Genomic DNA, 221,971 nt, shown 5'->3' with positions numbered 1-221,971 from the left:
CGCGGGGTGTACGTGATGGTCGTCTGGCCCGCGGTGAAGGTCTTCACGATCTGCGGGTCGGAGTCGGTGCAGTTCCAGTCGGAAGCCGCCTTCACCGGGTCCGTGGTCCAGCGGGCGCAGGCCAGGCCCGAGCTGCGGGTGCTGCCGTTGGTCGGAAGGTTGTCCGTACCGGCGAGGGTGAACGTGCCCTCCTCACCGACCTTCTTGGGGTGCCCGCCGGTGGTGCCGGACGCCGGGAAGTCGGTCGAGGTCACGGCTGCGGAGGGCGAGGTCCGGTCGACGTAGAAGTAGCACCGCTCGCTGTCGGCGCTGTACAGCGTGTCGTCCTGGGTGTTCGCGAACCAGTAGTACTTGTGGCCGTCCGTGAGCGTCCCGAAGTCGGCGGTCACGTCCCCGGAGGACGCCAGCCAGGGGCTGTTGTAGTACTGGGCGCTGTTGTTGTTGTCCTCGTCCACGAGGGCGAAGTTCGACTGGAGCTGACGCCCGGTGGGGGAGTTGGTGGCGATGGTCACCTTGGTGCTGGAGTTGAGGCTGACCCAGCCCGGGTTGTCCCAGGCGTTCACGGCACCGGCGGTACGGCAGGGGGCGTAGGTGGAGGTGGCGGCGAAGCCGGGGGTGGGACTGGTGCGGGGGTTGGTGATGGTGGGGCGGCGGTCGTACGTGACCGTGACGTGCGGGCTGTTGCTGAACCGCTGCCGGTAGTACATGTTGTTTTCGTCGTCCGGCGCGAAGCCGAACGTGAAGTGGGGCCACTGGTCCCGCGCGGCGGCCCTCATCTGGCTGGTGACGTCGTACTGGACGTCACCCGTGCCGGAGATGTTGATGCCGCCGATCTTGACGCAGTTGCCGCCCATACGGGAGTTCTTGTCGCAGGGCTGGTTGTTCCAGGTGGTCGGGTTGTTGATGGGGCCGGTCTGGTAGAGGCCCATCGGGGTGGACGTGCTGGGGCTGGACGAGGAGGCGACGGTGGCGTGGAGCCGCGCGTCGATGACCTCGGCGCCGTAGAACACCGAGTTGATGCCGACTTGGAAGTAGGCGCGCTCGCGGCCCTTCCTGGTGCAGTTCGCGTAGCCGCAGTAGCCGGCGGCCGGGGTGTTCTGGCCGTCGGAGGTGCCGTTGAACTCGTTGGTGTCGGGGTACGCCTCCTGGACCTGCGACCAGGCGCGTGCCGAGTTCTCGGCGGAGGGGTTGACGCCCGGGTCGATGTACCAGGGGCCGGTGCCCTGGCCGAGGAGCGAGGTGTCGGGGATCAGGTCGATGCTGGTGGCATCGACCTTGACGGCGATCGGCTTGACGTTGGCGGTGTCCCCGGGTGCGTCGGGGGTGGAGGCGGCCACTGCGTCGGCGGCCTGCGGGGCGTCCACCACGGCGTCCGCACTCATGCTCGCGGACTTGCCCGTCTTCGCTCCGCTCTGCGGGGCGGCTGCGGCTGCTCCGGGGGTGGACTTCTTCGTCGAGTCCCACATGAAGGAGGTGGGGCTGGTGAAGCGGGCCTTGCCCTGGGCGTCCTTGAAGGTGATGTTGCCGGCCGCGTCGGTGGTGGTGTTCAGCCCGGTGGCGTCGACGCCGAGGCGGATCTTCTTCAGCGCCGGGTTGGCGGCGGCCGCGGCCGTACGCACGATCAGGACCTGTCTCCAGCCGCCGAGCTGGGTGGCGGTCAGGCGCAGGTCGACGTCGGGCAGGACGTTCTCGTAGAGCGCGTCGTTGCCGTCGAGCTTCGGCTTGGGGAGCTTGAAGGGTGCCTTGAAGGCCAGCTTCTTGCCGTCGGCCGTGGTCATCGTGGCCATGGGCCCGGTGCCGCCGCCCGAGATGCTCAGCGGGGAGGGGACGACCGCCGGGGACACCGTGCCGTCGGCGTTCGCGCGCAGCGTCGTATCGATCGCACGCCAGGACCCGTTGGCCTGCTTCACCCGCTCCGGAGCGGCCGCGGCATCCATGGTGAGGGTGCCGGCGGGGTTGGCGAACGTCTGGGATTCGGCAGTCGTCAGAAGGTCGATCGCGACCGGCTTGCCGGTCTTCTTCGCCTGGGCCAGGGCCGCGTCCACGGCCTTCTGCCGGGCGGACGGCGCGGCCTTGGTGGCGGCTGTGGCGCCGGACTTCGGGGCGGGTGTCGGCGAGCCGGCCGCGAAGGCGTCCGGGGCGGTGACCAGCCCGGCGCCGAGGGACAGTACGGCTGTCCCGATCACCGGAAGCATCGCGGCTGCGGAAGTCCGCCGACGCCGGAAGGCCCCCCGGCCCGGCCTGGGGTCAAGTGGTGGAGAAGTTGGCCTCATGGGCAGAGGTCCTCGCTATGCGCGTCGGTAAACGAAGGTCAGGCGCACAATCCTTACTCTCTGTAAAGCTGTCAACGGCCTGTGAGATATACGTGCCCGATTGACAATGTGAAGTGCCGGATTGCCCGGCGAGTGACATTGATCATGTAAGGAAAGACTGAGGACTTCCTGTACGAATGGCCGTTCCTCTCCTTAGGGTGCGCTTGATCTGGGTTCACCTGTTTCCGGACCGAGTTATTCCATTTCCTGTGGGGGATTGTGCTGCCTCGTCGGAGTGGTCCGCTTTTGCGTGTGCACGCGAAACGACCACGTATCGCGATGGCTGCCGTGCCGACGCTGATCATTTCTGGCCCGGGTCGACCCACGGCCGAAGCGGCGGCGAAACCACCGAAGACGGGCTACCGCAAACCAGGCCCGTGAAGGGCTCGAACGCCGAGCCGACCGCCGCCGAGGCGCCTGAAAGCAAGCCGTGGAAGCTGGACGCGAAGGCGAAGACGCCGGCCGGCTCGGCGACCGCTCTGCTTGCTCCGGCCGGCACATCACGAAGTGTCGCTGGAGCAAAGTCGGTTCAGGCGGGCGAGCTGCCGGTCTGGCGCCACCGCCACGGGTGCGACCCCTTCGGCGAAGCTCTCCGAGCTCGAGGTCGCGCCTTCCGGTAGCAGCGGTTCCGGCGAGGGTTCGCCGCGGGTGGAGGTCAAGGACGAGGCGAAGACGACCGGCGCGAACTGGGTCTGGCCACCGCCGCGCACTGGACAGTGCAGAGCCTGGACGTCGTCCGCATTCTCGACGACCCGCCGCTCACAACTCCTGCCCTCCGCATGCATGGAAACGGGCTGCGAAAGTCGGGCCTGATTGGCGCTGCCGTCCACCGGCCCACCCATGCCGCGGCCATCGCCCCGAATCAGGCCGAGCGAGCGGCCGTGCTGCTGCTCCTTGCCCGAGCCGCCGCATCTCTTGGGAATCAGGTTCTCTTCGACCGCACGATCCCGCAGGCGCACCGCACCGGCTTCTCGATGACGTGGACCACACGGGCCTCGTGAACCCGGGGCCCTCTACGAGATCCATCTGCGGGGTCTCACCGCCACCGGCCGTCTCCGCCCCCTGGCCGGTGGCCAGCGCGGTGCCACCGAACTACGGTCGGGCTGTATCAAACGTGCGGAACGGCCGGTGAGGGTGAAATGGCTTGCTCCCCAGTGGGGCGGATTCCCCCGGATTCCCTCCAGGCCCTCGGGGGTAGCCCTTTGGGTCATTCGTGAATGGGAACACAACCGATGGGCTAAGGGCGCTCCCTACAGCCAGTCGCGCTTCTTGAAGATGACGTACAGGCTCGTGCAGACGACGGCCATGAGGAGGATCGCGAAGGGGTAGCCGCCCACCCAGTGCAGTTCCGGCATCACCTCGAAGTTCATGCCGTAGATGGTGCCGACCAGGGTGGGCGCGAAGAGGATGGCGGCCCAGGAGGAGATCTTCTCGAAGTCGTCACCCACACGCCGCTGACCTGCGGAAAGCGCCCGGAGAGGCCCTCTGGTCTGCGGCGATCAGCCTTTCCGTCCCTTCCACCGTGCTGCCCTTTTGTACGGCCGATCCTCCCCAGCCGCTCCCCAACGCGGCTTCATTCTCCCCGGATTCTCCCCAGCCACGGCTGACTCTGAAGACGGGTCGCCGCTGGTCGGGACCGCGATCCGCCTGGCGTGACCGGCTACGCGACGTAGTGGCAGCGAGGTAGGAGTAGGTGACCGTCATTCGCTTGGCGGTAGCTCGTGGCTGGGTACGGCTGCTCGTGCACAGGGGAACAACCGCTGCGCTCCCCGACGCCCAGGCCGTGGCGCCGCTCCTGCCCACCGGCCCGCCTCTGGCTGGAAAGGGAACCGGCCCTCCGCCTCCGGACGAGACTGGGGGAAGACGATCACCAGGATGAACAGGAGGCAAGGGTCCCGATGAATCCGTACGCGTACGTGCCCGCCGACGATCCGCTCTTCGGCGCGGTCCGGATCGAACTGGACCACGAGGGCGGGACGCTGGGCGTGAGCGGGGACGGACTGCCGCCGGTCGAGATCCGGCGGGCCCCGCACACCGTGCCGGAGAGCCATGTGCCGATCGGGACGCGCGACCCCGAGCACCTCACTCTGCTCGTCGACGGTGAAGAGGAGACCCTGCGGCCGTCCAAGGGGTTCCTGACCCGGCGCTCGTACCGGGTCGAGGTCGTCTCAGGGGCGCGGGAGTGCAGCTATCTGCTGGTTCCGGACTCCCTCGGCACCAGCCGGCTGCTGCGGGACGAGCGGCTGCTCGGCATCTTCACATCGAGCGGCGACGGGCGCGTGTCGGCCGACTGGGAGGCGGCGGGCGAGTCCGAGCGCGCCAGGGACCCGTACGACGCGTCCGTGGGGTACGGGCTCGCCGCGGCATTCGGCACCGGTGCCGAACCGATGTGGCAGCTCACTCTGAACGCCGCGCTCGACCTGTGGCCGTGAGAGAACCTCACTCCTCCGCCGGGGGCAGCAGGTGGGAGCAGGTCGAGCGTGCTACGAACGCGATGCCGTCGTAGTCCTCGGCCGGGACGAGCGGGGCGGTGTTCACGCGGTAGAGGAACCGTTGGACGTTGGCGCCGAAGCTGCGCTGCGCGTGTGCGGCGTGCAGCCAGGGCGCGGCGTCGGCGGCGGAACCCGCGGCGCGGAGGTCCGCGTAGTAGTCGCCGGGCAGGGCGTGCGTGAGTCTGGCCTCCAGGGAGCGGAGGCCGGTGCCGATGCGGTGGCGGGCAGGCGGGCGCTGGAGATCGTTGCCGCGGCGGGCCAGGAAGGAGCCCTTGCCGAAGAGGAGGGCCAGCGCGTAGTAGGCGTCGCCGTACCGTTCGCGGAGTCTGTTGCCGAGGGCTGGCACCTGGTCCCCGTACGTGCCCTTCGAGATGTGCCCGTTGTGTGCCCAGACCATGACGCGCGCCTCGGGGTTGTCGTCCACGAGCCGTGCGACGGCCTCGGCCATGTAGCGGTCACGCCCGGCGAGCACGCCGTCCTCGCCGGCCGAGGCTGCGAAGGGCCGCGTCACCAGGTCGGCGGCGCGGACCAGGATCCGCGCGTGTTCCAGCGCCTCGCTGGCGTCGTCGCCGGAACCCGGCCGCCCGGCGTGGTCCGCGACGAGGCGGGCGATCTCCTTGGCCTGCCGCATCAAGGCCTTCTCCGGGTCCGGACGCGAGCCCGGGCGGGCCCGGGCCAGTACGTCCAAGGCGCCCACGCGTCCGGCCTGATCGGGTGCCGCCCGGCTCAGAAAGGCGGCGACGGCCTCGACGGAGTCGGCGCAGAGTTGGGGGTCGGTTCCCACGAAGCGGACCCGGCGCCCTTCGGGCAGGTCGCGGTTGTGGGCGCGCAGCCACTCGACGAGGTCGACCATCTCGCGGGTGCGCCAGGTCCAGAAGCCCAGCCGGGCGACGAGCCGTTCGGGGGCGCCCGTGCCGTACCGGACGTACGCGTCGAGCGCGCGGGCCGCGGACTGGCTGGCCTCCATGGCGAGGGTGGTGAACCCCTCCTCACGAACCAGGAACTCCACGATGCGGTGCTTCAGCCGGAAGAACTCGCCCGTGCCGTGGGTGGATTCCCCCAGACCGACGATCCGTGTTCCCCGCAGTGCCTCGCCCAGGGGTTTCAGGTCCTCCACCGGCGCGCCGGGGGTCAGGGTGCTCAAGGGGTTGGCGTGCTCGTTCAGCCATCGGGCGATGTCGTCGGGCACCGTCTTGCCTCTCCTCACCGGGTGCGGGAGGGCGGCACGCGGGCGTGCCCCGGCCTTCCGCACCCGTTCCTGGGTCAGTTCGTCGCCTCCCGGCAGGCCGCGAGGATCGCCTGGAGGTCCTGTACGGCGTCCGGTCGGCCATGCTCGGAATACACTCCCGCGACGTTGACGACAACTTCGTCCACCCCCGCCCGATCGAATTCGGCCAGCTGTGCGGCGATGCTCCCGGGCGTGCCGTAGAGGAAGACTCCGGAATCGACCAGGGCGCGGGCGCCGAGCCCCGGGCGGCTGTGGTGGACGCGCAGTCCGGCGCGGCGCAGCATGTCGCAGTAGTGCGGCCCGGCGAGGTGGACATGGGCGGCCGCGAAGGCGAGCCGGTAGGCGTGGCGCCCGGGGCGGTCGACGGCGGCGTGCACGACGGTGACCATGCGGGGCACCGGGCGGCCCGACTCGGCCGCGCCCTTCGCCATGGCGGGCAGCAGGGTGTCGCGGACGTAGCCGGGCGGGGTCATCCAGCTGATCGCCGCGTCCGCCACCCGGCCCGCGGCCCGCGCGAGCGTCGGCCGGAGCACACCGAGTCCGGTCTCCACCCCCGTATGTGACAGGCCCGGCAGGCCGATGGCGGCGCCGATGCCGGGTCCGGCGACTCCGTCCTCGGTCCCGATCAGGCGCCGCACCTCGGTCAGGTATTCCACACAGGCGTCGCGTGGGCTGTCGTACGGCTTTCCGTGCAGTCCGGCGACGACGTCGGGGGTCGCGGGACCGAGTCCGAGGGTCGTGCGGTGTCCGGTGAGGACGGACAGGGAGCGGGCCTGGATCGCTGCGTCCAGCGGATGCCGCAGCGGCATGAGGGCGACACTGGTCCCGACCGGGACGCGGTAGCCCATTCCGGCCAGGTAGGCGAAGACCTGCTGGGTGTCGGCGCAGAGGGACTGGCCCTGCCAGAGGCGGGCCGCTCCTTCGTCGCGGACGAGCGCGGCGAAGGGGGCGACGTGCCGGGGGTCCGTCGGCATGGCGGGATACAGGACGGATACGCGCATCACTCGGCCTTCAGGGGGACGCGGCTTCGGTCAGGTAGCCCGAAGCCTGGATACGGAAGAGCCGGGCGTACACGCCGTCGGCCCTCAGGAGGTCTTGGTGCACTCCGTGCTCGATGACCTTGCCGTTTTCCAGGACGACGATCCGGTCGGCCATCCGGACGGTGGCGAAGCGGTGGGCGATGAACGAGGAGTGGCGATGGACACCCTGATCTCGGCCCGGCGCGTGGTGATCGGACCGCAGGACAGGTCCTGGCGGACGGCGCCGTGCTGGTGCGAAACGGCGTCATCGCGGACACCGGACCGCGCCACGAGGTGGAGTCCCGTGCCCCCGCGGGCATTCTCCGTCACGACTACCCCGACGGCACGCTGCTGCCGGGGCTCGTCGACGCGCACGTCCACCTCGTTCTGGACGCGGGGCCCGATCCGGTCGCGGCGCTGCGGGAGGCGGACGATGCGACGGTGGCCAAAGGCATCGCGGAGCGGGCACTCGGTCTGCTGAACGCCGGCGTCACCACAGTGCGGGACCTCGGCGACCGGAACGGACTGGTGACGGAGTTCCGCGACGCCGTCAGGGCGGGACGGTTGCCCGCACCCCGTGTCCTGGCGGCCGGCACTCCTGTGACGGGACCCGGCGGACACTGCTGGTTCCTGGGCGGCGAGGTGTCCGGCGAGGACGCCGCCAGGGCGCTGGTCCGCCGCAACGTGGAGCAGGGCACGGACCTCATCAAGGTGATGGCCACGGGCGGGGGCATCACCAAGGGCGGGCCGCCTGTCTGGGCGCCCCAGTTCACGGCCGAGGAGCTCCGGATCATCGTGCAGGAGGCGGCGAGCGCCGGCCTCCCCGTGGCGGCGCATGCGCACGGCACTGCAGGCATCGTCGCGGCGGTGGAGGCCGGGGTGAGCACGATCGAGCACTGCACGTGGATCGACCAGGATGGCTTCCGGCTCCTCGACGACGTCGTCGACGAAATCGCCGCCCGGGGCATCGGGGTCTGTCCGGCGGCCAGCCCCGACTGGCGCGGCTTCGCCGAGCGCTTCGGACGTGAGCGCGCGGAGGAGATGTTCGGCGGGATCCGCCGAATGCGCGAGCGCGGGGTGCGGCTGCTCACCGGCACGGACGCGGGCGTGAGCCGGGCGGTCTTCGATGACTTCGTGTCCAGTCTCGAGTTCTTCGCCCATCTGGGCTGCACCTCGCAGGAGATCGTCGACCTGGCCACCTGCGAGGCGGCGGAGGCACTCGGGCTGGGCAAGGTCACGGGGCGCCTGCTCCCCGGCCTCCGCGCGGACCTCCTGGTCGTCGAGGGTGATCCCCTGAGCGATCTCCAGGCACTGCGCCGCGTTCGGCTGGTGATGGCGGATGGCCGTGTGCATGCCTGACGGACTACCGCTACCGATGCCCCCCGTTGGTGCGTGAGGGGCAACTGACTCCTACAGCCAGTCGCGCTTCTTGAAGATGACGTACAGGCTCACGCAGACCACTGCCATCAGCAGGATTGCGAAAGGGTAGCCGCCCGCCCACTTCAGTTCCGGCATGTCTTCGAAGTTCATGCCGTAGATCGTTCCCACGAGTGTGGGTGCAAAGAGGATGGCGGCCCAGGAGGAGATCTTCTTGATCTCCTCGTTCTGTTCGAAGCCGGCTTCTGCCAGGGCTCGCATTTCGGCGTTCTGCTGTTGGGAGACCAGGGTGGCGTTCACCGTCAGGATTTCCGTGAGGGCCTGGCGGAAGCCGTCCACGCGTTCGCTGGTGTGGGTGACGTGGTCCGCCACGTCGCGGAGGTAGCGCTGGAGTTCCTCGTCCGTGCCGTACTTGGCGAAGCCCGCCATCAGGCCGTGGAGCATGCCGACCAGGGGGCGGGTGGCGCGCTGGAACTCGACCATTTCGCGGGAGAGTTCGTAGATGCGGCGGGAGACCGCAGGGTCGCCGCGGAAGACTTCCGTCTCGATCTCGTCGATGTCGTTCTGGACGCCCTCGACGACGGGGGCGTAGCCGTCGACCACCGCGTCGAGGATCGCGTACAGGGCTGCCTCGGGGCCCAGGGAGAGGAGCTCCGGGGTCTCCTCCATGCGGTGGCGGACGGTGGAGAGGTCCGGGGCGCCGCCGTGGCGGACCGTGATCAGGAAGTCCGGGCCGACGAAGACGTGGAGCTCGCCGAACTCGACCTCCTCCTGGGCGTCGAGGTAGCGGGCCGCGCGCAGGACGACGAAGAGGGTGTCGCCGTAGCGCTCCAGCTTGGGGCGCTGGTGGGCCTCCAGGGCGTCCTCGACGGCAAGTTCGTGGAGGTTGAACTCGGCGGCGAGGGAGTGGAGTTCGGGTTCGGTCGGGCGGTGCAGGCCGATCCAGGCCATGCCGTCCGGCTCCTCGCGCAGCCGGCGGAAGGTGTCCGCCAGGGTGGTGGGGGAGGCGATGCGGCGGCCGTCGCGGTAGACGGCCGAGTCGATCACGCTGCGGTGGTTCGCGGGATCGGGCGAGGATGCGGCGGTCTGCGGGGAGGCCGGCGGGGGCGTGGCCGGGGAGGAGGGGCGGCGCCAGCCCGTCCGTTTCGCGGCGGACGGCGAGGGGCGGCGGTCTGGGCGCTCCGGCATCGCAGGTCAGCTCCCGGTGGTCGGACGTGCGGTTCTCGGTTTGTGGGCAATGGGAAGGATATCGGGCGAAACGGGGGAAGGGTGGGGTGGGGGCGGGGTGGGAGGTGGGAGTTGCGGACAGTAGGTGTCCGCAAGGGGGGTTAGCTTGCAGTCATGGCTTCCAGGACAGCACTTCCCGTACTCGGCACCCGCGCTCTGAACCGTGCCACGCTCGCCCGCCAGTTGCTGCTGAGCCGCGCCGAAATGTCGGCGCATGACGCCGTCGCGCACCTCGTCGGGCTGCAGGCGCAGAACGTGAAGCCCCCGTACTTCCAGCTCCACGCCCGCCTCGCCGGGTTCCGGCCCGCCGAGCTGGCGGCGCTCATGGAGTCCCGCGACGTGGTCCGCATGGTCACCATGCGCTCCACCATCCACACCCACACGGCGGACGACGCCCTGACCCTGCGCCCACTGGTCCAGCCCGCCCGGGACAGGGAGGTCAACTACTTCCGGAAGGGGCTCGTGGGGGTGGACCTGGACCGGCTCGCGGTCCTGGCCCGCGCGTTCGTCGAGAGCGAGCCCCGCACCATGGCCGAGATCCGGGAGGAACTGCTCGAGGAGTGGCCCGACGCCGACCCGCAGTCCCTTTCCGTCGCCGCCCGCTGCGGGCTGCCGCTGGTCCAGGTCACGCCGCGGGGCGTGTGGGGGAAGTCGGGCCAGGTCCGGCTGACCACGGTCGAGAACTGGCTCGGCCGGCCCGCCTCCGAGTCCATCGAGTCGCAGGCCGTGGACGACGCCGTACTGCGCTACCTCACCGCCTTCGGCCCCGCCTCCGTCAAGGACATGCAGACCTGGGCCGGGCTCACCCGGCTGCGCGGGGCCTTCGAGCGGCTGCGGCCGGGCCTGGCCGTGTTCCAGGACGAGAACGGCGTCGAGCTCTTCGACCTGCCCGACGCCCCCCGGCCCTCGGCGGACACGCCGGCTCCGCCCCGCTTCCTCCCCGAGTTCGACAACCTGCTGCTCTCGCACGCCAACCGCAGCCGGGTGATCACCCCCGAGGGCAAGGGGCGCTCCTGGACCGGCAACCAGGCGCACTGCGTGCTGCTCGTCGACGGATTCCTCGCCGGGCTCTGGAAGCTGGACGACGGGCTGCTCACCGTCGAGCTGTTCGACGGGAAACTGCCCGCGGCGCGGCGGGCGGAGATCGTCGCCGAGGGGGAGGCCATGGTCGGGGCGATGGCGGACATGAGCGGGTCCGGAGTGCGGTTCGCGTCAATCCGCGGCTGACGGCGGCCTGGTGGCGCGTCGGCCCTTCGCGGCACGATGCCTGCCATGGCGGCTGTCATTCGATTCAATGGCCGTCCATGCAGTCCATGCAGTCCATGCAGTTCAGGTAGTTCATGGCAGCTGAGTGCTTTGTGTCGTTGTCCCGATACGCAGGAGAGAGCAATGCGCATTCCGATGACCGTCGCGGACTTCCTCGACCGGGCCGAACTGGGGTTCTCCACCAGCCCCGGCGTGGTCGACGAGCCCGACCAGCCCGCCCCGCCCGTGCCCGTGTCGACGTACGGGCAGCTGGGTGACCGGGTCCGGGCCTGGCAGGCCGGGTTCGACCGGCTCGGCGTCGGGGAGGGCGAGCGGGTGGCGGTGGTCAGCCACAACTCGGCACGGCTGCTCGAGCTGTTGTTCGCGGTGCCGATGAGCGGCCGGATCTGCGTGCCGGTCAACTTCCGCCTCAAGCCGGAGGAGATCGAGTACGTCGTCCAGCAGAGCGGGGCCTCGGTCCTCCTGGTCGACCCCGAGCTGGACGCGGCGCTCGCCGGCGTCAAGGCGCGCCACCGCTTCGTGCTCGGCGCGCAGACCGAGAGCGAGCTCATGCGCTTCGGCGTCGAGCCGCGCCCCTGGTCGCATCCGGACGAGGACGCCACCGCGACGATCAACTACACCTCGGGCACCACCGCCCGCCCCAAGGGCGTACAGCTCACCCACCGCAACATCTGGGTCAACGGCCTGACCTTCGGGCTGCACACCCGCGTGTGGGAGCGCGACGTCTACATGCACACGCTGCCGATGTTCCACTGCAACGGCTGGGGAATGCCGTACGTGATGGCCGGCCTCGGCGTGAAGCAGGTCGTGCTGCGCAAGGTCGACGGCGCCGAGATCCTCCGCCGGGTCGAGGAGCACGGCGTCACGCTCATGTGCGGCGCGCCCGCGGTCTGGAACGCGGTGCTCGATGCGGCGGCCGGCTGGGAGGGCGAGATCCCGGGCCGTGACCGCGTACGGATCGTCTGCGCGGGGGCCCCGCCGCCGAGCAAGATGATCCAGCGGGTGGACGAGGTGCTGGGCTGGGAGTTCACGCAGATTTACGGCCTGACCGAGACCTCCCCGCTGCTCACCTTCAACCGCGCCCGCCCGGCCGACGCGGACCTGCCGGCGCAGGAGCGTGCGCACAAGCTGTCCCGTGCGGGACTGCCCGCGCTCGGGGTCAAGCTGAAGGTCTCCGAGGGCGGCGAGGTGCTGGCCCGGTCGAACGTCGTGCTCGACGGGTACTGGGACAAGCCGGAGGAGACCGCGGCGGCACTCGAGGGGGACTGGTTCCACACGGGTGACGGCGGCACCGTCGACGAGGCCGACGGGCACCTGACGATCTCCGACCGGAAGAAGGACGTGATCATCACCGGCGGCGAGAACGTCTCGTCGATCGAGGTGGAGGACACGATCTTCAGCCACCCGGCGGTCGCCGAGGTCGCCGTCATCGGTGTGCCGCACGAGAAGTGGGGCGAGACGATCAAGGCCCTCGTGGTCCTCGCCGAAGGGGCGGCGGCGGACGAGGCGGAGATCATCGCGCACTGCAAGCAGCGGATGGCCGGCTACAAGGCGCCGACCTCGGTCGAGTTCCGCGCCGCCATCCCGCGCACGGCCACCGGCAAGATCCAGAAGTTCAAGCTGCGCGAGCCGTACTGGGCCGGCCTCGACCGCGGGATCAACTGACGGGCGGGCCGCCGGCCGGGTGGTCGATGGTCCACTCGACCGGCGGCCCCCGCCTGACATTCCTGAGCCCGGCGGCCGCGGTCCGGCCCTCCGCGGCGGCCTTCCGCGGCCGCCTGCCCGGCTGCCCGGCCGGGCCGACCCGCGGTGATGGGCGCCACGGGGCAAGGAGGAGCGAGTCAGGGAGGAGCGGGTCAGGGAGGAGCGAGTCAGGGAGGAGCGGGTCAGCCCGGCAGGTTCGCCTCGATCGCGGTGACGACCTCGTCGGACTCGGGCTCGGTGCGCGGGCGGAAGCGCGCCACGACCTCACCGGCGGGGGAGATCAGGAACTTCTCGAAGTTCCACTGGATGTCCCCCGCCTCGCCGTCCGCGTCCGCGAACTTCACCAGCTCCTGGTACAGGGGGTGCCGGTTCTCGCCGTTGACCTCGGACTTCTCCAGCATCGGGAAGGTGACGCCGAAGCCGGCCGCGCAGAACGTCTGGATGTCCTCGGCGGTGCCGGGCTCCTGCTCGCCGAACTGGTTGCAGGGCACGCCGACCACGGTGAAGCCTTTCGCCTCGTACTTGTGCTGCAGGCGGGCCAGCCCCGAGTACTGAGGGGTGAGGCCGCACTGCGAGGCGGTGTTCACCAGCAGGATCGCCTTGCCCTTGTGGGCCCCCAGGGTGGTGGGCTCGTCGCTCAGGGTGGTCAGCGGGATGTCGTACAGGCTCATCGGGTTCTCCTCGGCAGGAAGGAACGGCTCAACGGGATGGAGGTGATCGAGGTGATCAAGGGGAAAGGCTAAGCTCCCGCGCCGATCAGCTCGTCCGCCGGGTCGTTCACCGGCTGCGGCATGCCCGTCAGGTCCATCACGAACAGCGGTATCCCCAGATCGTCCGCCCGGGCCCGGGCCGCCTCCGTGTACCCGGCGAGTGCGAAGTAGACGCTCGTCGCGGAAGCCGTGAGCCCGTTCAGCCATACGCACTCCACCGCCCGCAGCCCGGCCGGGGCGGTGGTCGGGTCCACCTGCGCGACCAGGCCCGGCGCCCGCAGGTCCACGGCCGCCGAGGGGATCGGGCGCCCGTCGGGCTGGCGTACGTCCTGGAAGCCGAGCCAGCGCAGGTACAGCGCGGCCGTGGCCACCGCGTCCCGGGCCGTACGGATGGTCACAGGGCGGAATGCGGGGCGCGGCACCGGTACGGGCTGGGGCGCGTCCGCTGAGGGCCGCTCCCCGGCGGCGGCTCCACCGTCCTCCGGGCGTACGGCCGCGCCCGCGGGCGACGCCGCCCCCGCACCGGCCGCTGCTCCGCCCTCGGAGCCGCCCTCGGAGCCGGCCTCGGAGACGCCCTCGGAGCCGGCGTCTCTGCCGCCCTCCGCCCCGTCCGCTCTCCCGCCCCCGGACTCCCCGCGGCGGGGACCGGGCCGGGCCGGTGCCCCGCCGTCCACCGCGTGCACCGGCAGCCGCACGACGGTGCCGCACGAGCCGCACCCCACTTCCGGGTGCGGCCACTCGCTCTCCCTGCCGCAGGACTCGCAGCGCACCGTCACCCAGCTGTCCGACCACGTGCGGTGGGTCAGCGGCAGCGGTGGTGCCGACAGATCCAGCGGCGGGTGGACCGGGCTCCCGCAGGCGCAGGGGAAGACCGGGGCGGTGTAATCGTTCTCGCGCAGGCACGCCGGGCAGCGCACCGGTACCGCTTCCGCCATGAGACCTGAACCCCCTCCGTCGCTGTGCGTAGGTCCATGCTCCACCACCGGCGACCGCGCGGGCGAGAGACGGGTCATTTCCGGTCGACGCCTTGGTCATTTGTGTAAGTCACCGAGCGAGACGTGGCTTTTGGTGGCATCCGTGCTGCCCCGCCGCCTTGACGTCGCGGGACCCGCCGCTTAGCTTGTTCCGTATAGCAGAACAAAACTTCCGGATGACGGAAAAGCCTGACCGCCACACCCGCAGGAGAACCTGATGCCTCGTATGACAGCCGCCGCTGCTGCAGTTGAGATCCTCAAGCTTGAGGGTGTCGAACAAGCGTTCGGCGTGCCCGGTGCTGCGATCAACCCGTTCTACCGCGAGCTGAAGAACGTGGGCGGCATCGCGCACACCCTGGCCCGCCACGTCGAGGGCGCCTCGCACATGGCGGAGGGTTACACCCGTGCCAAGGCCGGCAACATCGGCGTCTGCATCGGTACCTCGGGCCCGGCCGGCACCGACATGATCACCGGCCTGTACTCCGCGATCGCGGACTCGATCCCGATCCTGTGCATCACCGGTCAGGCTCCGGTCTCGAAGCTCCACAAGGAGGACTTCCAGGCCGTCGACATCGCGTCGATCGCGAAGCCCGTCACCAAGGCCGCCACCACGGTCCTCGAGGCCGCGCAGGTCCCCGGCGTCTTCCAGCAGGCCTTCCACCTGATGCGCTCCGGCCGTCCGGGCCCGGTCCTCATCGACCTGCCGATCGACGTCCAGCTGACCGAGATCGAGTTCGACCCCGAGACCTACACCCCGCTGCCGGTCTACAAGCCGCAGGCCAGCCGCGCCCAGGCCGAGAAGGCCCTCGGCTTCCTGCTCGAGTCCGAGCGTCCGCTGATCGTCGCCGGCGGCGGCATCATCAACGCCGACGCCTCCGACCTGCTGGTCGAGTTCGCCGAGCTGACGGGCATCCCGGTCATCTCCACCCTCATGGGCTGGGGCACCATCCCGGACGACCACGAGCTGGCCGCCGGCATGGTCGGCGTGCAGACCGCGCACCGCTACGGCAACGCGACCTTCCTGGAGTCGGACACCGTCATCGGTATCGGTAACCGCTGGGCCAACCGCCACACCGGTTACAACCTGGACGCCTACACCAAGGGCCGCAAGTTCGTCCACGTCGACATCGAGCCCACCCAGCTGGGCAAGATCTTCGCCCCGGACTTCGGCATCGCCTCCGACGCCAAGGTCGCCCTGGAGCTCTTCATCGAGGTCGCCAAGGAGTGGAAGGCCGAGGGCAAGCTCCCCGACTTCTCCGCCTGGGCCGCCTCCGCGCAGGAGCGCAAGGCCACCCTGCAGCGCCGCACGCACTTCGAGAACATCCCCATGAAGCCGCAGCGCGTCTACGAGGAGATGAACAAGGCGTTCGGCCCGGAGACCCGCTACGTCACCACCATCGGTCTCTCCCAGATCGCGGCCGCGCAGTTCCTGCACGTCTACAAGCCGCGCCACTGGGTCAACTGCGGCCAGGCCGGCCCGCTCGGCTGGACCATCCCGGCCGCCATCGGTGCCGCCACCGCGCAGCCGGACGTCCCGGTCGTCGCCCTCTCCGGTGACTACGACTTCCAGTTCATGATCGAGGAGCTGGCGGTCGCCGCCCAGCACAAGGTCCCCTACGTCCACGTCCTCGTGAACAACGCCTACCTGGGTCTGATCCGCCAGGCGCAGGGCGGCCTCGGCATCAACTTCGAGGTCAACCTCGAGTTCGAGAACATCAACACCCCGGAGATCGGCGTCTACGGCGTCGACCACGTCAAGGTCGCCGAGGGCCTGGGCGTCAAGGCCATCCGCGTCACCGACCCGGACAAGCTGGGCGAGGCCTTCGAGACGGCCAAGAAGTGGGCCCAGGAGCACCAGGTCCCGGTCGTCGTCGAGGCCATCCTGGAGCGCGTCACCAACATCGCGATGAGCAAGACGGTCGACATGAGCGACGTCACCGAGTTCGAAGAGCTCGCGACCGAGCCGGGCCACGCCCCGACCGCGATCAAGTCCCTCCAGGTCTGATCACCCCCGCAGTACCAGCAGCACCCGGCGGCCCCCGCTCCTCCTTCACGGGATGGGCGGGGGCCGCTCTGCGTCGTCCGTACGGGGAAACGGGGCGCGGGCCTTCTTTCCCGGCGCTCCGCGCGTGCCCTGCGGGGCGCTCAGGGCACTTACGGGAACCTGGTGGGTACAGGAGCCGGCACGGGTACGGGAGCCGGCACGGGCACGGGAGCCGGCACGGGCACGGGAGCGGCGCTCAGTGCCATGGGGCCGTCCGCCACGGAGACGACGAACTCCACGAACTCCACCGATCCCTCCGGCTCCGGCTTCGGCTCCAGGGCGTGGGTCGCCACCTCGATGACCTCGTACACCGTCGCGAACGCGTGTGCCGCAGCTCGTCGGAGGTGAGGAGCGTGCCGCCGTCGAGGGGCCCGCAGGCGATGTCCTCGGCGACCTCGGCGGCCAGGCCGGCGTGGACCACGGCCGGGTCCGGTACGTACACGTAGCGGCCCGGGGGCCGCACGGACGGCTCGGGCAGGCCGCGCGCGGTGAGCGAGGTGCGGGCGGGCAGCACGGTGGCCTTGCGCGCGGTGACCGGCGCGGGCTCGTGGTGCAGGCCGAACCACAGGACCAGTTCCTGGACGACACCGGCGTAGGAGATCCACTCGGCCTCGTCGGCCCGGCCCAGGCCGGGTAGGACCCCGGGCAGGAGATCGGGTACGAGCCGGATCCAGCCGGCGCCGGTCGCGCGTACCCGGTCCAGCGCCCAGGAGAGGGGCGGACCATACGACTTGGGATCGTGACCCCCGTCCGGCCCGGGACGCCGCACCAGGTCGATGAAGACGGCCTCGCCCCGGCTGTCGAACCGGGCGGCGTCCTCGCATGTGGGGAAGACCAGCCCGCCGTCCATCACCTGCGCGCAGAGCGCCCCTGGCCGCGGACTGCGGCTCCCCGCCCGGGCCGGCCTCCTGCATGGCCGCCAGCAGGCTCCGGCCCTCTTCCGTCAGCAGGGCGCGGAACGCCTGAAGATCCAGCCGGTCATTCAACCAGGGGCCCTCCCGCCGGGCCAGGTGCCGCCTCCCGCCGCACGGAAAGCGGGCGGCCCGTCGGCCACCGGGTCATCGTGCCAAGACGGCAGCGGTGTCGTGCGAAACCTGACAACCTGAACGGACGCTGAGCCGCCTGGAAGGACCCGCCATGACCGAAACCCTGATTGACGCCGTCGACGCGGGTGGAGACGACGCCGATCGGGAGGCCGTCGAGCACGAGCGGGCCGAGATGCGGGAGTTCATCAAAGGGCTGAGCGCGGACGACATCAAGTCGGGCAACTGGTTCACCAAGCTCCTGGCCCAGGCGCTGAGTTCCTACACCGGCAGGGTCGACTGGCAGTACTTCCAGGAGCGGTACGAGGGCGTACCCGCGGATGCCGTCGTCGATCAGCGGATCAAGATGGCGGCCCGGTACGCCGCGCTCGAAGGCGGACTCTCGGCCGGAGCCTACTCGGCAGCCATCGCCGCCACCCTCGGAAGCCTCGGTGGCGCCGCGACGGCGACCGTCCCGGCCGCAGTCGCGACCATGATGGTCGACGTCGCGTTCATCACCCGGCTCCAGCTCCGCCTGGCCCACGACATCGCGGTCCTCTACCGGGTCCCGCTCGACCTGTCCGATCCGGACGACATGTGGAAGCTCATTCGCGTGGCCTTCACGATCAAGAGCGGTGAAGTGGTCCGGGAGGGCGTGGTCAAGGCGGTCCCGGCCGTCGTGCGGCCGCTGATCAAGCGCTTCTACTCGGGAGCGGTACTGAACGCCGCGAAGGGACTCCCCGTCGTCGGCAAGTACCTCCTGAAGCGCAACGTCATCAAGATAGGTATCCCCATGGTCGGGGTTCCCCTGGCGGTGGTGCTGAACCGCTACACGACGTTACTCGCGGGGCGGCACGCGCAAGCCGTCTTCCGGAACGAGGCCCGGGTGATCGAACTCGCCGAGAGCCTGAGCGGGCGGAGCCGGCACCCGCAGTCGATGCTGTGGGTCGCGTGGCTCGTCATCACGGCGGACCGGAAGATCGCCGACGACGAGGCGCTGTTGATGCGGCATCTGGTGAGGCTGGTCCGGGACCGGCACCAGGTGGTCGACGAAGAGTTCGCTCAACTCGTCGACATGGATCCCGCCGAGGTGTGGCGACGGCTGGATGCCGAGTCGGGGGACCTGCTCGACCTCCTCGACGCGGCAGAGCGGGTGGCCGCGGTGGACGGCGCCGTCAACGCGCGCGAGAAGGCGGTCATCTCCGAGCTCCGGGACCGCTGCCGAAGGGACTGAGCACCGTTCACGGCCCGGCGGGCAGGCCACCGGGGTCCGGCCCGGCCCACCGGGGGCTCGCGGGTGTCCGGAAACGACAAAGCGCCGAGTCACGGGACCGTCCGTGACTCGGCGCTCTGGTTGGTACCGCCCGACGGTGCGAGGCTGGCGCGACAGGACGTTCGCACCACCGGGCGGAGTAGGAGGCTCCTTCGCCTCGTGCAGGGGACTCTGTGCGTAGCCCCCGTACGAAGAGAAGGAGTTGGCTGGGACCGTGGCGAGCGGCGACGAGAACTCCGGCTTTCGTCTCCCTCAGGTCAAGAGACGGGCCTCGGAACCCATTACCACCGCACTGGCTCGCACGCCCGCCACGGTCCTCGTCCTGCCCTCACCGCGTACCACCCCTCATCCGGGTAAGCGGGTCGGGCTCGGTACCCGGGGCCTGACCTCCCGTCAGGCCCCCGGTACAGCTTTGCGGCTCTCAGGCGTCGCGCAGGGCGCGGACGGCCTCCTCGACGCGCTTGCCGTAGTCGGCGTCGGCGGCGTGGAAGTGAGCCAGGTTCTTCTCGATGACATCCTCGAGGGTGACCTGAGACAGGCCGCCGGCGATGTTCGCCACCAGACGCTGCTTCTCGGCCTCCGACATCAGGCGGTAGAGCTCACCGGCCTGGAAGAAGTCGTCGTCCTTGGTGTGGGCCGGCGCGGCGTGGGTGCCCGTGTAGCCGGAGACGGCCTTCGGGGCGCCGAGCGCGAGACCGGTCTCGGCCGGACCCTGGTACGAGTTGGGCTCGTAGTTCTTGTCGTGGCGCGAGCCGTTGCGCAGCGCCATGACGCCGTCGCGGCCGTAGTTCTCGGCCTTCGTCGCCTTCGGGGCGTTGACCGGCAGCTGGGTGTGGTTCACACCGAGGCGGTAGCGCTGGGCGTCGGCGTACGCGAACAGGCGGCCCTGGAGCATCTTGTCCGGCGAGGCGGTGATGCCCGGGACGAAGTTGTTCGGGGAGAACGCGGACTGCTCGACCTCGGCGAAGACGTTGTCCGGGTTGCGGTCGAGGACCAGGCGGCCCACGCGCTGCAGCGGGTAGTCGCTGTGCGGCCACACCTTGGTGAGGTCGAACGGGTTGAAGCGGTAGTCCGCGGCCTCGGCGGCGGGCATGATCTGCACGTACAGGGTCCACGAGGGGTTCACACCGCGCTCGATGGCCTGCAGCAGGTCGGTCTGGTGCGAGTTGGCGTCGGAACCGACGATCTCGGCGGCCTGCTCGGACGACAGGCAGCGGATGCCCTGGTTCGTCTTGAAGTGGTACTTGACGAAGAAGGCCTCGCCCGACTCGTTGGTCCACTGGTACGTGTGGGAGCCGTAGCCGTTCATGTGACGGTACGACGCCGGGATACCGCGGTCACCCATCAGCCAGGTGATCTGGTGCGTGGCCTCGGGGGCGTGCGCCCAGAAGTCCCAGACGTTGTCCGGCTCCTGCTTGCCCGTGAAGGGGTCGCGCTTCTGGGAGTGGATGAAGTCGGGGAACTTGATCGGGTCCTTGATGAAGAACACCGGGGTGTTGTTGCCGACGAGGTCGTAGTTGCCCTCTTCGGTGTAGAACTTCAGCGCGAAGCCGCGCGGGTCGCGGACGGCGTCCGCGCCACCGAGCGAGTCCGCCACGGTGGAGAACCGCAGGAAGGTCTCGGTCTTCTTGCCGACCGTGTTCAGGAACGCGGCGCTGGTGTACGCGGTGACGTCGTCGGTCACCTCGAAGTAGCCGTACGCGGCGGAACCGCGGGCGTGCACCACGCGCTCCGGGATGCGCTCCCGGTTGAAGCGGGCAAGCTTCTCGATCAGCTGCTGGTCCTGGACCAGCAGGGGGCCACCGACGCCGGCGGTGGCGGAGTTCTGATTGTCGGCGACCGGGGCGCCGGACTCGGTCGTCAGCGTGCGCTTCGACATGGTGACCTTCCGTACGGGTAACTGCTGACGGAAAGTGTCTTCCGCCATGCGGAGCCTAATTTCGGCATGAACTAAACGTCAACAGTTTGTTGAACAAAGTTGAGGAGAGGTAATCCGGACGGCGTCGGCACTTGGGCGCGACAGGACAGGTGTCAGCACCGACGCCATCCGGAAACTCAGGTCCCCCTTAGGGGAGGGGTGCTCCGGAAGATCAGAGCTGGGCGCCGGAGAGGCGCTCGACCGCACGGAGCAGGGCCGAGTGGTCCAGGCCGCCGTCACCCTGGGCGCGCAGCGAGGCGACCAGCTGGGCGACGACCGCGCCGACCGGGAGGGCCGCACCGACGTTGCGGGCGGCGTCGGTGACGATGCCCATGTCCTTGTGGTGCAGGTCGATCCGGAAACCGGGCTTGAAGTCGCGGTTCAGGAAGTTGTCCTTCTTGCGGGTCAGGACCGTGGAGCCGGCCAGACCGCCGTTGAGGACGTCCAGGGCGGCCTGGAGGTTCACGCCGGACTTCTCGAGGAAGACGACGGCCTCGGCGCACGCCTGGATGTTCACCGCGACGATGAGCTGGTTGGCGGCCTTCACCGTCTGGCCGGAGCCGTGCGGGCCGCACAGGACGATGACCTTGCCGAGGGCCTCGAGGATCGGCAGCGCGGCGTCGAAGTCGGCCTGCTCGCCACCCACCATGATCGACAGGACGGCCTCGATGGCGCCGGCCTCGCCGCCGGACACCGGGGCGTCCAGGACGCGGATGCCCTTGGCGGCGGCGTTCTTCGCCAGGTCGACCGAGGTCTGCGGGGTGATCGACGACATGTCGATGATGAGCGCGCCGGACTTGGCGTTCTCGAGGATGCCGTTCTCGCCGTAGGAGATGGCCTCGACCTGCGGGGAGGCGGGCACCATCGTGATGATGACGTCGGCGTCCGCGACGGCCTCGGCGATCGAGCCGGCCGCGGAACCGCCGGCGGCGGCCAGACGGTCCAGCTTGTCCTGCTCCAGGGTGAAACCGGTGACCGAGTAGCCGGCCTTCAGGAGGTTCTCGGCCATGGGGGAGCCCATGATGCCGAGACCGATCCACGCGATCTTGGGGAGGTTGCTCATGATGAGGGTCCTTCTCTTAATGCTTCGTACGAAAAGTGCGAGAGGTGCCTGGCCGATCGCCCGGACTTCGTCCTCTTACTTGGCGGCGCGGGCCTCGGCCGGCAGCCATGCGAAGGACGCGGCAGCGTCGGCGGCCTTGTACTCGAGGCCTACGTAGCCCTCGTATCCGGCCTTCTTCAGCTGGTCGAGCAGCTCCTCGAGGGGCAGCTCGCCGGTGCCGGGGGCACCGCGTCCGGGCTTGTCCGCGATCTGGACGTGCCCGGTCTTGGCGGCGTACTTTTCGATGACCTCGGAGAGGTCCTCATCGTTCATCGCCAGGTGGTACAGGTCGAGCAGGAACTTGGCGTTGCCGAGGCCGGTGGCCTCGTTCACCTTGTCCACTACCTCGATGCCGGCCGGGGCGCTCACCAGCGGGTAGAGCGGCGACTCGGGCTTGTTGAGGGTCTCGATCAGGAGGATCGCGCCGACGCGGTCCGCGGCCTGGGCCGCGACGACCAGGTTCTTCAGGGCGAGCTCGTCCTGGACGGCCGGGTCCACGCCTTCGACGCGGTTGCCGTACAGGGCGTTCAGCGCCTTGCAGCCGACCGAGGCGGCGAAGTCCGCCGCCACGTTGATGTTGGCGTTGAAGCGCTCCGACTCCTCACCGGGAACCGAGACCGCACCGCGGTCCGGGCCCGGCAGCTGGCCGGCGTAGAAGTTCAGGCCCACCAGCTGCGTGCCGGCGTCCTCAAGAGCCTTCTTGAGGGCGTCCAGCTCTCCCTGGGCGGGGGTGGGGGTCTCGATCCAGGGCCACCACAGCTCGACCGCCGTGAAGCCCGCCGCGGCGGCAGCCGCGGGGCGCTCCAGGAGCGGGAGTTCCGTGAAGAGGATCGAAAGGTTCACATCGAAGCGCTGGTCCGTGTATCCCATGAGGGGTGTGCGCTCCTTCCGTATTGCGGAAGTTAGTTTCTGCTTGATGGAAGACTGCATGGGCTTGCGCGCGGATGTCAAGTGCGGACTCTCGAAAAATCGTGACCGGGAGGTAGCTTGACCGGGTGCGATTGAGAGTGGAGTTCACGACCGAGCCCTTCGACCTCGAAGAGGCTCCTGCCCACGCCGTAGCGGCCCGCGAGGTCATCCAGAAGGCCCAGCTGGACGCGGTGGACGTCGGCCCGTTCGGCAACACCGCCGAGGGCGAGGCTGACAGCGTCATCGCCGCGGTGGGCGCGCTGCTGCGCGATTCCCTGGGGGCCGGCGCGACGCGCGTCTCGCTCCAGGTCAACGTGATCGGGGAGGAGACGCCATGACCGAGCCCCGCGACCACCCCTTCGTCACCGCGGTCAAGCCGCTGATCGACGCCATGGGCGGCGAGCTGATGGATCCGGCCCAGGCGCAGCCCGACGACGTCGTGCTCAGCTGGGAGGGCCAGGAGCTGCTCGCGGTACGCCTGCCCCAGCTCTCGGACTCGCTGGATCACATCCTGGCCGCCCTGGAGCGCCGCCACGGCGTACCGTTGTCACAGCTGGACCGGAAGTCCAAGCAGGACGTCGTACGCATACTGGAGGCGCGAGGCGCCTTCTCCGTGCGGCACGGTGTGGAAACGGTCGCGGGCGCACTGGGCGTAAGCCGGTTCACGGTCTACAACTACCTGAACCGGGACGCCGGGTCTCAGAAAGGATCCGGCAAGAACAGCCAAACGTGAACGTAAACTCACCCACAGTGACGAGCCGCCGCCCAATTCACCCGGGCGGCGGCTTTTGTGTACGCGAAGTTTCAACAAAGTGTTGACGCCGTGTTGTCGAGGGCGTTAGCTATGCGGAGCCCGTCAAAGCAACAACAGGCCACGGAGGCCTACCGTGACTTCGAGTCCGACCCCGGGTCTCACCCGGTTCAACGCCTTGGATGACAGCGCGGCCACGGCCGAGCTGCACGAGGTGTGCGCCAGTTCGGCATGGGGGAGCAAGATGCTCGCCCAGCGCCCCTTCGCCACTGCCGATTCCCTGTTCGCCGCGAACGAAGCCGCCATGGCGGAGCTCACCGCGGACGACCTGGGCGAGGCGATGGGAGGCCACGCGCCGATCGGCCGGCCGAAGCCGGGAGACCCGACCTCCGCCCGCGAGCAGCGTGGCATGGCCGGTGCCTCGGAGGAGCTCAAGAACGAGCTCCTCGAACTGAACCTGGCCTACCAGGAGAAGTTCGGCCACGTCTTCCTCATCTGCGCCACCGGTGCGACCGGTGAGTTCATGCGGGACGCGGTCAAGGTCCGGATCGACAACTCGCCGGAACAGGAGCGGGAGACCGCCCGCGGCGAGCTCGTCAAGATCAACAAGATCCGCCTGACCCGACTCGTAGAACTCGCAGAAGAAGGAGAGTGAGCATGAGCACCGAGACCACCGCGTCGGTGTCCACGCACATCCTGGACACCAGCATCGGAAAGCCCGCCGAGGGCGTCGCCATCTCCCTGTCGGCCCGCACGGGTCTCGACGGCGAGTGGGCGGCGCTGGGCGGCTCCGCCACCGATGCGGACGGGCGCTGCAAGGACCTGCCGGCCCTGCCGGAGGGCACCACACACGTGCGTCTGGACTTCGAGACCGAGACGTACTTTTCCAAGAAGCAAGCCGCCGAGGCGCAGCAGGACGCCCCCCGCGTAAGGGACAGCAGTACGTTTTTCCCCGAGGTCACCATCACCTTCGCGGTGAACCCGGGCGAGCACTACCACGTACCGCTGCTGCTCAACCCGTTCGGCTACTCCGTTTACCGAGGGAGCTAGCATGGCCACGATTCTGGGCCAGAACCAGTACGGCAAAGCAGAGAACCGCGTAGTCAAGATCACGCGGGACGGCGACACCCACCACATCAAGGACCTGAACGTCTCGGTCGCCCTCTCCGGCGACATGGACGACGTCCACTACAACGGCTCGAACGCCAACTGCCTTCCGACCGACACCACCAAGAACACGGTGTACGCGTTCGCCAAGGAGTACGGCATCGAGTCGGCCGAGCAGTTCGGCATCCACCTGGCGCGCTGGTTCGTCACCAGCCAGGAGCCGATCAAGCGCGCGCGCATCCGGATCGAGGAGTACGCCTGGGACCGGATCGCCACGTCCGACGCCAACTCGAAGTTCATCGGCGCCGATGAGGTGAACCACTCCTTCGTCCGCAAGGGCATGGAGACCCGCGTCACCCAGATCACGTACGACGGCCAGAACTGGGAGGTCATCTCCGGCCTCAAGGACCTGATCGTCATGAACTCCACGAACTCCGAGTTCTGGGGTTACGTGAAGGACAAGTACACGACCCTGCAGGAGGCGTACGACCGCATCCTGGCCACCCAGGTGTCGGGTCGCTGGCGCTTCAACTGGTCGGACGACGAGCAGCGGATGCCCAACTGGGAGAAGTCCTACTCCGAGGTCAAGAAGCACATGCTCCAGGCCTTCGCCGAGACCTACTCCCTCTCGCTGCAGCAGACCCTGTACCAGATGGGTTCGCGCATCATCAACCACCGCTCGGAGATCGACGAGGTCCGCTTCTCGCTCCCGAACAAGCACCACTTCCTGGTCGACCTTGAGCCCTTCGGCCTCAAGAACGACAACGAGGTGTACTTCGCCGCGGACCGTCCCTACGGTCTCATCGAGGCGACGATCCTCCGTGACGGTGTGGATGCCCGCATTCCCGTGGACATGACCAACCTCTAAGGGTCCGGTCGAAGCTCGGCACGTGCCGTCCCGGGGCTCCGCAGTGGCCCCGGGACAGCGCGACACTCTTCAACTTCATGATCGACCTCATGAATCGGCACCCGGTAGCACCATATGGGGCGGCAGTACTGTCAGCTGCCAAGGCCCCCGGCTCCGGCACTCAAATCCCCAGGGTTTTGCCGTGCCCGCACCGCCACGAAAGCACAAGGATGTGTCATGGCAGCTTCCTCCTCGCATGACGGCCCACCAGAGCGCATCGTCATCGAAAACTGTGCGGTTGCAACTGTCGACTCGAATGACACCGAGTACGCCTCGGGCCACGTGGTCGTCGCCGGAAACAGGATCGAGTTCGTCGGCGCGGGCGATGCCCCCGAGAACCTCGACAACGTCGTCCGCCGCATCGACGGCACCGGACACCTCGTGACCCCCGGTCTGGTCAACACCCACCACCACTTCTACCAGTGGATCACCCGCGGTCTGGCCACCGACCACAACCTCTTCAACTGGCTCGTCGCGCTGTACCCGACGTGGTCGCGCATCGACGAGCAGATGACGTACACGGCCGCGCAGGGCTCCCTCGCCGCGATGGCCAGGGGTGGCGTCACCACTGCGATGGACCACCACTACGTCTATCCCAAGGGCTCCGGCGACCTCTCCGGCTCGATCATCCGCGCCGCGTCCGAGATGGGCGTCCGCTTCACCCTCGCCCGCGGTTCCATGGACCGCAGCGTGAAGGACGGCGGCCTGCCCCCGGACCACGCCGTCGAGACCCTCGAGGGTGCGCTCGCCGACACCGAGGCGACCGTCAAGAAGCACCACGACGCCTCCTTCGACTCCATGACCCAGGTCGCCGTCGCACCGTGCTCCCCCTTCTCGGTCTCCACCGAGCTGCTGAAGCAGGGCGCCGAGCTGGCCCGCCGCCTGGGTGTGCGGATGCACACGCACGGTTCCGAGACCGTCGAGGAAGAGCAGTTCTGCAAGGAACTGTTCGGCATGGGCCCGACCGACTACTTCGAGTCGACCGGCTGGCTCGGCGAGGACGTGTGGATGGCGCACAGCGTCCACATGAACGACTCCGACATCGCCGCGTTCGCCCGCACCCGGACCGGTGTGGCGCACTGCCCGTCCTCCAACGCCCGTCTGGCCGCCGGCATCGCCCGCGTCCCGGACATGCTCGCCGCCGGGGTCCCGGTCGGCCTCGGCGTGGACGGCACCGCCTCCAACGAGTCCGGTGAGCTGCACACCGAGCTGCGCAACGCGCTGCTGATCAACCGTCTGAACCCGATCCACCGCGAGCGCGCCCTGAACGCGCGCCAGGCCCTGCGCCTGGGCACGTACGGTGGCGCCCAGGTCCTCGGCCGCGCCGACAGCATCGGTTCGCTGGAGGTCGGCAAGTGCGCCGACCTCGTGCTGTGGAACCTGAGCACCTTCCTCCACTCCTCGATCGCCGACCCCGTGACCGCGCTGGTCTTCGGTGCGGCCGCCCCCGTGACGGCCTCGTTCGTGGGCGGGAAGCAGATCGTGGAGGACAACCGACTCCTCTTCGCCGACGAGGACGCGATCGCCGTGTCCACCCGGGAAGAGGCCCAGCGCCTCGCGCGGATCTCCGCGCAGGCCTGAACCCACGGAGTCCGGCCGGGGGGGACGGCCCCCGGCCGGCAGCCGCGGACCCGAGCGGGGTCCGTCGGCAGCCGCTTCCGGGAGCGCCCGAGGAATTCCACGGGCGCTCCCGGGGGCGGTGACCCTCACCGCCACCCGGCATCACCACTCAACGCCGCCGCGTGGCTCCGCCATGCGCGAAAACAGCAGCAGAGCCGTTTGGGCGAACCGTTCTGCCGTCGTTTCCGCACCCCTTGGGAAAAGCATTCGCACCACCACAACTCCATACAGGCTCGACTCGCACAGCCTTCGCACCACCTCCCTGAACCCACGTCGCCCGCGGCGTGTTTAAACAACGACCGGAGGAAGCCGTGGCCCTGCCGCCCAGGTTTCGCAAAGACGCAGTCGCAGTACCGGAGGGCTCCGGGGGGAAACACCCGGTGGACGAGACCCTTCCCCCGCTGAAGATGTTCACCAGCGGCCTCCAGCACGTGGCCGCCATGTACGCGGGTGTCGTGGCCCCGCCCATGATCGTCGGCCCCGCCGTCGGCCTCTCCGCCACCGAGACCGCCTTCCTGATGGGCGCCTCGCTCTTCACCGCCGGCCTCGCCACCCTCCTCCAGACCCTCGGGTTCTGGAAGATCGGCGCCAAACTCCCCTTCGTGAACGGCGTCTCCTTCGCCGGTGTCACCCCCATGATCGCGATAGGCAAGGGGGAGGGGGACAACGCGATCCCGGTCATCTTCGGCGCGATCATCGTCGCCGGAGTCATCGGCTTCTTCGCCGCCCCCTACTTCGGGAAGCTCGTCCGCTTCTTCCCGCCGGTCGTCACGGGCACGGTCATCACCCTGATCGGCGTCTCGCTGCTGCCCGTCGCCTTCAACTGGTCGCAGGGCGGGAACCGCACCGCCGCCGACTACGGCTCGATGAAGAACATCGGCATGGCCGCCGTCACCCTGGTGATCGTCCTGCTGATGCGCAAGTTCCTGCGCGGCTTCCTCCAGCAGATCTCGATCCTGCTCGGCCTGGTCGCCGGCACGCTCATCGCGCTCCCGCTCGGGATGACCAGTTTCGACGCCGTCAAGAACGCCCCGGTCGTCGGCTTCCCGACCCCGTTCCACTTCGGCGCCCCGCAGTTCCAGGTCGCCGCGATCATCTCGATGTGCATCGTCATGCTCGTCTGCATGACCGAGTCCACCGCCGACATCCTGGCGCTCGGCAAGATCGTCGGCCGTCCCGCGGACGCGAAGACCATCGAGGGGGGCCTGCGCGCCGACACCCTCGGCAGCGCGCTCAGCCCGCTCTTCAACGGGTTCATGTGCAGCGCCTTCGCCCAGAACATCGGGCTCGTCGCCATGACCAAGGTGCGCAGCCGGTTCGTCGTCGCCGCGGGCGGCGGGATCCTGATCCTGCTCGGCCTGTGTCCGATGGCGGCCTCCGTCATCGGCGTGGTCCCGCTGCCGGTCCTCGGCGGCGCCGGCATCGTCCTCTTCGGATCGGTCGCCGCCAGCGGCATCCAGACCCTGGCCGGGGCCGCCATGGAGAAGGGCGAGAACGCCCTGATCGTCGCCGCCTCCGTGGGCATCGGCCTGATCCCGATCGCCGCGCCGGAGTTCTACCACGCCTTCCCGAAGGACCTCCTCGTCGTCCTCGACTCCGGCATCAGCACCGGCTGCGTGGTGGCGATCCTGCTCAACCTGGCCTTCAACCACCTCGGCGCCAAGAAGGAAGCCGCCGTGGCCTCCGGCCCGGAACCGGTGCCGGTGCACTGACCGGCCCCGTACGAACCGTCCACGGCCGTGCGCACGCCACCCACTGCGGGCGTGGCGTGCGCACGGCCGTGTCCGCGAGGGTGCGTCCGGCCGTGTCCGCGTGCGTCCGGCCGTGCCCGCGCCGCCGGAGCGGTACGGAGCGCCGGGCGTCCGGTGGACCGCCGTGCGCCGTCAGAACGCAGCGGAAGACTCCGGCGCCGGTTCCGACCAGATGTCCGGCGGCACCGTCCGGATCCGGCGGCCCGCGTGGTCCAGCTCCTGAGCCTCCGACTTGCGCACGTACAGCGACACCGCCGAGTCGGTGATCCGCAGCCCGGGCAGCCGCCGCGCGAGGTCGGCGGTGTAGCGCGAGAGGTCCTCCACCGTGCGCAGCCGCGCGCCGATCATGAAGTTCCAGCGCCCGCTGACGGACATGCAGGTACGGGTCTCGCGCAGCCCCGCGGCCGCCGCCGCGCAGTCCGCCACCTCGTACTCGGGCACCTCCGCCCACACCGTCGCCGAGACCGGCCACCCCGACAGCCCCGACGCGAGCGCGCTGCTGAAGCGCAGGCTCTGCCCCGCCTCCAGCCGGGCCAGGCGCCTGCGCAGGGTCGACTCGCTCATGGCGAACTCCCGGGCCAGCGACGCCACGCTGCGGCGCGCGTCCGCGGCCAGGGCCAGGACGAGCGGCCGTTCCTCCTCCGCCAGCGAGGCCGCGGCCGACGGCGCCGCCGAGAGGGGTCCGCCCGGCGGGCGGCGGGGCCGGCCGGTCCGCCCCGTCAGCCGGTCGCTCTGCGCCGGGGTGAGCTGGTCCAGCCGCCAGCGGTCCGGGGCGTGGTGCACGGCCGTGACCACCGAGGACCGGGTGGAGACCACCCCGGGGATCAGCTGCACCCGGAAGGACAGGTACCGGTACAGCGCGTGCACGTCCGGGACCGCCACGAAGACCAGCAGGTCACGGCCGCCGGTGAGGTGCTCCACGCCCAGCGCGTGCGGGTCGCCGGACAGTACGGCACCCACCGCGGGGGAGGTGCCCGCGGCGCAGGTGATCTCCACCCAGGCCATCCGGGGCGGCCTGCTGCCGGTGAGCAGCCCGATCCCGCTGATCCACGCCTCACCGGACTCCGTCAGCCGCTCCCAGCGGCGCGCCAGGGTGTCCGGGCGGGCGCCGAGCACCGGGCCCAGCCGCTCCCAGCTCGCGCGCGGAGCGAGCTGCAGTGCGTGGACGAGCGCCCGGTCCATGTCGTCCGTGGCGGAAATGGCCGAATTCATCATCCTCACCTGGTGGATCTCCCGGTAGCCGTTCGGTCATCCGGACTTTCGGCCGATCATCTCTCTTCCTGTATTCAACAGCTCAACGGGGCTGTCGCAGGCAGGTTCAGGACATCGGGGGAGGATCTGTGGGGGAGGCCGGCGCGGGCATGCGCCAGACGGTGCCCGCGGAGCTGTCCAGTTTCATCGGCCGCGAACGGGAGCTGGCCGCCGTCGCGAAGCTGCTCGCGGTCGAACGACTGGTCACCCTCACCGGCCCGGCCGGCATCGGCAAGACCCGGCTCGCCGTGCGCACCGTACGCTCCCTGAACAGCAGCGAAGGCACCGACGTGTGCTGGGCCGACCTGGCCCGCCTGGACCCGCCGCGCCTGCCGGAGCTCGAAGCCGAGCTGCTGGCGGCGCTCGCGGGGCGCGAGGTGCTGCTGGTGCTCGACGGCTGCGAGCAGCTGCGGGGCCAGGCGGGGGGCCTGGCCGGGAGGCTGCTCGCGGTCCTCCCCGGCCTGCGGATTCTGGCCACCTCGCAGCGCCGTCTGGGGCTCCGTGAGGAGGCCGCGTCGGCCGTACCGCCGCTGTCGCTGCCCGCGGCGCCCGGGGCGGCCGCCGGGCCCGTCGGGCGGATGCCGGTGGCCGAGATCGCCGGGTACGCGGCCGTACGGCTCTTCGAGGAGCGGGCCCGGGGCGCCGACCCCTTCTTCGCGCTGACCGAACGCAACGCGGGCGCCGTTGCGGCCCTGTGCCGGGCCCTCGACGGGATCCCGGGCGCGCTGGAGCTCGCCGCCGGGCGCTCGCACCAGTACGCCCCCGACCAGGCGCTGCGCCGGCTGGCCGCGGATCCGCTGACCTTCCTCGCCGGCGGCGCGGGCCGGGGGACCCGGGTCGACGCCGAGCGCTCCCACCGGCTGGCGCCGCCCGCCGAGCGGCTGCTGCGCGAGCGGCTGTCCGTCTTCGCCGGCTCCTTCGACCTGGCGGCCGCCGCGGAGGTGTGCGGCTTCGGCGTGCTCACCCGGGAGAGCGCCGCCGAGGTGCTGCACGACCTCGTCCCCGGCCTGCTCGCGGACGGCACGGGGCCGGACCGCTACCGGCTGCCGCTGTCCGTACGGGCCCACGCGGCCCGGCTGCTCGCGCACGGCCCGGCCGGGGAGGGGGCGACGGCCGCCCGGCGCCACCACGAGCGCTGCCGGGTGCTGGCGGAGCGGGCGGCGCAGCTGTGGCGGGAGGGGGCGCAGCAGGAGGCGCGGGCCCTGGCCCTGCGGGAGCTGCCGGAGCTGCGGGTGGCGATGAACCCGCTGTCCGCGGCCGGCCCGGCCGCCGCACTGGAGATCGCCGTGTCGCTGTGGTTCCTGTGGTCGGCGTGCGGGCTGACGGAGGAGGGCCGGCGCCACGTGGAACGCGCCCTCGCCCTGCACCCGGCACCGCGCCCGGCCCGCGCGCTGTGGCTGGCCGCCTGGCTGGTGGCGAGCCTCGGCGAGGCGGCCGCGGCGGACCCGCTGCTGGTGGAGGCGTGGAGCGCGGCCGTACAGGAGGGGGAGGACACCTGCCTCGCCTACCTCGCGCACGTGCGGGGGACGGTCGCGCTGTGGGAGGAGCGGTACGAGGACGCCGCCGCGGAGTTCCTGGAGGGGCTGGAACTGCTTCCGGAGCAACCGGAGTTCGGCCCCGGCCGGGAGGCGCTGCGCGCCGCGCACACCATGGCGCTGGCCCACACCGACCCCGCGTCCGTCCCGGTCGAGGCCGGCCCGTCCGGCCTGCCGTCCGCTTTGCCGGGGGACCCGCCGTCCGGTCTGCCTGGGGGCCCGTGGTCCGGTCTGCCGTCCGACCTGCTCGGCGGCCCGCACTCCGGCCCGCCCAGGGGGCCGCGGGCCGGCGCCGGTGATCCCTGGGCGTGCGCCTGGAGCGAGTTCTCCCACGCGATGGTCCACCGCCACGGGGGCCGTCCGGCCGAAGCCCGGGCCGCCCTGCTGCGCACCCTGCGGACCCTGCTCGCCCTCGGTGACGGCGTCGGCCAGGCCTTCGCGGTGGAGGTGCTCGCGGAACTGGAGGCGGACCGGGGGCGGTTCGCGGAGGCCGCACGGCTGCTCGGCTGCGTCTCCCGCACCCGGCCGGCGGCCGCGCCCGCCCCCCGCGCCGAACGGGTCCTGCGCGCCCGGCTCACCCCGGAGGCCTTCCGCTCGGCCCTCCGGGAGGGCGCCCGCACCCCGCTGCACCGCCTGCTCCCGGAACTCTGACCCGGGCGCGCCGCCGCTCGCGCCTCAGGGCGTCCAGAGCATCAGATTGCTCATCAGTTCGGCCTGTTCCACGGCGTCGTCGAGCGCGTGGTGCGTGTGCCTGCGCGTGGAGTGCAGTTCGCGCGGCATCCGGCCCTTGACCGCGGCCCGCAGCGGCACCCGCGCCTTCGTCGCGTACAGGGTCTTCATGTCCAGGCAGCCGGAGTGGCCGAAGGGGCTGTCCCCGCCGAACCGCATCAGGTACCAGTACAGGAAGGTCCAGTCGAAGGAGGCCGGATAGCCGCACATCACGGGCTGTGCGCCCGCCTCCGCCGCCACCTCCCGCACCCAGGCGCGGAACGCGTCCATGGCGGCCCCCGGATCCTCGCCCTCGCGGACCAGCCGGTCGCGGTCCAGCCCGCTGACGGCGAGCGCCTCGGCGACGTACTCGTCGCTGATGGGCCGCAGCTCGCGGTAGAAGGTCTGCCGCTCGGGGTCGGCGGCCGTATACGCGTCGCCTTCCTGCCGCCCGGCGACCGCGGCTCCGAAGCTGATCATCGAATACGGTCCTGGAATGGGTCCGTCGGCCTCGATGTCGACGGAGATGTAAAGACTGGGACGTGCGTTGCGGACTGCCATGCGCGAGAGCATGCCAGCCACCGCCCCGGACGATCACCTCATTTCCCGGTCGACGGCCGTGGGGCCCGGGGGGAGACTGGGAAGAGGGCCGTGCGGCGGATCGAGGTAGTGATCATGTTCGAGGACACCAAGGCGTTCAGCGGCTTCTCCGTCGACGACCTGGGCCGGGCCAAGGAGTTCTACGGCGGCACGCTCGGGCTCCGCGTCACCGAGACGGCGGAGATGCCGCTCCTGACGCTGCACCTCGCCGGCGGCACGGAGGTGATGGTCTACGCGAAGGACGACCACCAGCCCGCGACCTTCACGATCCTCAACTTCCCCGTGGCCGACGTCGAGAAGGCGGTCGACGAACTGACGGCGAAGGGCGTCCGCTTCGAGCGCTACGAGGGGTTCGAGGCCGACGGCAAGGGCATCGTCCGCCCGGACGACGGGCCCGCCGCCATCGCCTGGTTCAAGGACCCGGCGGGAAACGTCCTGTCCGTGCTCAGCGAGTCCGTGTAGGACCCGACCGCGGCCGCGGGACCAGGGCCGGACCCTGGTCCCGCGGCACGGCTACGGGGCCGGGGTCAGGTACATCCCCGTCTCGTCCCCGCCCGCGGTGTTCTTGCAGCCGACGCCGGAACCGGCGGGCTGGGCGAGCGCCAGGGCGAGGCAGCGGCCGGCCGCCAGCTGGCCGTAGTAGTTCGGGTGCATGGACTCCTGGACCAGGCTCTGGGTCTCGCTGCTGTCGATCCAGCGCGCCCATTCGCTCGTCTTCGCCGAGGCGGGCACCGTCGAGCTCACCAGCTTGCTGGACTTGGCGCACACCTCCCGCCCCTGGAGCATGTCCCGCAGGTCCAGGAACTGGACGCCCTTGGCCGCGGCGACCCCCTTGATGCGGTTCGCGATCTGCGGCACGAGCGAGTCCCGCGCCCAGTCCGAGTCCCGGTTCCAGAACGGGCAGCCACCGGTGTTGAGCCGGCTCCAGTCGCTCTGCGTGTACCGGTTCTCCGCGCCGCGCGGGATCGGCGACGGGTAGGACTGCAGCACGATCCGGTACGAGGAGTCGGCGTACCCGGCCGCCCGCATGACGGCCCGGATCTCGTCCACGGATTTGCCGGCACCGGCCATCGCCGCGTCGATCTTCCCGTCCACCACGGCCTGCTGGTCGTCGTAGCAGTAGGAGTACCAGAGGCTGAAGTCGAGCGCGCACTCCTTGATGATGTCGGCGAAGCCCAGGTCGTTCCCGCCGATGGACAGCGCGATGACCTTGACGTCGTGGCTCGCGGCCACCGCGGCGAGCTGATCGGCCTGCGGGGCCTCGCCCTTGAAGGAGACGCCGCCACTGGCGGCCCGGAACACGTTCTGCGAGACCGCCCCGGAGCAGGCGAGGTTCACCGCCACGTCGGCGATCGCCCCGGCGCTGCGCACCTCGGCGGAGTCCGAGCGGTGACACCCGCCCGCAGTGGTCCCGTACACCTTCGCGGGGTCGTAGACGCTGCCGCTGACCCAGGCCCGGTCGGTCCCGTTCCGGTTCCCGGTGTTGGTGAGGCTGTTGCCCTTCCAGCGCCCGGCCTCGCCGGAGATGTAGCTGTCGCCCATGGACACCACGGCGGTGGGGCCGGTCCCGGAACTGGCGGCGGAGGTCCCGGCCCCGCCGGCCAGCAGCGCCCCGACGGCGAGCGGCAGAACCATCCCGGCCCCGGCCAGTCGTCGCACACGACGGCGGTCCCGGTCCTTGCTTGCGGTGCGGAATCCGATCACTGCGGAACTCCTGCGTTCGGCCATGCCGAAGTCGGCAACGACTCCGTTGCGTGGCTGGGAAGTGGGGGTACCGCCGGCCGGTGGCAACGGAAAGGTGACACGCAGCCGCTTGTTACCGCTAGGTACAGGCAAGTTACGAACGAGTAACGACCGATCGGTCGTTCGGCCCTGATTCGGCGTCAGTGGCGGCTGTTAGATTTCGCGCAACAAAGAGTTGAATGGGGTGGGGTTAGGGTGCAGATTTATCAAATCCTCGACAAAGTGGACTCTGGGGACATTGCGCTCCCCGAGTTCCAGCGCGGCTACGTGTGGACCCGCGACCAGGTCCGCGCCTTCTTCCACTCCATGTACCGGGCCTACCCGGTCGGCAGCTTCCTGACCTGGAGCACCAAGGCCGAGACGGCGGACACCCGGGGCGGCCCCTCGGGCAAGGACGGCACCATCCAACTGCTCCTCGACGGTCAGCAGCGGGTCACGACTCTTTACGGGGTGACGCGGGGCGAGGCGCCGAAGTTCTTCGAGGGCAAGGCCGCGGCTTTCACCGGCTTGCACTTCAACGTCCGCACAGAGGTCTTTGAGTTCTACGCGCCCGCGAAGATGAAGAACGATCCGACCTGGATCGATGTGACGGGCCTGTTCCAGGCAGGGATCGACGGCCTGTTCGGCATCGTGCAGCAGACTGGCGCGGGCCCCGAGTCCCTCGGGCTCTACCACGGCCGGCTGGTCCGAATCCTCCAGATCAAGGAACGGCAGGTCCACATCGAGGAGGTGACGGGCCCGGACAAGACCGTCGACGTCGTCGTCGAGATCTTCAACGAGGTCAACTCCGGTGGTACGAAGCTCTCCAAGGGCGATCTCGCGCTGGCAGCCCTTTGCGCGGTCTGGCCGGACGCGCGGCCGAGCATGAACGGCGCCCTGGCGCAGTGGGCGGCCGCGGGATACGACTTCAAGCTCGACTGGCTCCTGCGCAACGTCAACGCCGTCCTGAAGGGCGAGGCCCAGTTCGAGAAGCTGGCCGACGTGGGGGTTGCGGAGTTCAAGACCGGACTCAAGGCCTCGACCGAGGCGGTGTCCCACCTGCTGGACGCGCTCGGCGGGCGGCTGGGGCTCGACCACGACCGGGTGCTCAGCGGCCGCGCCGCGTTCCCCGTGATGAGCAGGCTGCTGCACCAGAACGGCGGCTGGTTCCCGGATGCGATGACGCGCGACCGGCTGTTCTACTGGTACATCCACAGCTTCTTGTGGGGCCGATACGCAGCGTCCGTCGAAACCACCCTCAACCGCGACCTCGACGCCCTGGACAGCGGTGGAGTGGACCAGCTGATCGCGGTCCTGCGGCGCAGCCGCGGCCACCTCGAGATCACCGCCGACGACTTCGACGGCTACAGCATCGGGGCGCGCTTCTACCCTCTGCTCTACATGCTTTCCCGGGTGTACGGCGCGCAGGACCTCATCAGCGCGGTACCGCTGAAGCACAACATGCTCGGCAAGATGGCCTCGCTCCAGGTACACCACATCTTCCCCAAGGCCCGGCTGAGGGACCACGGATACGGCCGGGGCCAGATCAACGCGGTCGCGAACTTCTGCTTCCTCACGCAGGACAGCAATCTGAAGATCAGCGCGAAGGACCCGGTCGAGTACCTGGAAGAGGTCGAGGCCAGGAATCCCGGCGTGCTCGCGAGCCAGTGGATTCCCCTGGACCGGGATTTGTGGAAGGTCGAGAACTACCCCGACTTCCTGAAGGCCCGCCGGGAGCTGCTGGCCGACGCCGCGAACGGGTTCCTCGGTGCGTTGCGCGACGGCCCCTCGCCCGTGGCGCTCACCGGGCCGACCACCCAGCCGCAGGGGGTGCAGGTGGCGCGGGCTGTGGAGACGGCTCCGGTGACCGGGGGTGACGACGAGGTCCCCGGCATGGACGAGCTCCTCCGGGCCGTTGCCGACGCGGGGCTCTCCATGCCGGACACGGAGGCCGAGGTGGCGGATCCGGCCACCGGTGAGGTGATCGCCATCGCGGCGGCGGTGTGGCTGCGGGGACTTCAGGAGGAGGCGGGCAGCCCTGTGGTGCTGATCTTCGAGCCTGAGCCCGAGGTGCAGGCGGCCCTGGAGGTGGGCGGGTACCGGGTGTTCCACACGGCGGACGCGTTGCGTGCGTACATCGAGAACTCCCGTGCGGGCCGCAGCGGGTAGCGAACGTGATCGTGCCCCCGGAGCCGTGGGGCTCCGGGGCACGATCAGGCGTTCGACTCCTGTGCGTATCAGTCGAAGCCGGGTACTAGCCGACGAGCTGGTCGTACGCGGGGAGGGTCAGGAAGTCCGCGTAGTCCGCGTCCAGGGAGACCTGGAGGAGGAGGTCGTGGGCCTGCTGCCACTTGCCGGAGGTGAAGGCCTCCTCGCCGACCTCGGTGCGGATGGCGGCCAGCTCCTCGGCCGCGATCTTGCGGGTCAGGTCGGCCGTGGCGGTCTCGCCGTTCTCGAAGACGACGCCCGCGTTGATCCACTGCCAGATCTGCGAGCGCGAGATCTCCGCGGTGGCCGCGTCCTCCATCAGGCCGAAGATGCCGACGGCGCCGAGGCCGCGCAGCCAGGCCTCGATGTAGCGGATGCCGACCTGGACCGCGTTGCGCAGGCCGTCGTACGTCGGCTTCGCGTCCAGGGAGTCGATCGCGATGAGCTCGCCCGGGGCCACCGACACGTCCTCGCGCAGCCGGTCCTTCTGGTTCGGCTTCTCGCCGAGCACCGCGTCGAAGGAGGCCATCGCGATCGGGACCAGGTCCGGGTGGGCGACCCAGGAGCCGTCGAAGCCGTCGCCCGCCTCGCGGTCCTTGTCGGCCCGGACCTTCTCGAACGCGATCCGGTTGACCTCGGCGTCCTTGCGGGACGGGATGAAGGCCGCCATGCCGCCGATGGCGTGCGCACCGCGCTTGTGGCAGGTGCGGACCAGCAGCTCGGTGTACGCCCGCATGAACGGGGCGGTCATCGTCACCGCGTTGCGGTCCGGGAGGACGAACTTCTCGCCGCCGTCACGGAAGTTCTTGACGATGGAGAAGAGGTAGTCCCAGCGCCCGGCGTTCAGGCCCGCCGCGTGGTCGCGCAGCTCATAGAGGATCTCCTCCATCTCGTACGCGGCGGTGATCGTCTCGATGAGGACGGTCGCACGGACGGTGCCCTGCGGGATGCCGACGTAGTCCTGGGCGAAGACGAAGATCTCGTTCCAGAGGCGGGCCTCCAGGTGCGACTCCGTCTTCGGCAGGTAGAAGTACGGGCCCTTGCCGAGGTCGATCAGGCGCTGCGCGTTGTGGAAGAAGTACAGGCCGAAGTCGACCAGGGAGCCGGAGGCCGGCGCGCCCTCGAACCGGAGGTGGCGCTCCTGGAGGTGCCAGCCGCGCGGGCGCATGACGACGGTCGCCAGCTCGGCGGCGGGCTTGAGGGCGTACGCCTTGCCGGTGCGGGCGTCGGTGAAGTCGATGCGGCGCTCGTAGGCGTCGATCAGGTTGAGCTGGCCGAGGACGACGTTCTCCCAGGTGGGAGCAGAGGCGTCCTCGAAGTCGGCGAGCCAGACCTTGGCGCCCGAGTTCAGGGCGTTGATGGTCATCTTGCGGTCCGTCGGACCGGTGATCTCCACGCGGCGGTCGTTCAGCGCGGCCGGGGCCGGGGCGACCTTCCAGTCTCCCTCGCGGACCTGTGCGGTGTCCGGGAGGAAGTCGAGGGTGGAGGTCCGGGCGATCTCGGCGCGGCGCTCGGCGCGGCGCGCGAGGAGCTCGGCGCGGCGGGGGGCGAACCGCCGGTGGAGCTCCGCCACGAAGGCGAGGGCCGCCTCGGTCAGGACCTCGTCCTGCCGGGGCAGGGGCTCGGCATCGACGATGGCCAGCGGGGACGGCGCTGGTGCGGACATATCTGTCACTCCTTCAGCGGCGGTGCCTGGCGGCCGCGGGGGAATGCTCGCGCTGGACGGCACGCAGTGTCGTCGGGTGTGGAGAGTTCCGGCATACGGTCGCGGGCGCCGAATGTGGTTCAGGGCGCTTCTGACCAGTGGATAGTAATTTCCTCATGGTGGAAGTTCAATGGTTTGTTGATGTCGAGATTCTCTGAGTCGACAGATTCCACTTCCTCGTGGCCCTCAGTGCCATCACCGTCACACCGTGCTCAGGAGAGACGGGCCAGGTCGGGCGGCGTGTCGATGTCGAAGGCCTCCGCCACGTCCGCGCACTCCACCAGGACGAGCTCCCCGGCGTGTCGCGCGAGGTGCACCCGCGCGCCCTTGTCGCCCGTCGCCGTCGACGCGATGTCCGCCCAGCGGTCCGCGCCGAACAGCACGGGGTGGCCGCGCTCCCCGTCGTACGCCGCCGCCGCCAGGCTCGCGGGAGAGCGGTACGCCTCCCGGACCCGGGCCACGGCGGCCGGGCCGATCCCGGGCTGGTCCACCAGCGAGACCAGGGCCGCGCTCGCGCCCGTACCGGCCAGCGAGGCGAGGCCGGCCCGCAGGGAGGAGCCCATCCCCTCCGCCCAGTCCGGGTTGTCCACGACCGTGCAGCCGGCCAGGTCGGCCCGCTCGCGCACCTCGCCCGCGGACGCGCCGAGCACCACGTGCACCGGGCCGCAGCCCGCCTCGCGCAGCACCCGTACGGCGTTCTCGACCAGCGGGCGGCCGCGGTGGGGGAGCAGGGCCTTGGGGCGGCCCCCGAGGCGCCGGCCGCCGCCGGCCGCCAGGAGCAGGCCCGCGATCACCGGGGGAGCGGTGCGGGCAGCGGGTTCGGTGTCGGCTGGCATGCCACCGATTCTCGCTCCTGCAGGGCCGCCCGGCGGCGCCCCGTCAGGAGGCCCAGTACGGAGGCCAGCGCGGCACCGATGCGCAGCGGCTCGGAGACCCGGTTCTCGGCGGCGGCCAGCAGGGCACGTTCGTCACGGTCGGTCAGCATCTCGGCTTCTCCTTGCCAATCGGGGGCCAATACGGCGAGTCTGGTCCTCGATTGGCCTGGCTGGCAGAGCCAATCAGGGGAGGTTGGCATGGCAAACGGGCGAGTCGTCCACACAGCGGACAGGACCATCGGCAGCCGCCAGCTCGCGGCCCTCCTCCCCGCCGAGGTCCTGGCCCGCCCCGGCTACCGTTCGCTCGCCGACGCCGTCCGCACCCTGATCCTGGACGGCCGCATCGCCCTCCACGTGCGGCTGCCCGCCGAGCGCGAGCTCGCCGAGGCCGTCGGCGCCAGCCGGGCCACCGTCACCGGCGCCTACGACCTGCTGCGCGAGAGCGGCTACGTCCGCAGCAGGCGCGGCGCCGGCACCTGGACCGAACTCCCCGACGGCCACCTCCCGGTCGGATCCCCCGCGATCGTCGGGACGGGCGCACGCGCCGACGGCGACTCCGGCGTGGACCTCGCCATCGCCGCCATGGGCGCCCCCGCGGACAGCTTCGCCGAGGCCTTCGCCTGGGCCGCGCAGAGGCTCCCCGAATTTGCCCGGACCCCCGGCTACCACCCCTACGGCCTGCCCGACCTGCGCACCGCCGTCGCCGACCGGTTCACCCGGCGCGGGCTGCCCACCCGCCCCGAGCAGATCCTGGTCACGGCCGGGGCGCAGCAGGCCCTCGCGCTGGTCGTCAGCCTGCTGTGCCGGGCCGGGGACCGGGTCGTCACCGAGAACCCGACCTACGCCAACGCCCTCGACGCCCTGCGTCACGCCCGGGTGCGCACCGGCTCCATAGCCGTCTCCGACGCGGGCTGGGACATGGAGATCGCAGAGTCCACCCTGCGCCAGACCGTGCCGCGGCTCGCGTACGTGATCCCCGACTTCCAGAACCCGACGGGCAGCCTGATGCCGCCGGAGCAGCGGCTGCGGCTGCTCGCGGCGACCCGGTCCACGGGGACCTGGCTGGTGGTCGACGAGACCATCGCCGACATCGCCCTCGACGTGCCCGCGCCCGCGCCGCTGGCCTCGCTCGCCCCGCGCGGCGGCGCCGACCACGTGATCACCATCGGCTCGCTGAGCAAGACCCACTGGGGCGGCCTGAGGGTCGGCTGGATCCGGGCCACCGCGAAGATGATCACCGAGCTGACGGCCGTACGGGTCTCGGCGGACATGACCGGCTCGGTCCTCGACCAGCTGGTCGCCCTCCCCCTGATGGACGGCCTCGACCGGTCCCTGCCCGCACGGCTCGAGGAGCTGCGCACCCAGCGCGCGGCCCTCGTACGGTCCCTCCAGCGGCACACCCCCGAATGGTCCTGGCAGCTCCCGCCGGGCGGCCTCTCCCTCTGGGTGGACCTCGGGGAGCCGGTCAGCTCCGCCCTGGCCGAGCGAGCCGCGGCGGCCGGCGTCCACATCGGCCGGGGCGCCCGCTTCGGCGTGGACCCGGGCACCTTCGAACACCGCCTCCGGATCCCGTACACCCTCCCGGCCGACCGCCTGGACGAGGGCGTACGCCGCCTCGCGAGCGCCTTCCACGACGGCGTCCCACTCCCTCCGGCGGTGGAACGGCCGCACTGGGTGGCGTAGCGGGGGCCGGTCTACGGCGTGCGGATCAGGCGGCGGGTCGCGGCGGCGGCCACCGCCGAGGTGCGGGAGTCCACGCCGAGCTTGGCGTAGATGTGCACCAGGTGGGACTTGACCGTGGCCTGACTGAGGAAGAGCTTCTTCGAGATCTGCTGGTTCGACAGCCCGTCCGCCACCAGCTGCAGCACCTCCAGCTCCCGCTTGGTCAGCGCCTCCGCCGGCGTCCGCATGCGGTCCATCAGCCGCAGCGCCACCGCCGGGGCCAGCGCCGACTGGCCCGCTGCGGCCGTGCGGACGGCCGCCGCCAGTTCCTCCGGCGGGGCGTCCTTGAGCAGGTAGCCCGAAGCACCCGCCTCCACCGCGGCCAGGATGTCCGCGTCCGTGTCGTACGTGGTCAGCACCAGCACCCGCGGGGCGCCCGGGCGGGCCGTGATCAGGGCCGTCGCCTCGGAGCCGTGCATGCCGGGCCCGAACTGGAGGTCCATCAGGACCACGTCCACCGGCTCGGCGGCCGCCAGTTCCACGGCCCGCTCGGCGGTCGCGGCCTCGGCGACGACCGCGAAGTCCGGTTCGGTGTCCAGCACCGCGCGCAGCCCGGCCCGGACCACCGGGTGGTCGTCGGCGAGCAGCAGCCGGATCGTCATCGGGACGCCTCCAGGGGCAACGGCAGGGTGACGGCCACGGCGGTGCCCTGGCCCGGATCGGACTCCACGGTGAACAGCCCGCCCAGGGTCTCGGCGCGCGAGCGCATCGCGGGCAGCCCGAAGCCGCCGTCGCCCGAGGCCGACGCGGCAGAGGAGGGGTCGAAGCCCCGCCCGTCGTCGACGATGTCCAGGGTCACCGAGGTGTCCATGAAGGTCAGGGTGATCTCGGCCCGGTCCGCCCGCGCGTGCCGCACCACATTGGCCAGCGCCGACTGGGCGATCCGCAGCAGGGCCACCTCGTACGGGGTCGGCAGTGCGCGCGGGCTGCCGCTCAGCGAGAACCGCACGCGGGGCCCCGGCGCCCCCGCGCACAGCCGTTCCAGTGCGGCGGCGAGCGACCCGTGCTCCAGGTCCGGCGGGGTGAGGGCCCGTACGAAGCGGCGCGCCTCGGCGAGGTTCTCCTGCGCGGCCTCCCGCGCCCGGGCGATGTGCCCGAGTGCCGCCGCCTGAGCTGCGGAGACCTCGGCCCCGCTGCCGGCCGTGGTGGCCCCGGCCCCGCTGCCGGCCGACGCGGTCCGGGCCCGGGCCGCTTCCGCGGCCGGCGGGGCCGGGCGCGCACCACCCGCCGGAGCCTCGGAGAGGGCCCGCTCCGCCGCCCGCAGCAGCAGCTGGATGGAGGACAGGCCCTGCGCGAGGGTGTCGTGGATCTCCCGGGCGAGCCGCTCCCGCTCGGCCATGATCCCGGCGCCCCGCTCGGCCGCGGCCAGCTCGGCCCGGGTCGCGATGAGCTCCTCGATCAGCTCCCGGCGCCGCTCGCTCTCCCGGTACAGCGCCTGGTAGCCCAGTACGGTCGCCACCGCCACGGCCCCGCCCAGCAGCGGCCCCAGGAAGGCCCCGGGGGTCACCGCGCCGCTGTGCCCGAGGAAGCCGGCGATGGCCGCGCAGGCGGTCACCGCGACGGCCGTGACGCCCCAGCGCAGCCGCAGCAGGTGCAGCTCCAGGAAGTACAGCGGGAAGGCGATCCACAGCCCCTCGGGGGAGACCACGAGCAGCGCCGCCCAGGCGGCGCCCAGCGAGGCCAGCCACACCGCCGCGGCGCGCGGCGAGCGGTGCACCGAGGGGGCCCGTACGCCGGCCGCGTACACGGCGGCCAGCAGGGCGCAGGCGGCGGTCACCCATCCGGCCCGGGGCGCTGAGTCGGCGACGGCCCGACCTGCGGCCAGTGCGAGCAGCCCGCAGAGCAGGGCGTGCAGGCACAGCCGCAGGACGCGGGAGACGGGGGTGAGGGGGCGCGGTGCGGGGGGAATCAGAACAGCCATGGCCAGACCAGCGTAATTGGGGCCGGGGCGCCCCCGGTCAACCGAAAGTTTGATGTCCGCGTGCGTCCTTCGATACCAGGAACGCTCCCGTGGCGCGATGCCCCGGGCCCACCCGGAAGACCAAGGTGGGGGACATGTTCGTCGCATGGAGAGATCTACGGTTCGCCAAGGGGCGCTTCGCCCTCATGGGCTCGGTCGTGTTGCTGATCACGCTGCTGGTCGGCCTGCTGTCCGGGCTCACTTCCGGTCTGGCCCGGGAGAACATCTCGGCCGTCACGGGTCTGCCCGCCACCCACCTGGCCTTCGCCGCCCCGTCCGGGGACCAGAAGGTGTCGTTCACCAATTCCCAGGTGCCCGAGAGCGCCTGGGAGGCCTGGCGGAAGCAGCCCGGGGTGAGCTCCGCGGAGCCGCTCGGCATCCGCACCACCAACGCCGTCTCGGGCGAGCGCACCGCCGGAGTGTCCGTCTTCGGTGTGGACCCGGCGGGCGGGCTCGCGCCGAGCGGGGCCCGGCTCGCCCAGGGGCAGGTGGTCCTCACCGAGAAGGCCGCGAAGGAGCTCGGCGGGCTCACCGCGGGCGGCAGGCTGAAGATCGGCCCGCTGGAACTGACCGTGGCCGGCGTCTCCGGCACCGCCGCCTTCAGCCACACCCCGGTCGTGTGGATGGACCTGCACGACTGGCAGCGGATCGGGAACCCCGGCACCTCCACCGCCGCCGTGGCCACCGTCGTCGCCGTCTCTGCGGACGGCGAGGCGGACCTCGCCGCCGCCGACGAGGCGGCCGGGACCAAGGCCATGACCGTGGACGAGGCGCTGAGCGCCATCGGCTCGTACACCTCCGAGAACGGCTCGCTCCAGCTGATGCGCGGCTTCCTCTTCGCCATCTCCGCGCTGGTCATAGGGGCCTTCTTCACGGTGTGGACGATCCAGCGCAGCGGGGACATCGCCGTCCTCAAGGCACTGGGTGCCTCCACCCCCTACCTGCTCAAGGACGCCCTCGGCCAGGCCGTGGTCATGCTCGCCGTCGGCACCGGGCTGGGCACCGCGCTCGCCGCCGGCTTCGGCGTGCTGATCAGCGGCGGGGACGTGCCCTTCGTCCTCGACGCCGCCACGGTGCTGGTCCCCGCCGCGGTCATGATCGTCCTCGGTGCGCTGGGCGCCGCCCTGTCCATCCGGCGGATCACCGCCGTAGACCCGCTGACCGCCCTCGGGAGCGCCCGATGACCCTCCTCGTCCACGACGTCACGCTCACCTACCCCGACGGCGACGGAAGGCTCACCGCCCTGGACGCGGTCGGCCTGGAGGTCCCCCCGGGCACCCTGACGGCCGTCATCGGGCCCTCCGGCTCGGGCAAGTCCAGCCTGCTCGCGGTGGCCGCCACCCTGGTCACCCCGGACTCCGGCCGGGTCGTGGTCGCGGGTACGGACGTCACCGGGCTCGGCGCCGCCGAGAAGGCGGCCCTGCGCCGGGAGAAGATCGGCATCGTCTTCCAGCAGCCGAACCTGCTCGCCTCGCTCACCGCCGCCGAACAGCTCCAGGTCATGGCGCACCTCTCGGGCCGCCCCGCCCGCACCGTGCGCCGCCGCGCGCTGGAGCTGCTGGACGCGGTCGGGCTGGCCGACAAGGCCGACAGGCGCCCCCACCAGCTCTCCGGCGGCCAGCGCCAGCGGATCAACATCGCCCGCGCCCTGATGAACGAGCCGGCGGTCCTGCTGGTCGACGAGCCGACCAGCGCCCTGGACCACGAGCGCGGCGCCGCCGTCCTCGACCTGCTCGTCACCCTGACCCGGGAGCGCTCCACGGCCACCGTGCTGGTCACGCACGACCACGCGCACCTCGACCGGATGGACCGCGCGGCGACGATGACGGACGGCCGCCTGACGCAGGGTGCCGAGCCGGTACCGGCCGCCTGAGACGGGTCCCGGCGCCCGGCCTCCCGAGACGGGTCCCGGCGGGCACGCGAAGGCCCCGGCTCCCCCTCGACAGGGGGGCCGGGGCCTTCGTGCGTACGGGACGCCCGCTACGCGGGGTTCTGGTTCGCCAGCGCCACCGAGAGCTCCTCGGCCACGCCCTGCAGGATCGGCACGAACGACTCGGCCACGGCCTCCGTCACGCGGCCCGCGGGGCCCGAGATGGAGATCGCCGCGGCGGTCGGCGAGTTCGGCACGGAGACCGCGAGGCAGCGGACCCCTATCTCCTGCTCGTTGTCGTCGACCGCGTAGCCGACCTTGCGGACCTGCTCCAGGGCCTCCAGGAAGCCCTCGGGCGTGGTGATGGTCTTCTCGGTCGCGGCCGGCATCCCGGTGCGCGCCAGCAGGGCCCGCACCTCCTCCGCGGGGGTGTACGCGAGGAGCGCCTTGCCCACGCCGGTGGAGTGCGGCAGCACCCGGCGGCCGACCTCGGTGAACATGCGCATGGAGTGCTTGGACGGCACCTGGGCGACGTAGACGATCTCGTCCCCGTCGAGCAGCGCCATGTTGGCCGTCTCGCCGGTCTCCTCGACCAGGCGGGCCAGGTAGGGGCGGGCCCAGGTGCCCAGCAGGCGCGACGCGGACTCGCCGAGGCGGATCAGGCGCGGCCCGAGGGAGTACCGTCGATTGGGCTGCTGGCGGACATAACCACACGCCACGAGGGTGCGCATGAGACGGTGGATCGTCGGCAGCGGCAGACCGCTGGCGGCGGACAGCTCGCTGAGACCGACTTCGCCCCCTGCGTCGGCCATGCGTTCGAGCAGATCGAAGGCGCGCTCGAGGGACTGGACGCCACCGCTGGCGGCGGTGGTCTTGGCGGAAGCGTCGGTGGTGCTGGCGCTGGACGTCGGCACGGCGCGGTCCTTTCGGTGCTGGCAGGCAAGGAAGCAGCCTACCGGTCAGTCGACGTCGGCCCTAGACCAGGGGCGATGCCGTCTCCGCCGGTCAGAGGCGGTATGTCCGGGGGCGGACGTCCTCGGGAAGTTACCTGCCCGACCCCCGGTGGTGGTAGCTACATTCTGTATAGCGAAATCCTAATTCCATTCTGTGGAAACATCCAATTGCGGGTGCTGGTGTGTCAGCGGTCCCTCCGGGCGCTCTTGACTGGTTCCCCATCGCCCCGCAGACTCCGTCAACAGAACGTTGAATTTCGCTCTGTGGAAGTAGATGGGGAGGTTCCGGTGTCCGACGTGGCTGTGGAACTGGTACTGCGCTCGACGCGCGTCATCACCCCCGAGGGGACGCGCGCCGCCTCGGTGGCCGTCGCCGGCGGGAAGATCACGGCCGTGCTGGCGCACGACGCCGAGGTACCGGCCGGAGCCCGGCTGGAGGACTTCGGCGACGACGTCCTGCTCCCCGGCCTGGTCGACACCCACGTCCACGTGAACGACCCGGGCCGCACCGAGTGGGAGGGCTTCTGGACGGCCACCCGCGCCGCCGCGGCCGGAGGCATCACCACGATCCTCGACATGCCGCTGAACTCCCTGCCGCCCACCACCACGACCGACAACCTGCGCGTCAAGCAGGAGGTCGCCCGTACCAAGGCGCACGTGGACGTCGGCTTCTGGGGCGGTGCCCTGCCGGACAACGTCAAGGACCTGCAGCCGCTGCACGACGCCGGCGTCTTCGGCTTCAAGTGCTTCCTGTCGCCCTCCGGCGTCGACGAGTTCCCCCTTCTGGACCAGGAGCAGCTGGCCACCTCGCTCGCCGAGATCACCGGCTTCGGCGGCCTGCTGATCGTGCACGCCGAGGACCCGCACCACCTCGAGTCCGCCCCGCAGAACCCGGGCCCCAAGTACGCCGACTTCCTGGCCTCGCGCCCCCAGGACGCCGAGAACACCGCGATCCAGAACCTGATCGACCAGGCGAAGCGGCTGAACGCCCGCGTGCACGTGCTGCACCTGTCCTCCGCCTCCGCGCTGCCGCTCATCGCCGCGGCCAAGGCCGAGGGCGTGCAGATCACGGTCGAGTCCTGCCCGCACTTCCTCACCCTCACGGCCGAGGAAGTCCCGGACGGCGCCACCGAGTTCAAGTGCTGCCCGCCCATCCGCGAGTCCGCCAACCAGGACGTCCTGTGGGAAGCGCTCGCCGACGGCACGATCGACTGCATCGTCTCCGACCACTCGCCCTCCACCGCGGACCTGAAGACCGGCGACTTCGCCACCGCGTGGGGCGGCATCTCCTCCCTCCAGCTGGGCCTCCCCGCGATCTGGACCGAGGCGCGCAGGCGCGGACGCACCCTCGAGGACGTCGTCCGCTGGATGTCCGCCGCCCCGGCCGCCCTCGCCGGCCTGGCCCAGAAGGGCGCGATCGAGGCCGGCCGCGACGCCGACTTCGCCGTCCTGGCCCCCGAAGAAACGTTCACCGTGGACCCGGCCGAACTCCACCACCGCAACCAGGTGACGGCGTACGCGGGCAAGACCCTGCACGGCGTCGTCAAGTCCACCTGGCTGCGCGGCACCCGGATCGCCGACCACGGTACCCCGACCGAGCCCACGGGCCTCCTCCTCGAAAGGCAGAACTGACAGTGGCGATTCCTTCCTTCACCGGTAACGCGAACCCGTACGGAGGCGGCGACCCGTACGCGGACTACCGCACCGCGGACTTCCCGTTCACCCAGTACGCGAACCTCGCCGCCCGTGAGCTGGGCGCCGGTGTCATCGCCGCCAACGACGAGTTCTTCGCCCAGCGCGAGAACCTGCTGATCGCCGAGGCCGGCCACTTCGACCCCGAGCACTTCGGCCACAAGGGCAAGATCATGGACGGCTGGGAGACCCGCCGCCGCCGCGGCATCTCCGCCGAGCAGCCCTGGCCGACCGCCGAGGACCACGACTGGGCGCTGGTGCGCCTGGGCGCCCCCGGCGTGATCCGCGGCATCGTCGTCGACACCGCCCACTTCCGCGGCAACATGCCGCAGGCCGTCTCCATCGAGGGCACCAACTGGGAGGGCGCCCTGGCGCCGACCCCGGAGGAGCTCCAGGGCGACGACGTGAAGTGGACGACCCTCGTCGAGCGCACCCCGGTCGGCGGCCACGCGGCCAACGGCTTCGAGGTCACCGTCGAGCAGCGCTTCACGCATCTGCGCGTCAACCAGCACCCCGACGGCGGCATCGCCCGCCTGCGCGTCTACGGCGAGGTCGTCCCGGACCCGAAGTGGCTCGCGGCGCTCGGCTCCTTCGACGTGGTGGCGCTGGAGAACGGCGGCTCCGTCCAGGACGCCTCCAACCGCTTCTACTCCCCGCCGACCAACACCATCAACCCGGGCCGCTCCCGCAAGATGGACGACGGCTGGGAGACCGCCCGCCGCCGTGACAACGGCAACGACTGGATCCGCTACCAGCTCGTCGCCGAGTCCGAGATCCGCGCCGTCGAGATCGACACCGCGTACCTGAAGGGCAACTCGGCCGGCTGGGCCTCGCTGTCCGTCAAGACGGGCGAGGAGGGCGAGTGGACCGAGTTCCTGCCGCGCACCCGCCTGCAGCCCGACACCAACCACCGCTTCGTGCTGGACGCCCCGGCGGTCGGCACGCACGTCCGGATCGACATCTTCCCGGACGGCGGCTTCTCCCGTCTGCGCCTCTTCGGCTCGCTGACGGAGAACGGCGCGGCCGCCCTGGCCGCCCGTCACCAGGAGCTGGGCGGCTGACGCCACCCACATCCAGCCCCGGGGGCCGACACCCCCGGGGCGCGCACGGCCCGAAGGGGCGCACCGCTCAACGGTGCGCCCCTTCGGCGTTCTTTCGTACGAACTCCGTTACGGGTGGGGCAGGATGGGCCCCGGCGGCCCGACCCGCGGGACCCCCACACCCACGGGAGGGCACGTACATGACCGAGGTCCCCGACGCACCGCGCGACCGCGAGACCCGTCGCAAGGACACGCTCGCGCGCTTCCGGAACGACAACGACGTCTGGGTGGCCACCGCCGACGCCGAGGGCGTCCCCTGCCTCGTTCCGCTCTCCTTCCGGTGGGACGGCAAGACCTTCCTGCTGTCCACCCGCGCCACCGTGCCCACCGGCCGCAACCTCGCCGCGAACGGCAGGGTGCGCCTCGCCTTCGGCCTCACCCGCGACGTGGTCCTCGCCGAGGGCGCCGCGACCACGCTGGACGTGGCGGACCTCGCCCCCGGCGAGCGGGAGGCCTTCGCTGCCCACACCGGCTTCGACCCCGGCGCCTTCGCCGTCCCGTACCCCTACTTCCGGATCGTGCCGGAGTGGATCCAGGCCTGGCGCGAGGTGAACGAGATCGCCGGCCGCGACCTGATGACGGGCGGCCGCTGGCTGCCCTGACCGGCGGTCGCGGCATGACGCACTAGGCGGCGTGCCCGCCGTCCACGGCGAACTCCGCCCCCGTCACGAAGGCGGCCTGCGACCCGGCGAGGAAGCCCACCATCGCGGCCACCTCCTGCGCGGTGCCGAACCGTCCGACGGCGGTCATCGCCGCCTGCGGGCCGGCGTACGGGCCGTCCGCCGGGTTCATGTCGGTGTCCACCGGACCGGGGTGGACGATGTTCGCGGTGATCCCGCGCTCGCCCAACTCCCGGGCGAGGGCCTTGGTCAGCCCGATCAGCGCCGCCTTGCTCATGGTGTAGAGCGTGCCGCCCGGGCCGGGCACCCGCTGGGTCATGCAGGTGCCGATGGTGATGATCCGCCCGCCGGGCCGCATGTGCCCGGCCGCCGCCTGCGCGGTGAGGAACACCCCGCGCACGTTCACGGCGAGCACCCGGTCCACGTCCTCCGCGGCCAGGGTGTCCAACGGTCCGAGCACGCCGATCCCCGCGTTGTTGACCAGTACGTCCAGCCCCCCGAGCTCCCGGACGGTCTCCTCCACCGCCGTGGCGGCGGCCGCCGGGTCCGCGGCATCGGCCCGTACGGCCACCGCGCGCCGCCCGAGCGCCTCGATCTTCCCCACTACTTCGGCCGCCGCGCGGGCGTCGCTGACGTAGGTGATCGCGACGTCGGCCCCGTCCTCGGCGAGCTTCAGGGCGCTCGCCGCCCCGATCCCGCGGCTTCCACCGGTCACCAGGGCCACTGCGTTGCCGTCCACGGTGATTCCTCTCGTCGATCCCGTTGATCCCGCTGTTTGGTTGCGAGTTCAATGAAATCTCCGGGAGGTCCGGGCCGCTGGCAGGAATCCGACCTCGCGTTTCGCGGCGCGCACCCGGCGCGCGGAGTCGACGGCGGGGAGTGCCAGCAGCGCCAGCAGTACGCAGACCCCCGGCCAGCCGGCGTGCCGGTGGACCTGCAGGCCGAGCCAGGAGCCGGCGCTGCCGCCGAGGTAACCGCAGGTCATGTAGGCGGTGTTGAGCGCGCTGCGGGAGTCGGCGCGCAGGGCGTAGAAACGGGCCTGGTTGGCGACCATGCCGCACTGCATGGCGGTGTCCAGCAGCAGCGTGCCGAGGACGAGCGCCACGAGGCCCGTGGTGCCGCCCCGGGCGCCGACGGCGAGGACGGCCGCGGCCGCGAGGGTGGCGAGGAAGCAGACGAGGTTGACCCGGTCGGGGCCGAGGCGGTCCACGAAGCGGCCGGCCATCGGGGTGCACGCCATGGTGACCACGCCGGTGAGCGCGACCAGCCCCAGGGCCTGCGGGCCGAATCCGTAGACCGGGCCGGTGAGGAGCAGCGCCAGACAGACCCACATGGCGGAGAACCCCGCGAACAGGGAGGCCTGGTACCAGCCGGAGCGGCGCAGTTCGGGCTCGGCGCGCAGCAGCCGCAGCGGCCGCAGGGGCAGCGCGCGCAGCGGTCCCCGGGGTGCGGGGGCGGCCCCGGTGGTGGCGGGCAGTGCGCGGGCCAGCACCACCGCGAGGCACAGCACCACGAGCCCGGCCACCCAGTAGGGGGCTCGCCACCCGAACCGCTCGCCGAGCGCGCCGCTGAAGGTACGGGCCAGGAGCATGCCGCCGATGGATCCGCTGAGCAGGGTCCCCATCACCGCACCGCGGCGCCCCTCCGGTACCAGGCCGACGGTCATCGGGCCGATCAGCTGGGCGGCCGTGGTGGTCACCCCGACGAGGACGCCGGCGGCGAGGAGTTGGGGCAGGCTGCGGGCCAGGGCGGCACCGAGCAGGGCCGCGCCGCTGGCCGTGAGCAGGGTGACGAGGAGGCGGCGGTACGGGAGCCGGTCGCCGAGCGGGACCAGCAGGAAGATGCCGAGGGTGTAGCCGACCTGGGTCGCGGTGACCACCCAGGCGGCCTTGTCGGGCGTGGTGCCGAGCCCGGCGGCGACGAGGGGGCTGACGGCCTGCGGGAAGTAGATGTTCCCGACGGCGACCGCGCAGGTCAGCGAGAGGACCCCGATCAACCGCCGATCGAGCCGCCCCGCCGGTGCCCCTGCGGGGGCCGCCCGGTCCGCCGGGGCCATTGGGGCTGCCTCCGTCGCCGGCGCCGCCGAGGCTGCCCGGGCTGCCGGGGCCCGTCCGGTCGGGTTCGTCGGTGCGGCCCGGCCCGTCGGTGCGGCCGGGTGTGTGGGGGCCGTCGGGGTTGCGGGCGGGCAGGGGTGCGGTGGCGTCACCGACGTGGCCGGCGTCACCGGCGTGGCCGGGGCGGCCGGGAGGGTCGGTTGTGCGGAAGTGGGCCGGTGCGGTGGTGTGGTCGGGGCCGGTCGTGCCGCAGGGGTGGTCGGTGTGGGGGTCGGGTGGTCGCCGCGGGGGCTCTGCGTCATGCCCGGCAGTCCAGCCCACCCGGCCGGCCCGGCCAATGGATGTAGCCTCGGGCTTAATGATCAGCTTCGGGCTCGACGCCGACGACCTCGCGGACACCCGCTTCGCCCTGTCCCCGCTCATGGACACCGTGCTGAGCCTCCGGGTGCTCCGCGAGCCGGGGCTGTCCGCGATCCACGCCCCCTGGCGCAGGGCGACCGTCCCGCGGATCACCGGCACGCTCGACACCGCCCTCCTCGCCTCGCTCGTCGCGCAGCACCGCACGACGCCCGACTTCCTGACCCCCCGCCCGGAGCGGTTCTCCGCGTCGTTCGCGGAGGAACTGGCCGTCGTACGCCGTACCCCGGCGGCCGTCGTCCGCCGGGACCTGCTGGACGCGCACCACCCCGACCCGCTCCCCGCCCCCCTGCACCCCGCGCTCGCCGGCGACGATGCCGCCGCCGCCCTCCGCGACAGCATCTGCGAACTGCTGCACCGCTACTGGACGCTCGCGCTCCAGCCGACCTGGCCCGCGATGCGGCTCGTCCTCGAAGCCGACATGACCTACCGGGCCCGCCGGCTCGCCGTCGGTGGCGCCCGCCGCCTCTTCGCGGACATGCACCCCAACCTCCGCTGGGACGGCGGAACCCTGCACGTCGACAACGTCCTCGGCGACTTCCACATCCCGGCCGCCGGCCGCGGACTGCTGCTCGTGCCCTCCGTCTTCGCCCACAAGCCCGCCCCGCCCGTCACCGCCGACCAGCCACCCGGCCTGGCCTATCCCAGCCGGGGCGTGGCGACCCTGTGGTCCGCGCCGACCCGACCCGACGCCACCGCCCTCCCGAGGCTCATCGGCGCCCCCAAGGCCACCCTCCTGACCCTGCTCGACGGCCCCCTGCCCACCGTCGAGATCGCCCGCCGCCTCCAGGTCACCCCCAGCGCGGTCTCCCAGCACCTGGCCGTCCTCCACGCCACAGGCCTGGTCACCCGCGCCCGCGACGCCCGCCACGTCCTCTACCGCCGCACCCCGCTCGGCGACCGCCTCCTGCACCCGGACGACCCGGCGGACGACGGTCCCTGACCCCCGCTCACCGCGCACCAGTGCGCACGGGGCGGGCCGTCAGTACCCTGACGCGATGACCGCAGCCGCACTCCTGTCCGGAGCCCTGAACGGCAGCGCCGACCCCGCACTGCTCCCGCTGCCGGAAGACGTGGCAGAGCTCCTGTCGTCCCTGGGCGCACCGCCGCGGCTGGCGGCGCACCTGCGGGCCGTCCACGACGTGGCGCACCGGCTGGCCGACTGGGTCGGACAGCACTGTCCCGCCCTGCCCTTCGACCGCGAGGCGGTGCTCTTCGGCGCGGCGACGCACGACATCGGGAAGGTCCTCCACCCGGCCGAGCTGTCGGGGCCCGGGTCGGAGCACGAGCCGGCCGGGCAGGCCCTGCTGCTCGGCCGCGGCGTCAGCCCGGAACGGGCCCGGTTCGCCGCGAGCCACGCGTCATGGGCGGAACCCGGCGTCGGCCCGGAGGACTTGCTGGTGAGCCTGGCCGACAAGATCTGGAAGAACAAGCGGGTCCCCGAGCTGGAGGACCTCGTCGTGACCCGCCTGGCCGAGGCGAGCGGCCGGGCGGCCTGGGAGGTGTTCATCGCGCTCGACGAACTCCTCACCGCCATCGGTGACGACGCCGACCGGCGCCTCGCCTTCCAGGCGTCCTTCCCGGTCCACACCTGAAGGCCGGGGCCGGTGGCCGGGTGGCAGGGGCCCTGGAGGATCAAGGCGTGCGGGTGCCCTCCCTGCGTGGCGGAGCGACGAGGACCCGGCCGGGCGGGAGTCTGAACCGGTGCAGACCGGTGCAGACCGGTGCAGGCCGGTGCACGGCGACGAACGGGCAAGGAGCGCAGAGCCATGGGCAAGCTGACCCTCACCACCTTCCTGACCCTCGACGGGGTGATGCAGGCCCCCGGCGGGCCCGAGGAGGACCGCAGCGGCGGGTTCGAGTACGGCGGGTGGCTCGTGCCGTACGCCGACGAGGGCATGGGGGAGTTCATCACCGAGGTCTTCGGCCGGACCGGGGCGTTCCTGCTCGGGCGCCGGACGTACGAGATCTTCGCGGGCTACTGGCCGCAGCACGACGACCCGGCCGACCCCGTCGCGGGCAAGCTGAACCGGCTGCCCAAGTACGTGGCCTCGACCACGCTCGAGGAGCCGGAGTGGGGACCGGCCACCGTGCTCGACGGGGAGCAGCTGCAGAGCGAGATCGTCCGGGTCAAGGACGCGCTGGACGGCGAGCTGCAGGTGCACGGCAGCGGGCAGCTCGCGCAGTGGCTGCTGGCGCGGGACCTCGTCGACGAGCTGAACCTGCTGGTCTTCCCGGTGTTCCTGGGCGGCGGGCGGCGGCTGTTCCCGACCGGCGGGCTGCCGACCGCCTTCGAGCTGACCGGGTCCAGGACCACGTCGAGCGGGACCGCCATCCACACCTACCGGCCCATCGGGCGCGCCACGTTCGGGACGTTCGCCGACTGAAGCGGCGGGCTCGCCGGGCCCACCGGGCCCACCGGGCTCAGCGGGGGTCCAGGGCCACCTGGACGACGCGGCCCTCGCGCAGGACGAGGAGGTCCGGGGACTCGTGCTCGTAGTGCCGGATCCGCCCCACCGGGCCCGGCCGGCGGATGTGCGGGGCGAGGACCAGGAGGAGGTCCTCGAGGGCGGGGAGCTCCTCCTCGTGCACCTCCTGGCGGCTGGTCAGGGCCCAGCCGGGGTGGGACGCCGGGGCGAACTCGCCGACGAGCATGCCCCCGATCCGCGCGGCCGGGCCGCGGGAGGAGAGGATCCCGCCGGGCGCGAGCTGGCGGCGGAGCTCCGCGAGCACGGCGTCCGGGGTGGATTCGAGCAGGTCGAACGCCAGGTCCAGGGCGTAGAGGTCGGCCATACGGCGATGCTACGGGGCCGGTCTGACAGGTAGGGAAATCGTTAGACCGGCATGATCGCCTCCGGTACGGTGACCCCGCACCGTGCGAGCCGCCGAAGTCTCCACTTCGTCAGAGCCGTTGGAGAGCTTCGATGACCGTGATCTCGCCCGCCCTCGCCACCGCCCCCCGCCGGGCCTGGCTCGCCGACCTGCCCGTACTGGCCGTCGCCGTCGTGTGGGGAGGCAGCTACCTCGCCGCCAAGGGCATCACCACGGCCCACACCGTGATCGCCGTGCTCGTCCTCCGCTTCGCGCTCGTGCTGCCCGTGCTGGTCGTCGCGGGGTGGGCGCGGCTGCGGGAGCTGAGCGCCGCCCAGCTGCGCGGCGCCGGCGGACTGGGACTCGTACTCGGCGGGATCTTCCTGCTGGAGACCTACGGGGTCGTCCACACGTCCGCGACCAACGCCGGGCTGATCATCAGCCTGACCATGATCTTCACGCCGCTGGCCGAGGCCCTCGTCAAGCGGCAGAAGCCCTCCCCCGGTTTCCTCGGAGCCGCCGCGGTCTCCGTCACGGGGGTCCTGCTGCTGACGCAGGGCGCCGGGTTCACCGCGCCCAGCCCCGGTGACCTGCTCATCCTCGGCGCCGCCCTCGCCCGGACCCTGCACGTCCTGCTCATGGCCCGGGTCCGGGCGGTGCAGGACGCGGACTCGCTGTCCCTGACCACCGTGCAGCTCGGCGGAGCCGTCGTGGTGTTCGCGCTGCTGGCGGCCGTGCCGGGGACGGGGGAGAGCCCCTGGGCCACCGCCGCCGGCTTCGGGGCGGCCGAATGGGCCGGGCTGGCGTTCCTCTCCCTCTTCTGCACGCTCTTCGCCTTCTTCGTGCAGATGTGGGCCGTACGCCGCACCTCGCCCTCGCGCGTCAGCCTGCTGCTCGGCACCGAGCCCCTGTGGGCGGCCGCCGCCGGCATCGCCATCGGCGGCGAACACCTCGCCCCCCTCGGCTTCGCGGGCGCGGCCCTCGTGCTCGCCGGCACGGCCTGGGGACGGCGCGCCGCCTCCTGAGCGGGAGGAGTGGCCAAAAAACGCTGCATCCGGGGGCGAACCGCCACCGTACTGTGGGCCAATGCCAGTCGTGGACATCAGCGCGAACGCCGCGGACTTCACCGCCGACCCCCACTCGTTCTACGCACGATTACGCGAGACCGGACCGGTCCACCGGGTCACCGCCCAGGCCGGTGAGTACGACCCCACCTATCTCGTCGTCGGCCACGCCGAGGCCCGCCAGGCACTGAACCATCCCGGCCTGGCCAAGGACTGGCGCGATTCCGGCCACTTCCCGGACACCCTGGCCGCGGCCAGCAACGCGAACATGCTGGAATCCGACCCGCCCCGGCACACCCGGCTGCGCCGCCTGGTCGCGCGGGAGTTCACCACCCGCCGCGTCGAGGCCCTGCGCCCCCGGGTCCAGCAGATCACCGACGAACTCCTCGACGCGATGGCCGCCCGCCGCGAACGCACCGCCGACCTGGTGAAGGCCCTCGCCTTCCCGCTGCCGATGACCGTGATCTGCGAGCTGCTCGGCGTCCCCGGCCTGGACCGCTACCGCTTCAGCTCCTGGTCCCGCGAGATCGTGGCCCCGGGCGCCGGCAGCCCCGACGGCGCCGCGCACCGGCAGCTGAGCGGCTACCTCGCGGACCTCGTCGAGGCCAAGGCGAAGGATCCGGGCGAGGACCTGCTCAGCGCCCTGATCCGCACCCGGGGGGACGCCGATGACGCACTCTCCCCCGACGAGGTGATCGGGATGGCCTTCCTGCTGCTCGTCGCGGGCCACGAGACCACCGTGAACCTGATCGGCAACGGCGTACGCGCCCTGCTGGCCCACCCCGCCCAGCTCGCCGACCTGCGCGCCGACTACGACGGGCTCCTCGACGGCGCCGTCGAGGAGATGCTCCGCTACGAGGGCCCCGTCCAGAACGCCACCTACCGCTACGCCCGCGAGGACGTCGACCTCGGCTCCGCCGTCATCCCGGCCGGGGCCACCGTCCTCGTCTCGCTGGCCTCCGCGGACCGCGACCCGGGGAAGTACGAGGCCCCCGACACGTTCGACATCCGGCGCGCCCCGCAGGGCCACCTGGCCTTCGGGCACGGCCCGCACTTCTGCATCGGCGCCCCGCTGGCCCGGATGGAGGGCCGCATCGCGATCCGGGGGCTGCTGGAGCGCTTCCCGGAGCTGGCGCAGGATCCGGCCGGCGGACCGCCGGCGTGGCAGCGGGGCAGTCTGATGCGGGGCGTGACCAGGCTCCCCGTGCGCTGGTAGGCGCTCGGCATGGTCACACGTTCACAGATCCGGGAGCTCCTCCAGCCGCACCCGGCGCCGCTCCCGCCGCGAGAGCTCGCACGCCTCCGCGACCCGGAGCGCGGCGAGCGCCTCGCGGCCGTCGCACGGATTGGCGCCCTCGCCCCGCACCAGGTGCACGAAGGCCGCCAGCTCCGCCTCGTACGCGGGGGCGAACCGCTCCAGGAAGCCCGTCCACGGCTTGCTCGCCGGGGGCGGACCGTGCGGTTCCGTCGAGGCGATCGGCGTACGGTCGTCCAGCCCGGCGGAGACCTGGTCCAGCTCCCCGGCCAGCTCCATCCGGACGTCGTAGCCGGCGCCGTTGCACCGCGTACCGGTCGAGGTGACGAGTGCCCCGTCGTCCAGGGTGAGGACGGCCGCCGCGGTGTCGATGTCCCCGGTCTCCCGGAATCTGGGCGGCCCCGCGTCCGAGCCGGCCGCGTACACCTCGGCCACCTCGCGCCCGGTCACCCAGCGCACCATGTCGAAGTCGTGCACGAGGCAGTCCCGGTACAGCCCGCCGGAGGTCGCCAGGTACTCGGCCCCCGGCGGCGCGGGATCGGCCGTCATCGTCCGTACGGTGTGCAGCCGGCCCAGAGCACCCGAACGGACCAGCTCCCGCGCCGTGCGGTAGCCCGCGTCGAAGCGGCGCATGAACCCCACCTGGAGCACGCCGCCTGCGGCCGCCACCTCGCGCAGCGCCGCCAGGGTCCGGGCCAGGTCCGGGGCCAGCGGCTTCTCGCAGAACACCGGCAGCCCGCCGCGCACCGCCCGTACGACGAGCTCCGCGTGCGCGTCGGTCGACGAGGCCACCACCACCGCGTCCACGCCCCAGGTGAAGACCTGTTCCACGGAGGGCGCGGCGGTGGCCCCGAGCCGGTCGGCGAGGCGCGCCGCCCGCGCGGGATCGGCGTCCGCGAGCAGGAGCGAGCCCGCCTCCGGGTGGCGGGCCAGCGCCGCCGCGTGGAAGGAGCCGATCCGGCCCGTTCCGATGAGCCCGATGCGCATGAACTCAACGTGACCCCGTACGGGGGACCTGTCAATCTGCCCGGGCATGCCCCGATGGGCCCGCATGGTCCACTGTGGCGGATACTGAGCGGCTGGAACCGGAATGACCGAATGATGACGGACGAGACGGACGAGGGAAGGGCGCGGCGACGTGGCTAGGGTTGGGACAGGGGCGCGCGTCGTGGGCGCGGTGCTCGCGGCGGTACTGGGAGCCTCGCTCGCGGGCTGCAGCAGTACGGGCGGCAAGCGCGCCGAGGAGCGCGCGAAGGCCGCCGAGGCGGGCCGGCCCGCCGTGTCCACCCCGCGCTGGACCTTCGCGATGGTCACCCACGCGGGCGACGGGGACACCTTCTGGGACATCGTCCAGAAGGGCGCCAAGGAGGCGGCGGCGAAGGACAACATCAACTTCGTCTACGCCCACGACGACCAGGCCCAGCAGCAGGCGCAGTTCGTGCAGAACGCCATCGACCAGAAGGTCGACGGCATCGTTGTCAGCCTCGCCAAGCCCGAGGCGCTCAAGGACGTCGTCGCGAAGGCCGTCAAGGCCGGCATCCCGGTGATCACGGTCAACTCCGGATCCGCCCAGTCCGCCGAGTACGGCGCGCTGACCCACATCGGCCAGGACGAGACGATCGCGGGCGAGGCCGTCGGCACCGAGCTGGGCAAGCGCGGCCGCAAGAAGGCGGTCTGCGTCCTGCACGAGCAGGGCAACGTGGGCCACGAGCAGCGGTGCGCCGGGGTCAAGAAGACGTTCGAGGGAACGACGGAGAACCTCTACGTCGAGGGCACCAACATGCCCTCCGTGCAGTCGGCCATCCAGGCCAAGCTCCAGGCGGACCCGTCCGTCGACGCCGTGGTCACCCTCGGCGCGCCCTTCGCCGCCACCGCGATCAAGGCCAAGGAAGCGGCCGCGAGCAAGGCCGAGGTGGACACCTTCGACCTGAACATCGCCGTCGCCCGCGACCTGGAGTCCGGCGCCCTCGGCTTCGCCGTCGACCAGCAGCCCTACCTCCAGGGCTACGAGGCCATCGACCTGCTCTGGCTCTACCGCTACAACGCGAACGTGCTCGGCGGCGGCCGCCCCGTCCTCACCGGACCGCAGATCGTCACCGCAGCCGACGCCACCCGGCTGGACGACTACATCAAGCGGGGCAGGCGATGAGCGCCACCGCCACCGCGGACGAACGGCTCGCGCCGGCCTCCCTGATCCGCAAGCTGCTGGGGCGTCCCGAGTTCGGCGCGGTCGTCGGCGCCGCCGCCGTCTTCGTCTTCTTCTCCTTCGCGGCCCCCACGTTCCTGCAGGCCTCCAGCCTGAGCACGATCCTGTACTCGGCCTCCACCATCGGGATCATGGCCTGCCCCGTGGCCCTGCTGATGATCGGCGGCGAGTTCGACCTCTCCGCCGGTGTCATGGTCACGACCTCGGCCCTGGTCAGCTCGATGTTCAGCTACCAGATGACCGCCAACGTCTGGGTCGGCGTCCTGGTGTCCCTCGTCGTCACCCTGGCCATCGGGTTCTTCAACGGCTTCATGCTGACCCGCACCGAACTGCCCAGCTTCATCATCACGCTCGGCACCTTCCTGATGCTGACCGGCCTGAACCTCGGCTTCACCAAGCTGATCAGCGGCTCCGTCTCCACCAAGAGCATCGCCGACATGGAGGGCTTCTCCTCGGCCCGTGCACTCTTCGCCTCGCAGTGGACGATCGGCTCCGTCACCCTCAAGGTCACCATCCTGTGGTGGCTGGTCCTGGTCGCCGTGGCCACCTGGATCCTGCTGCGCGCCCGAGCCGGGAACTGGATCTTCGCGGTGGGCGGCGGGGCGGACGCGGCCCGCGCCACCGGCGTCCCGGTGGTGAAGACCCGTATCGGGCTCTACATGGGCGTGGCCCTGTGCGCCTGGATCTCCGGCCAGCACATCCTCTTCTCGTACGACGTGGTCCAGTCGGGCGAGGGCGTCGGCAACGAGTTCCTCTACATCATCGCGGCGGTCATCGGCGGCTGTCTGATGACCGGCGGATACGGCTCCGCCATCGGCTCGGCGGTCGGCGCGTTCATCTTCGGCATGACCAGCAACGGCATCGTCTACGCCCAGTGGAACCCGGACTGGTTCAAATTCTTCCTCGGCGCGATGCTCCTGCTCGCGACGCTGCTCAACGCATGGGTCCGCAAGCGGGCGGAGGCAAAGTGAGCACCGCACTGGTGAAGCTGACCGACGTCAGCAAGTACTACGGCAACATCCGCGCACTCCAGGGGGTCTCCCTGGAGGTCTCGGCGGGCGAGATCACCTGCGTGCTGGGTGACAACGGCGCCGGCAAGTCCACCCTCATCAAGATCATCGCGGGGCTGCACCAGCACGACGCCGGCACCTTCGAGATCGAGGGCGAGGAGACCGTGCTCGCCAACCCGCGCGCCGCCCTCGACCGCGGCATCGCCACCGTCTACCAGGACCTCGCCGTGGTCCCGCTCATGCCGGTCTGGCGCAACTTCTTCCTCGGCTCCGAGCCCACCACGGGCCGCGGGCTGCTCCGCCGCCTCGACGTGCGGCACATGCGGGAGACCACCCGGGCCGAGCTGCTGCGCATGGGCATCGACCTGCGCGACGTCGACCAGCCCATCGGGACCCTGTCCGGCGGCGAGCGGCAGTGCGTGGCCATCGCCCGCGCCGTCCACTTCGGCGCGAAGGTCCTCGTACTCGACGAGCCCACCGCCGCCCTCGGCGTCAAGCAGTCCGGAGTGGTCCTCAAGTACGTCGCCGCCGCGCGTGACGCGGGTCTCGGCGTGGTCCTGATCACCCACAACCCGCACCACGCGCACCTGGTCGGAGACCGCTTCGTCCTGCTCAAACGCGGCACCATGGCGGGCAGCCACACCCGCGACTCGATCACCCTCGACGAGCTCACCCGGCAGATGGCGGGCGGCTCCGAGCTCGACGAACTGAGCCACGAACTGGAGCGAGTGGCAGAATCGGGCCAGGGCCCCGATGCAGGCGGGCGCGCGCCCCGCGGCGACGACGCCGGGCGGGGCACGGCATGAGCAGCAGGGCCCGGCGGGGCACGGCACGAGCACAAGGGACGACGGCACACCGATGAGCAGCACCTACCGGGGGTTCACGCCGCCGCGCCGCGGTTCGGCGCGGGGCGCTGTGCTGCGCACGGTCGGCACGCGCGAGCGCCGGTCGCACCTGACCGCCCCGCGCGTCCCGACCGTCGGCATCGACATCGGCGGCACCAAGGTGATGGCCGGCGTCGTCGACGCCGACGGGGTCATCCTGGAGAAGATCCGCACCGAGACCCCCGACAAGTCCAAGAGCCCCAAGGTCGTCGAGGACACCATCGTCGAACTGGTCCTGGACCTCTCCGACCGGCACGACGTGCACGCGGTGGGCATCGGCGCGGCCGGCTGGGTCGACGCCGACCGCTCCCGGGTGCTGTTCGCCCCCCACCTGGCCTGGCGCGACGAGCCGCTGCGCGACGCGCTCCAGTCCCGGCTCGCGGTCCCCGTCATGGTCGACAACGACGCCAACACCGCCGCCTGGGCGGAATGGCGCTTCGGCGCCGGCCGCGGCGAGGACCACCTCGTCATGATCACGCTCGGCACCGGCATCGGCGGGGCCATCCTCGAAGGCGGCCAGGTCAAGCGCGGCCGCTACGGGGTCGCCGGCGAATTCGGCCACATGCAGGTCGTCCCCGGCGGGCACCGCTGCCCCTGCGGCAACCGCGGCTGCTGGGAGCAGTACAGCTCGGGCAACGCCCTGGTCCGCGAGGCCCGTGAGCTGGCCGCCGCCGACTCCCCGGTCGCGTACAACATCATCGCCAGGGTCGGCGGGAACGTTTCGGAGATCACCGGGCCGCTCATCACCGAGCTGGCCCGCGAGGGCGACGCCATGTGCGTCGAGCTGCTCCAGGACATCGGCCAGTGGCTCGGCGTCGGCATCGCCAACCTCGCCGCCGCCCTCGACCCCTCCTGCTTCGTCATCGGCGGCGGCGTCAGCGCCGCCGACGACCTGCTCATCGGACCCGCCCGGGACGCCTTCCGCCGCCACCTCACCGGCCGCGGCTACCGCCCCGAGGCCCGCATCGCCAAGGCCCAGCTCGGCCCCGAGGCCGGCATGGTCGGCGCGGCCGACCTGGCCCGGCTCGTCGCACGCCGCTTCCGCCGCGCCACCCGCCGCAGGGTCGAGCGCTACGAACGGTACGAGCGCTACGCGCAGCAGCTCGGCCGCCGCGACACCCGGGCGCCCGACACCGCGGAGCCCGAGACCCGGGCCCCCGAGACCCCCGGCCCTGTGACCCCCGGCCCCGTGACGCCCGGCCCCGAGATCCCCGGCCCCAAGAACCTGGACGACCAGCAGTGAACCCGCCCACCCTGCCCCGCCAGGCCCCGCCCCCCGACGGCGACGCCACCCCGCTCCCGGCCGAGGACCGCAAGCACGTGGTCAAGCGCCGCTGGATCACCGCGGTCATCATCCTGCTGCTGATCGGCGTCCCCGCCGGCTACCTGGCGATCTCCACCCAGCAGAGCCGCGAGAGCGGCCGCGACAAGGCCGCCAGGATCGGCGCCTCCAAGGTCCGGCCGGGCTGGCCTTCCAAGGTGCAGCGCAGCATCTACGAGGTCCCCATCCCCCCGAAGGCCTGGCGGGTCGGCTTCCTCGAGACCAACAACTGGCACACCAGCCGGCTGTTCACGGCCTTCTCGGTGACCCCCGCGGACCTGGACGCCTTCCTCGCCTCCGTCGGCACCAGCCGCGACGCCCTGGCCCAGGGGGAGATCGCGATCTCCCCGCACGACTCCGAGGTCGCGGGCTGGAGCTGGAGCCCGAAGTCGAGCTGGTACGGCATCACCCTGGAACAGCCGGAGCCGCGCCCCACCCGGGACATCACGGTCGACCTGACCAACCCGGAGATCCCCAAGGTCTACGTCGTCTCCACTGCGGTTCCGTAGCCTGGGATCATGAAGCTCACCAAGCGGCTGCATTCCTGCGTCCAGCTCGAGAAGGACGGGCGCGTGCTCGTCATCGACCCGGGCGTCTTCAGCGAATCCGATGCCGGTCTCGGGGCGGACGCCCTGCTGGTCACGCACGAACACCCCGACCACTTCGACGAGGGCCGGCTGCGGGCCGCGCTCGACGCCAATCCGGCGGCCGAGCTGTGGACCCTGCGCAGCGTCGCCGACAGGATCGCCCCCGCCTACCCGGGCCGGGTGCACACCGTGGGACACGGGGACGCCTTCACCGCCGCCGGGTTCGACGTGCAGGTGCACGGCGAGCTGCACGCCGTGATCCACCCCGACATGCCCCGGGTCACCAATGTCGGGTACCTCGTGGAGGGTTCCCTCTTCCACCCCGGGGACGCGCTGACGGTGCCCGACGCCCCCGTCGACACCCTGATGCTCCCGGTGCACGCCCCCTGGAACAAGGTCGGCGAGGTGATCGACTACCTCCGCGAGGTCAAGCCGCGCCGGGCCATCGACATCCACGACGCCTACCTCGCCGACATCGCCCGGCCGATCTACGACTACGCCCTGGACACCCTGGGCGGCACGGACCACGGCCGACTCACCGCCGGGGACACCGCCGACCTGTGATGTCGGTGCCGGGCGGTAGGTTGAACGCATGCGTATCGCCACGTTCAACGTCAACTCCATCACCGCCCGGCTGCCGCGCCTGCTGGCCTGGCTGGAGAGCTCCGGCACGGATGTCCTGTGCATCCAGGAGACCAAGTGCTCCGCGGAGCAGTTCCCGTACGACGCGCTGCGCGAGCTGGGCTACGAGGCAGCCGTCAACGCCACCGGCCGGTGGAACGGCGTGGCCCTGCTCTCCAAGGTCGGCCTGGAGGACGTGGTCACCGGCCTGCCCGGCGGCCCCCTCTACGAGGAGGTCGACGAGCCCCGCGCCATCTCCGCCACCTGCGGCGGAGTCCGCGTCTGGTCGGTCTACGTGCCCAACGGCCGCGAGGTCGAGCACGACCACTACGGCTACAAGCTGGACTGGTTCCGCGCCCTGACCACGGCCGTCGCCGAAGACGCGGCCGGGTCCCGCCCCTTCGCGGTGCTCGGCGACTTCAACGTGGCCCCGACCGACGAGGACGTCTACGACCCGGCCGTCTTCGAGGGCCTCACGCACGTGACCCCCGCCGAGCGGGCCGCCCTGGAGGCGCTGCGCGCGGCCGGGCTCTCCGACGTCTTCCCGCGCGCGCTCAAGTACGACCGCCCGTACACCTTCTGGGACTACCGGATGCTGGCCTTCCCCAAGAACAAGGGCATGCGCATCGACCTGGTGTACGGCAACGAGGCCTTCACCAAGGCCGTCAAGGACGCCTACGTGGACCGCGAGGAACGCAAGGGCAAGGGCGCCTCCGACCACGCCCCGGTCGTCGTCGACCTGGACGTCTAGGCCGTCTCGGGCCCGGCCTCCAGAACCGCACCGTCCGATCCAGGCGCGCCCTGTGGCCAGCGGCGGATCCTGGTGCCACGCTGGGCGGTATGAACATCCCTTTCCTGGGCAACTGGCTGAACCGACACGAAACGGAACAGGGCGCGGGACTTGCCGCCGCCTTCGCGGACGACCCCGAGGGCGTGGCCGAGTTGTTCTCGGAGTGCGAGATGCTGCGCGTCCAGGCGAGGGCTGCCGGGCTCGAACTCGACGAGAGCGTGGCCTCGTTGGAAGCCCTCGACCAGCTGATGCCCCGCTGGCGGCGCGATCCCGAGATCGTGCCGTGGCTCGGCAACGACGCCGGCTTCTACCTCGGCACCGTGATCATCCGCACCATTCCCGGGGCGGGCTGGGAGGTCTGGCCGAGCGGCCAGCCGGTGATCCGGCTGGCCTCGGGCCGGGAGCTGAACGTGATCGAGTCGGGGGTCGCCTGGGCGATGACCGGTTCCCCCGAGCTCAGCCAGGCCTACGCCGAGGCTTCGGAGGGGTGACCGGCATGGCCGTCGATCCGCTGATCGAGCTGCGGGGAGTCAACAAGCACTTCGGGGACCTGCACGTGCTCCGGGACATCGACCTCGCCGTCGGCCGCGGCGAGGTGGTGGTGGTCATCGGCCCCTCCGGTTCCGGGAAGTCGACCCTGTGCCGGGTGATCAACCGGCTGGAGAGCATCGAATCGGGCACGATCACGCTCGACGGGGAGCCGCTGCCCGAGGAGGGCAAGGAGCTGGCCCGGCTGCGCGCCGAGGTGGGGATGGTCTTCCAGTCCTTCAACCTCTTCGCGCACAAGACCGTCCTGGCCAACGTCTCGCTCGCGCAGGTCAAGGTCCGGGGGCGCAAACGGGCGGAGGCCGACAAGCGGTCCATGGAGCTCCTGGACCGGGTCGGCCTGGCCGACCAGGCCCCGAAGTTCCCGGCCCAGCTCTCCGGCGGCCAGCAGCAGCGCGTGGCCATCGCCCGGGCCCTCGCGATGAACCCCAAGGCCCTGCTCTTCGACGAGCCCACCTCCGCCCTGGACCCGGAGATGATCAACGAGGTGCTGGAGGTCATGCGGCAGCTCGCCCAGGAGGGCATGACCATGGTCGTGGTCACCCACGAGATGGGCTTCGCCCGGTCCGCCGCCAACCGCGTCGTCTTCATGGCCGACGGGCAGATCGTCGAGGACCGCACCCCGGAGCAGTTCTTCACCGCCCCCGAGAGCGACCGGGCCAAGGACTTCCTCTCGAAGATCCTCAAGCACTGAGGAGCCCCGGGGACGGGCCAGTACGGCTGCCACGGCTGCCACGCAGCCGAGGCGGTTCCCGGGGTCCGGCGTCAGCCGTTCTGCGGCGCTCCCGACAGGGCGCTCTTCGCCTTCCACTGGTCCCAGGACAGGTTCCACTCGCCGTAGCCGTTGCCGAGGTCGGCATTGCCCTTGGAGCCGTCGCCGACGACCTCGAAGGGGTCGCCGGCCTGGGTCTCGGCGTAGAAGGACGCGGCGTTGGCGTCGCTCATGCCCACGCATCCGGAACTGGCGTTGGCGCGGCCGAAGTTCCCCGAGTTCCAGGGGGCGGCGTGTGCGTACATGCCCGACCAGGTGAGCCGCATCGAGTAGTCGACCATCTTGTCGTAGGCGTTGCCCAGGCCCACCGTCTCGGAGTTCATCCGGATGGTGCCCTCCTTCGCCATCACCACCATCTTCCCGGACCAGGAGGCCTTCTGGCCGCCCGGCGTACCGGCCGAGATCGGGATCGTCCTCGCCGTCTGGCCGTCCTCGGTCACCGTCAGCTTCTTGGTGTCGAGGCTGACCTCGATCCGGCGGTCCTTGCCTATCTTGAACTCGGTGTTGTAGTCCCGGGCGAACAAGCCGCCGCCCTTGCCGGAGTCGACGCCGTTCAGGTTCATGTCGACCTTCACGTCGGTGCCGGACTTCCAGTAGTCCTTCGGCCGCCAGTCGACGCGGTCCTTGCCGGAGTAGTCCTTGATCCAGCCCCACGACCCCTCGGTGCTGTTCGAGGTGGTGACCTTCAGCTGCTTCTCCACCTCGGCCTTGTTGGCGACCGGGTTGTCGAAGACGAGCGAGACGGGCATGGCCACGCCGACCGTGCTGCCCTTCGATATGTTGATCGAGACCTTGTTGACCTTGTCGGCCGCACCGGTCTTGAACTGGGCCGTGGCGTTCTGGCTGTCGCTGTTCGTCGCCTCGACCTTGTAGTCGGTGCCCGGCGAGGCGTTGCGCTCGGAGGTCCACGTCTTGCCGTCGGCGGCTATCTGGCCCGCCAGCTCGCCGCCCTTGGCGTCGGTCACCTTCACCTGCGCGAGCTTGCCGTCGGCGATGGTCACCTTCACCGGCTCACCCGCCTTGACCTGATCGCCCGTGAGGTTCACCCATATCGCCATCGGCGCCTTCTGCTTGACCTCGGCATTGGCTTTCGCCGTACCCCCGCCCCCGTTTCCGCTCCCGCCCGAACAGGCGGTCAGTGCGGCGGCCAGGACTGCGGTGCCCGTCATTACGGCGTGACGAGTGCGTATACGGATCAACGAAAACCCCTCCGAAGTGTGAACGTCCGCAAAGTAAGAGCGCACGAAGCGACTTTAGGTTGCCGAACTCCGGGAAAAGTTCGGTACCGCCGCTGTGACATCGACCGCAGCAGAACGGTCATCGTCCGGTCACAATCGCCGCGCACTTCGGTCATGCGCGCCTGTGAGAGTCCTGTGAGTCATCGAACCCGGCGAACAGGAAGGCCGTCAGCCGTGTGTGCACTGCTCGTGACCCCCACTCAGCACGACGAGGACCAGGAGCTCCGGGTGCGCGCCCTGTCCGTCGCCGAGTACCAGGACTTCCTTGCGCAGCATGGGCGGGCCAGCTTCCTCCAGTACCCGTCATGGGCGGAAGTGAAGGACCTCTGGCGCTCGGAAAGGGTCGGATGGCACGACCCGGACGGCCGGATCCAAGGTGCCGGACTCGTTCTCTACCGCCAATTTCCCGGCACTCGCAAATACTTCGCCTACCTCCCCGAAGGCCCCGTCGCCGACTGGTCCGACCCCCACATCGACCGCTGGCTGACCCCGCTCATGCGCCACCTGAAGGCCGCCGGGGCCTTTGCCGTCCGTATCGGCCCCACCCCCGCCTACCGCCGCTGGGACGCCGCCACCGTCAAGTCCGCCACCGGACCGGGCCGGCAGCTGTCCGACGTCCTCGCCACCGAGGTGGACCCGGTCGGCGCCGCCCTCGCCGACCGGCTGCGCACCCGGGGCTGGAAGCGGTGCGGCGGCGAGGACGACGGCGACGCCCAGCCCCGCCACGTCTTCCGCGTGCCGCTCGCGGGCCGCTCCCTCGACGAGCTGTGGTCGGGCCTGAACCAGGAATGGCGGCGCAACGTGCGCAAGGCCGGCAAGGCGGGCGTGGAGACGGTCGTCGGCACCGCGGAGGACCTGCCCGAGTTCTACCGGCTGCTGCGGATAACCGAGGAGCGCGACGGGTTCCGCCTCGGCCGCTCCCTCGAGTACTACCAGCGCCAGTACGAGGCCCTCAACGCCGAGGAGCCCGGCCGCATGCGCCTCTACCTCGGCGTGTACCAGGGCGAGATCCTCGCCGCCCACACGATGATCGTGGCCGGGCGCCGGGTCTGGTACCAGACCGGGGCCTCCGCCGACCACCGCCGCGAGGTGCGGCCCAGCAACGCCCTGCAGTGGCGCATGATGTGCGACGCCCATGCACTCGGGGCGGAGGAGTACGACATGCGCGGGGTACCCTCCACCCTTGACCCCGACGAACGTGCTTTCGGGCTGCTGCGCTGGAAGCTCGGCACCGGCGGGCAGGTCGTCGAGACGCTCGGCGAGTGGGAGACCCCGATGGACGGATACGCCAACACGGCGCTCTACAAGGCCTTCCAGGCCTACCTGGCCCGCCGGTGAACCAGGGCACGACGGCAGCGGCGGCGACCACGGCCGCCGGGGACACGGGCACGGCGCCGGCGACGGGTCACCCGCCGGCCGCGGCCGGCGCGGACGCCCCGCCCCCCGCGGCCGGCGCGGACGCGGCCGGGCACGTGAGCGGGTCCGGTTCCGGCGGAGCCGCCCCCGCGCCGCAGAAGAGCTCGGTGCTGCGCAGCGGCGCCGTCATGGCCGCCGGTTCGATCGTCTCCCGCGCCACCGGGTTCGTCCGCTCCGCCGTCGTCGTCGCCGCACTCGGCACCGGACTGCTCGGAGACGGCTACGCGGTCGCCAACACGGTCCCCAACATCCTCTACATCCTGCTCATCGGCGGCGCCCTCAACGCGGTGTTCGTCCCCGAGCTGGTCCGCGCCGCCAAGGAGCACGCGGACGGCGGCGCCGCCTACACCGACCGGCTGCTCACGGCGTGCACGGCCGCGCTGCTCGTCCTCACCGCCGCCGCCGTGCTCGCCGCACCGCTGATCGTCTCCGCGTACACCGGCTACAGCGGCGGCCAGGAGTCCACCACCGTCGCCCTGGCCCGCTACTGCCTCCCGCAGATCCTCTTCTACGGGCTGTTCACCCTGCTCGGGCAGGTGCTGAACGCACGCGGCCGCTTCGGCGCGATGATGTGGACCCCGGTCCTCAACAACCTCGTCGTCATCGGCGTCTTCGGGCTCTTCCTGTACCTCGCCCACGACGCGGCGGACGGCCTGACGGCCTCGGAGACCCGCCTGCTGGGCCTCGGCACCACCGCCGGGATCGTCGTCCAGGCCCTCGCCCTCGTCCCCTCGCTGCGCGCCGCCCGCTTCCGCTGGCGCCCGCGCTTCGACTGGCGCGGCAGCGGCCTCACGCGCCCCCTGCGCAACGCGGGCTGGCTCGTCCTGCTCGTCCTGACCAACCAGCTCGCCTACTGGGTGGTGACCCGGCTGTCCACCGCCACCGGACAGCAGGCCGCCGACGCGGGCCTCGCCGCAGGCGCCGGCTACACCGCCTACAGCAACGCCTACCTGCTGTGGATGGTCCCGCAGGGCATCGTCACCGTCTCCCTGGTCACCGCCCTCATGCCCCGCATGAGCGCCGCCGCCACCGACGGAGACCTCGCCCGCGTCCGCGCGGACGTCTCCTACGCGCTGCGCTCCAGCGCGGCCCTCGTCGTCCCGGCCGCCGCGCTCTTCACGGCCCTCGCGCCCTGGGTGATCGGCAGCGTCTTCGAGTACGGGCGCACCGGCGCGGCCGACGTCGCCGTCATGGCGGGCATGCTGGCGGCCTTCGCGCCGGGCCTCGTCGCCTACTCCGCGCAGTACGTGCTCTCCCGCGGCTTCTACGCCCTGTCCGACACCCGGACGCCCTTCTTCCTCAACCTGGTCATCGCCGCCCTGAACGCCGGACTCTCGGCGGCCGCCTACCTGCTGCTGCCGCCGCGCTGGGCGGTCACCGGCATGGCCGCGGCCTGCTCGGTCGCCTTCACCGCGGGTGCGGCCGTCACCGCGTACGTCCTCGCCCGACGGCTCGGCCCGCGAGGGGGCACGCGTACGGCCCGGCGCGCGAGCGCCGTACGCACCCACCTGCGGCTGCTGGCCGCCTGCGTGCCCGCGGGCGCCGCCGGGTACGCCGTCGCCCGCGCCGCCGACCCCCTCGGGAACTTCGCCGCCGCCCTGGCGGGAACCGCGGCCCTCGCGCTCGTCGTCGTCCTCCTTGCCGGGCCGCTGCGCCTGACGGAGATCACCGACCTGCTCGGCTCCCTGCGGCGCAAGACCGGTCGTTAGCGGGAGGCGGAGCCAAGAAAGATCTTGGATACTGACCGGATGCCACGCGTACTGCTGATCGAGGACGACCCTTCCATCCGGGAGGGCGTCGGCCTCGGCCTGCGCCGCCGCGGCCACGAGGTGAGCGCCGCCGAGACCGGCGAGGACGGGCTCGCGCTGCTCGCGAGCTTCCGTCCCGAGCTCGTCCTGCTCGACCTGATGCTGCCGGGGATCAACGGCGTGCAGGTCTGCCGCCGGATCCGCGACACCAGCGAGGTGCCGATCATCATGCTCACCGCCCGGGGCGACGACTTCGACGTGGTCGTCGGCCTGGAGGCCGGAGCCGACGACTACATCGTCAAGCCCGCCCGCACCGAGGTCATCGAGGCCCGCATCAAGGCCGTCCTGCGCCGTCTGAACGACCCGGTGGGCAGCCGCCCCGGGATCGAGTTCCACGCCGAGCTGGCCGTCGACCGCAGCGGCCTGACCGTCGCCAAGAACGGCGAGCGCGTCCCCCTCGCCCCCAGCGAACTCAAGCTCCTGCTGCACCTGTCGGCCTCGCCCGAGCAGGTCTTCTCCCGCCAGCAGCTCCTGGAGTACGTGTGGGAGCACAGCTACCACGCCGACGCCCGGCTCGTGGACGCCTGCGTCCGCCGCCTGCGCCACAAGATCGAGAACCCGGATGCCGCCCCCCGCTACATACAGACCGTGCGCGGTTTCGGCTACCGCTTCGGCCCCCTGTAGGAGAAGGTGTTGAGACGGATCGCGCCGCTGGGCCTGCGCACCCGGCTGATCGCGGCCTTCCTGCTGGTCGCGACGATCACCGCGGTGACCACGGCAGCCCTGACCTACCAGAAGGCGCGCAACGCGATCCTCACCCAGACCCAGGACACCGCCGTCTCCACCCTGCGCGACCAGATCGAGCAGGAGGGCATGCAGCTGCCCGTGGACCAGAAGGAACTCCAGAGCCGGGTCAGCGACATCGCCAAACGCGGCAAACCGCACCCCTGGACGGTCTTCGGCGAGTACGGCACCCTGCGCGCCTCCTCCAACATCAGCCCGGCCACCTCCACCGTGGTCACCGAGGCGCTCCGCCGGAAGGTGACGGCCAACCCGCACGGCGCGTTCCAGCGCGTCGAGGACCGCACCGGAAAGCCCTACCTCGTCGTCGCCATGCCGGCCGTCTTCGCCCGCGACGGCGTCCGCCAGCCCACGGGCGTCGTCTTCTACGCCACCATGCCGCTCGACGCCGAACAGGCCACCGTCAAGGCCATGGTCGGCGCCGCCCAGCAGGGAGCCGTCCCCGGCCTCGCCATCGCCCTGATCCCCGCCCTGCTCGCCGCGCGCAGCGTGCTCCGCCCGGTACGGGACATGCGCAGCGCCGCCCAGCAGCTGGGCCAGGGCCGGCTGGAGACCCGTATCGAGGTCAGCGGCGCCGACGAACTCGCCGGGCTCGCCCGCACCTTCAACGAGACGGCCCGCGCCCTCGAACACTCCGTGGCCGAACTCCGGGAGGCGGAGGTCAGGGCCCGCCGCTTCGCCGCCGACGTCTCGCACGAACTGCGCACGCCCCTGGCCGGGATGCTCGCCGTCACCGAGGTCCTCGACGAGGACGCCGAGCGCCTCGACCCGGACACCGCGAAGGCCCTGCGGCTGATCAGCGCCGAGACCGGGAAGCTCGCCGTCCTCGTCGAGGACCTCATGGAGATCTCCCGCTTCGACGCCCGCGCCGCGGAGCTCAACCTCGACGACGTGGACCTGGCCGAAGCCGTCGGCAAGACCCTGGAGCGCCGCCACTGGGACGACGGCCGGGTGCTCGTCGTCACCGGCCCGGCCGCCGAGCTCCGCGCCCGCCTCGACCCGCGCCGCTTCGACGTGGTCCTCGCCAACCTCGTCGGCAACGCCCTCCGGCACGGCAGCGCGCCCGTGCGGATCACCGTACGGACCGGCCCCGGACCCGACGGCGACGGCGAGCGGCTGCTCATCGAGGTCGCCGACAGCGGACCGGGCATCGCCCCCGACGTGCTCCCGCACATCTTCGACCGCTTCTTCAAGGCCGACGCGGCCCGCACCCGGTCGGCGGGCAGCGGCCTCGGCCTCGCGATATCCCTGGAGAACGCCCGCCTGCACGGCGGCACCCTCCGCGCGGCCAACGGGCCCGACGGGGGAGCGGTCCTCACCCTCGACATACCCCTGGAGGCCCGCGCATGACCCGGGTACGGGCGATGGCCGCCGCGACGGCGCTGCTGGGCCCGCTGCTGCTCGCCGGGCTGGCCGGATGCGGGATCAAGCCCACCGGTCCGGTCGACAGCGGCTCCGCCGCCACCGTGCTGGTGGCCGGCCCGGAGGGCTTCTCCATGCTCTACTTCCTCGCCCCCGACGGCCGTCTCGTACCGTCCCCGCAGCGGGACATGCTCAAGGTGTCGCCGGTCGAGCTGCTCAACCGGCTGCTGGAGGGCCCCGGCCAGCGGGAGAAGGAGGCCGGCCTCACCACCGAGGTCCCCTCCGTGCACGGCAGACGCGTGGACGCCCCGGCGATCTCGACCACGGCGCAGGACGTGATGACCGTCCACCTGCCCTTCGACGTCGAGGACCTGACGCCGAACGCCCGCCGCCAACTGGTGTGCACCCTCGGCTCCGCCGCATCCAAGGGGGGCCGCCTCACGATCGCCCTCAGGGGTACCTCCGGCACCCTCGACGCGGTCGGCTGCGACGGCCGGCCGTAGGCCGTCTCCCCGCGGGCTTGCGCGAACGGCCCGGCGGCCGCCACCGTGGCCCCATGGACCACGCCGGTGACGTCCCCGACGTCTTCGACCCCCGCGTCTACGCCGAGGGCGTCCCCCACGAGCGCTACCGGCTGCTGCGCGAACGGCACCCGGTGGCCTGGCAGGCGGAGCCCGAGATCCAGGGCTGGCCCGCCGGACCCGGCTTCTGGGCCGTCACCCGGCACGCCGACGTCGTACGGGTCCTGCGCGACCACCGGACGTACTCCTCCTGGCTGGGCGCCACCCAGATCCGCGACCCCGACCCGGCCGACCTGCCGTTCCTGCGCCGCACCATGCTCAACCAGGACCCGCCCGACCACGCCCGGCTGCGCCGGCTCGTCGCCCGCGCCTTCACCCCCGCCCGCGTCGACGCCTTCGCCGGCCGGGTACGGGACCGCGCCCGCTCCCTGCTCGCCGCAGCCCGGGACGGCGCCGAGGACGGCGCCGCCGACCTGGTGCGCACGGTCACCGACGAGTACGCCCTGCTGAACCTCACCGACCTGCTGGGCGTCCCGGCCTCCGACCGCGCCCTGCTGCTGGAGTGGACCGTACGGGTCATCGGCTACCAGGACCCCGAGGACGCCCCGGCCCCGCTGCTCGGCCCCGACGGGAAACCCCTCAACCCGCGCTCCCCGGCGCTGCTCGGCGAGATGTTCGCGTACGCCCGGGAACTCGCCGCCCACAAGCGCGAGCACCCCGGCGACGACGTGATGACCGCCCTGGCGCTGGCCGGACTCGACCCGGCCGAACTGGAGATGTTCTTCTTCCTGCTGACCGTCGCGGGCAACGACACCGTGCGCAGCGCCGCCCCCGGAGGCCTGCTGGCGCTCGCCGGGGACCCGGACGCCCACCGGACGCTCGCCGACGGGCGCGTCCCCGTGGACCGGGCCGTCGAGGAACTGCTCCGCGTCCATCCGCCGGTGCTCAGCTTCCGCCGCACGGCCGCCGTGGACACCGTGCTCGCCGGTCAGCCGGTCCGGGCCGGGGACAAGGTCGTCGTCTTCCACGCCTCCGCCAACCACGACGAACGCGTCTTCACCGACCCCGGCCGCCTCGACCTGGCCCGCACGCCCAACCCGCACGTCTCCTTCGGCGACGGCCCGCACGTCTGCCTCGGCGCCCACTTCGCCCGGCTCCAGCTGCGCACCCTCTACGAGGAGTGGTGTGCCGCGATGCCCCCGCCCGAACTGGCCGGACCCCCGCGCCGACTGGTCTCCAACTTCATCAACGGGATCACACGGCTGCCGCTACGGGTGTCCGGGCCGCCGAAGTGACGTCCGCGACCAGCTCCGACACGTCGGGGCCGTAGGCGTCCGAGTTGACGACCTTCAGCACGAGGCAGAAGGAGTTCCCGTCGTACTTGCGGGCGAGCTTGCGGTGGTGCCGGGCCAGGTAACGGGCCGCGGCCTGGTTGCTGTTGGCGGTCTGGCCCGACAGCAGGAACACCGGCCGCGAGCCCCGGTCCGTCGTGAGCCGGGCCAGCAGCACGTACTCGACCAGGCCCTTCTCCCACCGGTACGTCTCCCCGCCGACGCTGATGGACCCCCGGTCCGGGCCGGGCTCGGTGGACACGTCGACGTGCACTCCGGGGAGCATGGAGCTCAGGTGCGCCGTCGTCCGGGCGTTGGACGCCGGCCCGCCGACGCAGAACTCGGCCCGCTCGCCGAACCCCTGGCGGGCCGTGTCGTGGGTGACGATCTGGAGGTTCGCCCCGCAGTCCTTGATCAGGGCGGATATCTCCAGCAGTGCGAAGGCGTCGTTGCGGTGCAGCGACGCCTCGGTGCCGCCCATCTGCCGGTTGACCACGAACAGGCAGTCGGACCCGGTGGGCAGGCCGAAGAAGGACTGCTTGCGCCGCAGCGCCCGCCGCCACTGGTAGGTCCGGGTGAACCAGCCGAAACCGGCGCTGACGGCGGTGGCTATCACCCCGAGCACGATGTTGCGCAGATCGTCGTTCATGCGCGGGATGCTAGGGCATCCGGTCGGCGGGTTCACGGGGCCGGTACCGCTGCGGCGGGACCGGCCGCGCCCGGATCCGCCGGACCGCCTCCGCACCGGACGCCGCGCCGTGCCGCCCGTACGGCCGCGCCGTCGCGGTGACCGGTGAACCGGGCCGCAGGCCGGATGTCCTGACGGGGTGACAGTGAGGCCGCTACGCTCGGCCGCACGCTGCCACTGGAGGTCCGGATGCGCCGTCGCGCCGCACATCAGTTAGCACTCGTCGCCCTCGCCGGGGCGCTCGTCTCCACCGGGGCGGCGGCCCCGCCCGGCGCGGGCACCCCGGCCAAGGTGCCCGTCGCGGCCGGCTACGGCGGGGCCGTGGCCAGCGTCGACGCCGACGCCTCCGCCGCGGGCATCGCGGTCCTGCGCTCCGGCGGCAACGCCGTGGACGCGGCCGTCGCCACCGCCGCCGCGCTCGGGGTCACCGAGCCCTACTCGGCGGGCATCGGCGGAGGCGGCTACTTCGTCTACTACGACGCGAAGTCCCGGCGCGTGCAGACCATCGACGGCCGTGAGACCGCCCCGGCCACCGCCACCGCCACCCTCTTCCAGGAGAACGGCGTCCCGATCCCCTTCGCCGAGGGCCAGACCAGCGGGCTCGGCGTCGGCGTACCCGGCACCCCCGCCACCTGGACGAGCGCCCTCGACGCCTGGGGCACCCGCCCGCTCGGCCAACTGCTGAAGCCCGCCGAGAAGCTGGCCCGCGACGGCTTCACCGTGGACGCCACCTTCCGCTCCCAGACCGCCGCCAACGAGGCCCGGTTCAGGGACTTCCCGGACACCGCGAAGCTCTTCCTGCCGGGCGGGGCCCTGCCGGTGGTCGGTTCCACCTTCAAGAACCCCGACCTGGCCGCCACGTACGCGGAACTCGGCCGCAAGGGCACCGGCGCGCTCTACCGGGGCCCGCTCGCCGAGGACATCGTCCGGGCCGTCCGCACGCCCCCGGTCGACCCGGCCGCCACCCGCAAGGTCCGCGCCGGCGACCTGACCACCGGGGACCTGCGTGCGTACGGGACCAAGCGCCAGGCCCCGACCCGGATCGGCTACCGAGGCCTCGACGTCTACAGCATGGCGCCCTCCTCCTCCGGCGGCACCACCGTCGGCGAGGCGCTGAACATCCTCGAGGGCAGCGACCTCTCGAAGCTCTCCGAGGCCCAGTACCTGCACCGCTTCATCGAGGCCTCCAGGATCTCCTTCGCCGACCGGGGCCGCTGGGTCGGCGACCCGGCCGCCCAGGACGTCCCGACGAAGGAGCTGCTCTCCCAGGCGTACGCCGACTCGCGGGCCTGCCTGATCAAGCCCGGCTCCACCCTGACCAGCCCGCTGGCCCCCGGAGATCCGCACAGCCCCGCACCCTGCGCGACCACCGGGCAGGCGGCCCCGACCACGTACGAGGGGGAGAACACCACCCACCTGACGGTCGCCGACCGCTGGGGCAACGTGGTCTCCTACACCCTGACCATCGAGTCCACCGGCGGCAGCGCGATCACCGTGCCGGGCCGCGGCTTCCTGCTCAACAACGAGCTGACGGACTTCTCCTTCGCCCCGGCCGCCCCCGGCGTCCCGGACCCGAACCTGCCCGGCCCCGGCAAGCGGCCGCGCTCCTCCATGTCCCCGACCATCGTGCTCCAGGACGGCCGGCCGGTCCTGGCCGTCGGCTCCCCGGGCGGAGCCACCATCATCACCACCGTCCTGCAGACCCTGACCGGCCATCTGGACCGGGGCCTGCCGCTCGTCGACGCGATCGCCGCGCCCCGGGCCAGCCAGCGCAACCAGACCACCACCGAGCTGGAGCCGGGCCTGTGGGACAGCCCGCTGCGCGCGGAGCTGGAGGCCCTCGGCCAGGGCTTCCGGCAGAACCCGGAGATCGGCGCCGCCACGGGCGTCCAGCGGCTGCCGGACGGACGCTGGCTGGCGGCCGCCGAGACCACCCGCCGGGGCGGCGGCTCTGCGATGGTCGTCCACCCGCACGGCAAGCCGTAGGGGCTACAGGGCGGTCAGGATCCTCGGGCCGTCGGCGGTGATCGCGACCGTGTGCTCCGCGTGCGCGGCGCGGCTGCCGTCGGCGGTGCGCAGGGTCCAGCCGTCCCCGTCGCAGGTGTAGTCGTCCGTGCCGCCCGCGATCAGCATCGGCTCGATCGCCAGGACCATGCCCGGGCGCAGCCGCATGCCGCGCCCCGGCGGGCCCTCGTTGGGCACGCCCGGGTCCTCGTGCATGGACCGGCCCACGCCGTGGCCGCCGAAGCCGTCCGGGATCCCGTATCCGGCGCGGCGGCACACCGTGCCGATCGCGTGGGCGATGTCGCCGATCCGGTTGCCCGGCACGGCGGCGGAGATGCCGGCTGCGAGGGCCGCCTCCGCGGTCGCGATGAGCCGCAGGTCGGCGGCGCGGGCCCGGCCGACCGTGAAGCTGACGGCTGCGTCCCCGACCCAGCCGCCCAGCTCCGCGCCGCAGTCGATGCTGACCAGGTCGCCGTCGCGCAGCCGGTACCCGTCCGGAACGCCGTGCACGATCGCGTCGTTGACCGAGGCGCAGACCACCGCGGGGAAGGGCACCGGCGCGAACCGCGGCCGGTAGCCGAGGAAAGGCGAGGAGGCGCCGGCCTCGCGCAGCACGGCCCGCGCCACCCGGTCCAGTTCCAGCAGGGACACCCCGACCCGCGCGCTCCCGCGCACGGCTGCCAGGGCGTGCGCGACCACCCGGCCCGCGGCGCGCATTTCGTCGATCGACCGGTCCGTCTTCAGTTCCACCATGCCAATAACTATACCGGTATAACTTTACCGGGATACTTATTGGAGTGACGGGGTAGGCTGACGGCATGGTCCGTAACCCCCTGACCCCGGAAGAGCGCGAGCGCGGCGAGCGGCTCGGCGCCCTGCTGCGGGAGGCCCGCGCCGGGCGCAGCATGGTCGAGGTCGCGGCCAGCGCCGGGCTGTCCGCCGAGACCCTCCGCAAGATCGAGACCGGCCGGGCGCCCACCCCCGCCTTCTTCACCGTCGCCGCCCTCGCCGAGGCCCTGGGCCTCTCCCTGGACGACGTGATGCGCCGCTGCGCCCTCGTCCCCGTCTGACGGCAGGGGGCATGGGCCGCGGGGCACGGGCCGGGCCCGTGCCGTTCCGCCGCGCGCCGCGGTTACGGAGGGCTAGGCTCCCGCCATGACTGCGACTCCGTCTCTCGACGAGCTGAACCGGGCCAGGTACGTCAGCCTCACCACCTTCCGCAAGGACGGCACGCCCGTCGCCACGCCGGTGTGGGCGGTGGCCGACGCCGGTGAGCTGTACGTGTGGACGCGCACGGAGACCTGGAAGGTGAAGCGCATCCGCAACAACGGGCGGGTCACCGTCGCCCCGTGCGACGTGAAGGGGCGGGTGGCGGAGGGCGCACCGGTGCTCGAGGGCGAGGCGCGGCTGCTGGACGAGGCGGGCCTGAAGCGGGTCCGCAAGCTGATGTCCCGGAAGTACACCTGGCAGTTCTGGGCGCTGGATCTGCCCGGCGCGGCGATCCGGCTGGGAAAGCGGCCGCACACCGCGATCGCCGTCGCGCTGTCGGCTGCCCGGCCCTGAAGGGCCGGGCGGCGCAGCCTGTCGTCGTGTCCGTGCCGCCGGGCGGAACATGTTGAAGTGCACGTAGCCCGCCCGTAACACTGGTGCGATCCAATGCGGTCCATGGAGACCGCGACTTCGCTGGTGATCATGCAACTCGCCGACTACTTGCGGGGGTTGACGCAGAGACTGGATCCGGGGACCGGCTGGTACGGGGAGTTCCTGCGCCGGGACCCGGAGGGCATGCGGGCCTGCCTCGACGGGCGGGCGATGGCGCCGTGGGACGTGGTGGAGTCCCTCCTCGCGGATCTGGAGGCGGCCCGGGGCGCGCAGTTCGCGGAGCGGGAGACCGCGTACGCGGCCCGGCTGCGGGCGGCGGCCGTCACGGCGTGGGACCGGCTGCCGGGCGGCGAGGCCGAGCTGAGGACGCTGCTGGCCGCATCGGCGGCCCAGCGCGCGGACTCCGAGGCGGCCCTGAGGCACCTCACGGCCCGGCTGTCCGCCACGACCGGCCCGGCGGAGGCGGAGGCCCTCTCCCGGGAGCTGGCCTGGATCCGCGACGACGCCACCCGCGCCACGTCCCGCCAGGCCGACCTGACCTCCCGCCTGGCCGCCATGGCGGCTCCGGAGGAGGCGCAGCCGGCCCCCGAGGACCCTGCCGGGCCGGGTTCCCCGCTGCCGGGCGGCCGGCCGGCCACGGGAGCCGCTCCCGGGCCGGACCGGCCGATGCGCCCGGCCTCCGTTCAGGAGGCTGCGGGCGGCGAGCCCTTGGAGGGGGTCCCGCGGCAGCGGACGCCCGAGGGCGGTCAGCGGCCCGTCGGGCGGGCCGAGGGGCGGTGGCTGCGGGGCGGGCGCCGCTCGGGGGGTGCCCGGTACGCCGGTTCGGCCGCCCCCGAGCCCCTGTCCTTCACCCTGCCCCCGGGCGCCGACCCGGGCGCGGCGGCCCCCGCTCCGAACCCGGCCCCGCGCGGAGCCCGCTTCGGCAGCATGCACCAGCCGCCCCCCACCGCCCCGGAGCCCGGGGTGCCGAGCCCGGCCGGGCACCCCGCAGCCGACGGCCCGACCCGGCCGGAGAGCGGAACCCGCGAGGCGCCCCCGGCCGGACGGGGCGGCCCGGAGCCGGCCGGGTTCCCGGGGGATCCCGCAACGGCCGGAACGTCCGTGCGGGGGCTCGTGGGGGAGCTGCTCGGGCTGCGCGCGCAGCACCGTACCGGCGAGGCGCACGCGCTGCTGTGCGAGGCCGCGGCCTGGCCCGCCGCGCGACTGCCCGCACTGGCGGCCGAGTTGAACCGCGCCGGGCTCGCGGCCGACTGGGCCACGCTGCTCTGGGAGGCGGCCTCGCTCCCGCCCGAGCACCTAGCCGCAGTCGCGGCCGCCCTCGGCGAGGCGGGCCGCGAGGCCGACTGCGACCTGCTGCTGCGCCAGGGCGCGGCCCGCCCCGCCGCCGAGATCGCCGATGCCGCCCTCGCCCTCGGCGCCGCCGGCCGGGACCGGGAGGCGCAGGCCCTGCTCGGCGCCTACGTCCGGCTGCACACCGCCGAGGAGTCGGCCGTACTGGCCCGCCACGACCCGCAGTGGTTCGCGCCGCGCCTGCTGCACGCGGCCCGCGCCCAGTCCGGCACCCGCCACCGCGACCTCTCCCACGCCCTGCGGGTGTCCGGGGTCACCGTCCACCAGGGCCTGTCGTCAAACTCCCGTCTGCCCGGGCGACGACGGGAGTTTGACGACGGGCCCTAGAGGGCCGGGACCCCTGCCTTCAGGAAGAACAGGCCGGCGATGCTCGCGTCCTCGTGGAAGGTCACCCGGAACTCCCCGGTCCCGCGCTCCATCCGCAGCGGCACGTCGACCACGGTGAACTCGCCGAGTTCGGTGTCCTCGGGCGCGCCGTGCGACCGGTAGCGCCCCATCTCCTTCTCGTAGGCCTGCCAGGCCAGGGCGAGGGCCTCCGCGGGCAGGAGCTTGCGCACCGTCGGGTCGAACCGGGCCGTCGCGGCGGTGAAGTCGCCGTCCACGACGGAGCCGAGGGTCTCGGTGGCGATCGTGTCGTACCGGGTGAGGTGCGGGGCCACGCCCGCGACAGGGCCGGCCGTCCCGGCAGGCACGGCCGACCAGGGCGTCCAGGCCGTCGTGGGGCCGCCGGCCGGCACCAGCACCCCGACGGCCAGGACGGCAGCCGCCACCGCCCGCACCAGTCGCCGCTCGCCGGCGCGCGCGGAGTCTTCGCGGGGCACCAGGACCACGGCCCTCTCCCACTCGGCGGGTCGCACAGCTCCATCGTGCTCCGCCCGCGGTCGCCACGCACGTCAGGGCGCCCGCTAACCGCTCGTGCGGTGACCGCAAACGACCGCGTGCTGACGTAACTTGATCGACTACTCCAACTGCGCATGGTGGTCTTGCCCCAGGCTGTGACGAGGCCTACGTTCTACTCCCTACGCACACCGTCTACGTGCGTAGAACCGGCGTTCCCGTCGCGAGGAGCAGCTCATGGCCCAAGTCGTCCGCGCCGCGCTGGTCCAGGCCACCTGGACCGGAGACACCGACTCGATGATCGCCAAACACGAGGAGCACGCCCGCCGCGCCGCCGCGCAAGGCGCGCAGATCATCGGCTTCCAGGAGGTGTTCAACGCCCCCTACTTCTGCCAGGTCCAGGAGCCCGAGCACTACCGCTGGGCCGAGGCCGTCCCCGACGGCCCGACCGTCCGCCGCATGCAGGACCTGGCCCGCGAGACCGGCATGGTCATCGTCGTCCCGGTCTTCGAGCTCGAAAGCGCCGGCTTCTACTACAACACCGCCGCCGTCATCGACGCCGACGGCAGCTACCTCGGCAAGTACCGCAAGCACCACATCCCCCAGGTCAAGGGGTTCTGGGAGAAGTACTACTTCCGCCCGGGAAACCTCGGCTGGCCCGTCTTCGACACCGCGGTCGGCAGGGTCGGCGTCTACATCTGCTACGACCGGCACTTCCCCGAGGGATGGCGCCAACTCGGTCTTGCCGGAGCGCAGTTGGTCTACAACCCGTCCGCCACCTCCCGGGGCCTGTCCGCATACCTGTGGCAGCTGGAGCAGCCCGCTTCCGCCGTCGCCAACGAGTACTTCGTCGCCGCCATCAACCGCGTCGGCCAGGAGGAGTACGGCGACAACGACTTCTACGGCACCAGCTACTTCGTCGACCCGCGCGGTCAGTTCGTCGGCGACGTCGCCAGCGACAAGGAGGAGGAACTCCTCGTCCGCGACCTCGACTTCGGCCTCATCGAAGAGGTCCGCACCCAGTGGGCGTTCTACCGCGACCGCCGCCCCGACGCCTACGGAGGGCTCGTACAGCCGTGACCAACCCCACCCCGCTCCACAGCCGCCACCGCACCGTCATGCCCGACTGGCTCGCGCTCTACTACAAGCAGCCCATCGAGCTCACCCACGGCGAGGGCCGCCACGTCTGGGACGCAGACGGCAAGCGCTACCTGGACTTCTTCGGCGGCATCCTCACCACGATGACCGCCCACGCCCTGCCCGAGGTCACCAAGGCCGTCTCCGAACAGGCCGGGCGGATCATCCACTCCTCCACCCTCTACCTCAACCGGCCGATGATCGAGCTGGCCGAGCGGGTGGCCGCCCTGTCGGGCATCCCCGACGCGCGGGTGTTCTTCACCACCTCCGGCACCGAGGCGAACGACACCGCCCTGCTGCTCGCGACGACGTACCGCCGCTCCAACCAGATCCTGGCGATGCGCAACAGCTACCACGGCCGGTCCTTCTCCACCGTCTCGATCACCGGCAACCGCGGCTGGTCCCCGACCAGCCTCTCGCCGCTCCAGACGTACTACGTCCACGGCGCGGTCCGCACCCGCGGCCCCCTCGCCCACCTCGACGACGCCGGCTTCACCGCCGCCGCCGTCGCGGACCTGGAAGACGTACTGGGCCAGGCCCGCGGGGGAGTGGCCGCCCTCATCGCCGAGCCGATCCAGGGCGTCGGCGGCTTCACCTCCCCGCCCGACGGCCTGTACGGGGCCTTCCGCGAGGTCCTCGACCGCCACGGCATCCTGTGGATCAGCGACGAGGTGCAGACCGGCTGGGGCCGTACCGGCGAGCACTTCTGGGGCTGGCAGGCCCACGCCCAGAACGGCCCGCCGGACATCCTCACCTTCGCCAAGGGCATCGGCAACGGCATGTCCATCGGCGGGGTCGTGGCCCGTGCCGAGGTGATGAACTGCATCGACTCCAACTCCATCTCCACCTTCGGCGGTTCACCCGTCACCATGGCCGCGGGCGTCGCCAACCTCGCCTACCTCCTGGAGCACGACCTCCAGGGCAACGCCCGCCGCGTCGGCGGACTCCTCCTGGAGCGGCTGCGGGCCGTCTGCGCACACGTGCCCGCCGTACGGGAGGTCCGCGGCCGGGGTCTGATGGCCGGCCTGGAACTCACCCGGCCCGGCACCGACCAGGCCGACCCCGACGCGGCCACCGCCGTACAGGAGGCCGCCCGGGAAGGGGGCCTGCTGATCGGCAAGGGCGGCGGCCACGACACCAGCGTGCTGCGCATCGCGCCGCCGCTCTCCCTCACCGTCGCCGAGGCGGAAGAGGGCGCCGAGATCCTCGAACAGGCACTGCGCAGCATCGAGTAGAGGGGGACGCACCGCACATGAGCATCCGCACCCTGATCCGCGGCGGCCTCGTCGTCACCGCCGCCGACGAACTGCACGCGGACGTCCTGATCGAGGACGGCCGCGTGCAGGCCCTCGCCGCACACGGCTCGGCGGCCGCCGACGCCTGGACGGCCGACCGGACGATCGACGCGAGCGGGAAGTACGTCATCCCCGGCGGGGTCGACGCACACACCCACATGGAGCTGCCCTTCGGCGGGACCTCCGCCTCGGACACCTTCGAGACGGGCACCAGGGCCGCCGCCTGGGGCGGCACCACCACCATCGTCGACTTCGCCGTGCAGAGCGTGGGCCACGCCCTGCGCGAGGGGCTGGACGCCTGGTACGCCAAGGCGGACGGGCAGTGCGCGATCGACTACGCCTTCCACATGATCCTCTCGGACGTCAACGAGGGCACCCTGAAGGAGATGGACCTCCTCATCGGGGAGGGGGTGACCTCCTTCAAGCTGTTCATGGCCTACCCCGGCGTCTTCTACAGCGACGACGGGCAGATCCTGCGCGCCATGCAGCGGGCCTCCGGCAACGGCGGGCTGATCATGATGCACGCCGAGAACGGCATCGCGATCGACGTCCTCGTCGAACAGGCCCTGGCGCGCGGGGAGACCGACCCCCGCCACCACGGCGAGGTCCGCAAGGTGCTCCTGGAGGCCGAGGCCACGCACCGTGCCATCCAGCTCGCGCGCGTGGCCGGTTCCCCGCTGTACGTGGTCCACGTCTCGGCGGAGGAGGCGGTGGCCGAGCTGGCCGCCGCCCGCGACAAGGGGCTGCCCGTCTTCGGGGAGACCTGCCCGCAGTACCTGTTCCTGTCCACCGACAACCTCGCGGAGCCCGACTTCCAGGGTGCCAAGTACGTGTGCTCCACACCGCTGAGGCCGCGGGAGCACCGGGCGGCGCTCTGGCGGGGGCTGCGGACCAACGACCTCCAGGTGGTCTCCACCGACCACTGCCCGTTCTGCTTCCGGGGCCAGAAGGAGCTGGGCCGCGGGGACTTCTCGAAGATCCCCAACGGGCTTCCGGGGGTGGAGAACCGGATGGACCTCCTGCACCAGGCGGTCCTGGAGGGGCACATCAGCCGGCGCCGCTGGATCGAGATCGCCTGCGCGACCCCGGCCCGGATGTTCGGCCTCTACCCGCAGAAGGGCACCATCGCGCCGGGCTCCGACGCCGACATCGTCCTCTACGATCCGCACGCCGAGCAGGTCATCTCCGCCGAGACCCACCACATGAACGTGGACTACTCGGCGTACGAGGGCAAACGGATCACCGGGCGCGTCGACACCGTCCTCTCGCGCGGCGAACTCGTCATCGACCGGCGCGAGTTCACCGGCCGGGCCGGCCACGGGGCGTACGTGCCCCGATCCACCTGTCAGTACCTGTAAGCCGCTCGGACCCGCAAGGAGCCATCCCATGGACTTCGGCCTCGTCCTGCAAACCGATCCGCCCGCCTCGCAGGTGGTCAGCCTCATGCGCCGCGCCGAGCGCAACGGCTTCCGCTACGGCTGGACCTTCGACTCCGCCGTGCTGTGGCAGGAGCCGTTCACCATCTACAGCCAGATCCTGGAGCACACCCGCAAGCTCCACGTCGGCCCCATGGTCACCAACCCCGGCACCCGCACCTGGGAGGTCACCGCCTCCACCTTCGCCACCCTCAACGACATGTTCGGCAACCGCACCGTCTGCGGGATCGGGCGCGGCGACTCGGCGATGCGGGTCGCCGGACGCAAACCCAACACCCTGGCCCGGCTCGGCGAGGCCATCGACGTCATCCGCGACCTGGCCGAGGGCCGCGAGGCCGTCGTCGACGGCAACCCGATCCGGATCCCCTGGATCCGGGAGGGCAGACTGCCCGTCTGGATGGCCGCGTACGGGCCGAAGGCCCTCGCCCTCGCCGGGCAGAAGGCGGACGGCTTCATCCTCCAGCTCGCCGACCCCTACCTCACCGAGTGGATGGTGAAATCGGTCCGGCAGGCGGCCGTCGAGGCCGGCCGCGACCCCGACGCGATCACCATCTGCGTGGCGGCCCCCGCGTACGTGAGCGAGGACCTCGCGCACGCCCGCGACCAGTGCCGCTGGTTCGGCGGGATGGTCGGCAACCACGTGGCCGACCTCGTCGGCCGCTACGGGGAGCACTCCTCGATGGTCCCCGACGAGCTCACCGAGTACATCAAGGCCCGCGAGGGCTACGACTACAGCCACCACGGCCGCGCCGGGAACCCGTCGACGGACTTCGTCCCGGACGAGATCGTCGACCGCTTCTGCCTGCTCGGCCCGGCCGAGGCGCACATCGAGAAGCTGCAGGCCCTGCGCGACCTCGGGGTGGACCAGTTCGCGGTCTACGACATGCACGACGCGAAGGAGGCGACGATCGACGCCTACGGGCAGCACATCATCCCGGTGCTGCGCGACTGACCGGCCTGCCCGCCCCCGCTCCGCGGGCGGCCTGCCGTGAGCAGCCCGGGCCCGGCGCGCATGCGCGCCCGCGGCCCGGGTAGGCGCCGTACGGAGTCACAGGTGGAAGGGGGCTCTCCATGAGTGCCACAGCGGAGGGCGACCGGTTCACCGTCGAGGTGGGACACGTGCCGGGGGCAACCGTCCTCACACTCGTCGGAGAGCTGGACCACGACACGGCCCAGCCGCTGCGGGAGGCGCTGGGAGCCGTTCAGGCCGAAGACGGCGAGCGGCTGCTGGTGGACTTCTCCGGCGTGGCGTTCTGCGATTCGACGGGACTGAACGTCCTGCTGCAGGGCCGGCAGGAGGCCGAGCGGGCCGGGACCACGATCGAGGTCGTGGGCCTGCGCCGGCCGGTCGAGCGCATGTTCCGCATCACCGGCGTGGACGAGATCTTCACCGTGCACGCCGACGTCACCGCGGCACTGGCGGGACGCCCGCAGCACCAGTAGACGCCCGCAGCACCACTAGCGGAGGCGCACAATGAGCGAGCGCCGTTCACCGGAACGGAGTCGTCGGGTGTGCGAGCTGGGCCCCGGGGACGAGAACGTCGTCACGCGGTGCCTCGACTTCACCCGGCGCGCCCTGACCGACTGGGAATGGCTGCCGGCCCGGGCCGGGGCCGATGCCCCCGGTACCGAGGCCGATGCCGACACCGGCGAGCACGCCGAGGACGTGCTGCTCCTGGTGTCCGAGCTGGTGGCCAACGCCCGGCTGTACGGCGGCGGGCCCAGTTCGCTCGTGCTCCTGCACACCGCCGACGGCCTGCGCATCGAGGTGACCGACCGGAGCTCCGCGCTCCCGGTGCGACGGCACCACACCCACCCCGCCCGGCCCGGCGGTCACGGACTGCTCATCGTGGACCGGCTGGCGCGGCGCTGGGGCGCGGAACTTCTGGACGGCGGGAAGCGCGTGTGGCTGGAGGTCTCCGCACCCCGCCGGACCGTCCGGACCGTCCGGACCGTCCGGACCGTCCGGGAGGAAGCGTGAACCACGACGACCGTCCCGGCGGCGGTGGTGCGGCAGCGCGTACCGCACCGCCGCCGGCGGGCTACTCCTCCGGCTCCGCCCCGGGCTCGGTGTCGGTCAGCAGCCCGGTCCGCAGCTTCGTCATGATCCGGCCGAGCAGCCGGGACACCTGCATCTGGGAGACGCCGAGCCGGTCGCCGATCTCCGACTGGGTGAGGTCCTCGCCGAACCGCAGCGACAGGATCAGCCGGTCGCGTTCGCCGAGGCCGGCGAGGAGGGGCTTGAGGGACTCCAGGCTTTCGATCAGGTCGTACGCGGGCTCTTCGACCCCCAGCGTGTGCGGCGCCGTGCCGCTCTCCGGCTCGTCCCCGGCGGGCCTGTCGAACGACCCCGCCGTGTATCCGTTGGCGGCCCGGCGCCCCTCGACCACGGCCGTGTCCTCGATGCCCAGGCGCTCCGCGACCTCGTGGTCGGTGGGATGCCGGCCCAGCCGCTGCTCCAGGACGTCGTGCGCCTTGGCGATGTCGAGCCGCAGTTCCTGCATGCGCCTCGGCACCTTCACGGCCCACGAGGTGTCGCGGAAGAACCGCTTCATCTCGCCGGTGACCGTGGGCAGCGCGAACGTCGCGAATTCGACCCCGCGCTCGACGTCGTACCGGTTGATGGCCTTGATCAGGCCGATCGTGCCCACCTGGACGATGTCCTCCAGTGGCTCGCTGCGGCCCCGGAACCGCCGGGCGGCGTACTTCACCAGGCTGAGGTTGAGTTCGACGAGGGTGTTGCGCACGTACGAGTACTCGGCGGTGCCCTCGGTGAGTTCGTTCAGCCGCCGGAACAGCGAGACCGACAGGGTCCGGGCGTCGGAAGTGCTGACTGCCAGCGGATCCTCGGGGATGTCCGGGGCGATGGCGCTGTACGCGGTATGGACGGGCTCCGCGGTGTCGCGGGAACGGGGTGACATGGAATTCCTCCGACGGATCGGTTCCGGCGCCTGGCCGGCGCATCGGGGCCGTCGTGGCCTACGAAGGGGATATACCCCCCGAAGGGCGGTCCGACCCGTCCGCGTGGCAGGCTGGAGCCAGCGAGGTCAGTCATGAACGATTCCGACCGGATCCTGGAAAAGCTGCTCGCGAGCCTCATCGCCGTCCACGACGGGGACCTCAGCGCCCGGCTGCCGGACGACGCCGAGGGCCTTCCCGGCGAGATCGCGGCCGTCTACAACCGGATGGTGGAGCGGCTGTCCCTGGTCACCTCCGAGGTCACCCGCGTCGCCCAGGAGGTCGGGGGACAGGGACTGCTCGGCGCGCACGCCCGGGTCCCGCGGAGCGGCGGCGTCTGGCGCGAGCTCACCACCGGTGTGAACAGCATGGCCGACAACCTGACCTCGCAGGTGCGCAACATCTCCCAGGTGGCGACGGCAGTGGCCCGTGGCGACCTCACCCAGCGGATCCGGGTGGACGCGAGCGGTGAGATCCTGGAGCTGAAGGAGACCATCAACACGATGGTCGACCGGCTGTCGTCCTTCGCGGAGGAGGTCACCCGGGTGGCCCGCGAGACGGGCACGGAGGGGAAGCTGGGCGGTCAGGCCACCGTGCACGGCGTGTCCGGCACCTGGAAGGACCTCACCGACAACGTCAACTCCATGGCCACGAACCTGACCAACCAGGTGCGCAACATCGCCCAGGTCACCACGGCCGTGGCCCGCGGCGACCTCACCCGCAAGATCGACGTGGACGCGCGCGGGGAGATCCTGGAGCTCAAGACCACCATCAACACCATGGTCGACCAGCTGTCCTCCTTCGCCGCCGAGGTCACCCGGGTGGCCCGCGAGGTGGGCAGCCAGGGCCGCCTCGGCGGCCAGGCCGAGGTGGCCGACGTATCGGGCACCTGGAAGCGCCTGACGGAGAACGTCAACGAACTCGCGGGCAACCTCACCCGGCAGGTACGGGCCATCGCCGAGGTGACCGGAGCCGTCGCCGAGGGCGACCTGACCCGCTCGATCACCGTGGACGCCCCCGGTGAGGTCGGCGAACTCAGGGACAACATCAATGCCATGGTCGAGTCCCTCCGCGCCACCACCCGGGCCAACGAGGAGCAGGAATGGCTCGGTTCGAGCCTGGCGAGGGTCTCCCGGCAGATCCAGGGCATCCGCGACCTGCCCGCCGTCGCCCAGCTGGTCATGCGCGAGGTGCCACCCCTGGTGAACGCCCAGTACGGCAGCTTCTTCCTGGCCCAGGAGGGCCCGGACGGCACCGAACTCGTGGCCATCGCCGCGTACGGCCTGCCCGACGGGCCGGGTACCGGCCCGCGGCGCTTCCGGATCGGCCAGTCCCTGGTCGGCGAGGCCGCCGCCGGCCGCCGGGCCATCACCGTGGACGGCCTGCCGCCCGGCTACGCGACCATCGCCTCCGGCACCGGCGCCACCGAGGCGACCACGCTGACCGTGCTGCCGATCGTCGCCGAGGACCAGGTGCTGGGCGCCGTGGAAGTCGCGGCCCTCCACCCGATGAGTCCCCTGCACCGGGACTTCCTCGACCAGCTCACCGAGATGCTCGGCGTCAACGTCCGCTCCCTCATCGCCAACGCCCGCACCGACGAGCTCCTGGAACGCTCCCAGCAGCTGACGGCCGAACTCCGCACCCGCTCCCACGAGCTGCAGGTGGGCCAGCAGGAACTCAAGCGCTCCAACGCCGAGCTGAAGGAGCAGGCGGCCCTGCTGGCCGACCGGAACCGCGACATCGAGCGCAAGAACCTGGAGATCGAGCAGGCCCGCCAGGAACTGGAGGAACGCGCCCAGCAGTTGTCGCGCACCTCCATGTACAAGTCGGAGTTCCTGGCCAACATGAGTCACGAACTGCGCACCCCGCTCAACAGCCTGCTCATCCTCGCCCAGCTCCTCGCGCACAATCCCGAGGGCAACCTGACCGAGAAGCAGGTCGACTACGCGACCGTCATCCACTCCGCCGGATCCGACCTGCTGCAACTGATCAACGACATCCTCGACCTGTCCAAGGTCGAGGCCGGGAAGATGGACGTCCACCCCGAAACGATCTCCGTGCGGCGCCTGCTCGGCTACCTGGACACCACCTTCCGGCCCGTCGCCGACGAACGGAAGCTGGAGCTCACCGTCGCCGCCGCCCCGGACGTCCCCGACGACGTGGTCGTCGACGAGGCCCGGCTGCGCCAGGTGCTGCGCAACCTGCTCTCCAACGCGCTGAAGTTCACCGAGGACGGCCGGGTGGCCCTCCACGTGGACCGGGCCGACCCCGAAGAGCTGCCCCCGACCCTCGGCGACCGCTCGGACGTGCTCGCCTTCAACGTCACCGACACCGGCATCGGCATCCCCGCCGACCGGCTGGAGTCCGTGTTCGGCGCCTTCCAGCAGGGCGATCCGGCGACCTCCCGGGCCTACGGCGGAACCGGCCTCGGACTCTCCATCAGCCGCGAGGTGGCCCGGCTGCTCGGCGGCGTCCTGACGGCCCGCAGCACCGAGGGCAAGGGCAGCCGGTTCACGCTGTACCTGCCCGCCCGCGACGGCCGGAGCGCAGCCGCATCCGTACCGGGGACCGCCGAGCTGCCGGCCGGAGCTCCGGCCGGCAGCGAAGGGCCTCCGGCGGACACCGAACCGGCCGGCCGGACCGTCCTCGTGATCGACGACGACGCCCGCAACGTCTTCGCGATGACGGAGATGCTCCAGGAGGCGGGAGTGCGGGTGCTGGCCGCGGACAACGGGGAGGCGGGGATCGCCCTGCTCACGGGCGGTGAACCGGTGCACCTCGTGCTGATGGACCTGATGATGGCCGGAATGGACGGCTTCGAGACCACCCGCGCCATCCGCGGCCTGCCCGGCCTCGACGGCCTCCCCGTCATCGTCGTCACCGCCAAGGCCATGCCCGACGACCGGGCCGAGGCACTGGCCGCCGGGGCGACCGACTACATCGCCAAGCCCGTGGCCCCCGAGGTCCTGATCACCAAGATCCGCGCCTGCCTGGCCGCCCAGGGCCACTGAGGGCGCCGGCCGTCCCACCCGGCCGGCCGGGAGGAACCGCGCGTCAGCAGACCCGCAGCGCCACGAGGCTGGTGTCGTCGTCCGTGTCGCCGCTGATCTCCGCCATCAGCTGGTCGGCCAGCTCGTCCGTAGACTCCGACCCGAGCCGCTCGGCAGCGCGCCGCAGCACCGCCAGGCTCTCGTCCAGCCCCTCGTGCCGCCGCTCGACCAGCCCGTCGGTGTAGAAGAGCAGGAAGTCACCGGGGAGCACCCGGGTCTCCTCCTCCGGGTACGCGGCCTCCGGAAGCGCACCGAGCAGGACGGTGTGCGGCGGTTCCAGGAAGCGGCCCCGCCCCTCCCGCACCAGCAGGGGCGGCAGGTGCCCGGCCGTCGTCCAGCGCACGGTCCGTGCACCGGGGTCGTACAGCGCGCACACGGCGGTCGCGGTCGGCTGGCCGGGCGCGCTCAGCGCCACCTCGTTGAGCCACCCCATCAGCGCTCCGGGCCCCGCGCCCGTGAAGGCCAGCCCGTGCAGCGCGCCCCGCAGGGCGGTCATCGCCGTCGCCGCGTCGATGCCGTGCCCGGCGATGTCACCGACCGAGACGAGCACCCGGCCGGACGGCAGCGGATGCACGTCGTACCAGTCGCCGCCCACCCGGTACTCCGCGAGGGCCGGCCGGTAGCGGGCCGCGATCTCCAGCCCCCGGAGCGTCTCCAACGGCGGCGCCTCCGGCTGGAGCGCCTCCTGGAGCCGGAGCACCACCTGGTTGCGGACCTCGGCCTCCGCCTGCGCGGCGGTGAGCCGGTCGAAGCTGGCGCTGAGGGCCACCTCGGTGTGGTGCTGCGCCGTGACGTCCTGGTAGACGCCCGCTATCCCGGTCGGCACGCCGCGGGTCAGGACCGGCTCGGCGGCGATCTGGATGCGGCGCGTCCCGTCGTCGGGACGCATCACCCGCAGCAGGGCCTGCGCCCCCTCGCGCCGGTCCACCAGCGCGGACAGCAGCTCCCGCAGGGCATCACCGTCCTCCGGGTGGACCCGTGGGCCGAGCATCCGCAGCGGCAGCGGCTCCGCTTCCGGCTCCATGCCGAAGATCGCGTACGCCTTCGGGCTCCACCGGGACCGGCCGGTCATCAGATCGTCCTCGAACCAGGCGATCCGGGCCAGCCGCCCCAGCACCCGGACCAGTGCCGGGCTCGTCTCTACGGTGTCCCACACCACCGCGGCCCGCTCCCTGGCCAGGGCCAGCACCTTCACGTGCGCCATGGACCCCGACTCGGGGGCCAGGCCGTCCTCCGGCAGGGCGGGCGCGAACTGCGGCCCGCCGCCGGTGGCAGCCGCCGCGATCAGCCGCACCAGGTCCTCGTGGGCGTACGGGAACACCTGCGCGGCCGGCCGGCCCACCGGCTCGTGGACCCCGCCGATGGCCCTGAGGGCAGCCGCATTGACGTACTCGACGACCTGCGGGCCGTGCGCAGCCGCCCCCACGACCGCCGCGGGCTGCTCCAGCAGGTCCAGCACTGCGGACAGCCCGCGCGGGCCGTCCTCCTCGTCCCGGGCCCAGTCCACGACCCGTCCCGCGGGCTCCGCCAGATCGGCGAACTCCCTGCGCAGGTCCTCGTCCAGCGACACCGGCCCCTCCCACGCGGCGAGGAGCAGCCCGGCCGTACCGCCCGCCCGCCGGACGGGGAAGAGCACCCGCGCGCCCTTCGGCTCGGCACCCGGCAGCCGGGACCCGGCCGTCCCGGCGAGCCCGGTCACCGCCGTGCCGTCCGGCAGCCACACGGGCAGCCCCCCTTGCAGCGCCCGGTGCAGCGGTCCGTCGCACTCGGGCGGCACCCACTGCCAGTGGGCGGCCTCCGGCCGGCTCGCACCGGCCTGCCCGACCAGCTCCAGGCAGCCCGTCTCGGTGCGCCGCCACAGGAAGACCGCCCGGACGCCCAGGGGGCGCAGACCGCCCTCCAGCAGGGTGTCCAGGGCCTCGCCGACACTGTCCGAGGCGAGCACGGCCGCCGTGCCGCGACGGGCCCGGCGCGCCTCGGACACCACACCGGGCGGCCCGTCCGGGACCTCGACGACATGGCTGCCGGTGGCGGCGTTGACGATGTCGGCGGCGGTGTCCACGGCCCCGAGCCCGGTGGACACCGCCAGGTGCACCAGGTGGTCGGCGGCCTCGTCCGGCGGGATGGACAGCTGCGCCGAGAGCGCCCCGGTGGCGAGGTCGAGCAGCCGCCGACGGGCCCGGTCCGCGTGGAGGGCCGTGATCTCGGCGGTCAGATCGGCGACGGCAGCGGCCAGCGCGCTGCCGGAGGGGACACCGGGCGGGGCGGGCTGTGCCATGACATCACCTCCACAGCCGTGTCCCCGTCGATGCGTCTGCCCCGGCCCTCCGGGGCCAAACGGTTCACGGGGAGTACACCCGGTGTCCGGCCGGCCGCCGGAATCGGCGGTGGGGTTTGTCGTCCGGGCGTGCTTTGCTGGGGGCATGATCAATGAGTTCCTGGCCAAGAGCCTGTCCGATGTGGAAGAAGCCGTCCGCAAGGCGGCGGCGGTCGAGATCATGCCGAGGTTCCGGCTGTTGGCCGAGGACGAGGTCGACCAGAAGAGCGGCCCGCACGACCTGGTCACCGTCGCCGACCGGAAGGCCGAGGAGCACCTGACGGCCTCCCTCACCCGGCTGCTGCCGGGCTCCGTCGTGGTCGGCGAGGAGGCCGTGCACGCCGACCCGGCGGTGTACGGGGCGCTGCGCGGGGACGCCCCGGTGTGGATCGTGGACCCGGTCGACGGCACCCGCCAGTTCGTCGAGGGCGACGCCGCCTTCTGCACCCTCGTCGCGCTCGCCCACCACGGGGAGATCCTCGCCTCCTGGACCTTCGCCCCCGCCCTCGACGAGCTGGCCACCGCCGTGCGCGGCGAGGGCTCGTACGTCAACGGCGAGCGGATCCGCAGCGGTTCGCCCGAACCGGGCGCCGAACTGCGCGTCGCCATGGCCCACCCGCTGTACACCTCCGACGAGCACAAGCGGATCCTCTCGCGGCTGGACGTGCCCGGCGTCGCGGCCCGGCCGTGCGGTTCGGCGGGCCTGGAGTACCTGAAGGTGGCCCGCGGCGAGATGGACGCCCTGGCCTTCACCTGGCCCTCGGCCTGGGACCACGCGGCCGGTCTGCTGCTGGTCACCGAGGCGGGCGGGACGCACAGCACCGTCGACGGGGTTCCCTTCCGGGTGGACCGGGACAACGCGCTGCCCTTCGCGGTCGGCCGCGACGAGGCCACCACCGTCCGCATCCGGGACCTCCTGCGCTCGGAATAGCCGGTACGCACGCCGCCCGCCGGGGCCGCCGCAGTCCCGGCGGCCGACGCGGGCGCAATATCCTGGAGGCGCAGGCGCCGCCGGACGAAGGAGTCGCAAGTGCCGTCGATTCTCGATGCGGTCGTGGTGGGGGCGGGGCCCAACGGGCTGACGGCCGCCGTGGAACTGGCCCGGCGCGGCTTCTCGGTGGCCGTCTTCGAGGCCGGCGAGACGGTCGGCGGCGGGGCCCGCACCGAGGAGCTCACCCTCCCGGGCTTCCGGCACGACCCCTGCTCGGCGGTCCACCCGCTCGGCGCCGGTTCACCCGTCTTCGCGACGATGCCGCTGAAGCGGTACGGACTGGAGTGGCTGCACGCCCCGCTGCCCATGGCGCACCCCTTCGACGACGGCACGGCCGCCGTGCTGTCCCGCTCGGTCGCGGAAACGGCGGCGTCCTTCGGGCCGCGCGACGCGGGCACGTACCGGCGCCTCGTCGAGCCGTTCCTCGGTAAATGGGACACCCTCGCCCGGGACTTCATGTCCCTGCCGAGCACCGCGCTGCCCCGGGACCCCCTCACCCTCGCCCGGTTCGGGCTCACCGGGCTGCCGCCCTCCACCTGGCTGCTGCGCCGCTTCCACGACGACCGGGCGCGATCGCTGTTCGCCGGACTCGTCGCGCACGTCATCGCCCCGCTCGGCGGGATCGCCACCGGCGCCGTCGGCATGGTCTTCGCCCTCGCGGCGCACGCGAACGGCTGGCCGATGCCGCGCGGCGGCTCGCAGTCGATCTCCGACGCGCTCGCCGCGTACCTGCGCGACCTCGGCGGCACCATCCACACAGGCTTCGAGGTCAAGCGGCTCGACGACCTCCCGCCGGCCCGGGCGTACGTCTTCGACACCTCGCCGACCGCACTGGCCCGGATCGCCCGCCTGGGGCGCGCGTACGACGGCTACAAGTACGGCGCCTCCGTGTTCAAGATCGACTACGCGCTGGCCGGCCCCGTGCCGTGGACGGCGCAGGAGGCGCGCCGCGCCGGCACCGTCCAGATCGGCCCCGGCAGCCGGGACATCGACGCGGCCCTGCAGCTCGCCTCGGGCGGCCGGGCCCCCCGCAACCCGTTCCTCATCACCGCGCAGCCCAGCCTCGTCGACCCCGGCCGGGCCCCCGACGGCAAGCACGTGTTCTGGGCGTACGGACACGTCCCGGCGCGCTGGGACGGCGACCTCACCGAAGCCGTCGAACGCCAACTGGAGCGCTTCGCACCGGGTTTCCGCGACCTGGTCCTGGCCCGCGCCACCGCCGGCCCGCCGCAGATCGCCGCGCGCAACCCCAACTACGTCGGCGGCGACATCGCCTGCGGCTCCGCCGCGGGACTCCAGCTCCTGCTGCGGCCGAAGCCGTCCCTCACCCCGTACGCAACGGCCCACCCGGCCGTCTTCCTGTGCTCCTCCGCCACCCCTCCCGGGCCGGGCGTGCACGGGATGTCCGGCCACAACGCGGCCAAGGCGGTCTGGCGCCGGCTGCGCGCCGCCTCCTGAGCCACGAACGAGAAAGGCACGATCATGGTGCGCGTGACCCTGGTCCAGGGGGACATCACCACCGAGCAGGCGGACGCGATCGTCAACGCCGCGAACTCCTCCCTCCTCGGAGGCGGCGGGGTCGACGGCGCCATCCACCGCCGCGGCGGCCCGGAGATCCTCGCGGCCTGCGAGGACCTGCGCCGCTCGCACTACGGCAAGGGCCTGCCGACGGGCCAGGCGGTGGCCACCACGGCCGGCCGGCTCCCCGCCGCGCACGTCATCCACACGGTCGGCCCGGTCTGGTCGAAGGAGGAGGACCGCTCCGCGCTGCTCGCCTCCTGCTACCGCGAATCCCTGCGGGTCGCCGACGAACTGGGGGCGCGTACGGTCGCCTTCCCCGCCATCTCCACCGGCATCTTCGGCTGGCCGATGGACGACGGGGCGCGCATCGCCGTCGGAACGGTCTGCACGACGCGCACCCGGGTGGAGGAAGTGCGGTTCGTCCTCTTCGACGCGGCGGCGTACGCGGCCTTCGAGGCCGCCATGCGGTGATCCCGCCCGCCCGCCCGCCCGCCCGCCCGCCCCTCCCGCCCGTCCCCTCCGTCCGCCGGGTCTGTGTTCACGCTGTGGAGAAGGGGGGAGTGGTCATCCCGACGCGAAGGGTCCACGGCCCGGCCGTCGTAGCCTGAGGGCCTCACGGGGGAGGGGATCCACTGATGGAACGACTCGGCGCCGCCGATCCGTTACGCATCGGGCCCTACGCCCTGGCCGGACGGCTGGGGTCGGGCGGGATGGGCACGGTGTACCTGGGGCGGTCGGCGGGCGGCCGGACCGTCGCGGTGAAGGCCGTACGGCCGGAACTGGCCGGGGACACCGAGTTCCGGGAGCGGTTCCGGCGGGAGGTGGCGGCGGCCAGGCGGGTGTCGGGAGCGTTCACGGCCCCCGTGGTGGACGCCGACCCGGACGCCGAACTCCCCTGGATGGCCACGGCGTTCGTCGTCGGCCTCTCGCTGCACCGGGCGGTCGCCTCGCACGGCCCGCTGCCCGGGGCCGCGCTCCGGATGCTGACGGCCGGCCTCGCCGAAGCGCTGGTCTCGGTGCACGGCGCCGGGGTGATCCACCGGGACCTGAAGCCGCCCAACGTCCTGCTGGCCCTGGACGGCCCCCACGTCATCGACTTCGGCATCGCCCGCGCCGCCGAGGGCACCGTGCTCACCTCGACCGGATCCGTGATCGGCTCCGCGCCCTACATGTCCCCGGAGCAGGCGGAGGGCCGCCGCCTCACCCCGGCGAGCGACGTGTTCTCCCTCGGCTCCACGGTCGCGTTCGCGGCGGGCGGCGCGAGCCCCTTCGGCGACGGCCCCGGGGCGGCCGTCCTGTACCGGGTCGTCCACGCCGAGCCGGACCTGTCCGCCGTACCCGCGGGCCTGCGGCCGCTGATCGAGCGCTGCCTGGCCAAGGAGCCGGGCGAACGGCCCACCCCGGACGAGGTCGTCGCCCACGTCCGGCGGGCCGACCGGCCCGCGCACGGTGCGCAGGGCTGGCTGCCCGGGCCGGTGGCGGCCGAGGTCCTCGCACTGCGGGCGGCCCTCACGGCACTGCCCGCACCCGCGCCGACGCTGACGCTCACCGGCCCGACGGAAGTCCTCCCGGGCGGCTCCGGCCTCACCCGCGACCTGCCGGAGGACGGGCGCGGCCCGAGCCGGCGCAAGCTGCTCCTGGGCCTCGCGGGCGGCACCCTGCTCGCCGGGGCGGCCGCGGGCACGGTGTGGGCCCTGAACCGGGACGAACCCGAGCGGGCCGCGGGCTCCGGGACGCGACGCCCCTCCGGGAACGAGGTCGTCGAGGCGAAGCTGGGATGGCAGGTGCGCCTGCCCGCCGCGTGCCCCCAACTGCTCTCGGCGAACGGCACCGTCGCGTGCGTGTCGCTGCGCCAGATCCGGGGACTCGACGGCCAGGGCCATACCAAGTGGACGGTCAACGGCGACGACCACGGCCTCGTCTTCTCCGTCACCGGACCGAACCCGCCGAACGCCGCCGCGGTGGACGGCGGCCGCCTCCACGTGGGCGGTGCGATCGCGAGCGCGGCCGGGGCGGCCCCCAGGACCGCCGTCCTCGGCATCCGGATGGCCGACGGCAAGGACCCCTGGACCGCCGTCCTGAAGGAGGCGGAGGGCTCGGGGGTCTCCGACTTCTGCGGAGTGCGCGGGGGCCGCGCCTACATGATCTCCCAGACGCCCGGCAGTTCCCCCGCCGAGGGATACGGAGTGTGGGCACTGGACCTCGGATCCCGCGCCACCGCCTGGTACCGCGCGGTGGATCCCCGGCCCCTCCTGCAGGCCCTGCCGTACTCCGGGGACGGCGTCCTGTACGCGGGCATCGACCGGCTGGCCGCGCTCGACGCGAAGGGGACCGCCGCCTGGTCGAAGGGCGTCGGGACGGGCGCGCTCGCCGCCACCGCGCGGTACGCCGTCCTCATCGACACCAAGGGCGTGATGACCGCCCTGGACCCGGCGACGGGCAGGCAGGCGTGGCAGGTGCCGGGAGCCGAGCCGGGCGCGCCGACGGCCCAGGACGACGGCATCGCCACCGACGAGCAGGGCACCGTCGTCTACGCCCTGTGGGGTGACCAGGACCGCGGCCTCTCGCTGGCCGCCACGGAGGCCGCGAGCGGCCGGACCAGGTGGCGGACGCCGCTCCCGCCCGACGACCCCGGCTCGGCCCGGCTCGGCGCCCGGCTGCTGTACGCCGACGGCAACGTGTACCGGATCGGAGCGGACTGCGTGCTCTGGGCCTTCGACGCGTCGAACGGCAGGCCCCGCTGGAAGTTCAGCGGCTGGAAGGGTATCGACCCCTTCAGCCTGGTCTGGAGCGCCGGCGACGGCCGGCTCTGCCTCACGAATCCGAACACGACGACGGTCGCCGCCCTGCACGCGAACGGATCCTGATGACGAACCCGCCAGAGCCGACGCGCACGCCGGAGCCGTTGGAGCCGCTCGGCCCCTCGGATCCGCCCGGGGTCGGCCCGTACACCCTCCTCGGCAGGCTGGGCGCCGGGGGCATGGGCGCCGTGTACCTGGGGCGCTCGCCCGGCGGCCGGACCGTCGCGGTGAAAGTGGTACGGCCGGAACTGGCGGCCGACCCCGGCTTCCGGGCCAGGTTCCGCGCCGAGGTGACGGCCGCACGGGCCGTCTCCGGCGCCTTCACGGCCCCCGTCGTCGACGCGGACCCCGAGGACGCCGCGCCCTGGATGGCGACCGCGTACGTACCGGGCGTCCCGCTCGGCCGCGCCGTGGCCCTCGCGGGCCCGCTGCCGCAGTCCGCGTTACGGGCGCTCGCCGCCGGGATCGCCGAGGCCCTCGAGTCGATCCACGCGGCGGGCCTGACCCACCGGGACCTCAAACCGGGCAACGTGCTGCTCGCCCTGGACGGCCCGCACGTCATCGACTTCGGGATCGCGCGGGCCGCCGACGGCACCGTGCTCACGGCGGCCGGCACCGTCCTCGGGACCCCGGCCTACATGTCGCCCGAGCAGGCCACGGCCGGGCAGGTCGGCCCGGCGAGCGACGTGTTCTCGCTCGGGACGACCCTCGCCTTCGCCGCGCGCGGCGTGGGGCCGTTCGACGGCGGGCGGACCGTGGACGTCCTCAAGCGGGTGGTGCGCGAGCAGCCGGACCTGTCGGCGGTCCCGGAGGGCCTGCGGCCCCTGGTCGCCGCCTGCCTGTCGAAGGACCCCGCCGACCGGCCCACGCCGCGCGAGGTCGTCGCGTACGTCGAACGGGACGCGGCCCCGAGTCCCGCGGGAGCGTGGCTGCCGCCCGTCCTGACCGCGGCCGTCGAGGCGGCCGCCGCCGTCATGGCCCCCGAGGTGGCTCCGGCGCCATCCTCCCCGCCCCTTCCACCGGCTGCCCCGCCCGGCCCGCCGCCGGGCATGCCGCCGCACACGCCGTCCGGCCCGCAGGACGCCGAACCGCGCCGCCCGAGCCGCCGTGCCCTGGTGCTCGGCGTGGCCGGCGGAGCCGTGGCGCTGGCGGGCGGCGGTACGGGGCTCGGGCTGTGGCTCACCCGCGGACGCTCCTCCGGGCCCGGTGACGCGAAGAAGTCCGGGCACGCCCCGACCGACCCGGCGCGCCCGCTCGGCACCGACGTGACGGCGGCCCCGCTGTGGACGGCGCCGGTCACCGAGCCCCTCGCGCAGATCACCGGCGAGGGCGAGACGGTCCTCGCGCTCAGCGCCAAGAACGTCTGGGCCGTCGGCCGGACCGGCCTTCCCGTCTGGGGTCCGGTGGCCCTCACCTCCGAGGGGCCGCTCGCAGGTCTCGTGACCCTCGTCGCCACCGTTGCCGACGGTACGGCGTACACCGTGGTGACCGGCGGTGCGAGCGGACGGGAGTCGGTCCTGCGGGCCATCCGCCTCGACACCGGAGCCGACGCCTGGACCCTGTCCCTGAACCCCCAGCAGTCGTCGCTCGTGCCGGGCGAAACGGCGGTCAGCGTGTCGGTGCTGGGCATGCTCGGCGGGAAGGTCTACCTCACCGGCACGACGTCCTCCACCGTCGTGAACCCCTCCGCCGAACCGTCGAAACGCTACGAGTTCCGGAGCGGACCCACGATCTGGGCGGTGGACCCGGCCGAGCGGAAGGTCACCTGGAAGGTACGGCTCTCGGACCCGGACGTGAAGTACAGCCAGGGCAGGGCGTTCCTGCCGTCCTCCGGGACGCGGCTCATGTGGGTGACGGCCAACAACGACGGCAGCCCTGCCAAGATCGCGGGCATCGAGACGTCCGGTGAGGGGAAGGTCGCCTGGGAGCAGCCCTCTCCGGGCGCCGGCGCGACGACGATCGACCAGATGGTGCAGGACGCCCGGGGCCGGCTGAACGACGGTCCGCACTCCTCCGCCGGCGGCTACTTCCTCCACATGACCGACGGGCTGTACGCCATCGACCAGGCCAACGGCCAGATCGGCTGGCGGGCTCCCAAGACCCTCTTCGGGACCGTGGTGGCGAGCCCGGACGGGAAGACCGTCTACGCCGCGGGCATGGGCAGCCCCGTGGCCGTCGCCGGCATGCAGGCCATCGAGGGCCTCGCCACCATCGGCATCGTCGTCTACGCCTTCGACGCCGCCACCGGTGCCGTCCGCTGGGCGGGCAACATCGAGCACCGGATCTCCGGCACCCTCACCCTGCTGAGCGCGGACGACACCGTCTACCTCAACTCCGGCGGCCACCTGTGGGCCCTGAACGCCGAGGACGGCAAGGCCCGTTGGAAGTACGTGCTGAACCCCTCCCTGACGTACGGCTCGGTCCCCGTCTGGGCGGGCGCCGGCCGGGTGTACGGCGCGGGCACGAACGGCCTGGTGGCGCTGAGTGCGAAGTGAACGCCCAGCGCCACCAGGCGCCTTACCGCGTGCCGCTCGGCGGCACTGTCCCGTCGGGGGACCCTGGACCAGGGTGCCCGTGTGGTCGAGGGCCGGTGCGTTGCCCTCGCAGCCCGGCGGTCCGGTGACCTGGTTGGCCGGTCGGTCCCGCCGAAGGCGCCCGTACGCAGGTCGGTGGCGCCGCCGCCCCGCCGAAGGGCGGCCCGCTCGGGGCGGGTTGGGCTGTCCGGCCGGGGCCGGGCCGGGTCAGAGGCGGCGGGCGGAAGCGCCCGGGGTGGGGCGCGGGTAGGTCCGGGACTGCTTCACGCTGCCGTACGCGAAGCTCGACTCGATCGAGGCGATGCCGGGGATGGCGTGGATCCGGTCGCGCACCAGGGATTCGTACGCCTCCAGGTCCTCGATCACGACCCGGAGGAGGTAGTCGCTGCTGCCCGCCATCAGGTAGCAGTCCTGGATGTGCTCGATGACGTGGACGTGCTCCTCGAAGGTGCGGACCGCGTCCGCCGTGTGGCGTTCCAGGCGGATCCGGACGAAGACGGTGATCGGCAGCCCGAAGGCGACCTGGTCGACCATGGCCGTGTAGCCGCGGATCAGGCCCGCCTCCTCCAGCCGCCGGACCCGGCGCAGACAGGGCGAGGGGGAGAGGCGCACGCGGTCGGCGAGGTCCTGGTTGGACAGCCTTCCGTCGGCCTGCAATTCCCGGATGATCTGCAGATCGACTGCGTCCATGGCCACTCCTTGGCAGATTCTGCCCCAAACGTATGTCCGGGAGGCAGAACTGGCAATCGACTGCCCCGGCCCAGGCCCTAGCGTTGCGGGTGTACGGAATCCCGTACGCGTACGAGCCCGAAGCTGGAGCCGCCACCCTTGGTTGCCATCGACACCACGGCCGCCGCCGCACACCCCGCGGCGGCCGGCCGTCTCCGGCTCTCCCCGCAGGCCGCGGGCATGGCGGCCCTGCTGGTGACCGTGGCGATCTGGGCCGCCTTCGCGCTCAGCGCCCGCGCACTGAGCGCCTCCTCCCTGCTGCCGGCCGACGCCGCCCTGCTGCGCTTCGGCGTCCCGCCGGCCGTGCTGGCCCCCGCCCTTTGGCGGCGCAGGCACCGCATCGCGGCCGTCCGGCCGGGCCCCGCGATCAAGATCGTGTGCGGCGCCGGGGTGCCCTTCTTCCTCGCGGCGATGCACGGCGGCGCCCTGACCTCCGCCGCGTTCGTCGGCTCGATCGTCCCGGGCGTGGTCCCGCTGTTCGTCTCCGCGCTGATGATCGCCCGCGGACACACCGTGCCCCGCGGCACGCAGGCGGCCGGGCTCGCGCTGATCGCGGCCGGCGTGGCCGCCCTCGTCTGGCGCTACGTGGTCCCCGTGGACACCGACGTGCTGGCGGGCTCCGGCATCCTGCTGGTGGCCAGCGGGCTCTGGGCGCTGTACACGGTCGGTCTCAAGGAGGTCGGCCTCGATCCCGTCGGGTCGATCGGCCTGCTGTGCCTGCCCTCCTTCGCGATCATCGGGCTCCTCGTCCTGACCGGCGTGCTGCCGACGGGCCTCGCGCACGCGGCCGGCTCCGACATCGCGATGTTCCTGGTGGTGCAGGGCCTCGGGGTCGGCCTGTGCGCCGGCCTGCTGTACGCCTTCGCCATCCGCCGGCTGGGCGCCGAGCGCAGCTCCGTCGTCGGCAGTCTCAGCCCGGTCGCCGTGGTCCTGCTCGCCATCCCCGTACTCGGGGAGTCGCCGACCCCCGCCGTGCTCGTCGGCGTCCCCCTCATCACCGCCGGCGTCGTCCTCGCCAACCGCCGCCCACGACACAAGGTTCCCGCAGATGCTTGAGCTCCTCCCGCCTCCTCCCGCCGACCCGCTGTGGGTCCTCACCGACGAGTTCGGCGCCGACGAGCGCCCCGAGCGGCTCAACCTCGTCCTCGGCGTCTACCGCGACGAGTCGGGCCGCACCCCCGTCATGGCCGCCGTACGGGAAGCGGAGATCCGGCTGGCGGAGCGCTCCGCCTCCAAGGAGTACCGGGGCCTGTCCGGCAACACCGCCTTCAACCGGGCCCTGCTGGCGATGGTCCTCGGCGCCGGGGGCCCGTCGGAGCGGGCCGCGGCCGTCCAGACCGTCGCCGGTTCCGGTGCGCTGCGCCTGCTGGCCGACCTGATCTGCCGGACCCGCCCGGGCACCACGGTGTGGATCAGCGACCCCGCCTACGTCAACCACCGGCCCATCCTGGAGGCCGCCGGGCTGAAGGTGCGTACGTTCGGCTGGCGCGACGCCACGGGTGCCTTCGACACGGAGGGCGTGCTGCGGGAGCTCGGCGGCGCCGGGCGCGACGACGTCGTCCTGCTCCAGGGCTCCTGCCACAACCCCACCGGCGTCGACCCGCAGGTGGACGACTGGGAGGCGCTGGCCGAGTCGGCCGTCAGCCGCGGCTGGGTGCCCTTCGTCGACCTCGCCTACCACGGCCTCGGCGACGGGCTGGAGGCCGACCTGCTGCCCACCCGGATGCTGGCGTCGCGCGTGCCCGAGATGCTCGTGGCCGTCAGCTGCTCGAAGAACTTCGGCCTCTACAGCGACCGCGTCGGCTGCGCCATCGTGCTCGGCGCCTCGGCCGCCGCCGCCCGGCACGCCGAGACGGCCCTGCAGAACGCCGCCCGCACGCAGTACTCGATGCCGCCCGAGCACGGCGCCGCCGTGGTGACGGCGATCCTGGAGGACACCGGGCTGCGGGACCTCTGGCGCGCCGAACTGGACGTCATGCGGGCCCGGATCACGGCCAACCGGGCCGTGCTGACCGGGCACCTCAGCGCGCTGGGCCGGGGGGTGGAGGCCGGTGTGCTGGCACGGCAGAAGGGCATGTTCTCGATGCTGCCGCTCACACCGGCGCAGATGCTGGTGCTGCGCAGGGAGTTCGCGATCTACGGAACCACCTCGGGGCGCGTCAACATCGCGGGCCTTCCGGGGGACCGGATCCCACGGCTGGCGCACGGCATCGCGGCGGTCATGGCCTGAAGCCCCGTGTGCCGGATCGCGGCGTCGGCCGCCCCGCCGCCCGGGGCGGCGGGCCGTGCCGGGGGGCCGGTCGTCGCCGGGGCCCCGGACAAGGGCAGTCCCCGGCAGTCCGGTCGATTCCACGAGCCATCCGCCGTCGCAGGTGGCTCCCATGGTCGAACGCGGTCCGCCGGGGGCCTGGCCAGAGCCTGGACAAGGGTCACGCGGGCCTCTGAACGTCTCCAGAGGGCGGCTGCGGCTCTTTCCGGTGATCCGGTGTAAAGATGAGTTTCCTCCCTATTTGTCCAGAGTCAAGGGGTTCCCGGACGTAAGCTGAAAGAGATCTGCGTCGTGCTCGGAAACGAGCCCGAACGAAGGTGCTGCCATGACCGCATGGTCGATCTCGCACGGACCCGGAGCGACGGCCTGGGCACCCGACACGGTCACGTCCGATCCGTACAACGCGCAGACACCCACGGCCGCCCTCCTCGAGCCCGTCACGCCCGCAGGGGCCTTCTTCGTACGCGACCACTTCGGCATCCCGCAGACCACGCCCCAGCTGTGGCGCATGCGCCTCGGCGGCGCGGTCGCCACGCCCTTCGAGATCGGCTACGAGGAGCTGCTCGGGCTGGAGCGCCGGGAACTCGACGCCGTCCTGGAGTGCGCGGGCAACGGCCGCGCACTGATGACTCCCCGTCCGCCGGGCCTGCCCTGGAGCCTGGGAGCCGTGGGCTGCGCCCACTTCGCGGGCGTCCCCTTCCGCGCCCTCGCCGCCCGCGCCGGGATCCGGCCGGCCACCGTGGAGATCGTCTTCACCGGCGCCGACTCCGGCACCGTGCACGGCCTGCCCACGCCCTTCGAGCGCAGCCTGCCCCTCCCCGCCGCCCTCCACCCGGACACCCTCCTCGTCACCCACATGAACGGCGAACCGCTCGCGCCCGAGCACGGCGCGCCGGTCCGCCTGGTGGTCCCCGGCCGGTACGCGGTCGCCGACGTGAAGTGGCTGGTGGGGGCCCGGGCCGTGACGGAGCCGTTCGCCGGGGTCTTCCAGGCCGAGGAGTACGTCTACACCGCCTCGCGCGGCACCCCCGAAGGCCCCGTCACCACGGTCAGGGTCAAGTCGCTCATCACCGAACCCGATCCGGACACCGCCGTGCGCCGCGGCCACGAGATCCTCGTACGCGGCCGGGCCTGGTCCGGCGACGGCGTGTCCGTACGCCGCGTCGAGGTCAGGGCCGCGTACGAGGGCGACGACGCCCGCGGCGGACAGGGCGACCTCGGCCGGCTCGGCGACCGGGACTGGAACGACGCCGTCCTGGAACCGCCGCCCGGACCCTACGCCTGGACCGGCTGGTCCTACCGGTGGACACCCCGGCGCCCCGGCCCGTACCGGCTGCTGGCCCGCGCGACCGACGAGCACGGCGACACCCAGCCGCCGCGGGCGCCGTGGAACGCCCGGGGTTACGGCTGCAACCCGGTGTCCTGGGTCGAAGTGGTCGTCGTCTGAGGCGTCCGCAGCACCCCCGGGCGCCCGGAGGGGGCACCCGGGGACCGGATCAGGGGCCGCGCACGCCGGTCCCCGTGGCGGTGAGGGATATGAGCGAGATCGAGGTCATGACCACCGCGTCGCTCGGCGACACCAGCTACCTCCTCGTCAGCGGTGACGAGGCCGCCCTGGTCGACCCGCAGCGCGACAGCTGGGGACTGCTGGAGTCCTGTACGTCCAGGGGGGTGCGGATCCGGTACGTGCTCGAGACGCACGTGCACAACGACTACGTCTCCGGCGCCCTGGAGGTCCGCGCGGCGACCGGCGCCACGGTGGCCGGCCCGGCCCGCGCACCGTACGCCTTCGAGCACCTGGCGCTGGCCGAGGACGACGAGATCTCCGTCGGCGACGCGACCGTGCGGGCCATGGAGACCCCCGGCCACACCGCCGAGCACACCTCGTACCTCGTCTTCGACGACACGGACCTGCCGCCCACCGCCGTCTTCACCGGAGGCAGCCTCCTCGTCGGCAACGCGGGCCGCACCGACCTCGCCGGTCCCGGCCGCACGGAGGAACTCGCGCGGGCCCAGTTCCGCACCCTCGGCCGCCTCGCGCTGCTGCCCGACGACACCCGGGTGCTCCCGACGCACGGCGCGGGCAGCTCCTGCGCGGCCGGGCCGGTGGCGCGGGAGCGGACCAGCACCGTCGGCGCGGAACGGCGCACCAACCCCGTACTGGCCACCCGGGACGAGGAGGAGTTCGTCCGGGGGCGGCTCACGGGCCTGCCGCCGTACCCCGCCTACTACCGCCACATGGCGCCGATCAACCGCCGGGGGCCCCACGTGCTGGGCGGCCCGCCCGAGCCCCGCCCGCTCACCCCGGCCGTGGTGGAGGGGCTGGCCGGCGGCGGCGCGCAGATCGTCGACGGGCGCGGGCGCGCCGAGTTCGCGGCCGCCCACCTGCCCGACTCGCTCTGCGACGAGCTGGACGAGCGCTTCGCCGGCCTGGTCGGCGAGATCGTGCCCTTCGGCACCCGCCTCGTCCTGGTCCTGCCGGAGCCGGAGGAGGACGCGGCCCGCGAGGCGATGACGCAGCTCCTGCGGATCGGCTACGAGGACGTCGCCGGCCACCTGGCGGGAGGCATCGGTGCCTGGGAGGCAGCCGGCCGCCCGCTGCGCTCCTTCCGCACCGCGGACGCCTCCGAACTGGCCGGCCGCCTCCACGGGCGGTACCTGCTCGACGTCCGCCCCGAGCGCCACGAGGGCGGGACCCCCGGCACGCTCTGCATACCGCTCGCCGAACTGCCCCACAGGCTCGGCGAGCTGCCCCGGGACCGGGAGGTCCACGTGGTGTGCGGCACCGGCCGGCGCGCGACGATCGCGGCCGGGCTGCTCGACCGCGCCGGGATCCCCGTGACCGCGGTGATCCACGGCGGCGTACAGGACCTGATGCCGCACGCGTGACGAACGGAACGCACACGAGAGGAACGCACACGAGAGGAGCGGACCATGAGCGGCAACGGATACGCCCATCCGGAAACCCTGGTGGACACCGAGTGGCTGGGCGCGCACCTGGACGACCGGACGGTACGCGTCATCGACGTGGACGAGGACACCACCGCCTACGAACAGGGCCACATACCCGGCGCCGTGGGCTGGAACTGGACCACCGACCTGCACACCGCCGTGGGCCGGGACTACCTGGACCGCGAGGCCCTGGGGAAGCTCCTCGCCGACGCCGGGGTCGGCTACGACACCACCGTGGTCCTCTACGGCGGCAACAACAACTGGTTCGCCGCGTACGCCTACTGGATCATGCGGCTGCGCGGCTTCAACCGGGTCAAGCTGCTCGACGGCGGCCGCAAGAAGTGGGAGCTGGAGGGCCGGGAGACGACCCGGGACGCCCCCACCTACGAGCGCACCGACTTCACGGTGACGGGTCAGGAGAACCCGCAGTTCAGAGCGATGCGCACCGAGGTGCTGGAGTGCGTCGGCCGCGGGGTCCACATGGTCGACGTCCGCTCGCCGGAGGAGTACCGGGGCGAGAAGCTGGCGCCCCCGCACCTGCCGCAGGAACAGGCGCAGGTCCCCGGACACATCCCCGGGGCCGCCAACGTCCCCTGGGCGCAGGCGGCCAACGACGACGGCACCTTCAAGTCCGCCGACGAGCTGCGGATGCTGTACCTCGGCAAGGGCATCACCCCGGACCGGGAGGTCATCGCCTACTGCCGGATCGGCGAGCGCTCCTCGCACACCTGGTTCGCCCTCCACGAACTGCTCGGCTACCCCGACGTCAAGAACTACGACGGCTCCTGGACCGAGTACGGCTCGCTGGTACAGGCCCCCGTGGCCCTCGGCTGAACCCCGGCCGGCCCGTCACACCCAGTTGACCTCGGCCCGCTCCAGCAGCGGATCGTCCGTCAGCTCGAACAGCGGCACGGCGTAGTTGGCGGAGCCGAACCTGCCGCCGAAGTGCAGGCCGAGCACCCGGTGGTCGGCGAGGTCGAAGACCGGGGAGCCGCTGTTGCCGCCCAGCGTGGAACAGTCGTGGGTCATCGTGAACCCGGCCCCGTCCGCATCGGGCAGGAGCGCGGTCGCCGTGCCGGGCTGGAGCCGCTTCACGTTGTAGACGTCCATGAAGATGCGGCTCATGGCGGCCGGTTCGTTGCGCCGGCCGTCCGCCGCCGGGTAGCCGACCACGTACACGGGCCGCCCGGCCAGGTCCGGCGGCGCGTCGGCGGCCAGCGCGAGCGGGGAGGGCAGCGCGTCCCCGCCGCTGCTCGCCGGGGAGACCCGCAGCAGGGCCATGTCGACGTCCCGGTGGATGCCGAGCACCTCGGTGACGTCGAACTCGAACGAGCCGTCGGCGGCGGGCGCGCCCAGTTCCTCCGCCGTGTCGATCCGTGCACCCATGCCCTGCCGGAAGGCGAAACCGCCCCGGCCGTCCGCGTGCGCGAACTCGGCGGCGACGTGCCGGTTGGTCATCACGGCGAACGGCGAGACCAGGAAGCCGGTGCCCAGCCAGTCCAGTCCGGCGTGACCGGAGACCTCCACCCGGCCGACGCGCGCGATCGACCGGCGGATGCCTGCCCGCTGCCCGTCCAGCAGCGCCCAGTCGCCCTGCTGGGGGGCGAAGTCCTGGCCCTGGACGAGGATCGCGGGCCTGCCTTCGAGGAGGACGATCGCCTCGACGCCGAAGTACTCGTCCTCGTCGACGTCCCCGGAGCGGCCGACGGCCAGCTTCTCCAGCCCGCGCACCCCCGCCGCGAGCACCTTCGCCCGCTCCTCCCGGGCCGCCCGGCCGATGTGCGCGGCCGAGGCCTCCCGCGCGGGCAACTCCTCCTCGGACTCCGGGACCTCCGCCTCCAGCAGCCCGCGCACGCGCTCCGCGACTGCCCGCAGGTCCTCCGTGAACACCTGCTCGGGCCCGGTCGCCACCGGTGATCCACCGCGCATCTCACACCTCCTGAGGCCGTGCCAGCGCCGACTGGGCCGCCGCTATCTCGGCGTGCACCTCCGGGAAGTGCTCCCGCAAGTGGCCCATGATCGCGCTCAGTTGCGTGCCGACGTTCACGAACGCCGTGGTCTTGCCCTGGAAGCTGACGTCCGAGACGCGCCGGGTCCCGCGGTGCAGGGCCACCACCGTCCAGTCGTCGGTCAGCACGGGCGAGCCGGAGGAGCCGCCGCGGGTGTCGGTGAAGTAGCGCACGTCCCGCTCGTCCGTCTCGAACACCAGGTTGTTGCGCAGCGCGATCCGCTTCGGCTCCCCGCCCGGGTGCTGGATGATGTTGACGGCCACCGGCGTGTCCGCCGACACCGCCAGCGGCTCGGTGGCCACGCGCAGGCAGGGCCGGGGCGGGGTCCCGGTCAGCCGCAGCACCGCGTAGTCGAGCCCCTCGTCCCAGGCCACGAGTCCGCTCGCCCGCGCCTCCTCGCCGTCCGTGTCGTCCTCGCCGACGTAGTCGAAGCGGGACCGGGAGCCCTGCGCCTGGAGCTGGAGGTCCGCCGGACCGGCCACCCGGCGCTCCTCGGCGGTGCGCTTGCGGGCGTTGACCACATGGTGGTTGGTCACGAGCAGCCCGGGGGCGATGAGCCAGCCCGTGCCGTTGTGCGGCAGCGCCACCGGCCGGAGCAGCGCCCCGCCCTCGTACGGCAGGACCTTGACGCGCGCCACCGAGGCACCGGCCAGCGCGCCGCCGCCGAGGAAGCCGAACGGCACGGTGTCGTCCCGGAAGACGATCTCCTCCTTGGTCTCGCCGGTCGGGACGTCGGGAGCCACGTCGGGCTCGCCGGCCGCGTCGCGCACCACCCGGTCCAGGGCCCCCAGTACGACGTCCCGCGCGGCGGCGTCGGTCAGCTGGTCGGCGGCGTTGCGCAGCCACACGGCCAGCGGCACCGTTCCGTCGATCAGCCGCTCCACCCGGTTCATCTCGTTCAGGTCCGACTGGACCTGCGGGCCGGGCGCCGCGAGCAGCGGCAGGGAGCCCCGGTACTTCGGCAGGATGCCCTCGAAGAGCAGCCGCCGGAGCGCCGGGTCCGTCAGCCCCTGCTCCACCGCGGTGTCGCGCAGCCGCACGATGTCGTCCGGCGTGAGGTACGGGTCGCTCATGGTCCGTCAGGCCGCTCTGTGGCCGTTCCCTTCGTGCGGGGTCCGCTCCGCGGGTGCGGGTGCGGGTGCGGATTCGGGTGCGGGTGCGTGCGCCGCGGGCACGGCGGTGCCGGGGGTGCCCGAGCCCATCGCCGCGGCCACGCCGGACGCGAGGGTGCCGCTGCGGTCGTCGAGGTCCAGCAGTTGCCGTGCGAGCGGGTCGAGCGTGCCGCGCCGGCGGGCCTCGCGCAGGATGCCGGCCATCCCGGCGTGCGTGCCGCTGCTCGCCCGCGCCCGCGGCCCGTCCGGCGGGGCCACGGCCTCCTCCAGCAGGTCAAGCAGGGCGCCGCGCAGCTCCGGCCGGCGGGCCACGGCCCGGCCGATCGCCTCCGCCAGGGTGTCCAGTACGCCCTCCTCCGTATCCGGCAGGCCCACCACGTCCAGCGTGCGCTCCAGGACCCGCGGGTGCTCCCGGGAGACCTCCGCGGCAGCCGCCCGCACCAGCGCGGGCTGCCGCGCCAGCTCGGCGTCCGTCAGCCGCCGCAGCCGCTCCGCGAGCCTGCCACCGGCCTCCGTGTCACGGTCCTCGGAGCCACCCCCCAGCCGGGCGCGGGCCAGCAGCGCGCCCAGCGCCTCGAAGTCCCGGCCGAGGTCCGTGGCGATCTCCTCGGCCTCGACCAGGTCGGCGCCGGCCGCGGCGAGGTCGCCGTCCTCCTGCGCGAGCCGCGCCGACAGCAGGAGCAGCTCCAACTGGAGTTCGGGGAAGCCCGCCCGGTCGGCGCCCTCCACCGCCGCGTCGGCGGCGGCCCGGGCCTCGGCGCGGCGGCCCAGCCGGTCCAGGGTCTCCACCCACAGGGGGTGCAGCGGGCTCCCCGGGGTCCACGGCCGGCGTTCCGCGAGCCGGGCGGCCGCCGCCCCCGCGTACTCCTGCGACAGCAGGTCCTCCACCTCGCGGGCGGTGATCCGCTCCCAGTCCTCCTGGTCGGCCTCCGCGATCACCGCGTCCGGGGTGTGGCCGCCCAGGTGCCCGGTCAGGTACGCGGCGGAACGCGCGGTCATGTCCTGGTCCGCCCCGTCGAGGAACCGCTCCACTCCGGGCAGCCAGCGCTGCTCCACCGTGCGCGGGCTCTCGTTGAGCCGCAGCCGGTGGTAGATCTCCTCGGCCCGCGCCTGCGGCCCCTCGCGGACCGCGTAGTACGCGACCGCCCGCGTCCCGACCGCCCGCATCAGGTCGGTCCGGGCCCGGTCGGCCAGCCGCAGCATGATCGCCCGCAGGTCGGCGCGGTGGCGCAGCGCGCCCGGACCGGTGTCCTCCACGAGGTCCAGCCGGGCGAGCAGCCCGAACAGCCGCTCGGCCTCCCCGTCCGGAAGCTCCCCCAGCCCGCACGGCCCGGCGAGGACCTCGCGGATCAGCCCGGGAGTGATGGTCCGCAGGGCCAGGCCGCCCTGGGCGAGCGCCCGGACCCGCCCGTCGCCGATCCTGCGCAGGATCCGCTCGTACAGGGTCCCCTGGATCAGCAGCCGGTCGACCTTGCGGAAGAAGCGCCGGCGCCTGGCCGGCAGGCTCCCGATCAGCTCGCCCAGCGCCTCCGGCTCCGCCTCCCCGCCCTCCTGCACCGCCGCCCGCGCGGCCAGCTTCAGGCTCAGGGGATGCCCGCCCACCCGCGCGGCGAGCTCCTCCGCGAGCCGCCCGTCGGTGACCCCGCAGGACACCAGCAGGGCCACCGAGGCCGCCGGATCGAGGTCGCCGAGCTCCATCGTCCGCGGCTGCACCGGGCGGGCCGGGTGCGGCGCCGGGAGCCGGCCGGAGACGATGGTCCGCAGCCTCGGGTGGACCTCCCGGAGCGCGGAGTGCACGGCCCACATCCGGCCGAGTTCGGGGGAGCCGGGTACTGGGCCTCCTCGAAGGAGTCGATGACCAGCACCAGCGGCGGCTCCGGCTGCCCCGGCGGGCTCTCCACGGCCCGTACGACGAGGAGCGCGAGGCGCCGCGCCAGATCCGCCTCGCGCGCGGAGGCCAGCGCGTGCACCCCCGAGGAGGACAGCCGTCCCAGGGTGGCCCGCGTGGTGGAGAGCCCGTACAGCTCGTCGACCGCGCCCTGTTCGGCGCGGTGGGTGCCGGCGGTCTCCTCGCACTCCCGGGCCAGCGCGTTGAACTCCTCCTGGTGGCGGGGGTACTGGATGCCGAGCTGGCGGGCCATCTCCGCGACCAGGGTGGCCGGTTCGTGGACCGAGAGGGTGGGCCGCTCGAAGTCGGCGTAGGCGAAGGGGAAGCGGGCCGGGGAATCGCGCAGGCTGTCCAGGAGCAGCTTCGCCAGCAGGGTGCTCTTGCCGATCCCGCCGAGCCCGTGGACCAGCACCGGGACCTCCGGGGCGCCGGGGGCGGAGTCGACGTAGGCGCGCAGCTCGGCGAGCTCCCCGGCCCGCCCCTGGAAGGAGTCCCGTACGAGCCGCTCCAGCGGCTGCAGCAGCCGCGCCCGCTCCAGCAGCCGCTGGACCACGGCCGGTTCGGGGACGCCGGTGACGCCCGGGATCCGGGTGAGCCACAGCACCGCCCGCAGCACGTGCGGCAGTTCGTCCGCTCCCTGCCCGGAAAGGTCCGGGGGAGCGCCCCCGAGGTAGGCCAGCGCGGTGCGCTCCGGGCACGGGCCGGGCGGGATCTGCTCGGCGTTGGCCAGCAGCGCGAGGTGCGCGGCCTGCGGACCGGCCAGCCCGCTCAGCGCGGCGTCGCGGACCTCCGGATCGAGCGTCCAGGCGAGGGTGTCGCGAGTGCCCGCAGCCCGGCAGTCCTGCACCAGTTCCAGGACGGCCTGCCCGGAGGGCCGCTCCTCGCCGGGCAGCCGCAGCCGCGCGGGGTCGAACCGGCCGAGCAGGCAGGCGGCCTCCCGGTACGCCCGGCGCGGGCCCGTCACCGGAGCGGGCCCGGGAGCGGCGGCCGCGTCCGAGAGCCGCTCGCGCAGCAGCGCCGCGAAGTCCTCGCCGGGGGCGAGGGAGCGGTAGAGGCGGACCGTGTCCTCGGCCGCGGTGCAGACCTTGCGCATGTAGCTGTCCGGGCCGGGTGCCGCGCCGGCCCGCAGGACGGCGGGGACGGCCGCCTCCACCAGGGCCGCGGTCCCCGGCCCGTCCGGGGGCGGGCGCCCGGCGGGCGGCGGGGCCTGTGCGAAGAACTCGCCGAAGAACTGCCGCAGGTCCTCCGCCCCGGCGACCCGGGCCGTGTTGCGCACCTCGTTCTTGCGGATCTCGTACGGGAGCTGGCGCATCGTGGAGGAATAGCCGAGCAGGACGAGCCGGGGCGCGCTGTGCGGGCCGACCGGGGTGTGCTCGTAGATCGTCAGGGCGAGTTTGCCGATGCAGTCCCAGACGTCGGAGTTGACGTCGAGCTTGTCGCACTCGTCCAGGACCAGCCAGAACCGCTCCTCGGCGGAGGTGGCCTGGCTGACGATGCGGTGCACGGCCGCTTCGATCGAGGGCAGTGGATCGTTCAACCGTGTCGGATTCAACGGTGAGATGCCGTCCTGCGCGTCCGCGACGAACTCGGCGAGCCGCTGGACCACCTGCTCCGCCGTCGAGGTCCGGCTCAGGGTCACCCTGGCCGGACGGAACCCGCAGTGCGCGCCCAGGTGCCGGATCAGGGCGTAGGAGTACGAACGCCCGCTGTCCGGGTCGCCGTCGACCACCAGGACCGTCTTCTCGGGGTCCTCCGCGAACTCCCGCAGGCCCGCGCGCAGATCGGCCCGGTCGATGAACACCTCGGCCCCGCCCCGCAGCACGCTCGTCAGATAGTGGTCGCGGGGCGGTTCGTGCAGCTCGGCGGCGTCCTCCAGCTGCCGTTCGAGCCGCAGGACCACCTCTCCGGCGGGCAGCGAGGTCAGCGAGTCGAGCCGGCCCAGGGCGTCGAGCAGCAGCCGCTGCGTCCCCACGCCGTCGTTGCGCACGGCCCTGACCAGGGCCACGGCGTGTTCGCTGCTCGATCCGCCGAAGCGGATGCCGCCCACGAACTCCCGGGAGAAGCCGAACTGGAGGAGACGGGGGCGCGGTTCACCTTCGAGGAACAGGTAGTCCCGCACCCATTCGGTGACGAGGTCCCATTCGGTATCGGTGAGCGACATAGCGCACCTGCACAGCCGCGGCCGCCACTGCGGAGCGGGAAGACGGACTGTTGATACCCCTCATGGTTTCATCGGCCCCCGCCGGTCGCAAGACGGCCGAACACGGCCCTGACCTGCGCGCGGACGGGCTCGGTGGCCAGGTACTGGCGGATGCCGTGGTGGTTGCCGCTGTCGTTGACCACCAGGTGGTCGGTGACGAGGGCGGGCGGTCCGTACTCGGGCCGCAGCCAGTGGTCGAGCGCCACCAGGTCCCGCAGGTCCGAGGCGTTGGACCAGGCGGCCACCCCCGCGGGCACCGCCGTGGGGTGCGCGAGGAGGTCCTGGATCTCGGTGATGCCGAGCGGGGAGCCCACCGTGACGAACAGGCTGACGTCCCGTCGTGCCTCGCGCAGCACCTCGTACGCGATGATCGTGCCGAGGCTGTGCCCGAGGACGACGAGCGGCCCCTCGCCCACCGCCGCCAGCTCGGCGCGCACGACGTCCCGCATCGCCTCGCCGACCCCGCCGAAGAAGTACGCGTGGACGTCCTTGAAGGTGAGGTCCACCAGCCGCTCGAAGACCGGCGTGCGCAGGAACCCGGGCAGCGGCAGCGCCTCGCGCAGGTCCGGCGGGTCACCGGTGACGGGACTCCGGTCGAGGGTCTCCGCCGAGTACGTCATCTTCGCGAGCCACCCGGCCAGCGGCTCCCCGCCCGCCACGGCCCCCGGGCTCCCGTCCGCGGGCCCCTCCGGCAGCGAGCCGCACTCCAGGCGGGCCTCGTCCAGCGTGCGCTCGATGAACTCCTCGGGGGTCCGGGCCGGCCCGGGCTCCGCCAGCTCCTCCAGCGGCGCCGGGCCGCCGGCCAGGGGGTCGGGCTCGTCGTCGGGCAGCGGGTCCTCGTACCGCAGCGGGGCCCAGTAGGCCATCCGGGAGGCGTTCCCCATGTCGGTGCCGAACAGGGCCCGGTCCCACTGGGACTTCAGCAGCTCCTTGCGCACCTTGTTCCCGTTGCCGTGGACGTAGACGATCGTGGCGTCGGTCATGACAGGGACATACCGCGCCCGGAGCCTCCCCGTCGGCCCGGCGCGCCCCGCGCCACCCGAACGGCCGAGACCGTGTACAGGGGTGCGTCCGACGCAGAGCCCCCCGCCCATGGCTCGGATAGGGTGAATCGGTAGGAATCGGGCCCCCCGGGGTGAGGTTGGTGCATTGGACACGTACCAGTCGGCGAGCGAGGTGCCGGACCAGCCGGCCGCGGCTGTCGGGTACGCGGGCGTGCTGCGCGAGCTGCTGCCGATCGCCCTGTGGCGGGAGGACGCCGACGGACGGGTCGTGGAGTGGTCGCTGGCCGCCCAGGACCTGCTCGGACACCGCCCCGAGGACATCATCGGCCTCATCGGCTCCGAGGTGCTCGTCCCCGAGGCCAACCACGAACTCGCAAGCCAGCTGACCCGGCGCGTCCAGGCCGGCGAGACGGTCATCGGCACCCTGCCCGTGCGCCACCGCGACGGGCACCGCGTCCCGATGGAGATGTGGATCGTGCCCGCCGCCGACCCGCAAGGGCGTACCGGCGCCATGCTCGTCGCCGTGGAGACCTCCGAGGTCCTCCACATGCGCGACTCCCTCGCGACCCTGCAGAGCCTCTTCACGCAGTCGCCCATCGGCCTCGCCACCCTCGGCCCCGACCTGCGCTTCCTGCGGGTCAACGACGCCCTGGCCCGGATGAACGGCGTCTCCGCCGCCGAGCACCTCGGCAAACGCCTCACCGAGGTGGTGCCCGGGGTCAACGCGACCGCGCTGGAGGCGACGATGCAGCAGGTCCTGGACCGCGGCACCGCCGTCGTCGACGTACGCCGCACCGGGCGCACCCCCTCCGACCCCGACCACGACCACACCTGGTCCTGCTCCTACGCACCCCTGCTCGACGGCTCCGGACGGCGCCTCGGCCTGATCGCCTCCCTCATCGACATCACCGAGGGCCAGCGGGCCCAGGCCGCCGCGGACCGGGCCCGGCACCGCTTCGCCCTGCTCGCCGAGGCCGGCACCCGCATCGGCACCACCCTGGACCTGCACCAGACCGCCCAGGAGATCGCGGAGGTCCTGGTACCGCAGCTCGCCGACTCGGCCGACGTCCAGCTGCTGGTGGCCGTGCTCGACCCCGACGACACCGCCGCCGCCGGATCCTCCCGGGGCGTCCTGCGCCGGCTCGCCGCCGTCTTCCCCGACCCGGCCGCCCCCACCGCGAAGCTGGCCGCCGGACAGACCTTCCAGCTCCCCGTGGACAGCGTGTACGAGAAGGTCATCACGGAGGGGCGGCCCATGGCCCTCTACGCCTCCGACGTCCCCGCGCTGATCACCGACCCGCGGGCGGACGCCCTGCGCGGCTACCTCGCGACCCTCGGCTCGGCCCGGATGGTCCCGCTCGTCGCCCGCGGCAAGGTCCTCGGCGCCGTCGCCGTGACCCGGCTGCGCACCCGCGAGCCCTTCGACGAGGAGGACTGCGTACTCATCGACGAGCTGGTCGCCCGCGCCGCCCTCAACATCGACAACGCCCGCATGTTCACCGCCCAGCGCCGGGCCGCCCTCACCCTCCAGCGCAGCCTCACCAACAGCCCGCTGCCCGAGGTCACCGGCCTCGAACTCACCGGGCGCTACCTGCCCGCCAGCGACCACGACGTCGGCGGGGACTGGTTCGACGCGATCCGGCTCCCCGGCGGGCGCACCGGACTGGTCATCGGCGACGTCATGGGCCACGGCATCCACGCGGCCGCCGTCATGGGCCAGCTGCGCACCGCCGTACGGACCCTCGCGCGCCACGACGTGCCCCCGGACCGGCTGCTGCGCTCGCTCGACGCCGTCGTGGCCGAGCTGGGCGCGGACGAGATGGCCACGTGCGTGTACGCCGTCCACGACCCGGCCACGAACGGCTGCGTGGTCGCCCGCGCCGGGCACCCGCCGCCCGCCGTGGTCGCCGCGGACGGGACCGTCACCTTCCTCGACGGCCCGCCCGGCACCCCGCTGGGCACCGGCACGAGCCCGGGCGGCGGCCAGGAGTTCCGCACCGAGGAGGTGCGGCTGCCCCCGGGGAGCCTGCTCGTGCTCTACACCGACGGGCTCATCGAGGCCCGCGACCGCGACCTCGACCAGGGCATGGCCCAGCTGGCCGCGGCCCTGCGGCGGGCCGGCCGGCCGCTGGAGGAGCTCTGCGACGGGATCCTCGGCAGCCTGCTGCCCGTGGCCCCGCAGGACGACGTGGCGGTACTCCTGGCCCGCGCCCGGCCGGTCTGAGCCCTGAGCGGGGTGCGTCCGCGCGGTCCGCGTGGTGCGCTCCCGCGCGGGGAGCTTCCGGGCGGTGTGCGTCCGCGCGGCCCGCATCCGGGCCGTTCGCGTCCGCGTGCTGCGGGCCCGCGGCGTCCTCGCGGGACGCGGGTCACCAGGCCAGGTCCTCCAGCGCGTCCAGGTCCAGCGGCGCCGACGGCTCCTTGCCCCCGGTCAGCGGCACCTCCGCCCAGATCACCTTGCCCCGGTCGGTGTAGCGGGTGCCCCACCGATCGGCGTACTGCGCGACGAGGAACAGCCCGCGCCCGCCCTCGTCGGTGGTGGCCGCGTACCGCAGGTGCGGTGAGGTGCTGCTGCCGTCGGAGACCTCGCAGACCAGGCTGCGGTCGCGCAGCAGGCGCACGCGCACGGGCGCGCTCCCGTACCGGATCGCGTTGGTGATCAGCTCGCTGAGGATCAGCTCGGTGGTGAAGGAGATGTCCTCCAGGCCCCAGGCGGTGAGCTGCGCCGCGCCCGCGTTGCGCACCCGGGAGACGGCCGAGGCCTCGCCCGGCACCTCCCATTCGGCGATCCGGTCCGCCTCCAGCCGCCGGGTGTCCGCGATCAGCAGGGCGATGTCGTCGCTCGGTACCGGGAACAGCATCGCGGCCAGTACGTCGGAGCAGGCCTGGTCGGGGTCGCGGCCGGGCCGGGAGAGGATCTCGGCCAGCAGGTGCAGGCCGGTGTCAAAGTCCCGGTCGCGGTCCTCCACGAGCCCGTCGGTGAACAGCACGAGCCGGCTGCCCTCGGGAAGCTGCAGCGCGGAGCTCTCGAAGGGCATGCCGCCCACGCCGAGGGGGAGCCCGGCGGACAGCTCGGGGAACTCCACCCGCCCGTCGGCGTGGACGAGCGCGGGCCCCGGGTGTCCGGCGCTGGCCATCACGCAGTGGCCGGAGACCGGGTCGTAGACGGCGTACAGGCAGGTCGCGCCGGTGACTCCGGCTCGCTCGCCCAGCCCTTCGCCATCGCCCTCGCCGTCCGCAACCTGCCCGTCGCCCCCGTTGTCGATCTGGTCGATCCGGCTGATCAGCTCGTCCAGGTGGCCGAGCAGCTCGTCGGGCGGCAGGTCCAGGGTGGAGAAGTTGTGCACGGCGGTCCGCAGCCGCCCCATGGTCGCCGCCGCGTGCACCCCGTGCCCGACGACGTCGCCGACCACCAGCGCCACCCGGGCCCCGGGCAGCGGGATCACGTCGAACCAGTCCCCGCCCACCCCCGCCTGCGCCGGCAGGTAGCGGAAGGCCACCTCGACGGCGCTCTGGTCCGGAAGCACCCGGGGCAGCAGGCTGCGCTGGAGCGTCACGGCCGTCGCGTGCTCACGGGTGAAGCGGCGGGCGTTGTCGATGGAGACCGCCGCGCGGGCCCCCAGCTCCTCCGCGAAGGACAGGTCCTCCTCGTCGAAGGCCTCCGGGGTGTCGGCGGCCCGCCAGAAGTTCGCCATGCCCAGCACGACGCCGCGCGCCTGGAGCGGTACGGAGATCAGCGAGTGCAGCCCGTAGTCCAGGGCCTCCCGGGTGCCGACCCTGTCACCGGCCCGCCAGCCCATGGCGGCGTTCAGGTCGGGCGCCAGGACCGCGTGCCCGGCGTCCAGGGCCGCCGCCATCGGCGCCGTCGGCACCACGAACTGGATGACGTCGCCGACCGGCTGCAGCGGGGAGTCGTCGCGCACTCCCGTGATGGCCGCCCTGCGCATCTCCGTGTAGACACCGGCCGCCAGCGGCTCGTCACCGCGCAGCACCGGCTCCAGCAGCTCCACCGTGACGAAGTCCGCGAAGCGGGGGACGGCGACCTCCGACAGCTCCTCGGCGGTGCGCACCACGTCCAGGGTCGTGCCGATCCGCACCCCCGCGTCGTACAGCAGCTGGAGCCGGCTGCGGGCCTCCTCGGCCCGCCCGGAGAGCGCCGCGAGCTCGGTGGAGTCGCGCAGGGTCGTGACGGTGCCGGTGGGGCGGCCCCGGTACGGCTTCGTGGGCCGTACGTTCACGGCGAGCAGCCGGTCGCCCGCCCGGAGCACCTCGTCCGTCGCGGCCCGGCCGGAGGTGAGCAGCTCGGCGGTGCGCGGGTCGAGGCCGAGGTCCTCGACATGCTGCCCCTCGGCGTCGGGCGGCAGGCCGAGGAGGCGGCGGGCCTCGTCGTTGGCGAGGTCGAGGCGGTGGTCGGGGCCGATGATCAGCACGCCCTCGCGGACGGCGTGCAGAACGGCCTCGTGGTGCTCGTTCATCCGGGTCATCTCGGCCGCTCCCAGCCCGCGGGTCTGGCGCCGCAGCCGCCGGCTGACCAGGGCTGCTCCGCCCGTGCCGAGCAGCAGCGCACCGGCCGCCGCGCCGAGCAGCAGGGGCAGCTGGCCCTCCACGGCGTCCGTGACGTTCTGCACCTCTATGCCGGTGCCCACCAGGCCGACCACGGTCCCGCTCGCGTCCCGCACCGGGACGACGGCGCGGACGGCGTCGCTGGGCTCGCCCCGGAACGTCTCCGTGAAGGACTCGCCGGCGGCGGCGCGGGCGATGTCACCGGAAGCGCGCTTCCCGATCAGCTCGGGACGCGAATCGGTGTAGCGGATCCCCTTGAGGGTCATGACGGCGATGAAGTCCACTCCCGAGGCCCTGCGCGCGGCATCGGCCAGGGGCTGGAGGGCGCCGGTCGGATCGGCCGACTTCAGGGCGGCCGGCAGCCCGGGGGCGTGCGCGAACGCCTCGGCGGCGGCGAGGGAGCGGTTGCGGGCGTCGCGCTCCGTGTCGTACCGGGCCTGGATCACCAGGGCCGACGCGGCAGCGGTGATCAGCAGCAGCACGATCACCGCCTGCAGGGTGAAGACCTGACCGGCGACGCTGTGCACCCACCGGGACAGGCGCGCGGACAGGCGCGAGTCCCTCCCGGTCGGCTGGCGACCAAAACGTCCGGTCATGAGCCCTTTCTAACACTCTCCCGGGTGTTTGGAGCGGCTGCTGCGGCCACGGAGGCGGCACGGTACGCGCGGGGACCGAGGCCGACGTACGCGGTGAAGTGCTGGCGGAAGGTCACCTCGCTGGCGAAACCGGCGCGTCGGGCCACCTCGGGCACCGGGTGGTCGGTGCGCTCCAGGAGCTTGCGGGCCTCGTCCAGCCGGTGGTCCAGCAGCCAGCGGTGCGGTGTGGTGCCGGTGGCGGCGACGAAGTGGCGGGCGAAGGTACGGGGGGCCATGCCGGCCCAGCGGGCCAGGGTGGCCACGTCCAGCGGCTGGTCGAGGCAGCGCAGCGCGCGCTCCCGTACGGCGGCCAGCGCCTCGGCCGTCCGGTCGGCGGCCGGGACGGGCCGGTCCAGGTACTGGGCGTGCTCCCCGGCGCGGAAGGGGCCCGTCACCATGGACCGCGCGATGGCGGCGGCCGCCTCGGCGCCGTGCGCGCGCCGCACCAGGTGCAGGCAGAGGTCGATGCCGGAGGCGACCCCGGCGGAGGTCCACAGCCCGTCGTCCTCGACGTAGAGCGGGGCGTCCTCCACGACGATCCCCGGGTAGCGGGCGGCGAGGTGCGGGGCCAGTGACCAGTGGGTCACCGCCCGGCGGCCCTCCAGCAGCCCCGCCTCGGCGAGGACGAACGCGCCGGCGCACAGGGCGGCGACGGGCACCCCGCGGGCGTGCGCGGCCCGCAGCGCGGCGAGGACCGGCTCGGGCGTCGGATCCCCCGGATCGGCCAGCGCGGGCACGACCACCAGGTCGGCTCCGGCCAGCCAGTCGAGCCCGCGGTCGGGGGCCAGGCTCAGCCCGCCGGGCAGCGGGATCGCCCCGGGCTCCACGGCACACCGGCGCAGCTCGAAACCGGGCACCCCGAGGGCGGTGCGGTCCGGTCCCCAGACCTCGGTGATGACGGCGAGGTCGAAACTGCGGATGCCGGGCTGCACGAGGACGGCGACACGCTGCATCCCGCCATCCTGCCAGGGCCTCCCGGCGGTCCGGCGGCCGCGCCGCCACCGGGACTCCGCCCCGGGGAACGGTGGAAGGGCGGGGCGGGGAGAGGCTCCGCGCAGCGGCACCCCGGGGCGGCCCGCACGCGAGGGGGCCGCCGGGGCCGGGCGCGCGGCGGGGCACCTCCTCGGCCGTCGAACGTTTCCAGGGGTCGGACGGGAGAGCGGTGGTTGCGTTCGACGGCCTGCGGGGGCGCCCCGCCGCACACCCGGCCCCGACGGCGCGGGGTGAGGCCGCGCGGGCGCCCCGACGGCTGCCAGGGTGGCAGGATCTCATCGGTTCGGGTCAGCGGCACCCCTGTGGCCCGCCCCGCGCAGCGACCAGCATGGAGCCATGACGAACACCGCGATCGAGATCGCCCCCAACAGTGCCCTGCTGGTCATCGACGTGCAGAAGGGCTTCGACGACGCCGCCTTCTGGGGGCCCAGGAACAACCCGGCCGCCGAGGCGAACATCGCCGCCCTCATGGACGCCTGGCAGGCGGCCGGCCGCCCCGTCGTGCTCGTCCAGCACGCCTCCCTCCGCCCGGGATCCGTGCTGGCCGCGGAGCACCCCGGCTACGCGCTCAAGGACTTCGTCGAGGAGCGGCGGTACGAGTCCCTCCTCGTCACCAAGACCGTGAACTCCGCCTTCTACGGGAGCCCGGACCTCGGCGAGTGGCTCAAGGCCCAGGGCATCGGCCAGCTGGTCGTGGCCGGGATCCAGACCAACATGTGCGTCGAGACCACCGCCCGCATGGCGGGGAACCTCGGCTACGAGGTCCTGGTCCCGCTGGACGCCACCCACACCTTCGACCTCAAGGGGCCGGACGGGGTCTCCCTGACCGCCGACCAGCTGGCGACGGCCACCGCGGTCAACCTCCAGGGCGGCGGCTTCGCCCGGGTGGTGACCACGGCCGAGCTCCTGGCCTGACCCCGGACGCGGCAGAGGCCCGGCACCCCCGTCGGGGGGGTACCGGGCCTCGGGACCGTCAGGGTCAGAGGACGTCGGCGGCGATGTCGGCCGCGACCTGCTCCAGCAGGGGACCCGCGTTCGGGATGGACTTCGCCGGGTCCGGCTCCAGGGCGGTCAGCGGGTACGCCTTGCGGATGCCGGCCCCCTCCAGTGCCTCCTGGCTCAGCAGCAGGCGCCCGCAGACCGCCACCACCGGCTTGCCCGCGGCCCGCGCCGCCGCCGCGACACCGGCCGGGGCCTTGCCGTGCAGGGTCTGCTCGTCCAGCGAACCCTCACCGGTGATGACCAGGGTGGCCCGCTCCAGCGCCGGGGCGAAGCCCAGCACCTCCAGCATCAGCTCGATGCCCGGACGGAAGCTCGCGCCCAGCAGCAGCGCGCCGTAGCCGATGCCGCCCGCGCCGCCCGCACCCGGGGAGGCCGCGAGCTCGGCCGCCTTCGAGCCGATCGACTTCTCCAGCACCGACGCGTAGTGCGCCAGCGCCGAGTCCAGCGTCGCCACGTCCTGCGGCGTCGCGCCCTTCTGCGGGCCGTAGACCGCCGCGCAGCCCTTGGGGCCGGTCAGCGGGTTGTCCACGTCGCTGGCCAGCACGAAGTCGACCTCGGCGAAGCGCGGGTCGATGCCCGACAGGTCCGCCGAGGCCAGCTGCGCCAGTGCGCCGCCGCCCGGACCGACCGGTTCGCCGTTCGCGTCCAGGAACACCGCGCCCAGCGCCGCCAGCATGCCGGCGCCGCCGTCGGTGGTGGCGCTGCCGCCCACGCCGAAGACGATCGAGCGTGCGCCCGCGTCCAGCGCGGCCTTCAGCAGCTCGCCCGAGCCGTACGTGGTCGCCGTCAGCGGGGCGAAGGTGCCCGCCGGCAGCAGTTGGAGCCCGGAGGCCTCCGCCATCTCGACCACCGCAGTGCCCCCGCGCAGCGCGAAGGCAGCCGTGACCTGGTCGCCGAGGGGTCCGGTGACCCGTACCTCGCGGCGTTCGAAACCGGCCGCCACAGCGGCCGCGACCGTGCCGTCGCCGCCGTCCGCGACGGGGAGCGTCTCGATCTCCACGTCCGGTACGGCCTTGCGAAGGCCCGCCGTCACCCGCTCCGCGACCTGAACGGCCGTGAGCGAGCCCTTGAATTTGTCCGCGGCGATGAGCACGCGCGCGGCCTCAGTTACTGCTCCGTCCGTCACCTTGCTATTCCCTTGCTATCGAACAGTGCAGTCGCGCCCCCATGAGCTTATCCGGAGGATCCTCCTATGCCCATGAGTGGCCTGGGACACACACGGCGTGCCATGCCCCTAAATACGGATATACGCCTGCATAGTGTGGCCGCATGAGCGCGGAATCACTGGAACAGGCACGTCCGGATGGACCGGTCGGGGGACCGGACGCCCCTGTGGACGGCACCCCCGACCGGCAGGTCGTCACCATCGGGGTGATCGCCGTGCTGGCCGTCGTCGCCTGGGCGGCCCTCGCCAAGGGCTCCTTCGACAGGGCGTCGGGCACCGCGCTCGCCTGGGTGCTGGACAACTTCGCCTGGCTCTTCGTGATCGCCGCGGACGTCTTCCTGGTGATGTGCGTCGTGCTCGCCATCAGCCGTTTCGGGCGCATCCGCCTCGGCCGGGACGACTCCGAGCCCGAGTTCACCAATCTCGCGTGGATCGCGATGATGTTCAGCGCCGGCATGGGCATCGGCCTCATGTTCTACGGGGTGGGGGAGCCGCTCACCCACTACCTGATCCCGCCGCCGGCCTCCGGCGCGGCCCCGGCCACCGGCGCCTCCGCCCTCTCGGCGATGGAGTACTCCTTCTTCCACTGGACGCTCACCCCGTGGGCGATCTACGGCATCGTCGGCCTCGCCCTCGCCTACGCGACCTTCCGCAAGGGCCGCGGCAACCGGCTCAGCTCGGCCTTCGTCCCCCTGATGGGCGAGGAGCGGGCGAACGGATGGCCGGGCAAGGCCATCGACCTGCTCGCGGTCTTCGCCACCGTCTTCGGCACCGCGACCAGCCTCGGGCTCGGTGCGCTCCAGGTCTCCAAGGGCCTGAACATCACCACCGGCATCGAGGACTCGACCTCCGTCGAGCTGATCATCATCGTCTCGCTCTCGGCGGCGTTCGTGCTCTCCGCCTTCTCGGGCCTGCACAAGGGGGTGAAGTGGCTGAGCACGATCAACATCGTGCTCGCCGCCGCCCTCATGCTCTTCGTCTTCGTGCTCGGCCCGACCGTCTACGTCCTCGACGTGATCCCCGCAAGCGTCGGCGGCTACCTCCACGAGCTCCTGCCCATGGCCACCCGCACCGGCGCCTTCACCGACTCCGAGTGGCTCGGCGCGTGGACGATCTTCTACTGGGCCTGGTGGCTCTCCTGGGCCCCCTTCGTGGGCACCTTCATCGCCCGCATCTCCCGCGGCCGCACCATCCGAGAGTTCCTGATCGGCGTCCTGCTCGTCCCCAGCGGGGCCACGGTCGTCTGGTTCTGCGTGATGGGCGGCACCGCCATCCGCCTCGACTCCACGGGCGCCGTCGACTTCGCCGCCACGATGAAGGAAGGCACGGAGGCCTCGCTCTTCGCGATGCTGGACGCGCTCCCGCTCGGCACCCTCACCTCCTGGGTCGCCATGCTCCTCGTCATGACCTACTTCGTCACCAGCGCCGACTCGGCCTCGCTGGTGATGGGCTCCCTGACCAGCCGCGGCTCGCTGCACCCGCCCACCTGGCTGGTCGTCACCTGGGGCGTGCTCATGGCGGCCGTCGCCGCCGTGCTCCTCGTCGCCGGAGGCCTGAAATCCCTGCAAACGGCCACCATCCTGGTGGCGCTGCCCTTCGTCGTCGTCATGATGCTGCTGTGCTGGGCCCTGCTGAGGGAACTCCGCGAGGACCCCGGAGCGGGCCCCGCCCGCCACCACGCCCTGCACGGCATGCGGGACGCGGTCCGCGCCATGGTCGGCGACGCCCTCACCGAACAGAACGCCGCCCGCCATCCGAGACTGCGGCGCGTCGCCGAGTCCAGGACCCGGGACGACGGCGGGACGGGTGCTCCGGGGGGCCCGGATAGGGTGGCTCGGTGACCACCACCGATGATTTCGCCACCTACATCGCGAGCCTGCCCCGGGTGCTGGCCGGAGCGGCCGCCCTCTACCGGGACGCCTCCGGACGGGTTCTGCTCGTCGAGCCCAACTACCGCGAGGGCTGGGCCCTGCCCGGCGGCACCATCGAGTCCGACCGGGGCGAGTCCCCGCGGACGGCCGCCCGCCGCGAGAGTGCCGAGGAGATCGGCATCGACGTGCCGCTCGGCAGGCTGCTCGCCGTCGACTGGTCGCTGGATGCGGGCCGCCCGCCGCTCGTCGCGTACCTCTACGACGGCGGAGTGCTGACCGCGGAGCAACTGGCCTCCGTCAAGCTCCAGGAGGAGGAACTGCTCTCCTGGAAGCTCGTCGAGCCCGCCGAACTCACCGCCCACCTCCCCGGAGCGCTCGGACGGCGCGCCCAAGAGGCCTGCCGCGTCCTGGAGTCGGGCGAGGGCACGGTGGAGCTGGAGAACGGCCGCCACCCGTCCGCGTCATAACACGGCGTTTACCGCAACCAGGACAGAATCAGCTGATGATCACGATGTACGCCTGGCCCAGCACCGCCGACGGGCCCGACGCCCTGCCCATGGTCCACTTCACGACCGACCGGCAGGAGGGCGGGGAGGTCACCCCCGACGGAACGCCGGTCTGGCTGTTCGACACCGCGATACGCGAAGGCGGTTGGGCCCTGTTCACCGACTTCGACGGCTGGTCCGTACCGGCCGCCGGGTGGGAGGCCCTGTACCGCCGTGAGGACGACCTCTTCGCGGTCAGCGGCCCCGGCGCCTGCGAGGGCTGGTACCAGGGCAACCTCGGCGCCCACGCCGACTGGGTGACGGCGGCCGCCGCCCGGCAGAGCGTGGTCCTGCTCGCCGCCCCCGTCCAGCACCCGTCCCTGTACGGCTACGCCGTGGAGGCCGGCGCCGCGTTCGCCCTGCTCGTGCCGCTGATGGTGGTCTGACGGGCCGTTCGTCCCAGAATGTGGGGCATGAGCGAGCGCGACCCCGGGGCGGACCCCGACCGGATGGACCTGCTGCACCGCCGGCTCGACCGGATCGAGGAACTGCTCGCCCCCGACACCCCGCAGGCGGAGGAGAGACCGGCCTGGCGCCGGCCGACCGACGGCGAGGAGCGCTGGGCGGTCACCGCGGCGATCCTGGTCGCGGCCGGCCTGCAACTCGCCCTCCCGGCCCGGCTGACCGTCGACCCGCGCTGGCTGCTGCCGGCCCTGGAGCTCAGCCTGCTGGTGGCGCTGGCCGCGCTCCATCCGCACAAGCGGTTCGACCGCAGATCGCACCTGCTGCGCGCACTCGGCCTGACCCTGGTGGCCGCCGTCAGCCTGGCCAACGCCTGGTCCGCCGTGAAGCTCGTACGCGAACTGCTCCACGGCACGGGCCCCGGCGGAGCGCTCGGCCTGCTCGCCACGGCCGGGGCGGTGTGGGTGACCAACGTGATCGCCTTCGCGCTCTGGTACTGGGAACTGGACCGGGGCGGCCCGGCCGCCCGGGCCCAGGGCGTCAAGGACTTCCCCGACTTCCTCTTCCCGCAGATGACCCAGCGGGGGATCGCCCCGGCCGACTGGGAACCGTACTTCGGCGACTACCTGTACGTGGCCTTCACCAACGCCACCGCCTTCAGCCCGACCGACACCATGCCCCTGACGATGTGGTCGAAGTTCCTGATGCTGACCCAGACGTCGGTGTCGATGGTCACCGTGCTGCTGGTGGTGGCCCGGGCGGTGAACATCCTGCAGTGAGCGGGCGGGCCACCCGCTAGGCGGGCAGCCTGCCGGACTCGAAGTCCAGCAGCCGCACCTTGCGGTCCACCCCGCCGCCGTAGCCGGTCATGCCGCCCGAGGCGCCGATCACCCGGTGGCACGGGACGATGATCCCGACCGGGTTCTTGCCGTTCGCCAGGCCCACCGCCCGCGAGGCGCCGGGCTTGCCCAGCCGGGCCGCGAGCTCCCCGTACGACCACGTCTCGCCGTAGGGGATCCGTACGAGCTGGTCCCACACGCTGCGCTGGAACTCCGTGCCCTCCAGCCGCAGCGGGAGGTCGAAGGCGGTGAGCTCCCCGGCGAAGTACGCGGTGAGCTGCCGCACCACTTCGGGGAAGGGCTCCTCCGTGGCGGCGACCCGCTCCCCGAAGGCCTCCTCGGCGGGCCGGTGGCGCTGCCCGGTCATGTAGAGGCCGCTGAGGACGCCTTCCGTGGCGACCAGGGTGAGCGGGCCGTAGGGGCTGTCGACGACGGTGTGCTGCTTGGCGGTCATGACGGGGGCTCCTCAGACGGGCAGGTGGTTGATGGGGTGGGCGTCGGTGGCCCAGAGGTACTGGACGGCGTACGCCCGCCAGGGCCGCCAGCCGGCCGCCCGGGCGGTCAGCGCGGCCGGGGTGGACGGCAGGCCCAGCCCCTGCGCGGCCCGCCGGACGCCCAGATCGGACGGCAGGAAGGCGTCGGGGTCGCCGAGGGCGCGCATCGCGACGACCTCGGTGGTCCACGGGCCGAAGCCGGGCAGCGCGTTCAGCTGCACGCGGGCCGCCTCCCAGTCGCTGTCGATGCCGAGGGGCAGCGACCCGTCGGCGAGGGCCGAGACCAGGGTGGTGAGCGTGGTGCGGCGGCTGCGCGGCAGGGCCAGGGACTCCGGATCCAGCCCGGCGAGCGCCTGCGGGGAGGGGAAGAGGTGGGTCAGCCCGCCCAGCGGGTCCTCCACCCGCTCCCCGTGCGCGGCGACCAGCCGGGCGGCGTGCGTGCGCGCCGCCGCCGTGGACACCTGCTGGCCGAGGACCGCCCGTACGGCGAACTCCGCCGCGTCGACCGTACGCGGGACCCGGCGCCCGGGGGCCTTGTCCACGAGCGGGGCCAGCAGCGGGTCGGTGCGCAGCTGCTCGTCGACCGCCTCGGGATCGGCGTCCAGGTCGAGCATCCAGCGGCAGCGGCTGATGGCGATGGTCAGGTCGCGCAGGTCGGTGAGGGCGAGGCGGCAGCCGATGTGGTCGGGCGCCGGGGTGAGGGCGACGATCCCGGTCCCGTACGGGAGCCGCAGCGTGCGGCGGTAGGCCCCGTCCCGCCACTCCTCCACCCCGGGGACGGCGGTCGCGGCGAGGTGCCCGAAGAGGTTGTCGGGGTTGAGGGGGGCCCGGTAGGGGAGCCGCAGGCTGATGGTGCCGGGGATCCGGGGCTGCCGGTTGCGGTGGGCCTTCTCGGAGCGCAGCCGCAGCTCGCTGGGGGAGAGCGCGAAGACCTCGCGGACGGTGTCGTTGAAGGTGCGGATCGAGGAGAAGCCGGCGGCGAAGGCGACGTCGCCCATGGGGAGCTCGGAGGTCTCGATCAGCAGCCGGGCGGTCTGGGCGCGCTGGGCCCGGGCGAGGGCGAGCGGGCCGGCGCCGAGCTCGGCGCGCAGCTGCCGCTCCACCTGGCGGGTGGAGTACCCGAGGCGGGTGGCGAGCCCGGGAACGCCCTCGCGGTCCACCACCCCGTCCTGGATGAGCCGCATCGCGCGGGCGACGGTGTCGGCGCGGGCGTTCCACTCGGGCGATCCGGGGCTGGTGTCGGGCCGGCACCGCTTGCAGGCCCGGAACCCGGCCTGCTGGCAGGCGGCGGCGCTGGGCAGGAAGGTCATGTTCTCGACCTTGGGCGGCACGGCGGGGCAGCTGGGCCGGCAGTAGATCCGGGTGGTCAGGACGGCGGTGAAGAACCAGCCGTCGAAGCGGGCGTCCTTCGACTGCACGGCCCTTACGCAGCGCTCGGTGTCGGTGTGCATGCCCTCAAGCATCCGGGGTCGCCGTACCGCCGGCTGGCGGTTTTCCGACATCAAGGCTACCGGGGGGCCAGCCCGCGGGCCCCCGCGCCTCAACCCCCGACGGGGCTGGAGGTGTGCCCCTGCGCGGCACCCGGGGCTCCGCCCCGCACCCCGCGCCCCAATCGCCGGCGAGGCTGGATTTGCCCTCGGCGGCGCCCCAAAGACAGGCGGGCCCAGGGGGTCGCCTCGGCGGTAATTGCCCCCCGGCAATCCAGCCGCGCCTGGCCGGCGGCAGCAGCCCCATCCAGCCCCGCCGGCGTTCGAGGCGCCGCCGGAGGCAAACCAGCCCCGCCGGCGTTCGAGGCGCCGCCGGAGGCAAACCAGCCCCGCCGGCGTTCGAGGCGCGGGGGCTCGGGGGCTCGGGGCGCAGCCCCGGGAGGGGGCCGCGCCCGGGGCGGGATGCGCGAAGGCCCCGGGGCCAAGTGGCACCCGGGGCCTTCGTACATCTGCCAGGCCTAGCGCAGCGTCGCGGCGCGGGCCTCCCGCCGGTTGTGGCGGAACGTGTTCGCACGACGCGTCGTCGCGAACAGCGGAATCGTGGCCGCCAGAGCGATCTGCAGCGCGCAGCCCGTCTGGAGCAGCAGCTGACCGCCCGGCGCGTCGAACGCCCAGGCGGCGAGGAGCCCCATGGCCCCGACGATCCAGCTCAGCATCGCCACCGCGAGGACACCCCGCGGCTTGGGGTACTCGACCCGGCTCACCATCAGCCAGGCCACCCCGATGATCGCCAGCAGCGTCGGTACGAACGGCAGCTCCAGCAGCACGATCGAGACGACCGTCAGCGCGCCGAAGGGGCTCGGCATGCCCTGGAACATGCCGTCCTTCATGGTCACGCAGCTGAATCTCGCCAGGCGCAGGACCACCGCGAGCAGGACGACGATCGCCGCGAGCGCCGACATCTTCTGGTGCGCGTCGTCGGCGACCATGCCGTAGACCAGCACGAAGTACGCCGGCGCGAGGCCGAAGCTGATCAGGTCGGACAGGTTGTCCAGCTCGGCGCCCATCGGCGAGCTGCGCAGCTTGCGGGCCACGATGCCGTCGAAGAGGTCGAAGACCGCCGCGAGGAGCATCAGTATCACCGCGGTCGCCGCGCTGTGCCGGGCCATGCCCGACTCGCCGCTGCCGGTGAGGTGCGGGATGAGGATTCCGGTGGTGGTGAAGTACACCGCCATGAATCCGCACGTCGCGTTGCCGAGGGTGAGGGTGTCCGCTATCGACAGCCGCAGCGAGAGCGGCATGTCGTCCTCGGTGGACTCCTCCTCGGCGGCGGACTCCGGAACCCAGCCTGCGGCCGGAGTCTCAGGGTCAGTCACGGTCAATTCGGGTCACCCCCGCGGTGGTGGCCTGACCGACCTCGACCGCGACCTCGACACCCCCGGGAAGGTAGATGTCGACGCGGGAGCCGAAGCGGATCAGACCGATGCGTTCGCCCTGCTCCACCTTGGTACCGGCCGGCAGGTACGGGACGATGCGCCGCGCGACGGCGCCGGCGATCTGCACCATCTCGATGTCACCGAGCTCGGTGTCGAAGTGCCAGACGACGCGCTCGTTGTTCTCGCTCTCCTTGTTGAACGCCGGAACGAATCCGCCGGGGATGTGCTCCACGGACGTCACCGTGCCCGCGAGGGGCGCGCGGTTGACGTGGACGTTCAGCGGGCTCATGAAGATCGCGACCCGGGTGCGCCCGTCCTTCCACGGCATGATGCTCTGCACCACACCGTCGGCGGGGGAGATGACCCGGCCCTGGGCGATCTCACGCTCGGGGTCGCGGAAGAACCACAGCATGCCCGCGGCGAGCGCGGTGGCGGGCACGGCCGCCGCGGCCCAGCGTCCGGACTTGCGGGCCCGGGAGAGGCTGAGTGCCGCGGTGGCGACGGTCGGCAGAAGCCACGGCGATGCTCCGCGCGCGAGGCGTACGCCAAGGAGGCTGTCGCGAGGTGCAGAGGTTTGGCTGTGGGGCATGGATGACCTTCGTAGCGGGTGATTGCCGCGCCGCAAACAGGGGGACGGGACGGCGGCTTTACTGGAATGCTATCGGTTGCGCGCAACAACTGGGCAAGCCAGAAGCCGAGTCGATGGCCGTCAGCCAGTCGCCGGAAGTGGTCCTTATGCGGCGAATCGCAGGACGATTCGCCGCAAAAGGGACTTTCAGCCCTGGAGGCGGTACTCCTCAAGCAGGCGTCGCCCGATGATCATTTTCTGGATCTCGGCAGTACCTTCACCGATCAGCAGCATCGGAGCCTCCCGGTAGAGACGCTCGATCTCGTACTCCTTCGAGAACCCGTAGCCGCCATGGATACGGAAGGCGTCCTCGACGACCTCCTTGCAGTACTCGGAGGCGAGGTACTTCGCCATCCCTGCTTCGAGGTCGTTTCGTTCCCCGGAGTCCTTTTTGCGTGCCGCATTCACCATCATCGCATGGGCGGCTTCGACCTTGGTAGCCATCTCGGCCAGCTTGAACTGGATCGCCTGGTGTTCGGCGATGGCCTTGCCGAAAGTGTGACGTTGCTGGGCATACGAGACACCCAGCTCGAACGCACGCTGAGCGACGCCGCAGCCACGTGCCGCCACGTTCACGCGGCCGACCTCGACCCCGTCCATCATTTGGTAAAACCCTCGGCCGGTCTGGCCGCCGAGCACCCTATTGGCCGGAATGCGCAGTCCGTCCATGATGAGTTCGGTCGTGTCGACGCCCTTGTAACCCATCTTGTCGATCTTGCCCGGGATGGTCAGGCCCGGACGGACCTCACCGAAGCCCGGCTCCTTCTCGACGAGGAAGGTCGTCATCGACTTGTGGGGCGCGGTGCCCTCCGGGTGTCCTTCGTCACTTCGGACGAGAACGGCCACCAGCGTCGAGGATCCGCCGTTCGTCAGCCACATCTTCTGGCCGTTCAGGACGTACTCGTCGCCGTCCTTCACCGCCTTCGAGGTGATGGCCGACACATCGGAGCCCAGCGCCGGCTCGGACATCGAGAACGCGCCGCGCACCTCGCCCAGCGCCATGCGGGGAAGGAAGTGGTCCTTCTGCTCCTGCGTGCCGTGCTGCTTGAGCATGTACGCCACGATGAAGTGCGTGTTGATGATGCCCGAGACGGACATCCAGCCACGCGCTATCTCCTCCACGCACAGTGCGTAGGTGAGGAGCGACTCACCGAGGCCGCCGTACTCCTCGGGGATCATGAGGCCGAAGAGGCCGAGCTCCTTGAGGCCGTCGACGATGTCCTGCGGGTACTCGTCGCGGTGCTCGAGCTCGGTCGCGACCGGGATGATCTCCTTGTCGACGAACTCGCGGACGGTCTTGAGGATCTCCCGCTGGACGTCGGTCAGCCCGGCGGTCTGGGCGAGTCGGGCCATGGCTACTTCCCCTGTTCCTTCAGCTGCGGGCGGCCGGGCTGCTCGCCGCCGCGCTCCTTGATGTACGTCTCGGTCGGGACCATCACCTTGCGCCGGAAGACGCAGACGAGGGTGCCGTCCTGCTTGTAGCCCTTGGTCTCGACGTAGACGATGCCGCGGTCGTTCTTCGACTTCGACGGGGTCTTGTCGAGGACCGTGGTCTCGCCGTAGATCGTGTCGCCGTGGAAGGTCGGCGCCACGTGCCGCAGGGACTCGATCTCCAGGTTGGCGATGGCCTTCCCGGAGACGTCCGGCACGGACATGCCCAGCAGCAGCGAGTAGATGTAGTTGCCCACGACGACGTTCTTGCCGAAGTCGGTCGTGTTCTCCGCGTAATTGCTGTCCATGTGGAGCGGGTGGTGGTTCATGGTCAGCAGGCAGAAGAGGTGGTCGTCGTACTCGGTGACCGTCTTTCCGGGCCAGTGCTTGTAGACCGCGCCGACCTCGAACTCTTCGTAAGTGCGTCCGAACTGCATGGGGCTCAGGCCTCCGGGATCTCGAACTTGCTGGTGCGCTGCATACCGGCGGCGCGGCCCTTGCCCGCGATGACCAGGGCCATCTTGCGGCTGGCCTCGTCGATCATCTCGTCGCCGAGCATCGCGGAGCCCTTCTTGCCGCCGGCCTCCGAGGTGCACCAGTCGTACGCGTCGAGGATCAGCTCGGCGTGGTCGTAGTCCTCCTGCGAGGGGGAGAAGACCTCGTTGGCCGCGTCGACCTGGCCCGGGTGCAGCACCCACTTGCCGTCGAAGCCCAGCGCCGCCGCACGGCCGGCCACCTCGCGGTAGGCGTCCACGTCGCGGATCTGGAGGAAGGGGCCGTCGATCGCCTGCAGGTTGTGCATGCGGGCCGCCATCAGGATCCGCATCAGGATGTAGTGGTAGGCGTCCGCGCCGTAGCCGGGCGGCTGCATGCCCACGACCAGGGACTTCATGTTGATCGAGGCCATGAAGTCGGCCGGGCCGAAGATGATCGTCTCCAGGCGCGGCGAGGCGGCGGCGATCTCGTCGACGTTCACCAGGCCCTTGGCGTTCTCGATCTGCGCCTCGATGCCGATCTTGCCGACCTCGAAGCCCATGGTCTTCTCGATCTGGGTCAGGAGCAGGTCGAGGGCGACGACCTGCTGGGCGTCCTGGACCTTCGGCAGCATGATGCAGTCGAGGTTCTGGCCGGCGCCCTCGACGACCGTGATGACGTCGCGGTACGTCCAGTGGGTGGTCCAGTCGTTGACGCGCACGACGCGGGTCTTGCCCGTCCAGTCGCCGTTGTTCAGCGCGTCCACGATGGTGTGGCGGGCGCCTTCCTTGGCGAGCGGCGCGCAGGCGTCCTCCAGGTCGAGGAAGACCTGGTCGGCCGGCAGGCCCTGGGCCTTCTCGAGGAACCGCGGGTTCGAGCCGGGCACCGCGAGGCAGGAGCGACGCGGGCGAAGACGGTTCACCGGGTGGACTGGCGTGGTCATGCGGGGACCTCCGTGCTTGCAACGATTTCGAGAGGGTGGAGCTTGTTGGCCTTGCGGATCTCGTCGACGATACGGCCGATGATCTCCGTGATTCCGAAGTCCTTCGGCGTGAAGACCGCGGCGACTCCCGCCGCCTTGAGCGCCACGGCGTCGGCGTTCGGAATGATGCCTCCGACGATGACGGGGATGTCACCCGCCCCCGCCAGGCGGAGGCGTTCGAGGACATCCGGGACGAGCGCGCTGTGCGAGCCGGACAGGATGGACAGTCCCACGCAGTGCACGTCCTCGGCCAGCGCCGCCGAGGAGATCTCCTCGGGTGTCAGCCGGATGCCCTGGTAGACCACCTCGAAGCCCGCGTCGCGCGCCCGCACGGCGATCTGCTCGGCGCCGTTGGAGTGCCCGTCCAGACCCGGCTTGCCGACCAGCAGGCGCAGCCGGCCCGCGCCGAGCTCGTCGGCCGTACGGGCCACCTTCTCGCGGACCTCGTGCATCGGCGTGCCGGGCTCGGCGGTGACCGCCACCGGTGCCGAGGAGACCCCGGTCGGGGCGCGGAACTCGCCGAACACCTCGCGCAGCGCCGTCGCCCACTCGCCGGTGGTGACACCGGCGCGGGCGCACTCCAGGGTGGCCTCCATCAGGTTCTCGGTGCCGGCCGCGGCCTCCTTCAGGCGCTCCAGCGCCTGCCGGGTGGTGGGGAAGACGAACGGGTCGCCGTTCCCCTGCCGGTCCGAGGACTCCTCGCGCTCGGCGCGCCAGCGTCCGATGCGCTCGACCGTGAGCGCCTCCACGGCGGCGTCCACCGTCATGATGGCGCCGTCCAGGTCGGCGGTGAGCGGGTTCTCCTCGGTCTGCTGGAAGCAGTTGACGCCGACGATCTTGTCCTCGCCGGCCTCGATCCGGGCGCGGCGCTCGGCGTGCGAGGAGACGAGCTGGGACTTCAGGTACCCGGACTCGACGGCGGCCATCGCGCCGCCCATCTCCTGGATCCGGTCGATCTCGGCCAGGCAGTCGGCGACCAGGGAGTCGACTTTGGCCTCGATGACGTGGGACCCGGCGAAGATGTCCTCGTACTCCAGCAGGTCGCTCTCGTGGGCGAGGACCTGCTGGATGCGCAGCGACCACTGCTGGTCCCAGGGCCGGGGCAGGCCCAGCGCCTCGTTCCAGGCGGGCAGCTGGACGGCGCGGGCGCGGGCGTCCTTGGAGAGGGTGACCGCGAGCATCTCCAGCACGATGCGCTGGACGTTGTTCTCGGGCTGCGCCTCGGTCAGGCCCAGGGAGTTGACCTGGACGCCGTAACGGAAGCGGCGCTGCTTCGCGTTCTCGATGCCGTAACGCTCCTTGGTGACCTGGTCCCAGATGCGGCCGAAGGCGCGCATCTTGCACATCTCCTCGATGAAGCGGACGCCCGCGTTCACGAAGAAGGAGATGCGGGCGACCACCTCGCCGAAGCGCTCCTCGGGCACCTGGCCCGAGTCGCGCACCGAGTCGAGGACGGCGATCGCGGTGGACATCGCGTACGAGATCTCCTGGACCGGCGTGGCCCCGGCCTCCTGCAGGTGGTAGCTGCAGATGTTGATCGGGTTCCACTTCGGGATGTGGTTGACCGTGTACGCGATCATGTCCGTCGTCAGGCGGAGCGAGGGTCCCGGCGGGAAGACGTGCGTCCCGCGCGAGAGGTACTCCTTGACGATGTCGTTCTGCGTGGTGCCCTGGAGCTGCGAGATGTCCGCACCCTGCTCCTCGGCGGCCACCTGGTAGAGCGCCAGCAGCCACATGGCGGTGGCGTTGATCGTCATCGAGGTGTTCATCTGCTCCAGGGGTATGTCCTGGAACAGCCGCCGCATGTCGCCGAGGTGGGAGACCGGGACCCCGACCCGGCCGACCTCGCCGCGGGCGAGGACGTGGTCGGGGTCGTAGCCGGTCTGCGTCGGGAGGTCGAACGCGACCGACAGGCCGGTCTGGCCCTTGGCGAGGTTGCGGCGGTACAGCTCGTTGGACGCCTCGGCCGTGGAGTGGCCGGCGTACGTCCGCATGAGCCACGGACGGTCCTTCTGGCGCTCTGTCATCTCAGGCGATCCTTATGGCCTTTGAGTGGACTTCAGACTCAGACGTTGCGGAAGCGGTTGATCGCGTCGAGGTGCTGGGCGCGCATCTCGTGGTCGCGGACGCCGAGGCCCTCCTCGGGGGCGAGGGCGAGGACGCCGACCTTGCCCTGGTGGAGGTTGCGGTGGACGTCGTAGGCCGCCTGGCCGGTCTCCTCCAGGGAGTAGACCTTCGACAGGGTGGGGTGGATCTTGCCCTTGGCGATCAGGCGGTTGGCCTCCCACGCCTCGCGGTAGTTCGCGAAGTGCGAGCCGACGATCCGCTTGAGGGACATCCACAGGTAGCGGTTGTCGTACTGGTGCATGTAGCCCGAGGTCGACGCGCAGGTGGTGATGGTGCCGCCCTTGCGGGTGACGTAGACCGAGGCGCCGAAGGTCTCGCGGCCGGGGTGCTCGAAGACGATGTCGATGTCCTCGCCGCCGGTCAGCTCACGGATCTTCGATCCGAAGCGCTTCCACTCGCGAGGGTCCTGGGTGTTCTCGTCCTTCCAGAACTTGTAGCCCTCGGCGTTGCGGTCGATGACCGCCGTGGCGCCCATGGACCGGCAGATGTCGGCCTTCTCCGGAGAGGAGACGACACAGATCGGGTTGGCGCCGCCGGCCAGTGCGAACTGGGTGGCGTAGGAGCCGAGGCCGCCGCTGGCGCCCCAGATCAGGACGTTGTCGCCCTGCTTCATGCCGGCGCCGTTGTTGGAGACCAGCTGGCGGTAGGCGGTGGAGTTGACCAGGCCGGGGGAGGCGGCCTCCTCCCAGCTGAGGTGGGCCGGCTTCGGCATCAGCTGGTTCGACTTGACCAGCGCGATCTCCGCCAGGCCGCCGAAGTTGGTCTCGAAGCCCCAGATGCGCTGCTCGGGGTCTAGCATCGTGTCGTTGTGGCCGTCCGAGGACTCCAGCTCGACCGAGAGGCAGTGCGCGACGACCTCGTCGCCCGGGTTCCAGGCGTTGACGCCGGGGCCGGTGCGCAGGACGACGCCCGCGAGGTCGGAGCCGATGATGTGGTACGGGAGGTCGTGGCGCTTGGTGAGCTCCGACAGGCGCCCGTAGCGCTCGAGGAAGCTGAAGGTGGACACCGGCTCGAAGATCGAGGTCCACACCGAGTTGTAGTTGACCGACGAGGCCATGACGGCCACCAGGGCCTCGCCCGGGCCGAGCTCCGGCACCGGGACCTGGTCCAGGTGGAGGGACTTGCGCGGGTCCTTCTCGCGTGTCGTCAGCCCCGAGAACATCTCGACCTCGTCCTTGTGCACGGTGATCGCGCGGTACGAGTCGGGCAGCGGCAGGGCTGCGAAGTCTGCGGCGGTGGCGGACTGCGACTGAATCGCGTCCAGGATGTCCTTCACGGTAGAGCCTCCGGCTAGCGCTGATGAGGGTGCGCTGAGGTGAGCAGGGGGTGCGTCAAGCAAGTGGGTGTGCCGTCGGTCCGGCTGGTGCGGTGGTGCGGCGCCGCCTCTGGTGGGGCGTGCGGTGGCCTGGTGACGCAGGCATCCGGGGCGCGGTTCGTGCCGAGTGGGCGTGGACCGCGGGGACGTCCGGACGAGATTCAACGTATGGCACCCCGTGTCACTCAGCAAGGCACCGCGTGCCAAAACTTTCTCTCATTTGCCGATTGACCTGCACCGATGAGCGATGATCGATCAGAGTTACCCGTGAGTAGGGGCAAGTCGGACAAAGCAAAAGGCCGCCCCCGGTTACGGGGGCGGCCTGTGTGACGAGGGTCGCTCGCGTTGCTTTTCGACGCGCGCGTCGCTCTTTCGGCTTACTTGTTGCGCAGGGCCTCTTCGATGGTCCGCATGACCTCGTCCAGCGGGGCATCGGTACGGGCCACCGCCACCAGGACCTCGCCCTGGGTCCGCACCTCCGCCGGGGCGGGCGGCGCGGCGGCCTGCGTGCGGCCGGCGCCGATGCCCGTGCCGAAGGTCTTGCGGACGATCGAGAAGGCGTGGTCCAGCTCCGCCTCCACGTCGCCCTGCCCGCCCGCCCGCAGCCAGCGCCGCAGCACGTGGTTGTGGGCGGTCACCACCGCCGAGGCGGCCACCTCGGCCAGCAGCGGATCGTCGTTGCCGTCGTGGTGCTCGGTCTCGTCGAAGTGGGCCAGCAGATAGCGGGTGAACAGCCGCTCGTACCGGGCCACCGAGGCGATCTCCCGCTCCCGCAGCGCCGGCACCTCGCGGGTCAGCCGGTAGCGCTCCACCGACACCGCCGGCGAGGCGGCGTACATCTTCATGACCTCCTTGATCCCGCGGCACACCGTGTCGAGCGGGTGCTCGTGCGCCGGGGCCACGTCGAGGACGGCCTCGGCACGGGTCAGGGTGTCGTCGTGATCGGGGAAGATCGCCTCTTCCTTGGAACGGAAGTGGCGGAAGAAGGTCCGGCGGGCCACCCCGGCGGTCGCGGCGATCTCGTCGACCGTCGTGGCCTCGTACCCCTTGGTCGCGAACAGCTCCATGGCCGCCGCGGCGAGCTCGCGCCGCATTTTGAGCCGCTGCGCGGCCGCCTTGGTGCCGGCCGCGCTCTCCGGCGCGTCGGATGCCGTGGCGGCACGGGGTGAGGTCTTGGCGGGCTGGGACATAGAGCGAAAGTACTTCATTCGCGCGGGTGAGCGCGCCTGAGGGTGGTGGGACGGGGATGGATGCGGGGGAGGGCCCGCACTGGGCTCGGGAGGGTATGTCCGCCGTGAGGGTCCGGCGGACCCGAGCAGCCCTCCCCACGCATCCTGCTCATGAGGCCCTTGGCCAGGGGGCTGATTACCGACGGGCGTACTCACGGAATCCGCGGCCGGTCTTCCGGCCCAGGCAGCCCGCCGCCACCAGGTGCTCCAGCAGCGGGGACGGGGCCAGGCCCGGGTCGCGGAACTCCTTGTGCAGGACCTTCTCGATGGCCAGCGAGACATCGAGACCGACCACGTCGAGGAGCTCGAAGGGCCCCATCGGGTAGCCGCCGCCCAGCTTCATCGCCGCGTCGATCTGGTCGAGGCTCGCGTAGTGCTGCTCGACCATCTTGATCGCGTTGTTGAGGTACGGGAACAGCAGCGCGTTCACGATGAAACCGGCCCGGTCCCCGCAGTCCACCGGGTGCTTGCGCACCTTCGTGCAGACCTCGCGGACCGTGGCGTGCACGTCGTCCGCGGTCAGCACGGTCCGGACCACCTCGACCAGCTTCATGGCCGGCGCCGGGTTGAAGAAGTGCATGCCGATCACGTCCTGCGGCCGCGAGGTCACGCGGGCGACCGCGATCACCGGCAGCGAGGAGGTGGTGGTGGCCAGCACCGCACCCGGCTTGCAGACCTTGTCCAGGGCCGCGAACAGCTCCTGCTTGACCGCCAGGTCCTCGGCGACGGCCTCCACGGCCAGGTCCACCTCGGCGAAGGCGTCCAGCGAACCGGCCGGGGTGATCAGCGCCAGGGTCTGGGCCGCACCCTCCTCCGTCAGCCGCCCCTTGGCCACCGCACGGCCCAGGGACTTGCCGATGGCGGCCTTCGCGGCGTCCGCCTTCTCCTGGCTGCGGGCCGCCAGCACGACCTGGAAGCCGGCCTGCGCGAAGACCTGCGCGATGCCGCTCGCCATGGTGCCGGAGCCGGCCACGCCGACCGAGGTGACCGGACGGCCCTCGCCCAGGCGGGCCCCGTCCGCCGGGGTCTGCGCGTCCGGGACCACCGCGGAGCTGCCCGGGGCCTCGTACGTGTAGAAGCCGCGCCCGGCCTTCTGCCCGGTCAGGCCCGCCTCGGCGAGCTGCCCCAGGATCGGGGCCGGGGCGTGCAGCCGGTCGCCGGAGGACGCGTACATGGCGTCCAGGACCGTACGGGCGGTGTCCACGCCGATCAGGTCGAGGAGCGCGAGCGGGCCCATGGGCAGGCCGCAGCCGAGCCGCATCGCCGCGTCGATGTCCTCGCGGGAGGCGTACTTCGCCTCGTACATGGCGGCGGCCTGGTTGAGGTAGCCGAAGAGCAGGCCGTCGGCGACGAAGCCGGGACGGTCGCCGACCGACACGGGCTCCTTGCCGAGCTCGCGGGCCAGCTCGGTGACCGCCTCGACGGCCGGCGGAGCGGTCAGCACACAGGAGACGATCTCGACGAGCTTCATCGCCGGAGCCGGGTTGAAGAAGTGCATGCCCAGCACGCGCTCCGGCCGCTGCGACTCGGCGGCCATCCGGGTCACCGACAGGGCGTTGGTGCCGGTGGCCAGGATCGTGTCGGGGCGGACGACCGCGTCGAGCTCGCGGAACACCTGCTGCTTGAGCTCGTAGTTCTCCGGGACCACCTCGATGACGAGGTCGGCGTCGGCGGCGGCGGCCAGGTCGGAGTAGGTGCGGAAGCGGGCGAGCACGTCCGACCGCTCCTGCTCGGTGAGCCGCTCCTTGGTGACGGAGCGCGCGGTGGACGCGGCGAGGGAGTCCACGGCCCGGCGGGCGGCGGTCTCGCTGATGTCGATGCCGATGACCTCGCGGCCGGCGCGGACGAGGACCTCGGCGATGCCGGTGCCCATCGTGCCGAGGCCGACGACGGCGATGGTCTGGAGGGCGGGCTGACTGGACGGACGGTCCATCGAGGGACTCCAGTGGAAGAGGGTGACGACTGAGGGGGCGCGCGCGGCGCACAGTGCGCGCGGATGCCGTGTCCCTGCGGGTGCGGGCAGGGGGCGGGTGTGGTGCGGGTCGGGTCCGGGGCTCCGGTGAGGGCCGGGGGGTCCCGGTGAGGCTCCGGGAGGGATCCCGGTGGTGTTCGGGGCGTCCCGGTGCGGTCCGGGGGAATCCCGGCGCGGCATGCGCGGGAGGTCCCGGACGGGAACGGCACGGACCCTGTCCCGGGGTCGCGCCGTGCGGGCGTAACGGACCGACTGGCACGGGGCGGCTGCGTCACCAGGCCGCCTTCGTGCGTATGCAAGGACAGTAACCCGGTAGTAACTGCTGCGCCAGAGCGCGGAGATGTGACCTGTACCGCCCAAATGTACCGATCATCGATCATCGATCAGACGGCCCTCGAGGGGGGCGTCGAAGGGGTCTGCCGGAACCGGGCGTGGCGGGCGCCGCGGGCCCCTAGGGTGGCCGGGTGAACGACGTACTGGAGCGCCTGCGGGCGGAGTCCGGGCAGTCGCCCGAGTACGGGGTGCTGCTCGCGGCGGGCGCCGACGACCTGGCCGCCTCCCTGACTTCGGCCGGACTGCCCCTGTGGGCCCGGGAACTGGCCGCCTACCGCCTGGGCCTGGCCGGGGACCGCCGGGCCTTCGAGTCCCTCGTGCTGCTGCTCAACCACCGGGACCCGCCGCGCTGCGCGGCCGCGGCCGAGGCGCTGGCCGTCCTCGGCGACCCGCGCACCGCCCGCGCGGCCGCCGCCCTCGCCACCAACGGCCTGCGCACGGCCTACGCCCTCCAGCCCGTCCGGCTGCTCACCGCCCTGCGGGCCCCGGAATCGGCTCCCGCCCTGATGCAGACCCTGGGCCGGCTGCTGTCGCCGAACGATCCGTACTGGCGGGTGGCCCTCGCCTGCGTGGAGGGCCTCGGAGCCCTCGCCGACCCGCGCGCCCGCGAGCTCCTCACCCGCGCCCAGTCCCACCCCCGCCTCGCGGTGGCGGCGACGAAGGCGCTGCGCGAACTCGGCTGACATGATCACCGCATGAGCGAACACGGTGGCAGCCACCTCACCCGCATGTCCGCCCCGGAGGGCGTCAGCCCCGGAACCGGCTACAGCCATGTCGTCTGGGGCACCGGACGGTTCGTCGCCGTCTCCGGCCAGTGCGCCTTCGACGAGAAGGGGGAGATCGTCGGCGAGGGCGACCCCGCCGCGCAGGCCCGCCAGGTGTTCGAGAACCTGCGCCGCTGCCTGGCCGCCGCGGGGGCCGGCTTCGACGACGTGGTGAAGCTGACCTACTTCGTCACGGACGTCGCCCACCTCCCGGCCGTCCGGGCGGCGCGCGACGCCGTCATCCCCGCGGACCGGCTGCCTGCCTCCTCCGCGGTCCAGGTCGCCGCCCTGTTCCGGCCCGAACTGCTCCTGGAGATCGAGGCGTTCGCGGTCCTGCCTGACTGAACGAGTTCAAGTCCACTGGACTGAACAGGTTCAAACGGCGTTCGGACGGGGGAGGAGGCCCCGGGACGGAACGACTTCGGGGGGCGCCGATGATGTTCGGGTATTCGGACGACTGGTGGGTGGTGCTGCTCATCCCGGCGCTGCTCTGGGTTCCGTTCGGCCCCTTCCTGATGGGCCTCACGGGGTGGTGGTGCGCGCACCGCCCCGGCCTCTGGCCGCGCCTGTGGTCCTGGCTCCTGCCGGCCCTGCCGGTGGGGGTGATGACGGCGAACCTGGTGCTGCCCTGGGAGCGCGTGAGCCGGTACGGGTGGCTGGACGACTTCCTCGCCGTCCTCTGGGTGTACGTCGGCGCCATCACCCTGCTGCCCTGGCTCCTCGGCTACGGCATCACCCGGCTGACGCGTGTCCTGCGCGCCCGGCGCGCAGGACACGACGGCGGCCCGGCCTAGCCCCGGTAGCCCAGCAGGCCGTGGAGGGCCGCGCCGCCGGCGGACGCGGGTACGGCGCGGGTCGCGGCGGCCGGGGTGGGGGCGGGCTGGGCCGCGCAGGTGGCGTCCGAGGCCGTGCCCGTCCTCAGGTACGCCGCCACCTTCTCGTCCAGGCACTTGTTGCCGGCCAGCGAGATGCCGTGGTTGCCGCCGCCCTCCTCGACCACCAGGGCCGAGCCCTTCAGCTTGTCCCGCATGCTCAGCACCCCGCCGAAGGGGGTCGCGGCGTCCTCCGTCGCCTGGAGCAGCAGGGCCGGCGGGAGCTCCGCGTTCGTCACGTCCGGGGCCTGGAGCGGCTGCGCGGGCCAGAAGGCGCAGGGGGCGTTGTACCAGGCGTTGTTCCAGGTCATGAACGGCGCCTTGGCGTGGGTGCGCCACATGTCCCTGCGCCACACGTTCCAGTCCTTCGGCCACGCCGAGTCCCGGCACTGCACCGCCGTGTAGACGCTGTACGCGTTGCCCGCAGAGGGCTCCACCGCGCCGAACCGCTCGTACGCCGCCACCAGCGGCTTCGGGTCCTTGTCCACCATGTACGCCGCGAAGGCCGCCGCGAGGTTCGGCCAGTACCCGTTGTAGTAGCCGCCCGGCATGAAGGTGTCCTCCAGCTCGGACGGGCCGACCTTGCCGCCCGCCGGGGCCTTGCGCAGCGCGTCCCGCATCTCGTACCAGCGCCGTTCGACCACCGTCCGGTCGGTGCCGAGCCGGTAGGTGGCGTCGTACTCGGCCACCCAGGCCAGGAAGGCCTTGTGGCGGGCGTCGAAGGCCTGGTCCTGGGCGAGGTTGTCCTGGTACCAGACCCCGCCCGGGTCGACGACGGAGTCGAGCACGAGCCGGTGCACGCGGGTGGGGTGGAGCTTGGCGTACACAGCGCCCAGGTAGGTCCCGTAGGAGTAGCCGAAGTAGCTGATCCGCTCCGCGCCGAGCGCCCCGCGCAGCACCTCGATGTCGCGGGCGGCCGCGACGGTGCCGATGTACGGGAGCACGTCCGCGTGCTTGGTCCCGCAGGACTCGGCGAAGGAGCGCACCCGCTTCAGGTTGGCCCGCTCGGTGGCCGCGTCGCGCGGTACCGAGTCCGGGCGCACCGTGGCGAAGTGGCCGGCCCCGCAGTCGAGCGAGGGCTCGCTCTTGCCGACGCCCCGGGGGTCGAAGCCGATCACGTCGTACTGGGCGGCCACCTCCTTCGGCAGGGCGGAGGCGACGAACCCTGCCAGCCCGCGACCGCTGCCGCCGGGGCCGCCGGGGTTGACCAGCAGGGGGCCCTGGGAGGTGGCGGCGGTGTGCGGGACGCGGGTCAGGGCGAGGGAGATCTGCCGCCCCTCCGGCCGGTCGTGGTCGAGCGGGACCTTGAGGGAGGCGCACTGCAGCGTCGGGTAGCGCGAGGTCGCACAGCCGGTCCAGGTGAGGGCCGGGACTCGCGCGGTCGCCTCGCCGGCGGGCGCGGCGGGCGCCGCCGTGACCGGGCTCGCGAGGGCGGCGGCGACCACTGCGGTGGAGATCGACATCAGGACGGCGGCGCGCTTCTTCAAGGGGTGGAGCATGGGGCCTCCCAGCCAGGGGTTCTGGGCGGAATCGTCCCGGAAACCGGGCCCGGAAGGCGGGATTGGAGTGCTTATTGGCCCGATGTGATGAGGCTTCAGGGGCCGTACGAGTTCACAGGAGCGTCAGCTGGGTCGCCCCGGCGGGCGCGGGGCCGTCCGGGCGCTCCGGTACGAGGACGGGGCGGGCGGAGCCGCGCCGGGCGGGCCCGATGCCGAATTCGTCCGCGAGTTCGTGGACTTGGCGGGTGATCTGCCGCTGGTACCAGGTGGGCGCGTACGACCCGCCGGCGTACATCCGCTCGTAGCGGGGGACCAGGTGCGGATGGTGTGCCGCGAGCCAGGACGTGAACCATTCGCGCGCCCCGGGCCGCAGATGGAGTACCAGGGGTGTCACGGAGGTGGCACCGGACTCGGCGACGGCCCGGACCGTCTCCCGCAGCTGCTCCGGCGAGTCCCCGAGGAAGGGGATCACCGGGGCCATCAGCACCCCGCACTCGATGCCGGCGTCGGTCAGGGTCCGCACCGCGTTCAGCCGGCCCGCGGGGGAGGGGGTGCCGGGCTCGACGGTCCGCCACAGGGCGGTGTCGGTGAAGCCGACGGAGACGGAGATCCCGACCTCGGTGACCGCGGCGGCCTCCCGCAGGAGCGGGAGGTCGCGCAGGATCAGCGTCCCCTTGGTCAGGATCGAGAAGGGATTGGCGTGGTCGCGCAGCGCCTCGATGATCCCCGGCATCAGCCGGTAGCGGCCCTCCGCACGCTGGTAGCAGTCCACGTTGGTGCCCATGGCGATGTGCGCGCCGGTCCAGCGGCGCGAGCCCAGCTCGCGGCGCAGCAGGTCGGGGGCGTTGGTCTTGACGACGATCTGGGAGTCGAAGCCGATGCCGGTGTCGAGGTCGAGGTAGCTGTGGGTGTTGCGCGCGAAACAGTAGACACAAGCGTGCGAGCAGCCCCGGTACGGGTTGACGGTCCACTCGAACGGCATCCGTGAGGCCCCCGGCACCCGGTTGACGATCGACCGGGCCCGCACCTCGTGGAAGGTGATCCCCCGGAACTCCGGGGTGTCGAAGGTACGGGTGACGACGGTGTCGGCCCCGAAGAGCGCGGCCGGCCCCTTCGGGCCCTCGGTCAGGTTGTCCCAGCGCATGGTGCGCCTCCCTCGGTACTGGCTGCCGCCGAGAATAGAACAAACGTTCCCATGATCGTGCGGACGGGGAAATTCGCTGGTCAGTGCGGTTCTGGAGGTGCAAAGCTGCGCCGCATGGCGGGATACAGACTCACGGTGTGCCTCCCGGGCGAGGCCCGGGACCGGCTGGAGGACGCGGTCGCGGAGGCGATGGAACCCTTCCGGACGGAAGGCTCACGCCCGTACTCGGCCGACCTGTGGATCTGGGACGACTGGGTGATCACCGGCGGTGCCGACGGGTACGGCTACCGGATCCGGCCGGGCCAGGAGGAAGATCCCCGCATCGTCCACGACCACCTGCTCCGGGACGGCGTCGTCCGGCCCAGCCTGCCCGGCTGGTGTGCCGGCGGCCCGCGCGGCCTGCTCGTCGTCGGCGAGGCCCGCGAGCGTGCCGTGCGCCTCGCCGGCATCACCTGGGACGGCTGGCAGGAGCTCGTGCGCGAACACCCGCCCGGCCGGCCGTGGGCGGATTTCTGCCCGGAGTACGTGCCGGGAACCGATTACGGCGCCTACCGCGAGGCGTGCGCACCGATCTTCGCCGCATACCTCGCGCAGACGCCTGCCGAGGCCTTCGCCCGGTGGGCGGACGGGCTGTCGATCGCCCCCGGCCTCGAGGAATTCCGGTCCCATTTCCTCGGCACGGCCGATCCCCGCCGGTGGATCGGCGAGCGCACCCGGGAGGAGTACGTCACGACCGAGGCGCGCCGGGCCGACCGGCCGGCCAACCTGCTCACGCTCGACGGCTGGTGGTGGGAGGAGGGGGACCCGCCCCTGCACGGTGCCTGCGACGACCCCGCGACCTGCCCCCACACCCCGCCGACGGCGGACGAGTACGGCACGCCCGGATATCTGGCGGGCCTCCCGGACGACACGCTCCTCGTGTACCTGCGCTGCCACGTCTGACCCGGACCCGGATTTGGGCCCCCGCCCGGGAGGTGGTTGGCTTCGCGGTGACGAGCGGACACAACTGCTGGAGGAACAGCTATGGCGCAGGTCGAGGCCACCACGGAGCGGATCATCGCGGCCGACGCGGAGACCGTGTTCGACGCGCTGGCGGACTACACCGGGACCCGCGGGAAGCTGCTGCCCGAGCACTTCAGCGAGTACGAGGTGCGCGAGGGCGGCGACGGCGAGGGCACGCTGGTGCACTGGAAGCTCCAGGCCACCAGCAAGCGCGTACGGGACTGCCTGCTGGAGGTCACCGAGCCCACCGACGGGCAGCTGGTGGAGAAGGACCGCAACTCCTCCATGGTCACCACCTGGGTGGTCACCCCGGCCGGTGAGGGCAAGTCCAAGGCCGTGGTCTCCACCGTGTGGAACGGCGCCGGCGGCATCGGCGGCTTCTTCGAGCGCACCTTCGCCCCCAAGGGCCTCGGCCGGATCTACGACAGCGTGCTGGCCAACCTGGCCGCCGAAGTCGAGGGCTGAGCCGGCTCGTTCCCGCGCAGGCGCGGGGGCTCACCGGATCGGGTGGTTTCCGCGGGTCCCGCGCCGCCGGGGCGTCCCCCCAGGGCGTCGAACGCGCGTGCTCGGCGGGGCGGCCCGTGTGACACCCCCGCGCCGTCGGGATCGTGCGCGGCGCGGGGTGGGCGGGATCCGGAGGGTACGGCCTAGGCTGGGCCCTGCGCGTGCCGCCCGCGGCCCGCGTGACCGCGCAACCGACCGCCCGGGGGCCCGATGAAGATCCTCATCTCCGCCGACATGGAAGGCGCCACCGGCGTCACCTGGCCCGCAGACGTGCTGCCCGGTACACCGCAGTGGGAGCGCTGCCGGGGGATGTTCACCTCCGACGTGAACGCGGCCGTCCTCGGCTTCTACGACGGCGGGGCCGAACAGGTCGTCATCAACGAGGCGCACTGGACCATGCGCAACCTGCTGCTGGAGCGCCTCGACGCCCGCGCCGAGATGCTCACCGGCCGCCACAAGTCCCTCTCCATGGTCGAGGGCGTCCAGCACGGCGACGTCGACGCCATCGCCTTCGTCGGCTACCACACGGGTGCAGGCTCCGAGGGCGTGCTCGCCCACACCTACCTCGCCAACTCCATCACCGGAGTCTGGCTGGACGGGACCCGCGCGAGCGAGGGGCTGCTGAACGCCCGTGTCGTCGCCGAGTACGGAGTCCCCGTCATCCTGGTGACCGGCGACGACCTGACCTGCCAGGACGCCGCCGGCTACGCCCCCGACGCGCTGACCGTCGCCGTCAAGGACCACGTCTCGCGCTACGCCGCCGTCTGCCGGACCCCCGCCCGTACCGCCGCCGACATCCGGGCCGCCGCCAAGGAGGCCACGGCCCTGGCCGGCCGCCGTGACCCCGTGCTGCGCGGGCCCCACACCGTGGAGCTGGAGTTCGACGCCGAGCACCTGTCCATGGCCGCCACCGTCGTCCCGGGCGTCGAGCGGTCCGGGGAGCGCAGGGTCGCGTACACCAGCGGGACGATGTTCGAGGGGATCCGCACCTTCAAGGCGGTCACGACGGTCGTCTCGGCGGCGGTGGAGGAGCAGTATGGCTGACATGCACGCAATCAACAGCGAGGACACCTCCGTCGACCGGGTGGCCCTCGACGAGGTCGTCGAGTTCACCTCGGGCCTCATCCGCATCGACACCACCAACAGGGGCGGCGGGGACTGCCGCGAGCGCCCCGCCGCCGAGTACGCCGCCGAGCGGCTCGCCGCCGCCGGACTGGAGCCGGTGCTCCTGGAGCGCACCCCGGGCCGGACCAACGTGGTCGCGCGGATCGAGGGCACCGACCCCTCCGCCGAGGCCCTGCTGGTCCACGGCCACCTCGACGTGGTCCCGGCCGCGGCCGCCGACTGGAGCGTGGACCCCTTCTCCGGCGAGGTCCGCGACGGAGTGGTGTGGGGACGCGGCGCCGTCGACATGAAGAACATGGACGCGATGGTGCTCGCCGTCGTACGGGCCTGGGCGCGCGCGGGAGTCAGGCCGCGCCGGGACATCGTGGTCGCCTTCACCGCCGACGAGGAGGACAGCGCCGTCGACGGCTCGGGATTCCTCGCCGACGAGCACCCGCACCTCTTCGAGGGCTGCACGGAGGGCATCGGCGAATCGGGAGCCTTCACCGTGCACCCCGCCCCCGGCCAGGCCATCTACCCCATCGCCGCAGGCGAACGGGGCACGGCCTGGCTGAAGTTGACCGCAACCGGCACCGCCGGACACGGCTCGAAGCCCAACCGGGCCAATGCCGTGAGCCGGCTCGCGGCCGCCGTGGCGCGGATCGGCGAGTACGAGTGGCCGGTCCGGCTCACCGACACCGTCACCGCCTGCATCGTCCAACTCGCGGCCCTCCAGGGCCTGTCGGTCGATCCGCGACGGCCCGGATTCGACCTCGACGAGGTCCTCGGCAAGCTCGGCCCGGCCGCCCTCCTCGTCGACGCGACCGTCCGCAACAGTGCCAACCCGACGATGCTCAGCGCCGGTTACAAGCTCAACGTGATCCCCGGCGAGGCCACCGCCTACGTGGACGGCCGGATGGTGCCCGGCGGTGAGGCCGAGTTCATCGCCACCCTGAACGAGCTCACCGGACCCGACGTGCACTGGGAGTTCCACCACCGCGAGGTCGCCCTCCAGGCCCCGGTGGACGGGCGGACGTTCGCGGTCCTGCGCGAGTCGGTCGAGCGGTTCGACCCGGACGGGCACGTGGTGCCCTTCTGCATGGCGGGCGGCACCGACGCCAAGCAGTTCTCCCGGCTCGGCATCACCGGCTACGGCTTCTCCCCGCTGAAGCTGCCGCCCGGCTTCGACTACTGGGCCCTCTTCCACGGAGTGGACGAGCGGGTCCCCGTCGACGCCCTGCACTTCGGCGTCCGCGTCCTCGACCGCGCACTGCGCGCCCTGTGAACCGGGCCCGGTGATGGCCGTGCCCACCCTGCCCTACGGCAGCTGGCCCTCGCCCATCGACGCCGCCCTCGCCGCCTCGCTCGACGGGCGGCCCGAATACGTCGGCACGGTCGGCCCCGAGGTGTGGTGGACCGAGCCCCGGCCGCGGGAGGCCGGCCGCCGGACCCTCGTGCGCCGCCGCACCGTCGACGGCCGCCCCGAGATCACGGAGCTGCCCGCACCGTGGAACGTGCGCAGCAGGTTCACCGAGTACGGGGGGCTGCCCTGGGCCGGGGCCGAACGGGAGTCGGGCGGCCCCCTGCTGGTCTTCGTCCACTTCGCCGACCAGCGGCTGTACGCCTACGAGCCCGACGCGCCCGGCGGCCCCCGGGCCCGCCCGCTCACCCCGGTCTCGCGCGTGGGCGGCGGGCTGCGCTGGGCCGACCCGGTGCTGCGCGGCGGCGAGGCCTGGTGCGTGCTGGAGGAGTTCACCGGGCCCGCCCCCACCGACGTGCGCCGCGTCCTGGCCGCCGTACCGCTGGACGGGTCGGCGGCCGAGGACCGCACCGCCGTGCGGGAGCTTTACGACGACCGGCACCGGTTCGCCACCGGGCCCCGGATCTCCCCCGACGGCCGGCACGCCGCCTGGCTGGTCTGGGACCACCCCCGGATGCCCTGGGACGGCACGGAGCTGAAGCTCGCCGGCATCACCGCGGACGGGCGGCTGACCGGGGCCCGGACCGTGCTCGGCGGCCCCGAGGAGGCCGTCGCGCAGGCCGACTGGACGGCCGGCGGGAGCCTCCTCGCGGTGAGCGACCGCGGCGGCTGGTGGAACCCGTACCGCGTGGACCGGGAGACCGGAGAGGCGGTCAACCTCTGTCCCCGGGACGAGGAGTTCGGCGGGGCGCTCTGGAAGCCCGGACTGCGCTGGCTCGCCCCGCTGGAGGACGGACTCGTCGCCGTCCTGCACGGGCAGGGTTCCTCGGTGCTCGGCATCCTGGACCCGGACAGCGGCGACCTCGTCGACGCCTCCGGGCCGTGGACGGCCTGGCAGCCGGCGCTCGCCGTGAGCGGCACCCGGGTCTACGGGGTCGCCGCCAGCCCGCGCAGCGCCTACGAGGTCGTGGAACTGGACACCTCGACCGGGCACGCCCGGGTGGTGGGGGCGCAGGCCGCGGACCCCGTGGACCCGGCGTACTACCCGGAACCGCAGAGCCGCACCTTCCCCGGTCCCGACAACCGGGAGATCCACGCCCACGTCTACCCGCCGCACCACCCCGCCTGCCGGGCCGCCGCCGACGAACTGCCCCCGTACGTGGTGTGGGCGCACGGCGGCCCCACCGACCACGTGCCGCCCGTACTCGACCTGCACATCGCGTACTTCACCTCGCGCGGCATCGGCGTCGTCGAGGTGAACTACGGCGGCTCCACCGGCTACGGCCGCGCCTACCGGGAGCGGCTGCGCGAGCAGTGGGGCGTCGTCGACGTGGAGGACTGCGCGGCGGTGGCCCGGGCACTGGCCGCCGAGGGCACGGCGGACCCCGGGCGGCTCGCCATCCGCGGCGGCAGCGCGGGCGGCTGGACCGCGGCCGCCTCGCTGGCCGCCACCGACCTCTACGCCTGCGCCGCGATCATCTACCCCGTGCTGGACCTGCTCGGCTTCGCGGAGGAGACCCACGACCTGGAGTCCCGCTACATCGACGGCCTCGCAGGTCCCCCGCAGACGCTTCCCGTGCTGTGCCGCGAGCGCTCCCCGGTGGCCCGCGCCGACCGGATCACCGCCCCGTTCGTGCTGCTCCAGGGGCTGGACGACCCGGTCTGCCCGCCGAGCCAGGCCGAACGCCTGCTGGCCGCGCTGCGCGGCCGGTCGGTGCCGCACGCCTACGTGACCTTCGCGGGCGAGGGGCACGGGTTCCGGCGGGCGGAGACGATGGTCCGGGCGCTGGAGGCGGAACTGTCGCTGTACGCGCAGGTGTTCGGAATCGACCGTACGGACGTCCCCCGTCTGGCCCTGCACGACTGAGCCCGGCGGCCGCCGCGGCCGGATCATGGGTCCATGACCCCGGACACCTCCAAAGGCGGCTCCGGCCACCACCGCGGGCCGCTCTCCCGCAACCGCACCCGCATCGCCCTCTACGGGGCGCTTGTGGTGGTCACCCTGTGGTTCGTCTTCGAGAACACCAGGCCGACGAAGATCCGGCTGTGGATCCCGCAGGTGACGCTGCCCCTGTACGTCGCCCTGCTGATCGCGGCCGTGCTGGGCTTCCTGTGCGGGCTCTACCTCTCCCGGCGGCGCAGGTAGCGGGTGCGCTCGCTCGTGCGCAGCCAGACCCGCAGCGGGCCGATCGGGGTGAAGCCGTGCCGGACGGCGGTGGCGAGGTCGTCCCCGGACTCGTAGCCGACCACGTCGTGCCCCGGCCAGCGGACGGCGGCCGCGGTGAGCGCGCCGGTCCAGGCGGCGTCGGTGTCGGCCTCGTCATGGGCGAACAGGTTCGACACGCCGACGACCCCCGCGGCCAGGTTCACCACGGCCCCGGCGACGATGCGTCCGTCGCGGCGGCCCGCCAGGAAGGCGATCTCCTCGCCGAGCAGGACCGGGCGGAACAGCCCGGTGCTCTCCCCACCGTCCCAGGCGGCCTCCCAGGCCGCCAGCTCCCCTTCGCCGGCGACCTCGCTCCACTCAAGGCCGGAGGGGGTGCCGCCCGCCGTGGGAACCCCCGCCGGACGGTGCATCCACTGGGCATCGAAGAGGACCTCGAAGCCGTCGCCCTCCAGATCCAGGTTGGCGAAGCTGTCCTTCACCGAGCAGCCGGGGCTGTCCGTGTCCATCCACTGCAGCAGGCTCTGCGCCACCGTCTCCGGGCTCAGGGTCACGGCGTCCGGGTACAGCGGAGGGGTCCGGCTGGTGCTGAGCCAGTAGTACTCGTCGTCGAAGTCGGCCGGCAGGCCGTGCGCCCGGCAGACCGCGTGGCAGAAAAGGGCGTTGTTCAGCACCGCCAGGCGCAGCGGCGTGTCGAGATCATCGTTGGTCACGCGGGTGATGGTGTCATACACGTACCTTTGGGCCGTGACCTTTTTCCATTACCTCCGCGAGGGCGCCCACGTGGGCCTGCGCCCCTACCGGGCGGCCGACGGGCCCGAGTTCACCGCGCGGGCGCACGAGAGCCGCGAGCTGCACCGCCCGTGGCTGTTCCCGCCCGCCACGATCGAGGAGTACGAGCCCTACGCGGCGCGGCTGACCGAGGGCGGGAGCTGCACCGGGTTCCTCGTGTGCGAGCGGGAGACGGGCGCCATCGCGGGCTTCGTCAACGTCAACAACATCGTCCGCGGGGCCTTCCAGTGCGGGGCCCTCGGCTACGGGGCCTTCGCGCACGCCGCCGGACGCGGGCTCATGCGGGAGGCCCTCGGCCTGGTCCTCGTGCACGCGTTCGCCCCGGAGACCGCGAACGGCCTCGGGCTGCACCGCCTGGAGGCCAACGTCCAGCCCGGCAACGCCGCCTCGATCGCCCTGGTCCGGGGCGCGGGCTTCCGGTTGGAGGGGCTCTCCCCGGACTTCCTGTACGTGGACGGAGCCTGGCGGGACCACGAACGCTGGGCCATCACCGCGGAGGCCTTTGCGTAATCCTGACCGGTGGTGATCCGCGGAACCCCTGTGCACCGGCCGCCGCGGCGTGTTCCATTTCCCCATGGCCACCACCGTCCGACGCGCCGTACTGACCCTTCCCGCCGCCCCGTTGGGCCCGGACAACCCACTGCCCGCGCTGCGCACCGCCGACGAGGTGCACGCGCTGGAGGACCGCTCCCGCCAGGGGATGCCCCGCGACATGGCGCGCCAGCTCGGGTACGAGCCGCTGCGCTCACTGCTGCCCGCCCGGATCCGGGACGGATACGGGCGGGACCGCACCGAGACGGAGTTCGAGTCGGTCGTCATCGAGAACGAGCACCTGCGGGTGACCGTGCTCCCGGGGCTCGGCGGCCGGATCCACTCGCTCGTCCACCTGCCGACCGGGCGTGAACTGCTCTACCGCAACCCGGTGTTCCAGCCCGCGAACTTCGCCCTGAACGGCGCCTGGTTCTCCGGCGGCATCGAGTGGAACATCGGGGCCACCGGCCACACCACCCTGTCCTGCGAACCGCTGCACGCCGCGCTCGTGCCCGCCCCGGACGGGGGCGTGATGGTCAGGCTCTGGGAGTGGGAGCGGCTGCGCGACCTGCCCTTCCAGGTGGACCTGTGGCTGCCCGGGGAATCGGAGTTCCTGTACGTGGGCGTCCGCGTGCGCAACCCGCACGAGCGGCCCGCGCCGGTGTACTGGTGGTCCAACACCGCCGTCCCCGAGGACGGGGGCACCCGGGTCCTCGCCCCCGCGGACGAGGCCTGGCACTTCGGCTACGAGCGCGCGCTGCGGCGGATCCCCGTGCCGCAGTGGGAGGGCGCGGACCGCACGTACCCGCTGCGCAGCGAGTACCCGGCCGACTTCTTCTACGAGGTCGAGGAAGGGGCCCGGCCCTGGATCGCCTCGCTCGACGCGGACGGGCACGGGCTGGCCCAGACCTCCACCGCCCGGCTGCGCGGGCGCAAGCTGTTCGTGTGGGGCGCGGGCGGGGGCGGCCGGCGCTGGCAGGAGTGGCTGACCGAGCCGGGCACCGGCGGGTACGCGGAGATCCAGGCGGGGCTGGCCCGGACCCAGCTGGAGCACGTACGGCTTGAGGGTGGCGCGGAGTTCAGCTGGCTCGAGGCGTACGGCCCGCTGTCGGCGGACCCGGCGGCCGTGCACGGCGCGGACTGGGCGGCGGCGCGGGGCGCGGCCGAGCAGGCGCTGTCCCGGGCGCTGCCGGGCGAGCGGGTGGAGGCGGCGTACAAGGCGTGGCGGGAATGCGCGGACACCGAACCGGGCGAGCGGCTGGCGGCCGGCTCGGGCTGGGGCGCGCTGGAAGTGATGTGCGGGGGCTTCGAACTGCCGGGCACCCCCTTCGAGGAGGCCGGGCTCGGCGAGGAACAGGCCCCGTGGGCGGAGCTGTGGCGCACGGGCGTCTTCCCCGCCCCGCGGCGGGTGGCGCCGCCGGGTCCGAGCCTGGTGGGCACGCACTGGCGGGACATGCTGGAGACCGCCCCGGCGGATCCCCTGACCGAGTACCACCTCGGCGTGGCGCAGTGGCACGCCGGGGACGTGGCGCAGGCGGTACGGAGCTGGGAGCGCGGGCTGGCGCTGGCGCCGTCGAGGTGGCCGCTGCTGCGGTGCCTGGCGGCGGCCGACGCCTTGACCGGCGCGACGGAACGGGCCGCGGACGGCTACGCGGCGGCCTTCGAGGACCTGGTGGCGGAGAGCCGGGGCGGCGAGGCGTGGAGGGCCGCGGAGTCCGCGCTGGGGCGGGAGGCGATGGCGGCGCTGCTCGCGGCCGGCCGGCTCGCGGGGGCGCGGTCGGTCTGGGACCGGCTCCGGCCGGCCCTGCGCGAACAGGGCCGCTTCCGGCTCCTCGCTGCGCGGCTGCTGGCGGCGGAGGGGCACGTCGCCGCGGCGCGGCGGGTGTTCGACGACGGGTTCGCGGTCGCGGACCTGCGGGAGGGCGAGGAGACCCTGGCGGAGGTCTGGTCGGCGATCACCGATTGCGCGCTCCCGCCCCGCTACGACTTCCGCATGCGGCCGTAGCCCGCCGGGGGCCGGGGCCGGGCGCGGCGCCGTTGTCAGGAGCTCCGCCCCCGAACTCCGCGCCCCGAACTCCCCGGCCGCCGCTGGGAGGTGCCCCTGGCGGTGCTGGAAGTGCCGCTGCGCGGCACCCGGGGCTCCGCCGGCGTCCGAGGCGCGGGATCCGCTACTTCTTGATCTCGTTGATGCAGAGCACGAACTGCTTGCCCGACCTGCGCCGGGAACCGCTGGTCTGCTCGTAGTAGCCGGTGTCCGACTTGCCCTCGCACTTGCCGCTGTCCAGCGTGTCGGGGATCACCTCGACCACCTTGTACGTGGCCTTGGCGTCACCGCACTTCACCACCTGCAGGTCGGGGCTGACCTGGGTGCCGTTGTTCTTGAGGCAGTCCCCGGCCTTCGCGTGGTCGGCGTCGTCCTGGCTCAGGAAGTAGCCGACCGCGACGACGATCACGGCGATCACGATGCCGACGATCTTCAGCTTCTTCAGGATGCCCATGCCCCCGCTCCGGGCCGGCGGCGCCGGCGGGGCGGACCACTGCTGCGGGGTGCCGCCGTACGGAGGCTGCCCCTGCTGGGGGAATCCCGGCCCGGGCTGGGGCGGGTATCCCTGCGGCGGCTGCTGCGCGTACGGGCCGGGCTGGCCGGGGTAGGGGCCGGGGCCCTGCTGCGGCGGGTAGGTCATGTGGGAGTCCCCCAGGGGCGTGCTCACGAATTCTTGACGTGGGCACGCTATATCAATCGATCAGCACCCCTCGCACCGTGTCCGCCGGGGCGGGGTCAGGCCCGGCACAGGATCTCGCCGTTCGGGACCATGAACCAGGCGTCGGGGTCCGCGCCCCACTCGTGCCACGCGGAGGCGATGGCCTCCAGGTCGGCGGTGGTGGCCTGGCCGCCCCCGGTGGCGATCGCCGCGTACGAGGAGGCCGTCGTGCGGTCCGCCCACAGGGACGACCACCATGCCGTCTCCGCCGGGGTGGCGTAGACCCAGTTCGTCGCGCCGGCGGCCACCTCCGTGAAGCCCGCCGCCCGCGCCCACGCCCGCAGCCTGCGCCCGGCGTCCGGTTCGCCGCCGTTGGCCCGGGCCACCCGCTGGTACAGGCCCTGCCACGCGTCCAGGCCCGGCGCCTCGGGATACCAGGTCATCGCCGCGTAGTCGGCGTCCCGCGCCGCCACGATCCCGCCCGGCCGGCACACGCGGCGCATCTCGCGCAGCGCCTGCACCGGGTCGCCCACGTGCTGCAGGACCTGGTGGGCGTGGACCACGTCGAAGGAGTCGTCCGGGAACTCCAGCGCGTGCACGTCCGCCGTCCCGAACCGCACGCCCGTCACCCCGCGTTCCGCCGCGTACGCGCGGGCCTGTCCGACGACGTCCTCGGCCGCGTCGACCGCCGTCACGCTGCCGCCGGGGGCGACCAGTTCCGCCAGGTCCGCCGTGATCGTGCCCGGACCGCAGCCCACGTCCAGTACGGACATGCCCGGCCGCAGCTCGCCGATCAGGTACGCCGCCGAGTTCTCCGCGGTGCGCCAGCGGTGCGAGCGCAGGACCGACTCGTGGTGGCCGTGGGTGTAGACGGCCGTCTCGTGGGCGTTCATCGCGTACTCCTCGTCGTCGAAGCGCTGCTGTGTCCCCACCGTAAAGGATCATGTCGTCATATGAGATCTGTGTTTTGACATGTGGACACGAGCCTTGTCGCGCAAGGGGAGCGGCTCGGCCGGTGGCAGGGAAATGGAGGTGCGAGGAGAGTGGGCCGCATACGGGAATCACGGGAGACCCCGCAGCGGAAGGCGGTGAGGGGCATGCCGGAGACGCTGCTCCAGTTCCACGCCCAGGCGCTCCGGCTGTTCGGCGAGCGGCTGCGCGCGGTCGAGGACGGCCAGTGGGACGCGCCGACCCCGTGCACCGAGTGGGACGTGCGGGCGCTGGCCAACCACGTCGTGGGGGAGCAGCTCTGGATCCCGCCGCTGGTCACCGAGGGTCGCACCGTCGAAGAGCTCGGCGACGCCTTCTCCGGGGACGTGCTCGGCGAGGACCCGCTCGCGGCCTGGGAGGCGGCCTCCGCCGCCGCGCACGCCGCCTTCGCCGCACCGGGCGCGCTGGAGCGGACGGTGCGCCTCTCGTACGGGCCCGCCCTCGCCATGGCGTACTGCTCCGAGCTGACCGCCGACTGCGTCGTGCACACCTGGGACCTCTCCCGGGGCATCGGCGCCGACGAACGGCTCCCGGACAACCTCGTCGAGTTCTCCATCAAGGAGGTCATGCCGTACGCGGACGGGCTCGCGGCCAGCGGCATGTACGCCGAGCCGCTGGAGGTTCCGGCCGGGGCGAACGCGCAGACCAGGCTGCTCGCGCTGCTCGGGCGGAAGGGCTGACCCCGGGCGGGGGACGGCTATAACGGGCATGTTCCCCTGAATAATCGTATAAAGGGCAGCGTCGGGTGAGACGGGCGGCTCCAGCGCGGAAGGCGGGAAGCGGTGGCGGGGATGCAGCGCACGGCGGCGGAGGGCCGTGGCCCTGTCCGGTACGGCCCGCCCGCACCCCAGCCCGGCCTCCCCGTGCTGCCCGAGCTCCTCGCCGTGCTCGCCTCCGCCGCCGGACGCTCCGCCCCCGAAGCCCCCGGCGGCGGGCAGGCCTTGCGCGAGGCCGCCTGCCTGCACTGGGGGCGCCGCGGGCTCGCCACCGCCCCGGAGGACGTGGCCGCCGGCCCCGGCGCCCCGGCCCTGCTGCTCGCCCTGCTCGGAGCCTTCGGCGGCGACGTGATGCTGCCGAGGCCCTGTCCCGCCTGGTGGACCCCGCAGGTCCGGTTGCTGGGACGGCGGGCCTACCACGTGCCGACCCCGGCCGAGTGCGGCGGCGTACCCGACCCGTACGCCCTGCTGGAGACCGTACGGCGGGTGCGCGCGGAGGGCGGCGACCCCCGGGTGCTGCTGCTCTCCGTCGCCGACGACCCGACCGCCACCGTCCCGCCGCCCGAGATGCTGCGCGAGGCCTGCGAGGCCGCCGAAGCCGCCGGACTGTTCGTCGTCAGCGACGAGAGCTGGCGCGACACCGTGCACCGGCCCGGCGACACGCTGGTGCTGAGCCCCGCCGAGATGCTCCCCGAACAGGCGGCCGTCCTCCTCGACCTGTCCGGTGCGCTGCTCCCCGCCGGCTGGCCCGCGGCCGTGCTCCGCTTCCCCGACACCGGGCGCGGCACCTGGCTGCGCGCCCGCACCCTCGACGTGCTCACCGCCACCGGTGCGCTCGTCGCCGGCCCCGTCGCCGGAGCGGCCGCGCACGCCCTCGGCGAACCCGACGCCGTCGCCGCACGGGCCCGCAATGCGGCCGCCCTGCACGGGGTCGTGGCCGCCGCCGCGCACCGCACGCTGCTCGGGGCCGGGGCGCTGGCCCGGCCGCCGGAGGCGGGCCGCCACCTCTACGCCGACCTCTCGCCCCTGCGGGCCGGACTCGCCCGCCACGGGGTCGGCGACGCGATGGAACTCGAGGACTGGCTCGGAGCCCGGCTGGGCGCGCCCACACCGGGCGGACAGCGGTTCGCGGACGAACTCGGCGCGCTGCGCGTGCGGTTGTCGACGGGGCCGCTGCTCGGAGCCACCCCCGAGGAACGGCTGGCCGCCCTCACCGCCCGGGATCCGCTGGCGCTCCCGCACGTACGGCGCTCCCTGGACCTCCTCGGATCGGTCCTGACGGGGCTGGCCTGACCCCCTCCCCAGCCCGCCCGACCGACGCGAACCGGTGAACGGAGACTTCTCGATGAGGGACCGGACGGACGCCCCCGCCCCCGCCGCAGCCCCCGGGCCGGTACGTCCCGCCGCGCAGCCCCCCACGCCCCGCCCGGCACCGCCCGCCCGGCCCCTCGGGGAGCACCGGCGCTGGCCAGCCTCCTTCGCGGACCGCCTGACCACCCCGCTCCCGGGCATGCGCGCCTTCGCCCGGCTCGCCCGCGAGGGCGCCTTCCGGCCCGGGCCCGAAGGGCTGCGCGGCATCCCCGACCTGCCCTTCGCGCCGGCCCCGCTGCCCGCCGTGCACCCCGGCACGGTCTGCGTCACCTGGGCCGGGCACGCCAGCTGGGTGCTGCGGACCGGCGGACTGACCGTGCTGACCGACCCCGTCTGGTCGCGGCGCATCCTCGGCACCCCGTCCCGGATGACCCCCGTCGGGGTGCGCTGGGAGGACCTGCCGCCCGTCGACGCCGTGGTGATCAGCCACAACCACTACGACCACCTCGACGCCCCCACCGTCAAGCGGCTGCCCCGGCACACCGCCTTCTTCGTCCCGGCCGGCCTCGCCCGCTGGTTCCGCCGCCGCGGGTTCACCCGGGTCACCGAACTCGACTGGTGGGAGTCGGCCGAACTGGGCGGCGTGCGCTTCGAGTTCGTCCCGGCCCACCACTGGTCGAAGCGGTCCCTGATCGACACCTGCCGTTCCCTGTGGGGCGGCTGGATCCTCACCGACACCCAGAGCCCCGCCCCGGCCAAGCTCTACTTCGCGGGCGACACCGGCTACGGGCACTGGTTCGCGGAGATCGGCCGCCGCCACCCCGGCATCGACCTCGCCCTGCTGCCGATCGGGGCCTACGCCCCGCGCTGGTGGCTCAGCGACGTCCACGCCGACCCGGAGGAGGCCGTCCAGGCCTGCCTCGACCTCGGAGCCCGCCGGATGGCCCCCATGCACTGGGGCACCTTCGTCCTCTCCGCCGAACCGGTCATGGAGCCCGTGCACCGCGCCCGGACCGCCTGGGCCCGCGCCGGCCTGGCCCGCGAGCACCTCTGGGACCTCCCGATCGGGGCCTCCCGCACCCTCGGGGGCGGGGCCGGGGAGCTACCCGCTCCCTGAGATCCCGACCGCCCCGGCGAAGAGCCGGTCCGCCAGGTTCGCGTACGCCTCCGCCGTACGGGGCCGCAGCCGGCCCAGGTTCCGCTCGGCGATGCCCGACAGGTGCAGGTCGAAGGGTACGAAGACCAGCGGCCCGGCCGTCGGCAGGTGCGCGCGGACGCCCTGCGCGGACAGCACGGCACCCGATCCGCCGAGCGCGGTGGCCACGATCACCGCCCGGTCGGCGAGCGACTCCCAGCCGGTCCGGCGCAGCTCGGCCAGCTGCCGCTCGACCGCCTCCGTCGCGTGGAGCGCGTTCGTGCAGCACAGGACGAGGCGGTCGGTCTGCTCCAGCACGGCCTCCGCCCGCGCACCGATCCGGCCCTCGGCCCAGTCCGTCAGCACCACCGGGTAGTGGCGCGAGGCCATCGACAGGACCCGGCGGTACTCGTCGAAGTGGCTGGGGCTCGGAGCCTTGAACGCGGCCGAGTGGGCCACCACCTCCAGCCCGTCCCGGGTGCGGGTGGTGAGCCGCCGGATCTCCTCGTACGAGGCGTCCGGCGCGAGTGACGCCAGGTCGCCGAGGGTCGCCGGACTGCGCTGCGTCAGGTGGGCGTGCAGGTCCCCGGCCGTCGGCGCCCCGTCCAGGACCAGCACCGGCTCGCCGCGCACCACGGAGAGCAGGGTGCCCAGCGTCATGGCGGTCGTGGCCCGGCCCGAACCGGGCGAGACGCCCGCCACCGTGACCCGCAGGCTCTGCCCGAGCGGCCGCCGCAGCCCCGCCAGCAGCCGGTGGAACTCGGCCCGCTCGACGCTGCGCGTGGCGGACCAGACCGGGCGGCGCCCGATCCTCAACTCGCTGAGCGCCGGGGGCGCCCCCCGCGGACGGGCCTCCAGGCGCGGCCGTTCGGAGGGCGGGCCGGAGGCTCCGGAGGGGCGCACCCCGGGCTGCGGACCGCCGCGGGCGAGGGCGACGTACCCGGCCAGCAGCTCGGCGACCTCGGGTGCGGACGGGCGCTCCGCCGGGTCCGGCGACAGGCACCGCGTGACCATGGTGCGCAGCGCCTGCCAGGAGTCGCCCTGCCACAGCTCCATCCGCTCGGACAGGGTGCGGGCGCCGCTGTACGACTTGCTGCTGATCTGCCGCAGCAGTTCGCCGAGGGCCTGGACCGAGTCCGCCGGCTCCGGCACCGGCCCGGTCCCGGCGTACTCCCCGTCCAGCGCGCAGTCCGCCAGCCCGGTCAGCAGCACCGACCGCTGCAGGACCACCACGGAGTCCGCGGTCAGCGCGGCCGGCACCACGCCGTTGGTGTGGCAGATGCTCAGGGCGGACGCCAGGTGCCAGCCGAGGGTGAGGCTGGTGAGGATGTCGAAGGGGGCCCTGCCCGAACCGGCGCTCACCTCCAGCAGATCCGAGAGCACGGGAAGGGCGTCGCCCCCCGGCCCGGGCGTGGTGACCATCTGCATCGCGATCCACGGAGGGACGTCCCGCAGCCTCGTCGCCAGCAGCGTGGGAGCGTACCGGCCGTTCATCCGCCGCAGGGCCTCGGCCTCGACACCGAGCAACTGCGTGACGTACGAGGGCATTTCCGGACGCATCATCCGGATCGCCACCTCGGTGCCCCGGGTGTCGTGGCCCCGGTAGACGATGCTGCGCTCGCCGAGCCGCCGCCCGCTCAGCCGGTACGGGCCCAGCTGCTGCGGGTCCTGCGGGGTCAGCGGATCCCAGTGCTGCGCCGACCGCGGCCGCGACTCCGACGGCCGCGAGGGCGCCGGCAGGGACTCCATGCTGACGCCGAACCGGGCCAGCAGCCGCCGCTCGACCGCCGTGAAGGACCGGAAGGCGCTCGGTACGGTGTCCGCGCCGTCCGGATGCGCCAGCCAGGCGGGGAAGTCGGGCGAGCGGCCCGCCAGCTGCTCGATCCGCCGGCCGATCCGGCGGCCGGTCGCGAGCAGCTCGGCGCTGGGGACCGCGTCGAGCAGGGCCCGCTCGGCCTCGGGCGTGAACTGGAAGACCCGGTGCCGGGGCGGCAGCGGCCACGCGGCGGAGACCGGCGCGGGGACAGGCCGGATCAGCCCGCCGAGGAAGACCTCCGCCAGATGGGCGGTCCGCGCCGGCCAGGGCACGGCGTTCTGCACGAGGCGCATCACCGGCACCGACACCGGGCTGACCGCCGCCAGATGGGCCGCGAGCCGGTACGCCTCCGGGGAGGCCGCGTCCCGGAAGTGCTGGATGCCCCGGGCCTCCCGGGGCGGGGCGATCAGGGCCCGGCGCCGGGGCGGCGACAGCAGCGGCAGCCCGACGGTGGCGCCGGGGGAGGTCAGCAGCCGCGCCCAGTCGCGCAGGGCCTCCGCCGTGGGCTCCAGCACGGGGACGGGCACCCCGGAGAACCCGGCCAGCTCGGCGGGCAGCACCGGATCGGTGACCTGCCAGTGCGTGTTGGGGGCACCCGGGCGCCGGGTGGTGACCTGCCAGTGGTCCGCCTGGATCCCGGAACCGTCCCAGAGCGCCGGCGGCAGGGTGTGCAGGACCGCGACCGGCCCGCACTTGGCCCACCTGCGCAGCACGCCGTGCATCCGGCCCTGCCGCCAGGCCGCGCCCATGCCGTCGCTCACCACCAGCACCAGCGTCTGGCCGGAGGGGTCGGCCAGCAGCGAGGGCGGCAGCGGCGCCCCGCCCGCGCCGAAGGGCCGGCCGCGCAGGACCGGCCCGGAGGAGGAGGCGGTGTCCAGGCCGTGCACCCGCAGCGAACGGAAGGCCCCGAGCCGCTGCAGGGTGGCCTGGAGTTCGATGGCGAGGCGCTGCCACAGCAGCATGGAGACCCCGTCCTCGACGACGAGCGCGAGGTTCAGCCAGCGCTCGCGCACCGGCTGCATCACCACGTCCGGCAGCCAGGTCTCGGCCAGGGCCGCGGCCGTGGCCGCCTCGTCCAGCTCGAACCGCCACCGGCTCGGCCGCTTGAGCCTCAGGGGCCGCAGCGAACGCCCCACCAGCAGCTCCTGTACGAGGGCCTTCTCCTCCGGGACCCGGACCGGCATCCCCGGCTCCGGTTCGTCGGCGCGGGCGGACTCGGGCCGCTCCGCCGGCTCCCGGGAGGCGGGCGCGGGCGGCACCGGGGCCGCGTGCAGTTCGGGCAGGGCCAGATCCGGCAGGTCCTCGTCCGGCAGCGGCAGTTCGGCCCGCTCGGTGGCCTCCGGCGGTTCCGCAGGGGGCTCGCCGTCCTGCGCGGGCGCGGACCGGGGCGGGCGCCGGGCCGCTTCGAGCGGCAGCCGCGCGGGGTCGAGGGACAGACAGCGGGCCAGCCACAGGACGTCCAGGACGGTCTGCGGGCCGAGGTCCTGCCCGGCCGCGCCCAGGACGCGCAGCACGTCGTCCAGCCGGTCGAGCCGCTCGGACCGCTCCAGCCGGTCCGGCCCCTCGGGCGGCCCCGGCTGCTCCGGCCGTTCCGGCGTCCCCGGCTGCTCAGGCCGCTCCGCCCGGCCGGGCCGGTCCTCCTCGTGCGTCCCGTCCCCGCCCGTCACGGTCAGCCGGCCCCGGTCAGCTGGTGGAGCACTGCGTCCAGCAGTCCGTCGGCGTCCAGATCCACCCCGCCGGCCCGCAGGAACACGGCGTTCAGCAGCTGGTCGGTGGCCAGCTCCCCGGGGGCCCGGCGGCGCAGGAACGCCGACAGGAGGTCGTCGATCTCCAGCAGGGCGTCCGGTCCCAGATGGGCGTCGACGATCGCCCGGAGGCGGTTCTCGTCCGGCACGGGCAGGTCCAGGCGGATGCAGCGCCGCAGGAAGGCCGGCGGGAAGTCCCGCTCGCCGTTGCTGGTGATGACCACGACGGGGAACTCCGTGCAGTGGACCAGGCCGCGCTCGACCGTGGCCGTGCCCCGGTGGTCGGCGGTGAGCACCTCGACCCGGTCCATCCCGTCGGGCAGCCGGCTCAGCTCCGGGATCTCGAAGATCCCCTCCTCGAACACGGTGAGTAGGTCGTTGGGCAGGTCCACGTCGCCCTTGTCCATCTCGTCCACGAGCAGGGTCCGCGGCCGGTCACCCGGCACCAGCGCGGTGCCCAGCGGCCCGAGCCGGACGAAGCTGCCGACGGACGGCTCGCCCTCCCCCCGGTCCCGGCGCAGCGTCGTCTCCCGCAGCCGGCCGATCGCGTCGTACTGGTACAGCGCGTCCTGCACGCTGGAGCGGCTGTTCACCGGCCAGCGCAGCAGCTTGCCCAGGCTCAGCTCGTGCGTCACCGCACGGGCCAGCGAGGACTTGCCCGTCCCCGCCGGTCCGGTCACCAGCAGCGGCCTGCGCAGGTGCAGGGCCGCGTTGACGACGTCCGCGTGCTCGGGCGCGATCAGGTACGGCAGCGGACGCGACGGGGCTCCGGCGGTCTTGAAGCGCCGCCACGGCGGCGCGGGCGGCATGACGGCCCGGTGCGGAACGCCGTCGCCGCGGAAGATCCGCCAACTCGTCGGTGCGTGCGGCTCCGTGGTCATGCGCCCTCCTGCGGCTCGGAAAGGTACAGCTGGGGTGCGGTCCGGTCGGCGTCCGCCCAGGCGAGGACCGGACGGCCGGGGTAGTCCCGGGGGCGGTGGACCGTCTTGGCTCGGTACGAGCGCACGCCCTCGGGCAGCTCACGGGTGGTGACGGCGCTCATCTGCGTGACGGCGCCCGACTCGCTCTCCTCGGCCCGGTCCCACACCACCACCGGCACCCCCACCGCCAGGCACACCTGGACGATCTCGTCCCGCAGGCCCGCCGGCACGTCCACGGCGACCCGGACCGCGTCCGAGCGGTCCATCAGCGTGCCGTAGATCTCCCGGGGGCCCACCCCGGCGTCCGTGATGAGCAGGGACGTACCCGTGTCGAGCTGGCGCCAGCGCCGGCGCCAGTCGGGGAGGAAACGCTCGTTGCGGCGCAGGAGTTCCGGACAGTTGACGACCAGCTGGTACTCCGCGCCGAGCACCGCCGGGACCAGCCCGTCCGGCCCGTACGTCTCCCACTCGTCGATCGGCAGGTTGAGCCCGGCCCGGTCGACCAGGGCCTCCACCAGCGGCCGGTGCTCACCCTGGTCCGCCCTGCACAGAGCCTCCAGGGTCCGCAGCAGCTCGCGCGCCGCCGCGGCCCCGCTGTAGACCGCGTTCCCGTCCGTGGACACCTGACGGGGCCCGGAGCCCTCGTCGCACCACAGCCGCAGCCGGTACCGGTCCGCCCCGGCGAGGGTGCTCACCTGCACCAGCACCCGCATCGGAGTGCTGCGCTCCTCCTGGGCGCGGGCCCAGTCCTCGGCGTCGGAGCGGCGTTCGGCGAGCGCCGAGTGGGGGATGCCGAGCCGGTCGGCCACCGCGTCCGCCCACAGCCGCAGATTGGCCCGCGTGGCCCGGGGGCAGAGCACCGCGGCGTACTCCGTCACCCGCAGCAGGGCGGGCACGCGCGTCCCGGCCGCATCCGTGCGGCTGTCGCCCGAGAGCCGCTCCAGGTGGGACAGCAGCTCGCCGACCGTCCGCCAGCCGGGGAACGCGGCGGCCAGTGGCAGGGCCTCCCGCACCGCCCGCGGCAGCCGCGCCACGACCGGCTCGGGCAGCCCGTCCAGCAGCGCCCGCAGCCGGCGGTGCTCCCGCGGCGAGAGCAGCACCGGGACGGGGGAGAGCCGGCCGACCGACAGAAGCCGCAGCGTCATCTCCGGCTCCTTGTGGCGCAGCACCTCGCTGAGCGCGGGGAGCGCACGCGGCTCGGTGACGAGCAGCTCGGCGAACTCCTCGTAGCCGGGCGCCGATCCATCGCGCGGGTAGGCGTACCCGCAGCGCTCCGCGACCGAGCTCGCGGTGTCGGCCAGGCCGCCCAGGCCGGGCAGCGCCGCCTCCAGCGCCTCCGTCAGCAGGGGCAGGGCCGGGTCCTCCGGGTCGGCCGCCGGGCGCTCGAACAGCTCGTGGGCGCCCGCCGCAAGCAGCTCCTCCCGTACGCGCTGCCACGGGATGCACCAGCTGCGCCGGTTGATGTGCTGGCTGCTGTGGGCCCGGGGCGCCCCCGTGGCGGGATCGGCGGGCGGCATGATGTGGGCGGCGACGACGCCCACGACGGCGCCCTCCTCGGCCGACCACAGCGGACCCCCGCTGTACGCGGGACCGACGGCCATGCCGGTCGGGTCGCCGTCCACGTAGCCGATGACCCCGTCGAAGGAGGTCACCGTCACGTCCGCGAACGAACTGCTCAGCCCGGAACCGTGCCAGGCCCGCAGTTTGCGGCCGAGGGCCATCGGCGCCCACTGCGGGGGCGGGGCGGCCCGGTCCGCCTGGCGCTCGACGACGAGCACCGCGAGATCGCCGAGCCACTCGTGGTCCTGCCGGTCCCGCACCTGCGGCTGGCCGTCCCGGCGCCGCGGCGGCACCCAGTACGCCACGCGGGCCGCGTACCGGTAGCTCCCGACCGGCGTGTGCAGGGTCACCGGGACGAGCGCCTCGCCGGGAGTCCGGCTGTCGAACAGGTGCCGGCCCAGGGCGTCGTTGACCACGTGGGCGCAGGTGAGGACGTGGGACGAGGTGAGCGGAACCCCGGCCCCGGCGGTGGTGGAGCCGTCCGCCCGCAGCACGGACGCCACCGTGTAGCGCGGGTCCGCCGGCGCGGCCCCGCTCTCACGGCGGAACCATCCCATCGGTCAGCTCGTGCGAGGGGCGGGCTGCACGGGCTGCACGGGCTGTTCGGGCGGTGGCGACTGTGCGGGCGGTGCCGGCTGCCAGGTCGCGGACACGGTCAGATGGGCCTGGCCGTTGCCCCCGACGATGCCCAGCTTGAGGTCGTGCCCCACCTGCACCCCGAAGGTCACGTTCACCTCGTGCGGCGGGCTCGGGGAGGCCGTGACGGCGTCGTGGACCTCCTGGAGCAGGACCCCCATCGGCCGCAGCGCGGTGCGGAGCGTCTCGACGGCGAAAGCGGCCACCGCCTGGCCGCCGCCGCGTGCCACGGGCACGCTGTGCCCCATTCCGTCGGGCAGGTCCCCGGCGGCTTCCGGGGCCTCCGGGGCCGGGCCGGAGGGCGAGGTGACCTCGAAGCGGACGGGAGTGCCGTCGCCGAGCTGTAACTCGGTGAAGGTTGCCATGGCCTCATTGTGCCGAACATCGGTCACCGTGTGGCCGGTTCGCGCAGAAGAGGTCAGCGGAGCGGCCGGCCGCGCACCCGCCGCCACAGCGCCGGACCCGTGCTGATCAGCAGGGTCAGCGCGACCGCCAGGGCCACGCCCTTCCAGGGTTCGGCGAACAAGGAGCCGCCCAGGATGCCGATCAGCCCGTACGTGGCCGCCCAGGCCAGGCAGGCCGGGGCGTCGCCGCGGGCGAAGCGGTGCAGCGGGAGCCCGGACATCAGACAGGCCAGCATCACCGGGATGCGCCCCGCCGGGACCAGCCGGGACAGCACCAGGACCAGCACCCCGTGCTCGTCGAGCCGCATCTGCGCCTGGTCCAGCCGCTCCGGCGCGGCACGCCCGCGCAGCCGCTCCAGCCACCGGGACCCGCCCCGCGAACGCACCCCGCGGTACCCGAGCCAGTACAGCACGACGTCCCCGGTGAAGGCCGCCAGCGCCGCCACCCCGAACACCAGCAGCACCCCGAAGGGCAGCGACTCCTGGTGGAACGCCACCACCGCGGCCGAACTCACCAGCGCCCCGGTCGGGATCACCGGCACCAGCGCGCCCAGCGCCACCAGTACGAACAGCGCCGGGTACCCCACCACCTGCTGGGTGCTCTCCTGCGGGACCTGCCCGGCCGCCGCCGCGAGCTCGCACCACGTCACGGCAGCCGCACCCGTTCCCCGTGGCCGGGCAGCGGCACCGTCACCTCCGGCGCGAGCCGACCCGCCAGGCGCACGAACTCCTGGCCCGGCGCGTGGAACTCGTGCGGCCGCACCGCATCCATCCCGATCGGCCAGTACGTCCCGTAGTGCACCGGCACCGCCGCCGCGGGGGCCAGCTCCGCCAGCGCCCGCGCCGCCCGCCCCGCGTTCAAGTGCCCCGGACCGAGGTACGGCCCCCAGCCGCCCACCGGCAGCAGGGCCACGTCCACCGGCCCGACCTCCTCGGCCATCGTGTCGAACAGCCCGGTGTCCCCGGCGAAGTACGTCCGCACCGCGCCCTGGACCACGTACCCGAGCGCCGGCGCGAGGTGCGGCCCGAACGGCAGCCGCCGCCCGTCGTGCCGTGCGCTCACGGCCCGCACCCGCACCCCGTCCCGTACGTCGACCACCTCGCCCGGCGCCACCTCCGTGACCCGCAGCCCGCGCCGCCCGGCCGTGCGCGCCAGCCCCGGCACCGCCCGGCGCGCCCCGCGCGGCACGACGAGCCGGGTCCCGGGCCCGAGCCGGGACAGCGAGGGCAGGTGCAGGTGGTCGGAGTGCAGGTGCGACACGAGCACCACGTCGGCCACCGCCGCCTCGGGCGGGGGCACCGCCCCGCCCCGCCGCCGCAGATGGGCGAGCCGCCGGGCGAACAGCGGATCCGTCAGGACCCGGACCCCGGAATCCTCGACCGTGCACGTGGCATGCCCCCACCAGGTGATCTCCACAGGCACCCGGCCCTCCCTCCTCGCCCGTCCTCCGAGCCTAGTGCTGTGACCGCAAAGGTTCACCGTGCCGCGACGCTCCGCACCAGAGCGTGCCCCGTGCATCCGCCCGGAACCGGAACTCCCCGCCCCCTCCTCCCCGGACGCGGATCGGAGTAGGGTCGGGCGGCATGGATGAGCTGCGCGTGGCCGCTATCGCCAGCCTGGCCCCGCTCGAAGAACTGGACGCCGACCCCTTCGCCGTGGACACCCGCAGCCAGCAGGCCATGTGCGCCCGCTGGGCCGCGGACCACGGCTACGTCGTGACGAGGCAGCTGCTCGTCTACGGGCTGCGCGCCGACCACTGCGGGCTCTGGTCCGACGTCGACGCCGGCCAGGTCGACCTGTTCGTCGCCGCCAACCACCGGGTGCTGGCCCGCGCCCTGTGCTCCGTCGAGGAGTTCACCGCCGAGTGCGCACGCCGCGGCGTACGCCTGGAGACCGCCGGCCACGACGAGCCGCAGTACACCTCCGCGATGAAGGCCGAGGTGCACCGCCGGCTGTCCATGCCGACCGCCGGCTACGACGGCATCTGACCCCGCCGCAGCGCCCGCGGCCCCGTCCTGCCCGGCCGGGCGAGCCCGCTTGTGCGAGCCTGGAAGGCGGGACGGGGCGCAGGAGGTTGCGGCGTGGTGCGAGGACGATGGCGGGCCGCGGGCGGCGCCCTGGTACGGGTGGTCATCGTATGGGCGGTGTCCACCCTCACCATGCTCGCCCTGGCCGGGCTCCTGCCGGACTTCAGGCTCCAGTCCGGCGACGGCGACAGCATCACCCAGATCGCCCTGACCGCCGCCTGGGGAGCGGGCGCCTTCGGGCTGCTGAGCGCACTGGTCTGGCCCGTGCTCGTACGGGCCCTGCTGATCCTGCCCGCCCTCGTCCTCGGCCTTCTCGTCTTCTCCCTCAACGGCTCGCTGCTCCTCATGGCGCTCCGCCTGATCCCGTCCGGGCGCGGCCAGGTGGAACCCGACACCGCGGTGGTCGTGGCCGCGGTGATGTCCGCGGTGGCCTCGGCCACCTCCACCACACTCGCGATGCGCGACGACGAGGCGTACCGCAGGCGGCTCTACCGGCTCGCCGACCGGCGCCACCGCAGGCTCCGCGGGGCGGGCCCGCCCGGAGCGGAGGGGGCCGGGCCCGGGCTGCTCTTCCTCCAGCTCGACGGCCTCGGGCACCAGGCGCTGCGCACCGCGGCCGACGGCGGGCTGATGCCCACGGTCGCGGGGTGGCTGGCGAGCGGCCACCGCCTCGCCTCCTGGCGTACGGACTGGTCGAGCCAGACCGGCGCCAGCCAGCTCGGCATCCTGCACGGCTCCAACTTCGACGTGCCCGCCTTCCGCTGGTACGAGAAGGACACCGGCGAGGTGGTCGTCTGCAACCGGCCCAGCAGCGCCGCCGAACTCCAGCGGCGCGCGATCGGGCGCACCGGCGACGCCGGCCTGCTCACGCGCGGCGGGGCGAGCCGGGGCAACCTGTTCAGCGGCGGCGCCGACCAGCTCGCGCTCGTCCTGTCCGTCTCCGCCCGGCGGGGCCGGGCGAACCGCTCCCGCGCGGGCTACTTCGCGTACTTCTCCGACCCGGCCAACGCCGTCCGCACCGCGGTGTCCTTCGTCGCCGAGGTGGTCCGCGAGGTGGGCCAGTCGGCCCGGGCCCGGATGCGCCGGGAGACCCCGAGGGTGTCGCGCGGCGGGCTGTACCCGCTGATCCGGGCCTTCGCGACCGTGGTCGAACGGGACGTGGTCGTGGCCGCGGTGATCGGCGACATGCTGGCCGGCCGCGCCGCCGTCTACGCGGACCTGGTCGCCTACGACGAGGTCGCCCACCACTCCGGCCCGCACGGCCGGGACACCGACCGGGTCCTGGAGCGCCTGGACCGGAGCCTCGCGCTGATCGCCCGGGTCGCCGAGCACGCCCCGCGGGAGTACCGGATCGTTCTCCTCTCCGACCACGGACAGAGCCCGGGGGAGACCTTCCTGGGCCGCTACGGGCTCACCCTCGAGGACCTGGTCCGGGCCGGCTGCGGGCTGCCCGTCTCCCGCCGGGCCGGCCGCACCCGCAGCGGGGCCGAGGCCCGCGCCGCCGTCCGCACCGCGCTGCACCGGCCGGTGGAGGAGGGCGAGGAGGCCCGCCCGGAACCCGGACCCGACCCGGTGGTGCTCGCGTCCGGGAACCTCGGGCTGATCTCCTTCCCCGACCTCCCGGGCCGCGCCACGCGGCAGCACCTCGAGCGGGCCCACCCGGCCCTGCTGGCCACCCTGGCGAACCACCCCGGAGTGGGCTTCCTGCTGGTGGACGGGGTCGTGCTGGGCTCCGGCGGAGCGGTGGCCCGGCTGGACGTCCCCGGCGAGGCGGAGGAACTGCTGGCCCCCTTCGGCCCGGGCGCCGCCGAGGCCGTCCGGCGGACCGACGCCTTCCCGCACGCGGCCGACATCATGGTGAACTCGGCGTACGACCCGGCCACGGGCGCGGTGCACGCCTTCGAGGAGCAGATCGGCTCCCACGGCGGCCTGGGCGGGGAGCAGGGGCACCCGTTCCTGATGTGGCCGGGGGAGCTGGCCGAACCGCCGGCCGGCCTGGTCGGCGCGGAGGCGGTCCACGGGGTCCTACGCGGCTGGCTCCGCGACGCGGAACGGGACGGCCCCCAGGTCCCCCTGGGCCCGCACTCCGCCGCGGAGCCGCAGGAGAGCCCGGGGCGGGCGCCTGACCTGCGGGGTAGTTTGGAATGAGGGGCCGGCCAGGGGGGATCCGAGGGGTCGCCATGTCAGCGATCAGCAACACCATCGACATTTCCCGCAGCCCGGACGAGGTCTTCGCCTACGTCACGGACCCCACGCACCTGCCGGAGTGGCAGGACAGCGCCGTATCCGCCGTCCCGATGGGCGATCTGCCCGTCCACGTCGGTTCGCAGGTCGTCGTCACCCGCAAGGTCGGCAGGCGCCGGATCCCCACGAAGATGGAGTTCACCGAGCTCGACCGGCCGCGCAGCTGGCACCTCCACGGCATCGAGGGGCCGGTGCGGCCGGAGGTCCAGGGAACCATCGAACCCCTCGACGGCGGGGCGAGGTCCCGGGTCACCCTGTCCGTCGACTTCGAAGGGCACGGCCTGGGCCGGGCCCTCGTCCCCCTCGCGGTCAAGCCGATGGTCCGCAGGGAGATGCCCCGCAGCGAGGAGAAGCTGAAGCACCTGCTGGAGCACACGGCCGTCTGAGCCGGAACCCGGCCGGCGGACGGGCCGGAGCCCGGGCCCGCGGGCGGGCCGGTGGGCGGGTCGGTGGGCGGGCCGGAGCCCGGGCCCGCGGGCGGGCCGAAAACCGGATGCTCCCGGGCACGTGGTGCGACCAGACTGGGCGCACCACGTACCCCAGCCCTGAGGACACCGCTTTCGTGCAGGCCGCCGTCGCCGTCACCCCCGCCCAGCTCCCCGAACTGCTCCTCGGCCTCGCGACCGTGCGGCCCGTCTTCATCTGGGGCGCACCCGGAATCGGAAAGTCCTCGCTGGTACGGAAGTTCGCCGACTCCCTCGGCCTGGAATGCGTGAGCCTCCTCGGCACGCAGCTGGCCCCGGAGGACCTGGTCGGCGTACCGCAGATCCGTGACGGCCGGTCCGTCTTCTGCCCGCCCGAGGTCATCGCGCGCGACGAGCCGTACTGCCTCTTCCTCGACGAGCTCAACGCCGCGAGCCCCGATGTGCAGAAGGCCTTCTACTCGCTGATCCTGGACCGCCGGATCGGCTCCTACGAGCTCCCCGAGGGTTCCGTCGTGATCGGTGCCGGCAACCGGGCGACCGACAACGCGCTGGCCCGGCCCATCGCCTCGGCCCTCGTGAACCGCCTGACCCACGTGCACCTGACGGCCTCCGCGCAGGACTGGCTGGTCTGGGCGGGCGAGAGCGGCATCCACCCCTGGATCACCGACTACCTCACCGACCGCCCCGACCACCTCTGGTCCCAGCCGCCGAAGACGGAGGAGCCGTTCTCCACCCCGCGCTCCTGGCACATGCTCTCCGACGCCCTCCATTCCTTCGGGTCCGGCCTCGACGAGCAGACCCTGAAGGTGATCGCGCACGGCACCCTCACCCCGGCGCACGCCGTCTCCTTCTGCGGCTACGCGAAGATCGTCCGCCATGCCTACGGCATCGAGGCGATCATGAAGGGGGACGCGAACTGGCCGCGCGGCCTGGAGGACCGGGACCTGCTGTACTACCTGGCCGACGCCTTCCGAGGCCGCCTGGTCAAGGACCTGCCCGCGGACAAGACCCACGTCTCGCCCGGCATGCGCGAGACCGCCTACCGGGCCAAGTCGCTGCTCGTGCAGCTCGCCGAGATCTCGGTCGAGGTCGCCCAGACCGTCATCGCCGACGACGCCGACGGCCTGCCGGTCCTGCCCGGCTGGTTCCTGATCGAGGCCGCCCGCGACATGCCCCGCCTGGTCGAGGCCCGCCGATGAGCGGGGTGCCCTCCCGGGCGGGCAACGGACCCGCGCCGCACGGACCCGCGCCGCACCGCCCCGCGCCGCACCGCCCCGCGCCGCACGGGGTCGCCGTATGAGCCGTGGTGCGCGGGGCAAGAAGGACAAGCCCGATCCGGCCGCCCAGGCCTTCGCCGAGGGCCTGGCCCTGGTCAAGCGGAACCCGGCGCTCGGCGCCGTCAACGGCAAGATTTGCCGCGAGACCCGGTGCGCCGCCACCCCCGCCGGGGGCCTGGTCGCCGTCACGTCCAACGGCACCCTCCACGTCCACCCCACCAAGCGGGCCGAGCCGAGGGAGTGGGCCTGGGCCCTCGCGCACGCCCTGCTCCACCTCGGCTTCGGGCACGTCCCGGCGGCCAAGGAGGACGACCGCGAGCAGCCCGACCGCTTCGACCTCGCCGCCCGCTGCGCCGTCGTCAACCGGTTCCTGCTGACGTTCCCGGTCGGCCGGGCCCCCGACCACCTCCCGGCCGAGTGCCCCGGCGGGGACGAGGAACTGATCGCCGCCCGCTGGCGCCGCGACGGCATCCCGCCCGCCTACGAGAACTGCGGCACCGCCGGGGACCACCCCGACCAGGTCCTGGTCGGCTGGCCGACCCCGGCCATCGCGGTCCCCGACTGGGAGACCGCCTTCGCGCACGCACTCACCCGGGCCGTCTCCGCCACCATGGCCGTGGCCGGCGGCCACGAGGGCCGCGTCCTGCGCCCCTGGGACCACGCGCTGAACTGGTTCGTCTCCTCCTACCCCCTCCTCGGCGGCCTGGCGTCCGGCCTGACCGTCGTCGCCGACGCCGAGCTGGCCCGCGCCCAGGGCATCGCGATCGCCGCCGTCAGCTCCACCGCCGGAGAGATCTACATCAACCCGCTGCGCAGCTTCGACGACGAGGAGTGGCGGTTCATCCTGGCCCACGAGATGCTGCACGCCGCCCTGCGCCACGGCGAGCGCCGCGGCGCCCGGGACCCGTACCTGCACAACGTGGCCGCGGACTACGTCGTCAACGGCTGGCTGGTGGAGATGCGGATCGGCAGCATGCCGGAGGGCCTGCTGTACGACCCGCTGCTGAAGGGGCTCTCGGTCGAGGAGGTCTACGACCGGATCGCCGGCGACCTGCGCCGCATGCGGCGGCTCGCGACCCTGCGCGGCAAGGGCTGCGGGGACATCCTGGGCGAGCCGCTCCCGCACGGCGCCCGCCGCCCGTACGCGGACCTCGACGAGTTCTACCGGCGCGGCCTGGTCCAGGGCTTCGACCTGCACGTGCACGGGGAGCGCGGGCTGCTGCCCGCCGGGCTGGTCCAGGAGATCCGGGCGCTGGCCCACCCGCCCGTGCCGTGGGACGCGAAGCTCGCCCGCTGGTTCGACGAGTTCGTGCCGCGGCCCGAGCCCGTGCGGTCGTACGCGCGCCCGGCCCGCCGCCAGGCCTCCACCCCGGACATTGCGCGCGCGGGCCGCTGGTTCGCGCCCGAGGAGGTGGCCCGCTGCACCTTCGGCGTGGTGCTGGACAGCTCGGGCTCGATGAGCGCCGCCCTGCTCGGCAAGGCGCTGGGCGCCATCGCCTCGTACGCGGAGGCCCGGGACGTCCCGGCCGCCCGGGTCGTCTTCTGCGACGCGGCGCCGTACGACGCGGGCTATCTCCCGCCGATGGAGATCGCCGGGCGTGTGAAGGTCCACGGCCGCGGCGGCACCGAGCTGCAACCGGGCGTGGACCTGCTGCTCCGGGCGGAGGACTTCCCGCCCGGGGCCCCGGTCCTGGTGATCACGGACGGCTGGTGCGACACCCTGCGGATCCGGCGCGAGCACGCGTTCCTGATCCCGCAGGGCGCCACCCTGCCGTTCACGCCGAAGGGGCCGGTCTTCCGCCTGACCTGAGCGCGGCCCGGGCCTCCCGGGAACGGCGACGCCCCCGCACCGCCGGACGGCGGTGCGGGGGCGTCGTGTGCCGGGGGCCAGCTCAGTCCAGGTAGTCGCGCAGCACCTGCGAACGCGACGGGTGGCGCAGCTTCGACATGGTCTTGGACTCGATCTGGCGGATGCGCTCACGGGTCACCCCGTACACGCGGCCGATCTCGTCCAGCGTCTTCGGCTGGCCGTCGTTGAGGCCGTAACGCATGGATACCACGCCCGCCTCGCGCTCCGAGAGCGTGCCCAGGATCGACTGGAGCTGCTCCTGGAGGAAGGTGAAGGAGACCGCGTCGGCCGGCACGACCGCCTCGGAGTCCTCGATGAGGTCACCGAACTCGCTGTCGCCCTCCTCACCCAGCGGGGTGTGCAGGGAGATCGGCTCACGGCCGTACTTCTGGACCTCGATGACCTTCTCGGGGGTCATGTCGAGTTCCTTGCCCAGCTCCTCCGGGGTGGGCTCGCGGCCCAGGTCCTGGAGCATCTGGCGCTGCACGCGGGCGAGCTTGTTGATGATCTCGACCATGTGCACGGGGATGCGGATGGTGCGCGACTGGTCGGCCATGGCGCGCGTGATCGCCTGGCGGATCCACCAGGTCGCGTACGTGGAGAACTTGAAGCCCTTGGTGTAGTCGAACTTCTCCACGGCGCGGATCAGGCCGACGTTGCCCTCCTGGATCAGGTCCAGGAAGAGCATGCCGCGGCCGGTGTAGCGCTTGGCCAGGGAGACCACGAGGCGGAGGTTGGCCTCCAGCAGGTGGTTCTTGGCCCGGCGGCCGTCCTCGACCAGGATCTCCAGCTCGCGCTTGAAGGCGGGCTTGTGGTCCTCCTCCTCTTCGAGCTTGTACTCGGAGAACAGGCCCGCCTCGATGCGCTTGGCGAGCTCGACCTCCTGCTCGGCGTTGAGGAGCGGCACCTTGCCGATGAGCTTGAGGTAGTCCTTGACGGGGTCGGCGGTGGCGCCGGCGACCATGACCGTCTGCGCCGGGGCGTCGTCCTCGTCGTCGTCGGACAGGACGAAGCCCTGCCCGCCGGCCTTGGGGGCCTCTTCCTCGGGCTCGTCGACCAGGTCCTCGGCTGCCCAGTCCTCGCCCTCGACGACCGGGTTCTCGCCCTCGTCGGCGTCCTTGGCACCGGTCTTCTTGGCAGCCGCGGTCTTCTTGACTGCGGTCTTCTTCGCGGCGGTCTTCTTGACCGTGCGCTTCTTCGGCTCGGCGGCGACCGTGTCGGCCGTCACCTCGTCGGCGGCTGCAGCGGCCGGCGAAGCGGATATCGCCGAGGCCGTGGCCGGGGTGCTGGTGGCGGCCGTCTTGCGCGCGCCGATGGGGCGCGGCGGGGCGACGGCCTTCTTGGTCACGGTCCGGGCAGGGGCGGCGGCTGCCTTGCGGGGCTTCTTGGCGGCGGCCTTCGTGGCGGGGGCGGCGCTGACGTGGAGGGCGACGCCCTCCTCGTCCAGGACCTGGTTCAGGCTGCGCAGGACCCGCTTCCACTGGTCCACCGGGATGCGGCCGGCCTCGAAGGCCTGGCGCACGTCGTCACCGTTGATGTGACCCTGCTCGCGGCCGCGCTCGACGAGCGCGACGAGGGCCTCCGATTCGGCGATCTCCGGAGGGAACGTACGGGACGGGCTGAGCGACACAAGGAGCCTCTCGTTGCGAGCAGATAAGGGATCGGCGGGACATCATCGCGCGAACTTGGGAAACAGGCCCGAGGAGGTCTGTATTCCGGGCCGCGCGAGGACACCTGTCGGTTCATCGCACGCTCGAGTCGATTCGTTACGCGCTGAATTGAGTGACCTGCGCCACGCTGTGGACGGGCAACCTGTCGGGCGCGATTCCGTCCGCCTCCAACGTTAGTCCGTTTTGCGGGCTTCGATGAGGAAACGGGCGGTGTGTGCGACGAACGGGCCGTCACGTTCGATCTGTTCGTGCAGCTCGCGCAACCGGTCCCGGTACTGCCCGACCGTGAAGCCGGGCACCATCCAGATCACCTTCCGGAGGAAGTAGATCACGGCTCCGATGTCGTGGAACTCCGTGCGGAGCCGTTCGGAGCGGAGGTCGAGGACTTCGAGGCCGGCCTTTGTGGCGTCACTCACGGCATCGTCGGGGTGCCGCGCGCCCCGGACGTCCTCCGGCTGGGGGCCGAGGAAGTACTCGACGAGCTCGAAGACGCTCGCCGGCCCGACCTGCTGGGACAGGTAGGTCCCGCCGGGGGTCAGCACCCGGGCGATCTCGTTCCACCAGATGGTCACCGGATGCCGGCTGGCGACGAGCTCGAAGGCCTCGTCGCCGAAGGGCAGCGGCGGCTCGTCCGTGTCCGCCACCACGACCGCGCCGAGCGGGTGCAGCAGCCGGGTCGCCCTGTCGATGTTGGGCGGCCAGGACTCGGTGGCCGCGGTCAGCGGAGGCAGCGGGGCGGCCCCGGCGAGGACCTCGCCCCCGCCCGTCTGGATGTCCAGGGCGGACCGGACGCGGGCCAGGCGCTCCCGCAGTAGCCCCTGGTAGCCCCAGGAGGGACGCTGTTCGGTCGCCCGGCCGTCGAGCCAGGAGAAGTCCCAGCCGTCCACGGAGACCGACTCGGCTTCCGCGACAAGATGGTCGAAAGTGCGCGTCATGCCTTGATCCTCGCAGGCCGGGCGCCGGTGGACCACCGGATATGTCGACTACAGTGGATGCGGGCCGTGACTGGCGTTCGGGTGGATCACCACCGGGGAGCGGCCCGGCGTACTCGGGTACGCCGTCTGCCGCGCGCCTGGGCGAACCGCGATCCGCAGCGACGTTCAGGAGACCCCGTGACGACTGCCCAGACTGCCACTGCCACTGCCCAGCTGATGGACGGCACGGCCCTCGCCCGCCGCATCTCGGAGCAGACGGCCGCCTACGCGGCGAAGATCACCGAGCGCACCGGTACCGCGCCGTGCCTCGCGACCGTGCTGGTCGGCGAGGACCCCGCCTCCGTGACCTACGTCCGCATGAAGCAGAACCGCTGCGCCAAGGCCGGGATCACCTCCCGCCACGTGGAGCTGCCGGCCGGGACCACCACCGAGGAGCTGGTGGCCGCCATCACCGCGCTCTCCGAGGACCCGGAGATCAGCGGCATCCTGCTCCAGCACCCCGTCCCGCACCACATCGACGAGCGCGCCGCCTTCGAGGCCATCGCCCCCGGCAAGGACGTCGACGGGGTCACCATGCACTCCTTCGCCGCCATGGGCTTCGGGCTGCCGGGCTTCGTCTCCTGCACCCCCGGCGGCATCATGCGGCTGCTCGCCGCCTATGACGTGGACCTGACCGGCAAGCACGCCGTGGTCGTCGGCCGCAGCGCGATCCTGGGCAAGCCGGCCGGAATGCTGCTGCTGGAGCAGAACGCCACCGTCACCTACTGTCACTCCCGCACCCAGGACCTGTCCTCCATCGTGCGCCAGGCGGACGTGCTCGTCGCCGCGGTCGGCAAGGCCGAGTTCATCCGGGGCGAGGACATCAAGCCGGGCGCGGTCGTCCTGGACGCCGGGTACAACGAGGGCAACGTCGGCGACGTCCACTTCGAGTCGGCCGCAGCCCGCGCCTCGCTGATCACCCCGGTCCCGGGCGGTGTCGGCCCGATGACCATCGCGGTCCTGCTGGAGCAGACCGTCCAGGCCGCCGCGGCGCAGGCCGGGCTGGACCTCGCGGAGCTCTGAGCCCCGCCGGGCGGGACGCCGTACGCGTACGGCGAACGCCCCGGGCCTTCGGGCCCGGGGCGTCGTGCTTTCCCGGGGCGCGGGGCGCAGGGCGCAGGGGGGCGAAGGGCGCAGCGGGCGGGGCCGGAAGGCCGATCCGCGGCCGTTCAGCCCGTTCTGCGGCCAGAGGCGTGACGGGCGCCCGTGGTCCTCACCGGCGGAGCCCCTGCACGGGCGGCCTGAGGCCCGCGACGGCCAGTTCGGCGGAGCTGAGCGGGGGAGCCTGCGGGGCGGTGCGGTCCGTCGCGCGCAGTACGTGCCAGACGACGGACGGGGTGAACCAGTGGGTGGGCGCGCTGCTCATGGTGACCACCTTGAACAGGGCCGCCGTGAGCGCCTCGTCGGTGGTGGCGCCCCTCATCAGCCGGCCGACGTACCGGTCGAGCAGCCCGGACCCGGCCGCCGCCTCCATCCCGGTGGCGGTGGCCCCCGGGTACAGGATGTCCTGCGTGGTGGCGAGCTCCCAAGCGGTGCCCACCTGCGGAGCGATCGCGCGCTGCGCCGCCCGGCCGAAGCCGGGGTCGCCGAGTCCCTTCCCCCGGAGCAGGGCCCGGACGGCCAGGATCCCCTGGGCGGCGACCGTCATGCCCTGCCCGTACAGCGGATTGAAGGTGGCCACCGAGTCGCCGACGGCGAAGAAGCCGTCCGGCAGGGCGGCCTTCTCGAAGTAGATCCGGCGGTTGGCGGTGCCCTGGGTGACGGCGACGTCCGACAGGGGCTTCCTGTCTTCGAGGAGTTCGCCGACGATCGGGTCCCGGACGCCCTTGGCGAAGGGGATGAACGCATCGGGGTCGCCGGTGGGCTGGCCGCCCCGGGTCCCGGAGAGGGTGGCCTGCCACTGGCCGTTCTCGATGGGCACGACGGTGGCCGTCTGCCCGGGGACGGGCACCCGGGGGTCGGACTGCACGTTGACGATGGGGAAGCCCATCTCGTGGGCTCCGGCGGGGGCTTCGAAGATCCTGGTCGCGTAGACGAGACCGGAGTCGACCTCGGCCTGCCGGATGCCGGTCACGCCCAGTGCGTCGAGCCAGGTGCGGGCGCGCGAGCCGCGTCCGCTGGCGTCGACCACGAGGTCGGCCTCCAGCAGCAGCCCCTGTTCCCGGGGGGTGTCGACGCGGACGCCGGTGACCCGGGCCGCCGTACCCTCCAGGGCCCTGACCCGGCTCTCCTGGAGGGTGGAGACCCCCTTCAGGGCGGTGACCCGGGCGCGCACCACCGAGTCGAGGAGGTCGCGGCTGCAGGAGATGTTGAACTGCTTCTCCTGGACGCGGGGGATCCAGCCCTGGGCCGTCATGGTGGCGAGGTCGGTGGGCAGGCTGCGGCGGATGGCGCCCGCGCGCGTCCAGTCGCCGGTGATGCCGGGCAGGATCTCCTCTATGGCGCGGGCGCCGCCCGACCACAACAGGTGGGTGTGCCTGGCCTGCGGGAGTCCGCGCCGCGGCGCCGGGCCGGCGGGCAGCGGGTCCGCGTCGACGACGGTGACCGCGGCGTACTCGGAGAGGACGGCGGCCGCGAGCATTCCGGCCAGGCTGCCGCCGATCACGACGGCGCGGCGGGGCGGGGAGGTCTGGGTCATCGTGTCGTGCTCTCTGTCGGGGCCGTGCGCGGGGGCTGCGGCGCGGTGTGGTCGGCCGGGAGGCAGCCGGCGCGGACCCCGGACACGTGACCCTCCACGCACCGATTCTCCATAAGTCGACAAAACGTTCGAGTGGGCTGGGCTCCGTGAAGCCTAACCGGCCGTACCCCGCCGAACCAGTGGAAGCCAGGCTTCCCGCGGCCCGGTCGAAGCCGCGGGCGCGCAACGGGCGGGCGACGGGCGCGCAACGGGCATGACCCCTGAGGTAATCGACCCCGTCGCGCGGGGGCGGCAAGGTGGAGCCATCGGGTTCCGGAGCAGGAGGCACCTCCCGGACGAAGTCTGGGGGAGCACTCAGGGCCGGAACCCGGTACCCCACCCCGCCGTTCGACCTCGATGGAGGCTGATTCCCCATGTCCGCAACCCTGTTCGGCACCCTCGCCCGCACCACCGAGCCGCAGACCGCACTGCGCCGCTTCCTCGCCCTCGACTCCGTGGTGACCACCGGCAACGGGCTGGCGTACGCGGCCTTCTCCGCCCCCCTCGGCCGGCTGCTCGGGGTCGGTCAGGGACTGCTGCTGGAGCTCGGGATCCTGCTCGTGGCGTACGGCGCCGCGGTCGGCTGGCTCGCCTCGCGGCGCCGGCCGAACACCTTCGCCGTGAAGCTGGTCATCGAGACGAACTACGCGTGGGCCGTGCTCAGTCTGGTCTCCCTGCTGGTCTGGTTCACGCCCACCACCGCCGGGCTGGTGTGGATCCCGGCGCAGGGCCTCACCGTGGCCTCGTTCGCCCTGTTCCAGCAGCTCGCCCTGCGCTCAGTCGCCGAGTGAGCGCAGGTACTTCACCGTCGCCGGGTCGGCCGGGAGCATCGTCTCGATGGCCAGCTCGGCGACGGTCACGTCCATCGGCGTGTTGAAGGTGGCGATCGACGACACGAAGGACAGCAGGTGGCCGTCGTGCTCGATGACCAGCGGCAGCGCGATGTACGGGACGGCCTCCTCCGGTGCGGCGTCGCCCGGGCGGTCCGGCACCGGGTACGCAGCGACCTCCTCGTACAGCGCGCGCAGCGGTTCGGAGCGGGCCAGCGCGATCTGCCGCTCCATCTGGGCCAGCAGGTGTCCGCGCCACTCCTTGAGGTTGTGGATGCGCGGGGCGAGGCCCTCGGGGTGCAGGGTGATCCGCATGGCGTTCAGGGGCGGCGTCAGCAGGTGCTCCGGCAGCCCCTCCATCAGCATCATGATGCCCCGGTTGGCGGCGACGACGTCGTACGTGGCGTCCACGACCAGCGCCGGATAGGGCTCGTAGCCGGTCAGCAGCCGCTGCATGCCCTCGCGCAGCGTCTCCATCGACGGGTCGTCCAGGGCCGTCTGCGCGTAGTGCGGGGCGTAACCCGCCGCCAGGAGAAGCGCGTTGCGCTCGCGTACGGGTACGTCGAGGCGGTCGGCGAGCCGCAGGACCATCTCCTCGCTCGGCCGGGACCGTCCGGTCTCGATGAAGCTGATGTGCCGGGACGAGGAGTCGGCGCGGCCCGCCAGTTCCAGCTGGCTGATCCCGCGCCGCTCCCGCCAGGTGCGCAGCAGGGCGCCGACCGTGGGTGTCGTGGTGGTCATGCTCACGACGGTATCCGAGACCTGCGGCCCAAGTCGGCCCGGTTCAGCCCATGTCGAGGACATTCCGCAGGCCGAGACGGTAGCGCCACAGGTCGTGCCGCTTGGCGGGTTCGACCTCCGGCGCCCGGTACAGCGGTTGGACCGTGCACCGCGCGCTCGGGGAGCCGTCGCGGTCCAGCAGCGAGTTGACCGCCGCCCGGGCCGAGGTGTTCGCGCCCTCCATCGTCGCGAGGTCGATGTCCACCGCCACGTAGTCCCCGCTGAGGAAGAAGTTCGGGATGCGGGTGCCGGCGCTCGGCCGGTTGTGGAAGGTGCCCACCGGGTGGATCAGCAGTTCGTCCTGGTTGGTGGGGTTCGGGGTACCCAGCCCGTCCACACCCGGGTCCAGGTGCCAGGAGTGCAGCCTGGAGTCGCTGAGGAGGGTCTTGCCGGTGTCGTTGAGGGAGGCCTTCAGCTGCGCCCACACCTCGCGCGCCACCTCCTCGCGCGTGCACTGCTTGGCCGTCTTCCCGTAGAGGATCCCGGGCTTGTCCCACTCCGAGATGTCCACCGACAGGCAGTCGACCGCCGTCCCGTCGCCGTAGTCGGCGGGGAAGTCCCGCGAGGGCCAGTGCTCCGCCTGCTGGATCGCGGTCAACGACCAGGGCGAGTCGATGCAGTTGAGGTGCCCGTGGACCAGCGGGGCGCGTTCGGTGAGGTAGAACTGGATGCCCGTCATCCAGTCCGTCTCCAGCCTGTCGCAGCGCCCCAGCATCGGGTCGGCGGCCCGCAGCTCCGCGCTCCAGGTGCGGCGGGCGTGCTCCACGGGCAGTGCGCTGACGTAGTGGTCGGCGGTGGCGGTCTGCCGGGCGCCGTCCGGGCCCTCCACGACGACCCCGCTCACCCCGCCGCCCCCGTACCGGACCTCGCGCACGGTCCAGCCGATCCTGAACTCCACTCCCAGGGAGCGCAGATGGGCCTCCCAGGGGTCTATCCACGCCTCGTTGGTCGGCAGGTTCAGGATCCGGTCCGGCGGGCCGTCCGCGCCGCGCCCCAGCAGGTTGAAGACGAAGGCCTCGCCGAGGGTGCCGACCGTACGGGTGGAGGCCTCCTCGGCCTTGGTCGCCACGATGTTGCGGGTGATGCCGACGGCGAGGATGCGCTGGTACTCGCTCGACATCTGCTCCGCGCGCACGAACTCCCACCAGGGGGTCCGCTCCCAGACGTCGTTGCGGCGCTCGTCGCAGCTGGTCAGGAAGACGAGCACGCGGTTCACGAAGTACGCCGTCTCGTGCAGGGGCAGCCGGACCAGGGACTGCAGGATCCCGGTGAGGGCCCGGCGCAGCTCGTCGGGCGTCAGCTCGGCGGGGGAGTGCTCCGGCCACGGGATCGGTCCGCGCAGGTCCTCGCGGCCGCCCGACCTGGCGAACATCATCTCGCGCGGGGCGACGAGGTTGTCCCACACGCCGTTCGCGTTCCCGGGGAAGGGGATGCGCCGCATCGTGTCGGGCAGGTTGTGGTAGATGCCGGGGATGAAGCGGAAGCCGTGCTCCGCGGGCAGCGGCCGCCGGCCGCCGCGGGCGCTGCCCGGGACGTCCATGCTGCGGGCCTTGCCGCCGAGCGCCCGGCGCTCGTACACGGTGACGGCGTAGCCCCGCTCGGCGAGCTCGTGCGCCGCGGTCAGCCCGGCCACCCCGCCGCCGAGCACCGCGACCCGGCGGCCGTTCGGCGGCGCCTGGGCGGGGGAGGCCGCCGTCGCGGCGGCCGCGGGACCCGCCGCCACGGCGGTGGACAGGGCCCCCGCGGTGGCCGCCGCGCCCGCCCCCGCGATGAACGTGCGCCTGGAACTGCCTGTGCCGGTCATGTCGATGCCGCCCCTTCGCCCCTTGCCGCCATGTGGTCGCGCCACGGCTGTTACTGCTGGTAACAGTCGTGTCGGCGCAGGAGCATATGGGGGGCGGGACGGGCGTGGAAGGTGCAGGAGCACCCGAGCGCACTATGGCGCGAAAGGGTTGCTCCGGCGTGCGCTGTGGGAACCTTGACTACACGTCACGGGGAAAAGGAGCCGGTGCATGCCGAGTGAACCGCTGTCACAGAAGGAGATCGAGGACCGGTTGCGGGAACTTCCCGGCTGGGCCTTCGAGGACGACCACATCCTGCGCACCTACCGGCTGGACACGCATTTCGCGGCGAGCGCCCTCGTCGCCCACATCGCCTCGGTGCAGCAGGAGTTGAACCACCACTCCGACCTGACCCTCGGCTACAACACGGTCCGGCTCTCCGTGAACAGCCACGACGCGGGCGGCGTGGTGACGGCCTCCGACTTCGCGCTCGCCGAGCGCGTCGAAGCCCTCGCCCCGGCGCACGGCGCGAGCTGATGACCACGCACATACCGGATCTGGATCTGGAACCGCTGCTCGACTACGACGCCGAGGCCGAGGCCTACGACGCCACCCGCGGCGGCACCCCGCGCGCCGAGGCCGCCGCCGCGGCGGTCCTCGGCCTGCTCCCCGCCCACGTGCGCACCCTGCTCGACCTCGGCTGCGGCACCGGCATCGTCACCGCCCGGCTCACCCGCCCCGGCCTGCGCGTCCTCGGCGCGGACGCCTCCCACGGCATGGCCGCCATGGCCCGGCGGCGCGGAGTGCCCGTGACCCTCGGCGACGCCACACGGCTGCCGGTGCGCTCCGGCTCCCTCGACGCGGTCAGCGCGGTGTGGCTGCTGCACCTGCTGCGCGCCCCCGGCCTGGTGCCGGCCGTGATCGCCGAGGCCGGGCGGGTGCTGCGGCCCGGCGGGGTCTTCGTCACCACCGTGGACAAGGACTCCGCGCACGACGTGGGCAGCGACATCGACGCCGTCTTCGCCGCGCACCTGACCCCGACCCCCGCGGACTCCTCCGGGGAGGTCGAGGCCTACGCGGCGCGGGCGGGCCTGCGCCCGGCCGGTGAGGCCCGCTTCCGGGGCCACGGCCAGGGCCGCACCCCCCGCGCCTCCGCCCGGGCGCTGCTCGCCGGCCAGTACGCCTCGCGCGTGATCCCGCGCGGCATCACCGCGGCGGACCTGGCCGCCCGGCTGGAACTCCTGCCCGACCAGGACGTCCCGCGCGCGGAGCCCACGTACCGGCTGCGCAGCTTCGTACGCCTCTGACGACGGGCCCCGGGGGCGGGGTCAGACCGGTTCCAGGCGCCACCACTGGGCCGGCGAGTCGGCGTCCTCGCCCTGCCGGGCCCGGCCCTCCTCGTCGGCCTCCAGCAGCAGGTCGCTGATGCAGGCCACCAGCGAGACCACCCCCGGATCGTCCAGGTGCCGCTCGACGAGCCACTCCTGCGCGCCGAACGCGTTGGCCCGCCACACCTGCACGCGGGCACCGCTGTCCGTCGAGGCGTTCGCGACGTCCAGCCGCCGCTCGTTGTCCTCGCTCACCACGTGGAAGACCCCGCCGCCACTGTGCACCGGCGCGATCCGCCAGCGCCGGGCCGCCTCCGGCGCGGGCGGCCCGTCCGGGCCCACCCGCACCCGGGAGGCGCCCTCCAGCTGGAGCACCAGCCCGCTCTCCACGTTGCGGATCCGGTACACCCCCTCGGGAAGATTCACCCGCCCGGCCTCACACGTCGAATTCGGCCGGGTCCGGGCCGATCCGCCGGCCCGCCGGGCCCGCGCCCAGCGCCTCCAGCGCGGCGACGTCCGCGGCGTCCAGCTCGAAGCCGAAGACGTCCAGGTTCTCCCGGATGCGGGCGGGGGTCACCGACTTCGGGATCACGATGTTCCCGAGCTGCAGGTGCCAGCGCAGGACGACCTGCGCGGCGCTGCGCCCGTACTTCTCGGCGAGGGCGGTGACGGCCGGGAGGGTGAGCAGCTCCTGGCCCTGGCCCAGCGGGGACCAGGCCTCGGTCGCGATCCCGCGCTCCGCGTGCACGGCGCGCAGCTCCGCCTGCGGGAAGAGCGGGTGCAGCTCGATCTGGTTCACGGCCGGGACCAGCGGGCTCTCGGCGGCGATCCGCGCCAGGTCCTCGGCACGGAAGTTCGACACGCCGACGGCCCTGGCGCGGCCGCTCGCGGCGATCTCCTCGAAGGTCTTCCAGATGGAGACGAAGTCGTCGCGCATCGGGCGCGGCCAGTGGATCAGGTACAGGTCCACGTGGTCGAGGCCCAGCCGGGTGAGGGACTCGTCGAAGGCGCGCAGCACCGCGTCCCGGCCCCACGTCTGCGAAGGCCCGTTCCACAGCTTGGTGGTGACGAACAGCTCCTCGCGCGGGATCCCGGAAGCGGCGACGCCCTTGCCCGTGCCGGCCTCGTTGCCGTAGACGGAGGCGGTGTCGATGCTGCGGTAGCCCGCCTCCAGGGCGGTCCCGACGGCCCGCTCCGCCTCCGCGTCCGGAACCTGCCAGACGCCGTAGCCGAGCTGGGGCATGAGCGTGCCGTTGTTGAGCTTGATGGTGGGGACCTGGTTCACGTGTCCTGATTCCTCCGCGTCGGCGGTACGTCTTCGTACGAGGGGCGACAACCGGCCCCCCGTACGACGTATTCCCGCCTCACCCGGCCGGGTCAGCGGGTCCCCAGATAGGCCTCCCGCACGGACGGATCGGCCCGCACCTCGGCCGCCGTGCCCTCCGCGAGCACCGAACCGAGGTCCAGTACGACCACGCGCGCGCAGAGGTCCATCACGAAGGCCACGTTGTGCTCGACCAGCAGCACCGCGCACCCCTCTTCCCCGGCCAGCCGCCGCACCACCCGGGCGAGCTGCTCCCGCTCGGGCGCCGACATCCCCGACGCGGGCTCGTCCAGCAGCAGCACCCGCGGCGGATCGGCCACCGCGCGGGCCAGCTCCACCATCCGGGCCTGTCCGACCGGCAGACCGCCGGCGTACGAGGCCCCGAGCGCGCCGATCCCGCAGTCCGCCAGCACCCGCTCGCCGCGGGCCCGGCGCTCGCGCTCCCGGCGGCGCCTGGCCGGCGAGGCGAGTAGATCGGCGGCCAGCCCGCCCCCGCCGCCCCGCCACTCCTGCGCGACCAGCACGTTGTCGGCCACGCTGAGCTGCCCGAAGAGCTGCTGCCGCTGGAAGGTCCGGCGCATGCCGTGCCGGGCCCGCCACACGGGGGAGCGGCGGGTGATGTCGGCCCCGTCGAGGAGCAGCCTCCCCCGGTCGGGGCGCCGGATGCCGGACAGGACGTCGAACAGGGTGGTCTTCCCGGCCCCGTTCGGCCCGATCAGCCCGCACACCTCGCCCGCCCGGATCCCCAGGTCCACCCTGGTCAGGGCCTTGACCCCGCCGAAGTGCACGCTGACGCCGGCGGCCCGGAGCACGTAGTCGTCGTTCATCTGCCGCTCATCTCCCCATCCCCAGGTAGGCCTCGGCGAGCCGGTCCGCCTCCACCTCGGCGCGCGGGCCGCACCAGGAGACCCGGCCCTGCGAGAGGTAGGCCACGGTGTCGGCGATGCCGAGGATCTCCGCGGCCTTCTCCTCCACCAGCAGCAGCGCGGTGCCGGCGTCGCGGAGCTCGGTCAGCAGCGCGTACACCTCGTCCACGACGCGGGGGGCGAGTCCGAGCGAGGGCTCGTCGGCGATGAGCACCCGCGGCGGCCGCTGCAACAGCGGAGCCAGCGCCAGCATCTGCTGCTCCCCGCCGGACAGCGCCCCTGCGGGCACCCCGCGGCGCTCCCCGAGCCGCGGGAAGCGGTCGTACACGGCGGCGCGGGCGTCCGGCTCCCGGAGGTACAGGGCCAGGTTCTCCTCGATGGAGAGCGCGGGGAAGATCCCGCGGCCCTCGGGGGCGAGCAGCACGCCGGCGCGGGAGCGGAGCACGGGGCCGTCGCGAGTGGCGTCCCGGCCGTCGGTGCGGACGGTGCCGCCGGCGACGGGCAGGGCCCCGGCGGCGACCCGGCAGGCGGTGCTCTTGCCGGCGCCGTTGGGCCCCAGTACGGCGAGGATCTCCCCGGCGCGGACGGCCAGGTCCACGCCGTGCAACACGAGCCCCCCGTCGTACCCGGCCGTCACGCCGCGCAGCTCGAGGGCGGGTACGGAGGCGGGCCCTGCGGGCGGCTCGTCCCCCACCCCGCCCCTTCCCGAACCGGGGCTCCGCCCCGGACCCCGCTCCTCCAACGCCTGAGGGGCTGGAATCCGGCCGTTCGAGGCGCGGGGGTCCGGGGGCGGAGCCCCCGACGGGGTCCGGGGCGGAGCCCCGAATCCGGGAAGGGGCGGGGCGGGGGAGGGCCCCGCAGGGACACGGGCCGCGCGCCGCTTCGCCAGGCGGACCGGCACGGCCGCGCAGTACCCGTCCGGGTCATTGGCGAGGGCCAGCCCGGCAAGGCCGAACAGGATCACCGGCAGGTGCGCCGACGCCGTCACGTAGTCCGCCAGCACCCGCGGAGCAACGGCGAACACCAGCCCCGCCACCACCGCGTACACCGGCCGCCGAACCCCCGCCGCCACCACCACCGCGAGCCACACCAGCCCCGTCATCGCCGTGAAGTCGGTCGCCGTGATCCGGGTGTTGTACGAGGCGTACAGGACGCCCCCGAAGCCCGCCAGCCCCGCCGACAGCGTGAACAGCAGCAGCTTCGTGCGCAGCACGGACACCCCCGAGGCCACCGCCGCCGCGGGCGCCGAGCGGACCGCCAGCATCGCCCGCCCCGACGGGGAGTTCCGCAGGGCTCCCAGCCCCGCCGCCACCAGCGCGACCAGGACCACCAGGGCCACCCCCATCGCCCGGTCGTCCGAGAGGTCCACCGGCCCGAACACCGGCCGCGGGACCGACCACCCCGAGTCGCCGTTGCGCAGCCACCGCAGCTGGAACAGCACCTGGTCCGCGAGGAACGCCAGGGCGAGCGTGGCCAGCGCCAGGGACCTGCCGCCGAGCCGCAGCGCCGGCAGCGCGACCAGCGCCCCCAGCAGTGCGGCGACGCACGTGCCGACCGCCAGCGCCGCCACGAACGGCCAGCCCCGGCTCATCAGCAGGCCGGCCACCAGCGCGGCCGCCGTCACGAAGGTCCCCTGCGCCAGCGAGACCATCGCCCCGAGCCCGGTCACCACGGTGAAGGACATGAACACGAGCGCGACGGCCAGCCCCTGCGCCAGCAGCCCGCTCCAGAAGGGCGTGGTCACGGTGTAGAACGCCACGCACAGCAGCACCGCGCCCACCGCCCACACGCCCCACCGCCGGCCCCACGATGCGCCGGCGAGGTGGTCCACCGGCGGTGCGTCCACGGCCGCGACCCCGGCCGCCCGGGCCCGGCGGGTCAGCACCAGCAGCCCGCCGAAGAGGATGAGGAAGGGCACGGCCGTCCGGAAGCCGGTGATGGACTCGGCGAAGGAGGCGTATCCGGCGACCAGGTTCTGCAGGACGCCCAGCCCCAGTCCTCCGGCGAAGGCGAGCGGCACGGAGGCGAAGCGTCCGATGACCGCGGCCGTCGCCGAGACGAACAGGAACAGGGTGAAGTCGTGCGCCGACAGCCCCAGCAGCGGGGTCGCCAGCACACCCGCCAGCCCCGCCAGCGCCGAAGCGATCATCCATGCGACCGACGACAGCCGGTCGGCACTGATCCCGCGCAGCTCGGTCAGCGAGCGGTTGTCGACGGCGGCCCGCAGGTGCAGCCCCAGCCGGGTGTGCCGCATCAGCACCCACAGGGCCACCGCCACCACCGCCGTCACCGTCCAGGTGATCAGCTGGTCGGAGTCGATGCCGACCCCGTCGGCGAGCTGCCAGGACTTCGCGGGGCTCGGCCCCACCCCGGGCAGCCCGAACTGGTTCTCCGCCGGCTTCACGGGCGCCCCCGCGCCGGAGAGCAGCTCCACGGCCCACAGTCCGGCGGCGGGCAGGGCCACCAGCAGTCCGATGGTGGCCACGATCTGCGCCGTCTCGCCGACGCGCGCGAGCCGCCGGAACATCAGCCGGTCCAGCCCCCACCCGAGGGCGGGGGCCAGTACGAACACCACCAGCAGCGCCGCGGGCACCGCGGGCCAGCCCAGGCCCGAGTGCACCTCGTAGAAGGTCAGGGCGCACAGGTAGGCGGTGGCCCCGTGCGCGAAGTTGAACAGCCCGGACGCCGAGTACGACAGCACCAGCCCGGTGGCGAGCAGGGCGTACAGGGCGCCGGAGACCAGGCCGCTCAGTACGAAGACGAGCAGATCACCCATGGCCTTGCCCCCACCCCTACTTGAAGGGGATGGGCTCGTAGCACTTGAACGGTACGGAGACCTCGTACGCGCCGTTCTTCAGCTGTACGAGCGCTCCGCAGCCGAAGCTGTCCTTCTGCCCCTTGGGCTCGACCCGGTCGCCGACGAGGGTGCCCTTGTCGGAGAAGCCCTGCGCGGCGGCCTGGAAGGATTCGACGGTGAGGTCCTTGCCGGCCTTCTCGGCGATGGACACGAACAGGTCGGCCGACATGTAGCCGGTCAGCATGTGCATGTTGAGGGGCACGTCCTGGCCGCCGGCCGCGGCCTTGATGTCGGCCTTGAACTGCGCCATCTGCGGGTCCGTGGACTCGAACGGCTGGAACTGGAGCAGGACGTGCACCCCGTCGAGGGCCTGCTTGGTGGCGTCCTTGGCGAGCAGACCGGGGTCGTAGTCGGTCGGGTCGGACAGCACCCCCTTGTACCCGGCGCGCTTGAGGGCGGTGAACAGCCCGATGTTGTTGGGCGTCTGCATGACGGAGACGACGGCGTCCGGCGCCTTGCCGCCCTCGCCCTCCAGGATGTCCTTCACGTACGCCGACCAGTCGCTCGGCACGGCCGTCGAGGGCACGGAGGCCTTGGCGTAGGAGACCTTGAACCCGGCGCTGGCGAAGCCCTGCTGGAAGGTGCGGATGCCGAACTTCCCGGCGTCGCTGTCGTTGGCGATGATCGCGACCGACTTGCCCTGGGCGCCGCCGAGGACCTGGCCGATGCCCTCGGGCCAGGTCTGGTTGAGGGTGCCGCCGGGGGTGGGGACCAGGCAGCCGTTGAACCCGTAGATGTACTTGGGCCCGCAGAAGGAGGGCAGGGTGCCCCAGCCGAAGGTGGGGACCTTCTCCTGCTCCAGGAAGTCCGCGCCGGAGAAGGTCACCGAGCTCATGGGCGCGACGGCGAAGACCTTGTCCTGCTGGACGAGTTTGCGGGCGGCGCCGAGGTTCTTCGCCGGGTCCTGTCCGTCGTCCTCCGCACCCAGGTACTCGATCTTGCGGCCGTTGACCCCGCCCTCGGCGTTGGCTCTCATGTAGCGGGCCTTGGCGCCGAGGTCGGTGTCCTTCTTGCTGTAGCCGCTGGCGCTGGTCATCGACACGATGCCGCCGACCTTGATCGACTCGGCGGTCACCCCGCGGCGGTCGCCGGCGCCGCCGCCCGCCCCGCCCTTGTCGTTTCCGTTGGTGGAGGCGGAATTGCAGGCGGATACGAGCGCGAGGGCCGCTGCCGCGGCGGCCAGGGTGCGGATCGGACGCAACATGTCGGGGATCCCCTCCGGTCGGAATCCCCGCATTCTGTGCGGGACCTGACGGTCCGTCAATATCAATCACAGAGTAAAGTGACGAACCGTCAGGTAACGTTACGGGAGTCCGGGAGCGCGGCGGCGGGGCAGGTCAGGACTCGTAGAGCGCCGCGACTTCCTTCGCGTACGCCTTCTCGATCGCCCGGCGCTTGAGCTTCAGCGAGGGCGTCAGCAGCCCCCGCTCCTCCGTGAACTGCCCGGCCAGCACCCGGAAGGTACGGATGGCCTCCGCCTGCGAGACCAGGGTGTTCGCGGCCACCACCGCCCGCCGGACCTCCGCCGTCAGTTCCGCGTCCCGCACCAGCTCCTCCGCCTGCCGCTGCGGGCGGCCGCGCATCGACAGCCAGTGCGCGATCCCCTCCATGTCCAGGGTGACCAGGGCCGCGATGTACGGCCGGTCGTTGCCCACGAGGACGCACTGCGAGACCAGCGGATGCGAACGGACCCGCTCCTCCAGCGCGGCCGGGGCCACGCTCTTGCCGTTGGAGGTCACCAGGATCTCCTTCTTGCGCCCCGTGATCGTGAGGTAGCCGTCCTCGTCCAGCCGCCCCAGGTCACCGGTGGCCAGCCAGCCGCCCCGCAGCACCTCCTCCGTCGCCTTGGGATCGCCCAGGTACCCGGAGAAGACGTGCCCCCCGTGCAGCCAGATCTCCCCGTCGTCCGCGATGTGCACGGTGCTGCCCGGGATCGGCCGCCCGACCGTGCCGTACTTCGTCGCCTCGGGGGGATTCGCGGTGGCAGCCGCGCACGACTCCGTCAGGCCGTACCCCTCGAAGACCGTGATCCCGGCGCCGTCGAAGAAGAGCCCGAGGCGGCGCGACATCGCCGACCCGCCCGACATGGCGTGCCGCACCCGGCCGCCCAGCGCCTCGCGGACCTTGCCGTAGACGAGCTTCTCGAAGAGCTGGTGCTCCATCCGCAGCCCCGCCGAGGGACCGGGCCCGGTGCCGAACGCCTTCTGCTCGCGCGCCTCCGCGTACCGCACGGCCGTTTCCACCGCCCGGTCGAAGGGGCCCGTACGGCCCTCCGCCTCGGCCTTGCGGCGGGCGGCCGCGAAGACCTTCTCGAAGACGTACGGGACCCCGAGCACGAACGTCGGCCGGAACGCGGCCAGGTCCGGCAGCAGCTCGGCCGCCGCCAGCACCGGCTGGTGCCCGAGCTTGACCCGCGCCCGGACGGCGGCCACCTCCACCATCCGCCCGAACACGTGGGCCAGCGGCAGGAAGAGCAGGGTGGACGGCTGCTCGCCCTGCCGGGCCTGGAACACGGACTCCCAGCGGCTGACCAGCGTGTCGGTCTCGTACATGAAGTTCGCGTGGGTCAGCACGCACCCCTTGGGCCGGCCCGTGGTCCCGGAGGTGTAGATGACGGTGGCGGTCGCATCGGGGGTCACCGCGCGGCGGTGCCGGTGCACCACGTCCTCGGCGACCCCGGCCCCGTCCGCGACGAGCTGCCCGACCGCGCCGGCGTCGAGCTGCCAGAGCCGGCGCAGCACGGGGAGCCCGTCGATGACCGAGCCCACCGTCATCGCCTGGTCCTCGTTCTCCACGACGCAGGCCGTGCAGGCGGAGTCGTACAGGATCCACTGGACCTGCTCGGCGGACGAGGTCGGATAGACGGGGACCGGCTGGGCGCCGACCGCCCACAGCGCGAAGTCGAAGAGCGTCCACTCGTACCGGGTACGGGACATGACCGCGACCCGGTCCCCGAACCGCACCCCCTGCGCCAGCAGCCCCTTGGCGAGCGCCAGCACCTCGGCGGCCAGCTCCCCGGACGTCACGTCCTCCCAGACGCCCCCGGTCTTGCGGCCCAGGACCACCCGGTCCGGTTCCTCCCGCGCGTACTGGAACACGACGTCCGCCAGTCCGCCGACAGGTGTGCCCGTGACGACGGGTGGGACGGTGATCTCCTTCAAGCCCCCGCTCCTCTCCGCGCGCCGCGGTGAACCTACCGCACGGTAAACAGGGGGTGATCACCTTGCGGATACCTCCACAAGACCTCCCCAGAGCCCGGCTTGCCGATGCATTCCGGCCTCCGCCGCTGCCGGGGGCTCTGCCCCCGGACCCCCGCGCCTCAAACGCCGGCGGGGCTGGTTCTGCCCCTGCCGGCGTTCGAGGCGCGGGGTCCGGGCGGAGCCCGGGGAAACGGCGAAAGGGCGGGGCGGGGACGGGCTCCGCGCAGCGGAACCCGCACCCGCGCCTCGGTCAGGCCGGGCGGCTCAGCCGGTCGCCTCCGGCGAGGACGGCCGCGGCGAGGGCCTCAGCGGCGGCTGACGCACGTGCCCCGCGCAGCAGGGCGAACTCCACGGGCCCGAGTTCCGGCAGCCCGCCGACCCGCACCAGCCCCGGCGGGATCAGCCCCCGGGTGTGGGCCATCACGCCCAGCCCGGCCCGGGCCGCCGCGATCAGCCCGCTCAGGCTGCCGCTCGTGCACGCGATCCGCCACGCCCGCCCGTCCCGCTCGAGCACCTCCAGCGCCCGGGCCCGGGTGATCCCCGGCGGCGGGAACACGATCAGCGGGACCGGCCGGTCGGGGTCCACCCGCAGCCCCTCCGCCCCGATCCACACCATCCGGTCCCGCCACACCAGCCGCCCCCGCTCGTCCCCGGGCCCGCGCCGCTTGGCCAGCACCAGGTCCAGCCGCCCGGCGTCCAGCCGCTCGTGCAGGGTTCCCGAGAGCTCCACCGACAGCTCCAGGTCCACTTCGGGGTGCTCGTGCCGGAAGCCCTCCAGGATCTCCGGCAGCCGGGTCAGCACGAAGTCCTCCGAGGCCCCGAAGCGCAGCCGCCCCCGCAGCCGCGTCCCGGTGAAGAAGGCGGCCGCCCGCTCGTGCGCCTCGAGGATCGTCCGTGCGAAGCCGAGCATCGCCTCGCCGTCCTCGGTCAGCTCCACGCTGTGGGTGTCCCGGACGAACAGCGGCCGGCCCGTCGCCTCCTCCAGCCGCCGCACGTGCTGGCTGACGGTGGACTGCCGTACGCCGAGCCGGCCGGCGGCCTGCGTGAAACTCAGCGTCTGGGCCACCGTGAGGAAGGTGCGCAACTGGACGGGGTCGTACATACCGCCCATCGTACGGCGCTCATCACGAGGCGCGATGGCAGTGAGTGCGGTGTGCGGGTTTCCCGATCACCGCGGCCCGCCGAGGATGGAGACGGACACCAGCGGGGGCACCCGCCCCCGCCCCGACAGCAAAAGGCACCCCGCACATGCGCCGCCCGCACCTTCCCGACCGGCTGCCCCTGGACCCGTACGTCCTGGCCCTCCTCGGCACCGTCGGCCTCGCCGCCCTGCTCCCGGCCCGCGGCACGGCCGCCGCCGTCGCCGAGGGCGCCTCCACCGCGGCCGTGGCCCTGCTCTTCTTCCTGTACGGGGCCCGGCTGTCCGCCCGAGAGGCCCTCGACGGACTGCGCCACTGGCGACTGCACCTCACCGTGCTCGCCTGCACCTTCCTCCTCTTCCCGCTCCTCGGCCTGGCGGCCCGCGGGCTCGTCCCCACCCTGCTCACGCCGCCGCTCTACAGCGGGCTGCTCTTCCTCTGCCTGGTCCCCTCGACCATCCAGTCCTCCATCGCCTTCACCTCGATCGCCCGCGGCAACGTCCCCGCGGCGATCTGTGCCGGCTCCTTCTCCAGCCTCGCCGGGATCCTGCTCACCCCGCTCCTGGCAGCCGGCCTGCTCGGCGGGGCCGCGGGGGGCTTCTCCCCGGACTCCCTCGTCAAGATCGTCCTGCAGCTCCTGCTGCCCTTCCTCCTCGGCCAGGCCCTGCGCCCCTGGGCCGGCGGGTTCCTCGTGCGCAACAAGAAGGTGCTCGGATACGTCGACCGGGGCTCGATCCTGCTCGTCGTCCACACGGCCTTCAGCGCGGGCATGGCCGCCGGGATCTGGCACCAGGTCAGCCTCCCGCGCCTCGGCGCCCTGCTGGCGGTGGAAGCCGTACTCCTCGCCCTGATGCTCCTCGTCACCTGGTACGGGTCCGCGCGGCTCGGCTTCGCCCGCGCGGACCGCATCGCCATCCAGTTCGCCGGGTCGAAGAAGAGCCTCGCCGCCGGACTTCCCATGGCCAGCGTCCTGTTCGGCGCCCACGCGAGCCTCGCGGTGCTCCCGCTGATGCTCTTCCACCAGATGCAGCTGATGGTGTGCGCCGTCCTCGCCCGCCGCCGCGCCCAGGACCCGGAGGATCCCCGGGCCGCCGCCGACGACCGTGTGGCGGAGGTCTCGCTCCTGCTCCAACAGCCCGGCGGCCAGGCCCGATAACGTTCGGTGGTGACCTGGATACGCCCGCTCGCCGCCCACGCCGAACGCCCCTGCACCCTGGTCGTCTGCCGCGGCTGCTGCTGCGGAGACCCCCGCAAGAACCCCGGCACCGACCACGCCGGACAGCTCGCCCGCCTGCGCGAGGCCGCCGCGGCCTCCGGGGGCCGGCTGGCCGTCCGTACGAGCGACTGCCTCGGCCCCTGCGCCCAGGCCAACGTCATCGTGGTCCAGCCCACCAGCGAGGCCCGCCGCCGCGGGGCGCGCGCGGCCTGGTTCGGCTGGGCCCTGGACGACACCGCCACGGACGAGATCATCGCCTGGGCCGAGTCCGGCGGCCCCGGCTCCGCCCCGGTCCCGGCCACCCTGGACCTGCACCGGATCGAGCCCCCGGAACCGAAGCGGGAGCCGAACTCCACCCGCCGCGGCCGTCGCGGCCGCCGCTGAGGCCCTACAGGATGATCCGCTCCTCGCCCGCGTAGATGTTCATGTCCGGCCCCCGCAGGAACCCGACGAGCGTCATGCCCGACTCCAGCGCCAGGTCCACGGCGAGGGAGGACGGTGCGGAGACCGCCGCGAGGACCGGTATGCCCGCCATCACGGCCTTCTGGACCAGCTCGAAGGAGGCCCGGCCCGACACCATCAGGACCGCCCCCGCCAGGGGGAGCCGCCCGGCCTGCAGGGCCCGGCCGATGATCTTGTCCACCGCGTTGTGCCGGCCCACGTCCTCCCGCAGGTCCAGTAGTTCGCCCTGCGCGGTGAACAGCCCGGCCGCGTGCAGCCCGCCCGTGCGGTCGAAGACCTTCTGGGCCGCGCGCAGCCCGTCCGGGAGCCCGGACAGGACCTCCACCGGCACCCGGACCGGGTCCGCCGCGGCCCCCGGGAACCGGGTCGCCGTACGGACCGCGTCCAGGCTCGCCTTCCCGCACAGGCCGCAGGAGGAGGTGGTGTAGACGTTCCGCTCCAGGGTGATGTCCGGCACCGGAACCCCGGGGGCCAGCTGCACGTTGACGACGTTGTAGGTGTTGGACCCTCCCCCAGCTACCGCTGGGAGGGGCCCCCTCTCGGCCGCGCCTTCGCAGTAGGTGACGGCCCGCACGTCCGAGGCCGCCCCCAGCACGCCCTCGCTCACGAGGAAACCCACCGCCAGCGCGAAGTCGTCGCCCGGCGTGCGCATGGTGATGGCCAGCGGTTTTCCGTTCAGGCGGATCTCCAGGGGCTCCTCCGCCACCAGCGTGTCCGGGCGCACGCCCGCCACTTTGCCCCGGATCCGGACGACGCGCCGGCGCTCGGTGACCCGTCCCATGGTGATCAGTCCAACCTTCTGTTCCTCGTCCGCATCCGACGGACCCATTCTCCCGGTTCCGCTTCGAGCGCCGCCCCCGGCAGGAGGATCCTCGGGAATCTCCAAAATGCAGCACCGGAATCCTGTCGGGTCACACGCACACGTACCCATCAGTAGCAGGCAAAGCTGGGTGATCCTGACTTCCGTACGAGGGGGGATCCCGCCCATGACCGGTTCACGAGTGGTGGCGCTAGGGCACTACCAGCCCGCGAAAGTGCTCACCAACGAGGACCTCGCGGCCATGGTCGACACCACCGACGAGTGGATCCGCTCCCGCGTCGGCATCCGCACCCGCCACATCGCAGGACCGGACGAACCGGTCGACGAGCTGGCCTTCCAGGCCGCCGGCAAGGCGCTGGCCGGTGCGGGTCTGACCCCGGACGACATCGACCTCGTCCTGGTGGCGACCTCCACCGCGATCGACCGCTCGCCCAACATGGCCGCACGCGTCGCCGCCAAGCTGGGCATGGGCGGCGGCCCCGCCGTGATGGACATCAACGTCGTCTGCTCGGGCTTCACCCACGCCCTGGCCACCGCGGATCACGCCATCCGGGCCGGCTCGGCCACCCGCGCGCTGGTCATCGGCGCGGACAAGATGACCGAGATCACCGACTGGAGCGACCGCACCACCTGCGTGCTCACGGGCGACGGCGCCGGCGCGGCCGTCGTCGAGGCCAGCGACGAGCCGGGCATCGGCCCCGTGCTGTGGGGCTCGGTCCCGGAGATGGGCAACGCCGTCCGCATCGAGGGCTCGCCTCCGGTCTTCGCGCAGGAGGGCCAGTCGGTCTACCGCTGGACCACCAGCCAGCTCCCGCCGCTCGCCCGCAAGGTCTGCGAGAAGGCCGGGATCCTGCCGGAGGACCTGGCCGCGGTCGTCCTCCACCAGGCCAACCTGCGGATCATCGAACCCCTCGCCGCCAAGATCGGCGCCGTCAACGCCGTCGTCGCCCGCGACGTCGTCGACTCCGGCAACACCTCGGCCGGCAGCATCCCGATGGCCCTGTCCAAGCTGGTCCAGCGCGGGGAGATCCCCTCCGGAGCCCCGGTCCTGCTGTTCGGCTTCGGCGGCAACCTCTCCTACGCGGGCCAGGTCATCCGCTGCCCCTGACCCCGGCGGTCCGTACGGCGCGCCCCTCCACGGCCAGCGCGCCGACGAGCACCAGCACGAGTGCCACCAGCTGCCACGCGCCGCCCAGCCGCATCCCGGCGGCGGCGGTGGCCAGCACCGGCACCACGGCCACCGCGCGGAAGCGGACGGGCCGGATGCCGAGCACCAGCCGGAACGCCACGTCCCCGGCCAGGTAGCAGGCCACCCCGCCCGCGAGGGCGAGGGCCGGGCCCGCGGCCAGCCCCTCACCGAGGTGGCCGATGGTCTTCTTCACGCCCGCCGAGAAGGCGGCGATGCCCAGCAGCATCGGGATGAACGCGTAGTAGTACGCGCGCAGCGCCAGCTTGAAACGCTGCCCGGGCGCCGTCCCGGCGAACACCTCCTCGGCCCGGCCCTCGTCGCGGACGAAGTACATCCACCACAGGGCCGCCCCGACGGCCAGCGTCAGGAAGGCGCCCCCGACGATCCCGGGGGTCGGCGGCACCGATCCCACGCCGATGCCGATCGCGATCACGGACTCGCCGAACACGATGATCAGCAGCAGCCCGTGCCGCTCCACGAAGTGCGGGGCACTGATCGCGCCGTGCTGGTCACCGGTCTCGGCCCGCGGGCCGGTGGCCGCCAGTCGCCGCACGATGTAGGCCGTCACGAGCTGCATGGCCAGGGCCAGCAGCCACAGTCCCCACGCGGCGGGCCCGTCGAAGAGCCCGGCCGCGGTCACCGACAGCGCGGCCAGCGTGTTCGGCAGGGCGAACCAGAGCACCCCGCGCCCGTGGGCCTCCGTGAACAGTGCGGCGTGCACCAGCACGACCATCAGGTAGCCCAGCCCGAAGGCCACACCGCCGTCCCCGAAGGCGGTCGGCACGGCCAGAGCACAGACCAGGAACGCCCCCATCGCCAGCAGGATCAGCACCCTGCGCACGGGCCGGTCCGGCGGCACCTGGTTCGTCAGGTAGGCGTAGCCCCCGTACATCCAGAACAGCACGGTGAAGATCAGCAGCACCTGCCCCGCGCTCCGCAGGCTGATGTCGTCCGCCAGCAGCACCGTCAGCTGGGTGATCGTGAAGACGAAGACGAGGTCGAAGAAGAGCTCCAGCGTGCTGACGCGGTGCTCGGTCCGGTGCTCGGTTCGGTGCTCGGTTCGGTGCTCGGTTTCCATGTGCGGCTCCCCCCGGATGTGTGCGCCCACATCCGACCGCCCGGGGCACCCCCCTGTCCACCCGATCCCGCCATCCGGCGACCGCTCTCCGCATGCCCGCAGGTCAGCACGGCGTGGCGGAACGGGGGCCGCGCGGATAAGTGGTCTGAGCCCCGTCAATCCTTTGCTATTGTTGTCCATGTCGCCGCGGGAAACCGGGGCGGTCACCTGGTCCGGGTGGCGGAATGGCAGACGCGCTAGCTTGAGGTGCTAGTGCCCTTTATCGGGCGTGGGGGTTCAAGTCCCCCCTCGGACACAACACAGAAGAACCCCACTCCGGTGGGGTTCTTCTGCGTTTCCGGACGGTTCTCCCGTCCGGGTACCGCTTCAGGTGCGCAGCACCACCAGCCCGCCCGGTGTCGTCAGGCTGCCCGGGGTGACCGGCGTGAAGGTGTGGGGGAGGGCCAGGCCCGGCCCGCCGTCCTCCGCGGCGTCGAAGAGGTACGCCGCGCCCGCCTCGGAGTCGCTGACCAGATGAGGACCGTCGGCCGCGGCGGCGGCGCCCGTGAGCGGGGTCCGGAACAGCCGCCGCAGGTGGCGCAGGGTCTCCGCCGTGACCGGGGCCTTCACCGGCTGGGGCGGCACCGGGTCCGGATCCCCGGACCCCGCGGGGGCGTCCGGCGGGATCGCCCCCGACAGGAGGAGGGCCAGCAGGACCGGGACGGCCTTGCGGCGCAGGGCCTCGGTGGCCGCGCGCAGCCGGTGGGCATGGGTGGCGGGCAGGGAGAGCGCGAGGCTCCCGGCGGCGTCGCCGGTGGCGATCGGGACCGCCGAGCAGACCACCCCGGGGGCGTATTCGAGCAGGTCGAAGACGGGCGCGCCGGGAGCGACCGCGTCCAGGGCGGTGAACAGGGCCCGGCTGTCGGTGATGGTCTGCGGGGTGAGCCGGGCAGGCCGGTGGCGGGCCACGTGGTCGGCGCGGCGGTCGTGGTCGAGCTGGGTCAGCAGGCACTTGCCGACCGCGCTGGCGTGCGCGGCGGCCCGGAAGTCCACCCACTCCCGCACCGGCGGCGCCCCCGGCCCGTCCGCCATCTGCGTGATCCGGACCTCCCCCTCGGCGTAGCGGCTCAGGTACACCGCGGCGCCCGCACTGTCCCGGGCCAGGGCCAGGGTGCGCTGGAGCTGGCCCGCCAGGCCGTGGCCGCCGGGGGCCGCCAGCCGGTCGAGGGCGGGCCCCCGCGCGTACACCCCCGCGCCCGGGCGGTACGCGTACTCCTCCTCGCACAGCATGGACAGCAGCGGGCGGAGCTCCGCCCCGGCCAGCCCGGTCTCCCGCGCCAGCTGTGCGGTCCGCACCCCGAGCGGGCGCCGTTCGAGGACCCGTACGACGGCCAGCGCGCGCCGGGCCTCCGCGAGGGCCTCGCCGGCCCCCGCCTGGACGACGGTCCCGCGGGCGGCGGCCGTCAGCGCCGGGTGGCGCAGCGGCCCCGCGGCCGGCCCGGACGCGGCGGGAGCCGCGGTGCCGGCGGGCGGGGTCACCGTGACCACGGGCACGGGCAGCGGCCGGAACGCCTCCAGCACCCCGGACAGCCCGGGCCTCGGCAGCGGCACCGGGCCCAGGTCGGGGTCGTCGAGCTGGTCCACGTACCGAAGGACGGCGGCCTGGGCGCACAGCCGCACCTCCCGCAGGTCCCGCCGGCCGCCCGGCCGGAAGCCGCGCCGGCCCAGCTCGCGCGCCCAGTGCCGGGCGTCGTGGTGTTCGCCGCGCCGGGAGTGGTCCAGGAAGAGGCAGTAGGCGGCGGCCGTGGTCCGGGCGGTGCCCCAGGCGGCGGCGAACTGCCACCAGAACAGGGCGCCCTCACGCAGCCCGGCCAGGTGCAGCACACAGCCGAACACGGTGGCCCCGGCCAGGTCGGTGCGCCCGCCCATGACGAAGGAGTCCAGCTGGGCGGCGGCCTTGGGTGCGCACACGGCGGCCAGGCAGGCGGCCTTGAGGTCGCGGCGGGCCCGCTCGGCGTCCAGCGGGCAGTCCCGCGTCGGATCGCTCCACCCGAAGGCGGCGCGGCGCCGGGCGCGGTGGCCGGGGACGAGGGTGTGCGGGGTGGCGCGCAGCAGCCGCGCTTCGGCCGCGCCGAGGTCGTAGTGCGGGTAGCGGTCGCGGACGCCCGCCCGGGCCAGGAACCGGGCCAGGGAGCGGGGGGTCTCGTCGCCGTTCTGCGGGTCGTGGGGGTCCTGCCGGTTCCGGGGGTCCTGCCGGTGCCCGGGGTCCCGCGGGTCGTGGGGGTCCTGCCGTTCGTTTCGTTTCATGATCCGGCTGATTCCGCGGAGCCGACGCCGTCGGGACGGCCTGCCGGATCCGCTGACGTGTCGAGCAGGCGGGCGAGCCGCCGGTGGGCCTGGCCGAGGTAGGAGCGGACGGTGGCCTCGTCCACGCCCATCACGGAGGCGGCCTCGCCGGGGGAGCACCGCAGTCCGTACCGCAGGAGCACGGCGTCGCGCTGGCGCTCGGCCAGCCGGGAAACCGCGGAGTAGAAGCGGATGGTGTCGGTCAGCACCTCGTACTGATCGGCGTGCGCCTCTTTGAGCGCGGCCTCGAAGGCGCTGGTGTCCATCGGTTCGGGCCACCGCCGCCAGGGGCTGAGCAGGTGCTGCCGGCCGACTATGCACTGCTTGAGGACGGTCCACGCGTAGGCGTCGAGGCGGTCCATGTGGAGCATCCGGAGCCATTCGCCCATGATCGAGTCGAAGGCGGCGTCCACCGCTTCCTCCGCCGCCGCGTCCGATCCCAGCTGCAGGTACGCGAAACGCATGTACGCGGGCCGCCTGTTGGCGTGGAACGCCCAGTACGAGATGCGCGCAGCCGGATCCCACTGGCTCATGGGTGTCGGCCGTCGCCGCCGGCTCGGCAGTCCCACGGCCCCACCGGACTCCTCCGGTCCGCCATCGCTCACCGTTCCACCTCATCCCCTGTGCGGGGACAGGAAATCAGCGCGGGCGCACCCGGGGGGCGCAGAAGGAGAAACCTGGAAATATTACGTTCGGTGATGATCGTGTCGTGATCACTGTCGATCGCACCGGGGCTCCGTCGGACGCATACGCATATGCCCACCAGGTATCCCCGCAGGTCCGCCGTACGGTCGGCCGCCTGTAGCATGGGATTTCTGTCCTGATCGTCACGTCACGTAGTACCGCATGCACCGCACGCACCGCGGCACGTACCGCACATATGAAATGGAGCATCCGAGGATGGCTCGACACCTGATCACCAGCGCGCTTCCCTACATCAACGGGATCAAGCACCTGGGCAACATGGTCGGGTCGATGCTTCCGGCGGATGTGTACTCCCGGTACCTCCGCCAGCGCGGCCACGACGTCCTGTACATCTGCGCCACCGACGAGCACGGCACCCCCGCCGAACTCGCCGCCAAGGAGGCCGGCCTCTCGGTCGCCGAGTTCTGCGCGCAGGCCCACGACGCCCAGAAGGCGGTCTACGACGGCTTCGAGCTGTCCTTCGACTACTTCGGCCGCAGCTCCTCCGAGCAGAACCGCGAGATCACCCAGCACTTCGCGCGCAAGCTCCAGGAGAACGGCTTCATCGAGGAGCGCGCGATCCGGCAGGTCTACTCGCCGGTCGACGGCCGCTTCCTGCCGGACCGCTACGTCGAGGGCACCTGCCCGCACTGCGCCTACGACAAGGCCCGCGGCGACCAGTGCGAGAACTGCACCCGCGTGCTGGACCCCACGGACCTGATCGAGCCGCGCTCGGCCATCTCCGGCTCCACCGACCTCGAGGTCCGCGAGACCAAGCACCTCTTCCTGCTGCAGTCCAAGCTCCAGCACGAGGTCGAGGCCTGGGTCTCCCGGCACGAGGACGAGTGGCCGCAGCTGGCCTCCTCCATCGCCCGCAAGTGGCTGACCGAGGGCCTGCACGACCGCGCCATCACCCGCGACCTCGACTGGGGCGTCCCGGTCCCGGCCGACACCTGGCCGGATCTCGCCGCCGAGGGCAAGGTCTTCTACGTGTGGTTCGACGCGCCGATCGAGTACATCGGCTCGACGAAGGAGTGGGCGGACCTGGACCCGGCCGCCCGCGACTACAAGTCGTGGTGGTTCGAGGCCGAGGACGTCCGCTACACGCAGTTCATGGCCAAGGACAACGTCCCGTTCCACACGGTGATGTTCCCCGCCACCGAGCTGGCCACCCGCGAGCCGTGGAAGAAGGTCGACTACGTCAAGGCCTTCAACTGGCTGACGTACTACGGCGGCAAGTTCTCCACCTCGCAGAAGCGCGGCGTCTTCACCGACCAGGCGCTGGAGATCCTCCCGGCCGACTTCTGGCGCTACTTCCTCATCGCCAACGCGCCCGAGTCCGACGACTCCTCCTTCACGTGGGAGCACTTCGCCGCCACGGTCAACAAGGACCTCGGCGGCACCCTCGGCAACTTCGTCAACCGCGTGCTCACCTTCTCCCGCAAGAAGTTCGGCGACGAGGTCCCCGCGGGCAGCCCGGCGGGCGAGGCCGAGGCGAAGCTGGGCGAGCAGATCGCCGAGCTGCTGGCCGAGTACGAGGGCCACATGGAGACCCTCCAGTACCGCAAGGCCGCGGCCGCGCTGCGCGCCCTGTGGTCGGCCGGCAACGCGTACCTGGACGAGAAGGCCCCCTGGCTCGAGGTCAAGACCGACCTCGAGGCCGCCGCGCTGACCCTGCGCACCGCGATGAACCTCATCCACCTCTACTCGGTGGTCTCCGAGCCGTTCATCCCCGCCTCGGCCCGCGCCATGCGCTCCTCGTTCGCGCTCGCCGACGACACCGCGACCTGGATCACCCCGGAGCAGGCCAAGGCGCTGGACGCGGTCCCGGCCGGCACGCCGTTCACCGTGCCGCCGGTGCTCTTCGCCCGGGTCACCGAGGAGGACCTGGAGTCCTACCGCGAGCGCTTCGGCGGCTCCCCGGAGGCCTGAGCCCCCGGCTGACGGACGCATGACGTACGCGTGAGGGGCGCGGCCTTCCGGGGCCGCGCCCCTCACGCGTACCCGGACGCCCCGCCGCTACATCGCCGCGCCCACCGCGACGAACCCGCAGATCAGCACGAAGAGGATGGCCAGCAGCGGCCAGACGAAGCGGAGGTACGCGTCGTAGCCGACCTTGGCGAGGGCCACACCGCCGATGATCACGGCGCTGGTGGGGACCCACAGGTTCATCCAGCCGCTGGCCGACTGCCAGGCCGTGACCACCACCGCGCGCGACACGCCCGCGAAGTCGGCCAGCGGGGCCAGGATCGGCATGGCGAGGGTGGCGTGGCCGGAGGTGGAGGGGATCAGGAACGCCAGCGGCAGGTTGACCAGGAAGACGATCACCGCGAAGAGGCTCGACGAGGTGCCCCGCACCGCGCCCTCGATGGAGTGCAGCACGGTGTCCGTGATCTTCGAGTTGTTCATGATGACGGTGACCCCGCGGGCCAGCATGATGACCAGCGCGGGGGAGATGAAATCGGCCGCGCCCTGGATGATCGTCGAGCTGAGCTCCGCCTCTCCCATCCGCGCGACCACGCCCACCAGCACCGCCGCGACCAGGAACAGCGCCGAGAGCTCGGCGAAGGACCAGTCCAGCTCCCAGGAGTACGGGGCCGCGTCCGCCTCGCCGGTCAGCGCACCGGCCCAGGGCACCACCGAGAAGATCATGAACGAGAAGACCAGGACCACCACGACCAGCACCGCCTTGTGCAGGCGGGTCAGCTCCGGTTCCTCCGCCGCGGTCGCGGCGGCCCGCTGCTCCCGGTCGCCCGGCAGGAAGCCGCACACGGACTTCGCCGGGTCCTTCTGGACGCGCCGCGCGTAACGGATCACGTAGAGGACCGTCACGGTGGTGAGCACCACCCACATCACGAAGCGCAGCACGATCCCGTCGCCCAGCGAGATGCCGGCGGCCGAGGAGGCCACACCGGTCGCGAACGGGTTCACGGTGGAGCACAGGACGCCGATGCCCGCGCCCAGGATCGCGGTGCCCACGGCGACCATCCGGTCGTAGCCGAGGGCGAGCATCATCGGCACCAGCAGCCCGTAGAAGCCGAGGGTCTCCTCGGCGAAGCCCTCCACCGTACCCAGCACCGAGAAGACCACCATCACCGCGGCGATCAGCAGGGCGCCGCGGTCGCGCAGCCGGTGCGCCAGCCGTGCGATGCCGCGGTCGAGGGCGCCGGTGGCGAAGACGACCGTGATGAAGGCGCCGATCGCCAGGACGAAGAGGAAGACCCCCGCGCTGCCGTACAGGTGGCCGGCGAACGTCGGGCCGACCTCGCCCGTCCTCTGGTCCTGGATGCCGTAGAGGCCGTTGACGGGGGAGAGGAACAGGTCCTTCAGGCGCTCGGTGAAGCTCTGCGTCTCGGAAACCCGGTGGTAGGTGCCCGAGACGGGGGAGCCGTCGGCGTCGCGGTCGTACAGCCCGGCCGGGACGAGGAAGGCCAGCAGCCACACCGCCACGGTGACGATGGCCAGGATCGTCAGCGCGCTCGGGAAGGCGAACTTCTTCGCCGGGGGCGGGGGTTCGGTCCCGGGCGCGGCATCCGGGGGCGCAGCGGTCACCTGGCGCCCGCCGCGGCCCGGTAGTCCGAGGCGTACTCCCGTACGAAGGCGGCCATCGCCACGACCGTGTTGCGCAGCTCGGAGAGGAGGACGCGCTCGTTGGGGGCGTGCAGGTTGCACATGCTGTCCTGCGCCCCGAAGAGCAGCACCTCGGCGCCCGGAGCCGCCTTCGCGAGGCCGTTCACCAGGGGGATGGAGCCGCCCGTGGCCACGTACGAGGCCTCCGTGCCCCAGGCCTCCTTGAGCGCGGTGAGCGCCGCACGGTGGGCGGGACCGCCCGTGCGGGCCTCGAAGCCGGGGCCGGTGTCGCCCGGCGTGACCTTCAGCGGGATGCCGAACGGGCGCTGCGCGCGCAGGTGGGCGATGAGGGCGGCGCGGGCCTCGATCGGGTCCTGGTGGGGATGGAAGCGGAGGTTGAGCTTGGCCCGGGCGTACGGGACCACCGCCGAGGCGGCGTGCTCCACGGACGGCGCGTCGAGGCCGATGACGGTGATGGCCGGACCGCTCCAGAGCCGTTCGCCGAGCGAGCCGGTGCCCATGAGGGGGACGTCCTCCAGGACGGAGGCGAGCTCGCGGAACTCCTCCTCGGTGTAGGTGGTTCCGTCCCAGGGGTCGCGGCGCAGGACCGGCACGGCCACGTCGCCGTTCGCGTCGTGCAGGGTCGACAGGGCCCGGAGCAGCACGAGCAGGGCGTCGGGGGCGGCGCCGCCGAACTCCCCGCTGTGGCGCGGCTCGGCGAGGGTGCGCACCTCGACCGTGACCTCGCAGGCCCCGCGCAGACCGGTGGTCAGCGTGGGGGTGCCCGGGCGCAGGTTGCCGAGGTCGGCGATGACCATCGCGTCGCAGGCGAAGCGTCCCGGGTCGGAGGGCGGGTAGTCGTCGAAGGCGCTGCCGTACTCCTCCTGCCCCTCGATCACCAGTTTGATCCCGACGGGCGGGCGGCCGCCGTACAGCCGCAGCATGCCGAGGAGGGCGATCACGTTCGACTTGTCGTCGGCGATGCCGCGGGCCCGCAGGCCGCCGGGGACGGGGGTGGGCTCGAAGGGCGGGGAGAGCCACAGGGTGGGGGCGCCGGGCGGCTGGACGTCGTAGTGCGCGTAGAGCAGGACGGTCGGCGCGTCCGGTTCCGGCGGCGGGATCTCGCCGTAGACCACCGGGGCCGTGTCGGGGAGGTCGATCCGCTCGACGGTGGGCACCCCGGCCTCGCGGAGCAGGGCGACGATCATGTCGTGCGCCTCCTCCACCGGCTCCGGGTCGTAGCCGGGGAAGGCGATGGACGGTATCGCCGCCAGCCGTTCGAGGTCGGCCTGCAGGCCGACCATCAGGGCATCGGCCCGGGATTCCAGGGATTCCATGCTCCGAGCATGGGGCGGGGCACGAGCGGGTGCCGTGGCGTGCTGGGCCGGACGAGTGAGCGAAATCGGAGAGGGGGCAGGGGGGCGCACGGCGCCGCCGCGGACGGCCTACGCCTCGCACGCTCGCGGGCCGGCGGAGACCGGCCGGGCGCTCAGCACCGGCTGGACCGGGTCGGCCGGCAGCAGACAGTCCTCGAGGAAGCCGAGACAGCGCAGGTGGTAGGAGCGGGCCGCGTACCCGAGGCTGATGTTGTGGCCCGCCCCGGGCTGGCGGTCCACGCACAGCCGCGGCGCCGCGGACAGCCGTGACCGCAGATCGGCGAGTGCCTCCGGATCGTGCCGCCACCAGGTTTCGTGCTCGGCGAAGGTGAAGCGCACGGGGACGCGGATGCGGCTCGCGACGTCCTTGAACAGCCCGGGCCAGCGGACCATGTCCGCCTGCTCCCGGATCGGGACGGGGGCGATGACCGGGCCGCTGACGACGAAGGTGGTCGGCGGGTACAGGCTCAGCGGTCCCCAGCTCCGCCTGCCTCCCCGGGCCGCCTCCGCGCCCGAGGGGGCGTCCGGGGCGTACCGGTGGCCGCAGCCGGACACCTCCACGCCGATCAGGTCGGGCGGGGCGTGGCCGGCGGCGGTGAGCAGGGCGACCTTCCCGCCGAACGAGTGGGCCAGCAGGAAGATCCCCGCACCGGTGGGGAACCGGGAGCGGTAGTCGTCCAGGGCCGCGGCGAGGGTGGCCGCCTGGTCGACGAGCCCCTGCCCCTCGGGCAGCGGGCCCGCGGACCGCCCGTAGCCGGGCCGGTCGACGGCCAGGACGGTGAAGCCGAGCCGGGCCCCCAGCGTGAGCAGGGACAGGTCGGGCCGGGCCTGGCCGTCGAAGTAGCCGGCGCTCATGCCGGCCCCGTGCACCGCGACCACCGTGGCCCGAGGGGCGCCGTCCCGCGCCTCGCAGAGCAGGGCGGACAGCGGGACGCCCGCGGCGTCCAGTTCGATCCGGCGCACTCCCCGCGACGGGCCGGCGGGTGCGGGCGTCATGGCGCCGTCGCCGTGCGGATCGCCGTGCTGCGGGCGGCGGGGCTGAAGAGGTCCGTGTCCACGGGGATCATCCTGTGCTCGGATTTTCGTGTCCGTCGGTTGACGCGCCGAACGGGCGGCGCCGGGCCCGGGAATGCGGTGGGCCGGGGCGGGTGGGGATCTTGGGCCGTCCGGCGCGTATCGAACGCCCGCCGTGATCGTTTCTTCAGACGTAACCCCTACATCTGCTGCGGAACTCGGGAGGACGCGCGGTGACCGCTTGGCAGTACTTCGCCGGGGCCGGTCTGGTGGCGGCGCTCTGCCCCCTGCACGGCCACGTGGCGGTCGCGGGCGACGGCGACGGGCACGGTGCCCGGGTCGACGTGTGCGTACCCGCGGGCACGCCGGGGCGGCCCGTCGTGCGGCCTCCCGGGACGCCCCCGGTACGGGTGCCCCTGCCCGGGGCCGGCCGGCCGACCGTGCACCACCCGGGCGCGGGCCCGGTGGCGGGTCCCGCGCCGGCGGAGCCGCCCCGGGCGACCGGCCCGGGGCGGCCGGAGCCCGCCGTGCCCGCGGCGAAGGCACGGGCCGGGGACGCGAAGCCGCAGGCACCCGCACCGGAGCCCGGGCCGGAGGCGGCCGACGCCCCGGCGGATGCCGCCGCTCCGGCCCGGGCGAAGGCCGCGGCCGCACCTGCGAGTGCCTTCCACGTGCGTCCGTACCGATCTGTGGCCCTGGAGCGGCGGGGGCCGGGCGGACTGTCCACCGTGATGCTCATGGTGGTCGTCACGACCCCGGCCGTGCTCGCCGCCGCCGCACTGCGTCCGCGCTCCAAGAGCCGCGGCTGACCGCCGCCGCGGCCGCGCACACCATCCACCCCACCCTCACCACGGGAGAACCCACGTGTCCGAATGGCTGGTCCTGGCCGTCGCCATGGCGCTCGTCTGCGCCCTCGTCCTCGCCATCACCCTGATCCGGCACCGCCGGGCCGCCGCAGACGAGGACACCAGCGAAACCCCCGACGTCATCGAGTACATGACGATGATGGTGGGCGTGGTCTACGCGATCGTGCTGGGCCTGGCCATCGCGGGCGTCTGGGAGGCGCGCGGCGCCGCCGAGGACAGCGTCCGCCGGGAGGCGCAGGCCCTGTACGAGGTCACCCAGCGCGCCGACGTCTACCCGACTGCCGTGCGCGACCGGATCCGGGGCGAGGTGGACGCGTACGTCTCCCACACGGTCTCCGTGGACTGGCCGCGGCTGACCTCCGGCGAGGCGGCCTCCGCCGAAGGGGCCAAGCTGCTCGGCAAGCTGCGCAGCGACGTCACGCACCAGAGCCCGGCCACCGAACTCCAGGCGCAGGCCTACCAGCCGCTGCTGGACCAGATCGCCACCGCCGACGACGCCCGCCACGCGCGGACGCAGAGCTCGGAGTCGACGCTGCCGGGCGTGGTGTGGTTCGGGCTGCTGGTGGGCGGGGTGGTCACCGTGGGCCTGATCTTCACCCTGCAGATCAGGCGCTCGGGGCGGGAGCTGCTCCTGGCCGGGCTGTTCAGTGCGCTGATCGTGTTCCTGCTGTTCATGGTGTGGAGCTTCGACGCGCCGTTCGGGCGGGACGGGATCGACTCGGCCGCTCCGTTCCAGGACCTGTTCCCGGCGATGGCGATCGCCACCGGGTGACCGACCGGGCCCGCACCGGACCGGGGGTCAGGAGAGCCTGCTCCCGGAGAGGGCCGCGCGCTGCCGCACCGCCTGCACCACCGGCGAGTGCCGCAGGGCGTGCGAGATCCGCAGCAGGTCGCGCGGCCCTTCGACCGCGTCGGCCTGCTCCTCGCCGGCGTCGATGACCCGGCCCTCGGGGTCCGCGGAGCGGGCCTGCACGGCGGCCGCGACCATCGCGGCGTCGGCGACCGCGCGGGCGGCCTCCTCGCCGGACCCCTCCGCGACGGCGTGCCGGTAGGCGGCGTCGCGCAGCTGCCGGTCGAAGTAGGGGCCGAGGTGCAGGAACCCGTCGTGGATGTCCGACTCGCGCTGGATCACCCGCAGTTCGGCGGCGGACCACCAGGCCATGTGCACGGCGGGGGCGTTGCTCGGCGCGGAGATCTGCACCTCCTGCCAGAGCCAGCCGAGCCGGCGGTAGGTCGTCCAGATCTCCCAGTTGTCCGACAGCTTCTGGCAGACCAGGGGGAGCACGAATCCGATCGCGCTGACCAGCGCTCCCATGGAGGCCAGCGGCGGGGCGACGAACGTGCTGAGGTAGTCGAGGTCGTGGCCGGCCCAGCGGGCGACGACGGCGGTCACCTTGGTCGCGTCGTAGCTGAGGTTGAACATGTAGCCCGCGACGATGATCATCAGGCCGGCCCGCAGCCAGCCGCGCACCTGGAGCGACCAGCGCCAGCACATGGCCACCATCACCAGCGCGGCCACGTTGTGCGCGATCAGGTAGAGGGCGATCATCTCGCGGATGTACGGCGTGTTCGCGTAGTAGGTGTCCAGATCGCGCAGCCGCTCGACGGGCGCGTCACCCAGGGCGAAGAGCACGACCAGGACCACGCTCACGATGCTGTAGCCCAGGATCCACCGCTGCGAGGTGCGGCGGGTCTTCTCGGGCGGGCCGCCCCGCCAGTTGACGACCAGGACCAGGCAGGAGGCGCTGAACCCGGTGATCAGGGAGTAGACCAGCGGTGCCGAGATGTTCGGCACCCCGGTCCAGCGGTTGACCGCCACGATGGTGGGCGGGGCGGCGAAGGCGAACACCGCCCCCGCCATGGTCAGCAGGGCCACTACGGAACGCAGCAGCGGATCGCGCCAGTTGTGGCGCAGGGCCGGCAGCTTGACGGCGAGTGCGATCGCCATCGCGATCGCCGGTATGTAGTAGTCCTCGCCGTTCAACGGTCGTTCCTGTGCCCCCGGTAGCCGAGCGAGGCCTCGATCCGGCCCGCCAGGTGGTCGCGCTGCGCGGGGGCGCGGTGGCTCGACGATCCGGCCAGCCAGGTGCGGCACCGGCTGCCCAGCAGCAGGCCGAAGGTCTCGGCCTCGGTCTCTTCCTGCACGTCGGCGCGCGTGCGCGCGGCGACGCTGCGGACGGTCTCGCCGATGTCGGCCTCGTCGGACAACAGCCGGGCGGCGACGGCGGCGCCGTCGACGTGGTGGCTGCAGTGGCCGGCCTTCATGTGCCACAGCTCGTGCCCGAGGATCACCAACTGGTGGTCGGGTGCCGTGCGTTCCTCGACGACCACGAGATCGCGGTCCGCCATGTCGAGCCACAGGCCGCTGGCCGTCCCCGGCGGGAACGCGGCCATCCGGAACTCCACCGGGCGGCCCCGGTGCCTGCTCATGCCCTCGCACAGGGCGGCGTAGAGGTCCACGGGTTCCACGGGTGCGGTCAGCCGGATGCCGGCCACCAGCTCCCCGCACAACCGCCGCTGCTCTCTGCCTATGCTCACCGTTCTCCCCGTCGGAATGGATCCGGATCAGGACTCAAGGATCAGACCCAGACTCTCGACTGGGTCAGGATTCATTCGGTTTGACGCTCTCGAGGAGCATGTCCAGCCATTCGGTGACCTTGTCCCGGTGCTTGTCGCTGGGCAGTTGGGCGGCGCGCCAGGCGATGCCCCGTACGCCGTGGTTCTGGAGGAGTCTTGCCAGGGGATCGCCGGTCGAAGCGGCCGCGGCCGGTACGGTTTCCCGCGCGCGGCCGGCGAAGTCCTGCAGCAGCTGCTGCTCGGTCCGCTGGAGGGCGTCGGTGAGGGCGTCGGCGTCGTGGGCGGTGAGGAACCCGGCGTGCACGCCGAAGAAGCGCTGGATGGCGTCACAGTGCTCCATGGTGGGCCGGCGGTCGCCGTTGATCAGGGCGCCCGCCTGCTGCCGGGACATGCCGGCGCCGTCGGCGATCTCCTGCTGGGTGTAGCGGCGGCCGTTGGGCTTGACCCGGGTGCGCCGGAGCAGGTCGAGGCGCTGCAGGAACCGGGCCTGCAGGTCGGGTTCGCCGGCGGGTCTGCCGTCGAGGAGGGTCCTGACCACGTCCGTGGGGACGCCGGAGGCCTCGGAGAGGCGTCGCAGGTCGAAGACCTGGTTCCGGTCGCGGCCCATCTTCGCCGCGAGTTCGGCAACGCGCGCGACGGTGGCTGCCAGGGGTGCGTGGGCCACCGCGACGGGAGCCGGGAAGCCGTCTGTCACCAGTGGTTCTCCTAGATCGCGCGAAGTCGGTTCGGACACGTGGTCGGCTTCTGGAATCTAGCCGTTCCGGCCTCGAAGGGCTAGAACGTGCCACAGCTGTGGCGGGAATGAGCTGTCAAGAGGCTGGAATTGCCACAATAGTTGACACTCGAATGAAGTCGGTAGCAGGATCGCCACACGGAAATGAAGATCCAGACCGTGAGGGAGGGGGAGCTCTCGGTGCCACATCTCGCAGCGGTGGGCCCGTCCGACGGCCTCGCCCGAGCCGGTGAAGAGCGCCTGGCGGCCGATGAGTCCGCACGCGGCGCCGTACGGGCGGAGCGACGCAAGGAGATTTTGCGCCAGCGCCGTGAGGAACTGGGCCTGAGCCAGGAGGACCTCGCCGCCCGCCTGCGCATCAGCGTGCGGGCGTACGGGAACTGGGAGCGCGGCCTGGTCAAGGAGTGGACGGACCGCAAACTGCTCGCCCTGGCCGAGGCCCTGGAGATGAGCGAGCGGCAGTGCTTCTGGCTGTTCCGCGTCATGGTCGACCGCGATCCGCCGCCCACGTGGCGGGCCGCCGAGGACAACCGGCTGCCGGAGGACCCGGCGCAGCGCGACTACCTGTGCGACTACGCGGCCCTCATGGAGGCCGTGCCCTACCCGAGCTTCCTGGTGGACCACCGCTGGGACGTCGCGCTCACCAATTCGGCCTTCGACCAGCTCTTCCAGTCCGTACGGCCGCATCCGACGGCCCTGCCCGACGACAACTTCCTGCGCTTCGTGCTGTTCCACCCGGACGCGGCGGGCGTACTGGAGGACCACGAGCCGGCCTGGTGCGTGCCGCTGCTCGCGCAGCTCGCCACCGCACTGGCCGAGGCGCCGGAGGACGAGGGGCTGAACAGCATCCGCCAGGAGGTGGCCCGCGACCCGTTCATGGAGGCGGCCTACCGCTACGGGGTGCCGCACTGGCTGAGCAAGCGCGGGGCGGAGGCCGCCGAGCAGGACGGGGCGGTGCGCACCGTGCGCCACCCCGACCCGCGGTGGGGTCTCGTGCGCTGCCGGATGGTGGCCGAATCCAGCCGGATGCTGGACGCGATGGGGCTGACCCGGATCACCCTGATCCTCTCGGCGCCGCAGGGAGGGTCCCTGGGGCCCGTCCGTGACGGCGGGTTCGTGCACCAGCAGGGCGCCAGACTGCGCGCCGTGCCGCCGCTGGGGGAGTGACCGGGCGGGGGAGACTGGTTCCCCGAAGGTCGTGCGCCACGGACCCGGCCGAACGCGCCGGTCCCGTGTCACCGATCGTGGCACCCGGATCCGGCTCCGGTGCCGGCCGGGCCCGCGGGCCACGGCCACGGGCTACGTGCCACGGCTGTGGCCGTGGCTTCGGCGAAGGGCGGTAAGGGCGTGCGGCTGACGATCCTCGGCGGGGGCGGCTTCCGGGTCCCGCTCGTCTACGGGGCCCTGCTCGGCGACCACGCCGAGGGCCGGGTGACCCACGTGACGCTGTACGACGAGGATCCGGCGCGGCTCACCGCCATGGCCCGCGTCCTCACCGACCAGGCCGCGGCCGCCGGAGTGCCCGACGCCCCTGCGGTTTCGGCCACACGGGATCTCGACGAGGCCCTGCGCGGGGCCGACTTCGTCTTCTCCGCCATCCGCGTCGGAGGCCTGGACGGCCGCGCCGCCGACGAGCGGATCGCCCTGGCCGAGGGAGTGCTGGGCCAGGAGACGGTGGGCGCGGGCGGCATCGCGTACGGACTGCGGACCGTGCCGGTGGCGCGCGAGCTCGCCCGCAGGATCGCCCGCACCGCCCCCGAGGCGTGGGTCATCAACTTCACCAATCCGGCCGGGCTGGTCACCGAGGCGATGGCCGAGGAGCTCGGCGCCCGGGTGATCGGCATCTGCGATTCCCCCGTGGGCCTCGGCCGGCGCATCGCCCGGCTCCTCGGTGCCCGGCCGCAGGAAGCCTGGATCGACTACGTAGGCCTCAACCACCTGGGATGGGTGCGCGGGCTGCGCATCGGCGGCCGCGACGAACTGCCCCGGCTGCTGGCCGACACCGAGGCGCTGGAGTCCTTCGAGGAGGGCCGGCTCTTCGGGGCCGAGTGGCTGCGCTCGCTCGGCGCGATCCCGAACGAGTACCTGCACTACTACTACTTCAACCGTGACACCGTACGGGCGTACCAGGAGGCCGGGCAGACGCGCGGGGCCTTCCTGCGCGACCAGCAGCGCGGCTTCTACGCCGAGGCCGGCCGGGCCGGGCAGCCCGCCGGGGCGGCGCTCGCCGCCTGGGACCGGACCCGGGCCGAGCGCGAAGCCACGTACATGGCCGAGAACCGCGAGGCGGCCGGCGTCGGCGAGCGCGACGAGAGCGACCTGGAGTCCGGCGGCTACGAGAAGGTCGCGCTCGCCCTGATGCGGGCCATCGCGCGCGACGAGCGGGCCACGCTGATCCTGAACGTGCCCAACGGCTCCACGCTCCGCGTCCTCGACGCCGAGGCGGTCATCGAGGTGCCCTGCCTGGTCGACGCCAACGGGGCCCACCCGGTGGGCGTCGAGCAGCTGCCGCTGCACGCGGTGGGGCTGGTGACGGCCGTCAAGGCGGTCGAGCGGGAGGTCCTGGCGGCCGCGGCGAGCGGTTCGCGGGCGGATGCGGTGAAGGCCTTCGCGCTGCACCCGCTGGTGGACTCGGTGGCGGTGGCCCGACGGCTGCTGGACGGGTACGCGGCGGCCCATCCCGGTCTGGCCCACCTGCGCTGATACCGCACTCCCGTCGCCCGTTCGGCCGTGCGCCGCATGCGTGCGGCCGGGTGCGCTGTGAGAGTGCGAGATGTGACCACAGCCCCCGCAGCGACCTCGGCGTCCCCCGCCCTCGACCGGCGGCGGCGCAACATCGTCTTCGGCACGATCATGCTGGGCGTGCTCCTGGCCGCGCTGGACCAGACGATCGTGGGCACCGCCCTGCCCACGATCGTGGCGGACCTCGGCGGCGCGGCCCACATGTCGTGGGTGGTCACCTCCTACCTGCTCGCCGAGACCGTGGCGACGGTGCTGGTGGGCAAGTTCGGCGACCTCTTCGGCCGCAAGCTGATCTTCCAGATCTCCGCGATCGTCTTCATCACCGGCTCCTTCCTCTGCGGTCTCGCGAGCAACATGACCCTGCTCATCGTCTGGCGGGGCGTGCAGGGCATCGGAGCGGGCGGCCTCATGGTCACCTCGATGGCGCTGATCGCGGACGTGGTCCCGCTGCGCGAACGCGGCAAGTACCAGGGCGCGATCGGCGCGGTCTTCGGCGTCGCCACCGTGATCGGCCCGCTGCTGGGCGGCTTCTTCACCGACCACCTGAGCTGGCGCTGGGCCTTCTACGTGAACGTTCCGATCGCCATCCTGGTCGTCATCGCGGCGGCCCGGACGATCCCCACGATGCGCGCGGCGGGCCGGCCGGTCATCGACTACCTGGGCATCGCGCTCGTCACGGCCGGTGCCGGCGCGCTGATCCTGGCCACGAGCCTCGGCGGGAACGAGCTGGCGTGGAGTTCACCGACGATCATCGGCCTGTTCGCCGGCGGTGTCGTGGCCCTGGTGCTCTTCTGCCTCGTGGAGGCCCGGGCCGCGGAACCGATGCTGCCCATGAGGCTGTTCCGCAATCCCGTCTTCACGGTCTGCTCGGTGCTCAGCTTCGTGGTGGGCTTCGCGATGCTCGGCGCGATGACCTTCCTGCCGACCTACCTGCAGTACGTGGACGGCGATTCGGCCACGGTCTCGGGCGTCCGGACACTGCCGCTGGTCATCGGCCTGCTGATCTGCTCCGTCTTCAGCGGCAACGTCACCGGCAAGACGGGCCGGTACCGGATCTTCCCGATCGTGGGCAGCGCCGTCATGGCCGTCGGGCTCTACCTGCTGTCCCTGATGGGGCCGGGGACCAACGCCTGGCTGGAGTCGCTGTACATGTTCGTCCTCGGCGCCGGCATCGGCCTGTGCATGCAGGTCCTGACGATCGCCGTGCAGAACACCGTCGACTACGCGGACCTGGGCACCGCCACGTCCGGTGTCACCTTCTTCCGTACGCTCGGCAGCAGCTTCGGCACCGCGGTGTTCGGCACGATCTACGCCAACAGCCTGGAGCCCGCGCTCGAGGCGGGCGTGGCGGAGGCGGCCCGGGCCACCGGCGGGGACCCGGCGCAGCTGGGCAGGGCGGCGATGAGCCCGGACGGGGTGCACGGGCTCGATCCGGCGGCCGCCGGCCCGATCATCGAGGCGTACGCGCACGCCCTGCACACGGTGTTCCTGTGGACGGTGCCGGTGGCGCTGGTCGGCTTCGTGGTGTCCCTGTTCCTCAAGCAGGTCCGGCTGCGCGACTCCGCCCGGGCCGCGTCCACGGACATGGGCGAGGGCTTCGCCTCGCCGGCCACGGCCTCGGGGGACTCGGCCAAGCTGCTGGAGCTGGCGGTCGGCAAGCTCGTGCGGAACATGGGGCCGGAGGAGGCGCGCGCGATCGTCGACGCCTCCGACACCCGGCTGGACATGGCGGGCGCGTGGGCCGTGATGCAGGTGGACCTGATGACCCGTACGGTCGGCCACGCCAGCCTGGGGCTGATCGCGGGGCGGCGCTCCCTGCCGCCGGAGGTCCTGCTGCCGGTCTTCGAGCGGATGGTCGACGAGGGGTACCTGACGCGGCAGAACGGCTTCTTCTCCCAGACCCCGGCCGGCGAACGGGAGGCCGGGGTCATCTCGGCCGCATGGGCGGAGTGGCTGAAGGACCGGCTGGAGCAGGACCGGGGCCGGCCGCGGAGCGCCGAACTGCGGGTGGCGGCGGACGCGATCGCGAAGCGGCTGCTGGCGGAGGACCTGGGCGAGGGGAACTTCGCGCCGAGGGTGGTCGTGCGGGGGTAGGCGTACCGAGGGGCGGCCCGGCCGGTGTCAGCCCGTTTCGTCCACCGTGACGGTCGGATAGTCGTACGGAGACACCTGCGGCAGGGCCTCCAGGTCCGGGCGCCAGCTGCGGAGCACACCCGCCGACGGCGCGTAGAGCGCAGCGGGGATCGACTCCGGGGCGAACCACTCCCACCGGACGATCTTGTGCGGCTCGGTGACGGCGGGCACGCCCGTCGCCGTGGTGGTGACGGCGGCCGCGGTCAGCCGGGTCACCCCGGCCTTCGCGTCGATCCGCACGGCCAGCACGCGGATCCCCCGGGGCTCCGCCCGCAGGCCCGTCTCCTCGGCCAGCTCCCGGGCGGCCGCCTGCTCGAAGCCCTCCCCGGGGTCGACCTTGCCGCCCGGCAGCTCCCAGCGGCCGTCGTGCGCCCGGCCGAGCAGCACCCGGCCGTCCGGGGCCACGACCACGAGCCCGACGCCGACCACGGCATTGGGCCGGGGCACGGCGCGCTCGGGGCGCTCGGGCTGCTCGGGGTGCCGGCCGGTGGCGGCGGTGTTCATCGGCGTCCTTCCGGAGGTGTGGTGGGCCGCGCCCGGACGTGCATCCGCTCGCCCTGCGGACCGAAGAGGCTCAGGAACTCGGCGGGGTGCGCCCCCGCGTTGAAGAAGGCGTGGGGCGTGCGGGTGTCGAACTCGGCGGCCTCACCCGGACCGAGGACCAGATCGTGCTCGCCGAGCAGCAGCCGTACCTGCCCGGACAGCACGTACAGCCACTCGTAGCCCTCGTGGACCTGCAGCTCGGGCTCGGGATCGGGGGTCGTGCCCCCGGCGGGCGGCAGGATCGTCTTGTAGGCGTGCAGACCGCCGAAGTCGCGGGTCAGCGGCACATGGGTCCGGCCGTGCCGGACGAACGGGCGCGGCCGGATCCGGGGGTCCCCGGTCTCCGGCGCGCCGACCAGCTCGTCCAGTGCCACCCGGTGCGCCCGGGCGAGCGGGAGCAGCAGCTCCAGCGTCGGCCGGCGCTGTCCCGACTCCAGCCGGGAGAGGGTGGAGAGCGAGATCCCGGTGGTCTCGCTGAGCTGCGCCAGGGTGGTGCCGCGCTGCCGGCGCAGGGCGCGCAGCCGCGGGCCCACGGCGGTCAGCACGCCTGCGAGATCCTCGTCGTGCTCGTCGGTGGCCATGGATCCATTTGCCGCTTCGGCAAGGACATTTGTCAAATGTGGATGGCCGGGCGGACGCTCACCGGTATGGACGACACAGAGGAAGCGATGGACACCTTGTTCGACGTGGTGGTCGTGGGCGGTGGGGCCGCCGGGCTCGCCGGGGCCCTGACCCTGGTCCGGGCCCGCCGTTCGGTCCTGGTCATCGACTCGGGCAGCCCCCGCAACGCCCCCGCCGCGCACATGCACGGATACCTCGGCCACGACGGGCGCAGCCCGGCCGAGCTGCTGGAGCGGGGCCGCGCGGAGGTGACCGGCTACGGCGGGCTGATCCGGCAGGGCACGGCCGTCGCCGCCGACGCGCTGCCCGGCGGGGGATTCCTGGTGCGCTGCGGGGACGGCTCCGCGGTCCGGGCGCGGCGGCTGCTGGTCACCACCGGGCTGGTGGACGAGCTGCCCGCGGTGCCGGGCCTCGCGGAGCGCTGGGGGAGGGACGTGCTGCACTGTCCGTACTGCCACGGCTGGGAGGTCCGGGACGAGCCGGTCGCGGTGCTGGCCGGCGGCCCCGTATCCGTGCACCAGGCGCAGATGTGGCGGCAGTGGAGCGGACGTACGACCCTGCTGGCGCACACCTGGGAGCCGTCCGCGGAGGACCGCGAGCTGCTGGCGGCCCTCGGGGTCGAGGTGGTCGCGGGAGAGGTGACCGGCCTCGCGGTCGGCGCGGACGACCGGCTGGCCGGGGTGACCCTGGCGGGCGGCGGGACGGCGGAGTGCCGGGCGCTGGTGGTGGCCCCGCGGTTCACCGCCCGCTCCGGCGTGCTGACCGGCCTGGGCTTGCCCACGACCACCCTGGAGCGGGACGGCCACGTGATCGGCACCTGCGTGGCGTCCGACCCGGCGACCGGGGCCACCGCGCTGTCCGGGGTCTGGGCGGCGGGGAACGTGACGGCGCCGATGGCGCAGGTCGCGGGCGCCGCCGCGCAGGGGGTGCAGGCGGCCGTCGCCCTCAACGCGGACCTGATCGAGGAGCAGGGCCGGCGGGCGGTGGAGGCGTACCGCACGCGCATCTGATCTTCGGATGGCTGTGCGAGTTTCGGCCAGGCTCCCCGCGCGCAGGCTCTGGGCGGTCTGATCGTCGTACCGTCATCGGCTCAGGGGGCGCAATGGCACATGTGCTGGTCATCGGCGGAGGTGTCGGAGGCCTGGCCACCGCCCTGCTCGCGGCGCGGCACGGGCACACCGTCGAACTGTTCGAGCGCGACACCCGGGCCCCGGGCACCGCGCTCGACCGCGACTTCTTCGGCTGGCACCGTCCGTCCGTACCGCAGGCGAACCAGCCGCACGCCCTGCTCGGCGCCGCTCGCAATGTCCTGTGCGGGGAACTGCCCGATGTGTACGAGGAGATGCTCCGGCTGGGCGCCCGCGAGCGGCACGAACTGGACTGGTTCGACGTACGTCCCCCCGCCCGCCCCGGCGACGAGGACCTCGTCATGATCCAGGCGCGGCGGATCCTGCTGGAGAGCGCGCTGGCCACCGCCCTGCGCGGTGAGCCGGGTGCCGTCTCGCGGTACGGGGAGCCGGTCACCGGCCTGACCACGGTCCCCGGGATCAGGGTGACCGGCGTGACGACCGGCGTAGGGAGCTACGGGGGAGACCTGGTGGTGGACGCGGGCGGGCGCCGGGGCGGCACCGAGCGCTGGCTGGCCGCGGCGGGCTGCCGCCCGGCCGCCGTGGAACGGCACCGCACCGGGCTGGCGTACTTCTGCCGCTGGTACCGGCTGCCCGAGGGCATGGACGAGGGGCCGCGCCGGCCCTGGGCGGTGACCGGCGGGGCCTTCGCCGGGTGCGCCGTCTTCCCCGCCGACAACCGGGTGTTCGCGGTCACGCTGTTCGTGCACACCACCGACGCCACGCGTTCGGCGCTGCGCGATCCCGCGGTCTTCGAGAGTGCGGCCCGGTCCTTCGCGCCCGGCGAGGCCTGGCTGGCACTGGGCGCGCAGCCGCTGTCGGACGTACTGGCGACCGCGAGCCTGGACAACCGGTGGAGCCCCCTGGCCGACGAGCGGGGCCCGGTCGTGAGCGGGCTCGTGCCGGTGGGGGACGCCGTCACGCACACCAACCCGACCCTCGGGCAGGGTACTTCGCTCGCCCTGTGGGCGGCGCGCAGAGTGGCCCGTACGGCGCACCGGGACCCGGGCTCGGAGCGGTACGCCGCCGACCACCACGACTGGGCGGTGCGCACCCTGAAGCCCTGGTTCGACTTCCAGGTGGTCGCGGACTCGGCCATCGGGGAGCGGTTCGCGACGCGCGCCGTGCGCTCCGGGACACCGCGGGAGGTGGCGGCGCTGTTCGAGTGCGCGCTGGAGGACCCCGAGGTGATGCGGGCCCGCGCGAGGGTGCGGCACCTGGCCGAGCCCCCGGAGCGTGCGTACGCCGATCCGGAGGTCCGGGCCCGGGTGGCGCGCTGGCTGGAGGCGCGGCCGGACTACGCGCCGAAGCCGGCGGGGCCGGACCGGGGGGAGTGGGAGAAGCTCACGACGGGCTGAGCGCGGCCGGGTCGGACCGGGCCGCGGCCCTCGGATCAGGCGGTCGCGGTGGTTCCGGCGGTCCACGGCCAACCGGCCCCGCGGCGGGCCTCGACGAGGCCGACCATCCGGAACGCGGCGTCGGCGAGGCCGCCGAAGGTGTGCCGGTGCGGGCCGGCGGGGCCGTGGGCGGGCCGGTAGCCCGCCAGGTTCCACGTATAGACCGGGACATCGGCCGGGACCGGATCGGCCGGCCTGTCGCGGCGGTTGCTTGCGGCCTGCTCGTCGGTGACGATCAGGATCCGGTCGTGCTCCCGGTAATGGCGCCGCACCGCCGTCATCGTCTCCGTGCCCCCGAGACTGTGGAACCGTTTCAGCACCTCGAGCACCGGCTCGTCCCGCTCGAACGGCACCGTCCGGCTGCCCCAGCCGAACTCCACCAGGTCCGCCTGCTCCGCACGCATGGCCAGCGCCGTGCCGAACACGGCCGCCGCGTCCGCCCGCGTCAGTTTGGACCGCTCGGAGACGGTGTCCCAGAACATGGAGTCCGACCGGTCCACGAGGATCAGGGTCCGGCCGGGCAGCGACGGCACGTTGGCCAGGGAGTGGCCCAGCGCCCGTTCCAGCGCCGCTGCCCAGCGCTCCGACGGCGCGTGCTGGTGAGCGGCCAGGTAGCGGAACGGGAACTGCCGGGACCGGGCGACCTCGGAGGCGTCCGAGAGGCGTGCGGCGACGCGGGCGGCGACGTCGTCCGAGACCCCCGCCTCGTCGAAGTTCCGCAGGTTCCGCAGGAGCGCCATGGGTCCCATCGTGGGAATCACGGCTTCCCAGACGGCGGCGTCCATCGGTCCGTGGAGCCAGCCGGCCAGGGCCTCCCACGTCATGCCCGCCGTGGCCAGGCGCTCGGAGCCGTCCGGGCCCGTCACCACTGCCCGCCGCTCCTCGGCGGCCGACTCCATCAGAGCCCGGTGGGCGGTCAGCAGGCGGTCGGAAGCCGGCGGAACCGCCTGCTCCGGGTGGTGGCGGCGGTCCAGGGCGTACCGGAAGAGCGCACCCTGCCAGGGCTTGTCCGGGTCAGGGGAGGCGTGCACCAGGTTGAGCACGTCGCCGAAGCGGAAGTTCTTGGAGGCGGTGTCGTACTTGAGCAGGGATCGGGACGTGTACAGCCGGCGCACGCCGTCGGCGATGCCCCGCTTCACCGGCATCGGCACGTTCCGGCCGTACGCCGAGATCCAGTGGGCGAGCAGTTCGCCGGGCTCGTCGGCGCGCTGGAGCACCGAGTCGATCACGGACCGGTTGGACGGTCCCCCGGACGCGCCGGCCTCGAGCCGGGCCCGCACGTACACGGCGGCACCCACCAGGGAGGCGGTGCGCATGTTGCCCTCGCCGCGGAGCCAGCGGAGCAGGCCGGCCGTCCACTCGGGGTCCTGGACGGCGAGTTCGGCGACGAGGCGGGAGTACCGGTCGTCCCGCTCCTCCCCGCTCTCGTAGAAGGTCCGCTGGGTGACGAAGTTGCCGACGGCCAGCAGGAAGAGCTCCTCGCGGGGCTCCCGGACGAAGGCCGGGCCGCCCGCGTAGGTGCGGATCTTCGCCCCGGCCGGCCGGTGGTGGATCTGTGGCGGGGGCATGGAGCGGGCGGCCGCCGAGACGTGCGGCGCCACGAGCATCTCGGACCAGACCTTGGAGACGCGCGGGGTGTGACGAGGCAGTGAATCCCCCCGGATTCAGAGGATGGGACGCCCCGGACGAAGCGTTCGACGGGGCGAAGAAGCGCCCGCGCCTGCCGAGATCAAAAGGGGCCGCGGCGTCACTTGGTTGTTGTCAGAAGGAAGTAGCCGCAGCCGGGCGCATCGGAGGCGCGGTCGCGATGCGAACCTACAAGGCCCACCGGGCCGCGCACCAGCGAATTAGGGGGTGTCCGGCGGATCAGGGTCGGATAGCCCGGGTCGTCTGGCACCGCGGCTTGCCGCGTTGTCGTCGGTCGCCAATGCTCCGCAGTGGCTCCCTCCTCCGCCTTGCAATCCACGGCACCAGACGACCCGGGC

General features: G+C 72.9%; 188 protein-coding genes, 1 tRNA gene, 3 pseudogenes and 1 riboswitch. Of the genes and pseudogenes, 104 read left to right on the top strand and 88 right to left on the bottom strand.

Features of this window, described 5'->3' with window-relative positions:
- From ACIGFK_RS24005 to ACIGFK_RS23995, 3 genes and pseudogenes are all read right to left on the bottom strand, one after another.
- Positions 1-2,186 (bottom strand): annotated as a pseudogene (locus ACIGFK_RS24005) (hypothetical protein); the annotation flags it as partial.
- Positions 2,187-2,812: 626 nt separating this feature from the next.
- A complete protein-coding gene (locus tag ACIGFK_RS24000) occupies positions 2,813-3,271 on the bottom strand; it encodes a hypothetical protein (RefSeq protein WP_400053506.1) in 459 nt (152 codons plus the stop codon).
- Between the two features lie 291 nt (positions 3,272-3,562).
- Positions 3,563-3,745 (bottom strand): annotated as a pseudogene (locus ACIGFK_RS23995) (CorA family divalent cation transporter); the annotation flags it as partial.
- A gap of 465 nt (positions 3,746-4,210) precedes the next feature.
- On the opposite strand from ACIGFK_RS23995, the gene ACIGFK_RS23990 reads away from it, so the two are divergent.
- Positions 4,211-4,744, top strand: a complete 534-nt coding sequence (locus ACIGFK_RS23990) for a hypothetical protein (protein WP_400053504.1) — start codon at positions 4,211-4,213, stop codon at positions 4,742-4,744.
- Between the two features lie 7 nt (positions 4,745-4,751).
- On the opposite strand, the gene ACIGFK_RS23985 is transcribed toward ACIGFK_RS23990, so the two are convergent.
- The 3 genes from ACIGFK_RS23985 to ACIGFK_RS23975 all read right to left on the bottom strand — a co-directional run bounded on the left by ACIGFK_RS23985 (position 4,752) and on the right by ACIGFK_RS23975 (position 7,187).
- Positions 4,752-5,993: an erythromycin esterase family protein gene (locus ACIGFK_RS23985; protein WP_400053503.1), complete on the bottom strand. Its 1,242-nt coding sequence runs from the start codon at positions 5,991-5,993 to the stop codon at positions 4,752-4,754.
- A 74-nt stretch (positions 5,994-6,067) separates the two neighbouring features.
- Positions 6,068-7,033 carry an LLM class flavin-dependent oxidoreductase gene (locus tag ACIGFK_RS23980; protein ID WP_400053501.1) on the bottom strand — a complete coding sequence of 322 codons (966 nt, stop codon included), beginning with the start codon at positions 7,031-7,033 and terminating at the stop codon, positions 6,068-6,070.
- Positions 7,034-7,043: 10 nt separating this feature from the next.
- On the bottom strand, positions 7,044-7,187 hold the full coding sequence (locus ACIGFK_RS23975) for a hypothetical protein (RefSeq protein WP_400053499.1): 144 nt from the start codon (positions 7,185-7,187) through the stop codon (positions 7,044-7,046).
- A 110-nt stretch (positions 7,188-7,297) separates the two neighbouring features.
- Between ACIGFK_RS23975 and ACIGFK_RS23970 the strand changes: the two genes are divergently transcribed.
- Positions 7,298-8,410: an amidohydrolase family protein gene (locus ACIGFK_RS23970; protein WP_400053497.1), complete on the top strand. Its 1,113-nt coding sequence runs from the start codon at positions 7,298-7,300 to the stop codon at positions 8,408-8,410.
- A 51-nt stretch (positions 8,411-8,461) separates the two neighbouring features.
- On the opposite strand, the gene ACIGFK_RS23965 is transcribed toward ACIGFK_RS23970, so the two are convergent.
- Positions 8,462-9,616: a magnesium and cobalt transport protein CorA gene (locus ACIGFK_RS23965; RefSeq protein WP_400053495.1), complete on the bottom strand. Its 1,155-nt coding sequence runs from the start codon at positions 9,614-9,616 to the stop codon at positions 8,462-8,464.
- A 153-nt stretch (positions 9,617-9,769) separates the two neighbouring features.
- On the opposite strand from ACIGFK_RS23965, the gene ACIGFK_RS23960 reads away from it, so the two are divergent.
- Both ACIGFK_RS23960 and ACIGFK_RS23955 read left to right on the top strand, forming a co-directional pair.
- Entirely contained in the window at positions 9,770-10,882 is a 1,113-nt protein-coding gene (locus tag ACIGFK_RS23960; RefSeq protein WP_400053493.1) for a winged helix DNA-binding domain-containing protein, read from the top strand.
- A gap of 162 nt (positions 10,883-11,044) precedes the next feature.
- Positions 11,045-12,586 (top strand): AMP-binding protein, encoded by a 1,542-nt coding sequence (locus ACIGFK_RS23955; protein WP_376658308.1) that lies wholly within the window; start codon positions 11,045-11,047, stop codon positions 12,584-12,586.
- A 221-nt stretch (positions 12,587-12,807) separates the two neighbouring features.
- On the opposite strand, the gene ACIGFK_RS23950 is transcribed toward ACIGFK_RS23955, so the two are convergent.
- A complete protein-coding gene (locus tag ACIGFK_RS23950; RefSeq protein ID WP_376658309.1) occupies positions 12,808-13,296 on the bottom strand; it encodes a glutathione peroxidase in 489 nt (162 codons plus the stop codon).
- 68 nt (positions 13,297-13,364) lie between these two features.
- Positions 13,365-14,270, bottom strand: coding sequence for a hypothetical protein (locus tag ACIGFK_RS23945; protein WP_400053491.1), 906 nt, complete (start codon positions 14,268-14,270; stop codon positions 13,365-13,367).
- 265 nt (positions 14,271-14,535) lie between these two features.
- Between ACIGFK_RS23945 and gcl the strand changes: the two genes are divergently transcribed.
- Positions 14,536-16,314, top strand: a complete 1,779-nt coding sequence (gene gcl, locus ACIGFK_RS23940) for a glyoxylate carboligase (RefSeq protein ID WP_400053514.1) — start codon at positions 14,536-14,538, stop codon at positions 16,312-16,314.
- A 235-nt stretch (positions 16,315-16,549) separates the two neighbouring features.
- Here the strand turns inward: gcl and ACIGFK_RS23935 are convergent, their stop codons facing one another.
- Positions 16,550-17,203 (bottom strand): hypothetical protein, encoded by a 654-nt coding sequence (locus tag ACIGFK_RS23935; RefSeq protein WP_400053489.1) that lies wholly within the window; start codon positions 17,201-17,203, stop codon positions 16,550-16,552.
- A gap of 287 nt (positions 17,204-17,490) precedes the next feature.
- Here ACIGFK_RS23935 and ACIGFK_RS23930 point away from each other — a divergent pair, with 287 nt between their 5' ends.
- The gene (locus ACIGFK_RS23930; RefSeq protein ID WP_376658312.1) at positions 17,491-18,609 is read left to right on the top strand and encodes a hypothetical protein; all 1,119 of its coding nucleotides are present in this window, start codon (positions 17,491-17,493) and stop codon (positions 18,607-18,609) included.
- Positions 18,610-19,069: 460 nt separating this feature from the next.
- Here the strand turns inward: ACIGFK_RS23930 and ACIGFK_RS23925 are convergent, their stop codons facing one another.
- From ACIGFK_RS23925 to ACIGFK_RS23915, 3 genes are all read right to left on the bottom strand, one after another.
- A complete protein-coding gene (locus ACIGFK_RS23925; protein WP_376658313.1) occupies positions 19,070-20,527 on the bottom strand; it encodes a catalase in 1,458 nt (485 codons plus the stop codon).
- Positions 20,528-20,738: 211 nt separating this feature from the next.
- Complete coding sequence (locus ACIGFK_RS23920; protein ID WP_376658314.1) at positions 20,739-21,629, bottom strand: 2-hydroxy-3-oxopropionate reductase; 891 nt, start codon at positions 21,627-21,629, stop codon at positions 20,739-20,741.
- Positions 21,630-21,704: 75 nt separating this feature from the next.
- Positions 21,705-22,538, bottom strand: a complete 834-nt coding sequence (locus ACIGFK_RS23915; RefSeq protein ID WP_376658315.1) for a TIM barrel protein — start codon at positions 22,536-22,538, stop codon at positions 21,705-21,707.
- A 125-nt stretch (positions 22,539-22,663) separates the two neighbouring features.
- Here ACIGFK_RS23915 and ACIGFK_RS23910 point away from each other — a divergent pair, with 125 nt between their 5' ends.
- The 7 genes from ACIGFK_RS23910 to ACIGFK_RS23880 all read left to right on the top strand — a co-directional run bounded on the left by ACIGFK_RS23910 (position 22,664) and on the right by ACIGFK_RS23880 (position 28,674).
- A complete protein-coding gene (locus ACIGFK_RS23910; protein WP_376658316.1) occupies positions 22,664-22,915 on the top strand; it encodes a thiamine-binding protein in 252 nt (83 codons plus the stop codon).
- Positions 22,912-23,310, top strand: coding sequence for a helix-turn-helix domain-containing protein (locus tag ACIGFK_RS23905; RefSeq protein WP_376658317.1), 399 nt, complete (start codon positions 22,912-22,914; stop codon positions 23,308-23,310). The genes ACIGFK_RS23910 and ACIGFK_RS23905 overlap by 4 nt, the downstream gene beginning before the upstream one ends.
- Positions 23,311-23,464: 154 nt before the next feature.
- A complete protein-coding gene (gene uraD / locus ACIGFK_RS23900) occupies positions 23,465-23,983 on the top strand; it encodes a 2-oxo-4-hydroxy-4-carboxy-5-ureidoimidazoline decarboxylase (RefSeq protein WP_376658318.1) in 519 nt (172 codons plus the stop codon).
- 2 nt (positions 23,984-23,985) lie between these two features.
- Positions 23,986-24,378 carry a hydroxyisourate hydrolase gene (gene uraH / locus ACIGFK_RS23895; RefSeq protein ID WP_376658319.1) on the top strand — a complete coding sequence of 131 codons (393 nt, stop codon included), beginning with the start codon at positions 23,986-23,988 and terminating at the stop codon, positions 24,376-24,378.
- Between the two features lies 1 nt (position 24,379).
- Positions 24,380-25,303, top strand: coding sequence for a factor-independent urate hydroxylase (gene pucL, locus ACIGFK_RS23890; protein ID WP_376658320.1), 924 nt, complete (start codon positions 24,380-24,382; stop codon positions 25,301-25,303).
- A 216-nt stretch (positions 25,304-25,519) separates the two neighbouring features.
- Complete coding sequence (locus ACIGFK_RS23885) at positions 25,520-26,923, top strand: 8-oxoguanine deaminase (RefSeq protein ID WP_400053484.1); 1,404 nt, start codon at positions 25,520-25,522, stop codon at positions 26,921-26,923.
- Positions 26,924-27,273: 350 nt separating this feature from the next.
- The gene (locus ACIGFK_RS23880) at positions 27,274-28,674 is read left to right on the top strand and encodes a nucleobase:cation symporter-2 family protein (RefSeq protein WP_376662512.1); all 1,401 of its coding nucleotides are present in this window, start codon (positions 27,274-27,276) and stop codon (positions 28,672-28,674) included.
- Positions 28,675-28,845: 171 nt separating this feature from the next.
- Here the strand turns inward: ACIGFK_RS23880 and ACIGFK_RS23875 are convergent, their stop codons facing one another.
- A complete protein-coding gene (locus ACIGFK_RS23875; protein WP_376662309.1) occupies positions 28,846-29,925 on the bottom strand; it encodes an Lrp/AsnC family transcriptional regulator in 1,080 nt (359 codons plus the stop codon).
- Positions 29,926-30,074: 149 nt separating this feature from the next.
- On the opposite strand from ACIGFK_RS23875, the gene ACIGFK_RS23870 reads away from it, so the two are divergent.
- Positions 30,075-32,150, top strand: coding sequence for an ATP-binding protein (locus ACIGFK_RS23870; RefSeq protein ID WP_400053481.1), 2,076 nt, complete (start codon positions 30,075-30,077; stop codon positions 32,148-32,150).
- Between the two features lie 24 nt (positions 32,151-32,174).
- Here the strand turns inward: ACIGFK_RS23870 and ACIGFK_RS23865 are convergent, their stop codons facing one another.
- Positions 32,175-32,768 carry a 3'-5' exoribonuclease domain-containing protein gene (locus ACIGFK_RS23865; protein WP_376662307.1) on the bottom strand — a complete coding sequence of 198 codons (594 nt, stop codon included), beginning with the start codon at positions 32,766-32,768 and terminating at the stop codon, positions 32,175-32,177.
- Between the two features lie 114 nt (positions 32,769-32,882).
- Between ACIGFK_RS23865 and ACIGFK_RS23860 the strand changes: the two genes are divergently transcribed.
- Positions 32,883-33,269 carry a VOC family protein gene (locus tag ACIGFK_RS23860; RefSeq protein ID WP_386464064.1) on the top strand — a complete coding sequence of 129 codons (387 nt, stop codon included), beginning with the start codon at positions 32,883-32,885 and terminating at the stop codon, positions 33,267-33,269.
- A gap of 51 nt (positions 33,270-33,320) precedes the next feature.
- Here ACIGFK_RS23860 and ACIGFK_RS23855 read toward each other — a convergent pair whose 3' ends face one another.
- On the bottom strand, positions 33,321-34,442 hold the full coding sequence (locus ACIGFK_RS23855) for a GDSL-type esterase/lipase family protein (RefSeq protein ID WP_400053513.1): 1,122 nt from the start codon (positions 34,440-34,442) through the stop codon (positions 33,321-33,323).
- Positions 34,443-34,745: 303 nt separating this feature from the next.
- On the opposite strand from ACIGFK_RS23855, the gene ACIGFK_RS23850 reads away from it, so the two are divergent.
- A complete protein-coding gene (locus tag ACIGFK_RS23850; protein WP_400053479.1) occupies positions 34,746-36,698 on the top strand; it encodes a DUF262 domain-containing protein in 1,953 nt (650 codons plus the stop codon).
- 85 nt (positions 36,699-36,783) lie between these two features.
- On the opposite strand, the gene aceB is transcribed toward ACIGFK_RS23850, so the two are convergent.
- The 3 genes from aceB to ACIGFK_RS23835 all read right to left on the bottom strand — a co-directional run bounded on the left by aceB (position 36,784) and on the right by ACIGFK_RS23835 (position 39,427).
- Positions 36,784-38,403, bottom strand: coding sequence for a malate synthase A (gene aceB, locus ACIGFK_RS23845; RefSeq protein WP_386464067.1), 1,620 nt, complete (start codon positions 38,401-38,403; stop codon positions 36,784-36,786).
- Between the two features lie 251 nt (positions 38,404-38,654).
- Complete coding sequence (locus ACIGFK_RS23840; protein ID WP_386464070.1) at positions 38,655-39,278, bottom strand: NTP transferase domain-containing protein; 624 nt, start codon at positions 39,276-39,278, stop codon at positions 38,655-38,657.
- Complete coding sequence (locus ACIGFK_RS23835) at positions 39,233-39,427, bottom strand: hypothetical protein (RefSeq protein WP_386464073.1); 195 nt, start codon at positions 39,425-39,427, stop codon at positions 39,233-39,235. Before ACIGFK_RS23835 ends, ACIGFK_RS23840 begins: the two co-directional genes overlap by 46 nt.
- An 88-nt stretch (positions 39,428-39,515) precedes the next feature.
- On the opposite strand from ACIGFK_RS23835, the gene ACIGFK_RS23830 reads away from it, so the two are divergent.
- Positions 39,516-41,000, top strand: coding sequence for a PLP-dependent aminotransferase family protein (locus ACIGFK_RS23830; protein WP_400053476.1), 1,485 nt, complete (start codon positions 39,516-39,518; stop codon positions 40,998-41,000).
- Between the two features lie 11 nt (positions 41,001-41,011).
- Here ACIGFK_RS23830 and ACIGFK_RS23825 read toward each other — a convergent pair whose 3' ends face one another.
- Both ACIGFK_RS23825 and ACIGFK_RS23820 read right to left on the bottom strand, forming a co-directional pair.
- Positions 41,012-41,641, bottom strand: a complete 630-nt coding sequence (locus ACIGFK_RS23825; protein WP_376659344.1) for a response regulator — start codon at positions 41,639-41,641, stop codon at positions 41,012-41,014.
- Complete coding sequence (locus ACIGFK_RS23820; protein ID WP_400053474.1) at positions 41,638-42,960, bottom strand: sensor histidine kinase; 1,323 nt, start codon at positions 42,958-42,960, stop codon at positions 41,638-41,640. Before ACIGFK_RS23820 ends, ACIGFK_RS23825 begins: the two co-directional genes overlap by 4 nt.
- Positions 42,961-43,094: 134 nt before the next feature.
- On the opposite strand from ACIGFK_RS23820, the gene ACIGFK_RS23815 reads away from it, so the two are divergent.
- Together ACIGFK_RS23815 and ACIGFK_RS23810 are read left to right on the top strand one after the other, a co-directional pair.
- Entirely contained in the window at positions 43,095-44,183 is a 1,089-nt protein-coding gene (locus ACIGFK_RS23815) for an ABC transporter permease (RefSeq protein ID WP_400053472.1), read from the top strand.
- Positions 44,180-44,872 (top strand): ABC transporter ATP-binding protein, encoded by a 693-nt coding sequence (locus tag ACIGFK_RS23810; RefSeq protein WP_376659347.1) that lies wholly within the window; start codon positions 44,180-44,182, stop codon positions 44,870-44,872. The genes ACIGFK_RS23815 and ACIGFK_RS23810 overlap by 4 nt, the downstream gene beginning before the upstream one ends.
- A 107-nt stretch (positions 44,873-44,979) precedes the next feature.
- On the opposite strand, the gene ACIGFK_RS23805 is transcribed toward ACIGFK_RS23810, so the two are convergent.
- Positions 44,980-45,783, bottom strand: a complete 804-nt coding sequence (locus ACIGFK_RS23805) for an IclR family transcriptional regulator (RefSeq protein ID WP_376659348.1) — start codon at positions 45,781-45,783, stop codon at positions 44,980-44,982.
- Between the two features lie 336 nt (positions 45,784-46,119).
- Here ACIGFK_RS23805 and allB point away from each other — a divergent pair, with 336 nt between their 5' ends.
- From allB to ACIGFK_RS23790, 3 genes are all read left to right on the top strand, one after another.
- Positions 46,120-47,454 carry an allantoinase AllB gene (gene allB, locus ACIGFK_RS23800; protein WP_376659364.1) on the top strand — a complete coding sequence of 445 codons (1,335 nt, stop codon included), beginning with the start codon at positions 46,120-46,122 and terminating at the stop codon, positions 47,452-47,454.
- Positions 47,455-47,456: 2 nt separating this feature from the next.
- Positions 47,457-48,575: an allantoicase gene (alc, locus tag ACIGFK_RS23795; protein WP_386464088.1), complete on the top strand. Its 1,119-nt coding sequence runs from the start codon at positions 47,457-47,459 to the stop codon at positions 48,573-48,575.
- Between the two features lie 179 nt (positions 48,576-48,754).
- On the top strand, positions 48,755-49,216 hold the full coding sequence (locus tag ACIGFK_RS23790) for a pyridoxamine 5'-phosphate oxidase family protein (RefSeq protein ID WP_376659350.1): 462 nt from the start codon (positions 48,755-48,757) through the stop codon (positions 49,214-49,216).
- 22 nt (positions 49,217-49,238) lie between these two features.
- Here ACIGFK_RS23790 and ACIGFK_RS23785 read toward each other — a convergent pair whose 3' ends face one another.
- Both ACIGFK_RS23785 and ACIGFK_RS23780 read right to left on the bottom strand, forming a co-directional pair.
- Entirely contained in the window at positions 49,239-49,973 is a 735-nt protein-coding gene (locus tag ACIGFK_RS23785; protein WP_376659351.1) for an SDR family oxidoreductase, read from the bottom strand.
- A gap of 48 nt (positions 49,974-50,021) precedes the next feature.
- Positions 50,022-51,230, bottom strand: a complete 1,209-nt coding sequence (locus ACIGFK_RS23780; protein ID WP_376659352.1) for an MFS transporter — start codon at positions 51,228-51,230, stop codon at positions 50,022-50,024.
- A gap of 416 nt (positions 51,231-51,646) precedes the next feature.
- Between ACIGFK_RS23780 and ACIGFK_RS23775 the strand changes: the two genes are divergently transcribed.
- The 3 genes from ACIGFK_RS23775 to ACIGFK_RS23765 all read left to right on the top strand — a co-directional run bounded on the left by ACIGFK_RS23775 (position 51,647) and on the right by ACIGFK_RS23765 (position 54,092).
- The gene (locus ACIGFK_RS23775) at positions 51,647-52,648 is read left to right on the top strand and encodes a MarR family transcriptional regulator (RefSeq protein ID WP_400053468.1); all 1,002 of its coding nucleotides are present in this window, start codon (positions 51,647-51,649) and stop codon (positions 52,646-52,648) included.
- Between the two features lie 55 nt (positions 52,649-52,703).
- Complete coding sequence (locus tag ACIGFK_RS23770; protein ID WP_376659354.1) at positions 52,704-53,300, top strand: HD domain-containing protein; 597 nt, start codon at positions 52,704-52,706, stop codon at positions 53,298-53,300.
- A gap of 174 nt (positions 53,301-53,474) precedes the next feature.
- Complete coding sequence (locus tag ACIGFK_RS23765) at positions 53,475-54,092, top strand: dihydrofolate reductase family protein (protein ID WP_376659355.1); 618 nt, start codon at positions 53,475-53,477, stop codon at positions 54,090-54,092.
- A 37-nt stretch (positions 54,093-54,129) separates the two neighbouring features.
- Here the strand turns inward: ACIGFK_RS23765 and ACIGFK_RS23760 are convergent, their stop codons facing one another.
- Positions 54,130-54,498 carry a hypothetical protein gene (locus ACIGFK_RS23760; RefSeq protein ID WP_386464096.1) on the bottom strand — a complete coding sequence of 123 codons (369 nt, stop codon included), beginning with the start codon at positions 54,496-54,498 and terminating at the stop codon, positions 54,130-54,132.
- 131 nt (positions 54,499-54,629) lie between these two features.
- On the opposite strand from ACIGFK_RS23760, the gene ACIGFK_RS23755 reads away from it, so the two are divergent.
- Together ACIGFK_RS23755 and ACIGFK_RS23750 are read left to right on the top strand one after the other, a co-directional pair.
- Entirely contained in the window at positions 54,630-55,541 is a 912-nt protein-coding gene (locus ACIGFK_RS23755; RefSeq protein WP_376659357.1) for a DMT family transporter, read from the top strand.
- A gap of 61 nt (positions 55,542-55,602) precedes the next feature.
- On the top strand, positions 55,603-56,796 hold the full coding sequence (locus ACIGFK_RS23750; protein ID WP_386464100.1) for a cytochrome P450: 1,194 nt from the start codon (positions 55,603-55,605) through the stop codon (positions 56,794-56,796).
- A gap of 21 nt (positions 56,797-56,817) precedes the next feature.
- Here the strand turns inward: ACIGFK_RS23750 and ACIGFK_RS23745 are convergent, their stop codons facing one another.
- A complete protein-coding gene (locus ACIGFK_RS23745; RefSeq protein WP_376659359.1) occupies positions 56,818-57,822 on the bottom strand; it encodes a Gfo/Idh/MocA family oxidoreductase in 1,005 nt (334 codons plus the stop codon).
- 181 nt (positions 57,823-58,003) lie between these two features.
- Here ACIGFK_RS23745 and ACIGFK_RS23740 point away from each other — a divergent pair, with 181 nt between their 5' ends.
- The 9 genes from ACIGFK_RS23740 (at position 58,004) to ACIGFK_RS23700 (ending at position 65,494) form a co-directional block, all read left to right on the top strand.
- Positions 58,004-58,984: a substrate-binding domain-containing protein gene (locus ACIGFK_RS23740; RefSeq protein WP_376659360.1), complete on the top strand. Its 981-nt coding sequence runs from the start codon at positions 58,004-58,006 to the stop codon at positions 58,982-58,984.
- Positions 58,981-60,012: an ABC transporter permease gene (locus tag ACIGFK_RS23735; RefSeq protein WP_376659361.1), complete on the top strand. Its 1,032-nt coding sequence runs from the start codon at positions 58,981-58,983 to the stop codon at positions 60,010-60,012. The genes ACIGFK_RS23740 and ACIGFK_RS23735 overlap by 4 nt, the downstream gene beginning before the upstream one ends.
- Positions 59,982-60,857, top strand: coding sequence for an ATP-binding cassette domain-containing protein (locus ACIGFK_RS23730; RefSeq protein WP_376659362.1), 876 nt, complete (start codon positions 59,982-59,984; stop codon positions 60,855-60,857). Before ACIGFK_RS23735 ends, ACIGFK_RS23730 begins: the two co-directional genes overlap by 31 nt.
- 52 nt (positions 60,858-60,909) lie before the next feature.
- Entirely contained in the window at positions 60,910-62,178 is a 1,269-nt protein-coding gene (locus tag ACIGFK_RS23725; protein WP_400053464.1) for an ROK family glucokinase, read from the top strand.
- Entirely contained in the window at positions 62,175-62,765 is a 591-nt protein-coding gene (locus tag ACIGFK_RS23720; RefSeq protein WP_376662087.1) for a hypothetical protein, read from the top strand. Before ACIGFK_RS23725 ends, ACIGFK_RS23720 begins: the two co-directional genes overlap by 4 nt.
- Positions 62,766-62,774: 9 nt before the next feature.
- Complete coding sequence (locus ACIGFK_RS23715; protein ID WP_376662086.1) at positions 62,775-63,407, top strand: MBL fold metallo-hydrolase; 633 nt, start codon at positions 62,775-62,777, stop codon at positions 63,405-63,407.
- A 28-nt stretch (positions 63,408-63,435) separates the two neighbouring features.
- Positions 63,436-64,215, top strand: coding sequence for an exodeoxyribonuclease III (locus ACIGFK_RS23710; RefSeq protein ID WP_376662085.1), 780 nt, complete (start codon positions 63,436-63,438; stop codon positions 64,213-64,215).
- Positions 64,216-64,304: 89 nt separating this feature from the next.
- Complete coding sequence (locus ACIGFK_RS23705; protein ID WP_376662084.1) at positions 64,305-64,745, top strand: DUF6278 family protein; 441 nt, start codon at positions 64,305-64,307, stop codon at positions 64,743-64,745.
- 5 nt (positions 64,746-64,750) lie between these two features.
- Entirely contained in the window at positions 64,751-65,494 is a 744-nt protein-coding gene (locus ACIGFK_RS23700; protein ID WP_386464113.1) for an amino acid ABC transporter ATP-binding protein, read from the top strand.
- 71 nt (positions 65,495-65,565) lie between these two features.
- Here ACIGFK_RS23700 and ACIGFK_RS23695 read toward each other — a convergent pair whose 3' ends face one another.
- Positions 65,566-66,741, bottom strand: a complete 1,176-nt coding sequence (locus ACIGFK_RS23695; protein WP_400053462.1) for an Ig-like domain-containing protein — start codon at positions 66,739-66,741, stop codon at positions 65,566-65,568.
- Between the two features lie 243 nt (positions 66,742-66,984).
- On the opposite strand from ACIGFK_RS23695, the gene ACIGFK_RS23690 reads away from it, so the two are divergent.
- From ACIGFK_RS23690 to ACIGFK_RS23665, 6 genes are all read left to right on the top strand, one after another.
- On the top strand, positions 66,985-68,148 hold the full coding sequence (locus tag ACIGFK_RS23690; protein ID WP_400053460.1) for a lipid II:glycine glycyltransferase FemX: 1,164 nt from the start codon (positions 66,985-66,987) through the stop codon (positions 68,146-68,148).
- 134 nt (positions 68,149-68,282) lie between these two features.
- Positions 68,283-69,935: a murein biosynthesis integral membrane protein MurJ gene (murJ, locus tag ACIGFK_RS23685; protein WP_400053510.1), complete on the top strand. Its 1,653-nt coding sequence runs from the start codon at positions 68,283-68,285 to the stop codon at positions 69,933-69,935.
- A 39-nt stretch (positions 69,936-69,974) separates the two neighbouring features.
- Positions 69,975-70,658: a response regulator gene (locus ACIGFK_RS23680; RefSeq protein ID WP_376661692.1), complete on the top strand. Its 684-nt coding sequence runs from the start codon at positions 69,975-69,977 to the stop codon at positions 70,656-70,658.
- 6 nt (positions 70,659-70,664) lie between these two features.
- Positions 70,665-72,125: an ATP-binding protein gene (locus tag ACIGFK_RS23675; protein WP_376661693.1), complete on the top strand. Its 1,461-nt coding sequence runs from the start codon at positions 70,665-70,667 to the stop codon at positions 72,123-72,125.
- Positions 72,122-72,640, top strand: coding sequence for a hypothetical protein (locus ACIGFK_RS23670; RefSeq protein WP_376661694.1), 519 nt, complete (start codon positions 72,122-72,124; stop codon positions 72,638-72,640). Before ACIGFK_RS23675 ends, ACIGFK_RS23670 begins: the two co-directional genes overlap by 4 nt.
- Before the next feature lie 53 nt (positions 72,641-72,693).
- Positions 72,694-73,953, top strand: coding sequence for a cytochrome P450 (locus ACIGFK_RS23665; protein ID WP_400053457.1), 1,260 nt, complete (start codon positions 72,694-72,696; stop codon positions 73,951-73,953).
- On the opposite strand, the gene ACIGFK_RS23660 is transcribed toward ACIGFK_RS23665, so the two are convergent.
- Positions 73,913-74,638 (bottom strand): hypothetical protein, encoded by a 726-nt coding sequence (locus ACIGFK_RS23660; protein WP_376661696.1) that lies wholly within the window; start codon positions 74,636-74,638, stop codon positions 73,913-73,915. The genes ACIGFK_RS23665 and ACIGFK_RS23660 overlap by 41 nt on opposite strands.
- A 228-nt stretch (positions 74,639-74,866) precedes the next feature.
- On the opposite strand from ACIGFK_RS23660, the gene ggt reads away from it, so the two are divergent.
- The gene (ggt, locus tag ACIGFK_RS23655) at positions 74,867-76,663 is read left to right on the top strand and encodes a gamma-glutamyltransferase (protein ID WP_400053456.1); all 1,797 of its coding nucleotides are present in this window, start codon (positions 74,867-74,869) and stop codon (positions 76,661-76,663) included.
- A 3-nt stretch (positions 76,664-76,666) separates the two neighbouring features.
- On the opposite strand, the gene map is transcribed toward ggt, so the two are convergent.
- Positions 76,667-77,434, bottom strand: a complete 768-nt coding sequence (gene map, locus ACIGFK_RS23650; protein WP_400053454.1) for a type I methionyl aminopeptidase — start codon at positions 77,432-77,434, stop codon at positions 76,667-76,669.
- Positions 77,435-77,499: 65 nt separating this feature from the next.
- Here map and ACIGFK_RS23645 point away from each other — a divergent pair, with 65 nt between their 5' ends.
- From ACIGFK_RS23645 to ACIGFK_RS23635, 3 genes are all read left to right on the top strand, one after another.
- Positions 77,500-77,751: a helix-turn-helix domain-containing protein gene (locus ACIGFK_RS23645; protein WP_386464133.1), complete on the top strand. Its 252-nt coding sequence runs from the start codon at positions 77,500-77,502 to the stop codon at positions 77,749-77,751.
- Positions 77,752-77,836: 85 nt separating this feature from the next.
- Entirely contained in the window at positions 77,837-78,244 is a 408-nt protein-coding gene (locus tag ACIGFK_RS23640) for a PPOX class F420-dependent oxidoreductase (RefSeq protein WP_376656795.1), read from the top strand.
- A gap of 102 nt (positions 78,245-78,346) precedes the next feature.
- Positions 78,347-79,960, top strand: a complete 1,614-nt coding sequence (locus ACIGFK_RS23635) for a hypothetical protein (RefSeq protein WP_400053451.1) — start codon at positions 78,347-78,349, stop codon at positions 79,958-79,960.
- Here ACIGFK_RS23635 and ACIGFK_RS23630 read toward each other — a convergent pair.
- Complete coding sequence (locus ACIGFK_RS23630; RefSeq protein ID WP_400053450.1) at positions 79,957-80,490, bottom strand: DUF3887 domain-containing protein; 534 nt, start codon at positions 80,488-80,490, stop codon at positions 79,957-79,959. The two genes, ACIGFK_RS23635 and ACIGFK_RS23630, sit on opposite strands and share 4 nt — an antisense overlap.
- Positions 80,491-80,707: 217 nt before the next feature.
- On the opposite strand from ACIGFK_RS23630, the gene ACIGFK_RS23625 reads away from it, so the two are divergent.
- The 6 genes from ACIGFK_RS23625 to ACIGFK_RS23600 all read left to right on the top strand — a co-directional run bounded on the left by ACIGFK_RS23625 (position 80,708) and on the right by ACIGFK_RS23600 (position 86,319).
- Entirely contained in the window at positions 80,708-81,550 is an 843-nt protein-coding gene (locus tag ACIGFK_RS23625; protein ID WP_376656798.1) for a nitrilase-related carbon-nitrogen hydrolase, read from the top strand.
- A gap of 38 nt (positions 81,551-81,588) precedes the next feature.
- Entirely contained in the window at positions 81,589-82,842 is a 1,254-nt protein-coding gene (locus ACIGFK_RS23620) for an aspartate aminotransferase family protein (RefSeq protein WP_376656832.1), read from the top strand.
- A 17-nt stretch (positions 82,843-82,859) separates the two neighbouring features.
- The gene (hydA, locus tag ACIGFK_RS23615) at positions 82,860-84,260 is read left to right on the top strand and encodes a dihydropyrimidinase (RefSeq protein ID WP_400053449.1); all 1,401 of its coding nucleotides are present in this window, start codon (positions 82,860-82,862) and stop codon (positions 84,258-84,260) included.
- Positions 84,261-84,288: 28 nt separating this feature from the next.
- Entirely contained in the window at positions 84,289-85,290 is a 1,002-nt protein-coding gene (locus tag ACIGFK_RS23610) for a TIGR03842 family LLM class F420-dependent oxidoreductase (RefSeq protein WP_386464148.1), read from the top strand.
- A gap of 119 nt (positions 85,291-85,409) precedes the next feature.
- A complete protein-coding gene (locus tag ACIGFK_RS23605) occupies positions 85,410-85,781 on the top strand; it encodes an STAS domain-containing protein (RefSeq protein ID WP_376656801.1) in 372 nt (123 codons plus the stop codon).
- 67 nt (positions 85,782-85,848) lie between these two features.
- The gene (locus tag ACIGFK_RS23600) at positions 85,849-86,319 is read left to right on the top strand and encodes an ATP-binding protein (RefSeq protein WP_400053446.1); all 471 of its coding nucleotides are present in this window, start codon (positions 85,849-85,851) and stop codon (positions 86,317-86,319) included.
- A 61-nt stretch (positions 86,320-86,380) separates the two neighbouring features.
- On the opposite strand, the gene ACIGFK_RS23595 is transcribed toward ACIGFK_RS23600, so the two are convergent.
- Positions 86,381-87,259, bottom strand: coding sequence for a SigB/SigF/SigG family RNA polymerase sigma factor (locus tag ACIGFK_RS23595; RefSeq protein ID WP_376656803.1), 879 nt, complete (start codon positions 87,257-87,259; stop codon positions 86,381-86,383).
- Between the two features lie 132 nt (positions 87,260-87,391).
- On the opposite strand from ACIGFK_RS23595, the gene ACIGFK_RS23590 reads away from it, so the two are divergent.
- Complete coding sequence (locus tag ACIGFK_RS23590) at positions 87,392-90,307, top strand: HAMP domain-containing protein (protein WP_400053444.1); 2,916 nt, start codon at positions 87,392-87,394, stop codon at positions 90,305-90,307.
- Positions 90,308-90,350: 43 nt separating this feature from the next.
- Here ACIGFK_RS23590 and ACIGFK_RS23585 read toward each other — a convergent pair whose 3' ends face one another.
- Positions 90,351-92,624: a SpoIIE family protein phosphatase gene (locus ACIGFK_RS23585; protein WP_400053442.1), complete on the bottom strand. Its 2,274-nt coding sequence runs from the start codon at positions 92,622-92,624 to the stop codon at positions 90,351-90,353.
- Positions 92,625-92,769: 145 nt separating this feature from the next.
- Here ACIGFK_RS23585 and ACIGFK_RS23580 point away from each other — a divergent pair, with 145 nt between their 5' ends.
- The 5 genes from ACIGFK_RS23580 (at position 92,770) to ACIGFK_RS23560 (ending at position 100,471) form a co-directional block, all read left to right on the top strand.
- Complete coding sequence (locus ACIGFK_RS23580) at positions 92,770-93,594, top strand: inositol monophosphatase family protein (RefSeq protein WP_376656806.1); 825 nt, start codon at positions 92,770-92,772, stop codon at positions 93,592-93,594.
- Positions 93,595-93,693: 99 nt separating this feature from the next.
- On the top strand, positions 93,694-95,112 hold the full coding sequence (locus tag ACIGFK_RS23575) for a phytoene desaturase family protein (protein ID WP_376656807.1): 1,419 nt from the start codon (positions 93,694-93,696) through the stop codon (positions 95,110-95,112).
- A gap of 24 nt (positions 95,113-95,136) precedes the next feature.
- Positions 95,137-95,646, top strand: a complete 510-nt coding sequence (locus tag ACIGFK_RS23570) for an O-acetyl-ADP-ribose deacetylase (protein ID WP_376656808.1) — start codon at positions 95,137-95,139, stop codon at positions 95,644-95,646.
- Positions 95,647-95,810: 164 nt separating this feature from the next.
- Positions 95,811-98,042 (top strand): PQQ-binding-like beta-propeller repeat protein, encoded by a 2,232-nt coding sequence (locus ACIGFK_RS23565; protein WP_386464164.1) that lies wholly within the window; start codon positions 95,811-95,813, stop codon positions 98,040-98,042.
- Complete coding sequence (locus ACIGFK_RS23560; RefSeq protein WP_400053438.1) at positions 98,042-100,471, top strand: protein kinase; 2,430 nt, start codon at positions 98,042-98,044, stop codon at positions 100,469-100,471. The genes ACIGFK_RS23565 and ACIGFK_RS23560 overlap by 1 nt, the downstream gene beginning before the upstream one ends.
- 246 nt (positions 100,472-100,717) lie before the next feature.
- On the opposite strand, the gene ACIGFK_RS23555 is transcribed toward ACIGFK_RS23560, so the two are convergent.
- The gene (locus ACIGFK_RS23555; protein ID WP_376656811.1) at positions 100,718-101,200 is read right to left on the bottom strand and encodes an Lrp/AsnC family transcriptional regulator; all 483 of its coding nucleotides are present in this window, start codon (positions 101,198-101,200) and stop codon (positions 100,718-100,720) included.
- A 138-nt stretch (positions 101,201-101,338) separates the two neighbouring features.
- Here ACIGFK_RS23555 and ACIGFK_RS23550 point away from each other — a divergent pair, with 138 nt between their 5' ends.
- The 5 genes from ACIGFK_RS23550 (at position 101,339) to ACIGFK_RS23530 (ending at position 107,294) form a co-directional block, all read left to right on the top strand.
- Positions 101,339-102,295: a DMT family transporter gene (locus ACIGFK_RS23550; RefSeq protein WP_376656812.1), complete on the top strand. Its 957-nt coding sequence runs from the start codon at positions 101,339-101,341 to the stop codon at positions 102,293-102,295.
- A complete protein-coding gene (locus tag ACIGFK_RS23545) occupies positions 102,288-103,469 on the top strand; it encodes an aromatic amino acid transaminase (protein ID WP_376656813.1) in 1,182 nt (393 codons plus the stop codon). Before ACIGFK_RS23550 ends, ACIGFK_RS23545 begins: the two co-directional genes overlap by 8 nt.
- Before the next feature lie 364 nt (positions 103,470-103,833).
- A complete protein-coding gene (locus tag ACIGFK_RS23540) occupies positions 103,834-104,955 on the top strand; it encodes a sulfite oxidase (protein WP_376656814.1) in 1,122 nt (373 codons plus the stop codon).
- Between the two features lie 89 nt (positions 104,956-105,044).
- The gene (locus ACIGFK_RS23535; RefSeq protein ID WP_386464173.1) at positions 105,045-106,397 is read left to right on the top strand and encodes a rhodanese-like domain-containing protein; all 1,353 of its coding nucleotides are present in this window, start codon (positions 105,045-105,047) and stop codon (positions 106,395-106,397) included.
- 45 nt (positions 106,398-106,442) lie between these two features.
- A complete protein-coding gene (locus tag ACIGFK_RS23530) occupies positions 106,443-107,294 on the top strand; it encodes a sulfurtransferase (RefSeq protein ID WP_386464176.1) in 852 nt (283 codons plus the stop codon).
- 15 nt (positions 107,295-107,309) lie between these two features.
- On the opposite strand, the gene ACIGFK_RS23525 is transcribed toward ACIGFK_RS23530, so the two are convergent.
- The 5 genes from ACIGFK_RS23525 to ACIGFK_RS23505 form a co-directional block, all read right to left on the bottom strand.
- Complete coding sequence (locus tag ACIGFK_RS23525; RefSeq protein ID WP_386464179.1) at positions 107,310-108,389, bottom strand: trypsin-like serine peptidase; 1,080 nt, start codon at positions 108,387-108,389, stop codon at positions 107,310-107,312.
- A 1-nt stretch (position 108,390) separates the two neighbouring features.
- Entirely contained in the window at positions 108,391-109,542 is a 1,152-nt protein-coding gene (locus tag ACIGFK_RS23520) for a trypsin-like peptidase domain-containing protein (RefSeq protein WP_376656818.1), read from the bottom strand.
- Positions 109,543-109,548: 6 nt separating this feature from the next.
- Complete coding sequence (locus tag ACIGFK_RS23515) at positions 109,549-111,279, bottom strand: hypothetical protein (RefSeq protein WP_400053436.1); 1,731 nt, start codon at positions 111,277-111,279, stop codon at positions 109,549-109,551.
- Positions 111,165-113,630 (bottom strand): AAA family ATPase, encoded by a 2,466-nt coding sequence (locus ACIGFK_RS23510; RefSeq protein ID WP_400053434.1) that lies wholly within the window; start codon positions 113,628-113,630, stop codon positions 111,165-111,167. The genes ACIGFK_RS23515 and ACIGFK_RS23510 overlap by 115 nt, the downstream gene beginning before the upstream one ends.
- A gap of 68 nt (positions 113,631-113,698) precedes the next feature.
- Positions 113,699-114,652: a hypothetical protein gene (locus ACIGFK_RS23505; protein ID WP_376656820.1), complete on the bottom strand. Its 954-nt coding sequence runs from the start codon at positions 114,650-114,652 to the stop codon at positions 113,699-113,701.
- Positions 114,653-114,818: 166 nt separating this feature from the next.
- Between ACIGFK_RS23505 and ACIGFK_RS23500 the strand changes: the two genes are divergently transcribed.
- The gene (locus ACIGFK_RS23500; RefSeq protein ID WP_376656821.1) at positions 114,819-116,897 is read left to right on the top strand and encodes a SpoIIE family protein phosphatase; all 2,079 of its coding nucleotides are present in this window, start codon (positions 114,819-114,821) and stop codon (positions 116,895-116,897) included.
- A 142-nt stretch (positions 116,898-117,039) separates the two neighbouring features.
- On the opposite strand, the gene ACIGFK_RS23495 is transcribed toward ACIGFK_RS23500, so the two are convergent.
- Together ACIGFK_RS23495 and ACIGFK_RS23490 are read right to left on the bottom strand one after the other, a co-directional pair.
- Positions 117,040-119,829, bottom strand: a complete 2,790-nt coding sequence (locus tag ACIGFK_RS23495; RefSeq protein WP_386464186.1) for a SpoIIE family protein phosphatase — start codon at positions 119,827-119,829, stop codon at positions 117,040-117,042.
- Positions 119,826-120,821: a GlxA family transcriptional regulator gene (locus tag ACIGFK_RS23490; protein ID WP_376656823.1), complete on the bottom strand. Its 996-nt coding sequence runs from the start codon at positions 120,819-120,821 to the stop codon at positions 119,826-119,828. The genes ACIGFK_RS23495 and ACIGFK_RS23490 overlap by 4 nt, the downstream gene beginning before the upstream one ends.
- Positions 120,822-121,197: 376 nt before the next feature.
- Between ACIGFK_RS23490 and ACIGFK_RS23485 the strand changes: the two genes are divergently transcribed.
- The gene (locus ACIGFK_RS23485) at positions 121,198-121,776 is read left to right on the top strand and encodes a cysteine hydrolase family protein (RefSeq protein WP_376656824.1); all 579 of its coding nucleotides are present in this window, start codon (positions 121,198-121,200) and stop codon (positions 121,774-121,776) included.
- A 64-nt stretch (positions 121,777-121,840) separates the two neighbouring features.
- Here ACIGFK_RS23485 and ACIGFK_RS23480 read toward each other — a convergent pair whose 3' ends face one another.
- On the bottom strand, positions 121,841-122,989 hold the full coding sequence (locus ACIGFK_RS23480) for a glycerate kinase (protein ID WP_376656825.1): 1,149 nt from the start codon (positions 122,987-122,989) through the stop codon (positions 121,841-121,843).
- 143 nt (positions 122,990-123,132) lie between these two features.
- Between ACIGFK_RS23480 and ACIGFK_RS23475 the strand changes: the two genes are divergently transcribed.
- From ACIGFK_RS23475 to ACIGFK_RS23460, 4 genes are read left to right on the top strand one after another with little or no spacing between them, the layout of a single operon-like run.
- A complete protein-coding gene (locus ACIGFK_RS23475) occupies positions 123,133-124,869 on the top strand; it encodes a BCCT family transporter (RefSeq protein ID WP_386464190.1) in 1,737 nt (578 codons plus the stop codon).
- Positions 124,866-125,366, top strand: a complete 501-nt coding sequence (locus tag ACIGFK_RS23470; protein WP_376656827.1) for an NUDIX domain-containing protein — start codon at positions 124,866-124,868, stop codon at positions 125,364-125,366. Before ACIGFK_RS23475 ends, ACIGFK_RS23470 begins: the two co-directional genes overlap by 4 nt.
- 35 nt (positions 125,367-125,401) lie before the next feature.
- Positions 125,402-125,830 carry a hypothetical protein gene (locus tag ACIGFK_RS23465; RefSeq protein WP_400053430.1) on the top strand — a complete coding sequence of 143 codons (429 nt, stop codon included), beginning with the start codon at positions 125,402-125,404 and terminating at the stop codon, positions 125,828-125,830.
- A 27-nt stretch (positions 125,831-125,857) separates the two neighbouring features.
- Positions 125,858-126,625, top strand: a complete 768-nt coding sequence (locus tag ACIGFK_RS23460; RefSeq protein ID WP_376656829.1) for a hypothetical protein — start codon at positions 125,858-125,860, stop codon at positions 126,623-126,625.
- 16 nt (positions 126,626-126,641) lie between these two features.
- Here ACIGFK_RS23460 and ACIGFK_RS23455 read toward each other — a convergent pair whose 3' ends face one another.
- From ACIGFK_RS23455 to ACIGFK_RS23405, 11 genes are all read right to left on the bottom strand, one after another.
- Complete coding sequence (locus ACIGFK_RS23455) at positions 126,642-127,139, bottom strand: methylated-DNA--[protein]-cysteine S-methyltransferase (RefSeq protein WP_400053428.1); 498 nt, start codon at positions 127,137-127,139, stop codon at positions 126,642-126,644.
- 12 nt (positions 127,140-127,151) lie between these two features.
- Positions 127,152-128,630, bottom strand: a complete 1,479-nt coding sequence (locus ACIGFK_RS23450; RefSeq protein WP_376656831.1) for an AlkA N-terminal domain-containing protein — start codon at positions 128,628-128,630, stop codon at positions 127,152-127,154.
- Positions 128,631-129,124: 494 nt separating this feature from the next.
- Positions 129,125-129,907, bottom strand: coding sequence for a CDP-diacylglycerol--serine O-phosphatidyltransferase (gene pssA, locus ACIGFK_RS23445; protein ID WP_376657411.1), 783 nt, complete (start codon positions 129,905-129,907; stop codon positions 129,125-129,127).
- A 67-nt stretch (positions 129,908-129,974) separates the two neighbouring features.
- Positions 129,975-130,631, bottom strand: a complete 657-nt coding sequence (locus ACIGFK_RS23440; RefSeq protein ID WP_400053426.1) for a phosphatidylserine decarboxylase — start codon at positions 130,629-130,631, stop codon at positions 129,975-129,977.
- A gap of 186 nt (positions 130,632-130,817) precedes the next feature.
- A complete protein-coding gene (locus ACIGFK_RS23435) occupies positions 130,818-132,023 on the bottom strand; it encodes an acyl-CoA dehydrogenase family protein (protein WP_376657407.1) in 1,206 nt (401 codons plus the stop codon).
- Positions 132,024-132,025: 2 nt separating this feature from the next.
- Positions 132,026-132,538, bottom strand: coding sequence for a MaoC family dehydratase (locus ACIGFK_RS23430; RefSeq protein ID WP_030155134.1), 513 nt, complete (start codon positions 132,536-132,538; stop codon positions 132,026-132,028).
- 5 nt (positions 132,539-132,543) lie between these two features.
- Complete coding sequence (locus ACIGFK_RS23425; RefSeq protein ID WP_249768874.1) at positions 132,544-133,518, bottom strand: CoA ester lyase; 975 nt, start codon at positions 133,516-133,518, stop codon at positions 132,544-132,546.
- Positions 133,515-135,584, bottom strand: a complete 2,070-nt coding sequence (locus tag ACIGFK_RS23420) for a protein meaA (protein ID WP_376657406.1) — start codon at positions 135,582-135,584, stop codon at positions 133,515-133,517. The genes ACIGFK_RS23425 and ACIGFK_RS23420 overlap by 4 nt, the downstream gene beginning before the upstream one ends.
- 38 nt (positions 135,585-135,622) lie before the next feature.
- Positions 135,623-136,960, bottom strand: coding sequence for a crotonyl-CoA carboxylase/reductase (gene ccrA, locus ACIGFK_RS23415; protein WP_376657405.1), 1,338 nt, complete (start codon positions 136,958-136,960; stop codon positions 135,623-135,625).
- A gap of 416 nt (positions 136,961-137,376) precedes the next feature.
- Entirely contained in the window at positions 137,377-138,189 is an 813-nt protein-coding gene (locus ACIGFK_RS23410) for a TetR family transcriptional regulator (RefSeq protein ID WP_376657404.1), read from the bottom strand.
- 175 nt (positions 138,190-138,364) lie between these two features.
- Entirely contained in the window at positions 138,365-140,161 is a 1,797-nt protein-coding gene (locus ACIGFK_RS23405) for a 3-hydroxyacyl-CoA dehydrogenase family protein (protein WP_376657403.1), read from the bottom strand.
- Between the two features lie 503 nt (positions 140,162-140,664).
- Here ACIGFK_RS23405 and ACIGFK_RS23400 point away from each other — a divergent pair.
- From ACIGFK_RS23400 to ACIGFK_RS23390, 3 genes are all read left to right on the top strand, one after another.
- Complete coding sequence (locus ACIGFK_RS23400; RefSeq protein WP_376657402.1) at positions 140,665-141,216, top strand: HEAT repeat domain-containing protein; 552 nt, start codon at positions 140,665-140,667, stop codon at positions 141,214-141,216.
- Positions 141,217-141,228: 12 nt separating this feature from the next.
- Positions 141,229-141,642: a RidA family protein gene (locus ACIGFK_RS23395; protein ID WP_400053422.1), complete on the top strand. Its 414-nt coding sequence runs from the start codon at positions 141,229-141,231 to the stop codon at positions 141,640-141,642.
- An 89-nt stretch (positions 141,643-141,731) separates the two neighbouring features.
- On the top strand, positions 141,732-142,091 hold the full coding sequence (locus ACIGFK_RS23390) for a hypothetical protein (RefSeq protein WP_376657400.1): 360 nt from the start codon (positions 141,732-141,734) through the stop codon (positions 142,089-142,091).
- Here ACIGFK_RS23390 and ACIGFK_RS23385 read toward each other — a convergent pair.
- Positions 142,088-143,668, bottom strand: coding sequence for an alpha/beta hydrolase (locus ACIGFK_RS23385; protein ID WP_376657399.1), 1,581 nt, complete (start codon positions 143,666-143,668; stop codon positions 142,088-142,090). The two genes, ACIGFK_RS23390 and ACIGFK_RS23385, sit on opposite strands and share 4 nt — an antisense overlap.
- Before the next feature lie 112 nt (positions 143,669-143,780).
- Positions 143,781-144,812: an Rv2578c family radical SAM protein gene (locus tag ACIGFK_RS23380; protein ID WP_376657398.1), complete on the bottom strand. Its 1,032-nt coding sequence runs from the start codon at positions 144,810-144,812 to the stop codon at positions 143,781-143,783.
- Positions 144,813-144,926: 114 nt separating this feature from the next.
- On the opposite strand from ACIGFK_RS23380, the gene ACIGFK_RS23375 reads away from it, so the two are divergent.
- The 6 genes from ACIGFK_RS23375 (at position 144,927) to ACIGFK_RS23350 (ending at position 150,988) form a co-directional block, all read left to right on the top strand.
- Positions 144,927-145,754, top strand: coding sequence for a hypothetical protein (locus ACIGFK_RS23375; RefSeq protein ID WP_400053419.1), 828 nt, complete (start codon positions 144,927-144,929; stop codon positions 145,752-145,754).
- An 81-nt stretch (positions 145,755-145,835) separates the two neighbouring features.
- The gene (locus ACIGFK_RS23370) at positions 145,836-146,279 is read left to right on the top strand and encodes an SRPBCC family protein (protein WP_376657396.1); all 444 of its coding nucleotides are present in this window, start codon (positions 145,836-145,838) and stop codon (positions 146,277-146,279) included.
- Between the two features lie 249 nt (positions 146,280-146,528).
- Positions 146,529-147,362: a M55 family metallopeptidase gene (locus ACIGFK_RS23365; protein ID WP_400053416.1), complete on the top strand. Its 834-nt coding sequence runs from the start codon at positions 146,529-146,531 to the stop codon at positions 147,360-147,362.
- A gap of 1 nt (position 147,363) precedes the next feature.
- Positions 147,364-148,707, top strand: a complete 1,344-nt coding sequence (locus ACIGFK_RS23360; RefSeq protein WP_376657394.1) for a M20/M25/M40 family metallo-hydrolase — start codon at positions 147,364-147,366, stop codon at positions 148,705-148,707.
- Positions 148,708-148,720: 13 nt separating this feature from the next.
- Positions 148,721-150,709: a prolyl oligopeptidase family serine peptidase gene (locus ACIGFK_RS23355; RefSeq protein WP_400053414.1), complete on the top strand. Its 1,989-nt coding sequence runs from the start codon at positions 148,721-148,723 to the stop codon at positions 150,707-150,709.
- Positions 150,710-150,742: 33 nt separating this feature from the next.
- A complete protein-coding gene (locus ACIGFK_RS23350; protein WP_400053412.1) occupies positions 150,743-150,988 on the top strand; it encodes a LapA family protein in 246 nt (81 codons plus the stop codon).
- On the opposite strand, the gene ACIGFK_RS23345 is transcribed toward ACIGFK_RS23350, so the two are convergent.
- Positions 150,964-151,719, bottom strand: a complete 756-nt coding sequence (locus ACIGFK_RS23345) for a hypothetical protein (protein ID WP_376657392.1) — start codon at positions 151,717-151,719, stop codon at positions 150,964-150,966. The two genes, ACIGFK_RS23350 and ACIGFK_RS23345, sit on opposite strands and share 25 nt — an antisense overlap.
- A 7-nt stretch (positions 151,720-151,726) precedes the next feature.
- On the opposite strand from ACIGFK_RS23345, the gene ACIGFK_RS23340 reads away from it, so the two are divergent.
- Positions 151,727-152,308, top strand: coding sequence for a GNAT family N-acetyltransferase (locus ACIGFK_RS23340; protein ID WP_376657391.1), 582 nt, complete (start codon positions 151,727-151,729; stop codon positions 152,306-152,308).
- A gap of 64 nt (positions 152,309-152,372) precedes the next feature.
- Positions 152,373-154,334, top strand: a complete 1,962-nt coding sequence (locus ACIGFK_RS23335) for a DUF5107 domain-containing protein (RefSeq protein ID WP_400053410.1) — start codon at positions 152,373-152,375, stop codon at positions 154,332-154,334.
- A 163-nt stretch (positions 154,335-154,497) separates the two neighbouring features.
- Here ACIGFK_RS23335 and ACIGFK_RS23330 read toward each other — a convergent pair whose 3' ends face one another.
- Together ACIGFK_RS23330 and ACIGFK_RS23325 are read right to left on the bottom strand one after the other, a co-directional pair.
- Positions 154,498-155,040 (bottom strand): hypothetical protein, encoded by a 543-nt coding sequence (locus tag ACIGFK_RS23330; protein ID WP_376657389.1) that lies wholly within the window; start codon positions 155,038-155,040, stop codon positions 154,498-154,500.
- 68 nt (positions 155,041-155,108) lie between these two features.
- On the bottom strand, positions 155,109-155,924 hold the full coding sequence (locus tag ACIGFK_RS23325) for a class I SAM-dependent methyltransferase (protein ID WP_376657410.1): 816 nt from the start codon (positions 155,922-155,924) through the stop codon (positions 155,109-155,111).
- Between the two features lie 204 nt (positions 155,925-156,128).
- On the opposite strand from ACIGFK_RS23325, the gene ACIGFK_RS23320 reads away from it, so the two are divergent.
- The 3 genes from ACIGFK_RS23320 to ACIGFK_RS23310 all read left to right on the top strand — a co-directional run bounded on the left by ACIGFK_RS23320 (position 156,129) and on the right by ACIGFK_RS23310 (position 159,165).
- Positions 156,129-156,701, top strand: a complete 573-nt coding sequence (locus ACIGFK_RS23320; RefSeq protein WP_376657388.1) for a TIGR03086 family metal-binding protein — start codon at positions 156,129-156,131, stop codon at positions 156,699-156,701.
- A gap of 111 nt (positions 156,702-156,812) precedes the next feature.
- Positions 156,813-158,030 carry an aminotransferase class I/II-fold pyridoxal phosphate-dependent enzyme gene (locus tag ACIGFK_RS23315; RefSeq protein ID WP_376657409.1) on the top strand — a complete coding sequence of 406 codons (1,218 nt, stop codon included), beginning with the start codon at positions 156,813-156,815 and terminating at the stop codon, positions 158,028-158,030.
- 52 nt (positions 158,031-158,082) lie between these two features.
- A complete protein-coding gene (locus ACIGFK_RS23310; RefSeq protein WP_376657387.1) occupies positions 158,083-159,165 on the top strand; it encodes an MBL fold metallo-hydrolase in 1,083 nt (360 codons plus the stop codon).
- Here the strand turns inward: ACIGFK_RS23310 and ACIGFK_RS23305 are convergent.
- Genes ACIGFK_RS23305 through ACIGFK_RS23280 form a run of 6 tightly spaced genes read right to left on the bottom strand, consistent with a single transcriptional unit; the run spans position 159,151 to position 167,687 of the window.
- The gene (locus tag ACIGFK_RS23305; protein WP_400053407.1) at positions 159,151-162,666 is read right to left on the bottom strand and encodes an SAV_2336 N-terminal domain-related protein; all 3,516 of its coding nucleotides are present in this window, start codon (positions 162,664-162,666) and stop codon (positions 159,151-159,153) included. The two genes, ACIGFK_RS23310 and ACIGFK_RS23305, sit on opposite strands and share 15 nt — an antisense overlap.
- 2 nt (positions 162,667-162,668) lie before the next feature.
- Positions 162,669-163,625 carry an AAA family ATPase gene (locus tag ACIGFK_RS23300; RefSeq protein WP_376657385.1) on the bottom strand — a complete coding sequence of 319 codons (957 nt, stop codon included), beginning with the start codon at positions 163,623-163,625 and terminating at the stop codon, positions 162,669-162,671.
- Entirely contained in the window at positions 163,622-165,781 is a 2,160-nt protein-coding gene (locus tag ACIGFK_RS23295; RefSeq protein ID WP_376657384.1) for a trypsin-like peptidase domain-containing protein, read from the bottom strand. Before ACIGFK_RS23295 ends, ACIGFK_RS23300 begins: the two co-directional genes overlap by 4 nt.
- 3 nt (positions 165,782-165,784) lie before the next feature.
- A complete protein-coding gene (locus ACIGFK_RS23290) occupies positions 165,785-166,225 on the bottom strand; it encodes a CU044_2847 family protein (RefSeq protein ID WP_400053404.1) in 441 nt (146 codons plus the stop codon).
- A gap of 53 nt (positions 166,226-166,278) precedes the next feature.
- A complete protein-coding gene (locus ACIGFK_RS23285) occupies positions 166,279-166,914 on the bottom strand; it encodes a DedA family protein (RefSeq protein WP_376657382.1) in 636 nt (211 codons plus the stop codon).
- A complete protein-coding gene (locus ACIGFK_RS23280; RefSeq protein WP_376657381.1) occupies positions 166,911-167,687 on the bottom strand; it encodes an MBL fold metallo-hydrolase in 777 nt (258 codons plus the stop codon). Before ACIGFK_RS23280 ends, ACIGFK_RS23285 begins: the two co-directional genes overlap by 4 nt.
- Before the next feature lie 161 nt (positions 167,688-167,848).
- Here ACIGFK_RS23280 and ACIGFK_RS23275 point away from each other — a divergent pair, with 161 nt between their 5' ends.
- The 5 genes from ACIGFK_RS23275 (at position 167,849) to ACIGFK_RS23255 (ending at position 174,048) form a co-directional block, all read left to right on the top strand.
- Complete coding sequence (locus ACIGFK_RS23275; protein ID WP_376657380.1) at positions 167,849-168,253, top strand: hypothetical protein; 405 nt, start codon at positions 167,849-167,851, stop codon at positions 168,251-168,253.
- 93 nt (positions 168,254-168,346) lie between these two features.
- Positions 168,347-170,440, top strand: coding sequence for a phage holin family protein (locus tag ACIGFK_RS23270; protein WP_376657379.1), 2,094 nt, complete (start codon positions 168,347-168,349; stop codon positions 170,438-170,440).
- Between the two features lie 32 nt (positions 170,441-170,472).
- Positions 170,473-170,922: an SRPBCC family protein gene (locus ACIGFK_RS23265; RefSeq protein ID WP_376657378.1), complete on the top strand. Its 450-nt coding sequence runs from the start codon at positions 170,473-170,475 to the stop codon at positions 170,920-170,922.
- Positions 170,923-171,098: 176 nt separating this feature from the next.
- A complete protein-coding gene (locus tag ACIGFK_RS23260) occupies positions 171,099-172,160 on the top strand; it encodes an ATP-binding protein (RefSeq protein ID WP_376657377.1) in 1,062 nt (353 codons plus the stop codon).
- 97 nt (positions 172,161-172,257) lie between these two features.
- On the top strand, positions 172,258-174,048 hold the full coding sequence (locus tag ACIGFK_RS23255) for a hypothetical protein (RefSeq protein ID WP_400053399.1): 1,791 nt from the start codon (positions 172,258-172,260) through the stop codon (positions 174,046-174,048).
- A gap of 82 nt (positions 174,049-174,130) precedes the next feature.
- On the opposite strand, the gene ACIGFK_RS23250 is transcribed toward ACIGFK_RS23255, so the two are convergent.
- Entirely contained in the window at positions 174,131-175,717 is a 1,587-nt protein-coding gene (locus ACIGFK_RS23250; RefSeq protein WP_386464238.1) for an RNA polymerase sigma factor, read from the bottom strand.
- A gap of 213 nt (positions 175,718-175,930) precedes the next feature.
- Complete coding sequence (locus tag ACIGFK_RS23245) at positions 175,931-176,692, bottom strand: methyltransferase domain-containing protein (protein WP_400053397.1); 762 nt, start codon at positions 176,690-176,692, stop codon at positions 175,931-175,933.
- Between the two features lie 56 nt (positions 176,693-176,748).
- Positions 176,749-176,842: riboswitch (ZMP/ZTP riboswitch) on the top strand.
- A gap of 66 nt (positions 176,843-176,908) precedes the next feature.
- On the opposite strand from ACIGFK_RS23245, the gene ACIGFK_RS23240 reads away from it, so the two are divergent.
- Positions 176,909-177,754: a bifunctional 5,10-methylenetetrahydrofolate dehydrogenase/5,10-methenyltetrahydrofolate cyclohydrolase gene (locus ACIGFK_RS23240; protein WP_386464328.1), complete on the top strand. Its 846-nt coding sequence runs from the start codon at positions 176,909-176,911 to the stop codon at positions 177,752-177,754.
- Between the two features lie 190 nt (positions 177,755-177,944).
- Here ACIGFK_RS23240 and ACIGFK_RS23235 read toward each other — a convergent pair whose 3' ends face one another.
- Positions 177,945-179,369: an NAD(P)/FAD-dependent oxidoreductase gene (locus ACIGFK_RS23235; RefSeq protein ID WP_400053395.1), complete on the bottom strand. Its 1,425-nt coding sequence runs from the start codon at positions 179,367-179,369 to the stop codon at positions 177,945-177,947.
- A 413-nt stretch (positions 179,370-179,782) separates the two neighbouring features.
- Here ACIGFK_RS23235 and ACIGFK_RS23230 point away from each other — a divergent pair, with 413 nt between their 5' ends.
- Positions 179,783-180,199, top strand: coding sequence for a hypothetical protein (locus tag ACIGFK_RS23230; protein ID WP_376661215.1), 417 nt, complete (start codon positions 179,783-179,785; stop codon positions 180,197-180,199).
- On the opposite strand, the gene ACIGFK_RS23225 is transcribed toward ACIGFK_RS23230, so the two are convergent.
- Together ACIGFK_RS23225 and ACIGFK_RS23220 are read right to left on the bottom strand one after the other, a co-directional pair.
- Positions 180,185-180,979 (bottom strand): helix-turn-helix domain-containing protein, encoded by a 795-nt coding sequence (locus ACIGFK_RS23225; RefSeq protein WP_400053393.1) that lies wholly within the window; start codon positions 180,977-180,979, stop codon positions 180,185-180,187. The genes ACIGFK_RS23230 and ACIGFK_RS23225 overlap by 15 nt on opposite strands.
- A 43-nt stretch (positions 180,980-181,022) precedes the next feature.
- Positions 181,023-182,822, bottom strand: a complete 1,800-nt coding sequence (locus ACIGFK_RS23220; RefSeq protein WP_400053391.1) for an FAD-dependent oxidoreductase — start codon at positions 182,820-182,822, stop codon at positions 181,023-181,025.
- A 208-nt stretch (positions 182,823-183,030) separates the two neighbouring features.
- Between ACIGFK_RS23220 and ACIGFK_RS23215 the strand changes: the two genes are divergently transcribed.
- Together ACIGFK_RS23215 and ACIGFK_RS23210 are read left to right on the top strand one after the other, a co-directional pair.
- Positions 183,031-183,336 (top strand): 4a-hydroxytetrahydrobiopterin dehydratase, encoded by a 306-nt coding sequence (locus ACIGFK_RS23215; protein WP_376661212.1) that lies wholly within the window; start codon positions 183,031-183,033, stop codon positions 183,334-183,336.
- A gap of 35 nt (positions 183,337-183,371) precedes the next feature.
- Positions 183,372-184,106 (top strand): class I SAM-dependent methyltransferase, encoded by a 735-nt coding sequence (locus tag ACIGFK_RS23210; protein ID WP_376661219.1) that lies wholly within the window; start codon positions 183,372-183,374, stop codon positions 184,104-184,106.
- Between the two features lie 21 nt (positions 184,107-184,127).
- Here the strand turns inward: ACIGFK_RS23210 and ACIGFK_RS23205 are convergent, their stop codons facing one another.
- The 7 genes from ACIGFK_RS23205 to ACIGFK_RS23175 all read right to left on the bottom strand — a co-directional run bounded on the left by ACIGFK_RS23205 (position 184,128) and on the right by ACIGFK_RS23175 (position 193,476).
- Positions 184,128-184,553, bottom strand: a complete 426-nt coding sequence (locus ACIGFK_RS23205) for an RICIN domain-containing protein (RefSeq protein WP_376661211.1) — start codon at positions 184,551-184,553, stop codon at positions 184,128-184,130.
- A gap of 10 nt (positions 184,554-184,563) precedes the next feature.
- Positions 184,564-185,412, bottom strand: a complete 849-nt coding sequence (locus tag ACIGFK_RS23200; RefSeq protein ID WP_386464251.1) for an aldo/keto reductase — start codon at positions 185,410-185,412, stop codon at positions 184,564-184,566.
- Between the two features lie 92 nt (positions 185,413-185,504).
- A complete protein-coding gene (locus ACIGFK_RS23195) occupies positions 185,505-186,278 on the bottom strand; it encodes an ABC transporter ATP-binding protein (RefSeq protein ID WP_386464254.1) in 774 nt (257 codons plus the stop codon).
- Positions 186,279-186,285: 7 nt separating this feature from the next.
- Positions 186,286-189,093, bottom strand: a complete 2,808-nt coding sequence (locus ACIGFK_RS23190; protein ID WP_400053387.1) for an ATP-binding cassette domain-containing protein — start codon at positions 189,091-189,093, stop codon at positions 186,286-186,288.
- A gap of 16 nt (positions 189,094-189,109) precedes the next feature.
- Complete coding sequence (locus tag ACIGFK_RS23185) at positions 189,110-190,378, bottom strand: ABC transporter substrate-binding protein (protein WP_386464259.1); 1,269 nt, start codon at positions 190,376-190,378, stop codon at positions 189,110-189,112.
- A gap of 133 nt (positions 190,379-190,511) precedes the next feature.
- Entirely contained in the window at positions 190,512-192,335 is a 1,824-nt protein-coding gene (locus ACIGFK_RS23180; RefSeq protein WP_376662184.1) for an AMP-dependent synthetase/ligase, read from the bottom strand.
- A gap of 289 nt (positions 192,336-192,624) precedes the next feature.
- On the bottom strand, positions 192,625-193,476 hold the full coding sequence (locus ACIGFK_RS23175; RefSeq protein ID WP_376661975.1) for a LysR substrate-binding domain-containing protein: 852 nt from the start codon (positions 193,474-193,476) through the stop codon (positions 192,625-192,627).
- A gap of 146 nt (positions 193,477-193,622) precedes the next feature.
- Between ACIGFK_RS23175 and ACIGFK_RS23170 the strand changes: the two genes are divergently transcribed.
- Together ACIGFK_RS23170 and ACIGFK_RS23165 are read left to right on the top strand one after the other, a co-directional pair.
- The gene (locus tag ACIGFK_RS23170; protein WP_386464265.1) at positions 193,623-194,669 is read left to right on the top strand and encodes a bile acid:sodium symporter family protein; all 1,047 of its coding nucleotides are present in this window, start codon (positions 193,623-193,625) and stop codon (positions 194,667-194,669) included.
- A 9-nt stretch (positions 194,670-194,678) separates the two neighbouring features.
- The gene (locus ACIGFK_RS23165) at positions 194,679-195,113 is read left to right on the top strand and encodes a (2Fe-2S) ferredoxin domain-containing protein (RefSeq protein ID WP_376661977.1); all 435 of its coding nucleotides are present in this window, start codon (positions 194,679-194,681) and stop codon (positions 195,111-195,113) included.
- A gap of 4 nt (positions 195,114-195,117) precedes the next feature.
- Here the strand turns inward: ACIGFK_RS23165 and fdhD are convergent, their stop codons facing one another.
- Positions 195,118-195,972: a formate dehydrogenase accessory sulfurtransferase FdhD gene (gene fdhD, locus ACIGFK_RS23160; protein ID WP_376661978.1), complete on the bottom strand. Its 855-nt coding sequence runs from the start codon at positions 195,970-195,972 to the stop codon at positions 195,118-195,120.
- Between the two features lie 205 nt (positions 195,973-196,177).
- Between fdhD and ACIGFK_RS23155 the strand changes: the two genes are divergently transcribed.
- Positions 196,178-197,119, top strand: a complete 942-nt coding sequence (locus tag ACIGFK_RS23155) for a beta-ketoacyl-ACP synthase III (RefSeq protein WP_376661979.1) — start codon at positions 196,178-196,180, stop codon at positions 197,117-197,119.
- Here ACIGFK_RS23155 and ACIGFK_RS23150 read toward each other — a convergent pair.
- Positions 197,103-198,278, bottom strand: a complete 1,176-nt coding sequence (locus ACIGFK_RS23150; RefSeq protein WP_386464270.1) for a low temperature requirement protein A — start codon at positions 198,276-198,278, stop codon at positions 197,103-197,105. The genes ACIGFK_RS23155 and ACIGFK_RS23150 overlap by 17 nt on opposite strands.
- A 210-nt stretch (positions 198,279-198,488) precedes the next feature.
- Between ACIGFK_RS23150 and ACIGFK_RS23145 the strand changes: the two genes are divergently transcribed.
- A tRNA-Leu gene (locus tag ACIGFK_RS23145) sits at positions 198,489-198,573 on the top strand.
- Between the two features lie 380 nt (positions 198,574-198,953).
- On the opposite strand, the pseudogene ACIGFK_RS23140 reads toward ACIGFK_RS23145, so the two are convergent.
- Together ACIGFK_RS23140 and ACIGFK_RS23135 are read right to left on the bottom strand one after the other, a co-directional pair.
- A pseudogene (locus ACIGFK_RS23140) lies at positions 198,954-199,652 on the bottom strand (IclR family transcriptional regulator C-terminal domain-containing protein); the annotation flags it as partial.
- 908 nt (positions 199,653-200,560) lie between these two features.
- A complete protein-coding gene (locus ACIGFK_RS23135; protein WP_376661878.1) occupies positions 200,561-201,136 on the bottom strand; it encodes a sigma factor-like helix-turn-helix DNA-binding protein in 576 nt (191 codons plus the stop codon).
- 313 nt (positions 201,137-201,449) lie between these two features.
- Here ACIGFK_RS23135 and metG point away from each other — a divergent pair, with 313 nt between their 5' ends.
- On the top strand, positions 201,450-203,219 hold the full coding sequence (gene metG / locus ACIGFK_RS23130) for a methionine--tRNA ligase (RefSeq protein WP_376661879.1): 1,770 nt from the start codon (positions 201,450-201,452) through the stop codon (positions 203,217-203,219).
- A gap of 87 nt (positions 203,220-203,306) precedes the next feature.
- Here the strand turns inward: metG and ACIGFK_RS23125 are convergent, their stop codons facing one another.
- The 3 genes from ACIGFK_RS23125 to ACIGFK_RS23115 form a co-directional block, all read right to left on the bottom strand.
- Positions 203,307-204,839 carry a YfcC family protein gene (locus ACIGFK_RS23125; RefSeq protein WP_376661880.1) on the bottom strand — a complete coding sequence of 511 codons (1,533 nt, stop codon included), beginning with the start codon at positions 204,837-204,839 and terminating at the stop codon, positions 203,307-203,309.
- Positions 204,836-206,194, bottom strand: a complete 1,359-nt coding sequence (locus tag ACIGFK_RS23120; protein WP_376661881.1) for a M20/M25/M40 family metallo-hydrolase — start codon at positions 206,192-206,194, stop codon at positions 204,836-204,838. The genes ACIGFK_RS23125 and ACIGFK_RS23120 overlap by 4 nt, the downstream gene beginning before the upstream one ends.
- Positions 206,195-206,302: 108 nt before the next feature.
- Complete coding sequence (locus tag ACIGFK_RS23115) at positions 206,303-207,229, bottom strand: alpha/beta hydrolase (RefSeq protein ID WP_386464276.1); 927 nt, start codon at positions 207,227-207,229, stop codon at positions 206,303-206,305.
- Positions 207,230-207,480: 251 nt separating this feature from the next.
- On the opposite strand from ACIGFK_RS23115, the gene ACIGFK_RS23110 reads away from it, so the two are divergent.
- Together ACIGFK_RS23110 and ACIGFK_RS23105 are read left to right on the top strand one after the other, a co-directional pair.
- Entirely contained in the window at positions 207,481-208,056 is a 576-nt protein-coding gene (locus ACIGFK_RS23110; protein ID WP_386464279.1) for a hypothetical protein, read from the top strand.
- Between the two features lie 55 nt (positions 208,057-208,111).
- The gene (locus ACIGFK_RS23105) at positions 208,112-208,885 is read left to right on the top strand and encodes a hypothetical protein (RefSeq protein WP_376661006.1); all 774 of its coding nucleotides are present in this window, start codon (positions 208,112-208,114) and stop codon (positions 208,883-208,885) included.
- 27 nt (positions 208,886-208,912) lie between these two features.
- Here ACIGFK_RS23105 and ACIGFK_RS23100 read toward each other — a convergent pair whose 3' ends face one another.
- From ACIGFK_RS23100 to ACIGFK_RS23090, 3 genes are all read right to left on the bottom strand, one after another.
- On the bottom strand, positions 208,913-210,097 hold the full coding sequence (locus tag ACIGFK_RS23100) for an MAB_1171c family putative transporter (RefSeq protein ID WP_376661007.1): 1,185 nt from the start codon (positions 210,095-210,097) through the stop codon (positions 208,913-208,915).
- Entirely contained in the window at positions 210,094-210,651 is a 558-nt protein-coding gene (locus tag ACIGFK_RS23095) for a toxin-antitoxin system, toxin component (protein WP_376661008.1), read from the bottom strand. Before ACIGFK_RS23095 ends, ACIGFK_RS23100 begins: the two co-directional genes overlap by 4 nt.
- A 64-nt stretch (positions 210,652-210,715) precedes the next feature.
- Complete coding sequence (locus tag ACIGFK_RS23090) at positions 210,716-211,384, bottom strand: helix-turn-helix domain-containing protein (RefSeq protein ID WP_376661009.1); 669 nt, start codon at positions 211,382-211,384, stop codon at positions 210,716-210,718.
- A gap of 183 nt (positions 211,385-211,567) precedes the next feature.
- On the opposite strand from ACIGFK_RS23090, the gene ACIGFK_RS23085 reads away from it, so the two are divergent.
- The 3 genes from ACIGFK_RS23085 (at position 211,568) to ACIGFK_RS23075 (ending at position 216,259) form a co-directional block, all read left to right on the top strand.
- Complete coding sequence (locus tag ACIGFK_RS23085; protein WP_376661010.1) at positions 211,568-212,590, top strand: helix-turn-helix domain-containing protein; 1,023 nt, start codon at positions 211,568-211,570, stop codon at positions 212,588-212,590.
- A 180-nt stretch (positions 212,591-212,770) separates the two neighbouring features.
- Positions 212,771-214,126 carry a 6-phospho-beta-glucosidase gene (locus ACIGFK_RS23080; RefSeq protein ID WP_376661017.1) on the top strand — a complete coding sequence of 452 codons (1,356 nt, stop codon included), beginning with the start codon at positions 212,771-212,773 and terminating at the stop codon, positions 214,124-214,126.
- 36 nt (positions 214,127-214,162) lie between these two features.
- The gene (locus ACIGFK_RS23075) at positions 214,163-216,259 is read left to right on the top strand and encodes an MDR family MFS transporter (RefSeq protein ID WP_400053379.1); all 2,097 of its coding nucleotides are present in this window, start codon (positions 214,163-214,165) and stop codon (positions 216,257-216,259) included.
- 27 nt (positions 216,260-216,286) lie between these two features.
- Here the strand turns inward: ACIGFK_RS23075 and ACIGFK_RS23070 are convergent, their stop codons facing one another.
- Both ACIGFK_RS23070 and ACIGFK_RS23065 read right to left on the bottom strand, forming a co-directional pair.
- Positions 216,287-216,802 carry an NUDIX hydrolase gene (locus tag ACIGFK_RS23070; RefSeq protein WP_400053378.1) on the bottom strand — a complete coding sequence of 172 codons (516 nt, stop codon included), beginning with the start codon at positions 216,800-216,802 and terminating at the stop codon, positions 216,287-216,289.
- Positions 216,799-217,422: a helix-turn-helix domain-containing protein gene (locus tag ACIGFK_RS23065; protein ID WP_400053376.1), complete on the bottom strand. Its 624-nt coding sequence runs from the start codon at positions 217,420-217,422 to the stop codon at positions 216,799-216,801. The genes ACIGFK_RS23070 and ACIGFK_RS23065 overlap by 4 nt, the downstream gene beginning before the upstream one ends.
- A gap of 66 nt (positions 217,423-217,488) precedes the next feature.
- Here ACIGFK_RS23065 and ACIGFK_RS23060 point away from each other — a divergent pair, with 66 nt between their 5' ends.
- Together ACIGFK_RS23060 and ACIGFK_RS23055 are read left to right on the top strand one after the other, a co-directional pair.
- On the top strand, positions 217,489-218,472 hold the full coding sequence (locus ACIGFK_RS23060; protein WP_400053374.1) for an NAD(P)/FAD-dependent oxidoreductase: 984 nt from the start codon (positions 217,489-217,491) through the stop codon (positions 218,470-218,472).
- A 92-nt stretch (positions 218,473-218,564) separates the two neighbouring features.
- Complete coding sequence (locus tag ACIGFK_RS23055; RefSeq protein ID WP_376661015.1) at positions 218,565-219,947, top strand: NAD(P)/FAD-dependent oxidoreductase; 1,383 nt, start codon at positions 218,565-218,567, stop codon at positions 219,945-219,947.
- Between the two features lie 35 nt (positions 219,948-219,982).
- On the opposite strand, the gene ACIGFK_RS23050 is transcribed toward ACIGFK_RS23055, so the two are convergent.
- Complete coding sequence (locus tag ACIGFK_RS23050) at positions 219,983-221,593, bottom strand: TROVE domain-containing protein (protein ID WP_400053372.1); 1,611 nt, start codon at positions 221,591-221,593, stop codon at positions 219,983-219,985.
- Between the last annotated feature and the right edge of the window lie 378 nt (positions 221,594-221,971).

Source organism: Streptomyces sp. NPDC085524, from assembly GCF_044541755.1.
Taxonomy (GTDB): domain Bacteria; phylum Actinomycetota; class Actinomycetes; order Streptomycetales; family Streptomycetaceae; genus Streptomyces.
Note: the sequence above shows the minus strand (reverse complement) of the source record. Positions and strands in the feature narration are given on the sequence as shown.

What these genes read in the sequence shown, in the direction of transcription:
- ACIGFK_RS23990 (WP_400053504.1), top strand. Translation starts at nt 4,211, where the DNA reads ATGAATCCGTACGCGTACGTGCCCGCCGACGATCCGCTCTTCGGCGCG.
- ACIGFK_RS23980 (WP_400053501.1), bottom strand. Translation starts at nt 7,033, where the DNA reads ATGCGCGTATCCGTCCTGTATCCCGCCATGCCGACGGACCCCCGGCAC.
- ACIGFK_RS23975 (WP_400053499.1), bottom strand. Translation starts at nt 7,187, where the DNA reads ATGGCCGACCGGATCGTCGTCCTGGAAAACGGCAAGGTCATCGAGCAC.
- ACIGFK_RS23965 (WP_400053495.1), bottom strand. Translation starts at nt 9,616, where the DNA reads ATGCCGGAGCGCCCAGACCGCCGCCCCTCGCCGTCCGCCGCGAAACGG.
- ACIGFK_RS23960 (WP_400053493.1), top strand. Translation starts at nt 9,770, where the DNA reads ATGGCTTCCAGGACAGCACTTCCCGTACTCGGCACCCGCGCTCTGAAC.
- ACIGFK_RS23955 (WP_376658308.1), top strand. Translation starts at nt 11,045, where the DNA reads ATGCGCATTCCGATGACCGTCGCGGACTTCCTCGACCGGGCCGAACTG.
- ACIGFK_RS23950 (WP_376658309.1), bottom strand. Translation starts at nt 13,296, where the DNA reads ATGAGCCTGTACGACATCCCGCTGACCACCCTGAGCGACGAGCCCACC.
- ACIGFK_RS23945 (WP_400053491.1), bottom strand. Translation starts at nt 14,270, where the DNA reads ATGGCGGAAGCGGTACCGGTGCGCTGCCCGGCGTGCCTGCGCGAGAAC.
- gcl (WP_400053514.1), top strand. Translation starts at nt 14,536, where the DNA reads ATGACAGCCGCCGCTGCTGCAGTTGAGATCCTCAAGCTTGAGGGTGTC.
- ACIGFK_RS23935 (WP_400053489.1), bottom strand. Translation starts at nt 17,203, where the DNA reads ATGGACGGCGGGCTGGTCTTCCCCACATGCGAGGACGCCGCCCGGTTC.
- ACIGFK_RS23930 (WP_376658312.1), top strand. Translation starts at nt 17,491, where the DNA reads ATGACCGAAACCCTGATTGACGCCGTCGACGCGGGTGGAGACGACGCC.
- ACIGFK_RS23925 (WP_376658313.1), bottom strand. Translation starts at nt 20,527, where the DNA reads ATGTCGAAGCGCACGCTGACGACCGAGTCCGGCGCCCCGGTCGCCGAC.
- ACIGFK_RS23920 (WP_376658314.1), bottom strand. Translation starts at nt 21,629, where the DNA reads ATGAGCAACCTCCCCAAGATCGCGTGGATCGGTCTCGGCATCATGGGC.
- ACIGFK_RS23915 (WP_376658315.1), bottom strand. Translation starts at nt 22,538, where the DNA reads ATGGGATACACGGACCAGCGCTTCGATGTGAACCTTTCGATCCTCTTC.
- ACIGFK_RS23905 (WP_376658317.1), top strand. Translation starts at nt 22,912, where the DNA reads ATGACCGAGCCCCGCGACCACCCCTTCGTCACCGCGGTCAAGCCGCTG.
- uraH (WP_376658319.1), top strand. Translation starts at nt 23,986, where the DNA reads ATGAGCACCGAGACCACCGCGTCGGTGTCCACGCACATCCTGGACACC.
- pucL (WP_376658320.1), top strand. Translation starts at nt 24,380, where the DNA reads ATGGCCACGATTCTGGGCCAGAACCAGTACGGCAAAGCAGAGAACCGC.
- ACIGFK_RS23885 (WP_400053484.1), top strand. Translation starts at nt 25,520, where the DNA reads ATGGCAGCTTCCTCCTCGCATGACGGCCCACCAGAGCGCATCGTCATC.
- ACIGFK_RS23875 (WP_376662309.1), bottom strand. Translation starts at nt 29,925, where the DNA reads ATGAATTCGGCCATTTCCGCCACGGACGACATGGACCGGGCGCTCGTC.
- ACIGFK_RS23870 (WP_400053481.1), top strand. Translation starts at nt 30,075, where the DNA reads ATGCGCCAGACGGTGCCCGCGGAGCTGTCCAGTTTCATCGGCCGCGAA.
- ACIGFK_RS23865 (WP_376662307.1), bottom strand. Translation starts at nt 32,768, where the DNA reads ATGGCAGTCCGCAACGCACGTCCCAGTCTTTACATCTCCGTCGACATC.
- ACIGFK_RS23860 (WP_386464064.1), top strand. Translation starts at nt 32,883, where the DNA reads ATGTTCGAGGACACCAAGGCGTTCAGCGGCTTCTCCGTCGACGACCTG.
- ACIGFK_RS23855 (WP_400053513.1), bottom strand. Translation starts at nt 34,442, where the DNA reads ATGGTTCTGCCGCTCGCCGTCGGGGCGCTGCTGGCCGGCGGGGCCGGG.
- aceB (WP_386464067.1), bottom strand. Translation starts at nt 38,403, where the DNA reads ATGTCCGCACCAGCGCCGTCCCCGCTGGCCATCGTCGATGCCGAGCCC.
- ACIGFK_RS23840 (WP_386464070.1), bottom strand. Translation starts at nt 39,278, where the DNA reads ATGCCAGCCGACACCGAACCCGCTGCCCGCACCGCTCCCCCGGTGATC.
- ACIGFK_RS23835 (WP_386464073.1), bottom strand. Translation starts at nt 39,427, where the DNA reads ATGCTGACCGACCGTGACGAACGTGCCCTGCTGGCCGCCGCCGAGAAC.
- ACIGFK_RS23830 (WP_400053476.1), top strand. Translation starts at nt 39,516, where the DNA reads ATGGCAAACGGGCGAGTCGTCCACACAGCGGACAGGACCATCGGCAGC.
- ACIGFK_RS23825 (WP_376659344.1), bottom strand. Translation starts at nt 41,641, where the DNA reads ATGACGATCCGGCTGCTGCTCGCCGACGACCACCCGGTGGTCCGGGCC.
- ACIGFK_RS23820 (WP_400053474.1), bottom strand. Translation starts at nt 42,960, where the DNA reads ATGGCTGTTCTGATTCCCCCCGCACCGCGCCCCCTCACCCCCGTCTCC.
- ACIGFK_RS23815 (WP_400053472.1), top strand. Translation starts at nt 43,095, where the DNA reads ATGTTCGTCGCATGGAGAGATCTACGGTTCGCCAAGGGGCGCTTCGCC.
- ACIGFK_RS23810 (WP_376659347.1), top strand. Translation starts at nt 44,180, where the DNA reads ATGACCCTCCTCGTCCACGACGTCACGCTCACCTACCCCGACGGCGAC.
- ACIGFK_RS23790 (WP_376659350.1), top strand. Translation starts at nt 48,755, where the DNA reads ATGACCGAGGTCCCCGACGCACCGCGCGACCGCGAGACCCGTCGCAAG.
- ACIGFK_RS23775 (WP_400053468.1), top strand. Translation starts at nt 51,647, where the DNA reads ATGATCAGCTTCGGGCTCGACGCCGACGACCTCGCGGACACCCGCTTC.
- ACIGFK_RS23770 (WP_376659354.1), top strand. Translation starts at nt 52,704, where the DNA reads ATGACCGCAGCCGCACTCCTGTCCGGAGCCCTGAACGGCAGCGCCGAC.
- ACIGFK_RS23765 (WP_376659355.1), top strand. Translation starts at nt 53,475, where the DNA reads ATGGGCAAGCTGACCCTCACCACCTTCCTGACCCTCGACGGGGTGATG.
- ACIGFK_RS23760 (WP_386464096.1), bottom strand. Translation starts at nt 54,498, where the DNA reads ATGGCCGACCTCTACGCCCTGGACCTGGCGTTCGACCTGCTCGAATCC.
- ACIGFK_RS23755 (WP_376659357.1), top strand. Translation starts at nt 54,630, where the DNA reads ATGACCGTGATCTCGCCCGCCCTCGCCACCGCCCCCCGCCGGGCCTGG.
- ACIGFK_RS23750 (WP_386464100.1), top strand. Translation starts at nt 55,603, where the DNA reads ATGCCAGTCGTGGACATCAGCGCGAACGCCGCGGACTTCACCGCCGAC.
- ACIGFK_RS23745 (WP_376659359.1), bottom strand. Translation starts at nt 57,822, where the DNA reads ATGCGCATCGGGCTCATCGGAACGGGCCGGATCGGCTCCTTCCACGCG.
- ACIGFK_RS23735 (WP_376659361.1), top strand. Translation starts at nt 58,981, where the DNA reads ATGAGCGCCACCGCCACCGCGGACGAACGGCTCGCGCCGGCCTCCCTG.
- ACIGFK_RS23730 (WP_376659362.1), top strand. Translation starts at nt 59,982, where the DNA reads ATGGGTCCGCAAGCGGGCGGAGGCAAAGTGAGCACCGCACTGGTGAAG.
- ACIGFK_RS23725 (WP_400053464.1), top strand. Translation starts at nt 60,910, where the DNA reads ATGAGCAGCACCTACCGGGGGTTCACGCCGCCGCGCCGCGGTTCGGCG.
- ACIGFK_RS23715 (WP_376662086.1), top strand. Translation starts at nt 62,775, where the DNA reads ATGAAGCTCACCAAGCGGCTGCATTCCTGCGTCCAGCTCGAGAAGGAC.
- ACIGFK_RS23710 (WP_376662085.1), top strand. Translation starts at nt 63,436, where the DNA reads ATGCGTATCGCCACGTTCAACGTCAACTCCATCACCGCCCGGCTGCCG.
- ACIGFK_RS23705 (WP_376662084.1), top strand. Translation starts at nt 64,305, where the DNA reads ATGAACATCCCTTTCCTGGGCAACTGGCTGAACCGACACGAAACGGAA.
- ACIGFK_RS23700 (WP_386464113.1), top strand. Translation starts at nt 64,751, where the DNA reads ATGGCCGTCGATCCGCTGATCGAGCTGCGGGGAGTCAACAAGCACTTC.
- ACIGFK_RS23695 (WP_400053462.1), bottom strand. Translation starts at nt 66,741, where the DNA reads ATGACGGGCACCGCAGTCCTGGCCGCCGCACTGACCGCCTGTTCGGGC.
- ACIGFK_RS23680 (WP_376661692.1), top strand. Translation starts at nt 69,975, where the DNA reads ATGCCACGCGTACTGCTGATCGAGGACGACCCTTCCATCCGGGAGGGC.
- ACIGFK_RS23670 (WP_376661694.1), top strand. Translation starts at nt 72,122, where the DNA reads ATGACCCGGGTACGGGCGATGGCCGCCGCGACGGCGCTGCTGGGCCCG.
- ACIGFK_RS23665 (WP_400053457.1), top strand. Translation starts at nt 72,694, where the DNA reads ATGGACCACGCCGGTGACGTCCCCGACGTCTTCGACCCCCGCGTCTAC.
- ACIGFK_RS23660 (WP_376661696.1), bottom strand. Translation starts at nt 74,638, where the DNA reads ATGAACGACGATCTGCGCAACATCGTGCTCGGGGTGATAGCCACCGCC.
- ggt (WP_400053456.1), top strand. Translation starts at nt 74,867, where the DNA reads ATGCGCCGTCGCGCCGCACATCAGTTAGCACTCGTCGCCCTCGCCGGG.
- map (WP_400053454.1), bottom strand. Translation starts at nt 77,434, where the DNA reads ATGGTGGAACTGAAGACGGACCGGTCGATCGACGAAATGCGCGCCGCG.
- ACIGFK_RS23645 (WP_386464133.1), top strand. Translation starts at nt 77,500, where the DNA reads ATGGTCCGTAACCCCCTGACCCCGGAAGAGCGCGAGCGCGGCGAGCGG.
- ACIGFK_RS23640 (WP_376656795.1), top strand. Translation starts at nt 77,837, where the DNA reads ATGACTGCGACTCCGTCTCTCGACGAGCTGAACCGGGCCAGGTACGTC.
- ACIGFK_RS23635 (WP_400053451.1), top strand. Translation starts at nt 78,347, where the DNA reads ATGGAGACCGCGACTTCGCTGGTGATCATGCAACTCGCCGACTACTTG.
- ACIGFK_RS23625 (WP_376656798.1), top strand. Translation starts at nt 80,708, where the DNA reads ATGGCCCAAGTCGTCCGCGCCGCGCTGGTCCAGGCCACCTGGACCGGA.
- ACIGFK_RS23620 (WP_376656832.1), top strand. Translation starts at nt 81,589, where the DNA reads ATGCCCGACTGGCTCGCGCTCTACTACAAGCAGCCCATCGAGCTCACC.
- hydA (WP_400053449.1), top strand. Translation starts at nt 82,860, where the DNA reads ATGAGCATCCGCACCCTGATCCGCGGCGGCCTCGTCGTCACCGCCGCC.
- ACIGFK_RS23610 (WP_386464148.1), top strand. Translation starts at nt 84,289, where the DNA reads ATGGACTTCGGCCTCGTCCTGCAAACCGATCCGCCCGCCTCGCAGGTG.
- ACIGFK_RS23605 (WP_376656801.1), top strand. Translation starts at nt 85,410, where the DNA reads ATGAGTGCCACAGCGGAGGGCGACCGGTTCACCGTCGAGGTGGGACAC.
- ACIGFK_RS23595 (WP_376656803.1), bottom strand. Translation starts at nt 87,259, where the DNA reads ATGTCACCCCGTTCCCGCGACACCGCGGAGCCCGTCCATACCGCGTAC.
- ACIGFK_RS23590 (WP_400053444.1), top strand. Translation starts at nt 87,392, where the DNA reads ATGAACGATTCCGACCGGATCCTGGAAAAGCTGCTCGCGAGCCTCATC.
- ACIGFK_RS23585 (WP_400053442.1), bottom strand. Translation starts at nt 92,624, where the DNA reads ATGGCACAGCCCGCCCCGCCCGGTGTCCCCTCCGGCAGCGCGCTGGCC.
- ACIGFK_RS23580 (WP_376656806.1), top strand. Translation starts at nt 92,770, where the DNA reads ATGATCAATGAGTTCCTGGCCAAGAGCCTGTCCGATGTGGAAGAAGCC.
- ACIGFK_RS23570 (WP_376656808.1), top strand. Translation starts at nt 95,137, where the DNA reads ATGGTGCGCGTGACCCTGGTCCAGGGGGACATCACCACCGAGCAGGCG.
- ACIGFK_RS23565 (WP_386464164.1), top strand. Translation starts at nt 95,811, where the DNA reads ATGGAACGACTCGGCGCCGCCGATCCGTTACGCATCGGGCCCTACGCC.
- ACIGFK_RS23560 (WP_400053438.1), top strand. Translation starts at nt 98,042, where the DNA reads ATGACGAACCCGCCAGAGCCGACGCGCACGCCGGAGCCGTTGGAGCCG.
- ACIGFK_RS23555 (WP_376656811.1), bottom strand. Translation starts at nt 101,200, where the DNA reads ATGGACGCAGTCGATCTGCAGATCATCCGGGAATTGCAGGCCGACGGA.
- ACIGFK_RS23545 (WP_376656813.1), top strand. Translation starts at nt 102,288, where the DNA reads ATGCTTGAGCTCCTCCCGCCTCCTCCCGCCGACCCGCTGTGGGTCCTC.
- ACIGFK_RS23540 (WP_376656814.1), top strand. Translation starts at nt 103,834, where the DNA reads ATGACCGCATGGTCGATCTCGCACGGACCCGGAGCGACGGCCTGGGCA.
- ACIGFK_RS23535 (WP_386464173.1), top strand. Translation starts at nt 105,045, where the DNA reads ATGAGCGAGATCGAGGTCATGACCACCGCGTCGCTCGGCGACACCAGC.
- ACIGFK_RS23530 (WP_386464176.1), top strand. Translation starts at nt 106,443, where the DNA reads ATGAGCGGCAACGGATACGCCCATCCGGAAACCCTGGTGGACACCGAG.
- ACIGFK_RS23525 (WP_386464179.1), bottom strand. Translation starts at nt 108,389, where the DNA reads ATGCGCGGTGGATCACCGGTGGCGACCGGGCCCGAGCAGGTGTTCACG.
- ACIGFK_RS23520 (WP_376656818.1), bottom strand. Translation starts at nt 109,542, where the DNA reads ATGAGCGACCCGTACCTCACGCCGGACGACATCGTGCGGCTGCGCGAC.
- ACIGFK_RS23515 (WP_400053436.1), bottom strand. Translation starts at nt 111,279, where the DNA reads ATGGAGCTCGGCGACCTCGATCCGGCGGCCTCGGTGGCCCTGCTGGTG.
- ACIGFK_RS23510 (WP_400053434.1), bottom strand. Translation starts at nt 113,630, where the DNA reads ATGTCGCTCACCGATACCGAATGGGACCTCGTCACCGAATGGGTGCGG.
- ACIGFK_RS23505 (WP_376656820.1), bottom strand. Translation starts at nt 114,652, where the DNA reads ATGACCGACGCCACGATCGTCTACGTCCACGGCAACGGGAACAAGGTG.
- ACIGFK_RS23495 (WP_386464186.1), bottom strand. Translation starts at nt 119,829, where the DNA reads ATGACCGGACGTTTTGGTCGCCAGCCGACCGGGAGGGACTCGCGCCTG.
- ACIGFK_RS23490 (WP_376656823.1), bottom strand. Translation starts at nt 120,821, where the DNA reads ATGCAGCGTGTCGCCGTCCTCGTGCAGCCCGGCATCCGCAGTTTCGAC.
- ACIGFK_RS23485 (WP_376656824.1), top strand. Translation starts at nt 121,198, where the DNA reads ATGACGAACACCGCGATCGAGATCGCCCCCAACAGTGCCCTGCTGGTC.
- ACIGFK_RS23475 (WP_386464190.1), top strand. Translation starts at nt 123,133, where the DNA reads ATGAGCGCGGAATCACTGGAACAGGCACGTCCGGATGGACCGGTCGGG.
- ACIGFK_RS23465 (WP_400053430.1), top strand. Translation starts at nt 125,402, where the DNA reads ATGATCACGATGTACGCCTGGCCCAGCACCGCCGACGGGCCCGACGCC.
- ACIGFK_RS23460 (WP_376656829.1), top strand. Translation starts at nt 125,858, where the DNA reads ATGAGCGAGCGCGACCCCGGGGCGGACCCCGACCGGATGGACCTGCTG.
- ACIGFK_RS23455 (WP_400053428.1), bottom strand. Translation starts at nt 127,139, where the DNA reads ATGACCGCCAAGCAGCACACCGTCGTCGACAGCCCCTACGGCCCGCTC.
- ACIGFK_RS23450 (WP_376656831.1), bottom strand. Translation starts at nt 128,630, where the DNA reads ATGCACACCGACACCGAGCGCTGCGTAAGGGCCGTGCAGTCGAAGGAC.
- pssA (WP_376657411.1), bottom strand. Translation starts at nt 129,907, where the DNA reads ATGCCGCTCTCGCTGCGGCTGTCGATAGCGGACACCCTCACCCTCGGC.
- ACIGFK_RS23440 (WP_400053426.1), bottom strand. Translation starts at nt 130,631, where the DNA reads ATGCCCCACAGCCAAACCTCTGCACCTCGCGACAGCCTCCTTGGCGTA.
- ACIGFK_RS23435 (WP_376657407.1), bottom strand. Translation starts at nt 132,023, where the DNA reads ATGGCCCGACTCGCCCAGACCGCCGGGCTGACCGACGTCCAGCGGGAG.
- ACIGFK_RS23430 (WP_030155134.1), bottom strand. Translation starts at nt 132,538, where the DNA reads ATGCAGTTCGGACGCACTTACGAAGAGTTCGAGGTCGGCGCGGTCTAC.
- ACIGFK_RS23425 (WP_249768874.1), bottom strand. Translation starts at nt 133,518, where the DNA reads ATGACCACGCCAGTCCACCCGGTGAACCGTCTTCGCCCGCGTCGCTCC.
- ACIGFK_RS23420 (WP_376657406.1), bottom strand. Translation starts at nt 135,584, where the DNA reads ATGACAGAGCGCCAGAAGGACCGTCCGTGGCTCATGCGGACGTACGCC.
- ACIGFK_RS23410 (WP_376657404.1), bottom strand. Translation starts at nt 138,189, where the DNA reads ATGTCCCAGCCCGCCAAGACCTCACCCCGTGCCGCCACGGCATCCGAC.
- ACIGFK_RS23405 (WP_376657403.1), bottom strand. Translation starts at nt 140,161, where the DNA reads ATGGACCGTCCGTCCAGTCAGCCCGCCCTCCAGACCATCGCCGTCGTC.
- ACIGFK_RS23395 (WP_400053422.1), top strand. Translation starts at nt 141,229, where the DNA reads ATGAGCGAACACGGTGGCAGCCACCTCACCCGCATGTCCGCCCCGGAG.
- ACIGFK_RS23390 (WP_376657400.1), top strand. Translation starts at nt 141,732, where the DNA reads ATGATGTTCGGGTATTCGGACGACTGGTGGGTGGTGCTGCTCATCCCG.
- ACIGFK_RS23385 (WP_376657399.1), bottom strand. Translation starts at nt 143,668, where the DNA reads ATGCTCCACCCCTTGAAGAAGCGCGCCGCCGTCCTGATGTCGATCTCC.
- ACIGFK_RS23380 (WP_376657398.1), bottom strand. Translation starts at nt 144,812, where the DNA reads ATGCGCTGGGACAACCTGACCGAGGGCCCGAAGGGGCCGGCCGCGCTC.
- ACIGFK_RS23375 (WP_400053419.1), top strand. Translation starts at nt 144,927, where the DNA reads ATGGCGGGATACAGACTCACGGTGTGCCTCCCGGGCGAGGCCCGGGAC.
- ACIGFK_RS23370 (WP_376657396.1), top strand. Translation starts at nt 145,836, where the DNA reads ATGGCGCAGGTCGAGGCCACCACGGAGCGGATCATCGCGGCCGACGCG.
- ACIGFK_RS23365 (WP_400053416.1), top strand. Translation starts at nt 146,529, where the DNA reads ATGAAGATCCTCATCTCCGCCGACATGGAAGGCGCCACCGGCGTCACC.
- ACIGFK_RS23360 (WP_376657394.1), top strand. Translation starts at nt 147,364, where the DNA reads ATGCACGCAATCAACAGCGAGGACACCTCCGTCGACCGGGTGGCCCTC.
- ACIGFK_RS23355 (WP_400053414.1), top strand. Translation starts at nt 148,721, where the DNA reads ATGGCCGTGCCCACCCTGCCCTACGGCAGCTGGCCCTCGCCCATCGAC.
- ACIGFK_RS23350 (WP_400053412.1), top strand. Translation starts at nt 150,743, where the DNA reads ATGACCCCGGACACCTCCAAAGGCGGCTCCGGCCACCACCGCGGGCCG.
- ACIGFK_RS23340 (WP_376657391.1), top strand. Translation starts at nt 151,727, where the DNA reads ATGGTGTCATACACGTACCTTTGGGCCGTGACCTTTTTCCATTACCTC.
- ACIGFK_RS23335 (WP_400053410.1), top strand. Translation starts at nt 152,373, where the DNA reads ATGGCCACCACCGTCCGACGCGCCGTACTGACCCTTCCCGCCGCCCCG.
- ACIGFK_RS23325 (WP_376657410.1), bottom strand. Translation starts at nt 155,924, where the DNA reads ATGAACGCCCACGAGACGGCCGTCTACACCCACGGCCACCACGAGTCG.
- ACIGFK_RS23320 (WP_376657388.1), top strand. Translation starts at nt 156,129, where the DNA reads ATGCCGGAGACGCTGCTCCAGTTCCACGCCCAGGCGCTCCGGCTGTTC.
- ACIGFK_RS23315 (WP_376657409.1), top strand. Translation starts at nt 156,813, where the DNA reads ATGCAGCGCACGGCGGCGGAGGGCCGTGGCCCTGTCCGGTACGGCCCG.
- ACIGFK_RS23310 (WP_376657387.1), top strand. Translation starts at nt 158,083, where the DNA reads ATGAGGGACCGGACGGACGCCCCCGCCCCCGCCGCAGCCCCCGGGCCG.
- ACIGFK_RS23300 (WP_376657385.1), bottom strand. Translation starts at nt 163,625, where the DNA reads ATGACCACGGAGCCGCACGCACCGACGAGTTGGCGGATCTTCCGCGGC.
- ACIGFK_RS23295 (WP_376657384.1), bottom strand. Translation starts at nt 165,781, where the DNA reads ATGGGATGGTTCCGCCGTGAGAGCGGGGCCGCGCCGGCGGACCCGCGC.
- ACIGFK_RS23290 (WP_400053404.1), bottom strand. Translation starts at nt 166,225, where the DNA reads ATGGCAACCTTCACCGAGTTACAGCTCGGCGACGGCACTCCCGTCCGC.
- ACIGFK_RS23275 (WP_376657380.1), top strand. Translation starts at nt 167,849, where the DNA reads ATGGATGAGCTGCGCGTGGCCGCTATCGCCAGCCTGGCCCCGCTCGAA.
- ACIGFK_RS23265 (WP_376657378.1), top strand. Translation starts at nt 170,473, where the DNA reads ATGTCAGCGATCAGCAACACCATCGACATTTCCCGCAGCCCGGACGAG.
- ACIGFK_RS23255 (WP_400053399.1), top strand. Translation starts at nt 172,258, where the DNA reads ATGAGCCGTGGTGCGCGGGGCAAGAAGGACAAGCCCGATCCGGCCGCC.
- ACIGFK_RS23245 (WP_400053397.1), bottom strand. Translation starts at nt 176,692, where the DNA reads ATGACGCGCACTTTCGACCATCTTGTCGCGGAAGCCGAGTCGGTCTCC.
- ACIGFK_RS23240 (WP_386464328.1), top strand. Translation starts at nt 176,909, where the DNA reads ATGGACGGCACGGCCCTCGCCCGCCGCATCTCGGAGCAGACGGCCGCC.
- ACIGFK_RS23235 (WP_400053395.1), bottom strand. Translation starts at nt 179,369, where the DNA reads ATGACCCAGACCTCCCCGCCCCGCCGCGCCGTCGTGATCGGCGGCAGC.
- ACIGFK_RS23230 (WP_376661215.1), top strand. Translation starts at nt 179,783, where the DNA reads ATGTCCGCAACCCTGTTCGGCACCCTCGCCCGCACCACCGAGCCGCAG.
- ACIGFK_RS23225 (WP_400053393.1), bottom strand. Translation starts at nt 180,979, where the DNA reads ATGACCACCACGACACCCACGGTCGGCGCCCTGCTGCGCACCTGGCGG.
- ACIGFK_RS23220 (WP_400053391.1), bottom strand. Translation starts at nt 182,822, where the DNA reads ATGACCGGCACAGGCAGTTCCAGGCGCACGTTCATCGCGGGGGCGGGC.
- ACIGFK_RS23215 (WP_376661212.1), top strand. Translation starts at nt 183,031, where the DNA reads ATGCCGAGTGAACCGCTGTCACAGAAGGAGATCGAGGACCGGTTGCGG.
- ACIGFK_RS23195 (WP_386464254.1), bottom strand. Translation starts at nt 186,278, where the DNA reads ATGAACGACGACTACGTGCTCCGGGCCGCCGGCGTCAGCGTGCACTTC.
- ACIGFK_RS23190 (WP_400053387.1), bottom strand. Translation starts at nt 189,093, where the DNA reads ATGGGTGATCTGCTCGTCTTCGTACTGAGCGGCCTGGTCTCCGGCGCC.
- ACIGFK_RS23185 (WP_386464259.1), bottom strand. Translation starts at nt 190,378, where the DNA reads ATGTTGCGTCCGATCCGCACCCTGGCCGCCGCGGCAGCGGCCCTCGCG.
- ACIGFK_RS23175 (WP_376661975.1), bottom strand. Translation starts at nt 193,476, where the DNA reads ATGTACGACCCCGTCCAGTTGCGCACCTTCCTCACGGTGGCCCAGACG.
- ACIGFK_RS23170 (WP_386464265.1), top strand. Translation starts at nt 193,623, where the DNA reads ATGCGCCGCCCGCACCTTCCCGACCGGCTGCCCCTGGACCCGTACGTC.
- fdhD (WP_376661978.1), bottom strand. Translation starts at nt 195,972, where the DNA reads ATGGGACGGGTCACCGAGCGCCGGCGCGTCGTCCGGATCCGGGGCAAA.
- ACIGFK_RS23155 (WP_376661979.1), top strand. Translation starts at nt 196,178, where the DNA reads ATGACCGGTTCACGAGTGGTGGCGCTAGGGCACTACCAGCCCGCGAAA.
- ACIGFK_RS23150 (WP_386464270.1), bottom strand. Translation starts at nt 198,278, where the DNA reads ATGGAAACCGAGCACCGAACCGAGCACCGAACCGAGCACCGGACCGAG.
- ACIGFK_RS23135 (WP_376661878.1), bottom strand. Translation starts at nt 201,136, where the DNA reads ATGAGCCAGTGGGATCCGGCTGCGCGCATCTCGTACTGGGCGTTCCAC.
- metG (WP_376661879.1), top strand. Translation starts at nt 201,450, where the DNA reads ATGCACCGCACGCACCGCGGCACGTACCGCACATATGAAATGGAGCAT.
- ACIGFK_RS23120 (WP_376661881.1), bottom strand. Translation starts at nt 206,194, where the DNA reads ATGGAATCCCTGGAATCCCGGGCCGATGCCCTGATGGTCGGCCTGCAG.
- ACIGFK_RS23115 (WP_386464276.1), bottom strand. Translation starts at nt 207,229, where the DNA reads ATGACGCCCGCACCCGCCGGCCCGTCGCGGGGAGTGCGCCGGATCGAA.
- ACIGFK_RS23085 (WP_376661010.1), top strand. Translation starts at nt 211,568, where the DNA reads ATGAAGATCCAGACCGTGAGGGAGGGGGAGCTCTCGGTGCCACATCTC.
- ACIGFK_RS23075 (WP_400053379.1), top strand. Translation starts at nt 214,163, where the DNA reads ATGCGTGCGGCCGGGTGCGCTGTGAGAGTGCGAGATGTGACCACAGCC.
- ACIGFK_RS23070 (WP_400053378.1), bottom strand. Translation starts at nt 216,802, where the DNA reads ATGAACACCGCCGCCACCGGCCGGCACCCCGAGCAGCCCGAGCGCCCC.
- ACIGFK_RS23065 (WP_400053376.1), bottom strand. Translation starts at nt 217,422, where the DNA reads ATGGCCACCGACGAGCACGACGAGGATCTCGCAGGCGTGCTGACCGCC.
- ACIGFK_RS23060 (WP_400053374.1), top strand. Translation starts at nt 217,489, where the DNA reads ATGGACGACACAGAGGAAGCGATGGACACCTTGTTCGACGTGGTGGTC.
- ACIGFK_RS23055 (WP_376661015.1), top strand. Translation starts at nt 218,565, where the DNA reads ATGGCACATGTGCTGGTCATCGGCGGAGGTGTCGGAGGCCTGGCCACC.
- ACIGFK_RS23050 (WP_400053372.1), bottom strand. Translation starts at nt 221,593, where the DNA reads ATGCTCGTGGCGCCGCACGTCTCGGCGGCCGCCCGCTCCATGCCCCCG.